Annotated in this window: 165 protein-coding genes, 1 pseudogene and 1 riboswitch; of the genes and pseudogenes, 51 read left to right on the top strand and 115 right to left on the bottom strand. The window is 63.9% G+C overall.

The annotated features are described in order from the left end of the window. Positions 1-221: 221 nt before the first annotated feature. Together ACEWQZ_RS13645 and ACEWQZ_RS13640 are read right to left on the bottom strand one after the other, a co-directional pair. Positions 222-1,337, bottom strand: coding sequence for a ribonucleotide-diphosphate reductase subunit beta (locus ACEWQZ_RS13645; RefSeq protein WP_476483654.1), 1,116 nt, complete (start codon positions 1,335-1,337; stop codon positions 222-224). An 86-nt stretch (positions 1,338-1,423) separates the two neighbouring features. Next, the gene (locus tag ACEWQZ_RS13640) at positions 1,424-4,009 is read right to left on the bottom strand and encodes a ribonucleoside-diphosphate reductase subunit alpha (protein ID WP_476483653.1); all 2,586 of its coding nucleotides are present in this window, start codon (positions 4,007-4,009) and stop codon (positions 1,424-1,426) included. A gap of 200 nt (positions 4,010-4,209) precedes the next feature. Beyond that, positions 4,210-4,453, bottom strand: a riboswitch (cobalamin riboswitch). Positions 4,454-4,847: 394 nt separating this feature from the next. Between ACEWQZ_RS13640 and ACEWQZ_RS13635 the strand changes: the two genes are divergently transcribed. Further along, positions 4,848-5,288 carry a DsrE family protein gene (locus ACEWQZ_RS13635; protein ID WP_476483652.1) on the top strand — a complete coding sequence of 147 codons (441 nt, stop codon included), beginning with the start codon at positions 4,848-4,850 and terminating at the stop codon, positions 5,286-5,288. 152 nt (positions 5,289-5,440) lie between these two features. On the opposite strand, the gene ACEWQZ_RS13630 is transcribed toward ACEWQZ_RS13635, so the two are convergent. Then, a complete protein-coding gene (locus ACEWQZ_RS13630) occupies positions 5,441-6,241 on the bottom strand; it encodes an undecaprenyl-diphosphate phosphatase (RefSeq protein ID WP_476483651.1) in 801 nt (266 codons plus the stop codon). Between the two features lie 118 nt (positions 6,242-6,359). Between ACEWQZ_RS13630 and ACEWQZ_RS13625 the strand changes: the two genes are divergently transcribed. Further along, positions 6,360-7,085 carry a DUF1499 domain-containing protein gene (locus ACEWQZ_RS13625; protein ID WP_476483650.1) on the top strand — a complete coding sequence of 242 codons (726 nt, stop codon included), beginning with the start codon at positions 6,360-6,362 and terminating at the stop codon, positions 7,083-7,085. Positions 7,086-7,104: 19 nt separating this feature from the next. Here ACEWQZ_RS13625 and ACEWQZ_RS13620 read toward each other — a convergent pair whose 3' ends face one another. Beyond that, entirely contained in the window at positions 7,105-7,518 is a 414-nt protein-coding gene (locus tag ACEWQZ_RS13620; RefSeq protein WP_476483649.1) for a PH domain-containing protein, read from the bottom strand. A 319-nt stretch (positions 7,519-7,837) separates the two neighbouring features. On the opposite strand from ACEWQZ_RS13620, the gene ACEWQZ_RS13615 reads away from it, so the two are divergent. After that, complete coding sequence (locus ACEWQZ_RS13615) at positions 7,838-9,034, top strand: RtcB family protein (RefSeq protein WP_476483648.1); 1,197 nt, start codon at positions 7,838-7,840, stop codon at positions 9,032-9,034. A 13-nt stretch (positions 9,035-9,047) separates the two neighbouring features. After that, the gene (locus tag ACEWQZ_RS13610) at positions 9,048-9,494 is read left to right on the top strand and encodes a YkgJ family cysteine cluster protein (protein ID WP_476483647.1); all 447 of its coding nucleotides are present in this window, start codon (positions 9,048-9,050) and stop codon (positions 9,492-9,494) included. Between the two features lie 19 nt (positions 9,495-9,513). On the opposite strand, the gene queG is transcribed toward ACEWQZ_RS13610, so the two are convergent. After that, complete coding sequence (gene queG, locus ACEWQZ_RS13605) at positions 9,514-10,596, bottom strand: tRNA epoxyqueuosine(34) reductase QueG (RefSeq protein WP_476483646.1); 1,083 nt, start codon at positions 10,594-10,596, stop codon at positions 9,514-9,516. On the opposite strand from queG, the gene ACEWQZ_RS13600 reads away from it, so the two are divergent. From ACEWQZ_RS13600 to ACEWQZ_RS13590, 3 genes are all read left to right on the top strand, one after another. After that, positions 10,588-12,069, top strand: a complete 1,482-nt coding sequence (locus tag ACEWQZ_RS13600; protein WP_476483645.1) for an NAD(P)H-hydrate dehydratase — start codon at positions 10,588-10,590, stop codon at positions 12,067-12,069. The two genes, queG and ACEWQZ_RS13600, sit on opposite strands and share 9 nt — an antisense overlap. Beyond that, on the top strand, positions 12,066-12,524 hold the full coding sequence (gene tsaE, locus ACEWQZ_RS13595) for a tRNA (adenosine(37)-N6)-threonylcarbamoyltransferase complex ATPase subunit type 1 TsaE (RefSeq protein ID WP_476483644.1): 459 nt from the start codon (positions 12,066-12,068) through the stop codon (positions 12,522-12,524). Before ACEWQZ_RS13600 ends, tsaE begins: the two co-directional genes overlap by 4 nt. 81 nt (positions 12,525-12,605) lie before the next feature. After that, positions 12,606-14,108, top strand: coding sequence for an aminotransferase class III-fold pyridoxal phosphate-dependent enzyme (locus ACEWQZ_RS13590; protein ID WP_476483643.1), 1,503 nt, complete (start codon positions 12,606-12,608; stop codon positions 14,106-14,108). A 43-nt stretch (positions 14,109-14,151) separates the two neighbouring features. Here ACEWQZ_RS13590 and ACEWQZ_RS13585 read toward each other — a convergent pair whose 3' ends face one another. The 4 genes from ACEWQZ_RS13585 to gltX form a co-directional block, all read right to left on the bottom strand. After that, positions 14,152-14,322 carry a hypothetical protein gene (locus ACEWQZ_RS13585; protein WP_476483642.1) on the bottom strand — a complete coding sequence of 57 codons (171 nt, stop codon included), beginning with the start codon at positions 14,320-14,322 and terminating at the stop codon, positions 14,152-14,154. Between the two features lie 147 nt (positions 14,323-14,469). After that, on the bottom strand, positions 14,470-15,438 hold the full coding sequence (locus ACEWQZ_RS13580) for a helix-turn-helix transcriptional regulator (protein WP_476483641.1): 969 nt from the start codon (positions 15,436-15,438) through the stop codon (positions 14,470-14,472). After that, positions 15,435-15,881 (bottom strand): Fur family transcriptional regulator, encoded by a 447-nt coding sequence (locus tag ACEWQZ_RS13575; protein ID WP_476483640.1) that lies wholly within the window; start codon positions 15,879-15,881, stop codon positions 15,435-15,437. The genes ACEWQZ_RS13580 and ACEWQZ_RS13575 overlap by 4 nt, the downstream gene beginning before the upstream one ends. Before the next feature lie 260 nt (positions 15,882-16,141). Beyond that, positions 16,142-17,572 (bottom strand): glutamate--tRNA ligase, encoded by a 1,431-nt coding sequence (gltX, locus tag ACEWQZ_RS13570; RefSeq protein WP_476483661.1) that lies wholly within the window; start codon positions 17,570-17,572, stop codon positions 16,142-16,144. Positions 17,573-17,733: 161 nt separating this feature from the next. Here gltX and mltF point away from each other — a divergent pair, with 161 nt between their 5' ends. Beyond that, positions 17,734-19,227 carry a membrane-bound lytic murein transglycosylase MltF gene (mltF, locus tag ACEWQZ_RS13565; protein WP_476483639.1) on the top strand — a complete coding sequence of 498 codons (1,494 nt, stop codon included), beginning with the start codon at positions 17,734-17,736 and terminating at the stop codon, positions 19,225-19,227. An 18-nt stretch (positions 19,228-19,245) separates the two neighbouring features. On the opposite strand, the gene dnaQ is transcribed toward mltF, so the two are convergent. The 3 genes from dnaQ to ACEWQZ_RS13550 all read right to left on the bottom strand — a co-directional run bounded on the left by dnaQ (position 19,246) and on the right by ACEWQZ_RS13550 (position 21,107). Continuing rightward, positions 19,246-19,959 (bottom strand): DNA polymerase III subunit epsilon, encoded by a 714-nt coding sequence (gene dnaQ, locus ACEWQZ_RS13560; RefSeq protein WP_476483638.1) that lies wholly within the window; start codon positions 19,957-19,959, stop codon positions 19,246-19,248. 99 nt (positions 19,960-20,058) lie between these two features. Next, positions 20,059-20,502 (bottom strand): ribonuclease HI, encoded by a 444-nt coding sequence (gene rnhA / locus ACEWQZ_RS13555; RefSeq protein WP_476483637.1) that lies wholly within the window; start codon positions 20,500-20,502, stop codon positions 20,059-20,061. Further along, positions 20,499-21,107 (bottom strand): class I SAM-dependent methyltransferase, encoded by a 609-nt coding sequence (locus tag ACEWQZ_RS13550; RefSeq protein ID WP_476483636.1) that lies wholly within the window; start codon positions 21,105-21,107, stop codon positions 20,499-20,501. The genes rnhA and ACEWQZ_RS13550 overlap by 4 nt, the downstream gene beginning before the upstream one ends. 49 nt (positions 21,108-21,156) lie before the next feature. Between ACEWQZ_RS13550 and gloB the strand changes: the two genes are divergently transcribed. After that, complete coding sequence (gene gloB, locus ACEWQZ_RS13545; protein WP_476483635.1) at positions 21,157-21,924, top strand: hydroxyacylglutathione hydrolase; 768 nt, start codon at positions 21,157-21,159, stop codon at positions 21,922-21,924. Positions 21,925-21,926: 2 nt separating this feature from the next. Further along, the gene (locus ACEWQZ_RS13540) at positions 21,927-22,796 is read left to right on the top strand and encodes a cupin-like domain-containing protein (RefSeq protein ID WP_476483634.1); all 870 of its coding nucleotides are present in this window, start codon (positions 21,927-21,929) and stop codon (positions 22,794-22,796) included. A 161-nt stretch (positions 22,797-22,957) separates the two neighbouring features. On the opposite strand, the gene ACEWQZ_RS13535 is transcribed toward ACEWQZ_RS13540, so the two are convergent. After that, positions 22,958-23,809, bottom strand: a complete 852-nt coding sequence (locus ACEWQZ_RS13535; RefSeq protein WP_476483633.1) for a hypothetical protein — start codon at positions 23,807-23,809, stop codon at positions 22,958-22,960. Positions 23,810-23,922: 113 nt separating this feature from the next. On the opposite strand from ACEWQZ_RS13535, the gene ACEWQZ_RS13530 reads away from it, so the two are divergent. The 3 genes and pseudogenes from ACEWQZ_RS13530 to metH all read left to right on the top strand — a co-directional run bounded on the left by ACEWQZ_RS13530 (position 23,923) and on the right by metH (position 29,366). Beyond that, on the top strand, positions 23,923-24,579 hold the full coding sequence (locus ACEWQZ_RS13530) for a Fe2+-dependent dioxygenase (protein ID WP_476483632.1): 657 nt from the start codon (positions 23,923-23,925) through the stop codon (positions 24,577-24,579). Between the two features lie 121 nt (positions 24,580-24,700). Then, positions 24,701-25,660: an ArsR/SmtB family transcription factor gene (locus ACEWQZ_RS13525; RefSeq protein ID WP_476483660.1), complete on the top strand. Its 960-nt coding sequence runs from the start codon at positions 24,701-24,703 to the stop codon at positions 25,658-25,660. Further along, positions 25,657-29,366: pseudogene (gene metH / locus ACEWQZ_RS13520) on the top strand (methionine synthase). Before ACEWQZ_RS13525 ends, metH begins: the two are co-directional and overlap by 4 nt. Positions 29,367-29,547: 181 nt before the next feature. On the opposite strand, the gene ACEWQZ_RS13515 reads toward metH, so the two are convergent. Together ACEWQZ_RS13515 and ACEWQZ_RS13510 are read right to left on the bottom strand one after the other, a co-directional pair. After that, positions 29,548-30,141: a DUF2058 domain-containing protein gene (locus tag ACEWQZ_RS13515; RefSeq protein ID WP_476483631.1), complete on the bottom strand. Its 594-nt coding sequence runs from the start codon at positions 30,139-30,141 to the stop codon at positions 29,548-29,550. A gap of 21 nt (positions 30,142-30,162) precedes the next feature. Continuing rightward, positions 30,163-30,873, bottom strand: a complete 711-nt coding sequence (locus tag ACEWQZ_RS13510; protein ID WP_476483630.1) for an FKBP-type peptidyl-prolyl cis-trans isomerase — start codon at positions 30,871-30,873, stop codon at positions 30,163-30,165. 197 nt (positions 30,874-31,070) lie between these two features. Between ACEWQZ_RS13510 and ACEWQZ_RS13505 the strand changes: the two genes are divergently transcribed. From ACEWQZ_RS13505 to ACEWQZ_RS13480, 6 genes are all read left to right on the top strand, one after another. Continuing rightward, positions 31,071-31,337 (top strand): hypothetical protein, encoded by a 267-nt coding sequence (locus ACEWQZ_RS13505; RefSeq protein ID WP_476483629.1) that lies wholly within the window; start codon positions 31,071-31,073, stop codon positions 31,335-31,337. Next, on the top strand, positions 31,337-31,708 hold the full coding sequence (locus tag ACEWQZ_RS13500) for a GntR family transcriptional regulator (RefSeq protein WP_476483628.1): 372 nt from the start codon (positions 31,337-31,339) through the stop codon (positions 31,706-31,708). The genes ACEWQZ_RS13505 and ACEWQZ_RS13500 overlap by 1 nt, the downstream gene beginning before the upstream one ends. Continuing rightward, complete coding sequence (locus ACEWQZ_RS13495) at positions 31,705-32,589, top strand: ABC transporter ATP-binding protein (protein ID WP_476483627.1); 885 nt, start codon at positions 31,705-31,707, stop codon at positions 32,587-32,589. The genes ACEWQZ_RS13500 and ACEWQZ_RS13495 overlap by 4 nt, the downstream gene beginning before the upstream one ends. Continuing rightward, positions 32,586-33,554 (top strand): hypothetical protein, encoded by a 969-nt coding sequence (locus ACEWQZ_RS13490; RefSeq protein WP_476483626.1) that lies wholly within the window; start codon positions 32,586-32,588, stop codon positions 33,552-33,554. Before ACEWQZ_RS13495 ends, ACEWQZ_RS13490 begins: the two co-directional genes overlap by 4 nt. Continuing rightward, positions 33,551-33,913 (top strand): hypothetical protein, encoded by a 363-nt coding sequence (locus ACEWQZ_RS13485; protein WP_476483625.1) that lies wholly within the window; start codon positions 33,551-33,553, stop codon positions 33,911-33,913. Before ACEWQZ_RS13490 ends, ACEWQZ_RS13485 begins: the two co-directional genes overlap by 4 nt. Before the next feature lie 135 nt (positions 33,914-34,048). After that, positions 34,049-36,352: a TIGR03032 family protein gene (locus tag ACEWQZ_RS13480; protein ID WP_476483624.1), complete on the top strand. Its 2,304-nt coding sequence runs from the start codon at positions 34,049-34,051 to the stop codon at positions 36,350-36,352. Between the two features lie 32 nt (positions 36,353-36,384). Here the strand turns inward: ACEWQZ_RS13480 and ACEWQZ_RS13475 are convergent, their stop codons facing one another. Further along, positions 36,385-36,921 (bottom strand): hypothetical protein, encoded by a 537-nt coding sequence (locus ACEWQZ_RS13475; RefSeq protein ID WP_476483623.1) that lies wholly within the window; start codon positions 36,919-36,921, stop codon positions 36,385-36,387. Positions 36,922-37,092: 171 nt separating this feature from the next. Between ACEWQZ_RS13475 and ACEWQZ_RS13470 the strand changes: the two genes are divergently transcribed. Beyond that, complete coding sequence (locus ACEWQZ_RS13470; protein ID WP_476483622.1) at positions 37,093-39,279, top strand: TonB-dependent receptor family protein; 2,187 nt, start codon at positions 37,093-37,095, stop codon at positions 39,277-39,279. Positions 39,280-39,421: 142 nt separating this feature from the next. Beyond that, entirely contained in the window at positions 39,422-39,742 is a 321-nt protein-coding gene (locus ACEWQZ_RS13465) for a DUF4156 domain-containing protein (RefSeq protein ID WP_476483621.1), read from the top strand. A 143-nt stretch (positions 39,743-39,885) separates the two neighbouring features. Here ACEWQZ_RS13465 and ACEWQZ_RS13460 read toward each other — a convergent pair whose 3' ends face one another. The 4 genes from ACEWQZ_RS13460 to uvrB all read right to left on the bottom strand — a co-directional run bounded on the left by ACEWQZ_RS13460 (position 39,886) and on the right by uvrB (position 44,710). Then, entirely contained in the window at positions 39,886-40,401 is a 516-nt protein-coding gene (locus ACEWQZ_RS13460) for a type 1 glutamine amidotransferase domain-containing protein (protein WP_476483620.1), read from the bottom strand. A gap of 97 nt (positions 40,402-40,498) precedes the next feature. Then, the gene (locus tag ACEWQZ_RS13455; protein ID WP_476483619.1) at positions 40,499-41,809 is read right to left on the bottom strand and encodes a hypothetical protein; all 1,311 of its coding nucleotides are present in this window, start codon (positions 41,807-41,809) and stop codon (positions 40,499-40,501) included. Positions 41,810-41,938: 129 nt separating this feature from the next. Further along, complete coding sequence (locus tag ACEWQZ_RS13450) at positions 41,939-42,652, bottom strand: ZIP family metal transporter (RefSeq protein WP_476483618.1); 714 nt, start codon at positions 42,650-42,652, stop codon at positions 41,939-41,941. 39 nt (positions 42,653-42,691) lie between these two features. After that, complete coding sequence (gene uvrB, locus ACEWQZ_RS13445) at positions 42,692-44,710, bottom strand: excinuclease ABC subunit UvrB (protein ID WP_476483617.1); 2,019 nt, start codon at positions 44,708-44,710, stop codon at positions 42,692-42,694. Positions 44,711-44,825: 115 nt separating this feature from the next. On the opposite strand from uvrB, the gene ACEWQZ_RS13440 reads away from it, so the two are divergent. The 14 genes from ACEWQZ_RS13440 to lexA all read left to right on the top strand — a co-directional run bounded on the left by ACEWQZ_RS13440 (position 44,826) and on the right by lexA (position 61,192). After that, complete coding sequence (locus tag ACEWQZ_RS13440; protein ID WP_476483616.1) at positions 44,826-46,004, top strand: pyridoxal phosphate-dependent aminotransferase; 1,179 nt, start codon at positions 44,826-44,828, stop codon at positions 46,002-46,004. A gap of 34 nt (positions 46,005-46,038) precedes the next feature. Continuing rightward, positions 46,039-46,704, top strand: coding sequence for a YceH family protein (locus ACEWQZ_RS13435; protein ID WP_476483615.1), 666 nt, complete (start codon positions 46,039-46,041; stop codon positions 46,702-46,704). Positions 46,705-46,860: 156 nt separating this feature from the next. After that, a complete protein-coding gene (locus tag ACEWQZ_RS13430; RefSeq protein WP_476483614.1) occupies positions 46,861-47,391 on the top strand; it encodes a GspH/FimT family pseudopilin in 531 nt (176 codons plus the stop codon). 132 nt (positions 47,392-47,523) lie between these two features. After that, positions 47,524-48,162, top strand: coding sequence for a TetR/AcrR family transcriptional regulator (locus ACEWQZ_RS13425; protein ID WP_476483613.1), 639 nt, complete (start codon positions 47,524-47,526; stop codon positions 48,160-48,162). Next, positions 48,159-50,597 (top strand): acyl-CoA dehydrogenase, encoded by a 2,439-nt coding sequence (locus ACEWQZ_RS13420; protein ID WP_476483612.1) that lies wholly within the window; start codon positions 48,159-48,161, stop codon positions 50,595-50,597. Before ACEWQZ_RS13425 ends, ACEWQZ_RS13420 begins: the two co-directional genes overlap by 4 nt. A gap of 124 nt (positions 50,598-50,721) precedes the next feature. After that, positions 50,722-53,091, top strand: coding sequence for a 3-hydroxyacyl-CoA dehydrogenase/enoyl-CoA hydratase family protein (locus tag ACEWQZ_RS13415; protein WP_476483611.1), 2,370 nt, complete (start codon positions 50,722-50,724; stop codon positions 53,089-53,091). Positions 53,092-53,218: 127 nt separating this feature from the next. Beyond that, positions 53,219-54,397, top strand: a complete 1,179-nt coding sequence (locus ACEWQZ_RS13410; RefSeq protein ID WP_476483610.1) for an acetyl-CoA C-acyltransferase — start codon at positions 53,219-53,221, stop codon at positions 54,395-54,397. Between the two features lie 491 nt (positions 54,398-54,888). Further along, the gene (phhA, locus tag ACEWQZ_RS13405; protein WP_476483609.1) at positions 54,889-55,719 is read left to right on the top strand and encodes a phenylalanine 4-monooxygenase; all 831 of its coding nucleotides are present in this window, start codon (positions 54,889-54,891) and stop codon (positions 55,717-55,719) included. Positions 55,720-55,733: 14 nt separating this feature from the next. Further along, positions 55,734-56,072, top strand: coding sequence for a 4a-hydroxytetrahydrobiopterin dehydratase (locus ACEWQZ_RS13400; RefSeq protein WP_476483659.1), 339 nt, complete (start codon positions 55,734-55,736; stop codon positions 56,070-56,072). Next, positions 56,065-57,015, top strand: a complete 951-nt coding sequence (locus tag ACEWQZ_RS13395; protein ID WP_476483608.1) for an AAA family ATPase — start codon at positions 56,065-56,067, stop codon at positions 57,013-57,015. The genes ACEWQZ_RS13400 and ACEWQZ_RS13395 overlap by 8 nt, the downstream gene beginning before the upstream one ends. Positions 57,016-57,170: 155 nt before the next feature. Further along, positions 57,171-57,980 (top strand): DUF58 domain-containing protein, encoded by an 810-nt coding sequence (locus tag ACEWQZ_RS13390; RefSeq protein WP_476483607.1) that lies wholly within the window; start codon positions 57,171-57,173, stop codon positions 57,978-57,980. An 11-nt stretch (positions 57,981-57,991) separates the two neighbouring features. Further along, complete coding sequence (locus ACEWQZ_RS13385) at positions 57,992-59,941, top strand: transglutaminase TgpA family protein (RefSeq protein ID WP_476483606.1); 1,950 nt, start codon at positions 57,992-57,994, stop codon at positions 59,939-59,941. A 58-nt stretch (positions 59,942-59,999) separates the two neighbouring features. Further along, entirely contained in the window at positions 60,000-60,542 is a 543-nt protein-coding gene (locus tag ACEWQZ_RS13380; protein WP_476483605.1) for a Slp family lipoprotein, read from the top strand. A gap of 35 nt (positions 60,543-60,577) precedes the next feature. Continuing rightward, positions 60,578-61,192, top strand: coding sequence for a transcriptional repressor LexA (lexA, locus tag ACEWQZ_RS13375; protein ID WP_476483604.1), 615 nt, complete (start codon positions 60,578-60,580; stop codon positions 61,190-61,192). An 81-nt stretch (positions 61,193-61,273) separates the two neighbouring features. Here the strand turns inward: lexA and ACEWQZ_RS13370 are convergent, their stop codons facing one another. The 4 genes from ACEWQZ_RS13370 to ACEWQZ_RS13355 all read right to left on the bottom strand — a co-directional run bounded on the left by ACEWQZ_RS13370 (position 61,274) and on the right by ACEWQZ_RS13355 (position 70,345). Then, positions 61,274-62,023, bottom strand: a complete 750-nt coding sequence (locus tag ACEWQZ_RS13370; protein ID WP_476483658.1) for an alpha/beta hydrolase family protein — start codon at positions 62,021-62,023, stop codon at positions 61,274-61,276. Between the two features lie 1,447 nt (positions 62,024-63,470). Continuing rightward, positions 63,471-66,428 carry a TonB-dependent receptor plug domain-containing protein gene (locus tag ACEWQZ_RS13365; protein WP_476483603.1) on the bottom strand — a complete coding sequence of 986 codons (2,958 nt, stop codon included), beginning with the start codon at positions 66,426-66,428 and terminating at the stop codon, positions 63,471-63,473. Between the two features lie 278 nt (positions 66,429-66,706). After that, positions 66,707-68,950, bottom strand: coding sequence for a transketolase C-terminal domain-containing protein (locus tag ACEWQZ_RS13360; protein WP_476483602.1), 2,244 nt, complete (start codon positions 68,948-68,950; stop codon positions 66,707-66,709). A gap of 231 nt (positions 68,951-69,181) precedes the next feature. Continuing rightward, positions 69,182-70,345, bottom strand: coding sequence for an acyl-CoA dehydrogenase family protein (locus tag ACEWQZ_RS13355; protein WP_476483601.1), 1,164 nt, complete (start codon positions 70,343-70,345; stop codon positions 69,182-69,184). Positions 70,346-70,557: 212 nt separating this feature from the next. Between ACEWQZ_RS13355 and ACEWQZ_RS13350 the strand changes: the two genes are divergently transcribed. From ACEWQZ_RS13350 to ACEWQZ_RS13340, 3 genes are all read left to right on the top strand, one after another. Beyond that, positions 70,558-70,950, top strand: a complete 393-nt coding sequence (locus tag ACEWQZ_RS13350) for a hypothetical protein (protein WP_476483600.1) — start codon at positions 70,558-70,560, stop codon at positions 70,948-70,950. A gap of 165 nt (positions 70,951-71,115) precedes the next feature. Further along, entirely contained in the window at positions 71,116-71,460 is a 345-nt protein-coding gene (locus tag ACEWQZ_RS13345; protein ID WP_476483599.1) for a c-type cytochrome, read from the top strand. After that, positions 71,457-71,798 (top strand): c-type cytochrome, encoded by a 342-nt coding sequence (locus ACEWQZ_RS13340; RefSeq protein WP_476483598.1) that lies wholly within the window; start codon positions 71,457-71,459, stop codon positions 71,796-71,798. The genes ACEWQZ_RS13345 and ACEWQZ_RS13340 overlap by 4 nt, the downstream gene beginning before the upstream one ends. Before the next feature lie 177 nt (positions 71,799-71,975). Here ACEWQZ_RS13340 and ACEWQZ_RS13335 read toward each other — a convergent pair whose 3' ends face one another. From ACEWQZ_RS13335 to ACEWQZ_RS13215, 25 genes are all read right to left on the bottom strand, one after another. Further along, positions 71,976-72,749: a class I SAM-dependent methyltransferase gene (locus ACEWQZ_RS13335; RefSeq protein ID WP_476483597.1), complete on the bottom strand. Its 774-nt coding sequence runs from the start codon at positions 72,747-72,749 to the stop codon at positions 71,976-71,978. Positions 72,750-72,848: 99 nt separating this feature from the next. Continuing rightward, positions 72,849-73,424: a NifU family protein gene (locus ACEWQZ_RS13330; protein WP_476483596.1), complete on the bottom strand. Its 576-nt coding sequence runs from the start codon at positions 73,422-73,424 to the stop codon at positions 72,849-72,851. A gap of 45 nt (positions 73,425-73,469) precedes the next feature. Further along, positions 73,470-74,504, bottom strand: a complete 1,035-nt coding sequence (locus ACEWQZ_RS13325; protein WP_476483595.1) for an alpha/beta hydrolase — start codon at positions 74,502-74,504, stop codon at positions 73,470-73,472. Between the two features lie 68 nt (positions 74,505-74,572). Beyond that, positions 74,573-76,459 (bottom strand): polysaccharide biosynthesis protein, encoded by a 1,887-nt coding sequence (locus tag ACEWQZ_RS13320; RefSeq protein WP_476483594.1) that lies wholly within the window; start codon positions 76,457-76,459, stop codon positions 74,573-74,575. Continuing rightward, complete coding sequence (locus ACEWQZ_RS13315) at positions 76,456-77,487, bottom strand: MraY family glycosyltransferase (protein ID WP_476483593.1); 1,032 nt, start codon at positions 77,485-77,487, stop codon at positions 76,456-76,458. Before ACEWQZ_RS13315 ends, ACEWQZ_RS13320 begins: the two co-directional genes overlap by 4 nt. Continuing rightward, on the bottom strand, positions 77,484-78,653 hold the full coding sequence (gene lapB / locus ACEWQZ_RS13310) for a lipopolysaccharide assembly protein LapB (protein ID WP_476483592.1): 1,170 nt from the start codon (positions 78,651-78,653) through the stop codon (positions 77,484-77,486). The genes ACEWQZ_RS13315 and lapB overlap by 4 nt, the downstream gene beginning before the upstream one ends. Beyond that, the gene (locus ACEWQZ_RS13305; RefSeq protein WP_476483591.1) at positions 78,646-78,921 is read right to left on the bottom strand and encodes a LapA family protein; all 276 of its coding nucleotides are present in this window, start codon (positions 78,919-78,921) and stop codon (positions 78,646-78,648) included. The genes lapB and ACEWQZ_RS13305 overlap by 8 nt, the downstream gene beginning before the upstream one ends. A gap of 7 nt (positions 78,922-78,928) precedes the next feature. After that, positions 78,929-79,222, bottom strand: coding sequence for an integration host factor subunit beta (locus ACEWQZ_RS13300; RefSeq protein ID WP_476483590.1), 294 nt, complete (start codon positions 79,220-79,222; stop codon positions 78,929-78,931). Between the two features lie 71 nt (positions 79,223-79,293). Then, positions 79,294-81,015: a 30S ribosomal protein S1 gene (gene rpsA, locus ACEWQZ_RS13295; protein WP_476483589.1), complete on the bottom strand. Its 1,722-nt coding sequence runs from the start codon at positions 81,013-81,015 to the stop codon at positions 79,294-79,296. Between the two features lie 105 nt (positions 81,016-81,120). Beyond that, entirely contained in the window at positions 81,121-81,819 is a 699-nt protein-coding gene (gene cmk / locus ACEWQZ_RS13290) for a (d)CMP kinase (protein WP_476483588.1), read from the bottom strand. Between the two features lie 61 nt (positions 81,820-81,880). Continuing rightward, complete coding sequence (gene aroA / locus ACEWQZ_RS13285; RefSeq protein ID WP_476483587.1) at positions 81,881-83,200, bottom strand: 3-phosphoshikimate 1-carboxyvinyltransferase; 1,320 nt, start codon at positions 83,198-83,200, stop codon at positions 81,881-81,883. Between the two features lie 3 nt (positions 83,201-83,203). Next, a complete protein-coding gene (gene hisC, locus ACEWQZ_RS13280) occupies positions 83,204-84,325 on the bottom strand; it encodes a histidinol-phosphate transaminase (protein ID WP_476483586.1) in 1,122 nt (373 codons plus the stop codon). A gap of 265 nt (positions 84,326-84,590) precedes the next feature. After that, complete coding sequence (pheA, locus tag ACEWQZ_RS13275) at positions 84,591-85,706, bottom strand: prephenate dehydratase (RefSeq protein WP_476483585.1); 1,116 nt, start codon at positions 85,704-85,706, stop codon at positions 84,591-84,593. Continuing rightward, positions 85,699-86,766 (bottom strand): 3-phosphoserine/phosphohydroxythreonine transaminase, encoded by a 1,068-nt coding sequence (serC, locus tag ACEWQZ_RS13270; protein ID WP_476483584.1) that lies wholly within the window; start codon positions 86,764-86,766, stop codon positions 85,699-85,701. The genes pheA and serC overlap by 8 nt, the downstream gene beginning before the upstream one ends. 31 nt (positions 86,767-86,797) lie before the next feature. Next, positions 86,798-88,081, bottom strand: a complete 1,284-nt coding sequence (gene serS / locus ACEWQZ_RS13265; RefSeq protein WP_476483583.1) for a serine--tRNA ligase — start codon at positions 88,079-88,081, stop codon at positions 86,798-86,800. A 229-nt stretch (positions 88,082-88,310) separates the two neighbouring features. Continuing rightward, positions 88,311-89,597: an adenylosuccinate synthase gene (locus tag ACEWQZ_RS13260; protein ID WP_476483582.1), complete on the bottom strand. Its 1,287-nt coding sequence runs from the start codon at positions 89,595-89,597 to the stop codon at positions 88,311-88,313. A gap of 23 nt (positions 89,598-89,620) precedes the next feature. Further along, positions 89,621-89,806, bottom strand: coding sequence for a DUF2065 domain-containing protein (locus ACEWQZ_RS13255; protein WP_476483581.1), 186 nt, complete (start codon positions 89,804-89,806; stop codon positions 89,621-89,623). A gap of 2 nt (positions 89,807-89,808) precedes the next feature. Next, positions 89,809-90,666, bottom strand: a complete 858-nt coding sequence (gene hflC / locus ACEWQZ_RS13250) for a protease modulator HflC (protein WP_476483580.1) — start codon at positions 90,664-90,666, stop codon at positions 89,809-89,811. A 1-nt stretch (position 90,667) separates the two neighbouring features. Further along, the gene (gene hflK, locus ACEWQZ_RS13245; protein ID WP_476483579.1) at positions 90,668-91,834 is read right to left on the bottom strand and encodes an FtsH protease activity modulator HflK; all 1,167 of its coding nucleotides are present in this window, start codon (positions 91,832-91,834) and stop codon (positions 90,668-90,670) included. A gap of 105 nt (positions 91,835-91,939) precedes the next feature. After that, positions 91,940-93,199, bottom strand: a complete 1,260-nt coding sequence (gene hflX / locus ACEWQZ_RS13240; protein ID WP_476483578.1) for a ribosome rescue GTPase HflX — start codon at positions 93,197-93,199, stop codon at positions 91,940-91,942. 44 nt (positions 93,200-93,243) lie between these two features. Next, on the bottom strand, positions 93,244-93,483 hold the full coding sequence (gene hfq / locus ACEWQZ_RS13235) for an RNA chaperone Hfq (protein ID WP_476483577.1): 240 nt from the start codon (positions 93,481-93,483) through the stop codon (positions 93,244-93,246). 98 nt (positions 93,484-93,581) lie between these two features. Then, positions 93,582-94,508 (bottom strand): tRNA (adenosine(37)-N6)-dimethylallyltransferase MiaA, encoded by a 927-nt coding sequence (miaA, locus tag ACEWQZ_RS13230; protein ID WP_476483657.1) that lies wholly within the window; start codon positions 94,506-94,508, stop codon positions 93,582-93,584. A 40-nt stretch (positions 94,509-94,548) separates the two neighbouring features. Next, positions 94,549-96,312: a DNA mismatch repair endonuclease MutL gene (mutL, locus tag ACEWQZ_RS13225; RefSeq protein WP_476483576.1), complete on the bottom strand. Its 1,764-nt coding sequence runs from the start codon at positions 96,310-96,312 to the stop codon at positions 94,549-94,551. A 197-nt stretch (positions 96,313-96,509) separates the two neighbouring features. Further along, positions 96,510-97,820: an N-acetylmuramoyl-L-alanine amidase gene (locus tag ACEWQZ_RS13220; RefSeq protein WP_476483575.1), complete on the bottom strand. Its 1,311-nt coding sequence runs from the start codon at positions 97,818-97,820 to the stop codon at positions 96,510-96,512. A gap of 111 nt (positions 97,821-97,931) precedes the next feature. Then, on the bottom strand, positions 97,932-98,396 hold the full coding sequence (locus ACEWQZ_RS13215; protein ID WP_476483574.1) for an RrF2 family transcriptional regulator: 465 nt from the start codon (positions 98,394-98,396) through the stop codon (positions 97,932-97,934). A 73-nt stretch (positions 98,397-98,469) separates the two neighbouring features. Here ACEWQZ_RS13215 and ACEWQZ_RS13210 point away from each other — a divergent pair, with 73 nt between their 5' ends. Continuing rightward, a complete protein-coding gene (locus ACEWQZ_RS13210; RefSeq protein ID WP_476483573.1) occupies positions 98,470-100,137 on the top strand; it encodes an acyl-CoA dehydrogenase family protein in 1,668 nt (555 codons plus the stop codon). A gap of 83 nt (positions 100,138-100,220) precedes the next feature. Beyond that, a complete protein-coding gene (locus tag ACEWQZ_RS13205) occupies positions 100,221-100,685 on the top strand; it encodes an FKBP-type peptidyl-prolyl cis-trans isomerase (RefSeq protein ID WP_476483572.1) in 465 nt (154 codons plus the stop codon). Between the two features lie 98 nt (positions 100,686-100,783). On the opposite strand, the gene ACEWQZ_RS13200 is transcribed toward ACEWQZ_RS13205, so the two are convergent. The 4 genes from ACEWQZ_RS13200 to ACEWQZ_RS13185 all read right to left on the bottom strand — a co-directional run bounded on the left by ACEWQZ_RS13200 (position 100,784) and on the right by ACEWQZ_RS13185 (position 106,280). Then, positions 100,784-101,989 (bottom strand): MFS transporter, encoded by a 1,206-nt coding sequence (locus ACEWQZ_RS13200; RefSeq protein WP_476483571.1) that lies wholly within the window; start codon positions 101,987-101,989, stop codon positions 100,784-100,786. Between the two features lie 42 nt (positions 101,990-102,031). Beyond that, positions 102,032-102,415 (bottom strand): RNA-binding S4 domain-containing protein, encoded by a 384-nt coding sequence (locus tag ACEWQZ_RS13195; RefSeq protein ID WP_476483570.1) that lies wholly within the window; start codon positions 102,413-102,415, stop codon positions 102,032-102,034. Positions 102,416-102,509: 94 nt separating this feature from the next. After that, positions 102,510-104,438 carry a molecular chaperone HtpG gene (gene htpG, locus ACEWQZ_RS13190; protein WP_476483569.1) on the bottom strand — a complete coding sequence of 643 codons (1,929 nt, stop codon included), beginning with the start codon at positions 104,436-104,438 and terminating at the stop codon, positions 102,510-102,512. A gap of 102 nt (positions 104,439-104,540) precedes the next feature. After that, a complete protein-coding gene (locus tag ACEWQZ_RS13185; protein ID WP_476483568.1) occupies positions 104,541-106,280 on the bottom strand; it encodes a dipeptidyl-peptidase 3 family protein in 1,740 nt (579 codons plus the stop codon). Between the two features lie 173 nt (positions 106,281-106,453). Between ACEWQZ_RS13185 and ACEWQZ_RS13180 the strand changes: the two genes are divergently transcribed. Further along, on the top strand, positions 106,454-107,410 hold the full coding sequence (locus ACEWQZ_RS13180) for a peptidoglycan DD-metalloendopeptidase family protein (protein WP_476483567.1): 957 nt from the start codon (positions 106,454-106,456) through the stop codon (positions 107,408-107,410). Beyond that, the gene (locus tag ACEWQZ_RS13175; RefSeq protein WP_476483566.1) at positions 107,311-107,790 is read left to right on the top strand and encodes a bactofilin family protein; all 480 of its coding nucleotides are present in this window, start codon (positions 107,311-107,313) and stop codon (positions 107,788-107,790) included. Before ACEWQZ_RS13180 ends, ACEWQZ_RS13175 begins: the two co-directional genes overlap by 100 nt. A gap of 92 nt (positions 107,791-107,882) precedes the next feature. Here ACEWQZ_RS13175 and rplS read toward each other — a convergent pair whose 3' ends face one another. From rplS to ffh, 5 genes are all read right to left on the bottom strand, one after another. Then, complete coding sequence (gene rplS, locus ACEWQZ_RS13170; RefSeq protein WP_476483565.1) at positions 107,883-108,257, bottom strand: 50S ribosomal protein L19; 375 nt, start codon at positions 108,255-108,257, stop codon at positions 107,883-107,885. 90 nt (positions 108,258-108,347) lie between these two features. Then, entirely contained in the window at positions 108,348-109,097 is a 750-nt protein-coding gene (gene trmD / locus ACEWQZ_RS13165) for a tRNA (guanosine(37)-N1)-methyltransferase TrmD (RefSeq protein WP_476483564.1), read from the bottom strand. Positions 109,098-109,101: 4 nt separating this feature from the next. Beyond that, complete coding sequence (rimM, locus tag ACEWQZ_RS13160; RefSeq protein ID WP_476483563.1) at positions 109,102-109,611, bottom strand: ribosome maturation factor RimM; 510 nt, start codon at positions 109,609-109,611, stop codon at positions 109,102-109,104. Between the two features lie 8 nt (positions 109,612-109,619). Next, a complete protein-coding gene (gene rpsP, locus ACEWQZ_RS13155) occupies positions 109,620-109,877 on the bottom strand; it encodes a 30S ribosomal protein S16 (RefSeq protein WP_476483562.1) in 258 nt (85 codons plus the stop codon). 184 nt (positions 109,878-110,061) lie between these two features. Then, a complete protein-coding gene (gene ffh / locus ACEWQZ_RS13150) occupies positions 110,062-111,432 on the bottom strand; it encodes a signal recognition particle protein (protein ID WP_476483561.1) in 1,371 nt (456 codons plus the stop codon). Positions 111,433-111,500: 68 nt separating this feature from the next. Between ffh and ACEWQZ_RS13145 the strand changes: the two genes are divergently transcribed. After that, complete coding sequence (locus ACEWQZ_RS13145) at positions 111,501-112,331, top strand: cytochrome C assembly family protein (protein WP_476483560.1); 831 nt, start codon at positions 111,501-111,503, stop codon at positions 112,329-112,331. Between the two features lie 33 nt (positions 112,332-112,364). Here the strand turns inward: ACEWQZ_RS13145 and ACEWQZ_RS13140 are convergent, their stop codons facing one another. Next, a complete protein-coding gene (locus ACEWQZ_RS13140) occupies positions 112,365-114,416 on the bottom strand; it encodes a hypothetical protein (protein WP_476483559.1) in 2,052 nt (683 codons plus the stop codon). On the opposite strand from ACEWQZ_RS13140, the gene ACEWQZ_RS13135 reads away from it, so the two are divergent. Further along, positions 114,401-115,168 (top strand): response regulator, encoded by a 768-nt coding sequence (locus ACEWQZ_RS13135; protein WP_476483558.1) that lies wholly within the window; start codon positions 114,401-114,403, stop codon positions 115,166-115,168. The genes ACEWQZ_RS13140 and ACEWQZ_RS13135 overlap by 16 nt on opposite strands. Positions 115,169-115,183: 15 nt before the next feature. Here the strand turns inward: ACEWQZ_RS13135 and pdxJ are convergent, their stop codons facing one another. The 12 genes from pdxJ to rpoE form a co-directional block, all read right to left on the bottom strand. Further along, positions 115,184-115,912 carry a pyridoxine 5'-phosphate synthase gene (gene pdxJ, locus ACEWQZ_RS13130; protein ID WP_476483557.1) on the bottom strand — a complete coding sequence of 243 codons (729 nt, stop codon included), beginning with the start codon at positions 115,910-115,912 and terminating at the stop codon, positions 115,184-115,186. After that, positions 115,909-116,637: a DNA repair protein RecO gene (gene recO, locus ACEWQZ_RS13125; RefSeq protein ID WP_476483556.1), complete on the bottom strand. Its 729-nt coding sequence runs from the start codon at positions 116,635-116,637 to the stop codon at positions 115,909-115,911. Before recO ends, pdxJ begins: the two co-directional genes overlap by 4 nt. Before the next feature lie 2 nt (positions 116,638-116,639). After that, on the bottom strand, positions 116,640-117,530 hold the full coding sequence (era, locus tag ACEWQZ_RS13120; RefSeq protein ID WP_476483555.1) for a GTPase Era: 891 nt from the start codon (positions 117,528-117,530) through the stop codon (positions 116,640-116,642). A 7-nt stretch (positions 117,531-117,537) separates the two neighbouring features. Continuing rightward, positions 117,538-118,272: a ribonuclease III gene (gene rnc, locus ACEWQZ_RS13115; protein ID WP_476483554.1), complete on the bottom strand. Its 735-nt coding sequence runs from the start codon at positions 118,270-118,272 to the stop codon at positions 117,538-117,540. Then, on the bottom strand, positions 118,250-118,609 hold the full coding sequence (locus ACEWQZ_RS13110; protein ID WP_476483553.1) for a DUF4845 domain-containing protein: 360 nt from the start codon (positions 118,607-118,609) through the stop codon (positions 118,250-118,252). The genes rnc and ACEWQZ_RS13110 overlap by 23 nt, the downstream gene beginning before the upstream one ends. A 45-nt stretch (positions 118,610-118,654) precedes the next feature. Further along, positions 118,655-119,443: a signal peptidase I gene (gene lepB, locus ACEWQZ_RS13105; protein WP_476483552.1), complete on the bottom strand. Its 789-nt coding sequence runs from the start codon at positions 119,441-119,443 to the stop codon at positions 118,655-118,657. Between the two features lie 4 nt (positions 119,444-119,447). Then, a complete protein-coding gene (gene lepA / locus ACEWQZ_RS13100; protein ID WP_476483551.1) occupies positions 119,448-121,253 on the bottom strand; it encodes a translation elongation factor 4 in 1,806 nt (601 codons plus the stop codon). A gap of 110 nt (positions 121,254-121,363) precedes the next feature. Next, positions 121,364-122,773 carry a DegQ family serine endoprotease gene (locus tag ACEWQZ_RS13095; RefSeq protein WP_476483550.1) on the bottom strand — a complete coding sequence of 470 codons (1,410 nt, stop codon included), beginning with the start codon at positions 122,771-122,773 and terminating at the stop codon, positions 121,364-121,366. A 32-nt stretch (positions 122,774-122,805) separates the two neighbouring features. Further along, on the bottom strand, positions 122,806-123,255 hold the full coding sequence (locus ACEWQZ_RS13090; protein ID WP_476483549.1) for a SoxR reducing system RseC family protein: 450 nt from the start codon (positions 123,253-123,255) through the stop codon (positions 122,806-122,808). A gap of 9 nt (positions 123,256-123,264) precedes the next feature. Next, complete coding sequence (locus ACEWQZ_RS13085) at positions 123,265-124,224, bottom strand: MucB/RseB C-terminal domain-containing protein (protein WP_476483548.1); 960 nt, start codon at positions 124,222-124,224, stop codon at positions 123,265-123,267. 43 nt (positions 124,225-124,267) lie between these two features. Beyond that, entirely contained in the window at positions 124,268-124,873 is a 606-nt protein-coding gene (locus ACEWQZ_RS13080) for a sigma-E factor negative regulatory protein (protein WP_476483547.1), read from the bottom strand. A gap of 12 nt (positions 124,874-124,885) precedes the next feature. Next, complete coding sequence (gene rpoE / locus ACEWQZ_RS13075; RefSeq protein WP_476483546.1) at positions 124,886-125,467, bottom strand: RNA polymerase sigma factor RpoE; 582 nt, start codon at positions 125,465-125,467, stop codon at positions 124,886-124,888. A gap of 250 nt (positions 125,468-125,717) precedes the next feature. On the opposite strand from rpoE, the gene amaB reads away from it, so the two are divergent. The 3 genes from amaB to murB all read left to right on the top strand — a co-directional run bounded on the left by amaB (position 125,718) and on the right by murB (position 129,482). After that, positions 125,718-127,247, top strand: coding sequence for an L-piperidine-6-carboxylate dehydrogenase (gene amaB, locus ACEWQZ_RS13070; RefSeq protein ID WP_476483545.1), 1,530 nt, complete (start codon positions 125,718-125,720; stop codon positions 127,245-127,247). A 188-nt stretch (positions 127,248-127,435) separates the two neighbouring features. After that, positions 127,436-128,470, top strand: a complete 1,035-nt coding sequence (locus ACEWQZ_RS13065; protein ID WP_476483544.1) for a quinone-dependent dihydroorotate dehydrogenase — start codon at positions 127,436-127,438, stop codon at positions 128,468-128,470. Beyond that, on the top strand, positions 128,448-129,482 hold the full coding sequence (gene murB / locus ACEWQZ_RS13060; protein ID WP_476483543.1) for a UDP-N-acetylmuramate dehydrogenase: 1,035 nt from the start codon (positions 128,448-128,450) through the stop codon (positions 129,480-129,482). The genes ACEWQZ_RS13065 and murB overlap by 23 nt, the downstream gene beginning before the upstream one ends. A gap of 100 nt (positions 129,483-129,582) precedes the next feature. Here the strand turns inward: murB and rpoH are convergent, their stop codons facing one another. Both rpoH and ACEWQZ_RS13050 read right to left on the bottom strand, forming a co-directional pair. Then, positions 129,583-130,440 carry an RNA polymerase sigma factor RpoH gene (gene rpoH, locus ACEWQZ_RS13055; RefSeq protein WP_476483542.1) on the bottom strand — a complete coding sequence of 286 codons (858 nt, stop codon included), beginning with the start codon at positions 130,438-130,440 and terminating at the stop codon, positions 129,583-129,585. A gap of 243 nt (positions 130,441-130,683) precedes the next feature. Then, positions 130,684-132,783 carry a prolyl oligopeptidase family serine peptidase gene (locus tag ACEWQZ_RS13050; RefSeq protein ID WP_476483541.1) on the bottom strand — a complete coding sequence of 700 codons (2,100 nt, stop codon included), beginning with the start codon at positions 132,781-132,783 and terminating at the stop codon, positions 130,684-130,686. A gap of 104 nt (positions 132,784-132,887) precedes the next feature. Between ACEWQZ_RS13050 and ACEWQZ_RS13045 the strand changes: the two genes are divergently transcribed. Together ACEWQZ_RS13045 and ACEWQZ_RS13040 are read left to right on the top strand one after the other, a co-directional pair. Beyond that, positions 132,888-134,741, top strand: a complete 1,854-nt coding sequence (locus ACEWQZ_RS13045; RefSeq protein WP_476483540.1) for a penicillin-binding protein activator — start codon at positions 132,888-132,890, stop codon at positions 134,739-134,741. Further along, positions 134,734-135,108: a YraN family protein gene (locus tag ACEWQZ_RS13040; protein ID WP_476483539.1), complete on the top strand. Its 375-nt coding sequence runs from the start codon at positions 134,734-134,736 to the stop codon at positions 135,106-135,108. The genes ACEWQZ_RS13045 and ACEWQZ_RS13040 overlap by 8 nt, the downstream gene beginning before the upstream one ends. A gap of 22 nt (positions 135,109-135,130) precedes the next feature. Here ACEWQZ_RS13040 and ACEWQZ_RS13035 read toward each other — a convergent pair whose 3' ends face one another. The 9 genes from ACEWQZ_RS13035 to glyA are packed head-to-tail and all read right to left on the bottom strand — an operon-like array spanning position 135,131 to position 142,133. Further along, positions 135,131-135,622, bottom strand: a complete 492-nt coding sequence (locus tag ACEWQZ_RS13035) for a phosphatidylglycerophosphatase A family protein (protein WP_476483538.1) — start codon at positions 135,620-135,622, stop codon at positions 135,131-135,133. Then, a complete protein-coding gene (gene thiL, locus ACEWQZ_RS13030; RefSeq protein WP_476483656.1) occupies positions 135,615-136,553 on the bottom strand; it encodes a thiamine-phosphate kinase in 939 nt (312 codons plus the stop codon). The genes ACEWQZ_RS13035 and thiL overlap by 8 nt, the downstream gene beginning before the upstream one ends. After that, complete coding sequence (gene nusB, locus ACEWQZ_RS13025) at positions 136,546-137,007, bottom strand: transcription antitermination factor NusB (RefSeq protein ID WP_476483537.1); 462 nt, start codon at positions 137,005-137,007, stop codon at positions 136,546-136,548. The genes thiL and nusB overlap by 8 nt, the downstream gene beginning before the upstream one ends. Continuing rightward, positions 137,004-137,465, bottom strand: coding sequence for a 6,7-dimethyl-8-ribityllumazine synthase (gene ribH / locus ACEWQZ_RS13020; RefSeq protein ID WP_476483536.1), 462 nt, complete (start codon positions 137,463-137,465; stop codon positions 137,004-137,006). The genes nusB and ribH overlap by 4 nt, the downstream gene beginning before the upstream one ends. Positions 137,466-137,474: 9 nt before the next feature. Next, positions 137,475-138,590, bottom strand: a complete 1,116-nt coding sequence (ribB, locus tag ACEWQZ_RS13015; RefSeq protein WP_476483535.1) for a 3,4-dihydroxy-2-butanone-4-phosphate synthase — start codon at positions 138,588-138,590, stop codon at positions 137,475-137,477. Next, positions 138,587-139,183 (bottom strand): riboflavin synthase, encoded by a 597-nt coding sequence (locus ACEWQZ_RS13010; RefSeq protein ID WP_476483534.1) that lies wholly within the window; start codon positions 139,181-139,183, stop codon positions 138,587-138,589. Before ACEWQZ_RS13010 ends, ribB begins: the two co-directional genes overlap by 4 nt. A 13-nt stretch (positions 139,184-139,196) precedes the next feature. Further along, positions 139,197-140,273, bottom strand: coding sequence for a bifunctional diaminohydroxyphosphoribosylaminopyrimidine deaminase/5-amino-6-(5-phosphoribosylamino)uracil reductase RibD (gene ribD / locus ACEWQZ_RS13005; RefSeq protein ID WP_476483533.1), 1,077 nt, complete (start codon positions 140,271-140,273; stop codon positions 139,197-139,199). Between the two features lie 46 nt (positions 140,274-140,319). Continuing rightward, the gene (gene nrdR, locus ACEWQZ_RS13000) at positions 140,320-140,826 is read right to left on the bottom strand and encodes a transcriptional regulator NrdR (RefSeq protein ID WP_476483532.1); all 507 of its coding nucleotides are present in this window, start codon (positions 140,824-140,826) and stop codon (positions 140,320-140,322) included. A gap of 47 nt (positions 140,827-140,873) precedes the next feature. Further along, positions 140,874-142,133, bottom strand: a complete 1,260-nt coding sequence (glyA, locus tag ACEWQZ_RS12995; protein ID WP_476483531.1) for a serine hydroxymethyltransferase — start codon at positions 142,131-142,133, stop codon at positions 140,874-140,876. Between the two features lie 139 nt (positions 142,134-142,272). Here glyA and ACEWQZ_RS12990 point away from each other — a divergent pair, with 139 nt between their 5' ends. Continuing rightward, positions 142,273-143,637 carry a phosphohexomutase domain-containing protein gene (locus tag ACEWQZ_RS12990; protein WP_476483530.1) on the top strand — a complete coding sequence of 455 codons (1,365 nt, stop codon included), beginning with the start codon at positions 142,273-142,275 and terminating at the stop codon, positions 143,635-143,637. A 31-nt stretch (positions 143,638-143,668) separates the two neighbouring features. Here ACEWQZ_RS12990 and ACEWQZ_RS12985 read toward each other — a convergent pair whose 3' ends face one another. Further along, the gene (locus tag ACEWQZ_RS12985) at positions 143,669-145,528 is read right to left on the bottom strand and encodes a DUF885 domain-containing protein (RefSeq protein WP_476483529.1); all 1,860 of its coding nucleotides are present in this window, start codon (positions 145,526-145,528) and stop codon (positions 143,669-143,671) included. Between the two features lie 238 nt (positions 145,529-145,766). On the opposite strand from ACEWQZ_RS12985, the gene ACEWQZ_RS12980 reads away from it, so the two are divergent. Then, positions 145,767-146,306: a YSC84-related protein gene (locus tag ACEWQZ_RS12980; protein ID WP_476483528.1), complete on the top strand. Its 540-nt coding sequence runs from the start codon at positions 145,767-145,769 to the stop codon at positions 146,304-146,306. Positions 146,307-146,379: 73 nt separating this feature from the next. On the opposite strand, the gene ACEWQZ_RS12975 is transcribed toward ACEWQZ_RS12980, so the two are convergent. The 32 genes from ACEWQZ_RS12975 to ACEWQZ_RS12820 all read right to left on the bottom strand — a co-directional run. Then, positions 146,380-148,167: an ABC transporter transmembrane domain-containing protein gene (locus ACEWQZ_RS12975; protein WP_476483527.1), complete on the bottom strand. Its 1,788-nt coding sequence runs from the start codon at positions 148,165-148,167 to the stop codon at positions 146,380-146,382. Continuing rightward, positions 148,164-148,352 carry a hypothetical protein gene (locus ACEWQZ_RS12970; RefSeq protein ID WP_476483526.1) on the bottom strand — a complete coding sequence of 63 codons (189 nt, stop codon included), beginning with the start codon at positions 148,350-148,352 and terminating at the stop codon, positions 148,164-148,166. Before ACEWQZ_RS12970 ends, ACEWQZ_RS12975 begins: the two co-directional genes overlap by 4 nt. Positions 148,353-148,399: 47 nt before the next feature. After that, the gene (locus ACEWQZ_RS12965; RefSeq protein ID WP_476483525.1) at positions 148,400-149,986 is read right to left on the bottom strand and encodes an AsmA family protein; all 1,587 of its coding nucleotides are present in this window, start codon (positions 149,984-149,986) and stop codon (positions 148,400-148,402) included. 182 nt (positions 149,987-150,168) lie between these two features. Further along, complete coding sequence (gene rplQ / locus ACEWQZ_RS12960; protein WP_476483524.1) at positions 150,169-150,555, bottom strand: 50S ribosomal protein L17; 387 nt, start codon at positions 150,553-150,555, stop codon at positions 150,169-150,171. A gap of 10 nt (positions 150,556-150,565) precedes the next feature. Next, the gene (locus ACEWQZ_RS12955) at positions 150,566-151,570 is read right to left on the bottom strand and encodes a DNA-directed RNA polymerase subunit alpha (protein ID WP_476483523.1); all 1,005 of its coding nucleotides are present in this window, start codon (positions 151,568-151,570) and stop codon (positions 150,566-150,568) included. Positions 151,571-151,624: 54 nt separating this feature from the next. Further along, positions 151,625-152,251, bottom strand: coding sequence for a 30S ribosomal protein S4 (gene rpsD / locus ACEWQZ_RS12950; protein ID WP_476483522.1), 627 nt, complete (start codon positions 152,249-152,251; stop codon positions 151,625-151,627). A 27-nt stretch (positions 152,252-152,278) separates the two neighbouring features. Then, entirely contained in the window at positions 152,279-152,671 is a 393-nt protein-coding gene (gene rpsK / locus ACEWQZ_RS12945) for a 30S ribosomal protein S11 (protein WP_476483521.1), read from the bottom strand. An 11-nt stretch (positions 152,672-152,682) separates the two neighbouring features. Continuing rightward, on the bottom strand, positions 152,683-153,036 hold the full coding sequence (gene rpsM, locus ACEWQZ_RS12940) for a 30S ribosomal protein S13 (protein WP_476483520.1): 354 nt from the start codon (positions 153,034-153,036) through the stop codon (positions 152,683-152,685). Between the two features lie 94 nt (positions 153,037-153,130). Further along, positions 153,131-153,244 (bottom strand): 50S ribosomal protein L36, encoded by a 114-nt coding sequence (gene rpmJ / locus ACEWQZ_RS12935; RefSeq protein ID WP_476483519.1) that lies wholly within the window; start codon positions 153,242-153,244, stop codon positions 153,131-153,133. A gap of 39 nt (positions 153,245-153,283) precedes the next feature. Continuing rightward, entirely contained in the window at positions 153,284-154,642 is a 1,359-nt protein-coding gene (gene secY, locus ACEWQZ_RS12930) for a preprotein translocase subunit SecY (RefSeq protein ID WP_476483518.1), read from the bottom strand. Further along, positions 154,642-155,073 (bottom strand): 50S ribosomal protein L15, encoded by a 432-nt coding sequence (gene rplO / locus ACEWQZ_RS12925; protein ID WP_476483517.1) that lies wholly within the window; start codon positions 155,071-155,073, stop codon positions 154,642-154,644. The genes secY and rplO overlap by 1 nt, the downstream gene beginning before the upstream one ends. Positions 155,074-155,093: 20 nt before the next feature. Then, a complete protein-coding gene (gene rpmD, locus ACEWQZ_RS12920; protein ID WP_476483516.1) occupies positions 155,094-155,288 on the bottom strand; it encodes a 50S ribosomal protein L30 in 195 nt (64 codons plus the stop codon). Beyond that, entirely contained in the window at positions 155,281-155,787 is a 507-nt protein-coding gene (rpsE, locus tag ACEWQZ_RS12915; RefSeq protein WP_476483515.1) for a 30S ribosomal protein S5, read from the bottom strand. The genes rpmD and rpsE overlap by 8 nt, the downstream gene beginning before the upstream one ends. Positions 155,788-155,804: 17 nt before the next feature. Next, the gene (rplR, locus tag ACEWQZ_RS12910) at positions 155,805-156,161 is read right to left on the bottom strand and encodes a 50S ribosomal protein L18 (protein ID WP_476483514.1); all 357 of its coding nucleotides are present in this window, start codon (positions 156,159-156,161) and stop codon (positions 155,805-155,807) included. Between the two features lie 10 nt (positions 156,162-156,171). After that, positions 156,172-156,699: a 50S ribosomal protein L6 gene (rplF, locus tag ACEWQZ_RS12905; protein WP_476483513.1), complete on the bottom strand. Its 528-nt coding sequence runs from the start codon at positions 156,697-156,699 to the stop codon at positions 156,172-156,174. 24 nt (positions 156,700-156,723) lie between these two features. Then, positions 156,724-157,119 (bottom strand): 30S ribosomal protein S8, encoded by a 396-nt coding sequence (gene rpsH, locus ACEWQZ_RS12900; RefSeq protein WP_476483512.1) that lies wholly within the window; start codon positions 157,117-157,119, stop codon positions 156,724-156,726. A gap of 12 nt (positions 157,120-157,131) precedes the next feature. Then, complete coding sequence (gene rpsN, locus ACEWQZ_RS12895) at positions 157,132-157,437, bottom strand: 30S ribosomal protein S14 (protein WP_476483511.1); 306 nt, start codon at positions 157,435-157,437, stop codon at positions 157,132-157,134. Between the two features lie 12 nt (positions 157,438-157,449). Beyond that, positions 157,450-157,992, bottom strand: coding sequence for a 50S ribosomal protein L5 (gene rplE, locus ACEWQZ_RS12890; RefSeq protein ID WP_476483655.1), 543 nt, complete (start codon positions 157,990-157,992; stop codon positions 157,450-157,452). Between the two features lie 56 nt (positions 157,993-158,048). Beyond that, positions 158,049-158,366, bottom strand: coding sequence for a 50S ribosomal protein L24 (rplX, locus tag ACEWQZ_RS12885; RefSeq protein ID WP_476483510.1), 318 nt, complete (start codon positions 158,364-158,366; stop codon positions 158,049-158,051). 10 nt (positions 158,367-158,376) lie between these two features. Beyond that, positions 158,377-158,745 (bottom strand): 50S ribosomal protein L14, encoded by a 369-nt coding sequence (gene rplN, locus ACEWQZ_RS12880; protein WP_476483509.1) that lies wholly within the window; start codon positions 158,743-158,745, stop codon positions 158,377-158,379. 14 nt (positions 158,746-158,759) lie between these two features. After that, positions 158,760-159,020 carry a 30S ribosomal protein S17 gene (gene rpsQ / locus ACEWQZ_RS12875; RefSeq protein WP_476483508.1) on the bottom strand — a complete coding sequence of 87 codons (261 nt, stop codon included), beginning with the start codon at positions 159,018-159,020 and terminating at the stop codon, positions 158,760-158,762. Beyond that, entirely contained in the window at positions 159,017-159,217 is a 201-nt protein-coding gene (gene rpmC, locus ACEWQZ_RS12870; RefSeq protein ID WP_476483507.1) for a 50S ribosomal protein L29, read from the bottom strand. The genes rpsQ and rpmC overlap by 4 nt, the downstream gene beginning before the upstream one ends. Next, entirely contained in the window at positions 159,217-159,627 is a 411-nt protein-coding gene (gene rplP / locus ACEWQZ_RS12865) for a 50S ribosomal protein L16 (RefSeq protein ID WP_476483506.1), read from the bottom strand. Before rplP ends, rpmC begins: the two co-directional genes overlap by 1 nt. 3 nt (positions 159,628-159,630) lie before the next feature. Continuing rightward, entirely contained in the window at positions 159,631-160,320 is a 690-nt protein-coding gene (gene rpsC, locus ACEWQZ_RS12860) for a 30S ribosomal protein S3 (protein WP_476483505.1), read from the bottom strand. Between the two features lie 2 nt (positions 160,321-160,322). Further along, complete coding sequence (gene rplV / locus ACEWQZ_RS12855; RefSeq protein WP_476483504.1) at positions 160,323-160,655, bottom strand: 50S ribosomal protein L22; 333 nt, start codon at positions 160,653-160,655, stop codon at positions 160,323-160,325. 18 nt (positions 160,656-160,673) lie between these two features. Further along, complete coding sequence (gene rpsS / locus ACEWQZ_RS12850; protein ID WP_476483503.1) at positions 160,674-160,946, bottom strand: 30S ribosomal protein S19; 273 nt, start codon at positions 160,944-160,946, stop codon at positions 160,674-160,676. Between the two features lie 12 nt (positions 160,947-160,958). Next, positions 160,959-161,786: a 50S ribosomal protein L2 gene (gene rplB, locus ACEWQZ_RS12845; protein WP_476483502.1), complete on the bottom strand. Its 828-nt coding sequence runs from the start codon at positions 161,784-161,786 to the stop codon at positions 160,959-160,961. Between the two features lie 26 nt (positions 161,787-161,812). Then, complete coding sequence (gene rplW, locus ACEWQZ_RS12840; protein ID WP_476483501.1) at positions 161,813-162,109, bottom strand: 50S ribosomal protein L23; 297 nt, start codon at positions 162,107-162,109, stop codon at positions 161,813-161,815. Further along, positions 162,106-162,708, bottom strand: a complete 603-nt coding sequence (gene rplD / locus ACEWQZ_RS12835) for a 50S ribosomal protein L4 (RefSeq protein WP_476483500.1) — start codon at positions 162,706-162,708, stop codon at positions 162,106-162,108. The genes rplW and rplD overlap by 4 nt, the downstream gene beginning before the upstream one ends. An 11-nt stretch (positions 162,709-162,719) precedes the next feature. Beyond that, the gene (gene rplC / locus ACEWQZ_RS12830) at positions 162,720-163,361 is read right to left on the bottom strand and encodes a 50S ribosomal protein L3 (protein ID WP_476483499.1); all 642 of its coding nucleotides are present in this window, start codon (positions 163,359-163,361) and stop codon (positions 162,720-162,722) included. A gap of 13 nt (positions 163,362-163,374) precedes the next feature. Further along, complete coding sequence (gene rpsJ, locus ACEWQZ_RS12825) at positions 163,375-163,686, bottom strand: 30S ribosomal protein S10 (RefSeq protein ID WP_116650688.1); 312 nt, start codon at positions 163,684-163,686, stop codon at positions 163,375-163,377. 158 nt (positions 163,687-163,844) lie between these two features. Next, positions 163,845-163,989 (bottom strand): EF-Tu C-terminal domain-related protein (locus tag ACEWQZ_RS12820; protein ID WP_476481235.1); only part of this gene is annotated, 145 nt, incomplete at its 5' end.

Below are 163,989 nucleotides of genomic sequence, written 5' to 3'. Positions count from 1 at the left end.
CGTGGATTTCTAGCCGCAACCGCCCTGCGCCGACGCAGGGCGGACGGGCGCCGCGGCAGGACTGAACCCGCGGCGGGGTTTAGGCAGCGGCGGCACCCACCCGCGCCCGGGGGGCGGCCGCCCCCCGCGCGCGGGTGGGTTCCGCCGCGCCCCAAAACCCGCCGGGGGCTCAGCCCGCCCCGGGCGCCCGTCCGCCCTGCGTCGGCGCAGGGCGGTTGCGGCTAGAAATCCACGTCGAATACTGCGTCTTCATCGTCGCGCTGCATAACGCCGACCTTGTACTGCGCGGTATCCTCTTCCTGATTGGAAGCCTGGATCTTGCTCATGTCCAGCCAGTTTTCCATGTACTTGAGCGGGTTTTCATGAACCAGGGGGAAACTCACTTCCGCTTCAAGACCAAGGAATGACGCCACGTCCGTGGCCGCGAAGTAGACCCAGTCGAGCATCATTTCACAGGTGATGCCGGTCAACTCGCGGCCTTCCGAAAAAGCGTAGCGTGTCCACTCAGCCTCACTTCGAGTGACCTCCTCGATGATGGCCACGATGCGCTCGCGGCACTGTTCGAAAGCGGTGCGCCCGCGCTCGGTCCTGTAGAGCGCCCGCAGCACCTCCTTGCCATAGGTCACGTGCACCTCGAACTCATCCTGGGCGATCTTCTGTATTGCCTTGCCGATGGGCTGGAACAGACCGGTGCCTTCGCAGATGCCGAATGTAACGGCAAACGAAGCCATGAACTGAATACGCTCCATGCACAAAAGACCGACAATGAACAGGTAGACGGCATTGAAGGTTTCCTGGTTGTTCGGCCGGGCGCCGCGGGCGTAGTCGTAGCTGACCTGCCAGGCCTCATCGAAGACTTCGGTTACGACCTTGAGCCGCGCCATGGCCTCCTGAACCGCCAGGATGTCATCGAGAATCTCGTCGGGATCGTCGAAGCTGTTGCGCACGATCTCGGAATACGTGGCCGCATGCACGATTTCATTGCGGGTGATTTCCAGCCAGCCTGCCCAGGCCTCGCTGCTGGTACAAACCGGCCCGAGCACCCCGGCAATGGAGCGCGCGGCCACGCTGTCGGCTTCCCACTGCCAGGCCAGGGTCTTGACCATCATGTCCCAGGTGGTCTTGTCACAGGTCTTGAACTGCACGTTGCAGGGCGCGTAGTCAAACTCGTTTTCGTCCCAGTCCTGAGACTTGAGCGTCTTGTAAAGCTTCCACAGCTCCGGGTAGGACTTGTTGATGGTATCGAACAGCCCGGGCGCTTCGCCGAGAAGGATCTCCGGCTTTGCGTAGTCAGTCTTTTCGGTGTTGAAGATCTTGTCTGGCAACACGGTAGTCATCAATTAAACTCCTCGAACTTGATGTGACCTGATCGGCTTCGCCGAGCAGGAAAAAATACGAACAAACAACAAGCGCGGCACTGCCGTTACAGCGTGCAGCTGTCACAACCGTTTGTGTCTTCGGCATCGGTCATGCTGCCGGCGTTGGCAATGGACTTGTCGGAGGCCACGTTCGAGTTGTAGTAGTAGCGCGTCTTCAGGCCATACTTGAACATCGCCAGATAGTGCGAGAGCAATTCGCTGCTGCTGACCTTGCTGTCGTCGGCAATCCGCCGCCACAAGTCGGCCGAGATGGCCTGATCGGTAAACTTCTGAAACACGGCATAAGCCTTGATCATGTCGATCTCGGCAATATCCCAGGCCGATTGATAAGCCACCTGCGGGTCGTCGCTGTCCGGTGCCGCCCAGCGCACCGTCACGCTGCCGTCGGTCTTGCCGAGTACCACATCACGCACCGGGTAGATCGAGTTGGGCTGGCCCAGCGCTTTGGAAGACGATTCACCCGGCATGAAAGCCACCAGGCAGGAGTGACCAATGCCGCCGTTGGCGACCACCTCGGCGCGCAGGGCTTCCCAGTCGTAGCGGTATTCGAAATCACCCAGCTCATCGACATTGCGATTGTAGGTATCGATCGGCAGCCAGCCGTCGGGCCATTTCGTCTTGTGTATCCAGCGCGGCTTGCCGCGCTCCCGAGCCAGGCGAAGCGAAGCACGAATGGCGTGGTACATGTGTCGCTCGGCGATGTGGTGCAGCTCCTCGCGGCCGCGACGAGTGTCGAATTGCAGTCTCCTGCGCGCCATGTGCGCCGCCACGCCCATCAAACCCACACCGGCGTTCATCCGCGCGCGGGCGGTCACGCCGACATGAGGCAAAACGTAGTCGGCATGATCGATACAGTAGTCGATCATCTTGAGCGTCAGATACATCGCCTCCTGATAGGCCTCGTCATCGCCGTCGGGCAAGTTGTCCAGCGCAATGGCGCCCAGCGAACACAGAGCCACCTCGGGCTCCGGGTAGCTTTCAAGCACGCCAGCCACCTTGATGCCGGCACATTCGGCACGACTGCCACGGCGCTTGCCCGCCAGCTGATCCCCGGCCTCGAGCTCTCCGGCAAACACCCTGCGTCCACAAGACAGCCTCAGTTCCTGATTGAAGTTGAAATAATGCGCGCCGCCGTGCTCGTCGGCCACGGTGATACGCCCGACCTCTTCACTGCTGTAGAGGTCGCGCATGTCCTGATAAGGGCGGTTGGGCTCACAGATCTCCAGACACAGGTTGCTTGAATGAATCGGCTCCTTGAACGGCGTATGGCGATTGATCTCGTCGATGTTGGCCAGATACGCCACGCCGGTTTCAAGCGCCTCGTTGAGCGCGGTCAGAACCAGATCACGCGGGCTGAACCATTGTTTTTCGAATGACTCATCCCGCTCCAGACGGGCATACTCGCGGGCAAAGCCCTTGGCATCTCCGCTGAAGAACAGCTCGGTCAGCGTGGGTGCATTGTGCACGTTGAAGGAAAACGCGCGCTCATTGCGCGCCGCCCGGGCGGCAAACAGGCGGTTGGTGACCAGCGCATAATGCAGATCGCGATTCTTGCGGTCTTCGGTGCTGCGCGGATTGCGCAAATGAGCAATCACCTCGGCCTCGGGATCGAAGCCCGAATAATAGGTCGTGCAGGCGCCGCCGCGACCGGCCTGCATATTGGCGCGAATGGCCTTGCCCATCGCGGCAAAGTACGGCAGCTTGCCCATGTGCTCAATGGCCCCGCCACGCACCGGGTCGCCCTTGCTGCGGGTAATGATGTGGCTGCCGATCCCGGCCGAAGCCGCCGTCATGCGATAGGCAATGTGGTCGCCGATGGCAAGCGACTGTTCGGTATCACCGCTGACATAAAGGCAGCATGACGCGAAACCGCGCAGACGCGTTCCAAGGTTGACATAGTTGGGCGTGGGCGCGGAGATCAGCTTGCGGTAAAAGGCGCGGTAATAGCGCTCGACCAGCGCCATGCGCTCTTCGGCAGGCGCATGCTCGGCCAGAGCCATGGCCATGCGCATGTACACAAACTGCTGGGTTTCATATTCCTGACCGGTAATACGGTTTTGCAAACTGTATTTGCGGCGCAGGTAGTGCAGCGAAAAGTGCGGTGTCTCATAGTCGCGCTTGTGATCGATCCATGTATTGGCCAGCGCGTACTCTTCCCCATCATAGGCCAGCGGCTTCATGATGCCATCCTCGACCATGCGTTCGTGCAGCGCGGCCAGAGTCGGGATACGTGAGCCATGAATGGTCTTGTGCAGATGCGATGCATACAAGCGCCCGGCCATCAGGTACCACGACCAGGTGTCGTGATCGAGACAGCTGCGGATGAGCTTTTCCTGCAGCTCGGCGCTGGGCGCGGTTTCCGGCATGGCGCTGACGGCGTCAATGACCGCAGCCGACCAGTCGACTTGCCGGCCGATATTGGCCGCTGCCCACTGCCCCCAACCGTTGACCTTGCCGGGAATATAGGGCTCGACGCGACCATCACGCTTGATGATGTTTTTCAGCCCGCTGTGATGATGCTCGCCCGTCTTGCCATCATGCGTATGCGCTTTATCGCTGGCGCAGGAGGCACGGGTGGAAGAAGAGCGCTCAGCCGTCTCCGGCTGCGCTGAGAGTTCGGAATAATCCATGATTTGACTCCGTTTGCGGCGCGCAGGAACGTTCAGTTCACTGACGCTGCGGCACATTCTCCTGCTCCCTCGCGCAGGACCTGTGGGCAACACCGCTTTCGGAGAACGTCGCTTCGGGGCAGGCCGCAACCCGGCGCCATGGAGTCCCCGCGCAACACGCCTCCCCGCGGAAGCGGTTACCCGCGCCGGGCGAGCTTGCAATTGCACCCGACGTGCCGGCAGGTCTTCGGACTTGCGAACGCGGTGCCCTGATCATGCTGATCGATGGAGCCACCTACTCTGCAGCGCTTCCCGGACAATCTGCGGCCCAGTGCTGATGCTGCATTTCGTTTTCGCTTACCGCTGCGGGGCAGTTCCGGACTTGCACCGGATTCCCTATTAAACCCTCGGGCGGTGGTGAACCTTTCCGCACCGCCGTCGAGTACCAGCATGGCACAAGATAATGGGGAACAGACGCACTGTCAACACAACATGTTGCGCATCAGGGAATTCGATCGTTTGCCCGAAAAACAGCCGATGATCACCCTGAAGGGGCTTGCCGAGAAGGCATGAGCCAGCGCTGTCAGCGATAGATGACCGATCCATTGGATACCCAGTCGACAACGCTGCATCATGATAATCTAATATTCCTGCATTACCCGTGCCCCTCAAGCGCGACGGCAGGCAAGCCCTTATTTGCAGCGCACGTGCACGCGGCCCGCACGGTCGTCCCCCACTCAAGGAGACCTCACCATGTCCAATGAAAGGGGAAACAGCCAGTAGCGGCTACGGCTGCACCGACTGGTGTTTTTTCACCAGGGCGCTCTGAACCACCCTCAACCCCAAGGAGAACAACGCGATGATGAACATGCTCAAGACAGTAGTGGCGGCAGCCATGGTTTTCGCCGCCTCGATCGGCGCCCACGCAGCCGATTCACAGAAGGTCGATGAAGTGCTGGTCATCGTGACCAGCGAATCCCTGCAAACCCAGGGCATGGCGATGGTGCTGTCCAGCACGATGGCTCAGCAAGGCGCCAAGGTGAACATCCTGCTGTGTGACACCGCCGGTGATCTGGCGCTGCAGCAATATGACGCGCCCGCGCTCCGGCCAAACAACGTCACCCCGGGCCAGATGATGCGCGGGCTGCTGCAGCAAGGGGCCACTGCCAACGTCTGTGCGCTGTATCTGCCCAACAGCGACTACAGCAAGGAAGACCTGATCGACGGTGTGGGCGTGGCCACGCCACCGGACATGGCCGCGCAGATGCTGGACCCGGGCATCCGCGTTTTCAGCTTCTGAGCCATCCCGGCCAGACACTCGCGTGGCGGCGCTTTCAACGCCGAAGCCGGTGGTCATCAACCCGGCAGGAATGTCATTCCCATTCCTGCCGGGTTGATTTCTGCGCAGAGGCGCGCCCGCGCCCGGCGCCAGCCCAGCACAGTCGTAATCGGTTACAGCAACACCAGCCCGAGCAGCACCAGCCCGAGCACAACGCGGTAGGCAACAAACGGCTGCATGCCGATGCGGCGAATGAACGCCAGGAAATAGTGGATGCAGAGGAAGGTGCTCACCGCCGAGACGACAAAACCGAGCAGCAGCAGCGCCCACGGTGCAGAAAGCTCGGCGACCGACAGATCGCGCAGCCCCAGCACGGTGGCGCCGGTGATCACCGGGATCGACAGCAGGAAGGAAAAGCGGGCCGCGGCTTCGCGCGTCAGGCCCAGAAACAACGCCGCGGTGATGGTGATACCCGAGCGCGAGGTTCCGGGAATCAGCGCCAGCACCTGGGCAAACCCGATGATGAGCACGCCCTTCAAACCCAGCTGATGCTCATCGTGCTCACGCCGCCCGCGCAGATCGGCCCAGCCCAGCACCAGGCCGAAGACGACCAGCGATGCGGCCATGATCCAGATCGCGCGCAACTCTTCTTCGGCCAGATCCTTGAGCAAGAAGCCGAAGACCACGGCCGGCAGGGTACCGATGATGAGCCACCAGGCCAGGCGGGAATCACGATCACCACCGCCCCCGGCCAGCGACCCGAACCAGGAGCGCGCCATGGCCACGAGTTCTCGCCGGAAGTACACCACCACGGCGAGCAGCGACCCGGCATGCAGGATGATGTCGAAGTCCAGGCCCTGATAAGCACCGCCGGTGACCCAGGAATACAGCACCAGATGCGCCTGGCTGGACACCGGCAGGAACTCGGTGAGCCCCTGAACAAGGGCGAGAATGACGGCCTCGAGCCAGTTCATTTGTTGATTCTCCAGTTGTGGCGCTGGCGCCTGCAAGCCATTGATCATGCACGTCGGGTTGACGGTGCGCTGCTATAGTAACGGACGGTTCAGGCCCATGTTGTTGCCGGAGGTAAACATGCGAACGTTGCGCGCCGTCGTTGTCATTCTGGCCTTGCTGGCCCTGCTGACCCTGCTCATCGCCGGGCCGGGCACGCGCCTGGGGCTGTGGGATTTCCGCCTTGGCTTTACCCTGATGCGCTGGGCCGTGTACGGCGGCGTGGCCGCCGCGGCGCTGGCGATCGCGCTGCTGCTGATTCCGACCACGCGCCGCGGCGGAGCGGCGGGTCTGGTCGCCGCGCTGGTCGTTGGCCTGGCCACCGCCGGCATCCCCTGGAGTCTGGCGCAAAGCGCGGGCTCGGTGCCGAAGATTCACGACATCACCACCGACACCGCCGACCCGCCCGAGTTCGTCGCCATTGCGCCGCTGCGAGCCGATGCACCCAACCCGCCCGAGTACGCCGGCGAACAGACGGCGCGCAAGCAGCGCGAGGCCTATCCCGACATTCAGACGCTCAAGATCGACGCCTGGCCGGCCATCGCCTTCGAGCACGCCCTGGCGGTTGCCCGGGCGCAGGGCTGGGAAATCGTCGCGGCCGACGAGGCCCAGGGCCGCATCGAAGCGACCGCCACGACCTTCTGGTTCGGCTTCAAGGACGACGTGGTCATTCGCATCCGCGGCGCGGACGGCGGCAGCGCCGTCGACGTGCGCTCGAAGTCGCGCGTGGGCCTGAGCGATACCGGCACCAACGCCGCGCGCATCCGCGACTACTTCGACGAGCTGCTCGCGCACCTGCAGTCCTGAGCCTTCAAGCAGCGCGTGATCAACGCGCCTGGCGGCGAAGGCTCTCGAGCTCGCGCACGAATGCGTCGCGATCGCGCGGCGAGATCAGCACGACCTGATCCTTGCCGTAGTCGATCCGCAGCCTTTTCAGCGACAGCGCCGGGCTGGCCACCGGATTGTTGGTGGATTTGATGGCGCGAATGTCGGCCAGCGCGATCGTCCACTTGAACGGGCCGCTGCGAATCAGCAGCCGCTCGGGTTCCATGGTGTAACGGGTGCCGAGCAGCACCCAGAGCGTCAGCGCCAGAGCAGCGACCACGATCAGGCTCTGCAGCCGGACCATCGGCCCCCCGCTCATCAGCGTCATGCCGGCGATATAGGCCAGGACCGCCACGCCGCCGGCCAGCGCCGCCAGCAGCCAGGCATCGATTTTCGACTTGTAGACTCTTCGCATCGGCAGCTGACCTGCAGGCTCTTGACGGTAAACGCCTGAATCATAACCGATCCGATTACCACCCCACTGCCCAGGCAATCGCCGCCGCCGGGCGCCGGAAAACGCGGCGCCGACTGGCCCGGTCGGGGGCGTTCATGCTAGTGTATATATGTACAACAAAGTGACTCGCGCCGGCTTTGCGGCCGTTGTGCATATTTCCGATAACTGCGTGATTGCCGCCGCGGCCCCGGCCCCGACGGTCGCTTGCCTGCGCCCGCAAGACCGGCGTGACCCGCACAGGCATCACCCAAGGATCGGCATCAGAAGGAAGGTTGCATTCATGACTGTTCAGACTCAGCCAACGACGGGGCCCTGGCCCATTCGCAGCTGGGCAAAGGATCTCGACCCGGCTGCCCGGCAGCAGCTCGAGAACGCGGCGCAGCTGCCGATCATTCATCGCCACGTTGCCGCCATGGCCGATGCCCATCTGGGCATGGGCTCGACCGTGGGCTCGGTGCTGGCCACCCGCGAAGCCATCATTCCCGCCGCCGTCGGAGTGGACATCGGCTGCGGCATGATGGCGCTGCAGCTGTCCTTGCGGGCCGAAGACCTTGACGAGCGCATGCTCAAGCGCGTGTTCGGCCAGATCTCGCGCGACGTGCCGGTGGGCTTTGCCCAGCACGAGAGCGAGCGCGCGCGGGTGAACGCGGCCAAACGCTTCAAGCCCGGTCTCGAGCGCGTGCTGGCCAAGCACCCCGACGTGATGAAGCGCATGGGCAAACGCTCGAGCTGGGTCCAGCAGATGGGCACGCTCGGCGGCGGTAACCACTTCATCGAAGTGTGCCTGGACGAATCCGGACAGGTCTGGGTGATGCTGCACTCGGGCAGCCGTGGCATCGGCAACGCCATCGGCACCTACTTCATCGAAAAGGCGCGCGAGGACATGATGCGCCTCAACACTCAGCTGCCCGACCGCAACCTGGCCTACCTGCGCGAAGGCACCGAGCACTTCGACGACTACGTCGAAGCCGTCGAGTGGGCGCAGAGCTATGCCCGCCAGAACCGCGAAGAGATGATGCAACTGGTGCTCGAAGGCCTGCGTCGTCATCTGCCGCCGTTCACCATCACCAAGAACGCCGTCAACTGCCACCATAACTACGTGACCCGCGAGCAGCATTTCGGCGACCAGGTGTGGGTGACCCGCAAGGGCGCGATTCGCGCCGGCCGCGGCGAGCTGGGCATCGTGCCCGGCAGCATGGGCACGCGCAGCTACATCGTGCGCGGCCTGGGCAATCCCGACAGCTTCGAATCCAGCGCCCACGGCGCCGGACGGCGCATGAGCCGCACCCAGGCCAGAAAACGCTACACCGCCGACGATCTGAGAAAGCAGACCGAAGGCGTGATCAGCCGCAAGGACAAGGGCGTTGTCGACGAGATTCCGGCGGCCTACAAGGACATCGACGAGGTCATGGAAAACCAGAAGGACCTGACCGAAGTCGTCCACGTCCTGCGCCAGATCGTCAACGTCAAGGGCTGATGGGTTCTGAAACATGCGAGAAAGATTCTGGGAGCACTTCTCCCTGGGTGAGCTCAACCGGAAAGAATGGGAAGCCCTGTGCGACGGCTGCGGCCAGTGCTGCCTGATGCGCGAGAAGGGCAACACCGAAGTCACCGTCTACGGCGTGGCCTGCCCGCTGCTGGACATGGACACGGTGCGCTGCAGCGACTATGAAAACCGGCAGGAGAAGATGCCGCACTGCCATCAGCTCAGCGCCTCCAACGTGCCCCGCTACCACTGGCTGCCCGATACCTGCGCCTATCGCCGCCTGCATTTCGGACAGCCGCTGCCGGCGTGGCACCCGCTGCTGACCGGCAGTCGTGAGCGCATGCGCAAGAAGGGCATCAAGGTCAACCGCTACAGCCTGCCGGCCAGTGCGGTACCGCGGCGACACATGCGCCGGCACGTGATTGCGCGCATCCCGATCCGGGTCGAGTAATCGCCAGGTCCGCGGCGCCCTACCCGGCCTGATGCCGGGCCAGCGCCCACTGCACGTGCTCGCGCACGATCTCCGAAGGATGGGTCAGGCGCGCGCGCAGGGCTTCGACAACCTCGGGCGTGGTCGGTGCGTTGCCCAGGGCCACGGCCAGATTGCGCAGCCAGCCCTCGTGGCCGGTGCGGCGAATGGCGTTGCCCTCGGTGCGCGCAAGAAAAGTAGCCTCGTCCCAGCCGAACAGCTCGACGAGATCGCCGGCATCCAGGTCCTTGCGCGGCGTGAAGTCATCTTCTTCACTGAACTGCGCGTAGCGGTTCCAGGGGCACACCATCTGGCAGTCGTCGCAGCCGAACACGCGGTTGCCCATCAACGGCCGCAGCTCTTCGGGAATCGAGCCCTTGAGCTCGATGGTCAGATAGGAAATGCAGCGACGCGCGTCGAGCTGATACGGCGCCGTGATCGCCTGGGTGGGGCACACGTCGATGCAACGCCGGCAGCTGCCGCAGTGCTGGCTGACCGGCTCGTCCGGCGGCAGCTCCAGGTCGGTAAAGATTTCGCCCAGAAAGAACCAGGAGCCCGCATGACGGCTCAGGACGAGAGTGTGCTTGCCGATCCAGCCCAGCCCGGCCTTTTCCGCCAGCGGCTTTTCCATTATCGGCGCCGAGTCGGTGAACACGCGATGACCGAACGGACCGATCTCGGCCTCGATGCGCTCGGCCAGCTTCTTGAGCCGCTTGCGGATGAGCTTGTGGTAGTCGCGGCCCAGCGCATAGCGCGACACCACCGCGCGCTCGGGCTCGTCGAGCAGCTCGGCGACCGGACGCGCTGTCTCGGGCAGATAGTCCATGCGGGTGACGATGACCGAACGCGTGCCGGGGTGCAGCAGCGCCGGGCGGCTTCGCTTGCGCCCGTGGGCGGCCATCCAGGCCATCTCGCCGTGGCGCCCTTCCGCCAACCAGGCATCCAGGCCCTCTTCGTAACCCGACAGATCAGTGTCGGTCACGCCGACCGCCGAGAAGCCCAGCTCGCGACCCCACTGGCGAATGCGCTCGACCAGCGCGGCAGGGTCCCCGCCGCTTTGCCTATAATCGCGATCATGACTCATGGGCAACATTATCCCACCGTGCCGCTCTACCGTGGCGCCACGGTCGGCGAACTCGACCGCCTGGCCATCGCCGAGCACGGCATCGATGGTTACGAGCTGATGCGCCGGGCCGGACGACGCGCCTTCGAGATCCTGTGCGCCCGCTGGCCCGAAGCCCGGGCGCTGACCATCTGCTGCGGCGGCGGCAACAACGGCGGCGACGGCTACGTCATGGCCCGACTGGCGCGCGAGGCCGGACTGTCGGTTCAGCTGATCGCCATGAAACCAGCCGATGAGCTTGCCGGCAGCGCCGCAAAGGCCGCACGCGACTGGCTGGCCCTCGAGGGCGGCATCGCAGCCCCCGGAGAGCGCCTGCGCGGCGACGTCATCGTCGACGCCCTGCTGGGAACCGGCCTGGACCGGCCGGTACGCGATGACTACGCCCGGCTGATCGAGCACATCAACGACGCCGGCCGCCCGGTGCTGGCCATTGACGTGCCGTCGGGCCTGAGCGCGGATACCGGCGTGCCGCTTGGCCACTGTGTACAGGCCGATGCAACCGTGACATTCATCGGCCGAAAACGCGGGCTGCACACCGGCCAGGCCGGCCGATTCTGCGGCGACGTGCTGTTCGATGCGCTCGACACGCCGGCGGCAATCCACGACGCCGTCGCGCCCGAGGCGACCCTGCTGGATGCGTCACGGCTGCGTTGCTGCCTGCGGCCGCGAGCGGCCGACACCCACAAGGGCACGCTCGGGCGGGTGCTGATAGCCGGCGGCAACCACGGCATGGCCGGCGCGCCGGTGCTGGCCGGCCGTGCGGCGCTGCGCAGCGGCAGCGGCCTGGTCACGCTTGCCACCCGCGCCGACCATGCCACCCTCGCCCCGAGCCTCCAGCCCGAACTGATGAGCCACGGCGTCGACACGCTCGAAGACTTCGAGCAACTGGTCGAGCGCGCCGACGTGCTGGCGCTCGGGCCGGGTCTGGGACAGGACGACTGGGCGCGCGCGCTGTGGCGGCGCGCGGCGGAACATGACAGACCTCTGGTAGTCGATGCCGACGCCCTCAACCTGCTGGCGGCCGAACCGCGGCGGCGCGAGAACTGGATTCTCACCCCGCACCCGGGCGAAGCCGCGCGCCTGCTCGGGTCCGACGTCGCCGCCATCCAGGGCGATCGCTTTGCGGCTGTGTCGGCGCTGGCCGAACGCTTCGACGCCGTGGTGATCCTGAAAGGTCACGGCAGCCTCGTCGCCGGTCCCGGATCGCCGGCGGCCGTGTGCCCGCACGGCAACCCCGCCATGGCCTCGGCCGGCATGGGCGATGCCCTGACCGGCATCGTCGCCTCGCTGCTTGGCCAGGGGCTCACGCCTTTTGATTCCGCCTGCTGTGGCGTGCTTGCCCATGCCCTGGCCGGTGACCGCGCCGCGCGCAAAAAGCGGCAGATACTCGCAAGCGACCTGATCGACGCGCTGGCGCGGGTGCTTCCGGCATGAACGAGGTCCGGACCTACCAGCCCGTTGACGAAGCGGGCACCCTGGCGCTGGGCTCCGAGCTGGTCGCCCTGTTTGCCGCCGGCGGCATTGTTTACCTGTCCGGCGACCTGGGCGCCGGCAAGACCACCCTGGCCCGCGGCATTCTCCGCGCCCTGGGGTTTTCCGGCCGGGTCAAGAGTCCGAGCTACGGACTGATCGAAAGCTATACGGTCGGCGGTCGAGAAATTCACCACCTTGACCTCTATCGCCTCGGCCACGGCGAAGAGATCGAATACCTCGGGCTGGAAGATCTGCTGACCGAAGGCAGCCTGCTGCTGGTCGAGTGGCCCGAGCGCGGCCGGGGCTGGCTGCCGGCCGCAGACTGGCGCGTGCGCATCGACGACCAGGCCGGTGGCGGACGGGTGGTCCGGGTTTTTTCCGCTCCGCCGACCAATGGCGCATCCGGGGGCGGCTGAAAAGGCTTTCTGACCGCTGCCTTGTTATAATGAATGGTTTGACCCGCTGCGACACCAGCCCATACCCTCAAGGAGACGCGCGTGAGCATCATCAGCAAACTCGACACCCTGCGCAAACTCGGCGGCAAGCCGCTGACCACCGGCCTGACCGACGACGTCATCGAACGATTCGCCAACAGCGACCCCCGACTTGGACAGGCGGTCGACGACGCCTTGGGTGTGCTCGAATGCTGGCGCGAAGCCTATCCCGATCTGATCGGTATCGATGAGGCAGCGCAAAAGGAAGCGCTGCAGTCAGGCTACGTCAACTTTTACGCCGATGACTGCGTCAACCCCTACGTGGCGCTGGCCGCACGCGGCCCCTGGATCGTCACCGCCAAGGGCGCGGTGCTGCACGATTCGGGCGGCTACGGCATGCTCGGCCTGGGCCACGGCCCCGAAGCCGTCCTTCAGGCCATGAATCAGCCGCATGTGATGGCCAATATCATGACGCCGAACTTTTCGCACCAGCGGTTTTTCGATGCCCTGACCGCCGAAATTGGCCATCGCCGCGACAACGGCTGCCCGTTCCACCGCTTTTTGTGCATGAACTCGGGCTCCGAGGCAGTCAGCGTGGCCACCCGTATTTCCGACGTCAACGTCAAGATGATGACCGACCCGGAGGGCCCCAAACCCGGTTACAAACTGCGTCGGCTTTCGCTGGCCGGCAGCTTCCACGGCCGCACCGATCAGCCGGCGCGCTTTTCCGACTCCACGCGCAAGACCTATATCCAGCACCTGGCGTCCTATCGCGACGATGACGCACTGCTGACCGTCGAGCCCAACAATGTCGAACAACTCAAGGAGGTTTTCGACTGGGCCGAAAAGAACAAGGTCTTCATCGAAGCGATGTTCATGGAGCCGGTCATGGGTGAGGGCAACCCGGGCATGGCGATCACGCCCGAGTTTTATACCGAGGCGCGTCGCCTGACCGCCGAGCACGGTACCCTGCTGCTGATGGACTCGATCCAGGCCGGCCTGCGCAGCCAGGGCGTGCTGTCGATCGTCGACTATCCGGGCTTCGAGAGCCTGGAAGCGCCGGACATGGAGACCTACTCCAAGGCCCTCAATGCCGGCCAGTATCCCCTTTCGGTTCTGGCAATGAACACGAAAGCGGCCGATCTCTATCGCAAGGGCGTGTATGGCAATACCATGACCGCCAATCCGCGCGCGCTCGATGTCGGCACCGCCGTTCTGCGCCAGGTCAGCTCCGAGCTGCGCGAGAACATCGTTGCCCGCGGGCAGGACTTCCTGGAGAAGTTCAGCCAGCTGGCCGAAGAGCTCGACGGGCGCATCACCCGGGTTCAGGGCACTGGCCTGCTGTTTTCAGTCGAACTCGACAACCAGCGCTACAAGGCCTTCGGCGAAAACTCCACCGAAGAGTACCTGCGGATGCACGGCATCAACGTGATCCACGGTGGCGCCAACGCCCTGCGCTACACGCCGCCTTTCGGCATCACCTCGGCAGAAGTCGACCTGATTGTCGAAGCCACCCGCGACGCGTTGGTCAACGGCCCCATGCGCGAATCCGAAAAGGCCGCCTGAAGCAGCCGACCCGGCCCTTGTCGTCACAAGGGCCGGGCCCCACTCAGGCCGGCAACCCGGCCAGAATCAGCAAACCCGCCGCAAGCGCTGCCGCCAGGCTGGCCAGCGCCATGACCTCACCGACCATTACGCCCAGCTGGCGAGCACGCTGGCGAATCGAAGCGCGACGCTGCGCCCGCGAACGGGCCTGCGGCATCCTCAAGGCAATCTGCATGGCTGTACTCCATCACTTCAACGTGATGCCAGTTCAGCACGCGGGTTTCTCAAAAGCTGAGAATGGCGGCCTGAGGCTTGCGCGACCGCCTGAACATCGTGCTTCGTGAGTTCCTCCCGGCACCGCGTGACCGAGCCGTAGCCGCCCTCAGCGATAGTGCTCCAGCCCGGCTTCCAGCTGCGCTGATACTGCCTGGCGGAGAAATTCCGGCGCCACGACTTCGATATCGGCGCCGTAGCGCAGAATCTCCATCACCAGCTCACGACTGCGTCCGAAGGGAACCGTCAGTTCGAAGCGACCGTCGGGCAGCCAGTGCCCGCGCTGCTGAGCGTGCCAGACCTCGTCGGCGGCCCAGCGCGCTGCTTCGGGGCTGAAGCGCAGCACGGCCTCGTGTTCAGCCGGTCCGGAGAAAATGCCGAAAGCCTGATCGAAGTGACGAGCGATGTCCTCGTCGGACAGCTCGATGCTTTCTTCCTCAAGGCGATGAATGTGGCGAATCCGCTCGAGCGCGAAGCTGCGCAAGCCCTCCGAGCGATGGCACCAGGCGTCGAGATACCAGCGATCGCGATAGCCGGTCAGCCGCTGTGGCGAGATCTCGCGCTCGCTGACATCGTCGCGACGCCGCCCATGGTAGGTGATGACCAGCCGTTCGCGCCGGAACAGTGCCTGCATGACATCCTCGAACAGTTCGGCCGGCACTGGCCGGCCGGCGTCGGGTCGCAGGTTGATGCGCTCAGGCTGAGCCGAAAAATCTAGGCCTTGTGCATCGAGCAGCTGGTTGATGCGCTGCTGCACGCCGGCCAGCTCGTCTTCGAGCAGACCGGGCTGGACGTTGCCGAGCACGTGGCGGGCGGTCAGCAGGGCCTGCAGCTCTTCGGGGCTGATCCACAAGCCCGGCAGCTCGAAGTTGCCGGCCAGGCTGCGGTCGTAATAGAAGCCCCGGCCCTCGGGGTCCTGCTCCAGCGGCGCGCCGAGGTGATCGCGCAGCTCGTTGATCAGGCGATACAGCGTTGCCTGGCTGCAGCCCAGCCTTTCCATCAGATCGTGGCGGTTGATCGGCGTGCGGCGCTGACGCAGAAGGTCGTGCAGATGGTAAAGACGTTCGCGCCGGCTCAAGGATGGTGCGCCTCGTGACAGCCCTGGCACAGGCCATAGATTTCGAGGACCTGGCGATCCGGGTGAAAGGCCTTCTCCTCGGCTGCCTCGCGCAGGTGCCGCGTCAGCGAAGCATCATGCAGTTCGATCACCGTCTGGCACTCATCGCAGATCAGGAACTGGCCCTGATGCGATTCGGCCGGATGAAAGCAGCTGACGAAAGCGCTGAGTGACTCGAGGCGATGAATGAAATGGTTTTCGAGCAGAAAGTCCAGCGCCCGGTAGACCGTCGGCGGCGCCGCATTGGGTTGCTCGGCCTTGAGCCGATCGAGCAGATCATAGGCCTTGACCGGTCCGTCGGCGTCGAGCACCAGCTCGAGCACCCGCCGACGCGTCGGCGTCAGCCGCAATCCGCGCTGGCGGCAGCGCTGTTCAACCTCACGAACAACCCTATTCGAATCCATACCGGGATTCTATCAGGGCGGCCTGGGAAAACCTCGGAAACGCAAAAACGCAAAGAAAAACCCGGGAACCACGGAAATCACGGAAGACACGGAACAGAACCTGTAGAAGCTGACCGAGCAGAGAAGTTTCCGAGCTGGATGGCACCTTAATCGATAAGCCAAGCCTGCCAATCTCTGCTCCGTGCTTTCCGTGTCTTCCGTGGTTCCAGTACGTTTTCTTCTTTGCTTCTTCGCGTCTTCGCGTTTCAAGAATCTTGTTTTCAGCTCTGCGCCGCGGCGCGCTCGGCGATGAAGGCCAGCGCCCGGTCGATGCGGGCCAGGCTGCGTTCGCGCCCCATCAGCCACAGGGTCTTGTCGATGGACGGCGACTCGCCGTGGCCCATCAGCGCCACGCGCAGGGGCATGCCGATCTTGCCGAAGCCGATCTCGAGCGCGTCGACGGTGGCCTGGACCGCCGCCTGGAGATCCGCCGGCGCCCAGTTCGTCAAGGCCGCCAGGCGATCGCGCAGCTCGCTCAGCGGCTCGGCAGCCACCGGGCGCAGATGTTTTTTCGCGGCGGCGTGCTCGTAGTCGGCAAAGTCCGCGTAAAACGGCCGGCTGCGCTCGACCAGTTCGACCAGGGTCTCGACACGTTCTGCCTGCACCGGAATCAGATCGGCCAGTGGCGGACCATTCTCGGCGCGCAACCCGGCGCGCTGCAGATGCCAGAGCAGCTCGGAATGCACCTGATCACGATCGCCCTCGCGCAGGTAGTGATGATTGAGCCAGTTGAGCTTGAGCGTGTCGAAGCGCGAGGCCTTGTGGTTGACGTCGGTGATATCGAACAGCTTGATCAGATCCGCACGCGAAAAAACTTCCTGATCGCCGTGCGACCAGCCCAGGCGAGCCAGATAGTTGATCATGGCATCGGGCAGGTAGCCCTGCTCGCGCCAGGCCATGACGCCGACCGCCCCGTGGCGCTTGGACAGCCGGGCGCCGTCGTCGCCGAGAATCATCGGTACGTGGGCGAACTCGGGCGGCTCGACATCGAGCGCGCGATAGATATTGATCTGGCGCGGCGTGTTGTTGATGTGATCGTCGCCGCGGATGACCAGGTTGATGCCCATGTCGAGATCGTCGATGACTACGGCAAAGTTGTAGGTCGGCGAACCATCGGCGCGCATGATCACCAGATCGTCGAGCTCGCTGTTGGCCACCTCGATGGGCCCGCGCACGCGATCGCGAAACAGGACCGTTCCGGCAAGCGGGTTGCGAAAGCGAATGACCGGCTCGACGCCCTCGGGAGCCTGCTCGAGATCGCGGCAGTGGCCGTCGTAGCGCGGCTTTTCGCCGGCATCCATGGCGCGCTCACGCAGGCGCTCCAGGCGCTCTTTCGAGCAATAGCAGGGATAGGCCTGTTCGTTTTCGAGCAGGCGGTCAACCACTTCGCGGTAACGCGCCATGCGCTCGCTCTGGTAGAACGGACCCTCATCGGCATCCAGGCCGAGCCAGGCCATGCCATCGAGGATGGCCTGCACCGACTCGGCGGTGGAGCGCTGGCGGTCAGTGTCCTCGATGCGCAGCACGAATTGCCCGCCGGTGGCACGGGCCGCCAGCCAGCAAAACAGCGCGGTGCGAGCACCGCCAATGTGCAGAAAGCCGGTGGGAGACGGCGCAAAGCGCGTCCGGATCGGTTGAGTATCGCGGGCCATGAGCGAGTCGATCAAGAAGGGGGAAAGCCGGTTATTCTAGCAGAGGCAACCGGCTTAAGCTGGGCCGCCAAATCCGCTATAAAGGGCACCTCAGACTTGCTTTCCGCCAGGCGCATGACTTCACGACACTTCCGGCTCCTGTCCATCGCAGCGGCGGTCAGATGAACCGCGCCGAGCCACACGCGGCTGAAGAACCGCCGGGGCGGCTGCAATCGCTGCGGCCACGGCTGCGGGCGCTCGGCCAGCTGCTGCTGATCGCGGTCGTGGTCGTGGCGGCGACCACCTCCGGCGACAGCGGCCTCAATCAGGTTGAACGGATCCATGCGCGCGGCAGCCTGACCATGCTGACGGTCAACGGCGCCTCGACCTACTATCTCGGCGCCGAAGACGAAACCGGCTTCGAATACGAGCTGGCGCTGGCTTTCGCACGCTATCTGGACGTTCCGCTGGAGGTGATTGTCGTTCCCAGCGTGGCTGACCTGGTGCCGGCCCTGCTCGAAGGGCGCGGTGACTTCGTGGCCGCGAACCTCACGCGCACGCCCCAGCGCCAGCCCCGGCTGCGCTTTGGTCCGGCCTACGAAACGGTCGTACCGACCGTGGTCTATCGTCGCGGCACGCCACGCCCGCGCTCGATTGAAGAGATGACCGCTGGCCGGCTGGCGGTGATGGAGGGTACGGTCTATCCGCCGTTGCTGTCGCGTCAAGAAGCGGCCATCGAGCCCGAGATCCGCCCGCATGCGAGCATCGAGGACCTGTTCGAAGCCATCAGCAACGAGGAAATCGACTACACCATCATCGATTCCAATATTCTGGAGCTCAATCGCCGTTTCTTTCCCGCCATTCGCCCGGCCTTCGAGCTGGGCGAGCCTCAGCCGCTGGCCTGGGCCACACCGCGCAACAACGACGACTCCCTGGTCCAGGCCATGCGCGAGTTCTTCCTGGTGGCCGAAGCTGATTCCTTGCTCGTCGAGCTGCGGGAGCGCCACTACGGGCATATCGAGAACTACAAACCGGTGGGCACGTTCACGTTCATGCGCCAGATTCGCAATCGCCTGCCGGCGCTGCGCCCCTTTTTCGAGCAGGCGGCCGAGGCCCATGAGCTGGACTGGCGGCTGCTGGCGGCCGTCGGCTATCAGGAGTCGCACTGGAGCCCGTCGGCAGTCTCGCGCACCGGCGTTCGTGGCGTGATGATGCTGACACGGCGAACGGCGCAGCAGCTGGGCATCAACAATCGCGTGGACGCCAGACAAAGCATCATGGGCGGCGCACGCTACCTCAAATCAATGATCGGTCGGGTACCGGATCGCATCGACAATCCCGATCGGCTGTGGCTGGCTCTGGCCGCCTACAACATAGGCTACGGGCACCTGGAAGACGCGCGGGTACTCACCGAGATTCGCGGCGGCGACCCCGACCGCTGGGTCGACGTGCGCGAATCACTGCCGCTGCTGACTCAGGAACGCTGGTACAAGCAGACCCGCCACGGCTATGCGCGCGGCTACGAGCCGGTGCAGTATGTGGAAAACGTGCGCACCTTTTATGAAATCCTGCTGTGGATGGACGGGCGCGATCACCCGCTGCTGGTCGATGCGAAGTCGTCGGAAAAGCCTGATGGACAGGGCGCCGAATCAGCAACCGGCGGCCCCGACAGCTGACGGCGGGCTGCGCGGCGCTCAGTCGTCAGCCAAGGACTCCTGCCAGAGGCAGTGGCCGGCGCTCTCGCGGATGGCTTCCAGCCTCCGGCGATGGGCAGAAAGCTCGGCATCGCCGGCGCGGCGAACCACCAGCCTGGAAACATCCACGTCGACCAGCATGGCGCTGCTGTCGGCGCGGTCGTCGCTCTCCGTCGACAGCTCCAGCGCCAGGTCGACCTGTCCCCCGGTCATTGCCAGATAGACTTCGGCCAGCAGCTCGGCGTCAAGCAGCGCGCCGTGCAGCTCGCGCCCGGAGTTGTCCACTTCGTAGCGCTTGCACAGAGCGTCGAGGCTGACGCGCTGGCCGGGGTGCAGCTCGCGCGCCAGCGCCAGGGTATCCATCACCGTGGCGTGGTCAGTCACCCGGACCGGATCGGGCAGCCGGGCGAGCTCCGAATCCAGAAAGGCAAGGTCGAAGGCGGCGTTGTGAATGATCAGCTCGGCGCCAACAATGAACTCGATGAAATCTTCCGCCAGCTCGGCAAAGCGCGGTTTGTCGGCCAAGAACTCGTTGCTGATGCCGTGAACGGCCATTGCGCCTTCATCGACATCGCGATCGGGATTGATGTACACGTGAAAGCTGCGCCCGGTCTGGCGCCGCTCGATCATCTCCAGCGCGCCGATCTCGATGATGCGGTGCCCCTGTTCTGGCTCCAGGCCGGTGGTTTCGGTGTCAAGAACGATTTGTCGCATGGGGGAAAGCGTGAAGTGTTCAGTGTGAAGTGTAAAGAATCAAAACCAACAACACCAACAACATCCTCGCAACAATCTTCACACTTCACACTTCACACTTCACACTTCACACTCCGCCTTGGCGGCCCGGCTGGCCAGCTCGTCGGCGCGTTCGTTTTCCGGGTGCCCGCTGTGGCCCTTGACCCAGTCCCACTGAACTTCATGGCGCTGGCGCGCGCTGTCCAGTCGCTGCCACAGCTCGGCATTTTTCACCGGCTTTCTGGCTGCCGTCTTCCAGCCGTTCTTCTTCCAGTTGGTCATCCACTCGGTTATTCCCTTGCGCACGTACTGGGAATCGGTGGTCAACACGACCGTGCACGGTCGCTTGAGCGACTCCAGCGCCTGGATGGCCGCCATCAGCTCCATGCGATTGTTGGTGGTGGCCGGCTCGCCGCCGGACAGTTCACGTTCGTGGCCATTCCAACGCAGCAGCGCACCCCAGCCGCCGGGGCCGGGGTTGCCCAGGCAGGCGCCATCGGTCCAGATATGCACGGGTCGGCTCATGCGGCGCGACACTGGCTGGGCACGGCCGAACCGCCGCTCATCTGCGCACGGCTGAAACGCAGCGGCTCGATGTGGGCCGGCTCGGCGGGTTTGCGCGCCACCACCACCAGCACCGGCACCAGGCCCGGCACCAGGCCGCGCAGCTGGAGGCTTGCCGAAATCGATAGCTGCAGATCGCAACGGACGTGCATCCACTGAAACTGCGGCCAGCTCGGCAGCTTGAGCGCCGTTCGCCCCAGCTCCCGCCAGGCCAGGCGGTGCCAGGGGTTGGCGGAAACCGAAACCAGCGCGCCGCCGGGCCTGAGTACTCTCGCGGCCTCTTCCAGCAGATCGCCGCAGATGGCCGGCTGCCAGACGTGGCGCAGCAGCACCGCCGGCACACTGTCGTCTTCCAGCGGCCAGCAGTCCAGCCGGGCACGAAACGGCCAGCAACAGGTATGCGCGTCCACCAGCACGCGACGACGACGCAGGCCGGTGCGCGGTGAGGCGCTCGCCGTCGGTGCGACCTCCAGAATCCAGTTCGGGCGCGGCTGCGCGAAACCGGCTTCGACCAGGCGGGTCTCCAGGGCTTGCAGGGCGGCGAACCCGGCCGGCATGGCGCCCACGTTAGAATGCTTCTTGGACACTGTTCAAGGATACCAGACGGAGCCGAAGATGCCGCTGTCGATCGAAGCCATACCTGCCCTGGAAAGCAACTACATCTGGGCCCTGCATGATGGCCGCCACGCCCTTCTCGTCGACCCCGGCGAAGCCGCGGGGCCGCTGCGCTGGCTGGGCGACAAGAACCTGGACTTGACTGCGCTGCTGATCACCCACCACCACTGGGACCACACCGACGGCATTGACGGCATTCTCGGCGAACACGCGGTGCCGGTCTACGGTCCGGAAGACCAGCGTATTCCCCAGGTCGATCACCCGCTCGCGGAGGGCGACCGCGTTGACCTCGACGCGCCCGGGGCGCAGTTCGAGGTGCTGAGCGTGCCCGGGCACACCAGTATCCACCTGGCCTATTTCGGCCATCGCATGGTGTTGTGCGGCGACGCTTTGTGCTCGGCCGGCTGCGGCCGGCTGTTCGAGGGCACGCCCGAGCAGATGCTGGCCTCGCTCGACAAACTGGCAGCGCTGCCAGCCGACACGCGCGTTCTTTGCGCCCACGAATACACCCTGGCCAACTGCCGCTTTGCGCTGGCCGTCGAACCCGACAATGAAGATTTGCAGGCACGCGTCCGCGAAGTGACCGCGCTGCGCGAGAGCGGCGACATCACGCTGCCCTCGAGAATCGGCGCAGAGCGTCGCTTCAATCCGTTTCTGCGCACGCGCGAACCGACCGTGGTCAAGACGGTTCAGCGACATCAGCCCGGCTGCAGCAGTGACCCGGTCGCGGTCTTTGCCGCCCTGCGGCGCTGGAAGGACAACTTCTGATCATGGTCGACCTGACACCCGTGCCGCAGGTCGATCATGTCGATGCCACCACCTTCCAGCGCGGGTACAAGAAACCGGCGCGGCCGCTGATCGTCAAACGGCTGACCGAATCCTGGCCGGCGCGCCGCAAGTGGACCGCCGCGCACATGAAAGAACGCGCCGGCAAGGTGGTGGTGCCGCTCTACGACAGCCGACCATCGCGCGGCCACAAACACCAGCACGCGCCGGCTGCGCGGATGCCGCTGGCCGAATACGTGGAGCTGCTGGAAAGCGGTGAGAACGACCTGCGGCTGTTCTTCTTCAACTTCTTCAACACCATTCCCGACCTGACCGAAGACTTCGAGTATCCGCAGCTGGGGCTGAGGTTCTTCAAAAAGCTGCCGGTGCTGTTCATGGGCGGGAAGGGAGCGCGGGTACAGCTCCACTTCGATATTGATATGGCCGATATCCTGCTGTGCCACTTCGGCGGCCCCAAGCGGGTGTTGCTGTTCTCGCCCGAACAGACACCCTGCCTCTATCGCGTGCCGTTTTCCTTCAGCGCCCTGTTCGACGCCCGCGTCGACCGGCCCGACTACGACAGATATCCGGCGCTGCAACAGGTCGCGGGTCAGGTCGCCGAGCTCGAACACGGTGACGCGCTCTACATTCCGCCGGGCTGGTGGCACTTTGTGGAATACCGCGATATCGGCTTTTCGATGTCGCTGCGAGCCTTTCCGCGAACACCCGGCAACCTCGCGCGCATGCTCTACAACCTGCTGGTGCTGCGCAGCATCGACGGACTGATGCGCAAGACGGTCGGCCAGGCCTGGAACGATCGCAACGAACGCCGTGCCGTGGAGCGAACGCACCGGAGACTGGGGCTAATCGCGTAACCTGCGCAGCCGGATAGCGGGGGCCGATGGCTTTGGCTATCTGGCTCTTGGCTTCAAGACCGGGAAACCACGGAAGACACGGAGAGAAAATTCTTTCGAAGGATCTTCGAGATCCTTTTTCCGTGTATTTCCGTGTTTCCCGTGGTTACAAGGTTCTGGCTTTACTGATTCAGCCCCAGCGCTGCAAGCTCCACGCGAGCAGCGGCGCCGTAGAGCCGGCTGGCCTCACCATCGACGGTCTCGCCCGGGGCCAGCTTTGGCCACAGGTCGGCAAGATCGGCGATGATGGCCTCGACTCGCTCGATTACTTCGGGATCGTGGCGGCGCTGATCGTCCGGCAGCTCATCCAGGCGCGCCTTCGCAACCTGCGTGAATCCCCAGGCGTCCTGGTATTCGTGAACGTTGACCAGGCGACCGTCCTCGACGCCCATGGCGTATTCCTCGCCGGCGGTGCGCAGCAGGCTCATGACGCTGTAGAGCGCTTCGGCCAGCGTGGTGTCGGCGGCGCCTTCGGCCTGGCCGATGGCCTTGACCAGGGCCTGGTAGGCGCTTTCCACCTCGGCCTCGTCGGCATCGTTCTCTACGGCCGTGGCCAGGGCGGTCAACTGTTGGTCGAATGGCTGGCCGCCGCGCGCCTCGATGGCGGGCACAAGCCCGGCATAGAGTTCGTCGCGCGGATGCTTCATGTGCGTGCGGGCCATGTCGGCCCGGCCCTGCGAGTACAGCGCGAAGCCGGCGGCCAGGTGGCCGCGGATCAGACCCAGCCGCGTCAGGTAGGCGGGGTCGTCGGTCTTGATATCGACGGGCGCGGCGCCCTCGCCTTCGCCTTCACCCTCGCCTTCTCCGGCGTAGAGTTGACCGCCCTCGCCTTCGCCGGCACCCTGCGCGCTGGCTTGAGCCACCATGCCGGGGGTCATGTCAGGGTCAGGCACCGGCGCCTGATCGGTGGCCATGGCCGAGGTACCGAACAGAGCGACGCTCATGCCGATCCAGAGTTTTCTGCGCTCGTTCATTGGACTTGCTCCGGGCTGGTTCGGGAAAGACCTCGGAGACTCGCACAGATGCGATTGATTTTCAATACCAATTATTTCAGAATCATCGCCTTCCCCCGACCACCCGAGAGAACATGATCCTTCAGATCGCCGACGCCCTCACCGCAACCGACCGCGAGGCGGCGCTCGAAACCGTCGCCCGAGCCAGGTTCGTTTCCGGCGCCACTACCGCCGGACGCGTGGCCCGGACCGTCAAACACAACCTGCAGGCCGAGGATTCGACCGCCGTTCGCGGCCTGCTGGCATTCATCGAGCGCCGGCTGCGCGCCCACCCGCTCATCCAGTCGGCGGCCCGACCGAAAACCTTCGTCAAGCTGCTGCTCAGCCGCTATGAGCCCGGCATGGCCTACGGCAGCCACGTCGACAACGCCTTGATGCAGGGCGGGCGCTCTGACCTGAGTTTCACCCTGTTTCTGAACGAGCCGGGCAGCTACGAAGGCGGCGAGCTGATCATGGAAGACAGCAGCGGCGAACGCGCCTGGAAGCCGCCCGCCGGCAGCCTGCTGCTGTATCCCGCCAGCACCCTGCACCGCGTCAGCGAAGTCACTCGCGGCGAGCGCCTGGCCGTCGTCGGCTGGATCGAAAGCCGCGTACGCTCGGCCGGGGAGCGGGAAATCCTGTTCGATCTCGAGCGCGCGATGAGCGCTGAGTACGACCAGCGCGGCAAAACCGATCAGTACGATCGCCTCAGCAAATGCTTCAACAACCTGCTGCGGCGGTGGCTGGGCTGACCTTCCCGGGTTCGCACGGCTGAACCGGCGGGGGTGTACAGGGTGTTCTGCCCGGCCCATGCAGTCCGCCCCGGACTCGAATCGGCTTGAATCCAGCGCAGTATCCGGATAGCCTAGATATATCTTTCAATCGCGATACAAGGATATAGTCATCGATCTGGACCGTGTCGGAAGGCACTGTAGCCTGCTGGGAGACGCTACCCGGCTGCGGCTGCTGGCGCTACTCGAGACTCAGGAACTGACGGTTGCCGAGCTGGCGCAGACCGCGCGCCTGGCCCAGCCGCGCGTGTCAACGCACCTGGCGCGCCTGCGCGAGGCGGGCCTGGTGGTTGATCGGCGCGACGGCGTCTCGGTCTACTACCGCCTGAGCAATACTGATGACAACCCGGAGCTGCATCGCCTCTGGGCCCTGTTTCGCGACCAGCTCGATGACGCCGTGGTAGCGGCCGATGCCGAGCGAGTACCGGCGGTCATGGCCGAGCGCGCGACCGGGCGCAGCTGGCCCGACTGGGCCGCCGGCGACATGGAACGACACTATTCACCGGGGCGCACCTGGGAAGCCACGACCCATGCCCTGGTTCAGCTGCTGTCGCTCGGCCGAGTGCTCGATATCGCTTCCGGCGACGGCGTGCTGGGCGAGCTGCTGGCCGGGCATGCCAAGACCATCGACTGCATCGATGTTTCCGAAAAGGTCGTCGCGGCCGGGCGCGAACGGGTCAAGCCTTTTCCCAATGTAAACATCCATCTCGGCGACATGCACAACCTGCCGTTCGATGACAGAACCTTCGACACGGCCTTGCTCATGCATGCCCTGACCTACAGCGAGCAGCCGGGTGCGGCGCTGGCGGAAGCCGCGCGCACCATGCAGCCTGGCGGACGCCTGGTCGGGGCAACGCTGAACAAGCATCGCCACAGCGCCCACGTCAAGAGCTTTGGGCATGTCAACAACGGCTTTACCACCAGCGAGCTGTCCGGCCTGCTCGACGCGGCGGGATTGCGCTGCACGTTTTGCGAGGTCACCTCGATCGAACGCAAAACCCCGAACTTTGAAATCATCACTTTTCTGGCGGAGAAACCATGACTCAACTCAAATGGCACGATCCCGATCGCGTCAGCACGCTCAACGACACGGTCGCAGAGCGCATTCTGCTTCTGGACGGCGCGATGGGCACCATGATCCAGAACGAAAAACTCGACGAGGCGGCATTTCGCGGCGAGCGCTTTGCCGACCACGCCGACGACCTCAAGGGCAACAATGACCTGCTGGTTCTGACCCGGCCCGATCTCATCAGCCGGATCCATCAGGACTTTCTTGAGGTTGGCTGTGACCTGATCAGCACCAACACGTTCAACGCCAACCGCATCAGCCAGGCTGACTATGCGCTGACGGACTTCTCCGAGGAGATCAACCGTGAAGCCGCAAAGCTGGCTCGCGCTGCCTGCGACGCATCGGCCGAAAAGACCGGCCAGCCGCGCTTTGTCGTCGGCGTCATCGGGCCCACGACGCGCACTGCCTCGATTTCGCCGGACGTCAGCGACCCGGGTTTTCGCAACGTCGATTTTGCCACCCTGGCCGAAGCCTACCGCGAATCAGCCCGTGGTCTGCTCGACGGCGGCGCGGATCTGCTGCTGATCGAGACCATCTTCGACACCCTCAACGCCAAGGCGGCCATCTACGGCGTCTACGAAGAGTTCGAGCACCGCGGTGAGCGCTGGCCGCTGATGATCTCCGGCACCATCACCGACGCTTCGGGCCGCACCCTGTCGGGGCAGACACCCGAAGCCTTCTACTACTCCATCGAGCACGGTGAGCCGTTCTCGGTGGGCTTCAATTGCGCGCTCGGGGCCGAGCAGCTCAAACCGCACATGCGGTCGCTCGCGCGCGTGGCCGACCATCTGGTCTCGGCTCACCCCAACGCCGGGCTGCCCAACGAATTCGGCGAATACGATCAATCACCGGAGGTGATGGCCGAAACCATCGAAGCGTTCGCCAGCGAAGGGCTGGTCAACATCATCGGCGGCTGCTGCGGCACCACGCCCGAGCACCTGGCGGCAATTCGCCAGGCGATCGAAGGCCACTCTCCCCGTTCCATTCAGACCAAGAAGGCGGCATGAGCAACACTGAATCCAACAAGCGTTACACGCGACTGAGCGGTCTCGAACCGCTGGTCATCACACCTGAACTGAACTTCATCAACATCGGCGAGCGCACCAACGTCACCGGCTCGGCGCGCTTCAAGCGCCTGATTGCCGAAGACCGCTACGAAGAGGCGGTCGAAGTGGCCCTGCAGCAGGTCGAAAACGGCGCTCAGATCATTGACGTCAACATGGATGAGGGCCTGCTCGATTCCGAGGAGGCGATGACCCACTTCCTCAACATGATTGCCGGCGAGCCGGATATCTCCCGCGTGCCGGTGATGATCGACTCCTCCAAATGGAGCGTGATCGAAGCCGGCCTGCGCTGCCTGCAGGGCAAGGGCATCGTCAACTCGATCAGCCTCAGTGAGGGCGAAGAAGCTTTCCTGGAAGAAGCGCGCAAGATTCGCCGCTACGGCGCAGCGGTCGTCGTCATGGCCTTCAACGAAGAAGGCCAGGCCGATAACGCCGAAGACATGGTCGCCTATCTGTCCCGCGCCCACCGCCTGCTGGTCGAGGAAGCCGGCTTTCCACCGGAAGACATCATCTTCGACCCCAACGTGTTTCCGGTAGCCACCGGTATTCCCGAACATGACAACTATTCGGTCGAGTTCATCGAGGCGGCCAAAGAGCTCAAGAAACGATTCCCCGACTGCCACATTTCCGGCGGCGTATCGAACATGTCGTTCTCCTTCCGCGGCAACAACCCGGTCAGAGAGGCGATGCACTCGGTATTTCTCTACCACGCCACCCGGGCGGGCATGGACATGGGGATTGTCAATGCCGGTCAGCTGGCCGTGTATGACGACATCGACCCGGAGCTGCGCGAGCTGGTCGAAGACGTCGTTCTCAACCGTCGCTCCGACGCCACCGAGCGCCTGCTCGACGCAGCAGAAGAGTACAAGGGCGAAGGCAAGAAGGAAGAGCAGGACGAAGCCTGGCGCGACAAACCGGTGGCCGAGCGCCTGAGCTACAGCCTGGTCAAGGGAATCGACAAATATGTCGTCGAGGACACCGAAGAAGCGCGCCAGCAGTTCGACAAGGCGCTGGAGGTCATCGAAGGACCACTGATGGACGGCATGAACTACGTCGGCGACCTGTTCGGTGCCGGCAAGATGTTTCTGCCGCAGGTGGTCAAGTCCGCGCGCGTGATGAAAAAGGCGGTGGCTTATCTGGTGCCGTATCTTGAAGCCGAAAAGACCAGCCGCGAGAAGAAGGGCAAGGTGCTGCTCGCCACCGTCAAGGGCGACGTGCACGACATCGGCAAGAACATCGTCGGCGTGGTGCTCGGCTGCAACGGCTTCGACGTGCATGACCTGGGCGTGATGGTACCGGCCGAAAAGATTCTCGAGGAGGCGCGCAAGGAGGAGGTCGACATGATCGGTGTCTCCGGCCTGATCACGCCCTCGCTCGACGAAATGGTCGGCGTTGCCGAAGCCATGAATGAAGCGAAGTTCGAGATGCCGCTGCTGATCGGTGGCGCCACGACCTCACGCGCACACACCGCGCTCAAGATCGATCCGGCCTATCCGGGCCCGGTGTGCTGGGTCAAGGACGCGTCACGCTCGGTGGATGTCGTGCGCAAGCTTGCCAGCAATCAACACCGCGACGGCTACGCCGCCGAGATTCTGGCCGACTACGAGGAATACCGCGAGCGCAGCGCCAAGAAGCGCCGGCGCAAGCCGCTGATCTCCATCGAGGCGGCGCGCGAGAACGCCTTCCGCCCGGACTGGAGTGAACATCGACCCGAAAAGCCGAAACAGCCGGGCGTGCATGTTTACGAGGACTGGCCCATTGCCGACCTGGTCGAATACATCGACTGGACCCCCTTCTTCCAGACCTGGGAAATCAAGGGCCGCTACCCCGATATCCTCGAGGACGAGGATGCCGGCGAGGCCGCGCGCAGCCTGTTTCGCGACGGCAAGGACATGCTTCAGCGCATCATCGACAACAACTGGCTCACGGCGCGCGCCATTTGCCAACTGTGGCCGGCCGCGCGTGATGGTGACGACGTGCTGTTCTATACCGACGAGTCACGCAGCGAGATCGCCGAGCGCATGGTCATGCTGCGCCAGCAGGCCGACAAACCTTCGGCCAACCTGTGTCTGTCGGACTTCGTGGCCGACGCCGACAGCGGTATCGAGGACTGGGTCGGCCTGTTTGCAGTCACCACGGGCATCGGCCTGGAGGAAGCCCTCGAGCAGTTCCCGGAAACCGACGACTACAGTCGGATTCTTCTGCAGTCAATGGCAGATCGCCTCGCCGAAGCGCTGGCCGAGGCGCTGCACGTCAAGGTGCGCCGCGAAATCTGGGGTTACGCCGCCGACGAGGCGCTGGACAACGAGGAGCTGATCCGCGAGAAATACCGCGGCATCCGACCAGCTCCCGGTTACCCGGCCTGCCCCGACCACAGCGAAAAACAGAAGCTGTTCGAGATGCTGGATGTGACCAACAAGATCGGCATGGAGCTGACCGACGGCTTTGCCATGAAACCGATGGCCGCCGTCAGCGGCTATTACTTCGGGCACCCCGAAAGCAAATACTTCGTGGTGGGCAATCTAGGCAAGGATCAGGTGGAAGACTACGCCCGGCGCAACGACCTCAGCGTGGCCGAGGCGGAGAAGTACCTGCGACCAAACCTGGATTACTGATCACGCCGGGCCGGGCGCCAATGGTACCGGCCGCGCGCAGGTTTCGCGCAGCGCCACCAGAGGCGTAGCGCCGCAGACTTGATCGGGCCGCATCAGCGGCCCGATCCTTCCTGCCTTCTCCGTATGCTGGTCGCGCTGCGTGCTGCCCTTCGCGATACCGGCATCCACCGGGTGCCGGACACTACCAGATCAGATCATCCGGCACGGGCGGATAGTGGCTGCCGTCATCCTCGGGCTCGTCGCGGCCTTCCAGGTCGGGCACCAGATCCGGGGCAACCTCGCGGTACTTTTCCAGGGTATCGAGCGCGACCAGCAGATAGGATCCGCGCAGGTTGACCACCCCGATGTCGCCGCGGTTGAGCTGCTCGCGCTGCTCGGGCGTGCACAGCACGCGCCGGATGCGGCCGATGTGCTCGAAATAACGCGGCACCTCCGCATCCTTGCGATTGAGGGTGTTGCCCTTGATGATGGAATCCAGCTGGAGGTTGCGGCGACGGCGCGCTTCCTGCTCGGCAACGCGACGCTGCCTGGCGGCCTCTTTTTCCTGTGCCTCGGCCTTGCGACGGGCGTCGTAGGCCCGCGCCAGGTCAGAGCGCCCGGCATCTTTCCTGCCCGCGGTACGCTTTTTCTTTTTCCTGCCGGAACCGCCGCGGCCGCGGGTCTTGCCCGCCCCGGCCTCGGCGGCACCGGGCTTGCCCCGGCGCCGGCGGCTCTTCTCGACCTGTTTTTCGTCAGCCAGCCCTGCCTTGAGCAGGGCGTCCTGCAATGTCCCCATGGCGATTCTCGAGGCTGCCGGTCAGTTTCCGGACTCGCTGTCGGCCACTTCCAGCAGCTCGACTTCGAAGATCAGGGTGGAGTTGGGGCCGATCGGGCCGGGTCGCCCCTGATCGCCATAGGCCAGATCCGAGGGGATGAAGAATTCGTAGGTGGCACCCTCGGACATCAGCTGAAGCCCTTCGGTCCAGCCGGGAATCACCTGATTGAGAGCAAAGGTGGCAGGCTCGCCCCGATCGCGGGAGCTGTCGAACTTGGTGCCGTCGATCAGTGTTCCGGTGTAGTGGACGGTCACGCGATCCTCGGCTGCCGGGCTGGTACCCTCGCCTTCTTCGATCACGCGGTACTGCAGACCCGAGTCGGTCACCATGACCTCATCGCGCTGGGCATTTTCCGCGAGAAAGGCCTCGCCTTCTTCACGGTTGCTGGCAGCCTCTTCCTCGCGCTGCGCTTCCATCTGCTGCTGACGGCGCTGCATGAACGCCTCGCGCTCGGCCAGGGCTTCTTCGCTGGTCATGCGGGTTTCTTCACCGCTGTAGCTGGCCCGCAGGGCTTCAATGAGCAGGTCCAGATCAAGATCCATGTCCTGTTCGGCCAGGGATCCGCCGATATCCATGCCAATGGTGTAGCTGAGGCGTTCTTCAGGCGTCTCGAGTGAGCCGTCTTCGGCCACAGCCGCGGTCGAAATACTCGCGGCCAGCACGGAGCCGGCCAGAATTCGGGCGATTTTCATGGGTTGGAACTCCTTGGATAGGGGAATGGAAATCCTGAATGAGCTTGTGACCCGCGCGAAGCGGACCAGTTCCGTCGCGAAGTCTATCAGATCGGTCAGGCGGGCTCGGTGCAGCTTGCCCCGATTAAAAGGCCTTGACTCCGTAATGGTGTTTTACTAGACTAATACACCAACACGACGGCCATAAGGAGCTGACCATGTTGCCGATTGCAAAACGCCACCGACTCGTCATACCCCACCGCCTGGCGCTGACCGCCGCGGCAGTATGCCTGATCCTGTCCTTTACTGCCGACCGCTCCGATCCCGATGGGCAACTGCAGGCCGAGCACGGCAGCCACATGGAACGAATCGAAACCATCGACAGCAGCGCGGAGGCAATTCGCCAGCACGAGGCCGGCAGCAGCACAAGGCGCAGCGGGCGGCTGCGGCTGCTGCCCTGGTTCTCCGGTTTGATGCGCTGGTGATGGCCCCCAGCTGGGACGACAACCAGCCCATCTACTGGCAGCTGCGGGAAAAAACCGTGGCCGCCATCATCGACGGCACCCTGCCTGAGGGCGAACCGCTGCCGTCGGTACGCCAGGTGGCAGTGGACTTCCAGATCAACCCGCTGACGGTTTCGAAAGCCTATCAGTCGCTGGTCGACGACGAGCTGGTCGACAAGCGTCGCGGGGTGGGCCTGTTCGTGCGCGAGGGCGCGCGCAGCCAACTGCTCGAGAGCGAGCGCAACCGCTTTCTCAACGAAGAGTGGCCGCGCCTGGCCCGTCGCATCGAAACCCTGGGGCTGTCGATTGAAGATCTGCTGGCCGCCCGCCAAACCAAGGAGAGCGACTCATGACCCTTAGCATTCACGCGCGCAATCTCAAACGCCACTACGGCAGCAACCGGGCGGTTGACGGTATTGACCTGGCCATTCCCGCCGGCCGGATCGTTGGCCTGATCGGGCCCAACGGCGCCGGCAAGACCACGGCATTGAAAGCCATCCTCGGACTGACGCGCTTCGAGGGCGACCTGCAGGTTCTGGGCCGCCGACCCGACAAGGACCGTGCCCGCTTGATGGAAGAGGTCTGCTTTATCGCCGACGTGGCCGTGCTGCCACGCTGGGCGCGCGTGTGGCAGGTCATCGAAATGAGCGAGCGCCTGCATCCGCGGTTCTCCCGCGAGCGTTGCATGCACTATCTCAACAACACCCGGGTCAGGCTCGACAGCAAGGTCAAGGCCTTGTCAAAAGGCATGGTGGTACAGCTGCACCTGGCGCTGGTCATGGCCATCGACGCCAAGCTGCTGGTACTCGACGAGCCCACCCTGGGCCTGGATATCCTGTTCCGCAAGCGCTTCTATTCCAACCTGCTCAACGAGTACTTCAACGAGCAGCGAACCATTCTGATCACGACGCACCAGGTCGAGGAGGTCGAACACATCCTGACCGACCTGTTGTTCATCAAGGACGGCAAGCTGGTGGTCAACGCCACCATGGACGCGGTGCACGAACGCTATTGCGAAGTCATGGCCAAGCCGGAGCATGTCGAGGCAGCTCGCGCCATGAGCCCGATTCACGAGCGCGTGCTGTTCGGGCGACACATCTTTCTCTTTGACGGCGCCGATCCCGAGCGTCTGAGTGCGATCGGAGAACTGCACCGCCCCAGCATTGCCGACCTGTTCGTGGCTCTGATGGGCGAGGAGTACAACCACGGCCACAGCGCGGGAGAAGCAGCATGAGCACACGGCAAATTTCCACCCTGTGGGCGCTGATGCGGCGCGAGCTCTGGGAAAGCCCGGGCGCGTTCAAATGGGCGCCGATCTCGATCCTGGGCCTGACCCTGTTCTTCATTGTCTTCGGGCTCATCCTCGGTTCGCGTTTCGACAACGAAATGGCTTTCACGCTGGACGCCATCCGGCAGTTTGCCGGCGTGCCGGCCGAGCAGCGGCAGCTGTTTGTCACCGGCGCCCTGTTCACGGTCTCGGCGCTGTTCTTCCAGGTGCTGCTGCTGGTGCTGCTGTTCTACCTTTCCAGCTGCCTCTACGATGAGCGCAAGGATCGCTCGATCCTGTTCTGGAAATCGCTGCCCGTCTCCGACACGATGACGGTGGCCTCGAAAGTGCTGACCGCCTGCCTGCTCGCGCCGGCGATCTACCTGATCGTGGTCATCATCACCCAGCTCATCGTGCTGCTGATTGCCACCGGCTTCGGCCTGATGGCCGGCATCAACCCGTTGACCACTTTCTGGCTGCCGGCCAGCCTGCCGAAGCTGTGGCTCGTGATGGCGCTTGGCCTTCTGATTCAGGGGTTGTGGCTTCTGCCGATTTACGCCTGGCTGGCATTCTGCTCGTCCTGGGCTCCGCGGGTGCCGATTCTCGTGGCCGTGGCCGTACCCGCCGTGCTCGCACTGCTGCAACACGCCTGGAGCCTGCTGTCGAGCTTCAGCCTGCCCGGGATCAATGTCGGCCTGATCCTCCTCAAGCGCCTGGGCAGTGGCATTCTGCCAACCAACATCAGCTGGCGCGTGGAGTCCGGCGGCGACACTGCTGACCTGGCGGATGTCGAGTTCAGCGAAGACTTGTTCATGAGCTTTTCCAACAGCCTGGATTACCTGCTGCGCCCGGACATGTGGATCGGCATCGGCATTGCGCTGGCGCTGCTGGCCGGGGCCGTCTGGTTCCGCCGCCGTGCGACCGACAGTTGAACCGCTGGGCTGTCGTGGTGGCCATTCCGACGTCGATCGCCACGCCGATCCTGGCCGCGCTGCTGGCCGGCGCATTCGTGCCCGCCTGGTCGGACGGCAGCTGGACTGCCACGGCCGGCGCCGCCCTGGCAGCCGCGGCACCCCTGGTTTTTCTGCTCGCCTTCCGCCGGCGGCGGGGGAGCCTCAACGGGCACCCGCTGATCGTGTCCGTCCTCAGCGGCCTGGGCTGTGTTGTGGTGATGGTTGCTGAAACCCGCGCCGGCCCGGCGCCGGGCGGGCCTCTGTTCCTCTCGCTTTTCGCGCTGGCGGTCTGGATGCTCTGGCAGCGTGGACAACGATCGCGGTCCGAACAACGCTGAGCGCAGTCATCGGCCGTTGGCTGGCCCGAGCGGCGCAGTCACCGCGTTGCATTCCGTGGCACGATTGGCCGACGATCTGCGTTATCAACAGTTCTGAGGAACACGCCCAACTGACCGGACCGCGGGATACTGCTCATGCAACTCGACTCTCCTTTCATTCGCCTGCCCTATCGCTTCGATGCGGCAACCGTCCGCGCGGAGATCGACGCCGTGGCGCCTACCGACGCCTGGCAGGCCCATCCGCGCGGGCTTGCCGGTCATCACGTGCTTCCGCTCGTCACCGCCGACGGCGGCGACGACGCCGGTCGCCTGGAGGGCAGCATGCAGTCCACCGCCTGGCTCGAAAAGCTGCCGTCACTGAAGACCATGCTCGGGGCGCTGGACACCATCGTGGGGCGTGCGCTCCTGGTTCGGGTGGAGCCATCGCAATCGGCCGAGCGAACGGTTGATGCCGGCGCCTACTGGCACCGCCGCTGTCGCGTGTTCATGGTCATTTCCGGAGGCGACGGCGCCGAATGGCGCTGCGGCAACAGTTCGGCGACCATCCCGAACGGCCAGGCCTGGTTGATGGATGGCTGGCGAGGCTACGACTACACCGCCGCTGAAGATGCCGGGCTGATCTATCTGGCGGTCGATACCGTCGGCTCGGGTACCTTCCGGTCAACGATGAAGTCTGCCGATCGCCCGCTGGATGCCGCCCGGGAAGCAGGCATGAGTCCGCGTCAGATCAACCTCAAATCCACGACCGTAGCGCTCGATACCGAGACCGTGCGCGTCAACCGCGTGATGTCGCCGTGGGAAATGGAAAGCCTGATCGAAGACATCATGGCCGAGCTCAGACCGCTTGTTCCGCCGAATGCAGCCCATCTGCCCAAGCTGGAGGCGGCCCTGGAGCAGTACCTGAACCAGTGGCAGGGCATCCACGCGCGCCACGGCGACGACGACGCCGGCGATCCGGCTTACCGACAGGCGATGGAGCAGCTCGTTGCTCAAGCAGGCATGTTCGCCGGTAACTGGCGCCTGCCCAACGGCCTGGACGTGGCCCAGGCGCTGTATCAGACGGTGGTGGTCGGGGCACTGCGTGACGCTGAGGGCAAGCCGGTCGTTGTCGTTCCGCCCGGAATGAAGGCCGGGAAACCAGACGAGGCGACAGCACCACTGCCCCCGGCACCGCCAGCCGACCTGCAGCAGCCTGAAAACGATCCGCTGGCAGGCGCGCAAGACGTCCCCGGCGCTGCGCACCCGCAACCGGAGCCCGCCATCGGCGCGCCCAGCCGTACGCCACAGCCACCGGCACGAGCCGCTCAATCGCCCGCGCCCGGAACGGCCCACGCCGGTGCCGACCACCCGGCCGGCGCCAACGTCAACGACCCGGAGCACTCGCCCCTGCGCAGCGTGCACACGGCCAGCCTGCCGAAACTGCTGCAGCAGGCTGCAAGCTCATTGCTCGTGAGCACCTATCAGGCCGGCAAATTGGTGATCGTGCGCGAGAACGAAGGCAAGCTCAACACCCACTTTCGCGTCTACAACCGCCCGATGGGCCTGGCCCACGACGGCGGACGCATGGCGCTGGGCACGGCGTTGTCGGTGGAGTACTACCGGAACATGCCGGAGGTGGCCCGCAAACTCGAGCCGCAGGGACGCCACGATGCCGCCTTTCTGCCCCGGCACGGCCACATCACCGGCAATATCGACATCCACGAGATGGCCTGGGCCGGCGACGAGCTGTGGCTGGTCAACACCCGCTTTTCCTGCCTGTGCACGCTCGACAACGAGCACAGCTTCGTGCCGCGGTGGCGGCCGAAATTCATCTCCGGCTACGCCCCGGAGGACCGCTGCCATCTCAACGGCCTGGAGGTTGTCGACGGCCGGCCGAAGTATGTCACCGCCCTGGGCACCTCCGACATCGCCGGCGGATGGCGCGAAAACAAGGCCGGCGGCGGCGTGCTGATCGATATCGAATCCGACGAGATTATCTGCCGCGGCCTGTCGATGCCGCACTCGCCGCGCTGGTATCAGGACAAGCTCTGGGTACTCGAGTCAGGCAACGGCACCCTGGCCACGGTCGACCCGGCCAACGGCCAGCTCGAAACCGTGGCCGAGCTGCCGGGCTTCACCCGCGGGCTCGACTTTCTCGGACCCTATGCCTTCGTCGGTCTGTCACAGGTGCGCGAATCGGCCGTGTTTTCCGGCATTGCACTCACTGAGCGACTCAGCGAACGCAACTGCGGCGTGTGGGTCGTCGATATCCGCTCGGGGCAGACGGTCGGCCTTCTGAAGTTCGAGGATGCGGTGCAGGAAGTCTTCGCGGTCTCGGTTCTCGGCGGCATGCGCTTCCCCGAGGTGCTCGGCGGCAACGACAAGCATCTGGCCCTGAGCTATGCCCTGCCGGACGAAGCGCTCAAGGAAGTTGTGCAAGCACAACCCACCGCGCCCTGAAGCGGCTGAATGCAACCTGCTTTGATGCCGGGTTAGTAACCCGTCGCCTTCTCTTCGGGGTCTTTCAGCTTCGCGCGCCGGAACCAGTGGACGCGACATTCCAGACCGCGCGGGCTGCGCCCGATATAGACGAACTCGATCCGTGGCCACACCGGCATCCGGCCGGTCTCGCCGAAGCGCTTGTTTTCCAGCTCCAGCAACACGCCGATGCAGGGCCAGTCGTGCCTGCGGGCATCCTCCTCCAACAAGCGTACGCTCTTGCGAAGCAGGTTGTAGACGAGTCGGGTATGTCGCCACTGCGGCGCAACGTAGCTTCGATAGTAATAAACCGGCTGCCCCAGTTGATCGGGCCACTGCGGTACGGCCGTGCCCACCGCCGCGATCCTGCCCTCGCCATCGCGCGCGAACATCACCACCTGACTGACGCGCCGGCGCGGGTCCTGGCCACCGGGAAGCGCCTTCTCCCGGCGCCAGAACGCGACGATCTCAGCGGCATCCGAGTTGGTCAGATTCGCCCAACCCTGATGATAGGTGAGCCCGTTCAATCCGCCTCCGATGGCCTGATTCATGGCCCTGCGCTCTTTTTTGACAACAGTAATGCTTTAACGAGATTTCAGCTCCGACTCCGCCAGCCGCCAGGCGGAAACAAACGCGGTTGCTTATGCAAATCATTTTCATTTAGAATTGCGCCGCGCTACTCAAATCCACCCTGAAACCTCGACCAAGAAAGGAGCAACTTCGTGATCAGACCCCTTCTGCTCACCGGCCTGGCCCTGAGCATTGCCGCCCCCGGGTACGCCCGGGATCCCAACGAGCCCCCCCAATCACAGGCTCAAGTGCGCCCGGCCGATGAAAGCGCGCCGCTCGCACTCATGCTGCCCGACCGGGTACGCGTGGTCGGCAGCCGCGAAGACGCCCGCCAGACGGCCGGAACCAGCGCCGTCATCGATCCACAGCAGCTGCAAATCGAAGCGCAGACCGACGTCAATCAGCTGCTCAAGACGGTGCCAGGCGTCTATATTCGCGAGGAAGACGGACAGGGCCTGCGGCCCAATATCGGCATTCGTGCCGCCGCCGGCGGCCGCTCGAGCAAGCTCACGCTACTCGAAGACGGGGTACTGATCGCACCGGCGCCCTACTCGAACCCGGCGGCCTATTATTTCCCCCAGGCCTTCCAGATGCACGCCGTCGAAGTGCTCAAGGGCGCACCGCTGCTCAGATACGGCCCGCAGACGACCGGTGGGGTGATCAACCTGGTCAGCACACCGATTCCCACCGACACCAGCGGTCGCATTCTGACCACTCTGGGAGAGAACAGCGAGCACAACACGCACGCCTGGCTGGGCGGGCGCGAAGGCGGTTTTGGCTGGCTGGTCGATACCGTCTATCGCAGCAGCGAGGGCTTCAAGGACATTGATCGCAGCAGCCGCGACACCGGTTTCGACATCCAGAGCTACATGCTCAAGTTCGGCTGGACCGGCGGGCGCCACAGCCTGCTCGCCAAGGCCCAATACTCCGAGGAGACCTCGAACGAAACCTATACCGGCCTGACCGACGCCGATTTCGAACGTAACCCCAACCGGCGGTCCGGCCTGTCGGAGCCGGATCAGATGAATAATGACCACCAGGGCTTTTCGCTGACCTGGGACTTCGACCTGAGCGATCAGCTGACGTTGTCGGCACTCGCCTACCACAACGAATTCGCGCGCGACTGGTTCAAGGGCAGCTTCGGCGCTCTCGTCGATGCCGCCAATGCCGGCGACGACCACGCTCTGGGCGTACTTCATGGTGAAATCGATGCCCAGGATCTGACCTACAAGCACAACAGCCGCGAGTACGAGTCTTACGGACTGGAGCTGGAAGTCGACGCCCGGCTGGCCGATCATCGCCTGCTCATCGGCGCACGTGACCACAGCGACCGCATGGACCGTTTCCAGCCCGCAGAAGTATACGACCAGATCAACGGTCAGCTGGTTCTACAGGATCGAATCTCCCCCACCGGCGGCAACAACCGTCTTGAAGGCGCCGACGCCCAGGCCTTCTGGGCGCTCGATCAGTGGCAGCTCACACCCGACTTCCGGCTTGATCTGGCGCTGCGATACGAAGATGCGGAAACCTATCGACGACAATTCGACACGCCGGATCGCTCCGACCTGCCGGCACGACGTCAAAGCAGCGCCCGCGAGTGGCTGCCGGGTGCCTCGCTGACCTGGGACTTCAGCGAGCAGAATCAGCTGCTTGCCGGTGTACACCGTGGCTTTGCACCGCTGGGCGGCGGCGCCAAAGAAACCGACGAGCCGGAAACCAGTCTCAACTACGAGCTCGGCTGGCGCCACTTCCGCAACAACCTGTTTGTGGAGCTGGTCGGCTTTTACAGCGACTTCGAAAACCAGGCAGAGGTCTGCTCCAACGCAAGCCCCTGCAGCAATGGTGCCACCAGCGGCAGCTTCGTGACCGGCGAGGCCGTGGTCAAGGGCGTCGAGTTCCAGCTTGGCAACGAATGGCGCAGCGGTGGCCTGACCATCCCGCTGAGCTTCAACTACACCTACAGCAGCGCAAAGATCAGCGCCGACAACGTGGTCTCCGGCGTCTCCGATGGCGACAAGCTGGCCGATATTCCCGAAAACATCTTCAGCCTGCGCCTTGGCTTCGAGCATGCCTCCGGATGGGACAACCACTTTGTCGCCAAGTACATGGACGAGACCTGCGTCCAGGTCGGCTGCAATCGAACCGGTGACCCCTTCGCTCGCACCGAGTCCCTGCTCGTGGTCGACTGGATCTCGCGCTACGCCATCAATGAAAGCGTGACCGCCTTCGTCAAGGTCGACAACGTGCTCGATGAACAGGTCATCATCTCGCGCCTGCCCCACGGTGCTCGCCCCAACAAGCCGCGCACCGGCATGGTCGGCATCGACTATCGCTTCTGACCGCTCGGGCAGCCGTTCTGCGGCGAAGCCCGGCCCGCCGCGCGGCGGGCCGGGCTTCGCCGCTGACCGGGTTGACGCTTGCACTGCAGTGCACCTATCGTGATGCTCCCATGACCCTCCCCGACACAGAAGGCCTTCCAGAATGAAACATGCACTGCTTGTCTGCGGCTCGGTTCTGATGCTGACCTTTGGCTGCAGCTGGGTGGAGCTTGACCCGGGCGCCGATAGCGTGCGCCTGGTTGAAAGCTCCAGAGCCAGCAACTGCGAACGCCTGGGCGTGACCACCACTTCCGTGCGCAGCCGGGTGGCCGGCGTCGAACGCAGCGCGGACAAAGTGGCTGGGGAACTGGCAGACCTGGCGCGCAACAGCGCCCGGGAACTCAATGGCGACACCATCGTCGCCGATGGCCCGCTGCGCGACGGTGAACAGCGGTTCATCATCTACCGCTGCCGCAAGCGCTAGGAAACTGCCGGAGAGCTGCTGCACGAGTGTCTGACGGCGTCCTGCGGTACTCGAAATGCTCATGTATCGATCTGTACACTCCGGCTTCTGCGTTCCGGCGAACACCGTCAGACACTCGCTCGCTACGCTCTCCGTCAGTTTCCTTAGTCCAGGGCGGAGAGGATCGCCTTGCAGAAGGCCGGCAGGTCATCGGGGACGCGGCTGCTGATCAGATTGCCATCGACGACGACTTCTTCGTCGACCCAGTCAGCGCCGGCGTTGACCATATCGTCGCGAATCGAGGCAAACGAAGTAGCCCGTTTGCCGCGGATGATGTCGGCCGAAACAGCCATCCAGCCGCCGTGGCAGATCCAGGCCACCGGCTTGCCGGCCGCGTTCGCGGCGCGTACCAGATCGACCATGCTGCGATGCCGGCGCATTCGATCCGGCGCCATGCCGCCGGGAATTACCACGGCATCAAAATCATCGGCCTTGACCCTTGATGCGTCGGCATCGACCCTGACCGGATAGCCCTTGCCGCTGTGGTATTCATCCTTGCCGGCACCGAGCACCGAAACCTTCGCGCCGGCCTCGATCAGGCGCAGCCGCGGATAATGCAGCTCCAGTTCCTGATAGTCGTCTTCGGCGAGAATCGCGATGTGCTTGTTGCTGATGGTCATTCATGCCTCCTGTCGAGAGTGCTGTATGACAGTAATGCATGCGCATCGGTGAAGAATCAAGGGCGCGAGCAAACGAGATCGCTGCCGGCCCGGGAAATCAAAGCTGGCAGTTCAGCATGGCGTTCAGGGTCTGCTCCTCCTCGCTGAGCGCATCGGCATCGAAGAGCCGGCCTGCGTAGGCGTACTGGCGCCCGAACATCGCCGTCAGCTCGTAGATCTCGCGCGGTTCGAGCTGCGCTTCCAGTTCGTCGTGCCGGAAGCCCATGAGAGCCCCGTCTTCCGCAAAATACATGCTGGCGACAAAGCGCTTGCGGCCCTCGGTCGAAAGCATCGTAAGCGGCGAGCCGGCGCCGGCCGCTAGTTCTGTCAGGTGACGATCAAGGTCTTCGCGCGTGTTGATGGTGGCGTTCGCCCGGATGCGCTCGCGCGCCTCGTCACGCTCGGGGCAGCCGCGTATGTAAGAAGGCTTGTCGGTGTAAGCGAAGACGTCATCGGGCAACTGTGAAGCGTCGAGCAGGCCAAGCTGATCGAATCCCTCGGCGATCGCGTTGAACCCCTCGGGTCCACCCTGCCACCCGACCAGCGTGTGGACGATCTCGCCGTCGCGCACGAAATGAAACTGGGGCGTCGAGCCGAATTCGGCAACCGGCCAGCCGGCCGGATCGTCAGCCAGCACGGTGGGCACATTCGGATAGTGGTCATTCCAGTGCGCGAGGGAATGAAAAGTACCATCCATGGATGGACCTGCCACCCAGACGGAGCGCGAGCGAATCAAAGCGCCCAGCGTCTCGTCGGCCGGCAGCTCCTGAGCCGCCGCCCGAGAAAAGCTGCAGCCGGGGCTTGTGACGACCAGGAGCTTCGGTTCTTCAAGCGTCAGCCACTCGCCGCGCAGCCGGTTGGCCTCGTTCTCCACCCGCCAGATCTTCAGCCCGCTATCGGGGCGCTTTTCGGACGGGGCGACCCGTTCGGGCACGTCCGGCAGCTCGACATCCGGATACTGCGCTCTGATTTCACGCGCCGCCTCGTAGCGACCCGCCGCCTGATAAGCCCTGAGCAGCCGAGCCAATTCCCCGGCATCGGCCAGCTCACGCGAATAGGCCTCATCCACGGCCGCTCGAAGTCGCTCGAGTATCCAGTCTGGACGAGCATAGAATGACACGTTCCGGACGGCCCGCAGCCGAATCGAGACTTCGCCGTCGCTCGCCTGCGTCAGGTCTGAACCGTAGGCCTTGTCGCACCACAGCGCGCGGAAGCCAGCGGCCAGCTGTTCGGCGAGACCGCCGGTCTCGCCTTCGGAATAATCGTACGCACTGGAGATGGCCATCAGCTCGGTCAGGCGCTCGTCGTCGCTGCGCGTATCGCTCTCGCAAGCCGGCTCACCCGCAAGAACCAAATACGGCGCAAGCAACAGTACAAAAAACCAAAAAACACGCAAAGCCACTACTCTGCCTCCACTGTGAATCAATACCCCTACTTATAGAATGCCGCACACGCCTGGTCGATTTCAAACGCGCTCTGGAACCGCCGGTACTGTGCTTTAGCCGGTCAGCCCGTGCCCGATCATGCCCATCAGAAAGCCGGCCACGGCGCCCAGCGGCGGCGCCCAGTGGCGCTCGAGCCGCGCCTGGGGCGCGATGTCCTGGAAGATCAGGTAGAGGATGCCGCCGGAGGCGAACAACATGATCGCCGCGACGATCGCCTGCTGATCGGCGAGCAGAAAGAACCCGGCCAGCGCGGCGGCCGGGCCGAGCAGCGCAATGGCCGAGAAGGTGACCAGCACGGCTGCCTGCGAGGTGGCCGTGCTGTCGCGAATCTCGCGGTAGGCGTTGAACGCTTCGGGCACGTTCTGGAGCGCGATCAGCACCGCCAGCAAGGGTGCGGTGCTGCGGTCGATGGCGAACACGGCGCCCAGCGCCAGGGCCTCGGGCAGAAAGTCGGCGAGCATGGCCACGAACTGGCTCGCCGAGGTGCGGCGCCGCGCGAGCCCGCGGTCGAGCAGCAGAAAGGCCGCTCCGCCGAGCGAGAACCAGAGTGCGGCGCTGATCAGCGACAGCTCCTCCATGCCGTCGGGCACCAGCACCAGCGCAACCGCCGCCAGCAGGGCGCCGCCGCCGAAGGCGACGATGGAGTGACGCAGCTCCTCCTCGAGCCAGTTGGGCCGGAAGTTCTCGACGGCCGCCAGCGAAGCGCCGGCCGGCACGCTCAGGCCGGCGCCGGTGGCGATCAGGAGCACGATGATCCAGTCAGGCATTGCGCGGCACCTCCGCGTCAGATTCTTGCGCCAGGGGCATCAGGTCGCGACCTTGAAGCCCTGATCGCGCATTCGGTGGATGCGGTCGCGAATCTCGGCCGCCTTCTCGAATTCCAGGTTCTCGGCCGCCTTGAACATGTCTTTTTCGAGCCGGGCAATCTCGCGCGCGGCATCCTCGGGCGAGACCGGCTCGATCGCGTACTCGGAGGCGCGTTCCTCGGCCACCTGGCGCGCCGGCTTCTTCTTGCCCGGCATCTGCTGGGCGTCGGCCATGATGTCGGCGATGTTCTTGCGGATGGTCTGCGGCGTGATGCCGTGTTTTTCGTTATGGGCAATCTGCCGGGCGCGTCGACGCTCGGTTTCTTCGAGCGCGCGCTTCATCGAGTTGGTGGTCTTGTCGGCATAGAGAATCGCCTTGCCGCGCTCGTTGCGGGCCGCGCGGCCAATGGTCTGGATCAGCGAGCCTTCCGAACGCAGGAAACCTTCCTTGTCGGCATCGAGGATGGCGACCAGCGAGACTTCGGGCATGTCCAGGCCTTCGCGCAACAGGTTGATGCCGACGAGCACGTCGAAGGTGCCCAGGCGCAGGTCGCGGATGATCTCGACGCGCTCGACGGTGTCGATATCGGAGTGGAGATAGCGCACCCGCACGTCGTGCTCGACCAGGTATTCGGTCAGGTTTTCGGCCATGCGCTTGGTCAGCGTGGTCACCAGCACGCGATCGCCCTGGCTGACGCGATCTCCGATTTCCGACAGCAGATCGTCGACCTGGCTGGCCACCGGCCGCACCTCGACCTCGGGATCGACCAGCCCGGTCGGGCGTACGACCTGCTCGGCCACCGTGGTCGAGTGGTCGAATTCCCACTGCCTGGGCGTGGCCGACACCAGCATCATCTGCGGGGCCCGCTCCTCGAACTCCTCGAAGGTCAGCGGCCGATTGTCGATCGCCGAAGGCAGCCGGAAACCGTAATCGACCAGCGTCTCCTTGCGGGCGCGGTCGCCGCGAAACATCCCGCCGACCTGCGGGATGGTCACGTGTGACTCATCGACGATCAGGATCGAGTCCCTGGGCAGATAATCGAACAGGGTCGGCGGCGGATCACCGGGCTGGCGGCCGGTGAGGTGGCGCGAGTAGTTCTCGATGCCCTGGCAATATCCGAGCTCGAGCATCATCTCGATATCGAACTGGGTGCGCTGACCCAGGCGCTGGGCCTCGAGCAGCTTGCCGGCCTTTTCCAGGTGTTCCAGGCGCTCCCTGAGTTCGATCTTGATTGCGTCGACGGCGTCGAGCACGACCTGGCGCGGGGTGACGTAGTGGGTCTTGGGAAAGATCGTCAGCGCGTCGGTTTTCTCGCGCACTTCGCCGGTGAGCGGGTCGAAGAAGCTGATGCGCTCGATCTCGTCGTCGAACAGCTCGACGCGCACCGCCTCCATTTCCGAATCGCCCGGGAACATGTCGATGACGTCGCCCCGCACCCGATAGGTGCCGCGCCTGAGCTCGAAATCGTTGCGCGAGTACTGCATCTCGGCAAGCCGGCGCAGGATCTCGCGCTGGCTCAGCGGCTCGCCCACCTTCAGCGGCAGCGTCATCTTCAGAAACGAACCGGGATCGCCCAGACCGTAGATGCACGACACCGTGGCAACGATCAGCGAATCCGGCCGCTCCAGCAGCGCCTTGGTCGCCGACAGACGCATCTGCTCGATATGCTCGTTGATCGAAGCATCCTTCTCGATGAAGGTATCCGAGGAAGGCACGTAGGCCTCGGGCTGGTAATAGTCGTAGTAGCTGACGAAATACTCGACGGCATTGTCCGGGAAAAAGGCCTTGAATTCGCCGTAGAGCTGCGCGGCCAGGGTCTTGTTGGGTGCCATCACCAGGGCAGGACGCTGAGCGCGTTCGATCACGTTGGCCATCGTGAACGTCTTGCCCGAGCCGGTCACCCCCAGCAGGGTCTGGTGTGACTCGCCCGCTTCCAGCCCCTTGACCAGCGCATCGATCGCGGTCGGCTGGTCGCCGGCCGGCTGATAGCTCGACGCCATGCGAAAACGCCTGCTCATTGGTCCGGCTCACTCGTCAACATCGTCAGGGGCATTATAATGGCAACCATCATCGTGTCCTCGTGGGTGGCCATCATCGGCCGCCGAACAACAGAAATCAGTAGGGAGTTCTATCGTGACTTTTCGATTCGCAGCACGCGTCAGCCAGGTCAAACCTTCCGCCACCCTTGCCATGGCGGCCAAGGCCGGTGAACTCAAGGCCGCCGGCAAGGACGTGATCTCGCTGAGCACGGGCGAGCCCGACTTCGACACCCCGGCCCACATTCGCAAGGCCGCGGCCGAAGCCATCGAGGCCGGCCAGACCCGCTATACGCCGGTTGACGGTACGCCGGAATTGAAGCAGGCGATCATCTCGAAGCTGCAGCGCGACAACGAGCTCAGCTACGAGCCCAACCAGATACTGGCCTCGACCGGCGCCAAGCAGAGCCTGTACAACTTGATGCAGGCACTGGTCGATGAAGGCGATGAAGTCCTGATTCCCGCGCCCTACTGGGTCTCCTACCCGGACATGGCACGACTGGCTGGCGGTGCGCCGGTGATACTCAACACCGACGCCAGGAATGGCTATCTGATCACGCCGTCGCAGCTGGCGGCCTCCATCACCGACCAGACCCGACTGCTGGTGCTCAACTCACCAAGCAACCCCAGCGGTCGCGCCTATACCCGCGAACAGCTTGCAGCCATCGGCGAAGTGTTGCTGGACAACCCGAGAATCGTCATCTGCACCGACGATATCTATGAACACATCTGGTGGGCTGATGAACCTTTTTCGACGCTCGCCCAGGTCGTGCCCGCGCTGCGCGATCGCACGCTGGTGGTCAACGGCGTCTCCAAGGCCTACGCGATGACCGGCTGGCGCATCGGCTATACCGCGGGGCCGGAGCCGATCATCAGAGAGATGAAAAAGATCCAGGGTCAGAGCACCTCCAACCCCAGCTCGATCAGCCAGGCCGCCGCGGTGGCGGCCCTCAACGGTGACCAGAGCTGCGTCGGCGAAATGTGCGCGGCCTTCAAGCAGCGCCACGACTGGCTGATTCCGGCGTTGAATGCGCTCCCGGGAGTGCACTGCGAGCCCGGCGAAGGCGCGTTTTATGCCTTTGCCGACTTCAGCGGCGCAATCGAGAAGCTGGGGCTCAACGATGACATCGAGCTGGCCGAACACTTGCTCGACAAGGCCCTGGTCGCCACCGTGCCCGGCACGGCCTTTGGCACCGCCGGCCACCTTCGCTTGTCGTTCGCCTGCGGTCTCGACACGCTCAAGACCGCGATCGAACGCATCGGCCAGGCGCTTTAGAACCCGCCGCCGGCAACCACAAAAAGGCCAGCTCATGGACGACGAATCGACCGCTCATCATCATGGCGAAACCGAAGAACCGCAAGGCCTTCGCCTCAGCGCCGTTGAGGCACGCGTGCTGGGCTGCCTGGTGGAAAAGGAAGCGACCACCCCGGATGCCTATCCGCTGACGCTCAACGCCACCACCACAGCCTGTAACCAGAAGTCCAGCCGTGACCCGGTGATGAAGCTCGAGCCGGGTCGCGTCGGCCAGGCCCTGCGCGAGCTCGAGCGCAAGGGCCTGGTGCGACATCAGTTTTCCTCGCGCGCCGAACGCTACCGGCACACCGCCGAAAAGGGGCTGGAGCTGACGCGGGGCCAGCTGGCCGTACTGACCCTGCTGATGCTGCGCGGACCCCAGACGATCAACGAGCTGCTTACCCGCAGCGAGCGCATCCATCGCTTTGATGACGCCGACGACGTTGCCTTCACACTCGAGCGGCTGTCGCAGAAGGAGCCGGCCATGGCCACTCGCCTGCCGCGCCGCTCCGGCCAGCGCGAAGACCGCTACATGCACCTGCTGTGCGGTCCGGTGGATATCGCGGCACAAACGCCCCCGGAACCCGCCATGGCGGCCGACGATGACAGGGACCTGGCCGCACGCCTCGAAGCGCTCGAACAACGGGTGGCCGACCTCGAAGCCCGCCTGGCCAGCGACTGATCTCGCGCCAGCGGCCAGCCGGGCCCGCTGAGCACCACGCCGACGGCGCGGCGCGGCGATTTCCTACACCCGCGACCGGCACCGCACCGATGACCACGCCTGCGGCCCCGGGTGATGCTCAAAGCCTCCAATCATGCGATGTCGAGGAGGTTTGTCATGCACCGGCCCGATCACTCCGGATTCACGGTCATCGAAATGATGATCACTTTATCCGTCCTCGCGATTGTTCTGACCCTGGTGGTGCCGGCCTTCGGTCGCCTCGTCATGCAGCAACGCGTGACCGCGACCACGAACCACGTCGTCGCCCAGCTGCAGTTCGCGCGCAGCGAAGCCATCCGCCGCAATGCCCCGGTAGCGGCCTGCCCGAGCAGTGACGGCCTGAGCTGCACCGGCGGCAATCGCTGGGAGGCAGGCTGGATCGTCTATCTCGACGGGGACAAGAGTGGACAACCAACGCAGACCGACGACGTGCTGCGGGTGATCCAGGCGGTTCCGGAGCAGACCATGCACTCCGGCGGCCGCAAGCGCGCCCGCTTCAAGGGCAGCGGTGCCGCCTACGGCAGCAATCTGACCATCCGCGTCTGCGCAAGGGACAATCCACAGGCCGCCCGCGCGGTGATCGTCTCCAACCCGGGCCGAGTGCGCGCAACGCGCGAGGTCGACCCGGCCGAGTGCGAAAGCCGTTGAGCATTTTGTTATTGGCGCCTCTGCGTCTTTGGCGTTATCAGATGGGCTCTTTTCCGGGGTTTCGCGCTCGCCCGCTTGCATGATGCGTCTGTACGGCGTAGCATTAAAACGTTCGTTTTAATCGAGCGTTTCATGCCCGTTTCGACCCGCGATCGCATTCTCGACGCCGCCGAGCGCCTGTTCGCCGAACAGGGGTTTCATCTGACCACGCTCAGGCAGATCACGCAGGCCGCCGGGGCCAATCTGGCCGCGGTCAACTACTACTTCGGCTCCAAGCAGGCGCTGATCCGGGCGATCTTCCGCCGCCGGCTCGACGCCCTCAACGCCGCCCGGCTCGAGCGGCTCGATGCCGTCGAAAGCGGACACGGTCGGCCCGATCTGGAAGCCGTGCTCGACGCCTTCGTGGAACCGGCCCTGGAGTTCACGCAGGGCGGCGATGCCGAAGGACAGCGCTTCATGCAGCTACTGCTGCGGGCCTTCGCCGATCGCGACACGGCGCTGCACGAGGCCATGCGCCAGGAATACGCCCACGTCATGCGGCGCTTTGCCGAGGCCGTGGCCGCAGCTCTGCCCGAGACTGACCACACGCGCCTTCGCCACCAGCTCGATTTCATCGTCGGCGCATTGACGCTGACCATGGCCGAATCGGCCCTGAAGGACACCCGCACCATCGCCGCGGAGCTGGCGCAGTTCGCTGCCGCCGGCCTGCGCGGAAGTATTGAAAGCCCCGACCCTGAACGGGTTCGACGCACCCTGGAGACAACGTCATGACCTGGTTGTTGATCATCGCGCTCATCATCGGCCTGCTCGCGCTGGCCTGGTTCCGCTCGCCGGCGTGGCTGGCCGCGCTGCTCGCGGCCGCCGCCCTGGCCGGCACGATCTGGCTGCCGGTCGCCTGGCCGGTGGTCACCCTCTACGCGCTGACTTTCGTCGCCCTGTCCGTGGCCGCCATCCGACCGCTGCGCCGGGTGCTGATCTCCGACCGCCTGTTCGGCTGGTTCAAGTCCGTGCTGCCCTCCATATCCGACACCGAGCGCGAGGCGCTGGACGCCGGCACGGTGTGGTGGGATGCCGAACTGTTCTCCGGTCGTCCGCGCTGGAAGAAACTGTTCGCGGTCGACAAACCGGCCCTTTCGAGCGAGGAACAGGCTTTCGTGGACAGCGAAGTCGAGCAGCTGTGCGCCATGCTCGACGAGTGGCAGATCAACGCCGAGCTCAAGGATCTGCCCCTGGAAGCCTGGCAGTTCATCCGCGAGAAGGGCTTTTTGAGCATGATCATCCCGAAGGAATACGGCGGCCTGGGCTTCTCGTCGCAGGGCAACGCCGCGGTGGTGACCAAGATCGCCACGCGCAGCCTCTCGGCCGCGGTGTCGGTGATGGTGCCCAACTCGCTCGGCCCCGGCGAGCTGTTGATGCACTTCGGCACCGACGAGCAGAAGAAGCACTACCTGCCGCGCCTGGCAAAAGGCGAGGACATCCCCTGCTTTGCCCTGACCTCACCGCTGGCCGGCTCCGACGCCGCCGCCATGCCCGACGAAGGCATCGTCTGCAAGGGTCAGCACAACGGCAAAGAAGTGCTCGGTCTGCGCGTGAGCTGGGACAAGCGCTACATCACCCTGGCGCCGGTGGCCACCGTGCTCGGCCTGGCCTTCAAGGCGAAGGATCCCGACGGCCTGCTGGGCGACCGCGAGAGCCTGGGCATTACCTGCGCGCTGATCCCCACCGATACGCCGGGCGTGCAGGTCGGCGATCGCCACCGGCCCGGCGGCAGCATCTTCCTCAACGGCCCCACGCGCGGCGAAGACGTGTTCATACCGCTCGACTGGATCATCGGCGGTGCCGAACGCATAGGCCAGGGCTGGCGCATGCTGATGCACTGCCTGGCCGCCGGTCGGGCCATCTCCCTGCCCGCCCAGAGCGTGGCCAACGGCAAGCTGGCCAGCATGGTCACCGGCGCCTATGCCCGGGTGCGCTACCAGTTCAAGCAGCCCATCGGCCACTTCGAGGGCATCGAAGAGCCGCTGGCGCGAATCGCCGGCGAAACCTACCGCATGGAGGCGACGCACAAGCTGACCTTGAGCGCGCTCGATCAGGGCGAAAAGCCGGTCGTGCTGTCGGCCATCCTCAAGGCCTATCTCACCGAAGCCAATCGCCGCGTGCTCAACGATGCCATGGATGTACACGGCGGCAAGGCCGTGGTCGAGGGGCCCAACAACTACCTGTCGATTCCCTGGCAGTCGATTCCGGTGGCGATCACCGTCGAGGGCGCCAACATCCTGACGCGCTCGATGATCGTCTTCGGCCAGGGCGCGATCCGCTGCCACCCCTGGCTGCTCAAGGAAATGATGTCGGCCGCCGACGACGATCCGAAGGCCTTCGACAGCGCGCTGTTCGGGCACATGGGTTTTGTCATTTCCAACTTCGTGCGCGCCCCGCTGCTGGCTCTGACCGGGGGGCTGTTGAGCCGCTCGCCGGTGTCGGGCTCCACCGCCGGTATGTACCGCAAGCTCAACCGCTTCAGCGCCGCGTTCACGCTCGCCGGCGATCTGTGCCTGCTCATCCTCGGCGGCAAGTTCAAGTTCAAGGAAAAGCTTTCGGGCAGGCTGGCCGACGCGCTGGCCCACCTCTACATGGCCTCGGCCTCACTGCGCCGCTTCGAGGATGACGGTCGGCCCGAGGAGGATCTGCCGCTGCTGCAGTGGGCGGTGGCCGACAGCCTTCAGCAGGTCGAGAACGCGCTCCATGCCGTACTCCAGAATTTCCCGATCGCAGCGCTCGGCGGCCCGCTGCGCGTGCTGCTGTTCCCCTGGGGCCGCAGACAGCGACCGGTCGACGACCGTACAACCCATCGCATCGCCCGGCTGACCATGGAGGCCTCGGCCAGCAGAGAGCGGCTGATCGCCGGCGCCTATCAGTCGCAGGCCGATGACGCCACCGGATTGCTGGCGCAAGCCTTCGAGGCGGCACTTGCCGCTGCGCCCGCCGAGATGGCGGTGCGCAACGCGCTCAAGACGGTGCCGACGCCGGTCAACGTCGACCGAGTCGTCGAAAAGGCCGTCGCGGCAGGCGTGATCACCGAAGAACAGGCCGCGGATCTCCAACGCGCGCAGGAGCTGACCGCGAAGGTGATCGCCGTCGACGAGTTCACGCCCGAGCAAATCGGCGGCAAGCAGGCCATGCAGCCGCCGGTGGCCAAGGCGAGCTAAAACCCGAGAAACCACGGAGAGCACGAAACACACGGAATCTTGAGCTTGATAACCTCCGTGACTTCCGTGCCCTCCGTGGCTCCAGATTTTCATTGAACCCAATTCGGAACATGAAGGAACACAGATGACGAATCACAAGCTTCAGGTACGTCGCGCCGCGGTACTCGGTGCCGGGGTGATGGGTGCGCAGATTGCCGCGCATCTGACCGCCGCCGGCATTCCGGTCGATCTCTACGACCTGCCCAGCGAAGACGGGCCGCGCAACCGGCTGGCCGAAGAAGGCATCAAGCGCCTGGGCAAGCTCAAGCCGGCGCCGCTTGCCAGCAAGGACCTGGCCGAGTTCATCCGGCCGCTGAACTTCGCCGACAATCTCGAGCAGCTCGGCGACTGCGACTTCATCATCGAGGCCGTGGCCGAGCGCATGGACATCAAACGCGACCTCTACGGCAAGATTGCCGAGCATATCGCCGACGACGCGATCTTCGCTTCCAACACCTCGGGCCTGTCGATCACCGAGCTGTCCAACGAGCTCCCCGAGCCCCTGCGCGAGCGCTTCTGCGGCGTGCATTTCTTCAACCCGCCGCGCTACATGCACTTAGTCGAGCTGATTCCACACGCCGCCACCGACGCCAGGGTGCTGGATCTGCTCGAGGACTTCCTGACGCGCAACCTGGGCAAGGGCGTGGTTCGCACCCGCGATACCGCCAACTTCATCGCCAACCGCGTGGGCATGTTCACCATGCTCTCGACCATGCATCACGCCGAGCGCCTGGGCCTGGGCTTCGACACCGTCGACGCGCTGACCGGCCCGGCCATCGGCCGCCCCAAGAGCGCGACCTTCCGGCTTGCCGACGTGGTCGGGCTGGACACCATCGGCAACGTCATCAACACGATGGACGACCAGCTCACCAAAGATCCCTGGCACGCTTGGTTCAAGCAGCCGGCCTGGCTGAAGCAGCTCATCGAGGCCGGCGCCGTGGGTCAGAAAGCCGGTGCGGGCGTCTTCCGCAAGGAAGGCAAGACCATCCGCGTGCTGGATCCTGCATCGGGCGACTATCGCGACGCCGACTACGCGCTGCCCGACGAGGTTCAGAAGGTACTTTCGATCCGCGACCCGGGCGAGAAACTGGCCGCGCTGGCCCGCTGCGAGAACCCGCACACCGAACTGCTGTGGTCGATCCATCGCGATCTGTTCCACTACTGCGCCTTCCACCTGGCCGAGATTGCCGACAGCGCGCGCGAAGTCGACCTGGCCATTCGCTGGGGCTATGGCTGGAAGGTCGGACCGTTCGAGATCTGGCAGTCGGCCGGCTGGCGGGCCATGGCCGAGCTGGTCGAAAAGGATATTGCCAAGGGCCGCACCGGCGTCGAGGCAGATTTGCCCGACTGGGTCGGCAAGATCGAGGCCGCGCACACCGCCGAAGGCTCCTGGGCCGCCGATCAGGCGCGCTACCTGCCGCGCCCGGATCTGCCGGTATTCCAGCGCCAGTACCAGCCGGTGCGCCTGCTGGGCGAGAAAACCGAATCCGGCACTACCGTTGACGAGACCGACTCGATCCGGCTGTGGACCCTGTACGACGATGTTCTCATCGCCAGCCTCAAGGGCAAGATGGCGGTGATCGATGACGGCGTGGTCGACGGCCTCAACGCCGCCATCGAGCAGGCCGAATCCGACTTCGAGGGCCTGGTGATCTGGCAGCCCGCCGGCCCCTTCTCGGCCGGCGCCAACCTCAAGGCCGCCGCCGAAGCGATCCAGCAAGGCGACTTCGACAGCGTGCGCGAACTGATTGCCGGCTTCCAGGCGGTCAACCTGCGGCTGCGCTACGCATCCGTGCCTTCGGTCGCGGCGGTTCGCGGCCTGGCCCTGGGCGGCGGCCTGGAACTTGCCATGCACGCGGCCATGCGCGTTGCCCACCTGGAAAGCTACATGGGCCTGGTCGAGGCCGGCGTCGGGCTGGTGCCGGCTGGCGGCGGCCTGGCCACCCTGGCCATGCAGATCGTCGACGACACCAAGGCCGGCGACAGCTACCCCCTGCTGGAGAAGCGCTACAAGCAGATCGCCATGGGCCAGGTCAGCGGCTCGGCGATGGAAGCGCGCGAGATGGGCTATCTGCGCGCGCACGATCGCATCGTGCTGCACGAACACGAGCTGCTGCACGCCGCCCACCACGGCGTGCGCGCGATGGCCGCCGCCGGCTACCGTCCGCCGATGGCCGGGCGCCGCTTCCCGGCCGCCGGCGATATCGGCATCGCCACGCTCAGGACGCTGCTGGTCAACATGCTCGAGGGTCACTTCATCTCCGAGCACGACCACGAGATCGGCCGGCGCATCGCCACGGCCATCTGCGGCGGCGAGATCGACCGCGACTCGAAGGTCGACGAGGCGTGGATCCATGACCTTGAACGCGAGCATTTCATGGAGCTGTGCGCGATGGAAAAGACCCAGGAGCGCATTGCCCACATGCTCAAGACCGGCAAGCCGCTGCGCAATTGATGCGAACCATCAAACACGAGAAACCACGGAAATCACGGAATGCACGGAAAATCGGTTCAAGACAGTCCGTGAATTCCGTGATCTCCATGGTTCCATGTTGTAAGGAATCAGGCAAAGGAATCGAATCATGAGTGACGCATACGTAGTCTCCGCCGTCAGAACGCCCGTGGCGCGGGCGTTCAAGGGCGCTTTTCGCAACTATCGTCCGGACGACATGCTGGCGCATGTCATTCGCGAATCGCTGGCCGAAGTACCCGATCTCGACCCCGCGCGCGTCGAGGACGTGATCGTCGGCTGCGCCATGCCCGAAGCCGAGCAGGGCATGAACGTCGCCCGCATCGGCGCCCTGCTGGCCGGCCTGCCCGATTCGGTGCCCGGCGTGACCGTCAACCGCTTCTGCTCGTCGGGCCTGCAGACGATTGCCATGGCCGCCGACCGCATTCGCCTCGGCGAGGCCGACGTGATGATCGCCGGCGGCACCGAGTCGATGACCATGGTGCCGATGATGGGCCACAAGGTGGCGATGAACCCGAAGGTCTTTACCGACGACAACCTGGCCATCGCCTACGGCATGGGCATCACCGCCGAGAAAGTGGCGAAGAAGTGGGGCGTCTCGCGCGAGGATCAGGACGAATTCGGCTACCGGTCGCACCAGAAGGCGATCAGGGCGATTGACGCCGGCGAGTTCACCGAGATCCGCCCGGTCACCGTGACCAACCGGATCCCCGGCGCCGACGGCACGGTGCGCGAGACCGAAACGGTTGTCGACACCGACGAGGGTCCACGCCGCGACACCACACCCGAAGTGCTGGGCAAGCTCCGGACGGTGTTCGACGCCAAGGGCACGGTCACCGCCGCGACCAGCTCGCAGATGTCGGACGGCGCCGGCGCCCTGGTGCTGGTCTCCGAGCGGGTGGTCAAGGAACTCGGGCTCGAGCCCCTGGCGGTCTTCCGCGGCTTTTCGGTGGCCGGCGTGCCGCCCGAAGTGATGGGCATCGGCCCGATCGAGGCCATCCCGAAAGTGCTCAAACAGACCGGTATCGGCAAGGACGAACTCGACTGGATCGAACTCAACGAAGCCTTCGCCGCCCAGGCTCTTGCGGTGATCAGAAACACCGGTCTCGATCCCGACAAGGTCAACCCGCTCGGCGGCGCCATCGCGCTGGGCCACCCGCTGGGCGCAACCGGCGCGGTTCTGGCCGCCAAGGCCATTCACGGCCTGCAGCGCCGCCAGCAGCGCTATGCAATGATCACGATGTGCATCGGCACCGGCATGGGCGCCGCCGGGATTTTCGAGAAACTCTAGGAGAAGGAAAGCCGCTGGAAAACGTAGCTAGCGGGTGTCTGACGGTGGCCGCCGGAGCGCAGGAACCGCAGCGCAGGCGAAAGCACGGTGCGGTTTGCGCGCAGCGCAAAAAGCGCCGGGCTGCAGCCGTGGCGCGTGTATGTGCTGATACGTGAAGATTACGAGCACCGCCGGACGCCGTCAGACGCACGCGCAGTAGTTTTGCAGCGGTTTCGAAAAAAAAGGCGGCGCAGGGGAAATTGCGCCGCCTCAACCCCCAGCGAACCCCGGTCGGGGCTCTCCTGGGTGCGCCCGTACCAGCAACGGGCTGACCTGCCAAGGCCGTTGAAGTACAGTTTCTCAAGATCCCGGCCGTGCCGACAGCGGCAATCCACCCGGCGCAAGGTAGGAAATCCACTCGTCCGCATGTAGGAAATTTCTTACACACCTCTTTCCCCCTGCGCCGCTGGCCGCCTACCCACTCGTAGGCCGCTCGCACCACAAGTGATAACATGAAACGGATCAATTACCAGGAGGTACTCATGGGCAAGCCAACCAAGTACGAGGCCAAGGTTCCGGACGAAAACGGCATCATCCCGTACACGGACGCAGAACATGACGTGTGGCGCGAACTGTATGAACGCCAGATCAAGGTGGTGCAGGGCCGGGTCTGCCAGGAGTTCCTCGACGGCCTGGAGGTTCTGAACCTTCCGGCCGATCGCATTCCCCAGCCGAAGGAAATCTCCGCCATACTGCGCGAGCGCACCGGCTGGGAAGTGGCGCCGGTACCGGCACTGATCAACTTCGACCGCTTTTTCAAGCTGCTTGCCGACAAGAAGTTTCCGGCCGCCTCCTTCATTCGCACGCGCGAATCGATGGATTATCTGCAGGAGCCGGACATCTTCCACGAGATCTTCGGCCACACCACCATGCTGACGCATCAGGCCTTTGCCGACTTCACGCACGCCTACGGCCTGGCCGGCGTAAAAGCCAGCAAGCAGGAACGCGTCTTCCTGGCACGCTTGTATTGGTTCACGGTGGAGTTCGGCCTGATCCAGAACGGCAGTCAGCTGAGCATTTACGGCGGCGGCATCGCCTCATCGCCGGGCGAAACCGTCTACTCGCTCGAAAGCGACGAGCCGATACGTCGGCCGTTCGATCCCATCGACGCGCTTCGCACACCCTATCGAATCGACATCTACCAGACGGTCTATTACGTGCTCGAGCGCATGGACGACCTGTTCGATCTGGCCAATGCCGATCTGCTTGCGCTGATCCGCAAGGCGCGCGCGCTGGGCGAGTTCGAACCCACCTATCCACCCAAGAACAAGGAGGCAGCCTGATCATGTCCGACCCCATGACCGATTCCCTGACCGAGAAGAAGTGTGTTCCCTGTGAAGGCGGCACCGATCCGCTCGAGCGCGATCGTATCGACGAACTGCTGCCGCAGATTCCCGGCTGGCAGGTCGATGCCGACGGCAAGAGAATCTACCGCCGCTTCGAGTTCAAGGGCTTCTACAAGACGATGGCCTTCATCAACGCGATGGCCTGGGTGGCCAATCAGGAAGGCCACCACCCCGACTTCGAGGCCGGCTACAACTTCTGCCTGATCCACTTCACCACCCACGCCATCGAGGGCTTGAGCGAAAACGACTTCATCTGCGCCGCCAAGGTCAACGCACTGCTGGATGAGTAGCCAATCAACCGCCCGATCGACGGCCCCCCTGGCGGAAGATCTGGCCCGGGCACGAGCCACCGTCAACGAGATCATCGTCGACAAGAGCGAGGTCATCGACCTCGCCTTCTCGGCGCTGCTTGCCGGCGGCCACCTGCTGATCGAGGACCTGCCCGGCGTTGGCAAGACCACGCTGGCCCAGGCTCTGTCGCTGGCAGTTGGAGGCAACTGGCAGCGCATCCAGTTCACCAGCGATATGCTGCCGGCCGATATCCTCGGGGTGTCGGTGTTCCGGCGCGAAGGCGAGCGCTTCGAATTCCGACCGGGGCCGATCTTTGCCAATGTCGTGCTTGCCGACGAAATCAATCGGGCCACGCCGCGCACGCAATCAGCGCTGCTCGAAGCCATGGCCGAAGGCCAGGTCACGGTGGACGGCCAGACGCATGAACTTCCACGTCCGTTCTACGTGATTGCCACGCAGAACCCGCTTGACCTGACCGGAACCTATCCGCTGCCCGATTCCCAGCTGGATCGCTTCTTGCTGCGCACCCGCGTCGGTTACCCCTCGGCAGCCGAAGAAAGGCGACTACTGATCGAACCCGATCGCCGCGACCTGCTCATGGGCGTGCAGCCGGTCCTCGATCCCGGGCGGGTTGTGCAACTGATCGAGCTTGCCGGCGCTGTGCACGTTTCCGAGCCGGTGCTGGACTACATCCAGGCGCTGGTCGCGGCCACGCGCTCCCACCCGGCAGTCAAAGCGGGTCTGTCCCCGCGCGCAGCCCTGGCCCTGATCCAGACGGCACGAGCTCACGCGCTGGTCATGCAACAGGATTTCTGCCTGCCCGACAACGTCCGCGCCATTTTCCCGGCGCTGGCGGCACATCGCCTTCAGCCGGTGGCCGAATCGAACATGAGCGGCGATGCCGTGGCGGCGGAAATCCTGGAGTCGACGCCCGTCCCCTGATGAGCCAGACCAGCGGTGCACGGGCTGGCGCACGGCCCGCGAATCCTGTTGCTCGCTGGTTCAGGCGACGCACACGGCCGAATCTGCCCCTGCGCCTGGCTTATCGGCAGATCTTCATCCTGCCGACCCGGTTCGGCTGGATGCTGGGAATCCTCATGGCCGCGATGCTGATCGGCAGCCTGAACTTCAACAACAACCTCGGTCTGCTGACCACCTTTCTCGTCGCTTCAGCGGCGACCAACTCGATGCTGCTGGCGTATCGCAACTTGCGCGGCCTGAAACTGCTTCAGGGCCTGGCACAACCGGTCCATGTCGGCGACCCTGCCCGCTGGCATCTGGCGGTCATCGAGCCCGGCACGGCTGCACGTGAAGGCCTGGTGTTGAGCGCGTCGAATGCTCGTGCTCAGTTCAGCGTGCCGGCTGGCGGCTCGAGCAAGGTCGTCATCGAACTGCCCACCTCCCGGCGCGGATGGCAGCACGCCGGCAGGCTCCGCATTGCCACCACCCAGCCGCTGGGGCTGTTTCGCGCCTGGTCCTGGTTCGAGCCGACCACCGCTTTTCTGGTGTGGCCCCGGCCGGCCGTCGACGCACCCCCGCTGCCGGAAACAGGCAGTGCGCAGCACGGGCAGCACCGGCCCGCCCGAGAAGAGGGCGATGAATTTCACAGCCTGCGGCGCTGGCGTGAGGGTGACCCGCTGCATCGGATCGCCTGGAAGGCCAGCCAGAGGCACGGGACGCTGCTGTCACGGGAGTTCCGGCAGGAGCGTGCTCGCGACCTCGCCTTCAGCCTGGCAACAACGCCCGGGCGCGACGCTGAGGAACGCATCAGCATCCTCACCGCCTGGATCCTGCGGGCGGAGGGCGACGGTCGCCGCTGGTCGCTCGACACCGGAACCGATCAGCTCGGGCCGGGCCGCGGCGAGAAACACAAGCACGCCGGCCTGCGGGCCCTGGCCGAACTGTGAAGCCAACCCCCATGGCCCTGCCGGCTTTGCCGCTGGCGTGGACGGCAGCGGCTTTTCTGCTGGCCGCCCTGCCCCACCTGCTGTCGATGCCGCCGCTGCTCGGCGTGCTGGCCCTGGCGCTGAGCGGCTGGCGCGTTGTTGCAGCGCTGCGGCACTGGCGGCTGCCGCCGACCTGGCTGCGGCTGCTGTTGACCCTGGGCCTCATCGCCGTGCTGATCATCAGCCTCGGCGGGCTGTGGGGCCGGCGCGGAGCAACCGCGCTGCTGTGCTTGATGCTGGCCGCCAAGATGCTGGAACTCAAACGCCTGCGCGACATGCGAATGGTCGCGTCGGTGTCGCTGTTTCTCATCGCCAGTCAGTTTCTTTTCAGCGAGCGGTTCGTTTACATTGCCTACCTGTTTGGCGGCGTCCTGCTGGTGTTCTGTGCCCTGCTGCAGATCCAGCGCCTCGAGCTCGGTCATGCCGCCAAGCCTTTGCCGCCCCGACCGCTGGCCAAACAGGCAGCGGCCATGATTCTGGCCGCCTTGCCGATGGCGCTCGTCCTGTTTGTCGCCTTCCCCCGGCTGGCCGAGCCGCTCTGGGGCCTGCCCGACCGCGTGATGGACGGCAAGACCGGCCTGTCCGACAGCATGTCGCCCGGCGCCATCGCCAGTCTGTATATCGATGACTCTCCGGCGTTCCGGGCGGAGTTCAACGGTGCGCCGCCAGCACCTCAGCAGCGCTACTGGCGCGGCCCCGTACTCTGGCGCTTCGACGGCGACACCTGGGAGCGCTCGTACCTGCCCACTCGCACGCCCGCCAGGGAGGTGGCGCCGGGCGGTGACGACTATCGGTATACGGTCCAGCTCGAGCCACACGAGCGACGCTGGTTGTTTGCCCTCGACTATCCCGTCATTCAGCCGGAAAATGCCAGCATATCGATGGACTTCCAGATCGTCCGCCGCCACCCGGTCACGACGCTGACCGAATACTCGATGCGCAGCAATCCGGATTTCACCGACATGCCGCAGCTGCCTGAAACCATTCGCCGTCTGGCCCTGCAGCTTCCGGAGGGGCGCAACCCACGTACCCGCCGGATGGCCGCTGAGCTGCGCCAGCAGTTCGACAGCGACCGTGCGCTCATCGAGCACGTACTCGCCTGGCTGCGGGAAGAGCCCTTCTTCTACAGCCTGGACACCGCGCCACTCGGCCGCCATAGCGCCGATGAATTTCTTTTCGACTTGCGCGAAGGTTACTGCGAATACTATGCCTCGGCGTTTGCGGTCATGATGCGCGCGGCCAATATTCCGACGCGTGTGGTAACCGGCTACCAGGGCGGCTACTGGCAGGAGGGCGGCGAGTATCTGCTGGTGAGACAGTCCGACGCTCATGCCTGGGTCGAAGTCTGGCTGGCCGGCAGCGGCTGGACTCGCGTTGACCCCACCGCCGCGGTGTCTCCGGACCGCATAGAAAGCGGGGCCGGCAGCGTCGCCGGAGGCAGCGGCAACCGCGACTGGCTTCTGATGCTGCGCAACCGCTACGATCGCCTGCAACACCTGTGGAACTCCTGGGTGCTCGGCTTTGACGCCGCGCGCCAGCAGCGCCTGATGGGGTTCATGGGCCTGCCCGATCTCTCGCGCACGGGGCTGGCGCTGTTCATGGTCGTCGTCATCGGCCTGCTCGTCGGCGGGATCGCCTGGTTCTGGCTGCGCGCGGCCGCGGGTTCAACGGATCCGGTGGTTCGCGCCTGGCAGCGGCTGGGGCAACGCCTGCGCCGGCGCGGGCTGGGGCCACTTACCGGTGAAACACCCCTGGACTGGGCCGGACGCGTGGCCCCCGAGCTAAAATCGGGTGGGCGCCTGCGCGAGCTGGCCAGGCTCTATTGCCTGCTGCATTACGGCGAGCTCAACGACCCCGAGCGCCGCGCGCACTTCATCAGGGCAGTGCGCCGCCTGCCTCTGACAGCAGCGCTTGAACCGTGAGGCGGTCTCGGCGTCTAATACGATCAAAGACGCTCTGAAAATGCCGGAGGAGATCCCCATGAACAAGTTGGTTGCCGGTCTGGCCCTGACCGTTCTGCTCGCCAGCGGGTGCGCAAGCATTCCCCGTCCACTCGAAGGCGAAGTCTCCGCCGTCGCCCCTGAGGAATCCAGCGACCACGATGTCGGGCAGACGGTTCGCTGGGGTGGATACATCGTCGACACCCGACCAGGCAAAGCAGAGACCTGCATCGAAGTGCTGTCGCAGCCGCTGGACAAACGTGCCCGACCGCTGGCCGGTGACGGCCACCAAGGGCGCTTTCTGGCCTGCCGCGATGGCTTCGAAGACCCGGCGATTTTCGAGACCGGTCGCGATCTGACGATCATGGGCGAGCTCACCGGCTTTGTCGAAGGCCATATCGGGGAGTTTCAATACATTTATCCACGCGTCGAGGCGCGCGCTCTGTACCTCTGGCCCGAGGAGGTCGTAATCCATCACGACACCGGCCCATGGCTTTACTACGACCCGTGGTGGCCCTACGCCCGCTATCCGATGACCCGTTCACGCTGGCAGATTTCAGGGAGCGTCATTCTGACTGACTGAAACCGCAACAAGCTGTTTTTTGATACAGTCAAGCGATGCAATTGACGCCGCGCCAGCAGCAGATCCTGGAGTTCATCGAACAGCGCACGCAGTTCGAGGGCCTGCCACCCACGCGGGCGGAAATCGTCGAGCATTTCGGCTTTGCCTCACCCAACGCCGCGCAGTGCCACCTTCGAGCCCTGGCACAGCGCGGCGCCATCGAGCTGCGGCCCGGCCGTGCACGGGGTATCGTGCTTGTTGGTCGGCAGCCGCGGTCGACAACGTCGGGCAGCGTGCCCATCATCGGGCGAGTGGCCGCGGGCTCGCCGTTACTGGCCGTCGAGAACCTCGAAGACGAGCTGGCAGTGGATGCCAGACACTTCCACCCAGCGCCCGACTACGCCCTGCGCGTGCACGGAGAAAGCATGATCGGGGCCGGCATCAACGACGGCGACCTGTTGCTGGTTCACCGCACACCGGAAGCCGCAGATGGGCAGATCATCGTTGCGCGCATCAATGACGAAGTCACCGTCAAGCGCCTGCAACGACGCCGCAACAGCATCCTCCTGCAGGCCGAAAATCCGGCCAATATGCCGATTCGTGTCCGCGCCTCTGACGACTTTTCGATCGAAGGACTGGGCGTTGGCGTAATCCGGCGGCGCATTTCATAGCGGGTCGGCACCTATGACCAGATCAACAGCATAAAGGGCGTCCAGTGGACGCCCTTTTCAGCTTTGCAAGCTCCGAGCGATCTAGCTGCTGGCCCTTGGGAAATCATCGAACCCGCATTCCTTGCGGAGAAAGTCGCTGATCAACGACAACGTTTCCTCGTGATGTCGGTAATACCACGGCATCTGATGCGGCATGTCCTGGATGATCTCCAGCCGAGCCGGGACCCTGTCCTTGACCGCGCGATAGAATTCCCGGGCGTGACGCTCCGGGGTGCGCACGTCACGGCTACCCACATAGATCAGGACCGGGATGTGCGCCTTGTCGGTATTCTGCATCGGATCCATGCCGCGTACGGTAACCCCCTGCAGCAGACGCTGCGTGCGATTCTGGCTCCAGCGAGTGCCAATACGGGTCAGGTTGGTCACCGGAGCGCCGGAAATGGCACAGCGGAATGGGGTGTCCGGCCGCACGGTCGCTGCTGCAGCGGCAAACCCGCCATATGAATAGCCAAAGATCACCAGCGCATCGGGATCGGCAATGCCCTGCTCCACCGCCCACTTGGCACCATCGTCCTTGTCGTCCTGCATTTTCTGCCCCCATTCGGCGTCGCCGGCGACCCAGAGTTTACGGCCCAGGCCCTGACTGCCGCGATACTGCGGGCGCAGCACGGCAAATCCGCGGGAGGTCAGAAACGGTACCCAGCCGGAAGCATCCCAACCGCCGAAGTCCCGGCTCCAGGGCCCACCGTGCGGATTGACCACGAGCGGCAGCGGTCCATCCTCCTCCTTGTTCCAGCCTGCCGGCAAATCCAGCAGGGCGGGAATCTTCATTCCATCCCGCGCCGCATAGGTGATCCAGCGCTGCTCGCCCAGATCCTCAGAGTCGATCCAGGGCCGCTCGCTGCCAAGCGTCTGAATTCTCTTGCCGTCAAACAGAAGATGGTAACTGGTCGGATGCCGATTGCTGGAGGTCTGGAAAAGCACCCGTGAGAGGCCCTCGTTGTAAGCCGTTATGGATACCGTCTGGTCGGGATACTGCTTTTTGAGACCATCGTGCAGAGCCCGCATTTCGGCATTGACATAAGTAGTCTCATGAACCGGACCAGCCACGGTGAACGAAACGACTTCGTTGAAGTTATCGGGCTGAGTTCCGAAGCCAAGGCGCGCGATGGAAAAGCGGGGATGGGCCAGCAGTGGTTTGTCGCTGAAAGACCGGGCCTTGGGATCATACTCCCAGGCTTGCACCAGATCCGAGAACTTGTCTGTCAGTACATAGTACTTGCCGCTGTCCTCATCAATGCCGACCATTCGCATCTGCACGCGGTCGGCGAGCATGGTCTTCAGTTCATCATGCTTTTCGAATTCTCCGGTTTCAGGGTTGCGTATTTCAATGCTCTGCTCGTAACGATTACCCGACTTTGCGGTCATGGCGTTGCGCGTGAGCAGTTGCCCGTTGCGCGGGTGAAACAGGCCAGGTGAGGCCTCGGGACTGCCCCTGAAACGCAAGTTGATCCGGCCGCTGGTCAAGTCGTATTCGTAATAGTTGCTGGTGAGCTTCAGCATGTTGGTTCTACGGACAATTACCTTTTCAGGGTCCAGCGGCAGCAGGCTGACCAGGCCTGCGGTGCCGGTCAGTTCAGCGCAGCGCTTGGTCGCCTCGCTGGCGCCCAGCATGCGCTTGCCCGACTCAAAGGCCTCCTCGAAATCCTTGTGCTGGGCATCTGTCAGATAGCTTTTGAAAATGAAGGTGGTCTCTGCGCCGAAGTCCCTGCCTTCGCCACACCCGCCCAGGGCTGCAGTCATTTCCTGCCGACCCGTCACGAGCACTTTCCCCGCTTTGAGCGCTGCCGCGTGGATGAACTTCATCTTGTCGCCGCTGGGGGTAATCACCGGCCCCTGATCGAGATTGTCCAGATCCCAGGTCGCCAGCGCGGTATCTCGATGGTCGCTGCCCGGCGCGCTGATGATGGCTGCCAGGTGCTTGCCGTCAGTGCTCATCGATACCGAGCTGATCGCGGGCTGACGCGCGATGGACTCGATAGAGATGGGTGCTGCATGAACTGCGCTCCCAAAAATCATGAGTGCTGCAATACTGAGTGTCCGAAAGGCCTTGAACATGATGCGTATCCCGCTGTGCTGACTGTTTACTGCGCTGCTGTAGCGCAAGAGCAATTCTGTGGAAAGTGATCTTTGGCTCGCTAGTTTAAAAAAAAATGGCGCCCCGGTGGGGCGCCATCTGCGAAATAACCTTGAAAGGTTTTTCAGGGTCTCCAGTCGATCAGAAGCGGTAGTTGATACGGCTGAAGATCCGCCGTCCCAGCAGGCTCGCCTGAGTACCGTCGATCGGGAAGTTGCCGTGCGTATAGACCGCGCCAGCAGCGCCGGCCGACACCAGGTCGGGCTTCTCATCGAAGATGTTATTGACCCCGATAAGGAAGTCCCAACGGTCCTGCTGATACAGGAACGACAGGTTGTGCTGCCACCAGGCCTCGAACTTGATATCGCGGTACGCGTTGTCTTCACCGTAGTAGCTGATCTCGGCATTGGCGAAGCGAGATGCGTCCGTGGATGAAGCGTACTGCATGTAGTAGGTCGCCGACCAGTCGCCTCTGCGGGCGGTGGCACGGAGATTGCTGACGATCTCGGGCGTACCGATATCTCCCACCACGTCCAGATCGTCATATCCGTCGACTTCACCCGGGGCAAAGAGCTGCAGCTCGTTCTTGCGCTGCCGTGTCGTCTGCGACTCCAGGTTGAGGCTACCCCAGTTGAAGTTCTGCTTCCAGGTGAGGTTCAGGTCCAGACCCTCGACTTTCTGGGTGTTGATATTGACGTAGCTGTCGTTGATGACGTCGATGTTGTAGGCACCGATCGGCGCATCACCCGGGTTACGAGTCAGCAGTTCGCAGAACTGGTTCGGGAAATTGTCACCAGTGTAGCAACCGGCCGCAATGGCGCTCGCACCCAGCTGGGCGATCTGATCCTTGACCTCGATCTGGTACCAGTCCAGCGCCACGTTGAGGTTGGTGAATTCGGGCGTCCAGACGATACCGAAGTTGTACGCGTCGGAAGTCTCGGATTCGAGATTGTCGACGCCACCGCCGGAGATGACCGTGATCGAAGAGCCCACGCCCGCGTAATCACCCGGGATACCTTCAGCGGCACAGTTGGTACGGATGTTTTCGTTGGTGCTGTCCTCCCACTCGATGCAGGGGTCGAGCGTCTGACCGACAAACCCGCTCTGGTCACCGAGGAACTGCTCGAACAGTGCCGGTGCGCGGTAGGACGTTCCAGCCGTGGAGCGGAGACGTACGGTGGGTACGATCTGCCAGTTCAGGCCAGCCTTCCACACGGCATCGCTGCCGCCGCTGTCGTAGTCGAAGTAGCGGGCGGAACCGTTGAAGGTCAGCGATTCAAACGCGGGAATACCTGCCAGAAGCGGCACTTCGACCTCGCCAAAGACCTCGGCGACGTTGTTGCTGCCCTTGGTCACGGTTGCTGAAGAAAGGCCCCAGGAATCGCCTGCCTGTGACAGCGGATCGGGCTGGTCGTCGATACGGAAATCGCGGTATTCCACCCCAAGCGCCGTGCCGACGGTGCCGGCCGGAAGCTCGAACAGGTCGCCAGTAATGAGACCGGTAACCTGCCACTGCTCATAAAGGGTGTTACCGAGCGTGTCGGCACCGACGATGCTGATCAGCTCGTCCATCTTGTTGCCGTTCAGATAACCCGGATCAAACGGATCATAGCTTGGCGGGTTGAGGTCGTAATCAACGTCACCCGTGCGACTGCCGTCGATGGCGTTCTGCCGGTAGTCGCCGTCCGAGCGTGAGTAGCTGCCATGCACCTGCCAGCTCCAGTAATTCTTGGTCGGCAAGCGGCCGGTGAGGCCGGTCGAGGCATAGTAGTAGTCAACGTCGATGTTCGAGTTGAGCGGGTACGGGTAGAGAGGCTGGGTCAACTGCCCTTCCACCGGTGAAACCGCCGGGTCAAGCGGATTCCAGGTCGGATCGTTAGCGTAGGCAAGGCTGCCATCACCGGTCAGCGCAGCGGCCTGAGCGCCGCCAATAAACGGGAAGAACTGGCGCCAGCCCTCACGCGTGGTTTCACGATTGCTGTAGAGAAAATCGGCGTCCCACTCGACATCGCCGAAGGTGAAGTCGGCCGTCGCATAGAAGTTCATGCGCTCGCGTTCGTTGATGACCGTTTCCGACTCCATGAACTTGCCGTTGCGTACGGTTTCGTACCAGGCCTGCCCATACGGCTCTTCGTCGTAGCGATTGTCACGGAGATCACGGCGACCGGGGAAGGGGCCGGCAAACTCGCCATCGGGAGAAGTGATCCAGCGATCACCCGTCAGCCCATCAATGATCGAGTCGTACCACATGCCGTAACAACCACCGGTCGAAGTACCGGCATTAACGGAGCGGTCTTCCCGATCGATGCGATGGCCATCGGCATTCCAGACCCGATCCTTTTCGCATCTGAGAAAATCGCGATCCCCAGCGCGCAGGGCCTTCTGCTTCTCGTACTGCGCCGAGAAGGTCAGACTGCCATTGTCGAAGTTGGCGCCGGTAATGGCACCAAAACGATAGAACTCGCCGCCGCTGTCAAGCGGAGCGTCGACAGCGACATTGAGCTCTGTCCGATCGACCGATCGACGGGTGATGATATTGGCCACACCAGCCACGGCGTCGGAACCATAAATGGAAGAGCTGCCGTCAAGCACGATTTCAAAACGGCTGACTGCAATGTCGGGAATCATGCTCAGGTCCACGGCCTGCACTTCGCCACGCGTTCCCGAGCCGCCGGGGCGACGCCCGTTGAGCAGCGTCAGAGTGCGCGAAGTACCAAGGCCGCGCAGATCCAGGGTCTGCACGCCGGTGCCGCCCTGAACGACATAACCACCGAACTGGTTATTCATCTGCGTGGTACCGGAAGCTACTGAGGAGCTCTGCAGAATATCCGCGGCCGACAACTGACCCGCCTGGAACTGAGTCTCGGCATCGATCACCTGCATCGGCGCCGCCGAGGAGAAATCCTCTCGCTGCAGCAGCGAGCCAGTCACCTCGATACGATCAAGCGTTGATTCCTCCTGGCGGCCCTCATCCTGAGCCTCGGTCGTGTCGACCTGGGACTCGTCGTCCTGCGCCCACACCGGGGTAGCGCTCGTTGCCACGAGCCCCAACCCGGCGACCAGCGCCGTGTATAGCAATTTCTTTCTTGCGTTGCGCACTGTTAACAACCTCCATATGAACTGCAAACTTGGACCCTGATCATCATCCGGCACCCTCATTCTGCCCGGCCGACCCCTTTTTCGGTCGCATGAGCCAAAGTGACCGATCGCTGTTATAGCCAGCGGACATCCTTGATGCTCTCCAGGCGACGATTAACCGATCACAGGCCTGTCGTTACCCACAAAATTAATATTTCGTTATGGTCAAGCGAAACAGACTTTACAATTGCTGGCGCCCGGATGCAAGTCCCAATCAGCCACAACGCCGAGCGGGCAGCTCATTGGCATTCGCCGGCAACCTCCACACAAAGCTGCAGCAACTCTTCTTCCGCTGCCAGAATCAGATTGGCCGCATCACCCAGCGGAATATAGCAATCGGCGCCGGTGAGCCTGCGCACCGGGCGATCGGCGACGCCGGCTTCGACCAGAGCGGTGACCACGGCCTCGCCAACACCGCCATCAGGTCGACCTTCATCGAAAACGACCACGCCGGCGCACTCGGACGCGTGTCGAGCAATGGCCTCCACGTCCAGCGGCTTGAGCCAGCGCAGGTCGAGCACGCGAACACGAACGCCCTTCTGCTCTGACATGGCACGCGCACAACGCAGCGCCATGGGCACACCGTTGCCGAAAGTCACCACCAGCAGATCACTTGCAGACTCGTCATAGACGCGAGACGCGAACATCGGCATGGACTCGCCCGGAGCGGGATAGTCGAAGCTCCACTCGCCGTCGTCCCGGGCGTACAGGTCCTTGGTCATGTACAGGGCAATCGGCTCGAGGAAGGCCGAAACCCGGCCGTCGACCCGGGCCAGCGCCATCATGCTGCGCAGCATCGTCACGGCATCATCACCGCGAGACGGACAACCGATGACCAGGCCGGGAATATCGCGCAGGGCGGCGATTGAATTGTCGTTGTGGAAATGTCCGCCGAAACCCTTCTGGTAACCCAGGCTGGCGATCCGCATGACCATCGGGTTGCGGTAGCGGTTGTTGGAGAAGTACTGCAGCGAACACGCTTCACCGCGGATCTGGTCGCAGGCATTGTGAAAATAGGCCAGGTACTGGATTTCGGGTATCGGCAGGTAACCCATGGCGCCGTAGCCCTGTGCCAGCCCCAGAATGGTGGTCTCATCGAGCAGGGTGTTGAATACGCGACGCGGGCCGAAGCGCCAGGCAAGCCCCTTGGTCACCGTGTAGACGCCACCCTTGCGGCCAACGTCTTCGCCAAAGGCCAGCGCCTGCGGATACTTGACCAGCAGGTCGGTCAACGCCCGATTGATTTGCACGGCCATGTGCTTGCCCGGTTGATTTTCCGGCAGCAGACGCTCGTTGCCGAATACGCGTATGCGCTCCTCGCGCGCGGGCATGCGCGCCGCCTCTTTCGCCACGGCGTCGGGGGTGAACGGCGCCAGCGGCGCCATCGCCTCGGCGCGTGTAGTGATCCGCCCTGCCCCGTCGGCGCGGTCGGCCTCGGCCAGGCAGCGCTCAGCCAGGGTCTTGTAGCGTTCGCGAATCTGGGCCGGCGTCATCAGGCCGCGACCGACAACGGCCTCGGCGCTGGTCCGCAGCGGGTCAAGGGCTTCGGCCGCCTCGAGCTCGGCACCGGAGCGGTATTCAATTTCGAAGTCGGTGCCGGCATGCCCCATCAAACGCGTGGTCTTGAGGTGGAGAAACACCGGCCGCCGGCGCGTGCGGCATTCATCAACGGCCCGCTGAACCGCATCATAGCCCGCGACCAGATCCAGTCCATTGGCATAGTGGTAACTGATGCCGTGGCGAGTACGCATGCTGTCGGCCACCCAGTTGCTGGGGGTGGGCACGGAAATGCCGATATCGTTGTCTTCGCAGACCATCAGCACCGGCACCGGCAGGCTCTGATGACGCGACCAGGCGCAGGTGTTGATCGCGCTCTGGGCAGCGGCGTGATTGAGGCTGGCGTCGCCGAAGCTGCACACCACGATGGAGTCGTCGGGCACCGGCAATGGATGCCGGCCACCGCCGCCGTGCGAAATGGCCAGCGCCGTGCCAACCGCCTTGGGCAGGTGACTGGCGATGGTCGACGTCTGCGGCAACACCCACAGGTCGGGATGACCCCAGACCTTGTGGCGACCGCCGGAGGCAACATCCGCCCGCGCGGCGGCGAAGCTCAGACAGGTATCGTGAATGAAGTTCAGGCCGTCGCGCTTGCGATAGCGCTCGGCCATGAAACCGCCGGAACGATAGTGCAGGAAGGCCGGATCGGTCGCGCGAGTCAGTCGTCCCACCATCGCATTGCCCTCGTGCCCCGAAGAACCGATGGTGTAAAAGACCTTGTTTTCCAGGCGCTTGATGCGTGCCATCAGATCGAGCTGACGCGACACCATCTGGCTGTCAAAAAGCTCGAGCAGGTCGGGGTTGGGCAAGCCGGGCCGGTCGAATACCGCTACCCGACCGTCCTCGATTGCGGTCAGGTGGTCAAGAAAGTTCTCATCGACGACTTCGGCGCGGTTGATTTGACGGGATTGAGAAGGTTTGGTCATGAGTCTGATCGGTAAAGATGTCGCGATCGCCTGGGTGCGATCGAATGCTGCGAATTCAAAACAAACCTGAATGTTCGAAAAACCAATGCGTCAGACAGGCCGGCGCCAGGAGTTACGGCCAGGCCAGGAACCGCTCGTCCGACGGAGTTTCGGTCACTGCGGTTCTGGCCGTTAGGTCTGGTTTCGAATCTGGTGCTTCGGGCCTGGAATTTCGCGCTCGCCAGAACACGTTCAAAAGGCATTGTGCCCGGTCAATTGTCGGCCGATCACCAGCTGGTGCACGGTCTCGGTGCCTTCGTAGGTAATCACCGACTCCAGGTTGAGCGCATGACGAATGGCCGAGTATTCCAGCGTGATCCCCGATCCGCCGAGCAGGTCGCGACATTCGCGGGCAATATCGAGCGCCATGCGCACGTTGTTCCACTTCGCCAGCGAAACCTGGCTTGGGTGTAGCCGATCTTCGTCTTTCAAACGCCCCAGCCGCCAGGACATGAGCTGGGCGCCGGTAATGCGCCGCGCCATGTCGGCCAGCTTGATCTGCGCGCTCTGCGTAGCCGCAACGGGGCGCCCGAACAGCTCACGCTCCGCGCAGTAGTCCAGCGTTTCTTCGAGGCAGGCGATGGCCGCGCCGATCGGCCCCCAGGTGATGCCGTAGCGCGCCTGATTCAGGCACGACAGCGGCCCTCTGAGCCCCTTGACTCCGGGCAGGCGGTTGGCATCGGGCACGCGCACGTTGTCGAAATACAGCTCGGAGGTGATCGAGGCGCGGAGCGACATCTTGGCGTGAATATCGCGCGCTTCGTAGCCAGCAAACTCCTTCTCTACAATGAAGCCCTGCACACCGTCGTCGGTCTGCGCCCAGACAATGGCGATATCGGCAATACTGCCGCTGGTTATCCACATCTTGGCGCCGTTGAGAATCCATTCGTCGCCGTCCTTCCGCGCCCGCGTTTTCATGTTGGAGGGGTCGGAGCCGCCGTGGGGCTCGGTCAAGCCGAAACAGCCGAGCACCCGGCCAGCGGCCATTTCCGGCAGCCAGCGCTGCTTCTGCTCTTCGGAGCCGAAGGCATGAATGGGGTACATGCACAGCGAGGACTGCACCGAGGCAAAGCTGCGCAGACCTGAATCACCGCGCTCGAGCTCCTGACAGATCAGGCCATAGCTGGTCGCGTTCAGGCCGGCACAGCCGTAGCCTTCGAGGCTGGCGCCGAGCAGCCCCAACTCGGCCATCTCGGGAATCAGCTCCTCGGGAAAGCGGGCTTCGTCGAAGCACTTCGGAATCAGCGGCAGGGCCTTTTCGTCGACAAAGCGGGCCACCGATTCGCGGATCATCCGCTCTTCGTCGGTCAGCAGATCGTCGACATCGTACAAATCGAATGTATCGAGTGAGCGCATGGGCGGTAGACAATGGGTTTGGACCAGCCTGTGCATTGTACTGGATCGGGCACTCAAGAAGGCGCTGGCAACCGAGAAAGGCTCGATTTGACCACCTTTCGTCACCATGTTAAACAATGAAGACACCGGCTCGGAGCCCGTGTGGCCCGCTGGCCTGAACTGGCCACGCGACCTGCGCCGCTCCAGCCGCGGTACACACTGGAGATGAACGCATGAGATACGCAACCGCCCTCCTCGCCGGCGTGATGCTCGCGGCACTCGGCTCACTGGCCATCGCTGCCAACGGCGAACCGGCCAAGGCACGCGTCATCAGCGGCCCGCCCAAGCTCGCGCAATACGTTTACGAGGTCGAACTCACGGCAGTCAACGGCGAATACATCGGCCCCCGGAAAATGCTCACGCTCGAACCGGGCAACTACACGCTGACCGCGCGGGTGCCGGCACGCTTCACCAAGGCGGCCATCGGCCAGCGCCTGCGGCGCGGGGATGAGAACGTGGACTTCGACATCACGCTCGAGCCGGGCCACGACTACAGCGTGCAGGTCCAGTGGCACCGGAACAACTCGGAAACGCCTTACGAGCTGATCGTCCGGGAAACCCACTGAAATGATGCCACGGCTTTCGGGGAAGGCGCCGCTGCCACCTCGCGTCGCCAACAAGCCATCGCAGCCCTTCCAATGCGCTGCGCTGTGTCAAGAAGCCGAGGTGTTTCCTACGCGCCGATCGGCTGGGTATAATGGCGGCTTGATCATTTTCCACTGGCGAACTCTATGCTGAATCGAATTCTTGTCGTTGCATTCCTCGCGATGATCAGCCAAGGCGCGATGGCACAGGATCAGGGCGAGAACGAAGGCGACGTCGAACGCGGCCGTGTTATTGCCTACACCTGTTTTGGCTGCCACGGTAAACCCGAGCAGAGAAACGTCTACCCGACTTATCCGGTACCCAGAATTGGTGGCCAGACCTCCGGCTACATCGTCTCTGCCCTCAAAGCCTACCGCGCTGGCGATCGCCAGCACCCCACGATGCGGGCACAGGCCAGCACCCTGAGCGATCAGGACATGCGCGACATCGCCGCCTACTTCGTCAGCGCCCACGGAGGAGACGACTCATGAAACCGCTCGCCCTGACCTTCGCCGCCGCCCTTCTCGTGCTGGCCGGTAACGACGCCCTGGCCGCCGGCAACGCCAGCCGTGGCCTCGAGAAATCCCAGACCTGCCAGGCCTGCCACGGCAAGGACGGCAATCTGGCGGTGACGCCGGACACGCCCAAGCTGGGCGGACAACACGCCGGCTACCTCGTTTACGCGCTCAAGCAGTATCGCTCGGGCGAGCGCAAGGACGCGCAGATGAACAGTTTTGCCAGCAGCCTCAGCGACCAGGATATTGCGGACCTGGCCGCCTGGTACGCCAGTCAGAAAGGACTGAAAACGCCGCGACTCGGCCGCCGCTAGCCTGTCCCGAGCAGGCTTTGTCGGCTCGGGATCGCAGCACGGCAAGACAAGGCGGCCGCGCCGACAGCGCCAGCGCTACAGAGGCGCCACCCCAACGCGGCAGGTCGCCGTTACCGGCTGCCCTCAAGTTCCGTGCTGCAGGCGAGCGCCCGGCCCGCCGTCGCCAGTACGCCAGCTTTATACATAGCCCACAGCCATTACGCGTTTGCCATGCAGATGCTGCTCGTAAGCATCGGCAGGCGGCTCGACCAGACCGACATTTCTGAACCCGACTTTGCGCATCACCCAGAGCAGGGTCTCCGCGCTTGGCGCCAGACAGATCCCCTCTCCTTCCAGCGCTGCCTCGCTGCCATGGCCTTCATCGGTTTCGTCCACCACCGTGAACACACCCCTGATCGGCCGAACGAACCGATGGCTTCCCCAGTCAATGGGCCCCGATAGATGCGGCCCCACCTGAGTTTCCACAAAACACACATGCTTGCAGTAGCGATAAGCCATCTTGATCGCCGAGACCGGGTCTGAGAGGTGATAGATCAACCCGAGACAGAGGACAATGTCTGCCGGCTCGATGTCGGAGTCGACTACTTCAGACAAGCTTGAGCGAACGAACCGGATATCGTCCAGCCCCAAAGCCCGGCAAATCAGGCGCGCATCATTGACATGGCTCTCCCGGGGCTCGAAACCAGTTACCGTCGAGCAACCCATTTGCTTCAGCTGAACCGCGAACCAGCCCTGATGAGAAGCCATATCCAGGGCCGACATGGCTTTCTCCTGCAAAGGCTCCGACAGGACCGAACGCAGCATTTTCAGCCGCGTTTGGTGAATCGGCTCGACATTCGCAGGAGCGTAAGGCTGCGTTTCCGAGCCGTCGGGAAGCAAAAACCGATAGAACCAGTCCCTGCGATGCACTTCAAGAATCAATTCATTCGAATCGTCGGAACCCATCTTCATTGGCAACCTGTGTTGTCAGGAAAACCACCTCGTCTCTCAGCGAGACAAACGTGTGCCCCTCCCTTCAAGGTGACAGAAAGCGTGGCGGGAGATACTGGATCAGTAGTAGGGGTTTTCTCCAGTAGCATGGTCGGTGGCGTCCACCACCTCGCGCAGCTCGGCTATTTCCTGGCGCAGCGTTTTTTCGATTCCCTGCTTGAGGGTTACATCGACCATCCCGCAGCCGTGGCAGCCACCGCCGAACTCCAGCACCACATCGTTGTCGCGGGTGACCTCAACCAGTTCGACGTGGCCACCATGCGAAGCCACCATGGGATTGATTCGGCTTTCGAGCACCCAGGCGACGCGCTCCTCCACGGGGGCGTCGTCGGGCGGGGCATTGCCCTTGAGGCCCGGCGCGCGAATGGACAGCTCACCGCCCATGCGGCTGGTCTCGAAATCGATCATCGCACCACTCAGGATGTCTGCAGAGACCTTTTCAACAAACAGCCTGAAGGCCTGGCAGTCGACCGACGCATCACTTTCGGCCTCATCGCCGGGGCCGCAATAGGTCAGCTCCACATCGGCCGAAGGCGTGCCCGGGTTGGTCACACGCAGGCGCAGGTTGGTGCCATCGGGTTGCTGCTCGAGCAAATCGGAAAAATAGTCGCGAGCGGCGGGAGTGACAGTCAGCATGATTCAGATCACCTCGTCTGTATGTCTTTCAAATGTGCCGTCGAATCAGTCCGCTTTCAAGCGCGCGGCCAGCCAGGGCAGCGAGTGATCGTAGCGCCAATCGATACCCGAGTGGGTGCCGTCGAACTCCTCGAAATGATGCGCAATGCCCTGCGCTTCCAGCTGCTGATGCATTTGCCGGGTGCCGTATTGAATGAAGTACTGATCACGGCTGCCGACATCGATCCACAGGCCCGCCAGCTCGGCCAGGCGCCCCGCCTCGGCAGCTACACGTCGAGCAGGGTCGAATGCCAGCCAACGCGCCCATGTGGACTCATCGAGCTGGCAGGTGTGGAGATCGAAGGGCAGACGCAGGCCCAGCTGGCAGGCCTCATCGGGCGAATAGCTGGCCGCCATGCACAGCGTCATCAAGGTATGAAACTGAGCGCCGCCGGGCCGCTTGTCGCCCCAGAAGGTGCGTACGAAATGTTCGAGGTCGCCGTCATGACGCGCCAGCACGCCGGCGGCAAGCGGAAAGTCGCCGCGATAGACACGGTCGAATCCGGCATCACCGGCATGGCTGGCCGCCGCCGCCCAGTGCCCGGGATGCGACAGGCTCAGATGCAGCGCACCGAAACCGCCCGACGACTTGCCGAATACGGCCCGGGCTGCGGCCTCGGGGATGGTGCGAAAGGCGGCATCGACGGCCGGAATCAGCTCGTCGATCAGATAATCGGCGTAGGCGCCCATCGCCGGGGTGTTCACGTACTGATTGCCACCCAGGCTGGTGTAACAGTCGGGAAACACGACAATGACCGGCGGCATGGCACCCGACTCGATCAACCGATCGAGCCGTGCCGGCAGGTTCTCGCCGTGGTTGCGCCAGCTCACCTGCCCTGGCCCGGCGTTGGTGTAAGCTGCCAGGCACCACAGAACCGGGTAGTGGCGATCAACGTCATCGTCATAACCCGCCGGCAGATAGACCGGGTGACTTCGGTGCGCAGGATCGCCCAGCGCGTTACCTTTCAGGATTTGTGAACCGTGCTCGAAGCCGACTACCCGTCCGCGGCGAGCGGCGGGATCGGGACGAAGTTTCGACATCAATATCTCCGCAAATCTGGTCTGAACAAGGACAACGTGGATCAGATCAAACCGCCCCGGGGCAACGCTCAACCGGCCAGAGGGATGACCTTGCGCTCACGCCGGGGCACCTTGCCGAGCTCGGGCACCAGTTCGAGCAGGATGGATCGCAGCGCGTCATTGTCGTAGCGCATCACGGCCGCCTCTGCGCGCCGCAACTTGTCATCAATGCCGTCGAGCGCCTGGCATGGACCCTGAGAAAGAAAGATCTTTTCATGTGCCGTCGTGGCGTAGGACTCGTTCTCGTGGAAAAGCTCTTCGAAGAGCTTTTCTCCGGGCCGCAGGCCAGTATAGACAATCTCGACGTCGCGCCCGGGCTCCTTGCCGGCCAGGCGTATGAGCTGCTCGGCCAGAAAGCCGATGCGCACCGGTTCGCCCATATCGAGCACGAACACCTCGCCACCGCGCCCCAGCACGCCGGCCTGCAGAATGAGCTGCCCGGCCTCGGCAATGGTCATGAAATAGCGGGTGATCTCCGGGTGCGTCACGGTAATCGGACCGCCCCGGCGAATCTGCTCATTGAACAACGGCACCACCGAACCGGTGGAGTTGAGGACGTTGCCGAAGCGAACGGTGATCAGCTTGGTGTCTGCCGACTGATTGAGCTGCTGAATATAGAGCTCGGCAATGCGCTTGGTCGCTCCCATGACATTGCAGGGATTGACCGCCTTGTCCGTCGAAATCAGAACGAAAGTGCCCACGCCGTAGCGCACGGCAGCGTCCGCCACCCGCCGGGTACCGACGACGTTGTTGCGAAAGGCCTCGCGTACCTGATTCTGCAGCATTGGAAGATGCTTGTAGGCGGCAGCGTGGAACACCACTTCCGGGCGCGAGCGCTGCATCAGGGTCTCGACCGTGGCCGGGTCGCAGACGTCGCCAAGCACGGTCTCGACCATCAGATCGGGAAACTCGGATTTGAGCCGATAGTCAATGCGGTAGAGATTGAACTCGCTGTTGTCGACCACCAGCAGGCCAGCCGGATCAAGGCGCGCAATCTGGCGACAGAGCTCGGCGCCAATGGAGCCCCCGCCGCCGGTCACCATCACGCGCTTGCCGGTCAGGCCGGAGCGAATGGATTCCCAGTCGAGCGAAACCGGTTCCCGCCCCAGCAAATCGTCGATCGCCACCGGCTTGAGATCGTCAAAACGCGTCAGGGACGCGCCCAGCTCCTTGAGGGTAGGCACCGTTCGGAACTCGACTCCGGCACGCTCACAGACCTCCACCACTCGCTGCATTTGCGCATTGGTTGCAGATGGAATGGCAATGGCCGCCATGTCGAGATCGGCTTCCCTGGCAATGCGCGGCAGGCTGGCAATGTCGCCGAGCACCGGCACCCCGTCGATTTCGGTGTGCTGCAGCCCGCGCGCGTCGTCAAGAAAGCCGACCACATCGAAGTTACCGCGGCGACGCAGCTCCGGCAGCAGCAAGCGGCCGGAACGCCCGGCGCCCAGAATGACGGTACGGCGGGTCTGGCGGCGGCGATATACCTCCAGGCGCATGTCCTTGAACACGCGATAGGTCAGCCGCGGCACGCCGAGATTCAACAGCAGCAGCAGCGGGAACAGCCAGACCATCAACACCATGAGCTCGAGCGGCGCTTCGAGCAGCAGCAGGACGGTGGCACCGGACACGGCGGCCAACATGGTCGCGCGCATCAGATTGCCCAGATCCGGCAGGCTGGCAAACCGCCACACCCCGCGATAGAGGCCGGTTCGCCAGTGCAGAAACCCCTGCAGCACGACAATCAGATTGACTTCGAGAACAAAGCGCTGCCATTCCAGCAACGGCGCGCCCAGCAGCCATTGCGAAGCGACGCGCGCCAGCAGCCAGGCGGCAGCCACCATGATCAGATCATGGGCCACGACCAGCGAGCGCAAATTCAGGAACGCCCCTCGCTTTTCCGGCTGTTCGGTCACAATTCTGCCTTGTCGTTGTTCGCTGTCGCGGCCGGCTGAACGACTCGCCACCCCACAACAAGAGCCACGGCGAGGCCAAGTGCCAGAACGCTGTCCAGCTTTGGCCAGTGCAAGGCCGCTGCGATCACCGGCAGCACAATCAGCACATTGATCAGCTGATACAACCCCATCACTTTGGCGTGGCTCAAGCCCAAGTCAAGCAGTCGCTGATAGGCGTGTTGCCGATGCGGAGTATACCACCGCTGCCCGCGCAAGGCTCTCGCCAGAAGGGTCGCGGTGGTATCGACCACGAAAACCGAAGACACCATGAAGCTCAGCCAGATGCTGATGGCGCCGGTAACCGCACCGGCGATGGCCGCGGCGGCGACAAAGGCGCCCAGAGCCAGTGAGCCGACGTCGCCCATGAAAATGCCCGCCGGCGGTCTGTTCCAGAACAGAAACCCGCCCCAGGCGCCCGCCGCTGCCATGGCGAGCATTGCCAGCTCAGGGTGGCCGGCCCGCTCGAACAATACGGCCACTGCCAGCCCGACCCAGACGCCCTGGGCCGCGGCCATGCCGTCCGAGCCGTCCATGAAGTTATACAGATTGATCAGCCAGATGACGGCAATGACGGCCAGCAGATTCCACAGCCACACCGATTCGATCATGATGCCGAAGATGGCGGCCTGCCCGATGCCACCGGCCAGTCCGACCAGCGCCACCGCCCCTGTCAACTGCAAGCAGAAGCGCCACGGCGCAGCCAGTTGATGACGATCCTCGATCCAGCCGACCGCGGCCATGAAAACGATTGCCGCCATGGGCTGCCACCAGGCTGCTAGCGCCCCCGGCCATGTCACCCAGGCAATGACCAGCGCGGCAACAATTGCCAAGCCACCGCCACGCGGCGTCGGCCGGGCATGACTGCGCCGCCGCCCGGGCTGGTCCACCTGGCCCCGCCGCAACAGCCACAGCCGCAGCGGCGCCGTCAGCGCGGCAGAGGCAATTGCCGCCAGGACCGCCAGCAGCCAGAACGCCGCGTCGGGCATCATTCTCCCAGCACGCCGGTAATGGCACGGGTGGTATGCCAGCGACGACAGCTCGGGCACAACCAGTGCCAGGCACTGCCGCTGAAGCCGCAGTGCTCGCAGCGATAGCGCGGCTGACCGTCGAGCAAACGCTTGAGAATATCCTGGATCAGTTCGGGGCCGACCTCGTCCAGGCTGGCGCCCTGACGGTAAACCAGCTCGATCAGATAGTCGAGACCGCGCACGGTGGGCCGCCGCGACAGGTGAGCAAGCAGGAAGCTGACTGCAGCCCCGGGATCGTGCGTTGCCTTCTGTCGGGCCAGCGCCAGAATGGCCGTGGTCATCGGGCTGCGCTCGATCAGCGACTCCAGCCAGGACTCGAACTCGGACATGCGCTCCGCGCGCCGGTGTGCATCGAGCATGGCCTCAAAGGCGAAGCTCAGGCAGTCCGGATCGAGCTCGCAGGCGCGGCGATAAAGCGCCGCCGCATCCTCCCAGGCCTGATCCCCGGCGGCCAGTTCGGCCTGAATCAGATGGGCTCGGGGGTTGGCCGGATCATAGCGTCGCGCCTGCCGCAGAGATCGCCGCGCCGCCTCGATATCGCCGGCGTCAAGCGCCTGCCGCGCCAGCTGACAGTGGAAACTGGCGATCAGCCCGGCAGAATTCTCGCCGTCGACGCGACTGAGGCGACGCGCCTGAGTGATGGCTTTCTCCCAATCCCTTTCCTGCTGGTAGATATCGAGCAACTGTCGCACCGGGCGGATATGCGAGTCATCGTGGTCCAGCAGATCGGCGAACAGATATTCCGCCCGGTCGAGCAGGCCGGCCTGCATGTAGTCCTCGCCCAGCTCCATCAGCGCCTGGGCGCGCTGCTCATCGTCCAGGCCGGGGCGAGTGATGATGTGCTTGTGGAAACGAATGGCCTTGTCGATCTCCCCACGCCGGCGGAACAGGCTGCCCAGCGCCAGGTGCGTTTCCACCGTGTCCGGGTTGACCTCGACCAGCTTCAGAAAGACTTCGATCGCCTTGTCGGGCTGCTCGTTGAGCAGATAGTTGAGCCCGCGAAAGTAGTTGCTGGAGAAGGTTTTCGTTCGCCGGCGATCATGGCGCGCATTCTGTCGCCGGGCCAGGTACCAGCCGCTGGCAGCTGCCAGCGGGAGCAGGAGAAACAGAACCAGCAGTTCAGCCATTGGCGTGGCTGGTCAGATCATTCCCCTTGTCGTTCGACCGTGAGCGGCTGGAGCGCCGGATGCGACCGGGCAAAAAAAACAGCAGCCATGCCAGCACCAGCCCTGCAATCAGGCCGGAACTGAAGGCCAGAAGGACCAGCCCCCCAAGGGGCAGGTCGAGCTTGAAAGCCAGAAAGTCCAGACTGACGGGATCGACATTGAGCGCGCCGATCACCAGCCCGGCAGCCGCGGCAGCGATGAGCAGGAAAATCAGAAGCCAGCGAAACATGCGGCGATCAATCTGACGACGCCCCGGCGTTGACCCGCTCTCGCAGCGCCTTCCCGGGTTTGAAGTGCGGCACATACTTGCCCGGCAGTGCCACCGATTCTCCGGTGCGCGGGTTGCGGCCCATGCGCGCCGGACGATAGTTGAGCGAAAAGCTGCCAAACCCCCGCACCTCGATACGCTCCCCCTCTGACAGCGCACGACTCATCTGCTCGAGAATGCAGCGCACTGCCAGCTCGACGTCGGCATGACTGAGATGAGTCTGCTCACCGGCCATGCGTTCAATCAGTTCGGATTTGGTCATTGCTGCTCCCCGGAAAGATCCGGGCGTTCACGTTTGCAGGTGCACACGCGAACGCCCGGTGATTTGCTGTGTCAGTCGTCCTTGTTCTCGAGCTGCTCCTTCAGCAGGTCACCCAGGGTGGTGCTGCCGCCGCTGCCGGAGCGATGGTATTGATCAACGGCTTCGGCGAGCTCGTCGTCATCCTTGGCCCGGATCGACAGGGTGAGGTTACGGGTCCTGCGATCGAGCGCCACGAACTTGGCCTCGACTGCATCTCCCTCGGAAAGCACCTTGGTGGCGTCGTCCACGCGCTCCTTGGCCAGATCGGAGGCCTTGATATAGCCGTCCACGCCATCGGCAAGCTCGACAACCGCGCCCTTGGGGTCAACGGACTTGACCGTGCCGTTGACGATGGAACCACGCGGATGCGCTGCCATGTAGGTGGCAAAGGGATCCTGCTCGAGCTGCTTGATGCCAAGCGAAATGCGCTCGCGCTCGGGATCGACAGCCAGCACGGTCGCCTCCACTTCCTCGCCTTTGCGGAAGTTGCGGATGGCTTCCTCTCCCGGCGTCATCCAGGAAATGTCGGACAGGTGCACCAGGCCATCGATACCGCCTTCCAGACCGATGAAGATGCCGAAATCGGTGATCGACTTGATCGCACCGGCGACCTTGTCGCCCTTGTTGTGAGTGGCTGCGAAAGCTTCCCAGGGGTTCGGGGTGCACTGCTTCATGCCCAGCGAGATGCGGCGACGCTCCTCGTCGACATCCAGCACCATGACCTCGACCTCGTCGCCGACATGCACGACCTTGGCCGGGTTGACGTTCTTGTTGGTCCAGTCCATTTCGGAGACGTGAACCAGGCCTTCGACGCCGTCCTCGATCTCGACGAAGCAGCCGTAGTCGGTGATATTGGTGACCTTGCCGAACAGTCGGGTGGTTGGCGGATAACGCCGATCGATGTTTTCCCAGGGATCATCGCCCAGCTGCTTGAGGCCCAGCGAAACGCGCATGCGCTCGCGGTCGAAGCGCAGCACGCGAACCTCCAGCTCCTCGCCGACTTCCACCACTTCGGACGGGTGGCGAACGCGCTTCCAGGCCATGTCGGTGATATGCAGCAGGCCATCGATGCCGCCAAGATCCAGGAAGGCACCATAATCGGTGAGGTTCTTGACCACACCCTTGACCACCGCACCCTCGGTCAGGCGCTCGATCAGGTCTTCGCGCTCGGCGGCGTATTCGTGTTCGACCACCGCGCGACGGCTGACCACCAGGTTGTTGCGGCGGCTGTCGAGCTTGATGATCTTGAACTCGAGGTCCTTGCCCTCGAGGTAGGCGGGGTCACGCACGGGACGAACATCCACCAGCGATCCCGGCAGGAAAGCGCGGATGCTGTCGATGTTGACCGTGAAGCCACCCTTGACCTTGCCGGAAATCTGACCAATCACGTTGTCTTCGTTTTCGTAAGACTGTTCCAGCTTGGTCCAGACCCGGGCCCGCTTGGCCTTTTCGCGCGACAGGCGAGTTTCGCCAAAACCGTCTTCGACGGTATCCAGCGCCACTTCCACCTCGTCGCCGACGGCCACTTCCAGCTCACCATCCGGCAGGCGGAACTGGTGAATGGGAACGATACCCTCGGACTTCAGCCCGGCGTTGACGATGACTACGTCTTCCCGGATATCGACAATCTTGCCGTTGACGATCGCGCCGGGGCGAAGGTCTTTTTCGGCAATGCTCTGTTCAAATAACTCTGCAAAGGATTCGGTCATTACGCTTGTTTCTTCCTGCAAGATCTGCGCGGCCCTGGCGTTCAAAGTCCGCTTGTCTCTACGGTGTCTGCGCTCGCGAGGAACGCTCGTGAAAAAACCCGACCACCACCTGTGCGGGGCCGGAACCTGACTTCAACCTCTTTTTCGCAATCAGACAGCGCCCGCTACCAGATCAAGAACCTGCTCGACTACCTGCGCCAGCGTCAATTCAGTCGAATCGATCACGGTTGCGCCCGACGCCGGAACCGTCGGCGAGACGGCTCGTTCACGATCCCTGCGGTCGCGCTCGGCAAGATCGCGAAAAAGACGGGAGAATTTAACACTTTCTCCTTTCTCTTTCAACTGTTTATGCCGGCGACGCGCTCGTTCTTCGACGCTGGCGTCGAGAAAAACCTTGACCGGGGCCTCCGGAAAGACCACGGTGCCCATATCCCTGCCGTCCGCCACCAGGCCGGGCGCGCGCCGAAACTGGCGCTGCAGATCCATCAGCGCCCGGCGGACCGCCGGCCGTGAAGCGACCTGAGAGGCCATGACCGACACGGCCTCGCTGCGCAGTCGTTCGTCGACTGCACGGCCGTCGAGCAGCACCTTCACGCCGTCGCTGCCGGAGCAGAACCGCAGATCCAGCTGATCACACAGGGCCACCAGCGCTGCGTCGTCATCGGCCTCCACGCCGCGGTCGATCGCGGCCAGCGCCACAGCCCGATAGACCGCACCGGAATCGAGCAGCCGCCACCCCAGGCGCGCGGCAACCCGCGCCGAAACTGCGCCCTTGCCGGCACCGGAAGGGCCGTCGATGGTCAATACGGGTATCGTTGTTGTCTCTTTGCGGGCAGTCTCAGTCATCATCGCCAGCCAGGCTGCGTGTAAAGTGTGAAGTCTAAAGTGCACAGAACCAAACGCCAGCCCCTCACACTTCACACTTCACACTCGAACCTTCCCACTCCATCTCCGCCCCCAGCCCCGTCATATCGTCTACAAACGCCGGGTAACTCGTCTCGATCCACTCGGCATCATTGATCGTGACCGGAGCTTCGGCCGCCAGGGCCAGCACCGCCAGGCTCATGGCCACGCGATGATCGCCGTGACTGTCAACCTCGCCTCCGCGCACCGGTCCGCCGGTGATGATGGCGCCGTCATCGAGCTCTTCCACGCTCACCCCCAGACGGGCGAGCTGACGGCACATCACGGCAATGCGGTCGCACTCCTTGACCCGCAGCTCGCTGGCACCGCGGATCCGCGTGCGGCCGCTGGCGGCGGCAGCCAAGGCCATGATCAACGGAAACTCGTCAATGGCCAGAGGCACCAGCTCCCGGGCCACATCGGCGCCCGAGAGCCGACCCGCGCGAGCTGTAATCCGGCCCAGCGGTTCGCCACCATCGGTCTGGTCGCCCTCGATGGTCATCGTCGCGCCCATGGCTCGCAGAATATCGATCACGCCGCTGCGGGTGGGATTCAGCCCGACGCGCTCGAGCTCGATCACCGAGCCGTCGACGAGCAGCCCCGCCGCGAGCACAAACACCGCCGAAGACAGGTCACCAGGCACTTCCACACGCGTGCCCGACAGCGCCTGACCGCCGCGCACAGCCACACCCGGCCGGCCATCGTGGAGCAAGGCGCCGAACGCCGGCAGCATGCGCTCGCTGTGATCGCGGCTCACACCCGGCTCGACAACCACGGTTTCTCCCTCGGCAAACAGCCCGGCCAACAGAATGGCCGACTTGACTTGCGCACTGGTGACGTTGAGCGCGTGACGCTGCCCGCGCAAGCGGGTGGGGTGGACCTTGAGCGGAGCGCAGCCTTCCCGACTGTCGATGACTGCGCCCATGCGCGCCAGCGGCTCGATGATGCGCGCCATCGGCCGGCTCGAGAGCGACTGATCGCCGACCAGCTCGATCGGCGCATCCCGCAGTGCCGGATGCCCGGCCAGGGCGCCGGCAAGCAGGCGGATACCGGTGCCTGAATTCCCCAGATCCAGCGCCCCGGACGGCGGCCGCAGGTCGCCGCCGCGCATCCGGATCACGCCATCAGTTTCCTCAACGCCGGCTCCCAGCTGTCGCATCGCCGCCAGCGTTGCTCGGGTATCGGTACTCTCGAGGAAACCATGAATCTCGGTCTCGCCGCTGGCAATCCCGCCCAGGATCGCGGCGCGATGGGAAACGGACTTGTCGCCCGGGGGGCGATAGCGGCCGCTCAAAGCGCGCGCAGCTGGCTGAACGATCAGGCGCATCGCTTAGATCACCTCCGACAACACCGCCAGCAGGCGCTCATTCTGTTCGCGCGTGCCGATGGTGATGCGCAGGTAATCATCCAGGCCATAGTTAGCCACCGGCCGCACGATCACGCCGCGCTTGAGCAGGGCTTCGTTGAGCTCGGCACCGGAACGATCAAAGCCGGTCAGCAGGAAATTGGCCGCCGAGGGAATGATCGTCAGCCCCAGCTTTTCGAAGCCCTTCTGAAGCTGGCGCAGGCCTTCGCTGTTGCAGCGACGGGTTGCGGCAATGAACTCTTCATCACCCAGCGCGGCCTGCGCCGCTGCCAGGGCGGGCGCGTTGACGTTGAAGGCGGGCCGAACACGGTTGAGCAGGTCGGCAATCCCGGGGTTCGACAGCGCATAGCCCACGCGCAGACCGGCCAGACCGTAAGCCTTGGAGAAGGTGCGAGTCACGACCAGGTTCGGAAACTCCTCCAGCCAGGTCGAGGCGTCACCGAGAGTGTCGGACTCGGCGTACTCGGTATAGGCCTCGTCGACCACGCAGATGACCTGGGGCGGCAGCGAGCCGATGAAATCCTTCAGTCGATCACCGTCCAGCCAGGTGCCGGTCGGGTTGTTCGGGTTGGCAATGAAAACCAGCCGCGTGTCATCACCAACGCGTTCGAACAAGCCGCGCAGATCATGGCCCAACGGCATGCCCGGATGGTCGAGCGGCAGCGCCGGGGCGACCTGCGCCTGTGCGCCCATCATCTGAGTCGCGATGGGATAGACCGCAAAGGCATATTGCGAAAACACAGCCTCCAGACCGGGCCGCAGAAACGTCTGTGCGAGCAGCACCAGCACGTCGTTGGAACCGTTGCCCAGGGTGATGGCCTCTGGCGGCAGCGCATGCCTTTCGGCCAGCGCCCGCTTGAGATGAAAGCCGTTGGCATCAGGGTACAGCCAGGCATCATCGAGCGCGGCACGGGCGGCGGCAATCGCTTTCGGGCTCGCGCCCAGAGGATTCTCGTTGGAGGCCAGCTTGATCGAATCACTGACCCCGTATTCGCGTTCGAGCTCGTCGATCGGCTTGCCCGGCGTGTAAGGAGTCAGATCGCGCACACCTGGTGCGGCCAGAGCGGAATAGTCTCGTAGCTTCATTAAGATCCCTTGTTCAACTTCAAAATATCCAAAACCCCGGCACCTTTTTGCCCACGGATGGACACAGATGGAAAACAACACCACCCTGCTGGATTGGCGAGCGATCGAATGCCAGAGCCAGGCTCCGGTTTTTCATCACTGCTTTCCATTAGAGTTCCTCTTTAGAGTTCTCCTTTGCTTTTATCCGTGTTCATCCGTGGGCAAAAAGCCCTTGATCCTGATTGTCTGGTTTCATTCCTGAGCAATTATCTTCTGACTTCACGCCTCAGGCGCCGCTCTCGCCCGGCAGGCGACCGACGACGGCGCGGGGATAACAGCCGAGGATGCGCACCTGTGCCGAGCGGCCTTCGACCTCGGCCAGGGCGTTCTTGAAGCCGGGATCTTCGACATGGCCGTCGACGTCGATGAAAAACACGTAATCCCAGCGCCCTTCCCGGGAGGGCCGCGACTCGATCCGGGTCATGTTGACGCCGTGTCTGGACAGTGGCTCGATCAGGCTGAACAATGCGCCGGGGCCATCGCCCCCCGGGCCGGCCACCATCAGGGTCGTCTTGTCGTCGCCCGAGGGCGGCAACAGCTCGCGGCCGAGCACGAGAAAACGCGTCGTGTTGTCGGCATGATCCTCGATATTGGCGAACAATACCGGAATGCCGTAGATTTCGGCGGCGCTGCGCCCGGCAATCGCGGCGGCATCCGGTGCGTGGCGCACGCGACGGGCAGCTTCGGCGTTGCTCGAGACCGCGATCAGCTCGACGCCCTCGAGATGTCTTTCCAGCCACATCCGACACTGTGCCAGCGATTGCTGATGCGCGTAGACGCGCTCGACGCCGTCGAGCGAACGCGCCGCGGTCAACAGGTGCTGATGAATCCTCAGCTCCACCTCGGCGGCGATGCGCACGTCCGAATGCATGAACATGTCGAGCGTGTGGGTGACCACGCCCTGCGACGAATTTTCGACCGGCACCACGCCGAAGTCGACCTCACCGCCCTGCACGCGCCGGAACACCTCGTCGATACCGGTCTCGGAGCTGGCGCTGACCGAATGCCCGAACTGCAGAAAAACCGCCTGCTGGGTAAAGGTGCCCTCCGGCCCCAGAAAGGCCACGCGCAGCGGCTCCTGCTGGGCCAGGCAAGCCGACATGATCTCGCGAAACAGGCGCAGCATGACCGTATCGGTCAGCGGGCCATCGTTGCGCTCGATCACGCGCCGCAGCACCTGAGCCTCACGGTCGGGTCGATAGTAGTCGGCAGGCGTGGCCATCGCGCCCTTGGCAGAGCGTACCGCCTGCGCCAGGCCCGCGCGCTCGGCGATGAGAGCCTGAATACGCTCGTCAAGCGCATCGATTTGCTGGCGCACCTGACCGAGATCGATCTTATCCATGGCGTCGTTCGAATTCCTGCATGAAGTCAACCAGTGCCTCCACAGCGTCAAGAGTCTGGGCATTGTACAGACTGGCTCGCAGGCCACCGAGCGCGCGGTGGCCCTTGAGCCCATGCAGGCCGGCCGCCTCGGCCTGCTCGACGAAAGGCTGCACCAGTGATGGATCGGTCGGCCAGAAGGGCACGTTCATCACTGAACGTGCGGCCCTGGTCACCGGGTTGTGCCAGAAATCCGACCGATCGATGGCGCGGTAGAGGGTTTCCGCCTTGCGCTGATTGCGGTCAGCGATCGCTTCGAGGCCGCCCTGGCGCTCGATCCAGCGCAACACTTCCAGAGCGGCGAACCAGGCCAGGCTGGCCGGGGTGTTGTAGAGGCTGTCACTCTCCGCCCAGCTGCGATAGTCAAAAAAGCGCGGCAGCGTATCGGGCACGCGCGCGAGCAGATCACGTCGAATGAAGGCCACGGTCAGTCCGGCGATGCCCAGATTCTTCTGCGCACCGGCGTAGGCAAAGCCAAGATCACGGTAGGGATACGGCCGCGACAGGAATTCCGAAGACAAGTCCGCAGCCAGCGGTATTGCAGCTCGCGGCGGCTGCGCATACTGCAGCCCGTGAATCGTCTCGTTGCCGGTAAAGTGCAGGTAGGCGCAACTTTCGGGCAGGCGTCCGATTTCGGGCAGGTCGATGAAGCCGCCCTCCTCGCTACTGCCGACCACCTGTGTCGAGGCAACGCGCCCGGCTTCAGCCAAAGCCTTTTTACCCCAGTGCCCGGAAATCAGAAAGGCCGCCGTACCGTCGGCGGCCAGGTTCAGCGGCAGCTGGGCAAACTGAGCATTCGCGCCGCCGTGCAGCAGCAGCACGGCGTGCTCGTCGCCGATGTCGGCCAGATCGCGAAGCCGCTGTTGCAGTTCCTCGGCCACCGCCATGAAACGCGGCCCACGATGCGACACCTCGGCAATGGAGGGCAAGCCGCCGGCCGCCGGCGCCAGCGCTTCGCTCAAGCGCTCGCGCACCTCGACCGGCAGCATGGCGGGCCCGGCGGAGAAGTTGTGCACTTTCATGGCGTGCCTCCGGCGCCCGTGGGCAACACGATCATTCGGCCACTGACAGTGACTCCCGGCCGCCCATATATCGCCGCAAGGCCTCGGGCACGCTGACCGAGCCGTCACGCTGCTGGTAGTTTTCCAGCACCGCGATCAGGGCGCGGCCGACGGCCAGCCCCGAACCATTGAGGCTGTGGACCAGCTCGGGCCGGCCGGTTTCGGGGTTGCGCCAGCGCGCCTGCATGCGGCGGGCCTGGAAGTCGCCGAAATTCGAACACGATGAGATCTCGCGATAGGCGCTCTGGCCGGGCAGCCAGACCTCGAGGTCGTAGGTCTTGCGCGCGGAAAAGCCCATGTCGCCGGCGCACAGCGTCATCACGCGATACGGCAGCTTGAGCACCTGCAGCACTTTCTCGGCATGCCCGGTCAAGGCCTCCAGGGCCTGTTCGGACTCGTCGGGACGCACGATCTGGACCAGCTCCACCTTGTCGAACTGGTGCTGACGGATCATGCCCCGGGTATCCTTGCCATAGGCGCCCGCCTCGCGCCGGAAACAGGGCGTGTGGGCCACGAATTTCAGCGGCAGATGCGCTGAGTCAAGAATTTCGGCGGCCACCAGGTTGGTCAGCGGCACCTCGGCGGTCGGGATCAGATAGCGGGGCGGGTCGTCGTCGATGGCGAAGGCATCGTCTTCGAACTTCGGCAGCTGTCCGGTTCCCTGCATGGCCTCGGCGTTGACCATGTAGGGCACGTACATCTCGCGGTAGCCGTGCTCGCCGATATGCATGTCGAGCATGAACTGCGCCAGCGCCCGGTGGAGCTGCGCGACCTGTCCGCCCAGCACGGCAAAGCGGCTGCCGGCGAGCTTGGCTGCAAGCTCGAAGTCGATACCGTCGAGCATCTCGCCAATCTCGACGTGATCGCGGGGCTCGAAATCAAGCGCGGTGGGTTCGCCAACGCTGCGGGCCAGCGCGTTATCGGCCTCGTCATCGCCCTCGGGCACGGACGCGTCCGGCAGATTGGGCATGTCAAGCTGAACGCGCTCGAGCTCGTGGCGAAGCTGCTCGAGTTCATCGCTTGCGGCCTTGAGATCATCGCCAAGCCGGCCGACTTCGGTCACCAGCGGCGCGATGTCCTCACCGGCGGCCTTCGCCTGCCCGATCGATTTCGAGCGGCGATTGCGCTCGGCCTGCAGCTCTTCGGTCTTTGTCTGCAGCTTCTTGCGCCGCGCCTCGAGCGCGGCATAGTTCTCGATATCGAGGTGATAGCCGCGACGCGCCAGACGCGCAGCCACGGACTCAAGATCGTTTCTCAGCAAATGTGGGTCAAGCATGACAGTTCTTCTTCAGTCGTTGAGTGCGCGAAACCAAAAGCACCAATCCCGGAATGAATCCTGGATCCTGGATCCTGGATCACGAAACCCGAACAGAAACCGCGACCTCGATACGTCGTGCTGAAATGGCTCTCTACACCGCCCTGTTCACGAGCGCGTTTCGAATTTCGTGTTTCGGGTTTGTTTCGTATTCGAGATTTCGCATTTCGAATCCTGGCCCCTCGGCGCTTCAATCAGCTTCGAAGGGATGCCTGAGAATGACATTGGCATCGCGTTCGGGCCCGGTCGAGAGCATGTGCACCGGCGCCTCGATCAGCTCTTCCAGGCGATCAAGATAGGCGCGCGCTTCCGGCGGCAGCTTGTCGGGATCGGTCAGTCCCTGGGTCGAGCCGTCCCAGCCGGGCAGGTCTTCGTAGACCGGCGCGGCGCGCTCCCATTCTTCAGCGCCGACCGGGAATCCATCGACGCCGTCATAGTCAACGCAGATACGTACGCGATCAAAAGTGTCGAGCACATCGAGCTTGGTGATGCAAAGGCCGGTCACGCCGTTGGTGCGCACCATACGCTTGAGCGCGACGGCATCGAGCCAGCCGCAGCGGCGCGCGCGGCCGGTGGTGGCGCCGAACTCGACGCCACGCTCGGCCATCAGGCGGCCGTCGTCGTCATGCAGCTCGGTCGGAAACGGCCCCGAACCCACGCGCGTGGCGTAGGCCTTGGTCACGCCAAGCACGTAGTCGATGTCGCCGGGGCCCACGCCGGTGCCGGTCATCACGCCGCCAACGGTGGTGTTCGACGAGGTCACGAACGGATAGGTGCCATGATCGATATCGAGCAGGCTGCCCTGGGCGCCCTCGAACAAAATCGACCGGTGCTGACGCCGCAGCTCATGGAGCTCGCCGGTGACATCGGTAAACATCGGCTTGAGCTCTTCGCCCATGGCGGCGGCCTGGTCGGCAATCCGGTGGCCATCCACCGGATCGGCATCGTAGTAGCGGGTCAGCAGGAAGTTGTAGTAGTCGATCACACTGCCAAGCTTTTCCTCCAGCCGCGCCGGATCGGCCAGATCGGCCAGGCGCAGCCCCAGGCGTGAGGCCTTGTCTTCGTAGGCCGGCCCGATGCCGCGGCCGGTGGTGCCGATGGCGTTCTTGCCGCGCGATTTCTCGCGCGCGCGGTCGAGGGCTTCGTGGCAGCCAAGAATGGCGGGACAGGCCGGCGAAATGCCCAAGCGCGAACGCACGTCGATGCCCTTGTCTTCCAGCCCGCGGATTTCGGCCACCAGGGCATGCGGCGCAACCACCACGCCGTTGCCGATCAGGCAACGGGCGCGCTCGGTGAGCACGCCGGAAGGAATGACGTGCAGGACGGTCTTTTCGCCTCCGACCACCAGCGTATGGCCGGCGTTGTGGCCGCCCTGGAAACGCACCACGGCGTCGGCTTCATGTGCGAGCAGATCGACGATCTTGCCCTTGCCCTCGTCGCCCCACTGGGTACCGAGAATCACGACGGATCGAGACATTGCTTATCCCCGAAATATGAGAGTCAGCCGGCGAGGTGAAAAATCACCGCGCCAAGCAGGATCAGCACCACGCCGCCCGAACGCAGGCTGCGATCGGGCAGCCGGGCGGCCTGGCCAACCAGGTTGCGCCAGCCCGACGGGCTGATGGCCGGCCCCAGCCCTTCGATAATCAGCACCAGGCCGCCGGCCATCAACAGCTCTGTAAACATGGTTATTGCTGCTGTTTATCCAGGTAGCGGAAGAAGTCCGACTGGGTATCGAGCAGCATCATGTCGTTTTCCGTGCCGATGCTCTGCTCGTAGGCCTCGAGACTGCGCCAGAAGGAGTAGAACTTCTCATTCTGAGTGAACGCTTCGGCATAAATGGCGGTTGCCTCGGCATCGCCTTCACCGCGCAGTCGCTGTGCATCACGCTCGGCCTCGGCCAACAACACGCGCACCTGGCGATCGGCATCGGCGCGAATGCGCTCTGCCTGCTCCCGCCCCAGCGAGCGCAGCTCGTTGGCGTACTCGGTCCGCTGCGTGTCCATGCGGTCAAACACCGAGGCGAGCACCTCTTCGGTCAGCTCGATGCGCTTGATGCGAACGTCGATGACATCGATCCCGTAGTCCTCGAAACGTCGATCGGCCCGCACCACGAGCTTCTCCATCATCTCGCGGCGTTCTTCGGAAACCACTTCGCTGAGCGTGCGCTGGGCAAACTCGTCGCGCAGATCATTGCGGATGAGCTCGGACAAGCGGGCGCGGGTGAAGACCTGATCACCGCGTGTCGCCACGTAATAGTCGCGCGGGTTCATGATGCGCCACTTCACGTAGTAGTCGACTTCAACGAACTTCTGCTCGGCGGTATTCATCTGTTCGGGCCGCATGTCCATGGTCATCAGGCGGTTATCGAACTTGCGAATATTGTTGATGAACGGAAGCTTCCAGTGCAGCCCAGGCTCATAGTCATCGGTCACCACTTCACCAAGGCGGAACCGAATCGCGAACTCGGTTTCCTTGACGATGAACAGGCTGTTGATGCCAACGAACAGCAGGGCGATCAAAACAACAGGAATCAGAATTCTCATCTCAGCGACCCTCCCTGCCGGTACGGCTGCGCGGATCGGTCGTTCGACTCGCGCCCTGCCCCGAATTCTGCCCTGAACGCTGCTGTGGCGAGAGCATCGGCGGCGCCTTGAGCGCCGGGTTGCCGTCGCGAATGCGATCCAGCGGCAGGTAGAACATGTTGTTGCTCGACTCGGTGTCCATCAGCACCTTGGCGGAGCGACCGAAGACCTTCTCCAGAGTCTCGATGTACAGGCGTTCGCGAGTCACATCCGGCGCCTGCTCGTACTCGGCCAGCAAGGCGGAGAAACGATCGGCCTCACCGGTGGCCTGGGCCACCTTGGCCTCGCGGTAAGCCTGCGACTCCTGGGTGATGCGAGCCGCCTGACCACGGGCCTCCGGCACCACCTGATTGGCGTAGGCCTGGGCCTCGTTGGCGAAGCGGATCTGGTCCTCACGTGCCCGCACGACATCATCGAAAGCCTCGCGGACCTGCGACGGCGGTCGCACCTCCTGCAAGTTGAAGGACGTGATCTCGATACCGGGCTGATAACGCGCCAGGATCTCCTCGAGCAGGGCCTGGGTGTCGAGCGCAATCTGCCCGCGGCCGATCTCGAGGATGAAATCCATGTTGTTGGTGCCGACGATCTCGCGGATGGCGCTGTCAGCGGCATGGGCGAGCGAGGCCTCGGGCTGGGCAACGTTGAAGAGGAAGTCTTCCGGATCCAGCGCCCGATACTGAACGGCGTACGCCAGATCGATGAGGTTTTCATCGCCGGTCAGCATGCGGGTGGAGTTCTCCAGCGAACGCATCCGACTGACGTTGACCGTCTGCACGGTCTCGATCGGCTGCGGCAAGGTGAACTTGAGGCCGGGGTTGATCGTTCGGTTGTACTCGCCGAAGCGCAGAACAACGCCGCGCTCGGATTCATCGATGATGTGCACCGAGCTCCACGCAGCCCAGATCACCAGCAGCAGCACCACCAGGCCGATGATCGGCGCGAAGGAACCACCACTCGGGCTGCCCTTGCGACCGCCGTCGTTGCCGCCACCGCCCATGATCTTCTTCAGGCGTCGCTGCACATTGGCAAACACTTCATCCAGATCGGGCGGCTGCTGGCCGTTGCCCCCTTTCCAGGGATCGCGACCACCGCCGCCGCCACCGCCGCGTCCGGGTTCATTCCAGGGCATTGATCTCTCCGTGAGTTCGTTCTTGCATCGGGTTATCGGCAGGCGGCCTGCGCACTGCGTGCAGCCACCACGGAAAACCGCGCAGCGCCCGACGCTCGCAATCGTTTAGTTTAACAGGAGTTGCTCGGCCAGTTGTCCGTCACTTCCCTTCAAGCGGGCCAGTTTTCGGGCGTCGCGCTGGTCCAGATCAACCTCAAGGCGGCTGGACCCATCGTCCTCGACGTGCTCATCAACCACGGCGCCCAGATCAAACAGGCGCGAGCGCAGGCGCTGCCCCTCGACCGGCACGTGGATGCAGCGCCGGATCCGTCCCTCGGCCAGGCGCTCGGCGAGCGCCACGGCCAGGTCATCGAGGCCGTGATCGTGCTCGGCAGATACCCAGACGGACGTGACTCGTCCATCAGCGTCACGCTCCAGGCCGGCTTCACGATCGGTCAGATCGACCTTGTTGAAGACCTTCAGCACGGGCAGGTCGCCGGCGCCGATGTCGTTGAGCACCTCTTCCACCACCGACTGCTGCTGGAGCCGATCGGGGTCGGCGGCATCAATGACGTGTACCACCAGGCTGGCCGAGAGCGTCTCTTCCAGCGTGGAGCGGAAAGCGGCAATCAGCTCGTGCGGCAGATCACGGATGAAGCCGACGGTGTCGGACATCAGCACGTCCGAACCGGCCAGGCCCTCGATACGTCGCACCGTGGGGTCAAGCGTGGCAAACAGCTGATCGCGGGCCATGACCTCGCCCGAGGTCAGGTGATTGAAAAGCGTCGACTTGCCGGCGTTGGTGTAGCCGACCAGCGCTACCAGCGGCACCTCGCTGCGATGCCGCGCGCGCCGCCCCTGCTCGCGACGCTGCTGCACCTTCTCCAGCCGCACGCTGAGCTGACGAATGCGATTCCCCAGCAGGCGACGGTCGGTTTCCAGCTGCGTTTCGCCGGGGCCACGCATGCCGATTCCCCCGCGCTGACGCTCCAGGTGGGTCCAGCCGCGAACCAGGCGGGTGGAGAGGTGGCGCAGCTGAGCCAGCTCGACCTGCAGCTTGCCCTCATGCGAGCGCGCTCGCTGGGCAAAGATATCGAGAATCAGCGTGGTGCGGTCGAGGACGTTGCACTTGAGGCTGCGGGCCAGGTTGCGCTCCTGCACGGGACTGAGCCGGGCATTGACCAGCACCACCCCGGCTTCGCCGGCGGCCACCGTCTGGCGCACCTCCTCGACCTTGCCGCTGCCAACCAGGTAGCGGGGATCGGGCGCATCGCGCGGGGCGAGCACCTCGTCAACCACCTCGAGGCCGGCCGAGCGCGCCAGCAAGCGGAACTCGCTGCGCGACTCGTCACCCTGGCCGGGCCCGAGGACCGGGTGCAGCAGCACGGCCCTGGAAGCGCCGCCGGCGAGGGCTGGGGCAAAATCCTCTATCAGGGCTTTTCTTCCTCCGCCGCATCACCCAGGTGCACGTTGCGTGCGGGCACGATGGTGGAAATGGCGTGCTTGTAGATCATCTGACTGACCGAGTTCCTGAGAAGAATCACGAAGTTATCAAAAGACTCGATCTGCCCCTGGAGCTTGATGCCGTTGACGAGAAAAACCGAAACCGGGACACGCTCGCGCCGAAGCGCATTGAGGAACGGGTCCTGCAACGACTGACCTTTGGACATTGTGACTCTCCTTTGATGTTCTTATTTGGCCCGGCTGATGCTTGCGGGCATGACACTTGCGGGATCGACACCAGGCCGCGTATCCGACCGCAGCGCGGTCAAGCGAAGGTCTGATCGGCGCGGGGCTGTGCAAAAAAGTCACCTGCCTGCCTGACAATCAAGTCAATGGTACGTTCTTGCAGCGAATCGTGCCAGAGGGCGCCCGGCATTCTTCGCAGGGCCGTCAGCTGCCGCTTGGCCAGCTGCCGGGTTGCCGCCACGGCCGCATGACGGCAATCGTCCAGGCGACCGGCCCCATCGAGAAACGACCAGACCTGACGATAACCCACGCTCTTCATGGAGGCGTGAGCCGCGCTCAATTCCGGCCGCTCCCGCAAACGCTCGACTTCTGCCACCAGGCCCTGGGCGAGCATCTGCTGAAAGCGTTTTTCGATGCGCTGATGAAGAATATGGCGATCACGGGGCGCAAGAACAAGGCGCAGCGCCCGCATTCGGGGCAGGCGGTTGTGCCCGTGGTACGCGCTGGGGCCCTTGCCGGTCAGGCGCAGAATCTCGGTGGCCCGCTGAATACGCTGGCTGTCGGCAGGCCGAATCGCGGCCGCGGCGGCCGGGTCGTGCTGCGCCAGTTCCGCGTGCAGCGCCGGCCAGCCGCGCTCGCGCGCTTCGGCGGCGATCGTGTGGCGCAACGCCGGGTCGGCCGCCGGCATGGGGTCAAGGCCATAGAGCAGCGCCCGGTAGTAGAGCATGGTGCCGCCCACAAGTACCGGCCAGTGGCCGGCGGCATGAATACGATGAATCTCGGCGGCCGCATCGGCGGCAAAGTCGGCCGCCGAGTAGGCTTCTTCCGGCTCGCGAATATCAATCAGGGCATGCGGGTAGCGCGCCAGCGTGGCGTCGTCGGGCTTGGCGGAACCAATATCCAGGCCGCGATAGACCTGCGCCGAGTCAACGCTGATCAGCTCGACCGGCAAGCGATCCCGGAGCGCGAAGGCGGCGGCCGTCTTGCCCGCAGCCGTTGGCCCCATCAGGAAGATCGCCGGCGGCAGCGCGGGCAAAGAAAACGCGTTATTGCCCACGCAGAAAGAGCCGATCGAGCGCCTGCATGTCCAGCTGCACCCAGGTCGGACGACCGTGATTGCACTGATCCGAGCGTTCGGTGCGCTCCATGTCGCGCAGCAGGGCGTTCATCTCGTCGATATTCAGGCGCCGATTGGCCCGGACCGAGCCGTGGCAGGCAATGGTTGACAGCAGCTCGTCGAGCATGGTGTCGATCCGCTGGCTCTGGCCCAGCGCCACCAGATCGGCCAGCACGTCACGCACCAGCCCTTGTCCATCGGCACGGGCAAGCAGGGCCGGCACGGCGCGAATCATGACCGCCTCGGGGCCGGCCAGACCGAGCTCGAAGCCAAGCCGCGCAAGATCATCGATGTGACTCTCCAGCGCCTGCGCCTCGCGCTCGGACACGGCGATTCTTTCAGGCACCAGCAGCTGCTGGGAGCGCACGCGCTCTTCGCGCCAGGCCTGCTTGAGCTGTTCGTAAACGATGCGCTCGTGGGCGGCATGCATGTCGACCACCACCAGACCGTCGGCATTCTCGGCAAGAATGAATACGCCGTGAATCTGAGCAACAGCAAAGCCCATGGGCGGAATCTCGCTCTGCCCGCCCTGATCTCGCGGCCGCGGCGCGCGGGCCAGCTCGGCGTAGCGCGAAACGCTTTCAGCCACGGCCAGACCCAGCCCGGCCTGGCCACCTCCTTGCTGCAGCCCTGGCGGCTCGGGACTGGCCACCTGCGCCCGCGAAGCAGCCGCCGTCTGCGCCGACTCGTTGCCCGGGTGCGTACCCGACAGTGCGTGGTGAATGGTCTTGAACAGAAAATCGTGGACCAGGCGACCATCGCGAAAGCGCACCTCGTGCTTTTGCGGGTGGACGTTGACATCAACGCGCTGCGGATCGAGCTCGAGCATCAGCGCAAAGGCCGGATGGCGGCCGCTGAAGAGCACGTCGCGATAGGCCTGACGTACGGCGTGCGCCACCAGCCGATCACGCACCAGGCGCCCGTTGACGAAAAAGAACTGCAGATCGGCCTGACTGCGCGAAAAGCCCGGCCGGGCAATCCAGCCGCTCAGCTGCAGCCCGGCATGCGCCTGTTCGAGCGCGATCGCCTGCGCCATGAAACCATCGCCGCAGACGGCCGCCACCCGGCGGCTGCGCGCGGCCTCGTCGACGGCCGGGCCCAGGCTGCGCACCACCCGGCCGTTGTGCGCAAGGTCCAGCGCCACGTCCATGCGCGCCAGCGCCAGGCGCTTGAGCAAATCGTCGATATGACCGAATTCGGTGCGTTCGGTGCGCATGAACTTACGCCGCGCGGGCGTGTTGTAGAACAGATCGCGAACCTCGACCATCGTGCCCTCGGGCATGCCCGCCGGCCGCAGCTCCGAAAGCGTCCCGCCCTCGGCCTCGACCTCGTAGCCGCTGTCAGCGCCCATGACCCTGGAGGCCAGCCGCAGGCGTGAGACCGACGCAATGGAAGGCAGCGCTTCACCGCGGAACCCCAGCGTGCCCACGCCCTCGAGATCCTCGAGCGACTCGATCTTGCTGGTCGCGTGGGCGCTCAGCGCCAGCGCCAGGTCCTGGCGGGGAATGCCGCGGCCATCGTCGCTGACGCGAATGCGGCGGGCACCACCGCGTTCGATCTCGACGCGGATACGCCGGGCGCCGGCATCGAGGCTGTTCTCAACCAGCTCCTTGACGATGGACGCAGGCCGCTCGATGACCTCACCGGCGGCGATCTGGTTGACAAGATGGACAGGCAGCTTACGAACCGGCATGGCGCTCAGTTTACCGATTGTGGCCGCCAGGATGGCGCGCCTTCACTCGGAAAAGGCAAAACAATGGCAGAATTCGAACCCGCCTGCCCGTCTCGAGGGCCGAGGCAAGTTTTTCGCGCAGTTCCGCGTGTTACGTGGCTCCAGTTTCTCTTGGGGGTTTCCCGAAAGTTTTCTCGGAGACTTCTCTGAAAATGGAATCAGGAGCCGGCCGGGATCACCAGCACTGCTCCCGGATGGATCACATCGCCGTTGATGTTGTTGGCCTGCCGAATGCGCGAGATACTGGTGCGGTATTTCTGCGCAATCACACCGAGCGTATCGCCACGCTCGACAATGTGGCGACTGCCCTCGCGGTTGGCGGCAATCCAGGTGCCCTGCGGCGCGGTCTCGAAAAAGTGCTGGCGAACGCCGTTGACAATCGCCCCGGCCAGCTTGCGCTGCTGGGCGCCGTTTTTCAGGTTGGCCTCGTCGTGCGGATTGGAAATGAAGCCGACCTCTACCAGAACACTGGGTACGTCCGGGGAGCGCAGCACAACGAAATTGGCGCTCTCCACCTGCTTGCGATGCTGCTTGCCCACCCGCGCCAGCTCACCCAGAATCACCTCGGCTGCTTCCGTGCTGTATTCGATCGCCACGTTCTGCGACAGGTCGAGAAGCACCGAAGACAGCATGTCGTCGCCGCGATCGAGCTTGACGCCGCCGATCAGGTCAGCACGGTTCTCGCTTCTGGCCAGCAGGCGGGCGGCCTCGCTGGACGCGCCGCTGCGCGAAAGCACGTAAACCGAGCTGCCGCGCACGCGGCGATCGCGAAAGGCATCGGCATGAATTGACAAGAACAGGTCGGCGCTGGCCTTGCGCGCGCGTGCAAAGCGCTCCTTGAGGGGAACGTAATAGTCGCCGGTGCGAATCAGCACAGCCTGCATGCCCGGCTCGTCGTCGATCTGCTCCTTGAGCTCGCGCGCCAGTGCCAGGGTGACGTCTTTTTCATACGTGCCCGACGGGCCGATGGCGCCCGGGTCTTCACCGCCGTGGCCGGCGTCGATGGCAACGATCATGTCGCGCTCACCGTCCAGGGCGGTCTGAGTGGCTTCACGAACCCGCTCGGCGGCGGACTGGGCATTTTCCGGATACAGATCAACGACCAGGCGGTGCCCGTACTCGCTGGCCGGTGCCAGCAGAAAGCTCTGCGGCCTGATCTTGTCATCGAGATCGAGCACGACGCGCAGATCACGCTCGTTACGCACGCCGTAGCGCACCCGCCGGATGACGCCGCTGTGCTCCTCGTCGAGTTCCAGGGCATCCTCGAGAGCGACATTTTCAATGTCGATGACCACACGCGAGGGGTTGTCGAGCGTGAACAGGCGATAGTCAACGCGCTGGTCCAGATCGAGGACAGCGCGGGTATTGTCAGGCCCCGCCCAGACACGCAGATTGCGCACCTCGCCGGCCGCCGCAGCGAGCGAGCTGGTCAGCAGCACCATCGCGATCAGAACTGTCAGCTTGCGCATCGGTTTTGCCGTTGGCCCATAAAGTCAAGGCAATCATGCACTGAAAGAATTTTTTTTTCAAGCTAAATCCGGCGCTTGTAGAGCCTTCCAAGAACCTACTTTGACGCCGGGTCAGCAAATCACCTCAAGCCGGATATCGAGCAGGCGCGCCAGTTCACGGCGATGCGGGGGCGTGAGGATATCGGCCAGCGAGTACTGATCGAGCACGCCCAGGAAGGCCGCCTGCGCCTGCTCGAGCATGCCGGCCAAGGAGCAGGCCGGAGCAATCACGCAACGATTGTCGGCGCGCATGCACTCGACCAGCTCGAAGTCGGACTCCATGGCGCGCACGATGCGACCGATATTGAGGCTGTCGGGGCGGCCGGCTAGGCTCAGGCCGCCACCCACTCCGCGCACCGAGTGAACAAAGCCCTCGGCGGCCAGGTGCTGAACCACTTTCATCAGGTGGTTGCGCGAAATGTCGTAGGCTTCGGAAATCTCGCGGATCGTGCAGCGGTGCTCGGCACGATCGGTCGCGTGCAGACCCAGATAAATCAGCACCCGCAGCGCATAGTCAGTGTATTGGGTCAGTCTCATCCGGTGATTCTACCCCGCGGGCCCACGGCTTTTGTATAGTGAACTCCACGGCGCGCGCACGCATGAGGACAGCATGTCGCACGATCCAGCCAAACACCGACCGGCCCGCTTTGTCACCCACGAAGTCTTCAACCAGCCCGAACCGCTGGGCGAATACGACCCCTTCGCGCGCCATCCGGCGTTGCGCGAGGCGCTGGCGCGTGAAGGCGGCAGCGCCTTTGAACACCGGGTGCAGGAGTTCGGAAAGCTGGCTGCCACCCGAATCGGCCCGCTGGGGTTCGACGCCAACGAATTCACCCCGCGGCTGCGCACCCACGACCGCTTCGGCCACCGTATCGATCAGGTCGATTACCACCCCGCCTACCACGACATCATGGCGCTTGGGCTCAGGCATGGCCTGGCGAGCCTGACCTGGACAGGCCAGCCGGGGGCCCGTATCGCGCGCTCGGCCATGATGTTTCTGCACAACCAGTTCGAGGCCGGCACGATGTGCCCCATCACCATGACGCACGCCGTCATACCGGCGCTGCGAACCCAGCCGGAAATGGCAGCCGAATGGGAGCCGCGCGTGCTTGCCGCCGACTATGACCCGCGCTTTCTGCCCGCAGCCCGAAAACGTGGCGTGACCCTGGGCATGGCCATGACCGAAAAACAGGGCGGCTCGGACGTGCGCGCCAACACCACGCGCGCCCGGGCGCTGGGCACGCCGGGGCCGGGGCAAGAGTACGAGCTGATCGGCCACAAATGGTTCTGCTCGGCGCCGATGTCGGACGCCTTCCTCACCCTCGCCCATTGCGATGACGGGCTGAGCTGTTTTCTGGTGCCGCGCTTTGCCGCCGACGGCAGCATCAATCCCTTTCACATCATGCGTCTGAAAGACAAGCCCGGCAACCGCTCGAACGCCTCCGCCGAGATCGAATACCCCGGCACCCGGGCGCGCATGGTCGGCGAACCCGGTCGCGGCGTTCCCACCATCATTCGCATGGTGGCCGAAACCCGGCTCGACTGCGTGATCGGCTCGGCTGCGCTGATCCACAAGGCCGTGGTCGAGGCCATCGAGCACGCGCGCGGCCGCCAGGTCTTCGGCAAGCAGCTCATCGATCAGCCGCTGATGAGCAACGTACTGGCCGACCTGTCGCTGGAGTCGGAAGCCGCGCTGAGCCTGGCGATGTTCCTGGCCGGGCAGTTCGAACGCGCCTCCAGGGGTGACGAACAAGCCGAAAAACTGGCGCGCATCGCCACCCCGGTGGCCAAGTACTGGGTGTGCAAGCGCGCCGTTGGCGCCATCAATGAAGCCCAGGAGTGCTTGGGTGGCGCGGGCTATGTGGAAGAAAGCATCCTGCCGCGGCTCTACCGCGAAGCGCCGGTCAACGCCATCTGGGAAGGCTCCGGCAACGTTCAGTGCCTGGACGTGCTGCGCGCCACGCAGCGAGACCCGGGCTCGATGGAGGCCCTGCTGCGCCATCTCGAGCGCCGACGCGGCGCCCATGCCGGCATTGCGTGGCGAATTGACGATGCAAAGCAGCTGCTGAGCCGCCCCGAAGAGGCGCCACAACAGGCGCGGAGGCTTACCGAAGATCTGGCGTTGGCACTGCAGGCGGCCACCCTGATCGATGCCGAAAGCCCGCTGGCCGAAGCATTTTGTCAAGCGCGCCTGGCGCAACAAGACACCGGCATGTACGGCGGCCTGCCTGCAGACATCGATTCGGCGGCCATCGTCGAGCGCACATTTCCGCTGTGACTGCCGGCAGACACGACCGGTTGAAAGCGGCGAACCCCTGCTCCATGTTAATTTGTTCACTGATTTAAGCAAGCAGGTTCAACATGCAAATCGCCAACAATACCGTTGTCAGCATTGACTACACCCTGACCGGAGACGATGGCCAGGTCATCGACAGCTCCGAAGAGCGCGAGCCGCTGCAATATCTGCACGGCCACCAGAACATCATCCCCGGCCTGGAAAAGGCGATCGAGGGCAAGAGCGAAGGTGAGGAACTGGAAGTGGCAGTCCAGCCCGAAGAAGGCTACGGCCCGTACCGCGACGAGCTGGTTCAGGACGTTCCCAAAGAGGCCTTTGACGGCGTTGACACCGTCGAGCCAGGCATGACCTTCCGCGCCGAATCCAATGCCGGCCCGATGACGGTCACCGTCAAGGAAGTGGGCGATGAAACGGTTACGGTCGACGGCAACCACATGCTCGCCGGCCAGGTGCTCAACTTCAAGGTGGCCATCAAGGGCGTGCGCGAGGCCACCGAAGAAGAGGTCTCCCAGGGTACCGTCGCGGCCTGATCGCCACCGACTCGATACAAAACCAGATATGGGCCTCCCTCGCGAGGCCCTTTTTCATGGCCGCCAGGGTGAGCGGGCATCCACGGGATCACCAGGCGTCAACGGCGACGTGAATGGCTCACCCGCGGTACCAGCAGCGCCGGTATGACCAGGACCCAGGCCATCACGACCACGCCCATCATGCGCTGGCTGATCCCGGCCTCGAAAGCCAGGCCGAGCACGATCGGCCCGATCGCGGTCGAGACCACCATCAACGCCGCATAGACGCCGCGAATCATCCCCAGGCGCGCGGAACCGAACAGCTCGACCCAGACGGCCCCACAGACCACGCCGTTGACCCCGGCCGTCAGACCGAGACCGGCAAACATGATCCACATCGCCGTGGCCGGCGGCAGAATTCCCAGCGCCAGCACCCCGATGCCCAGGGGCAGAAGATAGAAACGCAGCAGCGCCCGCGCGCTGAAGCGATCGACCAGACGTCCGCCGGCGAAAGCCGCCAGGCCCTGCATGGCGGCAAACAGCACGAAACCCGACGCGACCGAGCTCAGCGACCAGCCAAGCCGTTCCGCCAGGGTTCCCTGGTGCAGGAACAGCGCCGTGACCACCAGCGGCGAGACCAGAGCGACGCTGAGCACCCGCAGGAATCGACCGTTGACCAGCAGGCTCCGGCGCGACTGCACCGAATGGTCGATGGCGTCGATGGCGGCGCTCTCGGCGGCCCCCTCGCCGATCAGCGGGCGCGCCAGCCCTGCCAGTGCCGGCAGCGCCAGCAGGGCAATTCCGGCCGCCGCAACGCCCCAGATCTCGCGCCAGCCGAGCCAGCCCATGGCTGCGGCCACGCCCGGCGGCAGCAGCGCCTCGCCCAGAATGAACCCGTAGGTAGCCATGGCCACGGCGCGCCCGCGCCGCGCGACTGCATAGCGACCGGCCGCAACGACGGCCAGGTGCCCGGCCAGGCCCTGCCCGGTCAGACGCAGCAGGAACAGGCCGATGAACAGGCCGGCCACGCCCGGGGTCAACCCGACCAGGGCAGCGCCCGCGGCCAGGCCGGCCATGGTCAGAGCGATCGCATGGCGCATTGCCAGCCGATCGGCAATGGTGCCCAGCCAGAACATGCTCAAGCCGCTGATCAACGTCGCGGTACCGTAGAGCGTTCCCAGAAGCGACTCGCTCAAGCCGAACTCGGCGCGGAAGTCTGCGCCGAACAAGCCGATATAGAAGGTCTGGCCGAAAGAAGAACACAGGGCCGCCAGAAGGGCGAAGCGACCGGCTGGCGGCATGCCGCGGTGGCGCTGATCAGGCATGCGAGAGCCTTTCAGCCCGGCTTCGCGATGGCGCGAGGGCGTTCACTCGCCGCGGTTGAACCTGCGCAGCTGACGCCGCTCGCGCTTGTCGGGCCGGCGCGCGGGCGAGATACCCGCGGCAGCATTCAATCGGCGCTCCTCGGCCAGGCGCTCACGCGCCTGCCGGCTGGCGTCGGTTTCGCTGTACATGGCCCGGGCCAACGGCGCGGACACGCGCTTTTCGCCCAGCTGTTCCACCACGACCTCGAAGCGCACCTCGCCCTTGGTCACGCGCAGACGATCGCCGTGGCGCACCAGGCGCGAAGCCTTCGGCGAGGCACCGTTGATCTCGACCTTGCCGCCCTTGATCGCCTGCTGAGCAACGCCACGCGTCTTGAAAAAACGCGACGCCCACAGCCATTTATCGAGCCGAACGGCCTCACTCATCGGACAACAGCCGCGCTCCGCCTTTTGCGGGCTTTGATGACACCACCAGGGCCACGAAGATCAGGAACTCATCCGACGACAATACAACGCAAACCTACGACTTCGAGCCACCGTCAGCGCCACTGAGGGCACTGACCAACAGGGCGTTGACCCGACTGACATAAGCAGCCGGGTCGGCCAGCTCACCGCCTTCAGCCAGCAGGGCCTGGTCGAACAACAACTGCGAGAGCTCGCTGAAGCGCGCCTCGCCGCTTTCGGCGGCCATGGCTTGCAACAGCGGATGATCGGCGTTGATTTCCAGATCAGGCTTGCTCTCGGGCACTTCCTGGCCGGCCTGACGCAGCATTTTCTGCATCTGCAGACTCATCGCGTCATCGTCACCCACGATGCAGCCCGGAGAATCCGTCAGACGGCTGCCGGCGTGCACGTTGCCGACCTGCTCGCCGAGCGCCTTCTTGATGCGCCCGGCCAGCGCCTGCGCCGACTCGTCGGGCTCGGCCTGATCGTCGCCCAGATCAAGCTGTCCGCTGGCCGCGGACTTGAGCTGCCTGCCCTTGTACTCGTGCAGGTGCGCCACCAGCCACTCGTCGATGCGATCGGTCAGCAGCAGAACCTCGATTCCGCGCTTGCGGAAGGCTTCCAGATGCGGCGAGCTTCTCGCCACCTTCAGGCTGTCGGCGGTCAGAAACCAGATCGTGCCCTGACTGCCATCACCACCGCTGTCGTCATCGCCGCTGCGGTCGCTGTCATCGTCCGCGGCCATGCGCTCGATATAGGTGTCGAGCCCCACTGATTCGTCGTCGCTCTTGCTCGAGGCAAAACGCAGCAACGAGGCGATGCGCTCGCGCTGCTCGAAATCTTCGATCACCCCTTCCTTGAGCACGCTGCCGAAGGCGTGCCAGAACTTCTCCCAGGCTTCGCCGCCTTCTTTCGCCAGCTTTTCGATCAGGTCGAGCGAGCGCTTGACGACCGTCGCCCGAATCTTCCGTATCAGCGGATCGTCCTGCAGGATCTCTCGCGAGATGTTGAGCGGCAGATCGGCCGAGTCGATCACTCCACGCATGAAACGCAGATAACGCGGCACGACCTGCTCGGCCGCGTCCATGATGAAGACTCGCTGAATGTAGAGTTTGACGCCCTCTCTTTCATCGCGATTGACCAGCATGTCGAACGGCGCCTGCGACGGCAGATACAGCAGCATGCTGTAGCGCTGGCTGCCCTCGACGTGGTGATGCGCCCAGCTCAGGGGATTTTCCTCGTCGCCGGTCAGGCTGGTATAGAACTCCTGATAGTCTTCATCCGAAAGCTCTGCCCGGCTGCGCGCCCACAACGCCTTGGAGTCGTTGACGGTGGCGGGCACCTGTTCGTCCTCCCCGGCGGCGCTCAGCCGGATCGGAAAGGCGATGTGGTTGGAATAATGACGGATGATGCGCTTGAGCTGCCACTCGGACAGCAGGTCCTTGTGCTCATCGCGCAGGGTCAGGGTGATCGTGGTGCCCTGTGCGTCTCGCTCGATCGACTCGAGCTGGTATTCGCCGTCGCCCGTCGAGGTCCAGCGCACGCCATGGTCGGCCGGTTCGTCGGCGCGCCGGCTCTCGACGGTGACCTCCGAGGCGACGATGAAAGCCGAGTAGAAGCCGACGCCGAACTGACCGATCAGCGCCGCATCCTGCTGCTTGTCGCCCGAAAGCGACTCCAGGAACTGTTTGGTTCCGGAGCGGGCAATGGTGCCGAGGTTGGCGATGATTTCTTCGCGGTTCATGCCGATGCCGCGGTCGGCAACCGTCAGCGTGCCCGCAGCCTCATCGAAGCGCACATCGATGGCCAGATCCTGATCCAGGCCCTTGAGGGCTTCGCTGGTCAGCGCCTCGAAGCGCAGCTTGTCGCTGGCATCGGAAGCGTTGGAAATCAGCTCCCGGAGAAAGATCTCGCGGTTGGAATACAGCGCGTTGATCATCAGCTTGAGCAGCTGATGCACCTCGGTGTCGAAACGACGGGTTTCAGGGGCGTTTACTTCAGTCATGACCTTTTCGGGACAGTTGTTCAACTGCCTTTCGAAGTGGGCACGAACACGACCGGTTTCAAGTCCGCCAGATTGCTGCCGAGGCCTCCTTGGCGGCAATCGTCACGGCGCATCCAGGCCCAGCACGTCCTTGCCCTGCCTGAAGACCACGTCCACGGGAATGCCCGCCTCATCAATGCGATCCAGATCGGACTGCAGTTCGGCGCCAATCACGCCCAGCTCATCGAGCATGTCGCCGGCCTTGGCGTAATTGCCGTCACCCTGCATGACCAGAATCTCTCGCGAGAGGGCGTCGATGGCCTCGCTGAAGCGCTCGGCCACCACGCGATAATGGCCGCTGTCGTCGCGCTCGAAAGCGCCGAAATCAGCAAAGTAGTTGAACCGCATCATGTTGGCGCGACCATGGGCGCTGGAGGCACCGAAACGAACCGAGCGGAAGATCGAAGCCAGAAAAGTGACGTAATAATCCATGATTTCACCGTCAATTTCCCCGGCCTCGTGGAGCTCGCGCACCATGTAGAGCCCGAGGACATCGGCTTTGCCCTCCTCGTGCGGACTGGCGTGCTCCCGGAGCGCCGAACGCACGGTACCTTCGCCCTCGACCAGGTTCTTGATGCCGAGACCGTGGGCTACCTCGTGGAACATGGTGTTGCCGAAAAACGCGTCGAAGGTGACATGCTGGCGCTGCTCAGCGGCAATGACCACCTCGGCAATCGGCCGCAGGATGCGGTCATACTTGGCACGCATGGCGTTCTTCAGCTGCAGGCGGCGCGTGCCCCGGGCCAGCTGCACCTCCTCGTCGTTGGGCAGGTTGACGGCGATGGTCTTGGAGCCGGCGTTCGAGTCACCAGCGTAGTAGACCACGTCGTAGGCATTGAGCTCGGCCTCACTGCCGGGCTGCTCGGCCTTGTAAGCGGCGGGCACGGGCAGCTGGCGCTGCAGCTCGGGCAGAAACCCGGCGAAGCGGGCCAGGCGCTCACTCCACGCCAGGTCCTTGATCAGCACATACGCCTCGAAGGCGGCCTTGTAGCCATAGCGCTGATCCTCGTAGGTTTCGATCGGGCCGTAGATCAAATCGATCCGGTTGTCGGCAGCCTCCATCCAGGCCAGGTCGGAGGGCCGGTAGCGATTGGTGCGCAGGGCATCGGCGCGCAGCTCCAGGTAACGCTTGAAGCTGTCGTTTTCGGCCAGCTCTGCGGCCCGTTCGAGCAGTGTCGCGGCGTCATCCAGGCGCTCGGCATAGGCCTCGTTATAGGGTTTGACGACCAGCGCGCCGGCATCGTCGCGCCGGATCAGGCTGTAGAGATCATCCTTGCGGCGATCATTGAGCGCGTCGAACTCGGTGTCGGTCATGTCGGCCGGGTAGAAGTTGGCTCCCGGGGGCTTGGGCCCGTAACCCGGAATGAACGGCCGGTTACCGGCCAGACGGTCCCAGGGACCGTAGTTGATACGAGCAAACTCCCGCGCGGCCCTGCCTTCGACCTGCTCGAACAGGGCGTTGCGGTTGCCGAAGGCCTGGCGCCAGAAAAGCTTGTCCATGATCCGGCTGGCATCGATCAGCACCGCCACCATTGCCCGCTGATCAGCGCTGAGGTGACTCAGGTCAGCCGTGAGGGTGAATTCGGAATAGATTTCCGGCCGCGGTTCGGCGACGGCCCCGGGGGTTCCCGATGCTTCGGACTTTTCGGATATTCCGGATTTCTCGGGGGCGGTAACACCCGAGGGGGCCTGAGCGGCCCGCTCGTCACCGGTGCCGTCTGACGGGCCGGCGCCGGGTTCCTCGGCGCCACCGCAGGCAATCAGAAAAAGGCACGACAGCAGCACCAAAATCAGCTTGTTCATGACCCGGACTCCCTTGACACGATGTTGGCAGACAGCTCGAATTGTAACGGTCGGGCCAGTCGCGCGTTTGCAACCGTCGCCCGGGACTCGCATAATTGGCGCCCCGAACTCCGGCCGGTCCCGCCCGCAGATACACGCGGGCCACCAACAACAACACGATTTCAATCCTGCAAATGCGGCAACGCTACCACGTCACCATTACCGACTATCGCGGCTCGCGCCACTTCACTTTCGACCAGCTGGTACGGCGGGTGATTGCCGGCGCCGCCGTCAGCCTGGCGGTGGTCATGGTCGCCGGCGCCGCCGGCCTTGTGTTGCTGTCGAGCCGAGTCGGCGCGCTCAACAGCGAGGTCTCCGAGCTGGCTGCCGAAAAAGCGGCCGTTCGCGCCGACAAGCAGCAGCTGGCCAGGCAGCGACGCAGCCTCGAACACGAAGTCCATCAGCGCCGCAGCGAACTGGCGGCCCTGGGCAGCGAAGTGCAACGTATCGAAACCCTGATCGGCCTCGAGCCCGCAGCTGAACGCCCGCTGGCGCAGCGCCTCGACAGCGCCGCGCAGACGGCCCTGGAAAAGCGCCTGATGCTGCGCTCGATACCCAGCGGCTACCCGGTGACATCGGAACTTGTAACCAGCAATTACGGCATGCGCCACCATCCCATCCGCGGCAGCAAAGCCCTGCATGGCGGCGTCGATCTGCGCGCCAGACGCGGTACGCCGGTGTATGCCACCGCCGACGGTGTGGTCGAATGGGCCGCCATGCACCCCGACTCCGGCCTGGGCAAGATGGTCAAACTCATTCACAACTACGGCTTTTCGACCATCTATGGCCATCTTGACGCCATCGAGATCGATTCGGGAAGCTACGTCAAGCGCGGGGACCTGCTGGGTTATTCGGGCAATACCGGGCAATCGGCCGCACCACATCTGCATTACGAGGTGCGTTATCTGCAGCGCCGCCTCGACCCCTCGCCCTTCCTGCGCTGGTCGCTGGAGGAGTACGACATACTGTTCAGCGAAGAGGATCGCGTTCAATGGGAATCATTAAGCGAGGTCGTGCGAACGGCAGCAGCCAACACGCCGAATCGACCCTCATTGCCGCCGGTTCAAAATTTGTCGGCGACCTTGCCCTGAGCGACAACCTTCACGTTGACGGTCGAATCGAGGGCACGATTTGTTCCGAGGCGGAAGTCGCCATCGGGCAAACGGGCAGCATCGAGGGAGAACTGCAGGCGCGACACGTCGTGATCTGCGGCGGCTTCGAGGGCAACATCAGCGCCAAACGCCTTGAAATCGTGGCCGGCGGCCGGGTCACTGGCGACCTCACCGTCGCCGAACTGGTCATCGAGCCCGGCGCCCGCTTCAACGGCAACAGCCGCATCATCCGCGAAGACGACCTCCACGGGGGCGAGGCGCCCGGCCAGCCTGCAGACAGGGACGATCAACCGCCGGCGGCTGCCGGCAAGCGCAGCGACAAGGAAAGAGACGGCAAGGTCAGGGCCGGCACGGGCTGACAGCCGATACGCATCGCCTGCCGCCTTTGAACGCACAGCAAAAGGGCCGACACAATGGTCGGCCCTTTGGTTGCTCGAGGTTCTGGCCGGATTCAGGCGCTGGCGCGGTTGCGCGCGGCCCCCGAGAGCTTTTCCTTGATTCTGGCGGCCTTGCCTTCCAGCTCACGCAGATAGAACAGCTTGGCGCGACGCACCTTGCCCTTGCGCTTGACCTGAATCGACTCGATCAGCGGGCTGTAGGTCTGGAACACCCGCTCGACACCAGTGCCGTAGGACACCTTGCGAACGGTAAAGGCCGAGTTGACGCCGCGGTTGCGCTTGGCAATGCACACGCCCTCGAAAGCCTGCAGGCGCTGCCGCTCGCCCTCACGAACCCACAGATTCACCACCAGCGTGTCGCCAGCGGCAAAAGGCGGCAGTTCGCGTTCAGTCTGTTCTTTGTTGATTTCGTCGATGATATTGCTCATGACTGCTGATTCCCGATTGGCGCGTTGACTAAGAGCGCATTTCTTTTGCCCCGCACCGGGGCAGACAAGCCGAGTATTCTAACCGGTTTTTCAGCGCTTGTCTCGCTCGAGCGCGGAAAATTCTTCCAACACCGCCCGATCGGTGTCGTCGAGCTCGGCCGCCTCCAGCAGATCCGGCCGCCGCTGCCGGGTGCGTTCGATGGCTCGCGCCCGTCGCCAGCGCTCGATCCGGGCGTGATCGCCGCTGAGCAGCACCGACGGCACGTCCAGTCCGCGCCAGGACTCCGGGCGGGTGTAGTGCGGACAATCGAGCAGCCCATCTGAAAACGAGTCCTGCTCGGCCGACAGTTCATGGCCCAGCACGCCCGGCAGCAAACGCACGACGGCATCGATCATGACGGCCGCTGCCGGCTCGCCGCCGGAGAGAACAAAATCGCCGACCGACCATTCCTCATCGACCAGCCTCTGCATCACCCGCTCGTCGATTCCCTCATAGCGGCCACACACCAGAATCAGGCGCTCGCGGCCGGCCAGCTCGCGCGCCGCCTGCTGGTCGAGGCGCCGCCCCTGCGGCGTGAGACAGCCGACGCGCGCAGGCGCCCCCTCAGCCTGCGCCGCCTCGATGGCCTGCGCCAGCGGCTCGGGGCGCATCACCATGCCGGGACCACCGCCATAGGGACGATCGTCGACGCTCTTGTGCACGCCGAGGGCATAGTCGCGCGGGTTCCAGCAGTGCAGGTCGATGCGGCCGTCGGCCAGCGCCCGCCCGGTCAGGCCAAGCTGGCGCAGGCTGTGGATCCAGTCAGGGAAAAGCGTGATGACGTCGACGCGCGAAAGCATGGCATCAAACCGGCTCGGTCCACTCCAGCGGCCAGTCGACCGTGATCCGGCCGGCGGTCAGGTCCACCGAGCGCACGAACTGGTCGACCACGAAGGGAATCAGGACGGTGTCGCCCTGACTGCTGATCTCGAGCACGTCGTGTGCGCCGGTTTCCCGCATCGCTGCCACCCGGCCATAGCGGTGCCCCTGAAGGTTGACCACTTCAAGGCCAATCAGGTCATGCCAGTAATATTCGCCGGGCGCCGGCTCGGGCAGCGCAGTGCGCGCCACCCGAATGACCTGTCGACCAAGCGCTGCTGCCTGTTGCGGGGTATCGATGCCGTGCAGCTTGACCACCAGGCGGGGGCCCGACTGCTGCCAGCGATCAATCCGGAGGGAGTCGCCGTGCTCGCCGCAGCGCCACGGCTGATAGTCGAAAATGGCGGTTGGCGGCCGAGTGTCGGACCATACCTTGACCCAGCCACGAACCCCCCAGGGGCCGTTGAATCGGCCGACGACGACCGATTCGTCCACCATCCGACTCAGGCCGCCGACTGGGCCCGACGCGCTTCGTTGGCCAGGTCGCGAACCCGTTCGGAGATCTGGGCGCCGTGGCCCAGCCAGTAGTCGACGCGCTCCAGATCAACGCGCAGGCGCTCGTCCTGACCGCGTGCAACCGGATTGAAGAACCCGAGGCGTTCGATATTGCGACCGTCACGCGCCTTGCGGCTGTCGGTGACGACAATGTGGTAAAAGGGCTGCTTCTTGGCACCGCCCCGGCTCATGCGAATCTTGACCATCTTCTCTCCTGGGTGTCGCCGGGCCCGCTTCCGGACCCGACGCTTGCAATTGCTGAATTCGGCAAACCCACAATTCTAGCGGATTACACCGGCTATGGGAAGAGCTAGTGTGCCGCAAAAACCCGACGCGCCCGCGGACTCGGGCTGCGCCCGAGGCCGGCTCGCTGGCGCCGGCCGGCCGCAATCAGAACGGCCGACCACCCCCGCCGGGCATGCCGCCGGGCAGGCGCTTCATCATTTTTGCCATTGCGCCCTTGCTGCCGACCTTGCGCATCATCTTCTGCATCTGCTTGTGCTGCTTGAGCACGCGATTGACATCTTGTATCTGCTGCCCCGAGCCCGCGGCGATACGGCGCTTGTGCGACCCGCGAATGGTATCGGGGTAACGCCGTTCCCTGGGCGTCATCGAATTGACGATGGCAATCATGCGCCGGGTCTGGCGATCGTCGACCTGCGACTTGACTGCTTCGGGCAGGTTGCCCATGCCCGGCAACTTGTCCATCAGCGCGCCCATGCCGCCGAGCTTGTCCATCTGCAACAACTGGTCGCGGAAGTCGTCGAGCCCGAAACGGCGGCTGCCCTTGCCGACCTTGCCGGCCAGTTTTCGGGCCTGTTTCTGATCGACCTTGCGCTCGACTTCCTCGACCAGGCTGAGCACGTCGCCCATGCCGAGGATGCGCGAAGCCAGGCGGTCCGGGTGAAAGGGCTCGAGGCCGTCGACCTTCTCGCCGGTGCCGAGAAACTTGATCGGCGCGCCGGTGATGTGGCGCACCGAGAGCGCTGCACCGCCGCGCGCATCACCATCGGTCTTGGTCAACACCACGCCACTGAGCGGCAGGGCTTCGTGGAAGGCCCTGGCAGTATTGGCGGCGTCCTGACCGGTCATGGCGTCGACCACGAACAGCACCTCGGCCGGATCGACGGCGGCGTGCAGCCGCCGAATCTCGTCCATCATCGCCTCGTCGACGGCCAGCCGGCCGGCCGTGTCCAGGATCAGCACATCGGCAAACTGCCGGCGCGCCTGGCCGATCGCATCTTCGGCAATGCGCACCGGATCTGCGTTCTCGTCCGCACGGAAGAACCCCGCCTCCACCTGCCCGGCCAGGGTTTCGAGCTGGTCGATGGCGGCCGGGCGATAGACATCGCAGCTGGCCAGCATGACCTTTTTCTTCTCGCGCTCCTGGATGAGCTTTGCCAGCTTGCCGGCGGTGGTGGTCTTGCCCGCGCCCTGCAGGCCCGCCAGCAGAATCACCACCGGCGCCTGGCGATCCAGGGCCAGCGGCGCCTGCTCGTCGCCGAGCACGTGCTTGAGCTCCTCGTGAACGACCTTGATCAGGGCCTGCCCGGGTTTCAGGCTTCGGGTGACCTCCTGCCCGACCGCACGCGCGTTGATCCGGGCGATGAAGTCCTTGACCACGGGCAGCGCCACGTCGGCCTCGAGCAGAGCAACGCGCACTTCGCGCAGAGACTCACGGATATTGTCCTCGGTCAGACGGCCGCGGCTTCTCAGCCGCTCCAGAGAACCGGATAGTCTTTTACTGAGCTGATCAAACATCAGAATGCTTATTACGAGTGGTCATGGACACATTATACTGGGGTGGAGTCCATTTCAGTCGAACATCCTTGGACAACAACGCCCTGATCCACCTGCTGCCGATTGTGTTCTACCTGGCCGGCGCCGCTGACCTGGTGCTGACCGAGGCATTCGATCGCCGCCGCCTGCGGCATCTGGGGATGATTCTGTCCGCACTCGGGGTGCTGCTGCATATCCTGTCGCTGGCATACGCCATCGACAGCCCGGCCGGCCGCGACGCCAACTTCGTCAACATGCTCTCGCTGGCCGCAGCGCTGATCATGGCCAGCCTGGTGGCAGCCGCGGCGGCCCGTCCACGGGCGATCGAAGCCTGTATCATTGCCGCCCCGGGCGCCGCGCTGTGCGTAGCGCTGCAGTGGCTGGTGCCGATGGATCCGCTGATACTCGGCCGGATCACGGCAGCTGCCCGACTGCATATCGTCAGCTCCCTGCTGGCCTACAGCCTGCTCAGCATCGCCGCCATCAATGCGCTGATGCTCGCCGCGCAGGATTACGGCCTGCGCCACCCCAGGCTGGTTCGCCGGCTCGAGTTTCTGCCGCCGCTGACGGTGATCGAGACCATCATGTTCCGCCTGATTCTGGCCGGCTGGCTGCTGCTCACGCTGAGCCTGGCTTCGGGACTGGTCTTCGTCGACCACCTTTTTGCCCAGCACCTGGCACACAAGACCGGGCTGTCCATCCTGTCGTGGCTGCTGTTCGGTCTGCTCCTGCTGGGGAGGTGGCGTCTGGGCTGGCGCGGTCGCCGGGCGGTGCGCTGGACCCTGACGGCCATGGCCATTCTCGCGCTGGGCTATTTTGGCAGCAAGCTGGTGCTGGAAGTCGTGCTCGATCGCAGCTGGCAGATAACGACCGGCTCCTGACGCGGCAGCGGTGACGCGCGCACCCGCTGCGGCTCATCCCTCCGTTATCGCCACCAGCTGGGCAACGAGCCGCGGCCAGTCGATCAGCCGCCGATGCCCGACCACATCCAGATGCGGCAGGCCGCGCCCCTCGACAATGTAGAAGCCGCCCGACTCGTGCGGGGCGACGCCGTCGATGTGGCAGATATTGCGATCCAGGCGGCAGGCCAGGCCGGCGCGGCGGTAGGGAAACTCCTCGAACATTCTCAACAGCGTCGCGCCCAGAGCGGCCGCGCCGCCGCCCAGCCGCGAGAGGTTTTCGACCGCGCGCTGGCTGATGCGTCGGCCGGGCACGTCCTCGTGAGTATAGAGTCGGGCGTCCATCGCTACCGGGCGCCAGTCGAGCAGCCGAAGGTCACGCATCCAGCCCGACACCCTGCCCCCCATGTGACCAAAGTTGAACGCACCGGTCACCTCGGCGAGGTCAAGCCGCTCGATGTCAACCTGGGCGGCCAGGGCCGGCAAGGACCCGAAAGGCCGCTCGATGACCAGTTCTTCCAGCCGAATGGCGCCGGAAAACGCCTGCACGTCGATGCCGCCGGAAAACGTAATGCGTTCGCCCTCCAGCTCGACCCCCGGGAAAGCGCCGGACAGCTCGCCGCCGAACTCGGGAAGGCCCAGCATGCGCGTCAGAGGCGTCAGGTCAAGCGGTTCGATGCGTGCATCCAGCGATAGCGAGGGTAGCTCACGATCCGCTGAGGTCATTTCAAGCCGGTCGAACACCAGCGCCCCGTCGAGCAGAGGCAGGCGCAGCGGTCGGGCCAGACGCCAGTCTTGTGGCTGGCCCACAAGCTGCAGGCTCGATGCGCCGAAAGCCAGCCGGTAGAGCCCCAGCCCCTGCCAGGACAATTCGGCTTCGAACTGCCCGGGAAACCGCCGCAGATGCCCGTCGAGGGACCTCAGGGCGAAGCGTTCCGAGGGATCTTCCACGCTCACGCCGTCGAACGATAGCGCCAGCGAATTCAGGCCACCCTCCTGCCAGCGGGCGGAGCCGGTGATCTCACCCACCGTTTCCAGTCCGCCCAGCCCGCGCGCTGAAGCCAGTCCCTCGGCCCAGCGCTGCCAGGCGCCGGGCAGCTGCAGTTCGACGCGCTCGATATCGGCCTGCTGCAGGCGCCAGCCATCGGGCTGGCGAATCAACACGAGCGAAGCATCGGCCTCGAGCAGCTCGCCGTCGCGAAACGTCAGGGTATCCAGCGTCAGCGCACTGTCCGTGAGGCCGGAGCCCGCCAGCTGCAATTCAAGCGGCTGCTCGGGCGGTGGCAGATAGACCGGCCCGATCAACAGCTCGCCGGCGTGCTGCGCAATGCGGCCGGAAAACCGCAGCGCCGAGTCGGCCCCGAACCCAGCGACGGCAGCGCGCAGCGACAGGCCCAGATCGGCCCCGGCCACGCGTCCGTCCTGACGATCAAAGCCCACGCCGGCCAGCTTCAGATCGAGCTCCAGGCGGCCCTGCTCGAAATGCAACTCCCCGTTGGCCCTGCCCTCCAGCACGCTCAAGCCCAGCGGCTCGATGAACTGCGCGGGCACGGCGGCAAGATCGAAACCATTCGCCTGCAACGCCAGCCGCAGCTCCGGCTGGTCAGACGACGGCCACTCGAGCTGTGCGAACAGGCCACCTCCGGCAAGCTCGAAGCCCAGGCCATGTCCGTTCGGCGGCGGTCGCAGGCGCCCGCTGAGCACCGGGCGGTCATCGGCTCCGCGCCATTCGAACTCGCCCCGGGCACAGCGTGGATAGCCCGCGCTCAGCCGGCCCTCGCTGCAGTCCACGCGCAGCGTGCCACGAACCCCGGCGGCATCGACGCCGGCGACCCGCAGCGACCACGCCCCGGCCGCAGCCCCGGCCTTTCCGGGCTGGAGCTCCAGATCAAGCGATTGCCATTGCAAAGCGCCGGCCCGACCCGGCCCCGACTCGACCGTCAACCGGCTGTCAGCCGGATCCTCAGCGCCGATGGCGACCGCTCCGAGCAGCAGGCCGGCCAGTGCCAGAACGGTTTTGCCCGCCGCGGCCCTCGGGTAAGATGCAAGCCATGAGCGCAAAAACATCACGCTACGCGGTCGAGCGGCTCAGCGTGCTGGTCGTCGATGACCACCGCATCAACCGGGAGTTTCTCGGCACCGGCCTGAGCCGGGTAGCAGCCCGGGTTTGCCTGGCCGGAGACGGCGAGGGTGCCATCGAACTGTGCGAACGTGAGGATTTCGACGTCATTCTCATGGATCTGCACATGCCCCGCATGGACGGACTGGCCACGGCCAACAGGATACGCGATCTCGAGTCGCGCTCGGCCCGCGCCCGAATGGTGGCGCTCACCGCTGATGCACGCCCCGAGGAGCGCATCCGGCTGCTCGAGGCCGGTTTCGATGATTACCTGAACAAACCGATCAGCATTGCCGATCTGCTGGCTGCCCTGGACGCGCTGTTCAACCCGGAAGCGCCGCGCCAGACACAGGCAAGGCCCGCCGCCCCGACCCAGCTGATCGACCGCAGCCGCGCCCTGGCAGCGGCCAATGGCGATGCCGAACTGGCCGCGCGACTGCAGGACATGCTCTCGAGCGAACTCGACGAGAAACTGCCGGAGCTTGATCGGCTGATGGCCGATCGACGCTACACCGAAGTCGCTGACCTGCTCCACCAGTGGGTTGGCGCCAGCGGCTATGCCGGGGCCATCCGCATGACCCAGGCCTGCGAGATGCTGCGCCAGCGGCTGCGCTCCGGCCGTGACAGCTCGCCGGGCACCTCCTATCTGAGCTTTCTGCGGATCGCGCACGCCACCCGGCGCTCACTGCGCCACCTCTGAGCCGGTCGGGGGGGCTCAGGCGGCCGCGCCGCCGATCAGCGCGCGCATTTCACGCACCGCGCTTTCCAGCCCGGTAAATATCGCCCGCGAGACAATCGCATAGCCGATGTTGAATTCGGCAATGCCTTCCATCGCCGCCACCGGCCGGATGTTGTGATAATCCAGCCCGTGCCCGGCATTGACCACGAGCCCAAGGCGATTGCCCACGGCCACGGCCTCGCGCAGGCGAGCCAGCTCCGTGGCCACGTCTTGGCCCCGCGCCTCGGCGTAGACGCCGGTATGCACTTCAACCACCGGGGCCCCGACGGCCGCGGCCAGCTCGAGCTGTTCCGGTTCAGGGCCGATGAACAAACTCACGCGCACGCCGGCAGCAGTCAAGCGTTGACAGGCCGCGGCGATACGCTCGCGGCCGGCAGCCACATCCAGGCCACCTTCGGTCGTCAGTTCTTCGCGACGCTCGGGCACCAGGCAGACATCGCTCGGCCTGATCTCCTCGGCGAGGGCCAGCATTTCTTCGGTCACCGCCAGCTCCAGGTTCATGCGTGTGCCGATGGTGGCCGCAAGCAGCCGCACGTCCTCATCCTGAATATGCCGGCGATCCTCGCGCAGGTGAATCGTGATCGCATCGGCGCCGGCCTGTTCCGCCACCAGTGCCGCCTGGATGACCGAAGGATAATGACCGCGCCGTGCCTGGCGCAGGGTGGCGACGTGGTCGATGTTGACACCCAGCATGGGTCCACTCATGTTTTGTCTCCTGTATTCAAACCCCTTGCACCCGCCAGCAGCCGGCGCGAATTGAGCTGGCGACCGTCGAGTTGGTGGTCGATCAAGCGCCGCATCAGCTCGCGCATGGCGCGTGCGGTATCGCGATCGTCTGTCCAGCCGGCTTTGAGCGCAAGAATTGCTTCACCGCGAAACACATCGGCTCCCGGCCGACCAACGGCCACGAAACCGACCTCAGGCTGCAGATGATACAGCTGCCCGGCGACGACGGCCTGACCACTGGCTGCATCAAGGCCGAACTCCGGCGCCACCCCCATATCGGTGAGCAGCGTGATTTCGAACCGGCGCAGCAGCAGCGACAGTGTTTCGCTGCCGCTGGCCAGCGCCTGAAACACTCCGGCGCAGGCATCGAACGCCCGGGGGTGGGGATCATCACGCTCGAGCAGGCGCAAAAGGAGTTCATTGACATAGAGACCGCACCACAGCGCGCGACCGGTCAGTGCGCAGCGGGAGCCGGCCGTTTCCAGCTGTGTCAGCGTGCCCAGCTCGCCCCGGCGTGACCAGGAAGCGACCAGCGGGACGAAAGGCTCGGCCAGGCCGCGCCAGGGCGAGCGCGCTCCGCGCGCCCCTTTGGCCACCAGCCCGACGCGCCCGTAGTCGCGAGTGAAGAGCTCTATCAGAAGGCTGGACTCCCGCCAGGGCCGACGATGGATGACCCAGCCGGGACACTGCTCCACCCGCGCCATGTTCAGCGCCTGTAGCCCAGCTCCTCGAGCGCGGCCTCGTCGTCCATCCAGTCCGACCGGGTCTTTACGTGGAGCTCGAGATGAATCCGCTCATCGAACAATTCGGCTATGGCCAGCCGCGCGCGCGTTCCCACGCGCTTGAGCACCTCACCGCCCCGCCCGATCACCATCCCCTTGTGCCGGTTACTGGCTACCAGGATCAAGGCATCGATCTCGACACGGCCGGGCCCGCGATCAAAGCGTTCGATCATCACGGTGATGCCGTAGGGTATCTCCTGGTGCAGCTGCAGCATCAGCTGTTCGCGAATCAGCTCCGCGGCGAGAAAGCGTTCGGACTTGTCGGTAAACATGCCGGACTCAAAAACCGGTTCGCCTTCGGGCAGGTGTCGGAACACCTCGTCGAGCAGGTCGCCAAGCCCCCTGCTTTTGGCCGCCGAGATATAGACAGTCGCATCGAATTCGACCCGGGCATTCAACGCAGCGGTCTGCTCCAGCAAGCGGGAACGGTCCTTGAGCAGGTCGATCTTGTTGAAGGCCAGAATACGCGGCTGCTCGAGCTGCCCGAGCATCTCCAGCACCACATCGTCTTCCTCGGTCCAGCGCGTGGCATCGACGAGCATGATCGCCAGGTCCACCCCCAGACGAGTGTCAGCCGCAATGCGATTCAGGCGTCGATTGAGCGCGTGATCGCGGCGCCGGTGCAACCCGGGCGTGTCCATGAACACCACCTGCCCGCGTTCTTCGGTAACAATCCCGGTAATGCGGTGGCGCGTGGTTTGCGGCTTGTGCGTGACAATCGCCACCCGCTCTCCCACCAGCGCATTGAGCAGGGTCGACTTGCCGACGTTGGGGCGCCCCAGCAGGGCCACATATCCGCTGTGAGTTGCACTCATGCTGCTGTCATTCACCTGTATCGGGTCCGGCGTTGCGGCCGGAAGCGCTTGCGAACAGGGTATCAAGTTGTTCGATCATCAAGCGGGCGGCTGCCTGTTCTGCCTTGCGCCGGCCGCCGGCGCCGGCGCGCACCGGATCGACCAGCGACCCGGCCCGGCACTCCACCTCGAAATGCCGGGCGTGGTCGGCACCGGATTCGGATATCACCCGGTACTCGGGCAGTTCGTGACCACGGCCCTGCAGCAACTCCTGCAGCCGGGTCTTGGGATCTTTCAGGCTGTCGGCATCGGGCAAGTCCGCCAGACGTTCAGCGAACAACTCGACGATCACCCGCCGGGCGGCATCAAAGCCTCCGTCCAGATAAACCGCCCCGATGATGGCCTCGATCATGTCGGCGAGAATGGAAGGACGAAGAAAGCCGCCGCTTTTGAGCTCACCACCGCCGAGTCGTACATGGTCGTTCAGATTCAGCTCAAGAGCGAGCTGCGCCAGCGTCACATCACGCACCAGGCGCGAGCGCAAACGACTGAGGTCACCCTCTGAAGCGTGCGGCCGGGCGTGGAAAAGCTGCTCGGCAATGACCATGCTCAGCAGACTGTCGCCCAGAAACTCCAGCCGCTCATAATGGCCCGGACCAAAGCTGCGATGGGTCAGCGCCTGCGCCAACAAACCGGCATCGTGGAACCGGTAGTCGATTCCCGGAAGCCGCCGGCGGTGCTCAGTTCTGCAGGGGTTTGGCACTATTGAAGCGAATGATGGCGTCGATATTGCCCATGAGGTGCTTCTCGACTTCGTACTGCACGACCAGCTGCGGCTTATCGCCGCGCTCGATGGTGATGTGCTGCGGCTCGACGTAGTCGACATAGCTGATATTGAGCCGACGAACCAGATCGCGCTGAATTGCGCTCGGCGGGCGGTTGGCGGTACCGGGTTCGGACGCCACGGCCTTGACCTCGCTCATCAGGGACATGTGGTTCAGATAAACCGGCACCAGCTTGATGCCGATGTAGGTAAAGAACAGCACCAGAACAAGAATGAAGATGAAGCCGAGCAGGCTCAGTCCACGCTGGTTGTGCATTGTTTCCATTATCCCGGGTCCCTCAGAATTTCAATCCCCACAGGCTCAATCGATTCTATCACCGATTCGGCCGAAGTCGACACATCCCCGGGAGCAGTCCCAGTGCATCCAGATGCGTACGGCCTTGCCCACCAGATTCTCTTCTGGCACGAAGCCCCAGGCACGACTGTCGAGCGACTGATCACGATTATCGCCCATGACGAAATAATGTCCTGCCGGCACTTTCACCGACTCGACCCGGTGGTTGGACCGCCCCGGATAGACCACGATCGGGTGCGGCTGTTGTTCCAGATACTCCAGCCGCTTCATCGGCTCGCTGCCCGGCGGGTTGCGATTGAGCCCCACGCCTTCCCAGCGACCGGCCGGCTCCTGCTCGATCGGCTCGCCATTGATATAGAGCTGCTTGTTGCGATAGGTGACGGTATCGCCGGGCAACCCGATCACGCGTTTGATGTAGTTGACCCGCTCGTCCTCGGGAAAGCGAAAGACAATGACATCGCCACGCTCGGGCTCGCCGACGGCGACGATCTTGTTATTGATCACCGGCAGGCGCAGTCCGTAGGCATACTTGTTGACGGCAATGAAATCACCGATCCAGAGCGTCGGGATCATGGAGCCGGAAGGGATCTTGAACGGCTCGAACAGAAAGGAGCGGAACACCAGCACCAGCAACAGCACCGGAAACAGCGAACCGACCACCTCGACAGTCTTGTGGGCGCCTTCCGGCTCCTTGTCGCTGTCGTGACGGCGGCGGAAGTAGTAGCGCTCGAACAGCCAGAACACGGCGGTGAGCAGCGTCAGCACGGTCAGAATCAGGGCGAAATCCAGATGCATCGTTTCAGCTCTCCTGGTCGGTTCGCAGTACGGCCAGGAAAGCCTCCTGCGGAATCTCGATCTTGCCGACCGACTTCATCCGCCGTTTGCCGGCCTTCTGCTTCTCCAGCAGCTTGCGCTTGCGGCTGACATCGCCGCCGTAGCATTTCGCGGTCACGTTCTTGCGATAGGCCTTGACTGTCGAGCGGGCGATGACGTGGGCGCCAATCGCGGCCTGAATGGCAACGTCGAACATCTGACGCGGAATCAGCTCGCGCATGCGATCGGCCAGTTCCCGGCCGCGGCGCTCGGCATGATCCTGATGCACGATGGTCGACAGCGCATCGACCTTTTCGCCGTTGATGAGCAGATCAAGGCGCACAAAGGGACCGGCCTCATAACGCGCAAAATCATATTCGAAGGAAGCGAACCCGCGACTGACCGACTTGAGTCGGTCAAAGAAGTCCATGACCACTTCCGACATCGGTAGCGCATAGGTCAGCTGTACCTGGCCGCCGAGAAAACGCATGTCGTGCTGCGTGCCACGCTTTTCTTCGCACAAGCCGATAACGCCGCCGACATACTCCTGCGGCACCAGAATGTTGGCAAGAATGACCGGCTCGCGAATTTCGGCAATCTTGTTGGCTGCAGGCAGGCCAGCCGGATTGTCAAGGTAGATGAGCTCATCGTCATTCATTGCCAGCTCGTAGATCACCGTCGGCGCAGTGGTGATCAGATCCAGCGCATACTCGCGTTCGAGGCGTTCCTGGACGATTTCCATGTGCAGCATGCCCAGAAAACCGCAGCGAAAGCCGAAACCCAGAGCCATCGAGGTTTCGGGCTCGAATTGCAGCGACGAATCGTTGAGCTGCAGCTTGTCCAGCGCCTCGCGCAAATCCGGATAGTCGGAGGCGTCGATCGGAAAGATGCCGGCGAAAACCCGCGGCTTGAGCGGCTTGAAGCCGGGCAGCGGCGTTGCCGCCGGGTTTCGCGCGCTGGTGATGGTATCGCCCACCGGGGCACCGTTGACTTCCTTGATGCCGGCGGCGACGAACCCGACCTGGCCGCAACCGAGAGACTCGCCCGGGCGGCGCTTGGGCGTGAAAATACCGATCTGATCGGCCTGGTGCTCTTCGCCCGAAGACATCACGCGGATCTTCTCGCCGCGTCGCAGACGCCCCTCCTTGATGCGCACCAGCGAGTTGACTCCCAGATAATTGTCGAACCAGGAATCGATGATCAAGGCCTTGAGTGGCGCATCGGCCTTGTTCTCCGGCGCTGGGATCCGCTTGACCAGAGCCTCCAGGATTTCACGAACGCCCACGCCGGTCTTGGCGCTGACCATCAGCGCATCCGAGGCATCGATGCCGATGATGTCCTCAATCTGGTGCTTGACGCGCTCGGGATCGGCCGCCGGCAGGTCGACCTTGTTGATCACCGGAATCACTTCCAGGCCCTGCTCGACGGCGGTGTAGCAGTTGGCCACGCTCTGGGCCTCGACTCCCTGGGCTGCGTCCACGACCAGCAACGCGCCTTCGCAGGCGGCCAGAGACCGCGACACTTCGTAGGAAAAGTCGACGTGGCCCGGCGTATCGATGAAGTTGAGCTGATAGACCTCGCCGTCGTCGGCGTGGTAGTCCAGCGTCACGCTCTGGGCCTTGATGGTGATCCCGCGCTCGCGCTCGAGATCCATCGAATCGAGGACCTGCTCCGCCATTTCCCGCTCGCTCAGGCCCTCACAGGCCTGAATGAAACGATCGGCCAGCGTCGACTTGCCGTGGTCGACGTGGGCGATGATCGAAAAGTTGCGGATATGGCGAGTGTCGGTCATGAAAGATTCAGCGCTGTGGAACCAGATCGCCCCCGCCAGTCACGGGGGCGATCGCGAGGACTAAAGAGTAGCCGATTATACCGACCGGGGTGGGCCGGCGACCAATCGCGTCACTCCTTGCTCTCGGTTTCGGGACGATAGGCCAGGAAAGCGGTGGTCCCGTTGGGCTGCTGTACCAGCAAGGCCACGGTTCGGCCGGGTTCGATTTCGGCGGCAATGCGATTGAAATCGTCCATGTCTCCGACCGGCTGATTGTTGATCATCAGGATCAACTGGCCGCGGCGGATGCCGGCACGATACGCACTGTCGCTTTCGACCTCGGCAACCAGCAGGCCGCTTTCGGGATCGTCATAGCGCTCGCGCAGCTCACCGCTCAGCGGCTCCACGACCAGGCCCAGGGCATTCGACGGCTCGCCGGATCCGCTGCCGCCCATGCCCTGGCGCCCGGCGGCGGACTCGCGCTCTTCCAGGGTGACCTCGAGCGTCTGGCGTTCGCCCCAGCGCCAGATGGTCATCTCTGCCTTGGTGCCCGGGCGCTCCATGCCTACCAGCGGTGGCAGCTCGGAGTGACGATCGATGGGCGTGCCGTTGAATTCGAGAATGACGTCACCGACTTCGACACCGGCCTTTTCGGCCGGGCTGCCGGGTTCGACCTGGTTGATCAGGGCGCCGGCGGGGCGCTTGAGGCCCAGCGCCTCGGCCTGCTCGCGGGTAACGGCCTGCAGCACAACGCCCAGATAACCACGCATGACGCGACCATGCTCGAGCAGCTGCCGGATGGAATTGCGCGCGATCTCGCTGGGAATGGAAAACGACAGGCCGATATTGCCGCCGTGGGAACTGAGAATCCAGGAGTTGATACCGACCACCCTGCCGTCGGTGGTAATCAGTGGGCCACCGGAGTTGCCGCGGTTGATGGCCACATCGGTCTGAATGAAGGGCACGTATTGCTGGCGCGCGCCCTGGCTGCGGCCCTTGGCGCTGACGATCCCTGCCGTCACCGACTGCTCGAACTGGAAGGGTGAGCCAATCGCGATGACCCACTGGCCGGGCTTGAGCTCATCGGTGGAGCCGAAATCGAGCGTCGGAAGGTCGTTGGCATCGATGCGCAGCACGGCAATATCGGTCTCGGCATCGGAGCCGACCAGATCGGCCTCGAACTCGCGCCGATCAGCCAGGCGAACGATGATCTCGTCGGCGCCGTCGATGACGTGATGGTTGGTCACGATCAGGCCATCGGACTCGACGATGAACCCGGATCCGCCGCCCTGGCGATCGGGCTGGCCGCCGCGTCCGTAAGGCTGGTCGAAAAAGCGCCGAAAGAACTCGGGCATGCCTTCGGGCATGCGCTGCGCCTCACCGCCGGTCTCGTCCGGACGGGTGCCAAAGCGCGTGGTCTCGATATTGACGACAGCCGGAATCGACTCTTCCACCAGCTCGGTAAAGTCCGGCTGTGCAAATGCCGACTGCGCGGTCAGCAGCAGGCAGGCAATGGCAATCGCCTTGAGTGTTCCATTCATTGCACTCTTCCTTCGGTTTGAGTTTGGCTGAATCACGAATTGGTGTCTGTGCGGCTGCAGGGCAAGCGCCGGATCGCCAGGTTCAACAGCGGCTGCCGACGACCGGGAAGCGCGCGCAACAGCAGCGCAGCCGCAGCCAGCCCGCCCCCCAGCGCAAACAGATCGCGGCCGCCACTCTCGCCGGCCAGCAGGTGGCCAGCCACCGCGCCGGCAAGAAACCCGACCAGCGGTAAACCATAGTGGCGCATCACCGCGGCGGTCAGCACCGCCGGCTCAAGCCCCACGTGCACCCGGTCTCCCGGCACGAGGCCCGGCCTGACAGGTACTCGCACCCGGCTCTCGCTGCGTTTGAAAAGGCTGGAAAACACGCCGGCGCCGCAGCCCCGGCCGCGCGCGCATCGCTGACATTCATCGGCGCGAAAGAAGACCAGGGTCAGATGGTCGCAATCCCGGGCATCCACCCGCGCCGGCTGCCAGATCATGGCCGCGACTCAGCGCTGTTCCCGTGGCTGGCGGCCATGGCGCAGCTGGCGGCCGACAAACTCGACCGTCGCCGCCGGCACTTCGCCAACGACGGTATAGAGCTGACCGTCAGCCCGGGTGGTGTAGGCGTGCACCGCACCCATGGTGTCGACCTGCCCGGTGACCGTTTCGCCGGCGGCGCGCTCGACGTAGATCGAGAAACTCGACAGACCGTCGCTGTAGAGCAGGTGCTCGAACTGTTTGCCGTCCGGCCCCAGGCCCCGGCCGGCGTTGACCAGGCGGAAACCGCGCGGCACACGCGGGCTCACCGGGATCGAACTGATGCTGGTGCTGGCCGCACTGGAAGTCTTGTTGACTATCTGGGTCGTGAAGGCATCGCCATCGAGCCCCGGCTCGAGCTCGGCGTCGGAAATATTGCCGCCCAGCTCCAGTGATGTGAACGACAACTGCTGAAGCTGCTGGCCATCATGGTCGATGAGCGCGAAACGCAGCAGCATGCCGGTATGCTCCTCCAGCCACAGCCGGGAGCCGTAACGATAGGCATCGCGCGGCTGGATGTGAATGATGCGCGCCATCATGTTGGCAACGCGCTCGCGCCCCCCCAGACTCATTTGGTAACCCGACTCGGGACCGAGCAGGCGATTGACCGGCAGCGAGGGCAGCAGCCGCCCGGCCAGCTGGCTTTCGAGCATCATCGGCTCGGTGCCCGGCAGGATACAGCTCACGCGGTTGCCGCTGCGCAGGATTTCCCGCGGGGAGCCATCAACCGAATAGATGCGCTCGTGGACGCCGTCGTCGTCGGCACGATGCAGGATATTGAGAGTATCGACGGCGCCGTTGCGCACGTGTACCAGGGTGCCGCGATAGTTGAGAGTCTCGATGGCCCGTGACATGCGATCGAGCCAGTGGTGCACACCCTGCTCGGCAGCCATCGTGGCCAGCGGTGCCAGCAGCAGCGCGCCGGTCATCAGGGTTGCCAGGATTCTGCGGGGCTGAGATCGATGCATGGTGTCAGGGGGTGTTTACTGGCGCCTCGGTACCGACCGGCTCTCCCCGGACCTCTTTCTCGACGGCGTTGAGCTCGGTAACGATCGGCACCCAGGAGACGAAACCCGTGCTGCCCGCGGCCTGATGGTGGCGCATGACGTAGCCGCTGAGCCGCTGGCGCTGCGAGCGCTGGTCTTCGGAATAGCTGACGGGAACAGCCGACTGGGTGAAAGGTTGATCAAGCTGCGTGGGGCGACTGACGAAACCGGGCTCTTCATTTTCAGCGAGACCGCCGGAACCGCTCTGCTCCAGCATACTGGAGTTGATGCCGACAATGGCCATGACCGCCACGCTGGCGGCAATGGCGCCGCCGGCAACCGGCCGCAGCAGCCTCGAAGACAGGCTTTTACTGGGCGCCGGTTCGCTTTCGAGCGCAACGGCCACTCGTGCTACCAGGTCACCGCCGGCCAGACGCTCGTTGCGCAGACACGCCCGCAGCATGTGCATGCGACTCCAGCGGGCCTTGAGTTCGGCATCGCCAGCAAGCCGCCTGAGCATGAACTTGCATCCTTTGCGGTCCAGCTCGTCGTCCATCAGGCTCGACAGATGTTCCCGGCTCGATTCAGTCATATCGCAGTTGTCCTATTGATTGTCCAGCAGCGGCCGCAGCCGCGTGTCGATGGCCTCGCGGGCCCTGAAGATTCTGGATCGGACGGTTCCGATCGGGCAATCCATGGTTGTGGCAATGTCTTCGTAGCTCATGCCTTCGAACTCACGCAGTGTAATGGCCACTCTCAAATCGTCCGGCAGATCCGCAATCGCCTGGTGAATGGTCTGCTCGATCTCGGATCGAAGGAGATCATGTTCCGGCGAGTCCTGTTCCTTGAGACGTGAATCAACCTGAAATTGTTCCGCATCCTGTGCATCGACATCAAACTGGGGCGGCCGACGACTCTGTGCCACCAGATGATTCTTGGCGGTATTTATCGCAATCCGGTATAGCCAGGTGTAAAAGGCACTGTCGCCACGAAAGCGACCAATTGCACGATAGGCCTTGATGAAGGCCTCCTGGGCCACGTCGAGGGCCTCGGCATGATCGGACACATAGCGAGACACCAGACTCACGATCTTGTGCTGGTATTTGCCCACCAGCAAATCGAAAGCCGACTTGTCACCGCCTTGTACCCGTTCTACCAGTTGCTGATCAACTTCCCGCTCGCCCATCGGGGCAATTCCTGTCCTTGCATGAGCGACCGGGCGCATGTGATGAACTAGACCATGGCCCGGTCGGATAGTTTCATGGAGATCCTGCAGACTCCCTGCCGACAGAGAATATCACGCCGCCGGCCTGCGGTACGCCGTCGCGTCATCCGCCGTGGCGAATCAGCCAGCGCAGCGCTTCGACCCGGGCCGCTCCAAGGTGCGATAATAGGCGGCTGAATTCCTGATCCAAAACACGTAGGAGACCACGGTCATGAGTGATCACAAGCAACTGCTCGAACGCCTGGGCCTGAAGGACATCAACCCCGGCACCTGTTTCGGCCCGGGCCAGTACGCCCCGGTACGCGAGGACAACCTGATCGAATCGATCAACCCCACCGATGGCAAGACCATCGCCCGCGTCAGCGCGGCCAGCGAAGCCGACTACGAAAAGGTCATCAAGACCGCACAGGAGGCAGCACTGGCCTGGCGCAAGATTCCCGCGCCCGAGCGCGGCAACGCAGTGCGCCTGGCCAACGACGCGCTGCGCGACTACAAGGACGCCCTGGGCTCCCTGGTGTCGCTGGAAATGGGCAAGATCAAGCCCGAAGGCGACGGCGAAGTCCAGGAAATGATCGACATCGGTGACTTTGCGCTGGGCCAGTCGCGCATGCTCTACGGCAAGACCACGCATTCCGAGCGCCCGGGCCACCGCCTGTACGAGCAGTGGCACCCGCTGGGCGTGGTCGGCGTGATCACGGCCTTCAACTTTCCCGTGGCCGTGTACGCCTGGAACGCCTTCATCTCGGCCATCTGCGGCAACGCCACAATCTGGAAGCCCAGCCCGAAGGGCGTGCTGTGCGGCGTTGCCGTGCAGAACATCATCAACGAGGCGCTGGCCGACACGGATTATCCGCCGGTGTTCACTTCTTTCATGGAAGGCGGCAACGAGCTGGCCGAGCGCTTCATCGACGATGAGCGCGTCGACCTGATGTCGTTCACCGGCTCCACCCAGGTCGGACGCATGGTCGGCGAACGGGTGGCCGCGCGCATGGGCAAGAGCCTGCTGGAGCTGGGCGGCAACAACGCCATCATCATGGACGAGACCGCCGACGTGAACCTGGCGATCCCCGCCGTGGTCTTCGGCGCCGTGGGCACGGCCGGCCAGCGCTGCACCTCCACCCGCCGCCTGTTCGTGCACGAGTCGATCTACGATCAGACCGTCGAGACTCTGGTCAACGCCTACGGCCAGGTGCGCATCGGTGACCCGCTCGATGACGACACGCTGATGGGCCCGCTGACCGACGAAGCCTCGGTCAAGCGCTTCGAGCAGGCCATCGAGCGCGCGCGCGAAGCCGGCGGCAAGGTCCTGACCGGCGGCAAGCGCATCGATCGCGAGGGCTTCTTTGTCGAGCCGGCCATCGTCGAGGCCGAGAACCACTGGGATATCGTTCAGGAAGAGACCTTTGCGCCGATCCTCTACGTGATGAAGTTCAGCGATCTGAAAGACGCCGTGGCAATGCAGAACGACGTGCGCCAGGGCCTGTCCTCGTCGATCTTCACCACGGATCTGCGCAACGCCGAATACTACCTGTCGCACCAGGGTTCTGACTGCGGCATCGCCAACGTCAACATCGGCACCTCGGGTGCGGAGATCGGCGGCGCCTTCGGTGGCGAAAAGGAAACCGGCGGCGGTCGCGAATCCGGCTCGGACGCCTGGAAGGCCTACATGCGCCGCCAGACCAACACTATCAACTGGTCAACCGAAATGCCGCTGGCCCAGGGCATCAAGTTCGAGCTCTGATGGCGATACCGAGGCGGCGGGGTGGTTGCGCGCAGGTCGGCGTTACATCGCCGACGGACGAGAGTCGGAACCTGTACACGCACAGCCATGCGTGGTCAGGCTTGAAACCTCTTCGGTCGCGGCTGTAACCGCGACGTGCGCCGCGCCCTCCCTGTCGCCTCGCTCGGCACCCCTTGAAGGCACCAACCATGTACCAGTGGCTTCGCAACGGCCTGTTCATGCTCCCGCCGGAGACGGCGCACGAGCTCGCGCTCGGCGCCCTGTCGGCGGGCCGCTGCGTCGGCTTGCCCCGATTGATGGGCGGACGGCCTGAGAACAAGCCCGTCGAGATCCTGGGGCTGCGCTTTCCCAACCCCGTTGGCCTGGCCGCGGGGCTGGACAAGAACGGCGATCACATCGATGCCCTGGGTGATCTTGGCTTCGGCTTTATCGAAGTCGGCACCGTTACCCCCCGATCGCAGCCGGGCAACCCGAAGCCGCGGATGTTCCGCCTGAGCGAGCATCAGGCCCTGATCAATCGCCTGGGCTTCAACAACCAGGGCGTCGACCACCTGGTCGAACGCCTGCAGCGCCGACGCTTCGCCGGCATCGTGGGCGCCAATATCGGCAAGCAGAAGGACACGGCGGTAGACGAGGCGGCCGGTGACTACCGCTACTGTCTGGAGAAAGTCTACCGGCACTGCGACTACGTCACGGTCAACATCTCCTCGCCCAATACCGCCAAGCTGCGCGAGCTGCAGGATACCGGCCATCTGCGCGAGCTGCTGAGCGAGCTGACCCGGACCCGCGACCAGCTCGCGGCAGAACACGGCAGCCAGCGCCCGCTGCTGGTCAAGATTGCACCGGACTGGGATGAGCAGGCCTTGACCAGCTCGCTGGGCATCATTGGTCAATCAGGCATTGACGGCGTGATCGCGACCAACACGACGCTCGCCCGCCAGGCCGTCAACGGCCATGTCCACGCCAATGAAGTGGGTGGCCTGAGCGGCATACCCCTGAGAGCGCAGGCCGATCGGGTACTGCGCCACGCCCGACGCGTGCTCGGGCGCCGCTTTCCGATCATTGGCCTGGGCGGCATCAGCTGCGGAGCCGACGCCGCGAACAAGCAGGACTGCGGCGCTGATCTGGTGCAGATCTACACCGGCTTCATCTACCACGGCCCGGCACTGATCCGCGAGTGCATCCGCGCCTGGAGCGCCGATGGCGTTGCCGAACGCAGCTGAGATCATTCATCAGGCCGATCTCGAGCCGTTGAGCACCTTCCGGTTGCCGGCCCGTGCCGCAGAGCTGGTCTGCATCCAGTCCCGCCGACAGCTGGCTGCCCTGCCCGACAAGCCGGGGACGGAGCTGATTCTCGGTGGCGGCTCCAACACCCTGTTCGTGGACGACTTTCCCGGCCGGATCGTGTTGAACCAGATGCGCGGCGTGCACAGTCGCTGTGCCGGCGAGGAGGTGCTGGTCACCGCGGCCGCCGGAGAGAACTGGCATGCCCTGGTTCGGCGCTGCCTGAGTGCAGGCCTTTATGGCATCGAGAATCTGATCATGATCCCCGGCTCAGTTGGCGCCGCACCAATGCAGAACATCGGCGCCTACGGGATGGAACTGGCCGATGTCTTCGAATCACTCAGCGCCTACGACCGCGAATCTCGGGAGCTGGTCACCCTCGGGCGCGAAGACTGCGGCTTCGGCTATCGCGACAGCCGCTTCAAGTCCACTGATCGCGGCCGCTTCGTGATTTGCGACGTCACCCTGAGGCTGTCTAGGACGTTTACTCCGCAAACCGGATACGCCAGCCTTGCCGGGGAGCTGAAGCGAACGGGAATCGACCGACCCGGAGCGCGACAGCTGGCAGCAGCCGTCATGCGGTTGCGACGTCATCGTCTGCCCGACCCGGGCCGCCTGGCCAATGCCGGCAGCTTTTTCAAGAACCCCATCGTTGATGCCGACGTCGCCGAGCGACTGCTTGCTGCCCATCCCGAGCTGCCACACTGGCCCATGGCCGACGGGCGCCACAAGCTGGCGGCCGCCTGGATGATCGAGCGTCTGGGCTGGAAAGGGCGCACCATCGGTCGGGTCGGCGTCTACCAGCACCATGCGCTGGTACTGGTCAACCATGGTGGCGCCAGCGCCGCCGAGCTGCTGGAGCTGGTTGCCGCCGTTACCGAATCGGTAGCTCAGCAATTCGGGCTGGCGCTCGAACCCGAGCCGATGATGGTGGGAGGTGTCGAAAAATGAACCGCAAGATGCGGTGCCCGGGAGCGCCGGGTCACCGCCTGTATTGAAGCTGCTGTTCGCTGGGCCCCTGTACCCGCAGAGCCGCTCGCTCGGGGTCGATTCAGGCCTTGAAGCGCGCCTTGAGCTTTTTCATCGCTGCCGCCTCGAGCTGGCGGATGCGCTCGGCCGAAATGCCGTAATGATCAGCCAGCTCCTGGAGCGTGGTCTTCGGATCCATCAGCCAGCGGGCCTGAATGATGTCGCGCGAGCGGTCATCGAGGCTTTCGATACCATCAAACAACAGGTTGCGATGGTGCTGCTCCCAGTCCTCGGCTTCGGCGATATCGTCAGGAGATGCCGTCAGGCCCTCGAGGTAGGCGGCCGGCGCCATGTAGGTTGATTCATCGTCGTCGGTCGGCATGTCATAGCCGATATCCTGGCCCGACAGGCGCGACTCCATTTCCATGACCACTTCGGGCTTGACGCCCAGGTCATCGGCCACCGCGTTGACCTCGGCTTGATTGAGCCAGCCCAAGCGCTTTTTCTGTCGACGCAGGTTGAAGAACAGCTTGCGCTGCGCCTTGGTGGTGGCCACCTTGACGATGCGCCAGTTGCGCAGAATGAACTCGTGCATTTCCGCCCGAATCCAGTGTACGGCGAACGACACCAGCCGTACCCCCTGATCAGGATCGAAGCGCTTGACCGCTTTCATCAGGCCGATGTTGCCTTCCTGAATCAGGTCGCTGATCTGGAGGCCGTAGCCGGAGTAGCCGCGCGCAACGTGCACCACGAAGCGCAGGTGCGCCATGACCAGCCTGCGGGCCGCGTCCAGATCCTCTTCGTCACGATAGCGGCGCGCCAGGCTCTGTTCTTCATCCAGCGTCAGCACCGGAATGCGGTTGACTTCCTGGATGTAGGCATCCAGCGAGCCGGTTCCGGCGGGCGCAAGCAGATGACTGGGTACGAGATCCTTGGCCATGTAATTCTCCTTCGATACACCGCAAATTATACCAAATCAGACGCTCCCGATTGAAGCAGGAGTGATTCGGTCCTTTATTGCCTTTCGCGCGTTTTGACGCCACCGCGGCGGCGAAGTTCCACGCCTGCCGCAGCATCAGGCCGACCGCCGGCTGCAAACCCAGCCCGCTGCTGATGCGCCTGCACCGGCGGCGAACCGCCGGCAAGCTGCAACCTGCCTGCGCGGCACGGCGTGAGTCGGGGGCTACTCGGCCTCCCCGGCGGCACCCGATGCCAGACGATCGTGCAGGTAAGCGTAGATCAGCCCCGAAAGGAACGCGCGCTGCTTGAGGTTGGCCGCACCGCCGTGACCGCCCTCGATGTTTTCGTAATAAAGCACGTCATGGCCCTGATCGAGCATGCGCGCGACCATCTTGCGCGCATGTCCGGGGTGGACGCGGTCATCACGCGTGGAGGTCGTGAAAAACGCTTTCGGATACTCGACCCCGGCCGCCACGTTCTGGTAGGGCGAGTACTCGCTGATGAACGCCCACTGCTCCGGGTCGTCCGGATTGCCGTACTCACCCATCCAGCTGGCGCCGGCGAGCAGCTTGTGGTAGCGCTTCATATCAAGCAGCGGCACCTGACAGACCACGGCGTTGTACAGGTCGGGGCGCTGTACCATCACCGCGCCGACCAGCAGCCCGCCGTTGGAACCACCCTGAATGCCGAGGTGCTGCGGCGAGGTGATGCCGCGCTCGATCAAATCCTCGGAGACGGCAATCAGATCATCGTAGGCGCGCTGACGATTCTCCTTGAGCGCCGCCTGGTGCCAGCCAGGCCCGAACTCACCGCCGCCGCGAATATTGGCGAGCACGAACACGCCGCCGCGCTCCAGCCAGGCGGTGCCGACCACGCCGGAATAGTAGGGCGTCCTCGAAACCTCGAAGCCCCCATAGGCCGAGAGCAGCGTGGGGCTGGCACCGTCAGCTTGATAACCGTCGGGCGTGATCACGAAATACGGAATCATCGTCCCGTCGGCCGACTCGGCCTGGTGCTGAACCACCTCCATGCCCCGGGTGTCGAATCGAGCCGGTTCGGAGCGGACCTCGTGATGCGTGTCGGCCAGCGCGTCGGCTTCGTAGAGCGTCGACGGCGTCAGAAAGCCGGTGTAGTTGTAGAAGAAGCGATCCGAGCGATCATCGGCGGTCACGACCGAAATCGTGCCCATCTCCGGCACATCGAGCTCGCGCTGCCGCCAGCCCTCGTCGTCATGCGTGAAGCTGAGCAGCTTGCCGCTGACGTTGTCGAGCAGGTTGACCAGCACCGCGTTTTCGGTCGTGGTCACGCCGTTGATCGACTGCCGCTCGCCGGGCTGAAGCAGCACCTCCAGCGCCGGCACGGAGTCGAGAAACGACTCGATCGGGCCCACCACCAGGCTGCCCTGCGAAAAGGTTCGGTCGCCCACGGTCCAGTCGGACTTCAGATCGACGAGCAGGTACCCGTCGATAACGCCGGCCAGCGCGGCATCGTCGGGGACGTTGATGCGGCGGACCCGGCCCTGATCGTGAAGATGATATTCGGAGGTGAAGAAGGTCACCGCGCGCGTGATCAAGTCATAGTGCTCATCGCCATCGTGGATGCGGGCGGAAAATACGCCGACATCGCCCTTCTCACCCTCGAACACGGTCTCGGCCGCGGACAAGTCGCTGCCGCGCCGCCAGATCCGCACCGTGCGCGGATAACCCGAATCGGTCACCTGGTCGTCACTGAAGGCGGGGCCGACGAACACGCTGTCGCGATCGCGCCAGGTGATCGAGCTCTTGGATTCATCCAGCTGGAATCCGTCATCGACGAATGTGCGCGTTTCCAGGTCGAACTCGCGCCTCACTGCGGCATCCGCGCCGCCGATCGACAGGCCGACATTGCAGCGGTCGTAATCCGGATAGCGGCAGCTGGCCCCGGCCCAGACCCAGTTTTCTTCCTCGCGTTCGGCCAGGGCGTCGATATCCAGGATGACGTCCCATGCCGGTGCGTCACTGCGATAGTCTTCCAGAGAGGTCTGGCGCCAGAGTCCGCGGACGTGCGCCTCATCGCGCCAGAAGTTGTAGACCTTCCCGCCCATCAGCCCGGGATAGGCAATGCGGTCGTCTGAAGTCAGGATCTCGAGCGCACGCGCGTGGATCGACTCGAACTGCGGCTGCGACTCGAGGTAGTCGAGGGCGCGTTCGTTCTGCCCGCGCGCCCAGGCCAGGGCATTTTCGCCCTCGACGTCTTCCAGCCACAGCCAGGGATCGTCAGCGGCCATGGCGGTGGTCGGGGCGAACGCCCCGGCAAGCATAAACAGCGCAACAAGGTGCTTCATGTTTCATGTCCAGTGATTAAGTGACTACATCGACAAACCCGTGCATCATGCCAGATCGCGCCGCACCGTGCCGGCAACGGCCGGCGTGGTTTATCATTCCCGGCATGAAACGACTCATTCTCCTGTTGTTTTCACTTTCGCTGCTCACCGCCTGCGCCCCCTCCGGCCCCGGCACGCGCAGCGAAACCGGCATCGACGGCGGCCGTATCGAACGCATGCTGGCCCGCGGTGATTACACCGAAGCCGCGCTGGCCTTTGAACAGCAAGCGCTGAGCCGGCCCCTGGATGCCGATCGGCTGTGGCTTCGCGCCGCCGAAGCCTGGCTCGAGGCCGCGCGGCTCGATCAGGCAGAGAAGACGCTCAGGCGCATTGACACGGCAGCCCTGGTCGACGCCGAGCTCGTGCGCCTGGACCTGGTGCAGGCGGAGCTGGCCATGCGCCGCGGCGACCTGGCCAACGCCGGCTGGCTGCTGGCAAGCACCGCCGAGCGCCTGCCTCGCAGCCTGCAGGCGCGCCATGCCGAGCTGGAAGCCCGCCTGAAGGAACACGAGTCCCGGCCCATTCGCGACGCGCTGACGGCGCTGCAGACAGCCGTCGCGGAGCCCGGATTCAGCCCGGAGACCGCCCTGGCACTGATGCTCGACTATCCCGTCGCCGAGCTCGAGCGCGTGCTCTATCAGGTGTCTGACCAGCCACGCCTGCTGCCCTGGCTGGACCTGGTCATTACCGCACGCGAACAGCTGCTCGACGACGCGGCCCTGGATCAGGCCCTGTCTGCCTGGCAAAGGCGCTGGCCGGAGCAGGACTACCGGGCCGACGAGGCCCGTCGCTGGATCGCGGCCTGGCGCCAGACCCGCCCGATGCCGGAGCACATCACGGTGCTGCTGCCGGCCGCAGACACGCCGCTGTATCGACCGGGAGAGGCGCTGCGTGAGGGCTTGCTGGCTGCCTGGCTGCGCCTGCCGCCGGATCGACGACCACGACTGAGGTTCCACTACCTGGACCAGGATCAGGAAAGCGTGCACGCGGCCTGGTTCGATGCGCGCGAGAACGGCAGCGATTTTCTCATTGGCCCGCTGCAGCGCGACAAGGTCGATGCCCTGATCGACCTGCCCGATGCCGGCCTGATTCCAACCCTGCTGCTCAACCTGCCCGAGGAGCCCGAGCAACTGTCTGCTGCCGATGGCGAGGTGGCTGCGCTGGCTCTGCCGCCGGAGGACGAAGCCGAGCTGGCCGCCGTTCACGCCCTGGCCACCGGGCACCGGCGCGCGCTGGTGCTGGCGCAGTATTCCGACTGGGGTGAACGCGTCGCCGACGCCTTTATCGAAACCTTTCGTCTCGGCGGCGGCCAGGTCCTGGCCAACCGCATCTATGACCCTGCGCTGCCCGATCACTCCACGCTGCTGCGCGAGACCCTCGAAGTCGACCAGTCGCAGGCACGGGCGCGGCGGCTGGCCGGCGTGATCGGAACCCGGCCCGAGTCGGTTGCCCGACGGCGCAGCGATATCGACCTCATATTTCTCGGCGCACGCGAAGACGATGGTCGCCTGCTGCGCCCGCAGCTGGAGTTTTTTGACGCCGGCGATCTGACAATCATGGCCACCTCCTACATCGTTGACGGCGCCCCGCACCCCGATCGCGACCGCGACCTCGACGGCATCATCACGCCCATGCCACCCTGGTTTCTCGACTACACCACTGCGGGCACGCTGCGAGAGCGTGCCGACGCGCTCTATGCCGGCCTCGACAACGCCACGCTTTCGCGCCTGCACGCGCTGGGGCGCGACGCCATGGCGCTGGTGCCCTGGCTGGCGATGATGCGCGACGATCCGGCGCTGTCGCTACCGGGGGCCATGGGTGATCTGAGCCTGCCGGCCGACCGGATAGTCCGGCGTGACCTGCCGATGGTCAGAATCAACGGCGGCATTGCCACACCGGCAGAGCCGGAAGATGAGTAGGCAAGTCCGCGGTGAGCAGGGGGAGCAGCAAGCCGAACGCTGGCTTGCAGAACGCGGCCTGAAGCTGGTCGAGCGCAACTACCAGTGCCGAGCGGGAGAAATCGACCTGGTCATGCTCGATCCCTCCGCCCACGATACCGAGGTGCTGGCATTCATCGAAGTGCGCCTGCGCGGCCCCGGTGCCCGAGTCGACAGCATTGACAGCATCGACGAGCGCAAGCAGCGACGGCTGATCAGCGCCGCGCGTCATTTCCTGATGAGCCGTCCGCAATGGCAGGAGCATGCCTGCCGCTTCGACGTCGTCGGTATCGACGGAAAGGAAAACCGCCTGCGCTGGATTGCCGGCGCTTTCGAGCTGTCGGCCTGAGCACCAACCGCCGCACGTACCTTCAGTACGCCTGAAGCACCACCGCGGCCAGCAGCAGGCAGGCCAGCGCATACGCGGCCGCCAGCACATCATCGAGCATGACCCCAAGGCCGCCATGAACGCGCCGGTCGAACCAGCCGATGGGCCAGGGCTTGAGGGCATCGAAAACGCGAAACAGGATAAAGGCCGCCAACCACCAGCCCCAGCTCAACGGCAGGCAGACCAGCACCAGCCACAGCCCGACGAACTCATCGAAGACAATGCCGCTGTGATCGTGCACGCCAAGACGACGCCCGACGCGCCCGCACAGCCACACGCCGAAGGCAAAAGCCAGCGCCAGCACGAGCAGCGCCAGGCCCGTGGGGAGAAACACCAGCGGCAGCGCCAACGGAACCGCGGCCAGGCTGCCGGCCGTGCCCGGCGCATACGGCGACAGCCCGCTGCCAAAACCAAAGGCCAGAAAGCCGTCGACCGAACCCAGCGCCACCTCGCGCGTGCGCGCTCGCTCAGTCATGACGAAAGTGGTCCCAGCCCGCTCCCAGACCGGCCGGCACTGCATGCTGTGCCGAGCGGCAAACCACGCCGCCCTCCCCGCCAATGACGCCAATGGCGGTCAGATCGACCCGGGCATCCCGGGCAAGCGCCTCGAGGTCGGCAGCAGCCGGCAGCACGGCAAGCAGCTCGTAATCGCTGCCGCCGCCGGTCTGCAGGCGAAAACGCTCGACGGGATCGGCGACGGCACGCTTCAGGGCGGCTGAAGCCGGCAGGGCATCGAGATCGACTTCAGCGCCCAGGCCCGTTTGCAGCAAGTGATTCAGGTCGGCCAGCAAGCCGTCGGAGAGATCGATCATGGCCCGGGCTGACGCGCGCAGCACCTGACCCGCCGTGACCCGCGCGGTGGGTCGGCGCAAGCGCGCACGCAAATCAGAACCAGCCTGATCACCCAGTCTCAGAGCCGCCGCCGCATCGCCAACCGTGCCGGTCACGACCAGTCGATCTCCGGGCCGGCCGCCGTGGCGAGTCACCGCCTGGCCCGCGGGCAGTTCACCGATCAGCTCGACGCCGATATTGAGCGCGCCGCGCGCCAGATTGCCGCCCACCAGCGCCATATCGGCAGCCTCCGCGGCGGCCAGGAAGCCATCGAGAAAGCCATCGATCCAGCGCTCCTCGATATGCGGCAGCGTCAGCGCCAGCAGGGCCCAGCGCGGCGCGGCGCCCATGGCGGCCAGATCACTCAGATTGGCGTGCGCAGCCAGGTGGCCGACGTCTTCGGCCGGCCAGTCGGGCGTGAAATGGCGGTCAAGAACCAGCGAATCGGTGGTGACCGCCAGCTGATGGTCAGGTGTGGGCGTGAGCACCGCGGCGTCGTCGCCAATCCCCAGAGTCACACCATGACCCGGGGCGGCGCGTGCGCGGATGCGCTCGATCAACCCGAACTCATCCATCGCCGGCACTGGCGTCACGCTCTGCCTTGCGCACCATGCGCGACAGGCGATCGAGCACGCCGTTGACAAAGGTGTGCGCCTGCTCGGCCCCGAAGCGGTGCGCAAGCTCGACGGCTTCGTCGATAATCACCCGATATGGAGTTTCCGGGTGATGCATGAGTTCGCACGCACCCAGTCGGAGGATGACGCGCTCCATCTGATCAAGGCTGGCATCGGCACGCTTGACGTGGGGATTGAGCGCGGCATCCAGCGCTTCGCGATTGGCCACGACCTCGCGCACCAGCGTCTCGAAATAGTTTTCATCCACGCCGCTGAAGTTCTGCTCCTCACGGAACTGCTCGATGATGGCCGGCGCACTGCTGTCATTGATCTGCCACTGATAGAGCGCCTGCAAGGCTCGGCGCCGGGCGCGGCGACGCGGCTCGTAAGGGCTGACCGTACGCCGTCGGCTCATGCCCCCACCCGACGCTTGAACTCGATCATGTCGAGCACCGCCATGGCCGCTTCCCGGCCCTTGTTCTTGCGCTCCGGATCAGCGCGCTCAAGCGCCTGCTCAGCATTTTCCGGGGTGAGCACGCCAAAGCCGACCGGCAGGCCGCTCTCGAGCTGAACCTGTTGCAGCCCGCGCGCACACTCGGCGGAAATGAAATCGAAATGCGCGGTCTCGCCGCGCACCACCGCGCCCAGCGCGATGATCGCATCAAAGCGACCGCTGGCGGCCAGCGCTGCTGCGGCCAGGGTCAGCTCCCAGGCGCCCGGAACGGGATGGACCTCGATGTGCTCCTCGTCCATGCCGGCATCCAGCAAAGCCTGGCGACAGCCGGCCAGCATCAGGTTGGTGATCTCGGCGTTGAAACGCGCCACGGCGATGGCGACGCGGCTGCGGTCTGCAGCCCGATGCGGTTCAGTCATGATGTCAACTCAGCCCTCTTCTTCAGGCAGAAGGTAGTCGGTGATCTCCAGGCCGAAGCCGTCCAGCGCGTGCAGGCGCTTGGGCGCGCCGAAGACCTGCATGCGGCGGATGCCGAGCTCGGCGATGATCTGCGCGGCGATACCATAGCTGCGCAGCTCGTTGGCTGCGTGGTCGGTCTGGCCAGCCTCGGCTCCGCTTTCGGCCGCCGTCAGACCGGCCAATCGGCTGGCGTCCTCTTCATCGTGGCCCAGCACCAGGGCCAGGCCGTGGCCGCGGCGGGCGATGTCGGCCAGGGCGGCATCCAGCGGCATGCCGAAGCCGGGCTCGGTAATGCCCATCACGTCGCCGAGCAGCTCGGGGACGTGCACCCGCACCGGAATCGATTTTTCCGGATCGATTTCGCCGCGGATCAGCGCCCAGTGCAGGCGCTGGGTGATGCGGTCGCGAAAGACCTTGAGCAGAAACTCGCCGTGGGCCGTACCCACCGTCTGGGTGTGTACACACTCGACGTTCTGCTCGGTACTCATGCGGTAGCGAATCAGGTCAGCCACGGTGCCCATCTTCAGGCCGTGCTCCTTGACGAACGCCTCGAGCTCCGGCCGCCGCGCCATGGTGCCGTCCTCGTTGAGAATCTCGACCAGAACAGCGGCAGGCTCCAGCCCGGCCAGCAACGCCAGATCCATGCCCGCCTCGGTGTGCCCGGCACGCGCCAGCACCCCCCCGGGCTGGGCCATGAGCGGAAACACGTGGCCGGGCTGATTGAGGCTGTCAAGCCCGGCGTCCGGGGCCACCGCCGTGCGAATGGTATGCGCGCGGTCGTAGGCCGAAATGCCGGTCGTCACGCCGGTGGCCGCTTCGATGGATACGGTGAAATTGGTCTGATGATGGCGATCGGTATCGCGCACCATCAGCTGCAGGCCCAGCTGGCGACAGCGCTCGCGCGTGAGCGACAGACAGATCAACCCGCGGCCGTAACGCGCCATGAAATTGATGTCTTCCGGGCGCACCATCGGCGCGGCCATGATCAGATCGCCCTCGTTCTCGCGATCCTCATCATCGAGCATGACGACCATGCGACCGGCAGCAACATCCTTGAGGATGGATTCAATCGAGTCAAAACTCATGAGGTCACTCCAGTGAGCCGTTCCAGATAACGGGCAAGCAGGTCCACTTCGAGGTTGACCCGGCCATCGACTTCGAGCCCGCCCAGTGTGGTCACCGCAAGGGTGTGCGGAATCAGGTTGACCTCGAACTCGCGCCCGTCGACGGCGTTGATGGTCAGGCTCACGCCGTCGAGCGTGACCGAACCCTTCTCAGCAATGAAGCGCGCCAGCGCTTCAGGAACACGAAGGCGCACAACACGACTGTCGCCGACCGGCTGAATCGAAACCACTTCGGCCAGGCCGTCGATATGGCCGGTCACCAGATGACCGCCCAGACGATCACCCAGCGCCAGCGCCGGCTCGAGGTTGACCGGGCTGCCGGCACGCAGGCTGCCCAGACTGGTTCGCTCGAGCGTCTCGGCCGACAGATCAGCCGAGAAACCCTGCTCGTCGATGGCCAGCGCGGTCAGGCAGCAGCCGGCAACCGACACGCTGTCGCCTTCGCGCCACTGCGCCGGTTCGAGCCGGGGGCAATCGATACGCATGCGACAGCCGCCCGAAGCGGGCGTAATCCTGCTGACCCGCCCGACAGACTGGACAATTCCGGTAAACATCACTGCGCCCCTTTCAGGAGACAAATCGGTACAGAAAGCGCCAGTCCTGGACAAAGCGACGCGCTTCGACCAGTTGGACATGGAGGCGGTCGTCGAATTTTTCCATCCCCGGCAGATCCAGCAGCGGTCGCCCGCGCCCGATCAGACAGGGCGCCTGATAGACCAGCAGCTCATCGACCAGCCCCTGCGCCGTCAGCGCGCCGCAAAGGGTGGGGCCGGCCTCGACGTGAACCGTATTGAACTCGCGCTCGGCCAGGCGCTGCAGCAGCTCCGGCAGGCTGACCCGACCGGTGGCATCCGCCGACAATTGCCACCATTCCACGCCGTCCCGCTCTTGTCCCGGGGCACAGCTGGCCACGATGACCGGCCCGGGCAGCGTCATCAGCCGGGGCTGTTCGGGCAGGCGCGCACGCGAGTCGACGACAACGCGCGGCAGCTGGCGATCAAAGCCGCTCAGGCGTACGTTCAGCCTCGGGTCGTCGGTCAGCACGGTCCCGATCCCGGTCAGAATGCATGAGGCTCGAGCGCGCCAGAGCTGCACATCGGCGCGGGCAGAGGCCCCGGTGATCCACTGCGAACGATCATCGGCCCCGGCGGTCAAGCCATCCAGGCTGGCAGCCAGCTTGACGCGCACCCAGGGACGGCCACGCTCGTGCCGGCTGATGAAGCCCCGGTTGAGCGCCCTTGCAGCATCCTCCATCAACCCGGTTCGCACAGTGATCCCCGCGCGTGTGAGCTGGTCGTGGCCCGCGCCGGCCACGCGCCCGTCCGGATCGGGCATGGCCGAAACCACCGCAGCGACACCAGCCTCGATCAGTGCCGTGGTACACGGCGGCGTACGCCCCTGATGGCTGCAGGGCTCGAGGCTGACATAGGCCGTCGCACCGCGCGCCCGGATGCCGGCCTGCTGAAGGGCAAGCGTTTCAGCGTGCGGCTCGCCAGCAGCCCGATGCCAGCCGCGACCCACAACCTCACCTGCTTGGACGATCACGCAGCCGACGACCGGGTTGGGGTCGGCGCTCAGGCTGCCCTTCTCGGCCAGACGAAGGGCTTCGGCCATGTAGCGATGATCGTCTGCGGTAAAGGACATACGCAAAAAAACAGCAGTCAGAGATCAGCGGCAGGCGTGTTCGGCATCATTTCTGACCGTCGTCAAGCAAAGGAATCTGGCGCCGATCGATCATGCCGGGGTTGTCGCGCTCGAGCTTCTCGATTTCCACGCGGAAGGCCTGCACATCTTCGAAGCGCCGGTAGACCGACGCGAAACGAACATAGGCCACCTGATCAAGCTGCGACAGCTCGGCCGCCACCCAGTCGCCCAGCTTCTGGCTGGAAATCTCCGGTTCTTCAAGGGTATGCACTGCCCGCACCAGGGTGCGGATAGCGCGCTCGACCAGTTGGGTTTCCACCGGGCGCTTCTCCAGCGCCTTGAGCATGCCGCGCCGGAGCTTGTCTTCGCTGAACGCCTCCCGCGAACCGTCGGCCTTGATCACGTTGGGCGCTTTCAGGACCGCCGTCTCCAGAGTATTGAAGCGCGCGCCGCAATCGGCACACTCGCGTCGGCGCCGGATCTGGAAGCCGTCGGAGGCCAGACGTGAGTCGACCACGCGGGTATCGGTGTGATTGCAGAACGGGCACCACACGACTCAGACAGCTCCGACCTTAAACCGTGACGCCAGGGAGTGAGCCATCAATCCCCATAGACCGGATGCTTGCGGCAGAGAGCGAGGGCAGACTCCTTCACTCGCTGTTCGACGGATTCGTCGCCCATGTTGTCAAGGACGTCGCAGATCAGCCCGGCCAGCTCGCGGCAGTCGTCTTCGGTGAACCCGCGCGTGGTCGATGCCGGCGTGCCGATGCGCAGACCCGAGGTGACGAATGGCGAGCGCGACTCGCCCGGCACGGTGTTCTTGTTGACCGTGATGTTGGCCCGGCCCAGCGCTGCTTCGGCGTCCTTGCCGGTGATGTCCTTGTCGGTCAGATCGATCAGGAACAGATGATTGTCGGAGCCGCCGGAGACCACCTTGTAGCCGCGCTCCATGATGGTCGCGGCCATGGCGCGGGCGTTGGCGACCACGCGCTGCTGGTAATCGGTGAACTCCGGCTCCAGGGCCTCCTTGAAAGCAACGGCCTTGGCGGCGATGACGTGCATCAGCGGCCCACCCTGGCAACCCGGAAAGACCAGCGACTGGAACTTCTTGGTCAGCTCTTCATCATCACCGGGTGACAGGATGATGCCGCCACGCGGGCCCCGGAGCGTCTTGTGCGTGGTCGAGGTCGTGACGTGGGCGTGGGGAACGGGGTTGGGATAGATGCCGGCGGCGATCAGGCCAGCGACGTGTGCCATGTCGACCATGAACCAGGCGCCGACCTCGTCGGCAATCGCGCGCATCCGGGCCCAGTCGACCAGACGGGAATAAGCAGAAAAGCCACCGATCAGCATTTTCGGCTTGTGCTTGTGCGCCATTGCGGCCATGTGCTCATAGTCGACCTCGCCGCTGTCGCGGTCGAGCCCGTAGTGAACGGCATTGAACACCCGGCCGGAAAAATTCACCTTGGCGCCATGCGTCAGATGCCCGCCTTCGGTCAGATCCATGCCCAGAATCGTGTCGCCGGGCTGAAGCAGGGAAAGATAGACCGCCTGATTGGCCTGCGAGCCCGAATGCGGCTGCACGTTGGCATACCCGGCATCAAACAGCTTCTTGGCACGCTCGATGGCCAGGCTTTCGGCAATGTCGACGAACTCGCAGCCGCCATAATAGCGCCGTCCCGGATATCCCTCGGCATACTTGTTGGTCAACACCGAACCCTGCGCTTCCATCACGCGCGGACTGGCGTAGTTTTCCGAGGCGATCAGCTCGATGTGATCTTCCTGACGCTGCTCCTCGGAGCGAATGGCGCGCGCCAGCTCATCATCGAACCCGGCAATGGTGAAAGATTTGTCGAACATGAGTTGAATATTCCAGTGGTTTTTGCAGGCGCATCAATGGTATCACCAAGTCACCCGGGGTTCGCCGGTCACTGTCGCCAGGCCGCCTCGCCTATCATGTAGTCTGCGAACAGGTTCTCCCGGCAGATGAGACGACTCCATGCACAAGCTTCCAGACTCGCCATTCAAGGCCTACGACGTCCGCGGACGCGTTCCTGACCAGCTCAACGAGGAGCGCGCCTTTCTGATCGGCCTAGCCTACGCCCGCGTGATCGAGCCGCAAGGTCCGGTCGCGATCGGATTTGACATGCGCGCCTCCAGCCAGGCGCTGGCCGATGCCCTGGCCGATGGCCTCAACCGCGCCGGGGTGGACACGCGCAGTATCGGCCTTTGCGGAACCGAGGTCGTCTATCACGCCGCCTCGCTGGAAGGAATGGGCGGCGGCATCATGATCACGGCCAGCCACAATCCGGCCGACTACAACGGCATGAAGATGGTGCGCGAGCAGGCCATCCCGGTCAGTGCCGATACCGGCCTGAAACAGATGGAAGCGCTGGTTGCCCAGGGCATCGATTCGCCGCGCAACGGGGCCCGGGGAAGCCATCAAGAACTGTCGGTGTTCGCAAGCTATATCGAACGCGTTCGCGGCTTTATCCACGCCGACCGGCTGGCGCCAATGAAAATCGTGGTCAACGCAGGCAACGGCTGTGCCGGCCCCGCTTTCGATGCGATTGCCAGCGGCTTGCCGCTCGATGTCGTGCGTCTGCATCATGCGCCCGACGGCAGCTTTCCCAACGGCGTGCCCAACCCGTTGTTGCCGGAAAACCGTCGGGAAACTGCGCAGACCGTGATCGACGCGAAGGCCGACCTGGGTATTGCCTGGGACGGCGACTTCGACCGCTGCTTCTTCTTCGACCACAACGGTCGATTCATCGAAGGATATTATCTTGTCGGCCTGTTCGCGCGGCAGCTGCTCGAGCAGTCACCGGGCGAGAAGATCGTGCTCGACCCGCGCCTGACCTGGAACACGCTCGATGAAGTGGCCGATGCCGGAGGGCAGGCCTTGGTCAACAAGAGCGGGCACGCCTTCATCAAGGAACGCATGCGCTCGGAAAACGCGCTCTACGGTGGCGAAATGTCGGCGCACCACTACTTCCGCGACTTCAGCTACTGTGACTCGGGCATGATTCCGTGGCTGCTGCTGCTCGAGCGCATCAACACCACCGGCAAGTCGCTGGCGCAGCTTGTCGATCAGCGCATCCACACCTTTCCCTGCAGCGGCGAAATCAACTTCACGGTCGCAGACACCCAGGGCACCATTGACCGCGTTCTGAGGCACTTCGATGCCGATCAACCGCAGCTTGATCGCACCGACGGCATCAGCCTGGCGTTCGACAACTGGCGATTCAACCTGCGCGCCTCCAACACCGAACCGGTGATTCGGCTGAACGTGGAAACACGCGCCGACCCAGCCCTGCTCGAGAAAAAAACCGAGCTGCTCCACGCCCTGATCGACCGCCGCTGACCCGGCAAGGCGCCGGGTCAGCATGGCCGACTCAGTCCGAGTCGGTCATCAGTTCGGCAATCGTGTCGACCGGGGCCGAGCCGTAGCTGAGAAATTCATTGTGGAAGGCCTTGAGGTCGAATGCATCTCCCAGCTCGGCCCGGCGCTGCTCACGCAGATCCATGATCGCGGCATAGCCGGCGTAGTAGGACGTCAGCTGCACCTGGCTCAGCGTCAGCCGACGCCACTTCTGGGTGGCCTCCGATGTTTCCTGGAAAGCTTCATCCTGCATCATCCTGACGGCCACGTCCCGCTCCATGCCGCGCACGTGCACCGCATAGTCGAGAATGGCGTTATGCACGACCCGCAGCAGCCATTTGCCGTGCATCAGCCACAGCTCCGGGGCCTGTTCACCCCAGCCTGCCTCGAGCATCATGCGCTCTGAATAGACCGCCCAGCCCTCGATCATTGCGCCGTTGCCGAACAGGCTCTTGACCAGGCTCGCCGAGGTGTTGGCGTGCAGCAGCTGCGTGTAATGCCCCGGGATCCCTTCGTGGATGTTGAGAATCTGCAGCATCCAGTCGTTGTACTCGCGCAGGTAGCTTGCCGCCTGCTCCTCGCCATAGGTCTCCAGCGGGGTGACGTTGTAGTAAGTCTCGGCCTGCGGATTGAACGGCCCCGGGGCGCTCACCGAGGCGATGGCACCGGTGCCGCGCATGTATTCAGGCGTTTCCCGCACCACCAGAGGCTTGTCGGGGTCCTGATCCAGAAGATCCTTTTCGCGCACGAAGGCCGCCAACTGCGGCATCTGCCCGCGGATTTCTTCGACGAAGTCCTCGGCTGCCACATGGTCTCGGGACAGTCGATCGATCATCTGCCCAATGCGCTCCAGCCGCGCTTCCGGCATCTCCTGCCCGTCGAAATACTCCGGCCACAGCTCACGGGTGTGGCCATCCATCTCCTCGAGCAGGCGCTGTTTTTCATCCAGGGCGCGCTGGTAGAGCTCGGCGGCGGTGAAGTCCGCCTGGATATCATGGGCAAATTTCTGCTCGTAGAGCGTCTCGCCGAGCCGGAAGGAACGAGCCTGGTCCGATGATTCCAGACGGGCCAGGCGCTGTTCCAGCCAGGACACCCAGGATTCGATCGCTGCCGCGGCATCATCCAGCGCGCTCGACATTGAGCTGGCCAGTTCGGGGTCCAGCTCGACGGCGCCACCGGCGACATGCTCACGCACACTGCCGAGCACGCTCAAGGCACCGCGGTTCTGGCTGATGGCCAGCTCGGTATGCTCGATGGTAGGCACCCCGAGGCTTTCCCGCGCCGCCTGATAATAGGCGGGCACCTGTTCGAGACGGTCGCGAATCAGCGCAAGCCGCTCGGGCAGCGGCGCGAATTCGGTATTCAGCAGGATGCTCAACGGTCCAGCGACGTTGTATTGCGAGGGCTGCCACTCCCAGCTTTTCAGCGTTTGCGTGTAAAAACGCATCGACTCGAGTCGATTTTCCAGCAGCTCGTAATCAGTGCGTCGATCAACCGGGAGCGAGTCGCGGTCGAATGAGTGCAACCGGGTCAGCGACCGCTCGATGAACTGGAGCTCCTCACGCCGATGGCGAGCATCGGGAATGGTCACCGTCCCGGCATTTTCATAGCGCCCCTGATAAATGGCCCATTCCGGCGAGCGGCGCAGCAGGTCAGCGATCAGGTCGTCGACGAAGGCGTCGAAATCCGTCGACTCGCTTCCCTGCGCTGTATCGCCCGCCTTTTCGTCAGCCTGTCCGGACGCCTCCGGCGCGATCTGATTGGCGTCGACCGCGGCAGTCGCAGTCGGGTCGGAAGGGTCGGCCGAATCAGCGCAGGCAACGACCAGCGCGGGCAAGAACACAAGAAAGGCGAGTCGGATCGCGGCGGGCATGGATGCTCTCCCGGAAAGTTGAAACAGCTTTGATGCTACCCCATTTTTCTGACCGACAGCGAGCCGCCGGGCCGCAGCGCGCGGCCGCGGCCGCGGATCACGGACGCCTGATACGGCGTCAGCCCGGGCCAATTTTCGGTCGGCCCGGGCGACGAGTGAACCTTCTATACTGTGAAGTCATCGAACGCCCAGACATCATCAACCGTTATCGCGTCTTCGCCAACCCACGGAGAACCCCATGTCATTCCCATTCCCGCAACGTCCGTTCATCTCCGGTTTGCTGCTTCTGGCCTTGCTGGCCGGCTGTGCCGCCACCCCTTCCGACAGCGTGCTGATCAGCGAATCGCGCTCCGCGCTGGCGAGCATGATCGATCGCGATCCCGGCCTGCAGCGCTGGGTCGACCAGGCTTACGGCTATGTGGTCTTTCCCAACATCGGCAAGGGTGGGTTCTGGATCGGTGGCGGCTTCGGCCGGGGCATCGCCTTCGAGCAGGGTGAGCCGGTAGGCCGGGCTTCCGTATCTCAGGCAACGATCGGCGCCCAGATCGGTGCGCAGTCCTACAGCCAGGTGATCTTCTTTCGCGACGAGGCGGCCATGCGCCGATTTCAGCGCGAAAGCCTGGAGTTTTCCGCTCAGGCCACGGCCGTTGCCGCCACCGAAGGCAAGGCAGCCACCACCAGCTACGAAAAAGGCGTGGCAGTCTTCAATTATGCTCGCGGCGGCCTGATGGCCGAAGCATCCGTTGGTGGGCAGAAGTTCCGCTACTGGTCACTGTAGCCCGGGGTTCGTCGGCCGCCCCCCGGAGCGAGGCACAGCCGATGACGCCGGGCGAAACCACCCGGCGTGTGGCTCAGCCGGCATCCGCGCCTTCAGCGAGAAACTGCAGCCGCGCAAGGCGCGCATAGAGCGGATTGTCCGCCACCAGCTGATCGTGGCTGCCCTGCGCAACCACCCGGCCCTGATCCAGCACGATGATCCGATCGGCGCGTCGCACGGTCGCCAGGCGGTGCGCGATCACCAGCACCGAGCGATCGCTGCTGATGTCGTTGAGCGCTTCCTGAACCAGACGCTCGCTTTCGGCATCCAGGCTGGCCGTGGCCTCGTCGAGCAGCAACAGCGGTGGCTGCTTGATCAGGGCGCGAGCAATCGCAATGCGCTGGCGTTGCCCCCCCGACAGGCGGACGCCGCGCTCACCCAGAAAGGTCTCGTAGCGTTGCGGCCAGCGCTCGATGAACTCGTCGGCATGCGCTGAGCGTGCCGCCTGGCCAATCGGGCCGTCATCCGCACCGGGCGTGCCGTAGGCGATATTTTCCGCCGCGGTGCCGGAGAACATCACCACATCCTGCGGCACCACGCCCAGGCGCCGGCGCAGCTCTGCCAGATCGAGCTCACGCACATCCACCCCACCCAGACTGATGCCCCCGGCATCGGTGTCGTAGAAACGCAGCAGCAGCTGAAACAGGGTGGATTTTCCGGCGCCCGACGGCCCGACGATGGCGACCGTCTCGCCAGGCTCGATGGCGAAGCTCAGGCCCTGAAGAACCGGCTCGTCGGGGCGCGCCGGATAAGCAAACTCGACGGCATCGAAGCGCACGGACAAAGGCCCTTCGGGCAGACTCAGGGGCGACTCGGGGCTGATGATGGCCGGTCGCGCATCAAGGAGTTCGGCCAGCCGCTCCATGGCACCAGCGGCGCGCTGGAGCTGACTCCAGATCTCGCTGAGACTGGCGGTCGAACCGGCCGCGATCGCGGCGTAGAGCACGAACTGGCCGAGCTCACCCGGCGTCATTTCACCGCTGAGAACCGAGCGCGCCCCCAGCCAGAGCACGAACGTGATGGCACCGAAAGTCATCAGGATGACCAGCACGATCAACAGCGTGCTGGCGCGAATGCGATCACGAGCGGCAACGAAGGCCGACTCGACGGCGTGGGAAAAGCGCTCATGTTCGCGCCTTTCCTGGGCAAATGTCTGCACCGTTTGAACGGCGTTGATGGTCTCATCACCGTGGGCGCTGAAATCAGCCACGCGGTCCTGGGCGCTGCGCGACAGGCGGCGAACCCAGCGCCCCAGCATCACTACCGGGACAATGATGAGAACGATCAGCATGCCGATCACGCCGGCAAGCGATGGCGCGGTGATGACCAGCGCCAGAGCACTGGCCACCAGCATGAGCAGATTGCGCACGCCAAAGGAAACCGTCGAACCAACCAGGGTTTCGACCAGGGTCGTATCGGTATTCAGGCGCGAGAGCACCTCGCCGGTGCGAGTGGTGGAAAAGAACTCCGGACTCATCGACAGTACGCGCTCATAAACGGACTTGCGAATGTCGGCGACCACGCGCTGACCGAGCCAGCTGACCCAGTAAAAGCGCAATCCGCCGCCCACCGCCATCATGGCGGCGGCCGCAAACAACAGCCAGAACCAGCGGTTGATATTGCCGATGTTCTCGGCCATGAAACCATGATCGATGACTCTTCCGACCGCAGCCGGGATGGCCAGCGCGCCGGCAGCCGAAATCACGAGAAACAGCAGGGCCAGCCCGATCTGAAGGCGGTAACGGGCCACGAAGGGCCTGAGAGCCGACAGCGAGCCCATGCGTCGACTGGCCGGGCGTTGTGCAGCGTCAGCCTTGCTCATGCCACCTCCGGGAAGGCCAGCCAGCTGCCCTTCTCCTGCCAACAATTCGACTGATGCGGCGCCGTGCGAGAGCCGCAGAAAATCGCGGTATGACTCATGATGTGTAGCTCTTCGATCAGATAGAAAACGGGCATGATTGACCCGCAACCGATGGCAACTGCAGTGTGCTTCTCAATGGCGACCATGGTACTCCGATTCCGCCGTGCTCCGGCAGCGGGCAAGGGTGACGCCATCACACGTCGTCGGGATTCGACCCGGGCAGCGACTGCGGTAGGTCAGGGGTTGGTCCCAGCGGACTCAGACGCGGTTCGTCCAATGAGCCGAAAACACGAAACGGGAAAGGCGCCTGCGCGTCGTCGATACGCAACACCCCGCCGAGGGTTGCCTCCGGAAACTGCAATGCCGCCCAGCCCGAGCCGGCAAGCTGATCGCCCGAGAGCTCGAACTCGGGTAGCTCCAGATAGCCGGGCATCAAGCGCATCTGTCCGCTGAAGCGATCGAAGTGGTGCATGGCGCTCGACTCGCCCGGGTAGGCGAACGCCAGCCGACCGTCCCATAGCTCGAAGTCGCCCTCGAGCCGATAGCCGCGCCCGCCCTTCCCGGGCCAGCGCAACGACACCCTTGCCTCGCCGCTGCCTTCCACTGCCGGCGCCAGATGCTGCCACTCGAGCAGGGTCTCAAGCGATGCCAGGCTGACATCGAGCTCCATGGACTGGTGCCTGTCGCGCTGCAGCACGCCGCTGGCCTCGACCAACCCGCCTGGAAAAACGCCCGCCAGGTTCACTCCCAGGCCGGCCGAGCGGGAACGCAGTTCAATGCGAACCTGAGACAGTTCGACAGCCCCGAGACGCAACCCATCGAGCTGTATCTGCGAGCGCAGATCAAGCTGGGCAGACAGTGTCGCCAGCACTTGCGGGAGGCTCGCTGTTCGATCACCGAAGGGCACCCGGCGGACTGCCAGCCAGTCCAGCTGGCGTCCGGCAACGAGCAGATCCAGCGCCGGCCTGGATCCGCCGTGGAAATTGAACGACAGATCGAAGGCCGCATCCGCCGCCCGCAGCTGACCACCGGCGAGACTGATGCGGAAGGGGCCGTCACCGCTCATTGCCAGCTCGCCGGCCAGACTGACGCGCTTGTCGCTGCCGGCCAGTCGACCGCTCACTTTCAGGTCCCGAAGACGGATCGGGCTGGCCGCCGACCGGGGTACGTGCAAGTGCCCCTGAGCGTTCATCCCCTCAAGCAGCGCGGGCTGACCAAGATCACCGCGAAAGCGGAAGGCCACCGTCTCGTCGAGGCTGAACCGCTCGAGCTCGATCTCATCAATCATGATGGCAGCCGGGGCGCGCTGCCCCTGGGGCATCAGCACCCGCACGTTCCGCAGCGCCAACGAGCGCCCGGAGAACAGCCGCGCCGACGAACGCAGCGCCGAAAGCGGATCACGCCCCTGGTCTGCACGCTGGGCGTCGGTACCCCGAAGGTTGATCACCGCGCCGTCGAGCTGCATGCGACCGGTGGCCAGCTCGCCCTGAAGCAGGGGCAGAAATTGAAGGGTCATGCTCAAGCGCTCGGCGCGCAGCGTCGGCAGGCTGGCCCGATCACTCGGGCGGCCAAGGACCACGTCTTCGGCTACAACTCCGGGCCGCGGAAACAGATCGAACTCGAGGCCGCCGACGATTTCCACCCGCCGGCCGACCTGTTCGCTGAGTCGATCCGAAATCAGGGCCTTGAGGCGGGCTTCGTCGAACAGAATCACCGCCGAACCCCAGAGGCCGAGAACGATGATGGCCAGGGCGGCGGCAAGTATGATCGTTCGTCGCATCGAAAACCCCGCGGTCGACAGCCGGCGCGACCGCTGCGGTCACGCCTGCGGCCATTGTAGCTCAGCCAGGCCTGCTGGCAGGCCGGCTTCGGGCTGGCTCCATGGCTGCAGCGCGAGCACGGGGCATAAAAAAACCCGGCACGGTGGCCGGGTTTCCTGAACCTCCGGTCGGTAACCGGAATTTAATCGGCTGATTCGGCTTCCGGGCTGTCAGGCCGGCCCACCAGTTCGACGTAGGCCATGGGTGCCTTGTCTCCGGTACGATACCCGCACTTGAGAATGCGCAAGTAACCACCGGGTCGGTCGGCATAGCGCGGCCCCAGCTCGGCAAACAGCTTGCCCACCGCATCACGGTCACGCAGGCGATTGAAAGCCGTACGGCGAGCCGAGAGCTTGTCTTCCTTGGCCAGCGTGATCAACGGCTCGGCAACCCGCCGCAGCTCCTTGGCCTTGGGCAGCGTGGTCTTGATCAACTCATGCTCGATCAGACTGGTGGTCATGTTGCGAAACATCGCCTGACGATGGGGCGAGTTGCGATTGAGTTTACGACCTGCTTTACGATGACGCATCGTTCTCTCCTCAGTGCTCGGTGCGCGCCAGCGACGGCGGCGGCCAGTTTTCCAGGCGGGTGCCCAGTGACAGATCGTGGGTCGCCAGCACCGTCTTGATTTCGGTCAGTGACTTCTTGCCCAGGTTCGGGGTCTTCAGCAGCTCCGTTTCAGTTCGCTGAACCAGGTCGCCCACGTACTGGATGTGCTCGGCCTTGAGACAGTTGGCTGAACGCACGGTCAGCTCGAGATCGTCGATCGGTCGCAGCAGGATGGGGTCGAAGGTTTCCGGTTTGACAACCGCTTCGTCTTTCTCGCGTGCCACGAACTCGACAAACACCGACATCTGATCGACCAGTATCCCCGCAGCCAGCTTGACCGCGTCCTCGCAGCTCATGGTGCCGTTGGTTTCGATATCGAACACCAGCTTGTCGAGGTCGGTACGCTGGCCAACGCGCGCACTTTCAACACTGTAGGCGACACGGTGCACCGGGCAATAGGATGCGTCGAGCTGCAAGCGGCCAATCGTGCGCGTCTCTTCTTCATTGAACTTCAGCGCAGCGGCGGCGTGGTAGCCAACGCCTCGCGTCACCTTGAGCTGCATCCGCAGCTTGTTGTTCTTCGTGAGGTTGCAAATCACGTGTTCCGGGTTGATCACCTCGATATCATGATCGAGCTGGATGTCTCCGGCTGTCACGGGGCCCTTCTTGTCCTTGCTGAGCGTCAGCGTGGCTTCATCGCGATTATGCATGCGAATGGCCACGTCCTTCAGATTGAGCAGCACCTCGACGATGTCTTCCTGCAACCCCTCAATGCCGGTGTACTCGTGCAGCACACCATCGATTTCTGCCTCGGTGATGGCGCTGCCCGGGATCGAGGACAAAAGAATACGCCGCAGCGCATTGCCCAGGGTATGGCCAAAGCCGCGCTCGAGCGGCTCGAGCGTAATGCGGGCCCGCCGTGACGAGATCTCGTCGACGATCAGCCCCTGGGGCTTGAGCATCGTGCCGATAAGTTCGCTTATCTGGCCTGACATGTTTGCCTCTCCAAATTCGGTTTTCGTGTGCAGCGCGGGCGGGCAGCCCACGGCTTACTTCGAGTAGAGCTCGACAATCAGATTCTCGTTGATGTCAGGCGGCAGATCGTCCCGCTCGGGACTTGCCTTGAACACCCCCTCCATCTTGTCGAAATCGACATCGATCCATGCCGGCACCAGGTCAAGCTCGCGCGCAACGCTGATCGCTTCCTGAATGCGCAGCTGCTTGCGCGCCTTCTCACGCACCGCGATGCGATCCTCGGGCTGCACCTGATACGAAGGAATGTTGACCACCTTGCCGTTGAGCTCGATCGACTTGTGGCTGACCATCTGACGAGCCTGTGCGCGGGTGACGGCAAAGCCCAGACGATAGACCACGTTGTCCAGACGATTTTCCAGAAGCTGAAGCAGGTTCTCGCCGGTAGCGCCCTTGCGTCGGGCCGCTTCCTTGTAATAGTTGTGAAACTGCCGCTCGAGCACGCCATACATGCGGCGCACCTTCTGTTTCTCGCGCAGCTGCAACGCGTATTCCGACAGGCGCTGGCGGCGGCTGTCGCCGTGCTGCCCCGGCGGCTGATTGAGCTTGCACTTCGACTCAAGACCCCGCGCGGGGCTCTTGAGGTTCAGATCGACGCCTTCGCGGCGTGCGAGCTTGCAGGTGGGTCCAGTATATCTAGCCATATCTCTTTGAGTCTGCCTGCCGCTGACTTAGACGCGACGTTTTTTGGGTGGACGACAGCCGTTGTGAGGAATCGGCGTGACGTCGACGATGTTGGTGATCTTGAATCCCGCTGCGTTGAGGGATCTGACCGAGGACTCCCGCCCCGGGCCCGGCCCGTTGACGCGAACCTCCAGGTTGGTCATTCCGAACTCCTGGGCCGTTCGTCCGGCGTTGTCGGCCGCCACCTGGGCGGCAAAAGGAGTCGACTTGCGCGATCCGCGAAAGCCCGACCCACCGGATGTTGCCCAGGAGATCGTGTTGCCCTGACGATCGGTAATCGTGATGATCGTGTTGTTGAACGACGCATGCACGTGGGCGATGCCATCGACAACTGTCTTTCTGACCTTCTTCCGGCTCTTGCTGGTCTGTTGTTTGGCCATGAATTCCTACCTCAACGAATCGGACGGCGCGGACCCTTGCGGGTACGGGCATTGGTCTGCGTGCGCTGGCCACGGACCGGAAGACCACGACGATGACGCAGACCGCGGTAGCAGCCCAGATCCATCAGTCGCTTGATGTTCATCGACACCTCACGACGCAGGTCGCCTTCGACGGAAATCTGGCCAACGGCCTGCCGCAGCTTTTCCTGCTCTGCCTCCGTCAGGTCGCGCACCTTGGTGTCGGGCGCGACACCGGTTGCCTCGCAGATCTGTATGGCTCGGGTACGCCCGATGCCGTAAATGTTTGTCAGCGCCACCCAGACATGCTTCTGGACGGGCAGATTGACGCCTGCTATACGTGCCATGTGCTTGCTCCGTAAACCTTTACGCCCACTCGACGCAAACCAGCAATAATACCGCTTTTTGCGGCATTTGCCAAGCCCGTCACGCGGTATTGTTTCATCCCTGCCGCTGCTTGTGTTTGGGATCGCTGCAGATCACGTAGACCATGCCCTTGCGGCGAACCACCTTGCAGTGACGGCATATTCTCTTCACTGATGCCTGAACCTTCATTGTTCCTCTCCACACTTTCTGGCCGAAACGGCCCTTTATTCAACGGCGCACTACGCCACTGCGTCCGTAACTCTTGAGGTTGGACTTCTTCAGCAGACTGTCGTATTGATGCGACATCAGATGCGCCTGCAGCTGCGCCATGAAGTCCATCGTCACCACCACGATGATCAGCAGTGAGGTGCCCCCGAGATAGAACGGAACGTTCCACTGCATGATCAGAAACTCGGGCAGCAGACACACGGCAGCCAGATAAAACGCGCCGACCAGCGTCAGGCGGGTCAGCACATAATCGATGTACTCGGCCGTCTGCCGGCCAGGCCGGATGCCTGGAATGAAAGCTCCGGACTTCTTCAGGTTGTCGGCTGTCTCCTTGGAGTTGAAGACAATCGCCGTATAGAAGAAAGCAAAGAACATCACCAGGCCGCCGTACAGCGCGATGTAAATGGGCTGCCCCGGGGTCAGTTGCTGCGAGATCGACTGCAGCCATCCGGACTCCCCGGCCTGTCCGAACCAGGTCGAAATCGTGGCCGGGAACAGCACCAGGCTGGAGGCGAAGATCGCGGGAATCACACCCGACATGTTGACCTTCAGCGGCAGATGCGTGGACTGGCTGCGATACGCCTGACGCCCCTGACGCTGGGCATAGTTAATGGTGATCCGCCGCTGGCCACGCTCCACGAAAACCACGAACGCCGTGACCGCAAGCGCCAGCGCCAGCAGGAAAGTGGCCGTCAGCACGCCCAGCTGACCGGTGCGAACCAGTTCCAGCGTCGAGCCAATGGCCGTGGGCAGCCCGGCAACGATACCGGCGAGAATCAGGATCGAAATCCCGTTGCCGATACCGCGCTCGGTGATTTGCTCGCCCAGCCACATCAGGAAGACGGTACCCGCCGTCAGCGTGATTACCGCCGCCATGACGAACCCGGGTCCGGGATTGATGACCACCGGCAGGTTGGCGCCAGCGCTCTGGCTCTGCAGCGCCACGGCCACGCCAAATGACTGGAAACCGGCAAGCAGCACGGTGAAGTAGCGTGTGTACTGGGTGATCTTGCGGCGACCGGATTCGCCTTCCTTGCGCAGCTGCTGCAGCTGAGGAACCGCATGGCTCATCAGCTGCATGATGATCGCCGCTGAAATATACGGCATGACGCCCAGAGCGAATATCGAGAAGCGGCCCAGTGCGCCACCGGAGAACATGTTGAACATGTCCACGATCGTGCCGCTGGACATATCCATCAGCTCGACCAGGGCGATCGGGTTGATGCCGGGAACCGGGATGAACGTGCCAAAGCGGAATATCAACAGCACCACCAGCACCACGAACAGGCGCTGGCGCAGCTCCTTGAGGCGTCCGATGCCGCCAAGCATTCCGGCCATGTCCGATGGATTGCGTGCCATTACTCGACCTTGCCGCCCGCGGCCTCGATCGCCTTGGCCGCACCGGCGGTCACGTGCAGTCCGCGCACGGTTACAGCGCGCTCCAGGCTGCCCTTGTTGATCAGGCGTACCTTGCGCGTGGCCGCGCTGATGAGACCAGCCTTCTTGAGCGCGTCAAGATCGATCACGTCGGCGTCCATGACGCTGATCTGATAAAGCCTCAGCTCCGCGGTGTGGCGATTGACCGCAGAGCGAAAGCCGACTTTCGGCAAACGCCGCTGCAGTGGCATCTGACCACCTTCGAAGCCCACCTTGTGGTAGCCGCCCGAGCGTGACTTCTGCCCCTTGTGACCGCGGCCGCCGGTCTTGCCGATACCGGAACCAATGCCGCGCCCCACGCGCTTGCGCTCGCTGCGGCTGCCTTCTGCGGGCTGAATCGAATTGAGTTTCATGTCACAGTCCAATGTTGAGTTCAGGCGTTTTCAACCTGTAGCAGGTACTCGACCTGGCGAATCATGCCGCGGATGGCCGGAGTGTCTTCCAGCTCCACGGTATGATGCAGTCGTCTCAGGCCCAGGCCTCGCACCGTCAGGCGATGCTTGCCGATGGTGTTGCAGAGCGAACGCACCAGCGTCACTCGCACCTTTCCGGTTGCGTTCTCAGCCATGATATTCCAGAACCTCCTCGATCGACTTCCCGCGCTTGATCGCAACCTGTTCCGGCGAGGCCATGGCCTGCAGGCCCTTCAAGGTCGCGCGCACCAGGTTGATGGGGTTGTTCGACCCCAGACTCTTGGCCAGCACGTTGTGGACTCCCACCGCCTCGAACACAGCACGCATCGGGCCGCCGGCAATCACACCGGTACCGTCAGAGGCCGGCTGCATGTACACCCGGGAGCCGCTGTGGCGAGCGTTGACCGGGTGCCAGAGCGTGCCCTCATTGAGAGAAATGCGGACCATGTCGCGACGAGCCCGTTCCATTGATTTCTGGATGGCCAGCGGCACTTCCCGCGCCTTGCCATAACCGAAGCCAACCTTGCCTTCGCCGTCGCCGACTACCGCCAGCGCCGTAAAGGTAAACTGGCGGCCGCCCTTGACCACCTTGACCACACGGTTGACCGCGACCAGCTTTTCAATCAGATCGTCGGTGCTGTTATCTCTAGCCATGATGAATTCCGTTAACGTTAAAACTTCAGACCGGCTTCACGCGCGGCATCTGCCAGCGCCTTGACCCGTCCGTGATACCTGAAGCCCGAACGATCGAAGGCGACGCCCTCGATGCCGGCCTCAATGCTGCGCTCGGCAACCTTCTTGCCAACCCGCTGTGCGGCTTCCACGCTGCAGGTGCTCTTGAGCCCTTCGGCCAGATCCTTCTGCAGTGTCGAGGCGGCCGCAACGGTGCGCTGGCCGCCGGCATCGATAACCTGCGCGTAGATATGGCGGCCCGAGCGATGCACGGTGAGCCGTGGCTGGCCGGAGCGCGTGATCCGGGCGCGGTTCTTGCGCGCCCGCCGCAGTCTGGATTGATTCCTGTCGTTCATGTTCGATTCCTCAGGCCTTCTTGGCTTCCTTCATCACCACGCGCTCGTCGGCGTAGCGAACACCCTTGCCTTTGTACGGCTCCGGCGGACGATGTCCACGAATCTCGGCGGCCACCTGCCCGACCAGCTGCTTGTTGCTGCCCTTGACCAGGATTTCAGTCTGGCTGGGGGTCTCGATTGAAACGCCCTCGGGGATCACGAAATCAACCGGGTGACTGAAACCGAGCTGCAGATTCAACTTGTTGCCCTGAACCTGGGCGCGGTAACCCACACCGATCAGCTCCAGCTTTTTTTCAAAACCATCCGTCAGCCCATGAATCATGTTGGCAATCATGGAACGCATGGTGCCGGCCATGGCCATGGTACCGGACTCATCGGGAGCGACGCTGACCACGCCGTCATCAACAGTCACGGTCACTGTGGGATGAACCTGCATTTCCAACTGGCCGTTACTGCTCTTGACCTTGACCACGCCGTCGACGTGACTCAATTCCACGCCTTTGGGCAGATCGATTGGCGCTTTGGCAATTCTCGACATCGTTTGTCTCTCCGAAAAACTCTATCAGGCGACCAGGCAAAGAACTTCGCCGCCGTGGCCCTGTGCACGCGCCTCACGGTCGCTCATCACGCCATGCGACGTGCTCACGATGGCTACGCCCAAACCGTTCTGAACGCGCGGCAGTTCACCGCTGCCGAAGTAACGCCGTCGGCTGGGCAGGCTGTAACGCTCCAGTCGATCGATCACGCCTCGCCCTTCCACGTACTTGAGCGAAATGCTCAGGAAGCGCTTGGCGCCGTCTTCCTCGACGCTGTACTCGCGGATATAACCCTCCTTCTGGAGGACTTCCGCGATGGCAATCTTGCCTTTTGATGCCGGCATGCTCACAACGCGCTTGTTCACCGCTTGCGCGTTCTTGATGCGTGCCAGCATATCGGCAATGGGGTCACTCATGCTCATTGCACTCTCTCCTTACCAGCTGGCCTTGCGCAGACCGGGAATATCGCCGCGCATGGCCGCTTCCCGCAGCTTGTTGCGGCTGAGACCAAATTTGCGGTAGTAGCCGCGGGGCCGCCCCGACTGACGGCAGCGATTGCGCCGACGTACCGGCGAGGAGTCGCGCGGCAGCTTGTTGAGCCTGTGCATCGCTTCCTGCTTTTCGTCGAAATCGACTTCCGGGTCGGCAATAATGCGCTTGAGCTCGGCACGCTTTTTCGCATACTGCTGCGCAAGCCTTGCCCGCCGCACGTCGCGCTGAACCATTGATACCTTCGCCATACCTGCTACTCCTTACCTGGCCCGGAACGGGAAGCCGAACGCTTCCAGCAGAGCCAGTCCTTCTTCATCGGACTGCGCGGACGTGGTTATAGCCACATCCATACCGCGCAATGTATCTACCTGGTCGTAATTGATCTCGGGGAAGATGATCTGCTCCTTGATTCCGAGATTGTAGTTGCCGCGACCATCGAACGACTTGCGCGGCACCCCGCGGAAATCGCGCACGCGCGGCAGCGCGACGTTGATCAGTCGATCGAGAAATTCGTACATGTGCTCTCGCCGCAGAGTCACCATGCAACCGATCGGGTAATCATCACGAATCTTGAAGCTGGCAACCGACTTGCGGGCACGGGTGATCACCGGCCGCTGACCGACGATCTTGGCCATGTCAGCCATCGCATTCTCGATGACCTTCTTGTCTCCCACCGCTTCGCCAACGCCCATATTGACCGTTATCTTGGTGACTTGCGGCGCCTGCATCGGGTTGGAATAGCCAAACTTCTCGGTCAGCTTTCCGACAACCTCTTGTCTGTAAAAATCTCTTAGCCTTGCCATTGTCAATTCCAGAAAGTTTTCATTTTCGAGCCGCCTGCCGGCTGGCCTCATCGCCTTCAGATATCAACCACTTCACCGGTCGAACGATAGAAGCGCACCTTGCGGCCATCTTCCAGAGACTTGAAGCCCACCCGATCGCCCTTGCCGGTCGCCGGATTGAACACCATCACGTTGGAGGCGTGGATGGGCGCCTCGCGCTCGATGATTCCGCCAGGCTTCTGTTCCTGCGGGTCCGGTTTCTGGTGGCGCTTGACCATATTCACGTTCTCCACCAGAAAACGCCGATCCTTCAGCACTCTGAGCACGTGACCGCGCTGACCCTTGCTGCGGCCGGCAATCACGATGACTTCGTCGCCCTTGCGAATACGTTCCATCTTGAACTCCTTACAACACTTCCGGCGCGAGCGACACGATCTTCATGAACTGACCGGTGCGCAATTCGCGTGTTACCGGCCCGAAGATACGGGTTCCAATCGGCTCGAGCTTGCTATTGAGCAGCACCGCCGCATTACCGTCGAAGCGGATCAGCGAGCCATCACGGCGACGCACGCCCTTGGCGGTTCGCACCACGACGGCGTTGTAGACTTCGCCCTTCTTCACCTTGCCGCGCGGGATGGCCTCCTTGATGGTGACCTTGATGACATCGCCAATATTCGCGTAACGACGCTTGGAGCCACCCAGCACCTTGATGCACTGAAGCTCTCGCGCTCCGCTGTTGTCGGCTACCGAAAGCCTGGATTGCATCTGAATCATGTCTATCGCTCCGCTTACTGGGCCCGTTCAACCACTTTGATCACTTGCCAGGCCTTCGACTTCGAAATCGGCCGGGTCTGCTCAATGCGCACGGTATCGCCTTCATTGCAGCTATTGTCGGCATCGTGGGCATGGACCTTGCTGGAACGGCGAACGTATTTGCCGTACAGCGGGTGCTTGACCAAGCGCTCCAGACGAACCGTCACGGTCTTGTCCATCTTGTTGCTGACAACGCGCCCGACGACGCTGCGCTGTTTGCGATCTTCGCTAGTCATGCCTTGTTTCCATCCTGCTTCTGGTTAAGCACAGTCTTGACCCGTGCGATCTGCTTGCGAACACGGCGCATGTCATGGGGCGTGCCCAGCTGGCCGGTGCCATGCTGCATGCGCAGGGAGAACTGCTCCTTGCGCAGGTCCAGCAGCAGCCCGTTGAGTTCGCTGGAACTCTTGTCTCGAAGTTCACTCGCTTTCATTACAGCGTCCTCGCTACAAACGTGGTGCGAACGCTCAGCTTGGCGGCCGCAAGCCGGAATGCCTCGCGCGCAACGTCCTCACTGACGCCCTGAATCTCATAGATCATGCGTCCGGGCTGAATCGGAGCAACCCAGTATTCCACGTTACCCTTGCCCTTGCCCATCCGGACCTCGACCGGCTTGTTGGACACCGGCTTGTCGGGAAAGACCCGAATCCACAGCTTGCCGCCACGCTTGACGTGTCGAGTCACCGCCCGTCGGGCCGATTCGATCTGACGTGCCGTGATGAAACCACGCGTGGTTGCCTGCAGGCCGTACTCGCCGAAGCTGACGCGGTTACCCACGTTCGCCAGCCCGCGGTTACGCCCTTTCTGCTGCTTTCTGAACTTGGTACGTTTCGGCTGCAGCATCGTTTAGCTCTCCTTGCGCGCGCCGCCCTTGGACGGTGCCTTTTCCGAACTCTTCTCGGCATACAGGTCGAAAACCTCGCCCTTGTATACCCAGACCTTGATACCGATGATGCCGTAGGTTGTTGCCGCCTCGGCAGTGGCGTAATCGATATCAGCGCGCAGCGTATGCAGCGGCACGCGACCTTCGCGATACCACTCGCTGCGGGCGATATCGGCGCCGTTGAGCCGGCCACCCACCTGCACCTTGAAACCCTGGGCGCCCAGGCGCATGGCATTGCCAACCGCCCGCTTCATGGCGCGCCGGAACATGACTCGGCGCTCAAGCTGTTGAGCAATGCTTTCGGCCACCAGGCGCGCGTCCAGCTCCGGCTTGCGAATCTCGTTCACGCGGATGTGCGTGGGAACGCCCATGATCCGACTCACCTGGCGCCGCAGACGCTCGATATCCTCACCTTTCTTGCCAATCACGATACCCGGACGTGCGGTATGCACCGTGATCTCGGCGGACTTGGCGGGACGCTCGATCTCGATACGGCTGACCGCGGCGTGCGACAGGTTCTTCTGCAAGTACTTGCGCGCCTCGAGATCGGTATTCAGCTGGTCGGCAAAGTCGCCTGACTCCGCATACCACTTGGCGGCCCAGTCTTTGGCAATACCGAGACGAAATCCGGTTGGATGTACCTTGTTACCCATGATTAGCCCTCTGTCACGACAATGGTGATGTGACTGGTGCGCTTGAGAATTCGCGTAAAGCGGCCCTTGGCGCGCGGCATGCCGCGCTTCAACACCGGCCCCTCGTCGACGAAGATGGTCTGCACCTTCAGCTCGTCGATATCGGCCCCGCTGTTGTGCTCGGCGTTGGCGATCGCAGACATCAGAACTTTCCGAACGATCTGCGCAGCCTTCTTGTTGCTGAACATCAGCACTTCTTCTGCCCGCTCGACAGGCAAACCGCGCACCTGGTCAGCGACCAGACGGGCTTTTTGCGGCGAGATACGCGCGCCTCTGAGCTTTGCTGTAGCTTCCATCACCGTCTCGAACCCTTGTTACTTGGATCTGCGGTCACCGCTGTGACCCTTGAATGTCCTGGTCGGCGCAAATTCGCCGAGTTTGTGACCCACCATGTTCTCGTTGATCAGGATCGGCATGTGCTGCCGACCGTTGTGCACGGCAATGGTCAGACCGACCATTTCGGGCATGATCATCGAGCGACGCGACCAGGTCTTGATCGGACGCCGGTTGTTGGTTTCGACAGCCGCTTCCACCTTGGCTTGCAGGTGGTGGTCAATGAACGGCCCTTTCTTGATCGAACGTGGCATAGCGATTTCCTGTTACTTGCGCTTGCGCGGACGCGTGATGTACATGTCTGTGCGCTTGTTTGTACGGGTGCGCTTACCCTTGGTCTTGATGCCCCACGGCGTGACCGGATGGCGACCGCCGGACGAGCGGCCTTCACCACCGCCATGCGGATGGTCGACCGGGTTCATTGCCACACCACGCACGGTGGGACGAACGCCGCGCCAGCGATTGGCACCCGCCTTGCCCAGCTTTTGCAAACTGTGCTCGACGTTGGCCACCTGACCAATGGTTGCCCGGCAGCGGGCGTGAACCTTGCGGACCTCGCCGGAGCGCAGCATCAGCGTTGCATACTGACCCTCGCGCGCCACCAGCTGTACCGCCGCGCCGGCACTGCGCGCCAGCTGCGCGCCCTTTCCCGGGCGAAGCTCTACGGCATGCACCTGCGTTCCCATCGGAATAGAGCGCAGCTCCATGGCATTGCCCGGCTTGATCGGAGCCTCGTTCCCGCTGAGGATCTCCTGCCCTGCACGCACGTGGCGGGGCGCCAGGATGTAGCGACGTTCGCCATCGATGTACTTGACCAGGGCAATATGCGCGCTCCGGTTCGGATCGTATTCGATCCGTTCGACCGTGCCGCGAATGCCGTCCTTGTCGCGCCGGAAGTCAATGCGGCGATAGTGGTGCTTGTGACCACCGCCGCGGCGCTTTGTCGTTGTCCGGCCGGCATTGTTGCGCCCACCGGTGTTGTGCTGAGACTCCAGCAGCGGCGCATGCGGCGCACCCTTCCACAGATGCAGATGGCGCAGCTGCGCGCGGCCTCTACGGCCCGGAGATGTCGGCTTTGCTTTGAGGATTGACATGGTTCTGTTCCCGGCTCGCTATATATTCAGTCGGCCAACACATCGTCGATGGTCTGGCCGCTCTTGATTCGCACGTAGGCCTTCTTCCAGTCCTTCTGGCGCCCCGGCACCAGGCGAAAGCTCTTCTGCTTGCCCTTCATGTTCAGGACCTGCACTTGCTCGACATCCACCTCGAACAGGCTTTCCACCGCGCGCTTGATATCACTTTTGCTGGCGTCACGGCGAACCTCGAAAACGTACTGATTGCTGTCCGCCTGGAGGCGCGCGGTCTTTTCCGACACGTGCGGCCTGCGGACAATCTGGTACATGTGCTCATTCTTCATGCCAGCCACTCCTCGATCTTGTTGACGGCCGCACGCGTCATGACGACCTTGTCGGCACCCACCAGGCTGACCGGATCAAGCGCTCCGACGGCCAGGGCCCGGAGCCCGGAGACATTGCGACTGGCGAGCTCGAGATTGCGCCCGAGTTCGACGTCGACCAGCACGCCGCGGCTCACGCCCAGATCAGCCAGCAACGCCATGAGCGCGCTGGTCTTGGGCTGCTCCAGCTCGAACTGCTCGACCACCAGCAGGCGCTCCTGCCGCACCAGCTCGGACAGAATCGCTCGAATCCCGGCGCGATACTGCTTGCGATTGACTTTTTGGCTGAAGTCCCGGGGCTGTGCCGCGAAGGTGACGCCGCCGCTGCGCCACAGCGGGCTGCGAATACTGCCCGCACGCGCATTGCCAGTGCCCTTCTGGCGCCAGGGCTTGCGCCCGCCGCCGGACACCGCCGCGCGGTTCTTCTGCGCCTTGGTGCCGGCCCGGCCACCGGCCAGATAGGCAGTGACGACCTGATGCACCAGGCTTTCCGAAAATTCACGACCGAAGACCTGATCGGACACCTTGATCGTGCTGCCGCCGCTAATTGCCAGTTCCATCACTTTCTCCTTCAGGCCTTGATCGACGGACGAATCATGACGTGACCGCCGGTCGCGCCCGGAACAGCGCCATGAATCAGAATGAGATTGCGCTCGGCATCGACGCGAACGACCTGCAGGTTCAGAGTCGTCTGACGGGCGTCACCCATGTGACCAGCCATCTTCTTGCCCTTGAACACGCGACCGGGCGTCTGGCACTGCCCGATGGAGCCGGGCGCGCGGTGAGCCAGCGAGTTACCGTGCGTTGCGTCCTGGGTGCGGAAGTTGTGCCGCTTGACCACACCGGCAAAACCCTTGCCCTTGGTGGTTCCGGTAACGTCAACTTTCTGGCCCGCCTCGAATCGCTCGACCGTCAGCTCGGCGCCGATCTCGAGACCGTCTTCAACGCTGTCCGCGTCCAGACGAAACTCCCACAGACCTTCGCCAGCCTCGACACCCGCCTTTGCGTAGTGCCCGGCCAGAGGGCGGGAAACCAAAGACGTACGCTTGCCGCCGCAAGTAACCTGAATGGCCGAATAGCCGTCCGATTCCTGTTGACGAATCTGCGTGATCCGGTTGGGGCTGACCTCGAGCACCGTCACCGGAATGGAGTTGCCCTCCTCGGTGAAAATGCGGGTCATGCCGCGCTTGCGTCCTACCAGTCCGATAGCCATTGCTCTACTCGCCTCAATACAGCTTGATCTGAACGTCAACGCCCGCAGCCAGGTCCAGCTTCATCAGGGCATCAACCGTCTTGTCATTGGGATCCACGATATCCAGCAGCCGCTTGTGAGTGCGGATCTCGTACTGATCCCGTGCGTCCTTGTTGACGTGCGGCGAGATCAGCACGGTATAGCGCTCCTTGCGCGTGGGCAGCGGAATCGGCCCACGAACCTGCGCACCGGTGCGCTTGGCGGTATCCACGATTTCCTGGGTCGAGCGATCAATCAAGCGATGATCGAAACCCTTCAAACGAATACGGATTTTCTGTTCGGCCATTGCCGTACGCCTTCAGTCTGTAAAAGATCAAATCTCTATGCCGGCCTTTCGGCAAGCACGCTCGCGATCCCGAGGATCGCCGGCCCCACGGGGCTGGTCATGCCAGTCAATGAGCGCCGCCGCGCCGGAACATCCAGCGCAGGCTCTCAGGGACCGGTTTATTCGATGATTTTCGACACCACGCCGGCACCCACGGTACGGCCGCCTTCGCGAATGGCGAAGCGCAGACCCTCTTCCATGGCGATCGGCGCGATCAGCTTGACGGTCATCTGCACGTTGTCGCCGGGCATCACCATCTCGGTG

Source organism: Wenzhouxiangella sp. YN1, from assembly GCF_056324145.1.
The sequence above is the reverse complement of the archived record's forward strand: the minus strand, read 5'-3'. Positions and strand labels throughout refer to the sequence as shown.

What these genes read in the sequence shown, in the direction of transcription:
- rplS (WP_476483565.1), bottom strand. Translation starts at nt 108,257, where the DNA reads ATGAGCAATATCATCGACGAAATCAACAAAGAACAGACTGAACGCGAA.
- ACEWQZ_RS13080 (WP_476483547.1), bottom strand. Translation starts at nt 124,873, where the DNA reads ATGACTGAATCGAGCCGGGAACATCTGTCGAGCCTGATGGACGACGAG.
- ACEWQZ_RS13340 (WP_476483598.1), top strand. Translation starts at nt 71,457, where the DNA reads ATGAAACCGCTCGCCCTGACCTTCGCCGCCGCCCTTCTCGTGCTGGCC.
- ACEWQZ_RS13530 (WP_476483632.1), top strand. Translation starts at nt 23,923, where the DNA reads ATGATCCTTCAGATCGCCGACGCCCTCACCGCAACCGACCGCGAGGCG.
- ACEWQZ_RS13180 (WP_476483567.1), top strand. Translation starts at nt 106,454, where the DNA reads ATGCGGCAACGCTACCACGTCACCATTACCGACTATCGCGGCTCGCGC.
- lexA (WP_476483604.1), top strand. Translation starts at nt 60,578, where the DNA reads ATGCAATTGACGCCGCGCCAGCAGCAGATCCTGGAGTTCATCGAACAG.
- rplP (WP_476483506.1), bottom strand. Translation starts at nt 159,627, where the DNA reads ATGCTGCAGCCGAAACGTACCAAGTTCAGAAAGCAGCAGAAAGGGCGT.
- ACEWQZ_RS13390 (WP_476483607.1), top strand. Translation starts at nt 57,171, where the DNA reads ATGGCCGCGATGCTGATCGGCAGCCTGAACTTCAACAACAACCTCGGT.
- rplE (WP_476483655.1), bottom strand. Translation starts at nt 157,992, where the DNA reads ATGGCAAGGCTAAGAGATTTTTACAGACAAGAGGTTGTCGGAAAGCTG.
- ACEWQZ_RS13435 (WP_476483615.1), top strand. Translation starts at nt 46,039, where the DNA reads ATGGACGACGAATCGACCGCTCATCATCATGGCGAAACCGAAGAACCG.
- ACEWQZ_RS13330 (WP_476483596.1), bottom strand. Translation starts at nt 73,424, where the DNA reads ATGCTGACTGTCACTCCCGCCGCTCGCGACTATTTTTCCGATTTGCTC.
- ACEWQZ_RS13385 (WP_476483606.1), top strand. Translation starts at nt 57,992, where the DNA reads ATGGCCCTGCCGGCTTTGCCGCTGGCGTGGACGGCAGCGGCTTTTCTG.
- rplO (WP_476483517.1), bottom strand. Translation starts at nt 155,073, where the DNA reads ATGAAACTCAATTCGATTCAGCCCGCAGAAGGCAGCCGCAGCGAGCGC.
- ACEWQZ_RS13495 (WP_476483627.1), top strand. Translation starts at nt 31,705, where the DNA reads ATGACCCTTAGCATTCACGCGCGCAATCTCAAACGCCACTACGGCAGC.
- ACEWQZ_RS13475 (WP_476483623.1), bottom strand. Translation starts at nt 36,921, where the DNA reads ATGAATCAGGCCATCGGAGGCGGATTGAACGGGCTCACCTATCATCAG.
- ACEWQZ_RS13220 (WP_476483575.1), bottom strand. Translation starts at nt 97,820, where the DNA reads ATGCGCAAGCTGACAGTTCTGATCGCGATGGTGCTGCTGACCAGCTCG.
- rplD (WP_476483500.1), bottom strand. Translation starts at nt 162,708, where the DNA reads ATGGAACTGGCAATTAGCGGCGGCAGCACGATCAAGGTGTCCGATCAG.
- rpsM (WP_476483520.1), bottom strand. Translation starts at nt 153,036, where the DNA reads ATGGCACGTATAGCAGGCGTCAATCTGCCCGTCCAGAAGCATGTCTGG.
- ACEWQZ_RS13095 (WP_476483550.1), bottom strand. Translation starts at nt 122,773, where the DNA reads ATGAATGGAACACTCAAGGCGATTGCCATTGCCTGCCTGCTGCTGACC.
- ACEWQZ_RS13505 (WP_476483629.1), top strand. Translation starts at nt 31,071, where the DNA reads ATGTTGCCGATTGCAAAACGCCACCGACTCGTCATACCCCACCGCCTG.
- ACEWQZ_RS13420 (WP_476483612.1), top strand. Translation starts at nt 48,159, where the DNA reads ATGACCTGGTTGTTGATCATCGCGCTCATCATCGGCCTGCTCGCGCTG.
- cmk (WP_476483588.1), bottom strand. Translation starts at nt 81,819, where the DNA reads ATGATGACTGAGACTGCCCGCAAAGAGACAACAACGATACCCGTATTG.
- ACEWQZ_RS13305 (WP_476483591.1), bottom strand. Translation starts at nt 78,921, where the DNA reads ATGTTTCGCTGGCTTCTGATTTTCCTGCTCATCGCTGCCGCGGCTGCC.
- rplF (WP_476483513.1), bottom strand. Translation starts at nt 156,699, where the DNA reads ATGTCGAGAATTGCCAAAGCGCCAATCGATCTGCCCAAAGGCGTGGAA.
- ACEWQZ_RS12990 (WP_476483530.1), top strand. Translation starts at nt 142,273, where the DNA reads ATGCACAAGCTTCCAGACTCGCCATTCAAGGCCTACGACGTCCGCGGA.
- ACEWQZ_RS13620 (WP_476483649.1), bottom strand. Translation starts at nt 7,518, where the DNA reads ATGCGAAGAGTCTACAAGTCGAAAATCGATGCCTGGCTGCTGGCGGCG.
- thiL (WP_476483656.1), bottom strand. Translation starts at nt 136,553, where the DNA reads ATGGATGAGTTCGGGTTGATCGAGCGCATCCGCGCACGCGCCGCCCCG.
- serC (WP_476483584.1), bottom strand. Translation starts at nt 86,766, where the DNA reads ATGAAAGTGCACAACTTCTCCGCCGGGCCCGCCATGCTGCCGGTCGAG.
- nusB (WP_476483537.1), bottom strand. Translation starts at nt 137,007, where the DNA reads ATGAGCCGACGGCGTACGGTCAGCCCTTACGAGCCGCGTCGCCGCGCC.
- ACEWQZ_RS13315 (WP_476483593.1), bottom strand. Translation starts at nt 77,487, where the DNA reads ATGATGCCCGACGCGGCGTTCTGGCTGCTGGCGGTCCTGGCGGCAATT.
- rpsQ (WP_476483508.1), bottom strand. Translation starts at nt 159,020, where the DNA reads ATGACTAGCGAAGATCGCAAACAGCGCAGCGTCGTCGGGCGCGTTGTC.
- murB (WP_476483543.1), top strand. Translation starts at nt 128,448, where the DNA reads ATGGCGTTGCCGAACGCAGCTGAGATCATTCATCAGGCCGATCTCGAG.
- ACEWQZ_RS13090 (WP_476483549.1), bottom strand. Translation starts at nt 123,255, where the DNA reads ATGATCTGGCAGCCGGCGCGGGTGGATGCCCGGGATTGCGACCATCTG.
- ACEWQZ_RS13625 (WP_476483650.1), top strand. Translation starts at nt 6,360, where the DNA reads ATGCGAACGTTGCGCGCCGTCGTTGTCATTCTGGCCTTGCTGGCCCTG.
- rpmD (WP_476483516.1), bottom strand. Translation starts at nt 155,288, where the DNA reads ATGGCTGAGAACGCAACCGGAAAGGTGCGAGTGACGCTGGTGCGTTCG.
- rpsC (WP_476483505.1), bottom strand. Translation starts at nt 160,320, where the DNA reads ATGGGTAACAAGGTACATCCAACCGGATTTCGTCTCGGTATTGCCAAA.
- hfq (WP_476483577.1), bottom strand. Translation starts at nt 93,483, where the DNA reads ATGTCCAAAGGTCAGTCGTTGCAGGACCCGTTCCTCAATGCGCTTCGG.
- queG (WP_476483646.1), bottom strand. Translation starts at nt 10,596, where the DNA reads ATGAGTCATGATCGCGATTATAGGCAAAGCGGCGGGGACCCTGCCGCG.
- ACEWQZ_RS13215 (WP_476483574.1), bottom strand. Translation starts at nt 98,396, where the DNA reads ATGAGACTGACCCAATACACTGACTATGCGCTGCGGGTGCTGATTTAT.
- ACEWQZ_RS13535 (WP_476483633.1), bottom strand. Translation starts at nt 23,809, where the DNA reads ATGAACGAGCGCAGAAAACTCTGGATCGGCATGAGCGTCGCTCTGTTC.
- ACEWQZ_RS13010 (WP_476483534.1), bottom strand. Translation starts at nt 139,183, where the DNA reads ATGTTTACCGGAATTGTCCAGTCTGTCGGGCGGGTCAGCAGGATTACG.
- aroA (WP_476483587.1), bottom strand. Translation starts at nt 83,200, where the DNA reads ATGCGCCTGATCGTTCAGCCAGCTGCGCGCGCTTTGAGCGGCCGCTAT.
- ACEWQZ_RS12955 (WP_476483523.1), bottom strand. Translation starts at nt 151,570, where the DNA reads ATGTCAGGCCAGATAAGCGAACTTATCGGCACGATGCTCAAGCCCCAG.
- rplX (WP_476483510.1), bottom strand. Translation starts at nt 158,366, where the DNA reads ATGGAACGTATTCGCAAGGGCGACGAAGTCATCGTGATTGCCGGCCGC.
- ACEWQZ_RS13300 (WP_476483590.1), bottom strand. Translation starts at nt 79,222, where the DNA reads ATGACCAAATCCGAACTGATTGAACGCATGGCCGGTGAGCAGACTCAT.
- ACEWQZ_RS13490 (WP_476483626.1), top strand. Translation starts at nt 32,586, where the DNA reads ATGAGCACACGGCAAATTTCCACCCTGTGGGCGCTGATGCGGCGCGAG.
- ACEWQZ_RS13640 (WP_476483653.1), bottom strand. Translation starts at nt 4,009, where the DNA reads ATGGATTATTCCGAACTCTCAGCGCAGCCGGAGACGGCTGAGCGCTCT.
- ACEWQZ_RS13065 (WP_476483544.1), top strand. Translation starts at nt 127,436, where the DNA reads ATGTACCAGTGGCTTCGCAACGGCCTGTTCATGCTCCCGCCGGAGACG.
- ACEWQZ_RS13140 (WP_476483559.1), bottom strand. Translation starts at nt 114,416, where the DNA reads ATGTTTTTGCGCTCATGGCTTGCATCTTACCCGAGGGCCGCGGCGGGC.
- rnhA (WP_476483637.1), bottom strand. Translation starts at nt 20,502, where the DNA reads ATGAGCCGACCCGTGCATATCTGGACCGATGGCGCCTGCCTGGGCAAC.
- ACEWQZ_RS13610 (WP_476483647.1), top strand. Translation starts at nt 9,048, where the DNA reads ATGCGAGAAAGATTCTGGGAGCACTTCTCCCTGGGTGAGCTCAACCGG.
- ACEWQZ_RS13510 (WP_476483630.1), bottom strand. Translation starts at nt 30,873, where the DNA reads ATGAAAATCGCCCGAATTCTGGCCGGCTCCGTGCTGGCCGCGAGTATT.
- ACEWQZ_RS13600 (WP_476483645.1), top strand. Translation starts at nt 10,588, where the DNA reads ATGACTCATGGGCAACATTATCCCACCGTGCCGCTCTACCGTGGCGCC.
- mutL (WP_476483576.1), bottom strand. Translation starts at nt 96,312, where the DNA reads ATGCCGGTTCGTAAGCTGCCTGTCCATCTTGTCAACCAGATCGCCGCC.
- rpoE (WP_476483546.1), bottom strand. Translation starts at nt 125,467, where the DNA reads ATGGGCGAGCGGGAAGTTGATCAGCAACTGGTAGAACGGGTACAAGGC.
- ACEWQZ_RS13360 (WP_476483602.1), bottom strand. Translation starts at nt 68,950, where the DNA reads ATGACCAAACCTTCTCAATCCCGTCAAATCAACCGCGCCGAAGTCGTC.
- pdxJ (WP_476483557.1), bottom strand. Translation starts at nt 115,912, where the DNA reads ATGAGTGGACCCATGCTGGGTGTCAACATCGACCACGTCGCCACCCTG.
- ACEWQZ_RS13425 (WP_476483613.1), top strand. Translation starts at nt 47,524, where the DNA reads ATGCCCGTTTCGACCCGCGATCGCATTCTCGACGCCGCCGAGCGCCTG.
- rpsS (WP_476483503.1), bottom strand. Translation starts at nt 160,946, where the DNA reads ATGCCACGTTCGATCAAGAAAGGGCCGTTCATTGACCACCACCTGCAA.
- rplW (WP_476483501.1), bottom strand. Translation starts at nt 162,109, where the DNA reads ATGAAGAATGAGCACATGTACCAGATTGTCCGCAGGCCGCACGTGTCG.
- ACEWQZ_RS13035 (WP_476483538.1), bottom strand. Translation starts at nt 135,622, where the DNA reads ATGACTGAGCGAGCGCGCACGCGCGAGGTGGCGCTGGGTTCGGTCGAC.
- ACEWQZ_RS13630 (WP_476483651.1), bottom strand. Translation starts at nt 6,241, where the DNA reads ATGAACTGGCTCGAGGCCGTCATTCTCGCCCTTGTTCAGGGGCTCACC.
- ACEWQZ_RS13615 (WP_476483648.1), top strand. Translation starts at nt 7,838, where the DNA reads ATGACTGTTCAGACTCAGCCAACGACGGGGCCCTGGCCCATTCGCAGC.
- era (WP_476483555.1), bottom strand. Translation starts at nt 117,530, where the DNA reads ATGAGTGCAACTCACAGCGGATATGTGGCCCTGCTGGGGCGCCCCAAC.
- ACEWQZ_RS12965 (WP_476483525.1), bottom strand. Translation starts at nt 149,986, where the DNA reads ATGCGACGAACGATCATACTTGCCGCCGCCCTGGCCATCATCGTTCTC.
- ACEWQZ_RS12970 (WP_476483526.1), bottom strand. Translation starts at nt 148,352, where the DNA reads ATGGTCGCCATTGAGAAGCACACTGCAGTTGCCATCGGTTGCGGGTCA.
- rpsH (WP_476483512.1), bottom strand. Translation starts at nt 157,119, where the DNA reads ATGAGCATGAGTGACCCCATTGCCGATATGCTGGCACGCATCAAGAAC.
- ACEWQZ_RS13430 (WP_476483614.1), top strand. Translation starts at nt 46,861, where the DNA reads ATGCACCGGCCCGATCACTCCGGATTCACGGTCATCGAAATGATGATC.
- gloB (WP_476483635.1), top strand. Translation starts at nt 21,157, where the DNA reads ATGCCGCTGTCGATCGAAGCCATACCTGCCCTGGAAAGCAACTACATC.
- ACEWQZ_RS13200 (WP_476483571.1), bottom strand. Translation starts at nt 101,989, where the DNA reads ATGCCTGATCAGCGCCACCGCGGCATGCCGCCAGCCGGTCGCTTCGCC.
- miaA (WP_476483657.1), bottom strand. Translation starts at nt 94,508, where the DNA reads ATGGGGCCAACGGCTGCGGGCAAGACGGCCGCCGCCTTCGCGCTCCGG.
- ACEWQZ_RS13325 (WP_476483595.1), bottom strand. Translation starts at nt 74,504, where the DNA reads ATGTCGAAACTTCGTCCCGATCCCGCCGCTCGCCGCGGACGGGTAGTC.
- amaB (WP_476483545.1), top strand. Translation starts at nt 125,718, where the DNA reads ATGAGTGATCACAAGCAACTGCTCGAACGCCTGGGCCTGAAGGACATC.
- hflC (WP_476483580.1), bottom strand. Translation starts at nt 90,666, where the DNA reads ATGAGAATTCTGATTCCTGTTGTTTTGATCGCCCTGCTGTTCGTTGGC.
- lapB (WP_476483592.1), bottom strand. Translation starts at nt 78,653, where the DNA reads ATGGCTGAACTGCTGGTTCTGTTTCTCCTGCTCCCGCTGGCAGCTGCC.
- ACEWQZ_RS13175 (WP_476483566.1), top strand. Translation starts at nt 107,311, where the DNA reads ATGGGAATCATTAAGCGAGGTCGTGCGAACGGCAGCAGCCAACACGCC.
- ribD (WP_476483533.1), bottom strand. Translation starts at nt 140,273, where the DNA reads ATGTCCTTTACCGCAGACGATCATCGCTACATGGCCGAAGCCCTTCGT.
- ACEWQZ_RS13355 (WP_476483601.1), bottom strand. Translation starts at nt 70,345, where the DNA reads ATGCGCTCACTCGATACATTCGATTTGTACGATGTCGACGATCTGCTG.
- ACEWQZ_RS13335 (WP_476483597.1), bottom strand. Translation starts at nt 72,749, where the DNA reads ATGAAGATGGGTTCCGACGATTCGAATGAATTGATTCTTGAAGTGCAT.
- ACEWQZ_RS13635 (WP_476483652.1), top strand. Translation starts at nt 4,848, where the DNA reads ATGATGAACATGCTCAAGACAGTAGTGGCGGCAGCCATGGTTTTCGCC.
- ACEWQZ_RS13585 (WP_476483642.1), bottom strand. Translation starts at nt 14,322, where the DNA reads ATGCAGATTGCCTTGAGGATGCCGCAGGCCCGTTCGCGGGCGCAGCGT.
- ACEWQZ_RS13410 (WP_476483610.1), top strand. Translation starts at nt 53,219, where the DNA reads ATGAGTGACGCATACGTAGTCTCCGCCGTCAGAACGCCCGTGGCGCGG.
- ACEWQZ_RS13260 (WP_476483582.1), bottom strand. Translation starts at nt 89,597, where the DNA reads ATGTCTCGATCCGTCGTGATTCTCGGTACCCAGTGGGGCGACGAGGGC.
- ACEWQZ_RS13110 (WP_476483553.1), bottom strand. Translation starts at nt 118,609, where the DNA reads ATGCACAACCAGCGTGGACTGAGCCTGCTCGGCTTCATCTTCATTCTT.
- ACEWQZ_RS13415 (WP_476483611.1), top strand. Translation starts at nt 50,722, where the DNA reads ATGACGAATCACAAGCTTCAGGTACGTCGCGCCGCGGTACTCGGTGCC.
- ACEWQZ_RS13395 (WP_476483608.1), top strand. Translation starts at nt 56,065, where the DNA reads ATGAGTAGCCAATCAACCGCCCGATCGACGGCCCCCCTGGCGGAAGAT.
- ACEWQZ_RS13040 (WP_476483539.1), top strand. Translation starts at nt 134,734, where the DNA reads ATGAGTAGGCAAGTCCGCGGTGAGCAGGGGGAGCAGCAAGCCGAACGC.
- tsaE (WP_476483644.1), top strand. Translation starts at nt 12,066, where the DNA reads ATGAACGAGGTCCGGACCTACCAGCCCGTTGACGAAGCGGGCACCCTG.
- ribH (WP_476483536.1), bottom strand. Translation starts at nt 137,465, where the DNA reads ATGACTGAACCGCATCGGGCTGCAGACCGCAGCCGCGTCGCCATCGCC.
- ACEWQZ_RS13350 (WP_476483600.1), top strand. Translation starts at nt 70,558, where the DNA reads ATGAGATACGCAACCGCCCTCCTCGCCGGCGTGATGCTCGCGGCACTC.
- rplN (WP_476483509.1), bottom strand. Translation starts at nt 158,745, where the DNA reads ATGATTCAGATGCAATCCAGGCTTTCGGTAGCCGACAACAGCGGAGCG.
- ACEWQZ_RS13185 (WP_476483568.1), bottom strand. Translation starts at nt 106,280, where the DNA reads ATGAACAAGCTGATTTTGGTGCTGCTGTCGTGCCTTTTTCTGATTGCC.
- rplQ (WP_476483524.1), bottom strand. Translation starts at nt 150,555, where the DNA reads ATGCGTCATCGTAAAGCAGGTCGTAAACTCAATCGCAACTCGCCCCAT.
- rpmC (WP_476483507.1), bottom strand. Translation starts at nt 159,217, where the DNA reads ATGAAAGCGAGTGAACTTCGAGACAAGAGTTCCAGCGAACTCAACGGG.
- ACEWQZ_RS13050 (WP_476483541.1), bottom strand. Translation starts at nt 132,783, where the DNA reads ATGAAGCACCTTGTTGCGCTGTTTATGCTTGCCGGGGCGTTCGCCCCG.
- ACEWQZ_RS13400 (WP_476483659.1), top strand. Translation starts at nt 55,734, where the DNA reads ATGACCGATTCCCTGACCGAGAAGAAGTGTGTTCCCTGTGAAGGCGGC.
- ACEWQZ_RS13645 (WP_476483654.1), bottom strand. Translation starts at nt 1,337, where the DNA reads ATGACTACCGTGTTGCCAGACAAGATCTTCAACACCGAAAAGACTGAC.
- ACEWQZ_RS13480 (WP_476483624.1), top strand. Translation starts at nt 34,049, where the DNA reads ATGCAACTCGACTCTCCTTTCATTCGCCTGCCCTATCGCTTCGATGCG.
- phhA (WP_476483609.1), top strand. Translation starts at nt 54,889, where the DNA reads ATGAAACGGATCAATTACCAGGAGGTACTCATGGGCAAGCCAACCAAG.
- ACEWQZ_RS13045 (WP_476483540.1), top strand. Translation starts at nt 132,888, where the DNA reads ATGAAACGACTCATTCTCCTGTTGTTTTCACTTTCGCTGCTCACCGCC.
- ACEWQZ_RS13380 (WP_476483605.1), top strand. Translation starts at nt 60,000, where the DNA reads ATGAACAAGTTGGTTGCCGGTCTGGCCCTGACCGTTCTGCTCGCCAGC.
- rplV (WP_476483504.1), bottom strand. Translation starts at nt 160,655, where the DNA reads ATGGAAGCTACAGCAAAGCTCAGAGGCGCGCGTATCTCGCCGCAAAAA.
- rplR (WP_476483514.1), bottom strand. Translation starts at nt 156,161, where the DNA reads ATGAACGACAGGAATCAATCCAGACTGCGGCGGGCGCGCAAGAACCGC.
- pheA (WP_476483585.1), bottom strand. Translation starts at nt 85,706, where the DNA reads ATGGATAAGATCGATCTCGGTCAGGTGCGCCAGCAAATCGATGCGCTT.
- serS (WP_476483583.1), bottom strand. Translation starts at nt 88,081, where the DNA reads ATGCTTGACCCACATTTGCTGAGAAACGATCTTGAGTCCGTGGCTGCG.
- mltF (WP_476483639.1), top strand. Translation starts at nt 17,734, where the DNA reads ATGAACCGCGCCGAGCCACACGCGGCTGAAGAACCGCCGGGGCGGCTG.
- ACEWQZ_RS13460 (WP_476483620.1), bottom strand. Translation starts at nt 40,401, where the DNA reads ATGACCATCAGCAACAAGCACATCGCGATTCTCGCCGAAGACGACTAT.
- rpsN (WP_476483511.1), bottom strand. Translation starts at nt 157,437, where the DNA reads ATGGCGAAGGTATCAATGGTTCAGCGCGACGTGCGGCGGGCAAGGCTT.
- ACEWQZ_RS12980 (WP_476483528.1), top strand. Translation starts at nt 145,767, where the DNA reads ATGTCATTCCCATTCCCGCAACGTCCGTTCATCTCCGGTTTGCTGCTT.
- ACEWQZ_RS13540 (WP_476483634.1), top strand. Translation starts at nt 21,927, where the DNA reads ATGGTCGACCTGACACCCGTGCCGCAGGTCGATCATGTCGATGCCACC.
- uvrB (WP_476483617.1), bottom strand. Translation starts at nt 44,710, where the DNA reads ATGAGCAGGCGTTTTCGCATGGCGTCGAGCTATCAGCCGGCCGGCGAC.
- rpsP (WP_476483562.1), bottom strand. Translation starts at nt 109,877, where the DNA reads ATGGTCAAGATTCGCATGAGCCGGGGCGGTGCCAAGAAGCAGCCCTTT.
- lepA (WP_476483551.1), bottom strand. Translation starts at nt 121,253, where the DNA reads ATGACCGACACTCGCCATATCCGCAACTTTTCGATCATCGCCCACGTC.
- rplC (WP_476483499.1), bottom strand. Translation starts at nt 163,361, where the DNA reads ATGGCTATCGGACTGGTAGGACGCAAGCGCGGCATGACCCGCATTTTC.
- rpoH (WP_476483542.1), bottom strand. Translation starts at nt 130,440, where the DNA reads ATGGCCAAGGATCTCGTACCCAGTCATCTGCTTGCGCCCGCCGGAACC.
- trmD (WP_476483564.1), bottom strand. Translation starts at nt 109,097, where the DNA reads ATGCTTTCGCGCGTCGACGTCATCACGCTTTTCCCTGACTGGATCCAC.
- ACEWQZ_RS13135 (WP_476483558.1), top strand. Translation starts at nt 114,401, where the DNA reads ATGAGCGCAAAAACATCACGCTACGCGGTCGAGCGGCTCAGCGTGCTG.
- ACEWQZ_RS13195 (WP_476483570.1), bottom strand. Translation starts at nt 102,415, where the DNA reads ATGAGTGAGGCCGTTCGGCTCGATAAATGGCTGTGGGCGTCGCGTTTT.
- ACEWQZ_RS13500 (WP_476483628.1), top strand. Translation starts at nt 31,337, where the DNA reads ATGGCCCCCAGCTGGGACGACAACCAGCCCATCTACTGGCAGCTGCGG.
- ACEWQZ_RS13210 (WP_476483573.1), top strand. Translation starts at nt 98,470, where the DNA reads ATGTCGCACGATCCAGCCAAACACCGACCGGCCCGCTTTGTCACCCAC.
- rpmJ (WP_476483519.1), bottom strand. Translation starts at nt 153,244, where the DNA reads ATGAAGGTTCAGGCATCAGTGAAGAGAATATGCCGTCACTGCAAGGTG.
- ffh (WP_476483561.1), bottom strand. Translation starts at nt 111,432, where the DNA reads ATGTTTGATCAGCTCAGTAAAAGACTATCCGGTTCTCTGGAGCGGCTG.
- recO (WP_476483556.1), bottom strand. Translation starts at nt 116,637, where the DNA reads ATGGCGCGGGTGGAGCAGTGTCCCGGCTGGGTCATCCATCGTCGGCCC.
- ACEWQZ_RS13255 (WP_476483581.1), bottom strand. Translation starts at nt 89,806, where the DNA reads ATGTTTACAGAGCTGTTGATGGCCGGCGGCCTGGTGCTGATTATCGAA.
- rpsK (WP_476483521.1), bottom strand. Translation starts at nt 152,671, where the DNA reads ATGGCCAAACAACAGACCAGCAAGAGCCGGAAGAAGGTCAGAAAGACA.
- ACEWQZ_RS13465 (WP_476483621.1), top strand. Translation starts at nt 39,422, where the DNA reads ATGAAACATGCACTGCTTGTCTGCGGCTCGGTTCTGATGCTGACCTTT.
- ACEWQZ_RS13085 (WP_476483548.1), bottom strand. Translation starts at nt 124,224, where the DNA reads ATGACCGGCGCGCTGCTGCTGGCACCGCTGGCCACGATGGCTGCCGAG.
- lepB (WP_476483552.1), bottom strand. Translation starts at nt 119,443, where the DNA reads ATGCATCTGGATTTCGCCCTGATTCTGACCGTGCTGACGCTGCTCACC.
- rplB (WP_476483502.1), bottom strand. Translation starts at nt 161,786, where the DNA reads ATGTCAATCCTCAAAGCAAAGCCGACATCTCCGGGCCGTAGAGGCCGC.
- rpsE (WP_476483515.1), bottom strand. Translation starts at nt 155,787, where the DNA reads ATGGCTAGAGATAACAGCACCGACGATCTGATTGAAAAGCTGGTCGCG.
- rpsJ (WP_116650688.1), bottom strand. Translation starts at nt 163,686, where the DNA reads ATGGCCGAACAGAAAATCCGTATTCGTTTGAAGGGTTTCGATCATCGC.
- ACEWQZ_RS13345 (WP_476483599.1), top strand. Translation starts at nt 71,116, where the DNA reads ATGCTGAATCGAATTCTTGTCGTTGCATTCCTCGCGATGATCAGCCAA.
- dnaQ (WP_476483638.1), bottom strand. Translation starts at nt 19,959, where the DNA reads ATGCGACAAATCGTTCTTGACACCGAAACCACCGGCCTGGAGCCAGAA.
- ACEWQZ_RS13515 (WP_476483631.1), bottom strand. Translation starts at nt 30,141, where the DNA reads ATGGGGACATTGCAGGACGCCCTGCTCAAGGCAGGGCTGGCTGACGAA.
- htpG (WP_476483569.1), bottom strand. Translation starts at nt 104,438, where the DNA reads ATGACTGAAGTAAACGCCCCTGAAACCCGTCGTTTCGACACCGAGGTG.
- ACEWQZ_RS13575 (WP_476483640.1), bottom strand. Translation starts at nt 15,881, where the DNA reads ATGGATTCGAATAGGGTTGTTCGTGAGGTTGAACAGCGCTGCCGCCAG.
- hisC (WP_476483586.1), bottom strand. Translation starts at nt 84,325, where the DNA reads ATGAAGCTACGAGACTATTCCGCTCTGGCCGCACCAGGTGTGCGCGAT.
- ACEWQZ_RS13450 (WP_476483618.1), bottom strand. Translation starts at nt 42,652, where the DNA reads ATGCCTGACTGGATCATCGTGCTCCTGATCGCCACCGGCGCCGGCCTG.
- ribB (WP_476483535.1), bottom strand. Translation starts at nt 138,590, where the DNA reads ATGAGTTTTGACTCGATTGAATCCATCCTCAAGGATGTTGCTGCCGGT.
- hflK (WP_476483579.1), bottom strand. Translation starts at nt 91,834, where the DNA reads ATGCCCTGGAATGAACCCGGACGCGGCGGTGGCGGCGGCGGTGGTCGC.
- secY (WP_476483518.1), bottom strand. Translation starts at nt 154,642, where the DNA reads ATGGCACGCAATCCATCGGACATGGCCGGAATGCTTGGCGGCATCGGA.
- ACEWQZ_RS12975 (WP_476483527.1), bottom strand. Translation starts at nt 148,167, where the DNA reads ATGAGCAAGGCTGACGCTGCACAACGCCCGGCCAGTCGACGCATGGGC.
- gltX (WP_476483661.1), bottom strand. Translation starts at nt 17,572, where the DNA reads ATGGCCCGCGATACTCAACCGATCCGGACGCGCTTTGCGCCGTCTCCC.
- glyA (WP_476483531.1), bottom strand. Translation starts at nt 142,133, where the DNA reads ATGTTCGACAAATCTTTCACCATTGCCGGGTTCGATGATGAGCTGGCG.
- ACEWQZ_RS13205 (WP_476483572.1), top strand. Translation starts at nt 100,221, where the DNA reads ATGCAAATCGCCAACAATACCGTTGTCAGCATTGACTACACCCTGACC.
- ACEWQZ_RS12985 (WP_476483529.1), bottom strand. Translation starts at nt 145,528, where the DNA reads ATGCCCGCCGCGATCCGACTCGCCTTTCTTGTGTTCTTGCCCGCGCTG.
- rpsD (WP_476483522.1), bottom strand. Translation starts at nt 152,251, where the DNA reads ATGGCTAGATATACTGGACCCACCTGCAAGCTCGCACGCCGCGAAGGC.
- ACEWQZ_RS13370 (WP_476483658.1), bottom strand. Translation starts at nt 62,023, where the DNA reads ATGAAGATTCCCGCCCTGCTGGATTTGCCGGCAGGCTGGAACAAGGAG.